Origin of the sequence: Vibrio sp. CAU 1672 (genome assembly GCF_029223195.1) — a bacterium.
Classification (GTDB): domain Bacteria; phylum Pseudomonadota; class Gammaproteobacteria; order Enterobacterales; family Vibrionaceae; genus Vibrio.
Genome location: NZ_JARHUF010000002.1, coordinates 173,015 through 403,700, shown reverse-complemented (window position 1 = coordinate 403,700; position 230,686 = coordinate 173,015). Strand labels below are relative to the sequence as shown.

At 48.0% G+C, this 230,686-nt stretch carries 182 protein-coding genes, 2 tRNA genes, 5 pseudogenes and 1 riboswitch (2 of these 190 cut by a window edge); of the genes and pseudogenes, 81 read left to right on the top strand and 108 right to left on the bottom strand.

Annotated elements, in window-relative coordinates; all coding sequences use genetic code 11:
• From P2G85_RS03970 to ppsA, 10 genes are all read left to right on the top strand, one after another.
• Nucleotides 1–695: the 3' portion of a phosphate/phosphite/phosphonate ABC transporter substrate-binding protein gene (locus P2G85_RS03970; RefSeq protein ID WP_275862818.1), read on the top strand. It extends 133 nt beyond the left edge of the window; the window shows 695 of its 828 coding nt (coding positions 134–828); the start codon falls outside the window, past its left edge; its stop codon occupies nucleotides 693–695.
• Nucleotides 692–3,277, top strand: coding sequence for an ATP-binding protein (locus P2G85_RS03965; RefSeq protein WP_275862817.1), 2,586 nt, complete (start codon nucleotides 692–694; stop codon nucleotides 3,275–3,277). The genes P2G85_RS03970 and P2G85_RS03965 overlap by 4 nt, the downstream gene beginning before the upstream one ends.
• Before the next feature lie 356 nt (nucleotides 3,278–3,633).
• Nucleotides 3,634–4,668 (top strand): substrate-binding domain-containing protein, encoded by a 1,035-nt coding sequence (locus P2G85_RS03960; RefSeq protein WP_275862816.1) that lies wholly within the window; start codon nucleotides 3,634–3,636, stop codon nucleotides 4,666–4,668.
• Nucleotides 4,669–4,753: 85 nt separating this feature from the next.
• The gene (locus tag P2G85_RS03955) at nucleotides 4,754–6,013 is read left to right on the top strand and encodes an alpha-amylase family glycosyl hydrolase (RefSeq protein WP_275862815.1); all 1,260 of its coding nucleotides are present in this window, start codon (nucleotides 4,754–4,756) and stop codon (nucleotides 6,011–6,013) included.
• Nucleotides 6,014–6,116: 103 nt separating this feature from the next.
• Nucleotides 6,117–7,292 (top strand): maltose/maltodextrin ABC transporter substrate-binding protein MalE, encoded by a 1,176-nt coding sequence (malE, locus tag P2G85_RS03950; RefSeq protein ID WP_275862814.1) that lies wholly within the window; start codon nucleotides 6,117–6,119, stop codon nucleotides 7,290–7,292.
• Between the two features lie 451 nt (nucleotides 7,293–7,743).
• Entirely contained in the window at nucleotides 7,744–9,480 is a 1,737-nt protein-coding gene (acsA, locus tag P2G85_RS03945; RefSeq protein ID WP_275862813.1) for an acetate--CoA ligase, read from the top strand.
• Nucleotides 9,477–11,507: a pyruvate dehydrogenase (acetyl-transferring) E1 component subunit alpha gene (gene pdhA / locus P2G85_RS03940; protein WP_275862812.1), complete on the top strand. Its 2,031-nt coding sequence runs from the start codon at nucleotides 9,477–9,479 to the stop codon at nucleotides 11,505–11,507. Before acsA ends, pdhA begins: the two co-directional genes overlap by 4 nt.
• The gene (locus tag P2G85_RS03935) at nucleotides 11,497–12,849 is read left to right on the top strand and encodes a dihydrolipoamide acetyltransferase family protein (RefSeq protein ID WP_275862811.1); all 1,353 of its coding nucleotides are present in this window, start codon (nucleotides 11,497–11,499) and stop codon (nucleotides 12,847–12,849) included. Before pdhA ends, P2G85_RS03935 begins: the two co-directional genes overlap by 11 nt.
• On the top strand, nucleotides 12,846–13,091 hold the full coding sequence (locus P2G85_RS03930; protein WP_275862810.1) for an acyl carrier protein: 246 nt from the start codon (nucleotides 12,846–12,848) through the stop codon (nucleotides 13,089–13,091). Before P2G85_RS03935 ends, P2G85_RS03930 begins: the two co-directional genes overlap by 4 nt.
• Nucleotides 13,092–13,155: 64 nt before the next feature.
• A complete protein-coding gene (gene ppsA / locus P2G85_RS03925; RefSeq protein WP_275862809.1) occupies nucleotides 13,156–15,570 on the top strand; it encodes a phosphoenolpyruvate synthase in 2,415 nt (804 codons plus the stop codon).
• Nucleotides 15,571–15,595: 25 nt separating this feature from the next.
• Here ppsA and P2G85_RS03920 read toward each other — a convergent pair whose 3' ends face one another.
• The 4 genes from P2G85_RS03920 to P2G85_RS03905 all read right to left on the bottom strand — a co-directional run bounded on the left by P2G85_RS03920 (nucleotide 15,596) and on the right by P2G85_RS03905 (nucleotide 20,528).
• Nucleotides 15,596–16,417 carry an FAD-binding oxidoreductase gene (locus P2G85_RS03920; protein WP_275862808.1) on the bottom strand — a complete coding sequence of 274 codons (822 nt, stop codon included), beginning with the start codon at nucleotides 16,415–16,417 and terminating at the stop codon, nucleotides 15,596–15,598.
• Entirely contained in the window at nucleotides 16,407–17,447 is a 1,041-nt protein-coding gene (locus P2G85_RS03915) for a 4Fe-4S dicluster domain-containing protein (RefSeq protein WP_275862807.1), read from the bottom strand. The genes P2G85_RS03920 and P2G85_RS03915 overlap by 11 nt, the downstream gene beginning before the upstream one ends.
• A gap of 1 nt (nucleotide 17,448) precedes the next feature.
• The gene (fdhF, locus tag P2G85_RS03910) at nucleotides 17,449–19,524 is read right to left on the bottom strand and encodes a formate dehydrogenase subunit alpha (RefSeq protein ID WP_275862833.1); all 2,076 of its coding nucleotides are present in this window, start codon (nucleotides 19,522–19,524) and stop codon (nucleotides 17,449–17,451) included.
• A gap of 176 nt (nucleotides 19,525–19,700) precedes the next feature.
• Nucleotides 19,701–20,528 (bottom strand): formate/nitrite transporter family protein, encoded by an 828-nt coding sequence (locus tag P2G85_RS03905; RefSeq protein WP_275862806.1) that lies wholly within the window; start codon nucleotides 20,526–20,528, stop codon nucleotides 19,701–19,703.
• A gap of 192 nt (nucleotides 20,529–20,720) precedes the next feature.
• Between P2G85_RS03905 and P2G85_RS03900 the strand changes: the two genes are divergently transcribed.
• Nucleotides 20,721–23,411 (top strand): cation-transporting P-type ATPase, encoded by a 2,691-nt coding sequence (locus P2G85_RS03900; protein WP_275862805.1) that lies wholly within the window; start codon nucleotides 20,721–20,723, stop codon nucleotides 23,409–23,411.
• Between the two features lie 403 nt (nucleotides 23,412–23,814).
• Here P2G85_RS03900 and P2G85_RS03895 read toward each other — a convergent pair whose 3' ends face one another.
• The 3 genes from P2G85_RS03895 to P2G85_RS03885 form a co-directional block, all read right to left on the bottom strand.
• Nucleotides 23,815–25,767 carry a beta-N-acetylhexosaminidase gene (locus P2G85_RS03895; protein ID WP_275862804.1) on the bottom strand — a complete coding sequence of 651 codons (1,953 nt, stop codon included), beginning with the start codon at nucleotides 25,765–25,767 and terminating at the stop codon, nucleotides 23,815–23,817.
• Nucleotides 25,768–25,838: 71 nt separating this feature from the next.
• Nucleotides 25,839–28,499 carry a glycoside hydrolase family 38 C-terminal domain-containing protein gene (locus P2G85_RS03890; protein WP_275862803.1) on the bottom strand — a complete coding sequence of 887 codons (2,661 nt, stop codon included), beginning with the start codon at nucleotides 28,497–28,499 and terminating at the stop codon, nucleotides 25,839–25,841.
• Between the two features lie 22 nt (nucleotides 28,500–28,521).
• Nucleotides 28,522–30,492 carry a fructose-specific PTS transporter subunit EIIC gene (locus tag P2G85_RS03885; RefSeq protein WP_275862802.1) on the bottom strand — a complete coding sequence of 657 codons (1,971 nt, stop codon included), beginning with the start codon at nucleotides 30,490–30,492 and terminating at the stop codon, nucleotides 28,522–28,524.
• A 282-nt stretch (nucleotides 30,493–30,774) separates the two neighbouring features.
• On the opposite strand from P2G85_RS03885, the gene P2G85_RS03880 reads away from it, so the two are divergent.
• Nucleotides 30,775–31,680 carry an AraC family transcriptional regulator gene (locus P2G85_RS03880; RefSeq protein WP_275862801.1) on the top strand — a complete coding sequence of 302 codons (906 nt, stop codon included), beginning with the start codon at nucleotides 30,775–30,777 and terminating at the stop codon, nucleotides 31,678–31,680.
• Between the two features lie 152 nt (nucleotides 31,681–31,832).
• Here the strand turns inward: P2G85_RS03880 and P2G85_RS03875 are convergent, their stop codons facing one another.
• The 3 genes from P2G85_RS03875 to P2G85_RS03865 all read right to left on the bottom strand — a co-directional run bounded on the left by P2G85_RS03875 (nucleotide 31,833) and on the right by P2G85_RS03865 (nucleotide 35,064).
• Nucleotides 31,833–32,726, bottom strand: coding sequence for an ROK family protein (locus P2G85_RS03875; RefSeq protein ID WP_275862800.1), 894 nt, complete (start codon nucleotides 32,724–32,726; stop codon nucleotides 31,833–31,835).
• A 324-nt stretch (nucleotides 32,727–33,050) separates the two neighbouring features.
• Nucleotides 33,051–33,842 carry a MurR/RpiR family transcriptional regulator gene (locus tag P2G85_RS03870; protein ID WP_275862799.1) on the bottom strand — a complete coding sequence of 264 codons (792 nt, stop codon included), beginning with the start codon at nucleotides 33,840–33,842 and terminating at the stop codon, nucleotides 33,051–33,053.
• Nucleotides 33,843–33,999: 157 nt separating this feature from the next.
• Entirely contained in the window at nucleotides 34,000–35,064 is a 1,065-nt protein-coding gene (locus tag P2G85_RS03865; protein ID WP_275862798.1) for a porin, read from the bottom strand.
• Nucleotides 35,065–35,445: 381 nt separating this feature from the next.
• Between P2G85_RS03865 and P2G85_RS03860 the strand changes: the two genes are divergently transcribed.
• Entirely contained in the window at nucleotides 35,446–37,902 is a 2,457-nt protein-coding gene (locus tag P2G85_RS03860; RefSeq protein ID WP_275862797.1) for a glycoside hydrolase family 2 protein, read from the top strand.
• 475 nt (nucleotides 37,903–38,377) lie between these two features.
• Nucleotides 38,378–39,661 (top strand): ATPase, encoded by a 1,284-nt coding sequence (locus P2G85_RS03855; protein WP_275862796.1) that lies wholly within the window; start codon nucleotides 38,378–38,380, stop codon nucleotides 39,659–39,661.
• Nucleotides 39,662–39,790: 129 nt separating this feature from the next.
• Here the strand turns inward: P2G85_RS03855 and P2G85_RS03850 are convergent, their stop codons facing one another.
• Complete coding sequence (locus P2G85_RS03850; RefSeq protein WP_275862795.1) at nucleotides 39,791–40,678, bottom strand: NAD(P)-dependent oxidoreductase; 888 nt, start codon at nucleotides 40,676–40,678, stop codon at nucleotides 39,791–39,793.
• A gap of 164 nt (nucleotides 40,679–40,842) precedes the next feature.
• Between P2G85_RS03850 and P2G85_RS03845 the strand changes: the two genes are divergently transcribed.
• The gene (locus P2G85_RS03845) at nucleotides 40,843–42,183 is read left to right on the top strand and encodes a PLP-dependent aminotransferase family protein (protein WP_275862794.1); all 1,341 of its coding nucleotides are present in this window, start codon (nucleotides 40,843–40,845) and stop codon (nucleotides 42,181–42,183) included.
• Nucleotides 42,184–42,378: 195 nt separating this feature from the next.
• Entirely contained in the window at nucleotides 42,379–43,116 is a 738-nt protein-coding gene (locus P2G85_RS03840; protein WP_275862793.1) for an AAA family ATPase, read from the top strand.
• 405 nt (nucleotides 43,117–43,521) lie between these two features.
• On the opposite strand, the gene P2G85_RS03835 is transcribed toward P2G85_RS03840, so the two are convergent.
• From P2G85_RS03835 to P2G85_RS03800, 8 genes and pseudogenes are all read right to left on the bottom strand, one after another.
• Nucleotides 43,522–44,946 (bottom strand): hypothetical protein, encoded by a 1,425-nt coding sequence (locus P2G85_RS03835; protein ID WP_275862792.1) that lies wholly within the window; start codon nucleotides 44,944–44,946, stop codon nucleotides 43,522–43,524.
• A gap of 483 nt (nucleotides 44,947–45,429) precedes the next feature.
• Nucleotides 45,430–45,520 (bottom strand) — tRNA-Ser (locus tag P2G85_RS03830).
• Between the two features lie 107 nt (nucleotides 45,521–45,627).
• Nucleotides 45,628–46,821 carry a mannose-6-phosphate isomerase, class I gene (gene manA / locus P2G85_RS03825; RefSeq protein ID WP_275862791.1) on the bottom strand — a complete coding sequence of 398 codons (1,194 nt, stop codon included), beginning with the start codon at nucleotides 46,819–46,821 and terminating at the stop codon, nucleotides 45,628–45,630.
• Between the two features lie 304 nt (nucleotides 46,822–47,125).
• Nucleotides 47,126–48,058, bottom strand: a pseudogene (locus tag P2G85_RS03820) (fructose PTS transporter subunit IIA); the annotation flags it as partial.
• A 443-nt stretch (nucleotides 48,059–48,501) separates the two neighbouring features.
• Nucleotides 48,502–52,458 carry a pullulanase-type alpha-1,6-glucosidase gene (pulA, locus tag P2G85_RS03815; protein ID WP_275862790.1) on the bottom strand — a complete coding sequence of 1,319 codons (3,957 nt, stop codon included), beginning with the start codon at nucleotides 52,456–52,458 and terminating at the stop codon, nucleotides 48,502–48,504.
• A 798-nt stretch (nucleotides 52,459–53,256) separates the two neighbouring features.
• Nucleotides 53,257–53,997 (bottom strand): DNA-binding transcriptional regulator YciT, encoded by a 741-nt coding sequence (locus P2G85_RS03810; RefSeq protein ID WP_275862789.1) that lies wholly within the window; start codon nucleotides 53,995–53,997, stop codon nucleotides 53,257–53,259.
• Nucleotides 53,998–54,076: 79 nt separating this feature from the next.
• Nucleotides 54,077–56,515 carry a formate C-acetyltransferase/glycerol dehydratase family glycyl radical enzyme gene (locus tag P2G85_RS03805; RefSeq protein WP_275862788.1) on the bottom strand — a complete coding sequence of 813 codons (2,439 nt, stop codon included), beginning with the start codon at nucleotides 56,513–56,515 and terminating at the stop codon, nucleotides 54,077–54,079.
• A gap of 2 nt (nucleotides 56,516–56,517) precedes the next feature.
• On the bottom strand, nucleotides 56,518–57,447 hold the full coding sequence (locus tag P2G85_RS03800; RefSeq protein ID WP_275862787.1) for a glycyl-radical enzyme activating protein: 930 nt from the start codon (nucleotides 57,445–57,447) through the stop codon (nucleotides 56,518–56,520).
• A 244-nt stretch (nucleotides 57,448–57,691) separates the two neighbouring features.
• Here P2G85_RS03800 and P2G85_RS03795 point away from each other — a divergent pair, with 244 nt between their 5' ends.
• On the top strand, nucleotides 57,692–58,366 hold the full coding sequence (locus tag P2G85_RS03795; protein ID WP_275862786.1) for a fructose-6-phosphate aldolase: 675 nt from the start codon (nucleotides 57,692–57,694) through the stop codon (nucleotides 58,364–58,366).
• Between the two features lie 242 nt (nucleotides 58,367–58,608).
• Here P2G85_RS03795 and P2G85_RS03790 read toward each other — a convergent pair whose 3' ends face one another.
• A complete protein-coding gene (locus tag P2G85_RS03790; RefSeq protein WP_275862785.1) occupies nucleotides 58,609–60,213 on the bottom strand; it encodes a methyl-accepting chemotaxis protein in 1,605 nt (534 codons plus the stop codon).
• A gap of 612 nt (nucleotides 60,214–60,825) precedes the next feature.
• Nucleotides 60,826–62,391, bottom strand: coding sequence for a methyl-accepting chemotaxis protein (locus P2G85_RS03785; protein ID WP_275862784.1), 1,566 nt, complete (start codon nucleotides 62,389–62,391; stop codon nucleotides 60,826–60,828).
• Nucleotides 62,392–62,962: 571 nt separating this feature from the next.
• On the opposite strand from P2G85_RS03785, the gene P2G85_RS03780 reads away from it, so the two are divergent.
• Nucleotides 62,963–63,154 carry a hypothetical protein gene (locus P2G85_RS03780; protein ID WP_345795420.1) on the top strand — a complete coding sequence of 64 codons (192 nt, stop codon included), beginning with the start codon at nucleotides 62,963–62,965 and terminating at the stop codon, nucleotides 63,152–63,154.
• Nucleotides 63,155–63,429: 275 nt separating this feature from the next.
• Here P2G85_RS03780 and P2G85_RS03775 read toward each other — a convergent pair whose 3' ends face one another.
• The 4 genes from P2G85_RS03775 to P2G85_RS03760 all read right to left on the bottom strand — a co-directional run bounded on the left by P2G85_RS03775 (nucleotide 63,430) and on the right by P2G85_RS03760 (nucleotide 67,119).
• Nucleotides 63,430–63,702: a hypothetical protein gene (locus P2G85_RS03775; protein WP_275862783.1), complete on the bottom strand. Its 273-nt coding sequence runs from the start codon at nucleotides 63,700–63,702 to the stop codon at nucleotides 63,430–63,432.
• Between the two features lie 228 nt (nucleotides 63,703–63,930).
• A complete protein-coding gene (locus P2G85_RS03770) occupies nucleotides 63,931–64,413 on the bottom strand; it encodes a hypothetical protein (protein ID WP_275862782.1) in 483 nt (160 codons plus the stop codon).
• Nucleotides 64,397–65,191 carry a winged helix-turn-helix domain-containing protein gene (locus tag P2G85_RS03765; protein ID WP_275862781.1) on the bottom strand — a complete coding sequence of 265 codons (795 nt, stop codon included), beginning with the start codon at nucleotides 65,189–65,191 and terminating at the stop codon, nucleotides 64,397–64,399. Before P2G85_RS03765 ends, P2G85_RS03770 begins: the two co-directional genes overlap by 17 nt.
• A 422-nt stretch (nucleotides 65,192–65,613) precedes the next feature.
• Nucleotides 65,614–67,119 (bottom strand): aldehyde dehydrogenase family protein, encoded by a 1,506-nt coding sequence (locus P2G85_RS03760; RefSeq protein ID WP_275862780.1) that lies wholly within the window; start codon nucleotides 67,117–67,119, stop codon nucleotides 65,614–65,616.
• Between the two features lie 521 nt (nucleotides 67,120–67,640).
• Between P2G85_RS03760 and P2G85_RS03755 the strand changes: the two genes are divergently transcribed.
• Both P2G85_RS03755 and P2G85_RS03750 read left to right on the top strand, forming a co-directional pair.
• The gene (locus P2G85_RS03755) at nucleotides 67,641–68,216 is read left to right on the top strand and encodes a nucleoside 2-deoxyribosyltransferase (protein WP_275862779.1); all 576 of its coding nucleotides are present in this window, start codon (nucleotides 67,641–67,643) and stop codon (nucleotides 68,214–68,216) included.
• Between the two features lie 29 nt (nucleotides 68,217–68,245).
• The gene (locus P2G85_RS03750; protein WP_275862778.1) at nucleotides 68,246–68,542 is read left to right on the top strand and encodes a hypothetical protein; all 297 of its coding nucleotides are present in this window, start codon (nucleotides 68,246–68,248) and stop codon (nucleotides 68,540–68,542) included.
• Nucleotides 68,543–68,869: 327 nt separating this feature from the next.
• Here P2G85_RS03750 and P2G85_RS03745 read toward each other — a convergent pair whose 3' ends face one another.
• The 13 genes from P2G85_RS03745 to P2G85_RS03685 form a co-directional block, all read right to left on the bottom strand.
• Complete coding sequence (locus tag P2G85_RS03745) at nucleotides 68,870–69,853, bottom strand: helix-turn-helix domain-containing protein (protein WP_275862777.1); 984 nt, start codon at nucleotides 69,851–69,853, stop codon at nucleotides 68,870–68,872.
• 212 nt (nucleotides 69,854–70,065) lie between these two features.
• A complete protein-coding gene (locus P2G85_RS03740; RefSeq protein WP_275862776.1) occupies nucleotides 70,066–70,548 on the bottom strand; it encodes a hypothetical protein in 483 nt (160 codons plus the stop codon).
• Nucleotides 70,532–71,281 (bottom strand): winged helix-turn-helix domain-containing protein, encoded by a 750-nt coding sequence (locus tag P2G85_RS03735; protein WP_275862775.1) that lies wholly within the window; start codon nucleotides 71,279–71,281, stop codon nucleotides 70,532–70,534. The genes P2G85_RS03740 and P2G85_RS03735 overlap by 17 nt, the downstream gene beginning before the upstream one ends.
• Before the next feature lie 69 nt (nucleotides 71,282–71,350).
• Entirely contained in the window at nucleotides 71,351–71,866 is a 516-nt protein-coding gene (locus tag P2G85_RS03730) for a hypothetical protein (RefSeq protein WP_275862831.1), read from the bottom strand.
• Nucleotides 71,841–72,572 carry a winged helix-turn-helix domain-containing protein gene (locus P2G85_RS03725; RefSeq protein ID WP_275862774.1) on the bottom strand — a complete coding sequence of 244 codons (732 nt, stop codon included), beginning with the start codon at nucleotides 72,570–72,572 and terminating at the stop codon, nucleotides 71,841–71,843. The genes P2G85_RS03730 and P2G85_RS03725 overlap by 26 nt, the downstream gene beginning before the upstream one ends.
• Before the next feature lie 679 nt (nucleotides 72,573–73,251).
• Nucleotides 73,252–73,845 carry a hypothetical protein gene (locus tag P2G85_RS03720; RefSeq protein WP_275862773.1) on the bottom strand — a complete coding sequence of 198 codons (594 nt, stop codon included), beginning with the start codon at nucleotides 73,843–73,845 and terminating at the stop codon, nucleotides 73,252–73,254.
• 832 nt (nucleotides 73,846–74,677) lie between these two features.
• Nucleotides 74,678–75,937 (bottom strand): sensor domain-containing diguanylate cyclase, encoded by a 1,260-nt coding sequence (locus tag P2G85_RS03715; protein WP_275862772.1) that lies wholly within the window; start codon nucleotides 75,935–75,937, stop codon nucleotides 74,678–74,680.
• Nucleotides 75,938–76,001: 64 nt separating this feature from the next.
• Entirely contained in the window at nucleotides 76,002–77,552 is a 1,551-nt protein-coding gene (locus P2G85_RS03710) for a bifunctional diguanylate cyclase/phosphodiesterase (protein WP_275862771.1), read from the bottom strand.
• 418 nt (nucleotides 77,553–77,970) lie between these two features.
• The gene (locus P2G85_RS03705) at nucleotides 77,971–78,192 is read right to left on the bottom strand and encodes a VF530 family protein (RefSeq protein ID WP_275862770.1); all 222 of its coding nucleotides are present in this window, start codon (nucleotides 78,190–78,192) and stop codon (nucleotides 77,971–77,973) included.
• Nucleotides 78,193–79,256: 1,064 nt separating this feature from the next.
• Nucleotides 79,257–79,745: a hypothetical protein gene (locus P2G85_RS03700; protein ID WP_275862769.1), complete on the bottom strand. Its 489-nt coding sequence runs from the start codon at nucleotides 79,743–79,745 to the stop codon at nucleotides 79,257–79,259.
• A gap of 66 nt (nucleotides 79,746–79,811) precedes the next feature.
• The gene (gene fadA / locus P2G85_RS03695; RefSeq protein ID WP_275862768.1) at nucleotides 79,812–80,975 is read right to left on the bottom strand and encodes an acetyl-CoA C-acyltransferase FadA; all 1,164 of its coding nucleotides are present in this window, start codon (nucleotides 80,973–80,975) and stop codon (nucleotides 79,812–79,814) included.
• Nucleotides 80,976–80,992: 17 nt separating this feature from the next.
• A complete protein-coding gene (gene fadB, locus P2G85_RS03690) occupies nucleotides 80,993–83,128 on the bottom strand; it encodes a fatty acid oxidation complex subunit alpha FadB (protein WP_275862767.1) in 2,136 nt (711 codons plus the stop codon).
• 15 nt (nucleotides 83,129–83,143) lie between these two features.
• A complete protein-coding gene (locus P2G85_RS03685) occupies nucleotides 83,144–84,448 on the bottom strand; it encodes an acetyl-CoA hydrolase/transferase C-terminal domain-containing protein (RefSeq protein WP_275862766.1) in 1,305 nt (434 codons plus the stop codon).
• 403 nt (nucleotides 84,449–84,851) lie between these two features.
• Here P2G85_RS03685 and P2G85_RS03680 point away from each other — a divergent pair, with 403 nt between their 5' ends.
• The 7 genes from P2G85_RS03680 (at nucleotide 84,852) to P2G85_RS03650 (ending at nucleotide 94,807) form a co-directional block, all read left to right on the top strand.
• Nucleotides 84,852–85,865, top strand: a complete 1,014-nt coding sequence (locus P2G85_RS03680; RefSeq protein WP_275862765.1) for a helix-turn-helix transcriptional regulator — start codon at nucleotides 84,852–84,854, stop codon at nucleotides 85,863–85,865.
• 144 nt (nucleotides 85,866–86,009) lie between these two features.
• A complete protein-coding gene (gene fabV, locus P2G85_RS03675) occupies nucleotides 86,010–87,161 on the top strand; it encodes an enoyl-ACP reductase FabV (RefSeq protein ID WP_275862764.1) in 1,152 nt (383 codons plus the stop codon).
• Nucleotides 87,162–88,172: 1,011 nt separating this feature from the next.
• A complete protein-coding gene (locus P2G85_RS03670) occupies nucleotides 88,173–89,339 on the top strand; it encodes a hypothetical protein (protein ID WP_275862763.1) in 1,167 nt (388 codons plus the stop codon).
• Nucleotides 89,339–91,825 (top strand): hypothetical protein, encoded by a 2,487-nt coding sequence (locus P2G85_RS03665; RefSeq protein WP_275862762.1) that lies wholly within the window; start codon nucleotides 89,339–89,341, stop codon nucleotides 91,823–91,825. Before P2G85_RS03670 ends, P2G85_RS03665 begins: the two co-directional genes overlap by 1 nt.
• A 1-nt stretch (nucleotide 91,826) precedes the next feature.
• Nucleotides 91,827–92,603: an outer membrane lipoprotein-sorting protein gene (locus tag P2G85_RS03660; protein WP_275862761.1), complete on the top strand. Its 777-nt coding sequence runs from the start codon at nucleotides 91,827–91,829 to the stop codon at nucleotides 92,601–92,603.
• Entirely contained in the window at nucleotides 92,596–93,783 is a 1,188-nt protein-coding gene (locus P2G85_RS03655) for a hypothetical protein (protein ID WP_275862760.1), read from the top strand. Before P2G85_RS03660 ends, P2G85_RS03655 begins: the two co-directional genes overlap by 8 nt.
• 511 nt (nucleotides 93,784–94,294) lie before the next feature.
• Nucleotides 94,295–94,807 carry a DUF2799 domain-containing protein gene (locus P2G85_RS03650; protein WP_275862759.1) on the top strand — a complete coding sequence of 171 codons (513 nt, stop codon included), beginning with the start codon at nucleotides 94,295–94,297 and terminating at the stop codon, nucleotides 94,805–94,807.
• A 131-nt stretch (nucleotides 94,808–94,938) separates the two neighbouring features.
• On the opposite strand, the gene P2G85_RS03645 is transcribed toward P2G85_RS03650, so the two are convergent.
• The 7 genes from P2G85_RS03645 to P2G85_RS03615 form a co-directional block, all read right to left on the bottom strand.
• Nucleotides 94,939–96,837, bottom strand: a complete 1,899-nt coding sequence (locus P2G85_RS03645; protein WP_275862758.1) for a methyl-accepting chemotaxis protein — start codon at nucleotides 96,835–96,837, stop codon at nucleotides 94,939–94,941.
• Nucleotides 96,838–97,032: 195 nt separating this feature from the next.
• Nucleotides 97,033–97,305, bottom strand: coding sequence for a hypothetical protein (locus P2G85_RS03640; RefSeq protein ID WP_275862757.1), 273 nt, complete (start codon nucleotides 97,303–97,305; stop codon nucleotides 97,033–97,035).
• Between the two features lie 344 nt (nucleotides 97,306–97,649).
• A complete protein-coding gene (locus P2G85_RS03635) occupies nucleotides 97,650–98,480 on the bottom strand; it encodes a hypothetical protein (RefSeq protein WP_275862756.1) in 831 nt (276 codons plus the stop codon).
• Nucleotides 98,481–98,573: 93 nt separating this feature from the next.
• Nucleotides 98,574–99,752 carry an alcohol dehydrogenase family protein gene (locus P2G85_RS03630; protein ID WP_275862755.1) on the bottom strand — a complete coding sequence of 393 codons (1,179 nt, stop codon included), beginning with the start codon at nucleotides 99,750–99,752 and terminating at the stop codon, nucleotides 98,574–98,576.
• Nucleotides 99,753–99,869: 117 nt separating this feature from the next.
• Nucleotides 99,870–101,171, bottom strand: a complete 1,302-nt coding sequence (locus P2G85_RS03625; RefSeq protein ID WP_275862754.1) for an MFS transporter — start codon at nucleotides 101,169–101,171, stop codon at nucleotides 99,870–99,872.
• A gap of 109 nt (nucleotides 101,172–101,280) precedes the next feature.
• Complete coding sequence (locus P2G85_RS03620; RefSeq protein ID WP_275862753.1) at nucleotides 101,281–102,903, bottom strand: dihydroxyacetone kinase subunit DhaK; 1,623 nt, start codon at nucleotides 102,901–102,903, stop codon at nucleotides 101,281–101,283.
• A 75-nt stretch (nucleotides 102,904–102,978) separates the two neighbouring features.
• A complete protein-coding gene (locus P2G85_RS03615) occupies nucleotides 102,979–104,061 on the bottom strand; it encodes a glycerol dehydrogenase (protein ID WP_275862752.1) in 1,083 nt (360 codons plus the stop codon).
• A gap of 318 nt (nucleotides 104,062–104,379) precedes the next feature.
• Between P2G85_RS03615 and dhaK the strand changes: the two genes are divergently transcribed.
• Nucleotides 104,380–105,441 carry a dihydroxyacetone kinase subunit DhaK gene (dhaK, locus tag P2G85_RS03610; protein ID WP_275862751.1) on the top strand — a complete coding sequence of 354 codons (1,062 nt, stop codon included), beginning with the start codon at nucleotides 104,380–104,382 and terminating at the stop codon, nucleotides 105,439–105,441.
• 24 nt (nucleotides 105,442–105,465) lie between these two features.
• Entirely contained in the window at nucleotides 105,466–106,101 is a 636-nt protein-coding gene (gene dhaL, locus P2G85_RS03605) for a dihydroxyacetone kinase subunit DhaL (protein ID WP_275862750.1), read from the top strand.
• Between the two features lie 54 nt (nucleotides 106,102–106,155).
• Here dhaL and dhaR read toward each other — a convergent pair whose 3' ends face one another.
• On the bottom strand, nucleotides 106,156–108,084 hold the full coding sequence (gene dhaR / locus P2G85_RS03600) for a dihydroxyacetone kinase operon transcriptional regulator DhaR (protein WP_275862749.1): 1,929 nt from the start codon (nucleotides 108,082–108,084) through the stop codon (nucleotides 106,156–106,158).
• A gap of 734 nt (nucleotides 108,085–108,818) precedes the next feature.
• Here dhaR and P2G85_RS03595 point away from each other — a divergent pair.
• Nucleotides 108,819–110,381, top strand: a complete 1,563-nt coding sequence (locus P2G85_RS03595; protein ID WP_275862748.1) for a BCCT family transporter — start codon at nucleotides 108,819–108,821, stop codon at nucleotides 110,379–110,381.
• Nucleotides 110,382–110,790: 409 nt separating this feature from the next.
• On the opposite strand, the gene P2G85_RS03590 is transcribed toward P2G85_RS03595, so the two are convergent.
• From P2G85_RS03590 to P2G85_RS03575, 4 genes are all read right to left on the bottom strand, one after another.
• A complete protein-coding gene (locus P2G85_RS03590; protein WP_275862747.1) occupies nucleotides 110,791–111,777 on the bottom strand; it encodes a LacI family DNA-binding transcriptional regulator in 987 nt (328 codons plus the stop codon).
• Nucleotides 111,778–112,100: 323 nt separating this feature from the next.
• Nucleotides 112,101–113,477, bottom strand: coding sequence for a hypothetical protein (locus P2G85_RS03585; RefSeq protein ID WP_275862746.1), 1,377 nt, complete (start codon nucleotides 113,475–113,477; stop codon nucleotides 112,101–112,103).
• A gap of 32 nt (nucleotides 113,478–113,509) precedes the next feature.
• The gene (locus P2G85_RS03580) at nucleotides 113,510–114,460 is read right to left on the bottom strand and encodes a hypothetical protein (protein WP_275862745.1); all 951 of its coding nucleotides are present in this window, start codon (nucleotides 114,458–114,460) and stop codon (nucleotides 113,510–113,512) included.
• Nucleotides 114,461–114,476: 16 nt separating this feature from the next.
• A complete protein-coding gene (locus P2G85_RS03575) occupies nucleotides 114,477–115,823 on the bottom strand; it encodes a glucoamylase family protein (RefSeq protein WP_275862744.1) in 1,347 nt (448 codons plus the stop codon).
• Nucleotides 115,824–116,290: 467 nt separating this feature from the next.
• On the opposite strand from P2G85_RS03575, the gene P2G85_RS03570 reads away from it, so the two are divergent.
• Both P2G85_RS03570 and P2G85_RS03565 read left to right on the top strand, forming a co-directional pair.
• Nucleotides 116,291–117,514 (top strand): putative glycoside hydrolase, encoded by a 1,224-nt coding sequence (locus P2G85_RS03570; RefSeq protein ID WP_275862743.1) that lies wholly within the window; start codon nucleotides 116,291–116,293, stop codon nucleotides 117,512–117,514.
• A 262-nt stretch (nucleotides 117,515–117,776) separates the two neighbouring features.
• Nucleotides 117,777–118,100 (top strand): hypothetical protein, encoded by a 324-nt coding sequence (locus P2G85_RS03565; protein ID WP_275862742.1) that lies wholly within the window; start codon nucleotides 117,777–117,779, stop codon nucleotides 118,098–118,100.
• 558 nt (nucleotides 118,101–118,658) lie between these two features.
• Here the strand turns inward: P2G85_RS03565 and P2G85_RS03560 are convergent.
• The 12 genes and pseudogenes from P2G85_RS03560 to P2G85_RS03505 form a co-directional block, all read right to left on the bottom strand.
• Nucleotides 118,659–120,815, bottom strand: a complete 2,157-nt coding sequence (locus P2G85_RS03560; protein WP_275862741.1) for a glycoside hydrolase family 3 N-terminal domain-containing protein — start codon at nucleotides 120,813–120,815, stop codon at nucleotides 118,659–118,661.
• 10 nt (nucleotides 120,816–120,825) lie between these two features.
• Nucleotides 120,826–121,311 (bottom strand): hypothetical protein, encoded by a 486-nt coding sequence (locus P2G85_RS03555; protein ID WP_275862740.1) that lies wholly within the window; start codon nucleotides 121,309–121,311, stop codon nucleotides 120,826–120,828.
• Nucleotides 121,311–122,132 carry a carbohydrate ABC transporter permease gene (locus P2G85_RS03550; RefSeq protein ID WP_275862739.1) on the bottom strand — a complete coding sequence of 274 codons (822 nt, stop codon included), beginning with the start codon at nucleotides 122,130–122,132 and terminating at the stop codon, nucleotides 121,311–121,313. Before P2G85_RS03550 ends, P2G85_RS03555 begins: the two co-directional genes overlap by 1 nt.
• A gap of 2 nt (nucleotides 122,133–122,134) precedes the next feature.
• Nucleotides 122,135–123,010: a sugar ABC transporter permease gene (locus tag P2G85_RS03545; RefSeq protein WP_275862738.1), complete on the bottom strand. Its 876-nt coding sequence runs from the start codon at nucleotides 123,008–123,010 to the stop codon at nucleotides 122,135–122,137.
• 23 nt (nucleotides 123,011–123,033) lie between these two features.
• On the bottom strand, nucleotides 123,034–124,281 hold the full coding sequence (locus tag P2G85_RS03540; RefSeq protein WP_275862737.1) for an extracellular solute-binding protein: 1,248 nt from the start codon (nucleotides 124,279–124,281) through the stop codon (nucleotides 123,034–123,036).
• Nucleotides 124,282–124,288: 7 nt separating this feature from the next.
• Nucleotides 124,289–125,278 (bottom strand): LacI family DNA-binding transcriptional regulator, encoded by a 990-nt coding sequence (locus tag P2G85_RS03535; RefSeq protein WP_275862736.1) that lies wholly within the window; start codon nucleotides 125,276–125,278, stop codon nucleotides 124,289–124,291.
• A 120-nt stretch (nucleotides 125,279–125,398) separates the two neighbouring features.
• On the bottom strand, nucleotides 125,399–128,770 hold the full coding sequence (locus tag P2G85_RS03530) for a cellobiose phosphorylase (protein ID WP_275862735.1): 3,372 nt from the start codon (nucleotides 128,768–128,770) through the stop codon (nucleotides 125,399–125,401).
• A 25-nt stretch (nucleotides 128,771–128,795) separates the two neighbouring features.
• Nucleotides 128,796–129,914, bottom strand: coding sequence for a sn-glycerol-3-phosphate ABC transporter ATP-binding protein UgpC (gene ugpC / locus P2G85_RS03525; protein WP_275862734.1), 1,119 nt, complete (start codon nucleotides 129,912–129,914; stop codon nucleotides 128,796–128,798).
• A gap of 172 nt (nucleotides 129,915–130,086) precedes the next feature.
• Nucleotides 130,087–131,046: a hypothetical protein gene (locus P2G85_RS03520; RefSeq protein WP_275862733.1), complete on the bottom strand. Its 960-nt coding sequence runs from the start codon at nucleotides 131,044–131,046 to the stop codon at nucleotides 130,087–130,089.
• Nucleotides 131,047–131,060: 14 nt separating this feature from the next.
• Complete coding sequence (locus P2G85_RS03515; RefSeq protein WP_275862732.1) at nucleotides 131,061–132,392, bottom strand: glucoamylase family protein; 1,332 nt, start codon at nucleotides 132,390–132,392, stop codon at nucleotides 131,061–131,063.
• Between the two features lie 841 nt (nucleotides 132,393–133,233).
• Nucleotides 133,234–133,543 (bottom strand): annotated as a pseudogene (locus P2G85_RS03510) (reverse transcriptase N-terminal domain-containing protein); the annotation flags it as partial.
• Nucleotides 133,544–134,037: 494 nt separating this feature from the next.
• A pseudogene (locus P2G85_RS03505) lies at nucleotides 134,038–134,205 on the bottom strand (transposase family protein); the annotation flags it as partial.
• A gap of 185 nt (nucleotides 134,206–134,390) precedes the next feature.
• Here P2G85_RS03505 and P2G85_RS03500 point away from each other — a divergent pair.
• Together P2G85_RS03500 and P2G85_RS03495 are read left to right on the top strand one after the other, a co-directional pair.
• The gene (locus tag P2G85_RS03500) at nucleotides 134,391–138,947 is read left to right on the top strand and encodes a PKD domain-containing protein (RefSeq protein WP_275862731.1); all 4,557 of its coding nucleotides are present in this window, start codon (nucleotides 134,391–134,393) and stop codon (nucleotides 138,945–138,947) included.
• Nucleotides 138,948–139,181: 234 nt separating this feature from the next.
• Nucleotides 139,182–139,301: pseudogene (locus P2G85_RS03495) on the top strand (IS5/IS1182 family transposase); the annotation flags it as partial.
• Nucleotides 139,302–139,503: 202 nt separating this feature from the next.
• Here P2G85_RS03495 and P2G85_RS03490 read toward each other — a convergent pair.
• The 8 genes from P2G85_RS03490 to P2G85_RS03455 form a co-directional block, all read right to left on the bottom strand.
• Nucleotides 139,504–139,578: transfer RNA gene (locus P2G85_RS03490), tRNA-Gly, on the bottom strand.
• A gap of 196 nt (nucleotides 139,579–139,774) precedes the next feature.
• A complete protein-coding gene (locus tag P2G85_RS03485) occupies nucleotides 139,775–140,254 on the bottom strand; it encodes a Dps family protein (protein WP_275862730.1) in 480 nt (159 codons plus the stop codon).
• A 214-nt stretch (nucleotides 140,255–140,468) separates the two neighbouring features.
• Nucleotides 140,469–142,469 (bottom strand): methyl-accepting chemotaxis protein, encoded by a 2,001-nt coding sequence (locus tag P2G85_RS03480; RefSeq protein WP_275862729.1) that lies wholly within the window; start codon nucleotides 142,467–142,469, stop codon nucleotides 140,469–140,471.
• 99 nt (nucleotides 142,470–142,568) lie between these two features.
• A complete protein-coding gene (locus tag P2G85_RS03475; protein WP_275862728.1) occupies nucleotides 142,569–143,780 on the bottom strand; it encodes a hypothetical protein in 1,212 nt (403 codons plus the stop codon).
• Complete coding sequence (locus tag P2G85_RS03470) at nucleotides 143,761–144,474, bottom strand: ABC transporter ATP-binding protein (protein ID WP_275862727.1); 714 nt, start codon at nucleotides 144,472–144,474, stop codon at nucleotides 143,761–143,763. The genes P2G85_RS03475 and P2G85_RS03470 overlap by 20 nt, the downstream gene beginning before the upstream one ends.
• Nucleotides 144,474–145,712, bottom strand: a complete 1,239-nt coding sequence (locus P2G85_RS03465) for an FtsX-like permease family protein (RefSeq protein ID WP_275862726.1) — start codon at nucleotides 145,710–145,712, stop codon at nucleotides 144,474–144,476. The genes P2G85_RS03470 and P2G85_RS03465 overlap by 1 nt, the downstream gene beginning before the upstream one ends.
• Entirely contained in the window at nucleotides 145,702–146,931 is a 1,230-nt protein-coding gene (locus P2G85_RS03460; RefSeq protein WP_275862725.1) for an FtsX-like permease family protein, read from the bottom strand. The genes P2G85_RS03465 and P2G85_RS03460 overlap by 11 nt, the downstream gene beginning before the upstream one ends.
• A gap of 22 nt (nucleotides 146,932–146,953) precedes the next feature.
• Nucleotides 146,954–147,700 (bottom strand): outer membrane lipoprotein-sorting protein, encoded by a 747-nt coding sequence (locus tag P2G85_RS03455; protein WP_275862724.1) that lies wholly within the window; start codon nucleotides 147,698–147,700, stop codon nucleotides 146,954–146,956.
• 406 nt (nucleotides 147,701–148,106) lie between these two features.
• Here P2G85_RS03455 and P2G85_RS03450 point away from each other — a divergent pair, with 406 nt between their 5' ends.
• Complete coding sequence (locus P2G85_RS03450) at nucleotides 148,107–149,270, top strand: threonine/serine exporter family protein (protein WP_275862723.1); 1,164 nt, start codon at nucleotides 148,107–148,109, stop codon at nucleotides 149,268–149,270.
• Here the strand turns inward: P2G85_RS03450 and P2G85_RS03445 are convergent.
• On the bottom strand, nucleotides 149,246–149,545 hold the full coding sequence (locus P2G85_RS03445) for a ribosome alternative rescue factor ArfA (protein ID WP_275862722.1): 300 nt from the start codon (nucleotides 149,543–149,545) through the stop codon (nucleotides 149,246–149,248). The two genes, P2G85_RS03450 and P2G85_RS03445, sit on opposite strands and share 25 nt — an antisense overlap.
• 369 nt (nucleotides 149,546–149,914) lie before the next feature.
• Between P2G85_RS03445 and P2G85_RS03440 the strand changes: the two genes are divergently transcribed.
• From P2G85_RS03440 to P2G85_RS03425, 4 genes are all read left to right on the top strand, one after another.
• Nucleotides 149,915–150,124 carry a cold-shock protein gene (locus tag P2G85_RS03440; RefSeq protein ID WP_275862721.1) on the top strand — a complete coding sequence of 70 codons (210 nt, stop codon included), beginning with the start codon at nucleotides 149,915–149,917 and terminating at the stop codon, nucleotides 150,122–150,124.
• A gap of 65 nt (nucleotides 150,125–150,189) precedes the next feature.
• Entirely contained in the window at nucleotides 150,190–150,735 is a 546-nt protein-coding gene (locus P2G85_RS03435; RefSeq protein ID WP_275862720.1) for a YaeQ family protein, read from the top strand.
• Nucleotides 150,722–151,264 carry a hypothetical protein gene (locus tag P2G85_RS03430; protein ID WP_275862719.1) on the top strand — a complete coding sequence of 181 codons (543 nt, stop codon included), beginning with the start codon at nucleotides 150,722–150,724 and terminating at the stop codon, nucleotides 151,262–151,264. The genes P2G85_RS03435 and P2G85_RS03430 overlap by 14 nt, the downstream gene beginning before the upstream one ends.
• A gap of 117 nt (nucleotides 151,265–151,381) precedes the next feature.
• A complete protein-coding gene (locus P2G85_RS03425; protein ID WP_275862718.1) occupies nucleotides 151,382–151,741 on the top strand; it encodes a glutaredoxin in 360 nt (119 codons plus the stop codon).
• 52 nt (nucleotides 151,742–151,793) lie between these two features.
• Here P2G85_RS03425 and P2G85_RS03420 read toward each other — a convergent pair whose 3' ends face one another.
• Nucleotides 151,794–152,414 carry an OmpA family protein gene (locus P2G85_RS03420; RefSeq protein ID WP_275862717.1) on the bottom strand — a complete coding sequence of 207 codons (621 nt, stop codon included), beginning with the start codon at nucleotides 152,412–152,414 and terminating at the stop codon, nucleotides 151,794–151,796.
• A 221-nt stretch (nucleotides 152,415–152,635) separates the two neighbouring features.
• Here P2G85_RS03420 and P2G85_RS03415 point away from each other — a divergent pair, with 221 nt between their 5' ends.
• Nucleotides 152,636–153,268, top strand: coding sequence for a thiol:disulfide interchange protein DsbA/DsbL (locus P2G85_RS03415; RefSeq protein ID WP_275862716.1), 633 nt, complete (start codon nucleotides 152,636–152,638; stop codon nucleotides 153,266–153,268).
• A 14-nt stretch (nucleotides 153,269–153,282) separates the two neighbouring features.
• Entirely contained in the window at nucleotides 153,283–153,756 is a 474-nt protein-coding gene (locus P2G85_RS03410; protein ID WP_275862715.1) for an FKBP-type peptidyl-prolyl cis-trans isomerase, read from the top strand.
• A 40-nt stretch (nucleotides 153,757–153,796) separates the two neighbouring features.
• Here the strand turns inward: P2G85_RS03410 and P2G85_RS03405 are convergent, their stop codons facing one another.
• The gene (locus tag P2G85_RS03405; RefSeq protein WP_275862714.1) at nucleotides 153,797–154,399 is read right to left on the bottom strand and encodes a beta-phosphoglucomutase family hydrolase; all 603 of its coding nucleotides are present in this window, start codon (nucleotides 154,397–154,399) and stop codon (nucleotides 153,797–153,799) included.
• 69 nt (nucleotides 154,400–154,468) lie between these two features.
• Here P2G85_RS03405 and arfB point away from each other — a divergent pair, with 69 nt between their 5' ends.
• On the top strand, nucleotides 154,469–154,882 hold the full coding sequence (arfB, locus tag P2G85_RS03400; protein WP_275862713.1) for an alternative ribosome rescue aminoacyl-tRNA hydrolase ArfB: 414 nt from the start codon (nucleotides 154,469–154,471) through the stop codon (nucleotides 154,880–154,882).
• 71 nt (nucleotides 154,883–154,953) lie between these two features.
• Nucleotides 154,954–156,723: a methyl-accepting chemotaxis protein gene (locus P2G85_RS03395; protein WP_275862712.1), complete on the top strand. Its 1,770-nt coding sequence runs from the start codon at nucleotides 154,954–154,956 to the stop codon at nucleotides 156,721–156,723.
• A gap of 83 nt (nucleotides 156,724–156,806) precedes the next feature.
• On the opposite strand, the gene P2G85_RS03390 is transcribed toward P2G85_RS03395, so the two are convergent.
• From P2G85_RS03390 to P2G85_RS03380, 3 genes are all read right to left on the bottom strand, one after another.
• The gene (locus P2G85_RS03390) at nucleotides 156,807–159,959 is read right to left on the bottom strand and encodes an efflux RND transporter permease subunit (RefSeq protein WP_275862711.1); all 3,153 of its coding nucleotides are present in this window, start codon (nucleotides 159,957–159,959) and stop codon (nucleotides 156,807–156,809) included.
• A gap of 9 nt (nucleotides 159,960–159,968) precedes the next feature.
• Entirely contained in the window at nucleotides 159,969–161,096 is a 1,128-nt protein-coding gene (locus P2G85_RS03385) for an efflux RND transporter periplasmic adaptor subunit (protein WP_275862710.1), read from the bottom strand.
• 74 nt (nucleotides 161,097–161,170) lie between these two features.
• The gene (locus P2G85_RS03380) at nucleotides 161,171–161,428 is read right to left on the bottom strand and encodes a hypothetical protein (RefSeq protein WP_275862709.1); all 258 of its coding nucleotides are present in this window, start codon (nucleotides 161,426–161,428) and stop codon (nucleotides 161,171–161,173) included.
• Nucleotides 161,429–161,463: 35 nt separating this feature from the next.
• Between P2G85_RS03380 and P2G85_RS03375 the strand changes: the two genes are divergently transcribed.
• A complete protein-coding gene (locus P2G85_RS03375) occupies nucleotides 161,464–161,925 on the top strand; it encodes a cytidine/deoxycytidylate deaminase family protein (RefSeq protein ID WP_275862708.1) in 462 nt (153 codons plus the stop codon).
• A gap of 63 nt (nucleotides 161,926–161,988) precedes the next feature.
• Here P2G85_RS03375 and pepT read toward each other — a convergent pair whose 3' ends face one another.
• Both pepT and P2G85_RS03365 read right to left on the bottom strand, forming a co-directional pair.
• Nucleotides 161,989–163,218: a peptidase T gene (gene pepT / locus P2G85_RS03370; RefSeq protein WP_275862707.1), complete on the bottom strand. Its 1,230-nt coding sequence runs from the start codon at nucleotides 163,216–163,218 to the stop codon at nucleotides 161,989–161,991.
• Between the two features lie 189 nt (nucleotides 163,219–163,407).
• Nucleotides 163,408–164,181, bottom strand: a complete 774-nt coding sequence (locus P2G85_RS03365; RefSeq protein WP_275862706.1) for a DUF6279 family lipoprotein — start codon at nucleotides 164,179–164,181, stop codon at nucleotides 163,408–163,410.
• Between the two features lie 348 nt (nucleotides 164,182–164,529).
• Between P2G85_RS03365 and P2G85_RS03360 the strand changes: the two genes are divergently transcribed.
• A complete protein-coding gene (locus P2G85_RS03360; protein ID WP_275862705.1) occupies nucleotides 164,530–164,703 on the top strand; it encodes an RNA helicase in 174 nt (57 codons plus the stop codon).
• A 66-nt stretch (nucleotides 164,704–164,769) separates the two neighbouring features.
• Here the strand turns inward: P2G85_RS03360 and P2G85_RS03355 are convergent, their stop codons facing one another.
• Entirely contained in the window at nucleotides 164,770–165,678 is a 909-nt protein-coding gene (locus tag P2G85_RS03355; protein ID WP_275862704.1) for an aldo/keto reductase family oxidoreductase, read from the bottom strand.
• Between the two features lie 95 nt (nucleotides 165,679–165,773).
• Here P2G85_RS03355 and P2G85_RS03350 point away from each other — a divergent pair, with 95 nt between their 5' ends.
• On the top strand, nucleotides 165,774–166,181 hold the full coding sequence (locus P2G85_RS03350; RefSeq protein WP_275862703.1) for an XRE family transcriptional regulator: 408 nt from the start codon (nucleotides 165,774–165,776) through the stop codon (nucleotides 166,179–166,181).
• Here P2G85_RS03350 and P2G85_RS03345 read toward each other — a convergent pair.
• The gene (locus P2G85_RS03345; protein ID WP_275862702.1) at nucleotides 166,168–166,704 is read right to left on the bottom strand and encodes a hypothetical protein; all 537 of its coding nucleotides are present in this window, start codon (nucleotides 166,702–166,704) and stop codon (nucleotides 166,168–166,170) included. The genes P2G85_RS03350 and P2G85_RS03345 overlap by 14 nt on opposite strands.
• A gap of 564 nt (nucleotides 166,705–167,268) precedes the next feature.
• Between P2G85_RS03345 and clcA the strand changes: the two genes are divergently transcribed.
• Nucleotides 167,269–168,669 (top strand): H(+)/Cl(-) exchange transporter ClcA, encoded by a 1,401-nt coding sequence (gene clcA, locus P2G85_RS03340; RefSeq protein WP_275862701.1) that lies wholly within the window; start codon nucleotides 167,269–167,271, stop codon nucleotides 168,667–168,669.
• 227 nt (nucleotides 168,670–168,896) lie between these two features.
• The gene (locus tag P2G85_RS03335) at nucleotides 168,897–169,850 is read left to right on the top strand and encodes a TDT family transporter (protein ID WP_275862700.1); all 954 of its coding nucleotides are present in this window, start codon (nucleotides 168,897–168,899) and stop codon (nucleotides 169,848–169,850) included.
• Between the two features lie 72 nt (nucleotides 169,851–169,922).
• Here P2G85_RS03335 and folE read toward each other — a convergent pair whose 3' ends face one another.
• Nucleotides 169,923–170,573: a GTP cyclohydrolase I FolE gene (gene folE, locus P2G85_RS03330; protein ID WP_275862699.1), complete on the bottom strand. Its 651-nt coding sequence runs from the start codon at nucleotides 170,571–170,573 to the stop codon at nucleotides 169,923–169,925.
• 149 nt (nucleotides 170,574–170,722) lie between these two features.
• On the opposite strand from folE, the gene moeA reads away from it, so the two are divergent.
• The 7 genes and pseudogenes from moeA (at nucleotide 170,723) to P2G85_RS03295 (ending at nucleotide 178,423) form a co-directional block, all read left to right on the top strand.
• Nucleotides 170,723–171,958 carry a molybdopterin molybdotransferase MoeA gene (gene moeA, locus P2G85_RS03325; protein WP_275862698.1) on the top strand — a complete coding sequence of 412 codons (1,236 nt, stop codon included), beginning with the start codon at nucleotides 170,723–170,725 and terminating at the stop codon, nucleotides 171,956–171,958.
• A 9-nt stretch (nucleotides 171,959–171,967) separates the two neighbouring features.
• Complete coding sequence (gene moeB / locus P2G85_RS03320; RefSeq protein ID WP_275862697.1) at nucleotides 171,968–172,717, top strand: molybdopterin-synthase adenylyltransferase MoeB; 750 nt, start codon at nucleotides 171,968–171,970, stop codon at nucleotides 172,715–172,717.
• A 174-nt stretch (nucleotides 172,718–172,891) separates the two neighbouring features.
• Nucleotides 172,892–175,003: an LruC domain-containing protein gene (locus P2G85_RS03315; RefSeq protein ID WP_275862696.1), complete on the top strand. Its 2,112-nt coding sequence runs from the start codon at nucleotides 172,892–172,894 to the stop codon at nucleotides 175,001–175,003.
• A gap of 12 nt (nucleotides 175,004–175,015) precedes the next feature.
• On the top strand, nucleotides 175,016–175,453 hold the full coding sequence (locus P2G85_RS03310) for a hypothetical protein (RefSeq protein WP_275862695.1): 438 nt from the start codon (nucleotides 175,016–175,018) through the stop codon (nucleotides 175,451–175,453).
• A 131-nt stretch (nucleotides 175,454–175,584) separates the two neighbouring features.
• Entirely contained in the window at nucleotides 175,585–175,887 is a 303-nt protein-coding gene (locus P2G85_RS03305; protein WP_275862694.1) for a hypothetical protein, read from the top strand.
• Between the two features lie 55 nt (nucleotides 175,888–175,942).
• Entirely contained in the window at nucleotides 175,943–176,773 is an 831-nt protein-coding gene (locus tag P2G85_RS03300) for a sulfurtransferase (protein WP_275862693.1), read from the top strand.
• 21 nt (nucleotides 176,774–176,794) lie between these two features.
• Nucleotides 176,795–178,423: pseudogene (locus P2G85_RS03295) on the top strand (EAL domain-containing protein).
• Nucleotides 178,424–178,478: 55 nt separating this feature from the next.
• On the opposite strand, the gene P2G85_RS03290 reads toward P2G85_RS03295, so the two are convergent.
• Entirely contained in the window at nucleotides 178,479–179,774 is a 1,296-nt protein-coding gene (locus P2G85_RS03290; RefSeq protein WP_275862692.1) for a glycoside hydrolase family 18 protein, read from the bottom strand.
• 128 nt (nucleotides 179,775–179,902) lie between these two features.
• Complete coding sequence (locus P2G85_RS03285) at nucleotides 179,903–180,904, bottom strand: sugar-binding transcriptional regulator (protein WP_275862691.1); 1,002 nt, start codon at nucleotides 180,902–180,904, stop codon at nucleotides 179,903–179,905.
• 455 nt (nucleotides 180,905–181,359) lie between these two features.
• Here P2G85_RS03285 and tal point away from each other — a divergent pair, with 455 nt between their 5' ends.
• The 3 genes from tal to add all read left to right on the top strand — a co-directional run bounded on the left by tal (nucleotide 181,360) and on the right by add (nucleotide 185,655).
• Nucleotides 181,360–182,310 (top strand): transaldolase, encoded by a 951-nt coding sequence (gene tal / locus P2G85_RS03280; RefSeq protein ID WP_275862690.1) that lies wholly within the window; start codon nucleotides 181,360–181,362, stop codon nucleotides 182,308–182,310.
• Nucleotides 182,311–182,392: 82 nt separating this feature from the next.
• Entirely contained in the window at nucleotides 182,393–184,384 is a 1,992-nt protein-coding gene (gene tkt, locus P2G85_RS03275) for a transketolase (RefSeq protein ID WP_275862689.1), read from the top strand.
• Between the two features lie 146 nt (nucleotides 184,385–184,530).
• Nucleotides 184,531–184,630, top strand: a riboswitch (purine riboswitch).
• A 26-nt stretch (nucleotides 184,631–184,656) separates the two neighbouring features.
• The gene (gene add / locus P2G85_RS03270; protein WP_275862688.1) at nucleotides 184,657–185,655 is read left to right on the top strand and encodes an adenosine deaminase; all 999 of its coding nucleotides are present in this window, start codon (nucleotides 184,657–184,659) and stop codon (nucleotides 185,653–185,655) included.
• 86 nt (nucleotides 185,656–185,741) lie between these two features.
• Here add and P2G85_RS03265 read toward each other — a convergent pair whose 3' ends face one another.
• Together P2G85_RS03265 and aroG are read right to left on the bottom strand one after the other, a co-directional pair.
• A complete protein-coding gene (locus P2G85_RS03265; protein ID WP_275862687.1) occupies nucleotides 185,742–187,307 on the bottom strand; it encodes a methyl-accepting chemotaxis protein in 1,566 nt (521 codons plus the stop codon).
• Between the two features lie 362 nt (nucleotides 187,308–187,669).
• A complete protein-coding gene (gene aroG / locus P2G85_RS03260; protein ID WP_275862686.1) occupies nucleotides 187,670–188,722 on the bottom strand; it encodes a 3-deoxy-7-phosphoheptulonate synthase AroG in 1,053 nt (350 codons plus the stop codon).
• A 453-nt stretch (nucleotides 188,723–189,175) separates the two neighbouring features.
• On the opposite strand from aroG, the gene P2G85_RS03255 reads away from it, so the two are divergent.
• Complete coding sequence (locus tag P2G85_RS03255) at nucleotides 189,176–190,183, top strand: OmpA family protein (protein ID WP_275862685.1); 1,008 nt, start codon at nucleotides 189,176–189,178, stop codon at nucleotides 190,181–190,183.
• 203 nt (nucleotides 190,184–190,386) lie between these two features.
• On the opposite strand, the gene cyoE is transcribed toward P2G85_RS03255, so the two are convergent.
• From cyoE to P2G85_RS03235, 4 genes are read right to left on the bottom strand one after another with little or no spacing between them, the layout of a single operon-like run.
• Nucleotides 190,387–191,283, bottom strand: coding sequence for a heme o synthase (gene cyoE, locus P2G85_RS03250; protein WP_275862684.1), 897 nt, complete (start codon nucleotides 191,281–191,283; stop codon nucleotides 190,387–190,389).
• Complete coding sequence (locus P2G85_RS03245; RefSeq protein WP_275862683.1) at nucleotides 191,276–192,304, bottom strand: COX15/CtaA family protein; 1,029 nt, start codon at nucleotides 192,302–192,304, stop codon at nucleotides 191,276–191,278. The genes cyoE and P2G85_RS03245 overlap by 8 nt, the downstream gene beginning before the upstream one ends.
• A 10-nt stretch (nucleotides 192,305–192,314) precedes the next feature.
• Entirely contained in the window at nucleotides 192,315–192,851 is a 537-nt protein-coding gene (locus tag P2G85_RS03240; protein ID WP_275862682.1) for a cytochrome oxidase biogenesis cluster protein, read from the bottom strand.
• Complete coding sequence (locus tag P2G85_RS03235; RefSeq protein WP_275862681.1) at nucleotides 192,848–193,666, bottom strand: SURF1 family protein; 819 nt, start codon at nucleotides 193,664–193,666, stop codon at nucleotides 192,848–192,850. The genes P2G85_RS03240 and P2G85_RS03235 overlap by 4 nt, the downstream gene beginning before the upstream one ends.
• Between P2G85_RS03235 and P2G85_RS03230 the strand changes: the two genes are divergently transcribed.
• Nucleotides 193,614–193,850: a DUF2909 family protein gene (locus P2G85_RS03230; protein WP_275862680.1), complete on the top strand. Its 237-nt coding sequence runs from the start codon at nucleotides 193,614–193,616 to the stop codon at nucleotides 193,848–193,850. The two genes, P2G85_RS03235 and P2G85_RS03230, sit on opposite strands and share 53 nt — an antisense overlap.
• A 13-nt stretch (nucleotides 193,851–193,863) precedes the next feature.
• Here the strand turns inward: P2G85_RS03230 and P2G85_RS03225 are convergent, their stop codons facing one another.
• Genes P2G85_RS03225 through coxB form a run of 4 tightly spaced genes read right to left on the bottom strand, consistent with a single transcriptional unit; the run spans nucleotide 193,864 to nucleotide 198,168 of the window.
• The gene (locus P2G85_RS03225) at nucleotides 193,864–194,748 is read right to left on the bottom strand and encodes a cytochrome c oxidase subunit 3 (protein WP_275862679.1); all 885 of its coding nucleotides are present in this window, start codon (nucleotides 194,746–194,748) and stop codon (nucleotides 193,864–193,866) included.
• Between the two features lie 11 nt (nucleotides 194,749–194,759).
• Nucleotides 194,760–195,350 carry a cytochrome c oxidase assembly protein gene (locus tag P2G85_RS03220; RefSeq protein WP_275862678.1) on the bottom strand — a complete coding sequence of 197 codons (591 nt, stop codon included), beginning with the start codon at nucleotides 195,348–195,350 and terminating at the stop codon, nucleotides 194,760–194,762.
• 20 nt (nucleotides 195,351–195,370) lie between these two features.
• Nucleotides 195,371–197,008, bottom strand: coding sequence for a cytochrome c oxidase subunit I (gene ctaD, locus P2G85_RS03215; protein WP_275862677.1), 1,638 nt, complete (start codon nucleotides 197,006–197,008; stop codon nucleotides 195,371–195,373).
• Entirely contained in the window at nucleotides 197,005–198,168 is a 1,164-nt protein-coding gene (coxB, locus tag P2G85_RS03210) for a cytochrome c oxidase subunit II (protein ID WP_275862676.1), read from the bottom strand. The genes ctaD and coxB overlap by 4 nt, the downstream gene beginning before the upstream one ends.
• Nucleotides 198,169–198,494: 326 nt before the next feature.
• Here coxB and P2G85_RS03205 point away from each other — a divergent pair, with 326 nt between their 5' ends.
• Nucleotides 198,495–200,189, top strand: a complete 1,695-nt coding sequence (locus P2G85_RS03205; protein WP_275862675.1) for a phospho-sugar mutase — start codon at nucleotides 198,495–198,497, stop codon at nucleotides 200,187–200,189.
• 38 nt (nucleotides 200,190–200,227) lie between these two features.
• On the opposite strand, the gene P2G85_RS03200 is transcribed toward P2G85_RS03205, so the two are convergent.
• Together P2G85_RS03200 and P2G85_RS03195 are read right to left on the bottom strand one after the other, a co-directional pair.
• The gene (locus P2G85_RS03200) at nucleotides 200,228–200,644 is read right to left on the bottom strand and encodes a GNAT family N-acetyltransferase (RefSeq protein WP_275862674.1); all 417 of its coding nucleotides are present in this window, start codon (nucleotides 200,642–200,644) and stop codon (nucleotides 200,228–200,230) included.
• A 98-nt stretch (nucleotides 200,645–200,742) separates the two neighbouring features.
• A complete protein-coding gene (locus P2G85_RS03195) occupies nucleotides 200,743–201,375 on the bottom strand; it encodes a LysE family translocator (RefSeq protein WP_275862673.1) in 633 nt (210 codons plus the stop codon).
• Between the two features lie 247 nt (nucleotides 201,376–201,622).
• Here P2G85_RS03195 and P2G85_RS03190 point away from each other — a divergent pair, with 247 nt between their 5' ends.
• From P2G85_RS03190 to P2G85_RS03180, 3 genes are all read left to right on the top strand, one after another.
• A complete protein-coding gene (locus tag P2G85_RS03190) occupies nucleotides 201,623–202,450 on the top strand; it encodes an AraC family transcriptional regulator (RefSeq protein ID WP_275862672.1) in 828 nt (275 codons plus the stop codon).
• 102 nt (nucleotides 202,451–202,552) lie between these two features.
• Entirely contained in the window at nucleotides 202,553–203,266 is a 714-nt protein-coding gene (locus P2G85_RS03185) for an AzlC family ABC transporter permease (RefSeq protein WP_275862671.1), read from the top strand.
• Nucleotides 203,263–203,577, top strand: a complete 315-nt coding sequence (locus tag P2G85_RS03180) for an AzlD domain-containing protein (protein WP_275862670.1) — start codon at nucleotides 203,263–203,265, stop codon at nucleotides 203,575–203,577. The genes P2G85_RS03185 and P2G85_RS03180 overlap by 4 nt, the downstream gene beginning before the upstream one ends.
• On the opposite strand, the gene P2G85_RS03175 is transcribed toward P2G85_RS03180, so the two are convergent.
• Nucleotides 203,570–204,184: a fumarylacetoacetate hydrolase family protein gene (locus tag P2G85_RS03175; protein WP_275862669.1), complete on the bottom strand. Its 615-nt coding sequence runs from the start codon at nucleotides 204,182–204,184 to the stop codon at nucleotides 203,570–203,572. The two genes, P2G85_RS03180 and P2G85_RS03175, sit on opposite strands and share 8 nt — an antisense overlap.
• Nucleotides 204,185–204,660: 476 nt before the next feature.
• On the opposite strand from P2G85_RS03175, the gene P2G85_RS03170 reads away from it, so the two are divergent.
• On the top strand, nucleotides 204,661–205,107 hold the full coding sequence (locus P2G85_RS03170) for a DUF3429 domain-containing protein (protein WP_275862668.1): 447 nt from the start codon (nucleotides 204,661–204,663) through the stop codon (nucleotides 205,105–205,107).
• Between the two features lie 114 nt (nucleotides 205,108–205,221).
• Here P2G85_RS03170 and P2G85_RS03165 read toward each other — a convergent pair whose 3' ends face one another.
• Together P2G85_RS03165 and P2G85_RS03160 are read right to left on the bottom strand one after the other, a co-directional pair.
• Nucleotides 205,222–205,821 (bottom strand): thiol:disulfide interchange protein DsbA/DsbL, encoded by a 600-nt coding sequence (locus P2G85_RS03165; protein WP_275862667.1) that lies wholly within the window; start codon nucleotides 205,819–205,821, stop codon nucleotides 205,222–205,224.
• An 88-nt stretch (nucleotides 205,822–205,909) separates the two neighbouring features.
• The gene (locus tag P2G85_RS03160) at nucleotides 205,910–206,278 is read right to left on the bottom strand and encodes a hypothetical protein (RefSeq protein ID WP_275862666.1); all 369 of its coding nucleotides are present in this window, start codon (nucleotides 206,276–206,278) and stop codon (nucleotides 205,910–205,912) included.
• 194 nt (nucleotides 206,279–206,472) lie between these two features.
• On the opposite strand from P2G85_RS03160, the gene P2G85_RS03155 reads away from it, so the two are divergent.
• Complete coding sequence (locus tag P2G85_RS03155; protein ID WP_275862665.1) at nucleotides 206,473–206,769, top strand: isoamylase early set domain-containing protein; 297 nt, start codon at nucleotides 206,473–206,475, stop codon at nucleotides 206,767–206,769.
• A 98-nt stretch (nucleotides 206,770–206,867) separates the two neighbouring features.
• Here the strand turns inward: P2G85_RS03155 and P2G85_RS03150 are convergent, their stop codons facing one another.
• Entirely contained in the window at nucleotides 206,868–207,110 is a 243-nt protein-coding gene (locus tag P2G85_RS03150) for a hypothetical protein (RefSeq protein WP_275862664.1), read from the bottom strand.
• Between the two features lie 245 nt (nucleotides 207,111–207,355).
• Between P2G85_RS03150 and P2G85_RS03145 the strand changes: the two genes are divergently transcribed.
• From P2G85_RS03145 to P2G85_RS03120, 6 genes are all read left to right on the top strand, one after another.
• Nucleotides 207,356–208,072 carry a response regulator transcription factor gene (locus P2G85_RS03145; RefSeq protein WP_275862663.1) on the top strand — a complete coding sequence of 239 codons (717 nt, stop codon included), beginning with the start codon at nucleotides 207,356–207,358 and terminating at the stop codon, nucleotides 208,070–208,072.
• On the top strand, nucleotides 208,069–209,355 hold the full coding sequence (locus tag P2G85_RS03140; protein ID WP_275862662.1) for an ATP-binding protein: 1,287 nt from the start codon (nucleotides 208,069–208,071) through the stop codon (nucleotides 209,353–209,355). The genes P2G85_RS03145 and P2G85_RS03140 overlap by 4 nt, the downstream gene beginning before the upstream one ends.
• 169 nt (nucleotides 209,356–209,524) lie before the next feature.
• Nucleotides 209,525–209,917 carry a glycine zipper family protein gene (locus P2G85_RS03135; RefSeq protein ID WP_275862661.1) on the top strand — a complete coding sequence of 131 codons (393 nt, stop codon included), beginning with the start codon at nucleotides 209,525–209,527 and terminating at the stop codon, nucleotides 209,915–209,917.
• Nucleotides 209,918–210,088: 171 nt separating this feature from the next.
• Nucleotides 210,089–210,445, top strand: a complete 357-nt coding sequence (locus tag P2G85_RS03130) for a diacylglycerol kinase (RefSeq protein WP_275862660.1) — start codon at nucleotides 210,089–210,091, stop codon at nucleotides 210,443–210,445.
• A gap of 21 nt (nucleotides 210,446–210,466) precedes the next feature.
• On the top strand, nucleotides 210,467–212,119 hold the full coding sequence (locus tag P2G85_RS03125; RefSeq protein ID WP_275862659.1) for a phosphoethanolamine--lipid A transferase: 1,653 nt from the start codon (nucleotides 210,467–210,469) through the stop codon (nucleotides 212,117–212,119).
• Nucleotides 212,120–212,244: 125 nt separating this feature from the next.
• Entirely contained in the window at nucleotides 212,245–213,177 is a 933-nt protein-coding gene (locus P2G85_RS03120) for a Gfo/Idh/MocA family oxidoreductase (RefSeq protein ID WP_275862658.1), read from the top strand.
• A gap of 3 nt (nucleotides 213,178–213,180) precedes the next feature.
• Here the strand turns inward: P2G85_RS03120 and P2G85_RS03115 are convergent, their stop codons facing one another.
• Nucleotides 213,181–214,092, bottom strand: a complete 912-nt coding sequence (locus P2G85_RS03115; protein WP_275862657.1) for a helix-turn-helix domain-containing protein — start codon at nucleotides 214,090–214,092, stop codon at nucleotides 213,181–213,183.
• A gap of 131 nt (nucleotides 214,093–214,223) precedes the next feature.
• Here P2G85_RS03115 and P2G85_RS03110 point away from each other — a divergent pair, with 131 nt between their 5' ends.
• A complete protein-coding gene (locus P2G85_RS03110) occupies nucleotides 214,224–214,742 on the top strand; it encodes a cysteine hydrolase family protein (RefSeq protein ID WP_275862656.1) in 519 nt (172 codons plus the stop codon).
• Between the two features lie 178 nt (nucleotides 214,743–214,920).
• Entirely contained in the window at nucleotides 214,921–215,352 is a 432-nt protein-coding gene (locus P2G85_RS03105; RefSeq protein ID WP_275862655.1) for a YccF domain-containing protein, read from the top strand.
• Nucleotides 215,353–215,419: 67 nt separating this feature from the next.
• Here P2G85_RS03105 and P2G85_RS03100 read toward each other — a convergent pair whose 3' ends face one another.
• A complete protein-coding gene (locus P2G85_RS03100) occupies nucleotides 215,420–215,713 on the bottom strand; it encodes a hypothetical protein (protein ID WP_275862654.1) in 294 nt (97 codons plus the stop codon).
• 824 nt (nucleotides 215,714–216,537) lie between these two features.
• Here P2G85_RS03100 and P2G85_RS03095 point away from each other — a divergent pair.
• Together P2G85_RS03095 and P2G85_RS03090 are read left to right on the top strand one after the other, a co-directional pair.
• Nucleotides 216,538–218,682 carry a bifunctional 2',3'-cyclic-nucleotide 2'-phosphodiesterase/3'-nucleotidase gene (locus P2G85_RS03095; protein ID WP_275862653.1) on the top strand — a complete coding sequence of 715 codons (2,145 nt, stop codon included), beginning with the start codon at nucleotides 216,538–216,540 and terminating at the stop codon, nucleotides 218,680–218,682.
• 216 nt (nucleotides 218,683–218,898) lie between these two features.
• On the top strand, nucleotides 218,899–219,591 hold the full coding sequence (locus P2G85_RS03090; protein WP_275862652.1) for a hypothetical protein: 693 nt from the start codon (nucleotides 218,899–218,901) through the stop codon (nucleotides 219,589–219,591).
• A 143-nt stretch (nucleotides 219,592–219,734) separates the two neighbouring features.
• On the opposite strand, the gene P2G85_RS03085 is transcribed toward P2G85_RS03090, so the two are convergent.
• The 3 genes from P2G85_RS03085 to P2G85_RS03075 all read right to left on the bottom strand — a co-directional run bounded on the left by P2G85_RS03085 (nucleotide 219,735) and on the right by P2G85_RS03075 (nucleotide 222,781).
• Complete coding sequence (locus P2G85_RS03085) at nucleotides 219,735–219,938, bottom strand: hypothetical protein (RefSeq protein WP_275862651.1); 204 nt, start codon at nucleotides 219,936–219,938, stop codon at nucleotides 219,735–219,737.
• 132 nt (nucleotides 219,939–220,070) lie between these two features.
• Entirely contained in the window at nucleotides 220,071–221,828 is a 1,758-nt protein-coding gene (locus P2G85_RS03080) for an SgrR family transcriptional regulator (RefSeq protein WP_275862650.1), read from the bottom strand.
• Nucleotides 221,829–222,235: 407 nt separating this feature from the next.
• Complete coding sequence (locus P2G85_RS03075; protein ID WP_275862649.1) at nucleotides 222,236–222,781, bottom strand: Hsp20/alpha crystallin family protein; 546 nt, start codon at nucleotides 222,779–222,781, stop codon at nucleotides 222,236–222,238.
• Nucleotides 222,782–223,026: 245 nt separating this feature from the next.
• Between P2G85_RS03075 and P2G85_RS03070 the strand changes: the two genes are divergently transcribed.
• Nucleotides 223,027–223,374 (top strand): winged helix-turn-helix domain-containing protein, encoded by a 348-nt coding sequence (locus P2G85_RS03070; protein ID WP_275862648.1) that lies wholly within the window; start codon nucleotides 223,027–223,029, stop codon nucleotides 223,372–223,374.
• A gap of 46 nt (nucleotides 223,375–223,420) precedes the next feature.
• Here the strand turns inward: P2G85_RS03070 and P2G85_RS03065 are convergent, their stop codons facing one another.
• The 4 genes from P2G85_RS03065 to P2G85_RS03050 all read right to left on the bottom strand — a co-directional run bounded on the left by P2G85_RS03065 (nucleotide 223,421) and on the right by P2G85_RS03050 (nucleotide 227,378).
• A complete protein-coding gene (locus tag P2G85_RS03065; protein WP_275862647.1) occupies nucleotides 223,421–224,284 on the bottom strand; it encodes a mechanosensitive ion channel family protein in 864 nt (287 codons plus the stop codon).
• A 253-nt stretch (nucleotides 224,285–224,537) separates the two neighbouring features.
• The gene (locus P2G85_RS03060) at nucleotides 224,538–225,089 is read right to left on the bottom strand and encodes a sugar O-acetyltransferase (protein WP_275862646.1); all 552 of its coding nucleotides are present in this window, start codon (nucleotides 225,087–225,089) and stop codon (nucleotides 224,538–224,540) included.
• 115 nt (nucleotides 225,090–225,204) lie between these two features.
• On the bottom strand, nucleotides 225,205–225,405 hold the full coding sequence (locus P2G85_RS03055; RefSeq protein WP_275862645.1) for a restriction endonuclease subunit S: 201 nt from the start codon (nucleotides 225,403–225,405) through the stop codon (nucleotides 225,205–225,207).
• Nucleotides 225,406–225,461: 56 nt separating this feature from the next.
• Nucleotides 225,462–227,378, bottom strand: a complete 1,917-nt coding sequence (locus P2G85_RS03050; RefSeq protein ID WP_275862644.1) for a methyl-accepting chemotaxis protein — start codon at nucleotides 227,376–227,378, stop codon at nucleotides 225,462–225,464.
• A 460-nt stretch (nucleotides 227,379–227,838) separates the two neighbouring features.
• Here P2G85_RS03050 and P2G85_RS03045 point away from each other — a divergent pair, with 460 nt between their 5' ends.
• From P2G85_RS03045 to P2G85_RS03030, 4 genes are all read left to right on the top strand, one after another.
• Complete coding sequence (locus P2G85_RS03045; RefSeq protein WP_275862643.1) at nucleotides 227,839–228,795, top strand: MoxR family ATPase; 957 nt, start codon at nucleotides 227,839–227,841, stop codon at nucleotides 228,793–228,795.
• Nucleotides 228,796–228,810: 15 nt separating this feature from the next.
• Entirely contained in the window at nucleotides 228,811–229,737 is a 927-nt protein-coding gene (locus P2G85_RS03040; protein WP_275862642.1) for a DUF58 domain-containing protein, read from the top strand.
• A 64-nt stretch (nucleotides 229,738–229,801) separates the two neighbouring features.
• Nucleotides 229,802–230,278, top strand: coding sequence for a DUF4381 domain-containing protein (locus tag P2G85_RS03035; RefSeq protein ID WP_275862641.1), 477 nt, complete (start codon nucleotides 229,802–229,804; stop codon nucleotides 230,276–230,278).
• 1 nt (nucleotide 230,279) lies between these two features.
• On the top strand, nucleotides 230,280–230,686 hold the start of the coding sequence (locus tag P2G85_RS03030; protein ID WP_275862640.1) for a VWA domain-containing protein. 568 nt of this gene lie beyond the right edge of the window; only the first 407 of its 975 coding nucleotides appear in the window; it begins with the start codon at nucleotides 230,280–230,282; its stop codon lies off the right edge, out of view.

Genomic DNA, 230,686 nt, shown 5'->3' with positions numbered 1-230,686 from the left:
CACAATGGGGGCCATTGATCGATGGGTGGGCTGAAGAAGCCAACCTTGATATCACCTTTGCTACAGCCCCCGATATACCAACATTCGAACAGCGCCTCGCCGCGGGAGAGTATGATATCGCTTACATGAACCCGTATCACTTTATCTTGTTTAAAGAATCACCGGGTTACACAGCAATCGCAAAAGCAAAAAATAAGCGCATTCATGGCATAGTGGTGGTGTCACAGGACTGGCAACAAGGAATGGATAAATTTGATGGCAGGACTATCGCCTTCCCTGCCCCGCGAGCCTTTGCCGCAACCATTATCAACCAATCAGAGCTCAAAGCACTGGGGATAAGTTTCGAGTCAAAATTCGTCGGATCGCATGACTCGGTATATTTGGGGGTCGCAAGAGGGCTATATGTGGCTGGTGGCGGCGTTTTAAGAACGTTTAACAGCCTGCCTGACAACGTAAAAGATCAGTTAAAAATCATCCATAAATCCAAGGGATACACCCCTCACGCCATTGCAGTTTTAAAAGATCTCGACAGCACTGCCATTGAGAAATTAACCAGGGCAATGGAGAACCTGGACAACAACGCTTCTGTTAAAAAAAGCTTTAACATGCTCAACATACAAGGACTAGAGAAAGCGCAAGACGCTGACTGGGATGATATTGCCGAACTTGATATCTCTATTTCTGGTGAACTATGACGTTACGTTCTAAAACGATTCTGGGCATAGCACTTATTGAAGCAATCGCTCTGGGCGTGTTGATTGTCAGTGGCCTGAACTGGCTCAAAAGTTCCAATGAAAAAAGTTTAGAGATTGGCAGCCAACAATTAGTGAGTGTCTTTGCGAAAGCGTCACGTGATGCCGTGATCGCAACGGACCTTGCCTACTTAGACAGTTTTGCTCAGTCTGTGGTCACAGAACACAACCTCGCCTACATTCGTATCTCTGATCAAAGAGGCACCGAACTCACCCGCCAAGGTGACTATATCAACATAAACACGGACGTCAGCCCTTTTGAGGCCGAAGACGGGATTTATGATGTCGCCAGTGAAATTACGTTAGGAGAGCGCTCATTTGGCCGGGTCGAAATGGGGGTAAGAATCGATGGGTTGCAACAAACCGTGCAATACGCCACCCGGGCGAGTGTGGTGATAGCCACCATAGAGATGTCCTTAGCGGCGATTTTTTCCTTTGCGCTCGGCTCTTACCTATTGCGCAGATTGGAGTCACTGCGTAAAGGGGTGGTCGAAATCACGCAAAAAGGCCCGGGTACTCAAATCTCCGTAACCGGTAACGATGAAGTGACACGGGTAGGACATGCTTTTAATGATATGTCGGCTTCGCTATTGAATGCACAATCTGAACTGACTAAACAGTTCGAGGCTCAACGGTTACTGTCAGAAAAAGTCTCTCTTCTTGCGGAGGTTGCAGAACATGCCCGGGATGTCATCATCATTACCGACGAAAAAGGTAAAATTGTCTGGGTTAACCGGGCTTTTGAGCTACTCACTGAATACACACTCGATGAGGTCAGGGGAAAAATTCCGGGTGAGTTACTGCAAGGCGATGAAACGGATCAAGCAGTTGTAGAAAAGTTGTCGCAAAGCATCAAAGACAAAACACCAGTTCGGGTAGAGATCCAGAACTACACCAAGTCGCAACGCAGTTACTGGGTCGAGTTGGAGTTATCGCCAGTATTAAATGACTACGGAGAGGTATTGCGATTTATCGCGGTCGAGCGGGATATATCGGAGCGGCGAGCAATGGAGGCTCAGCTTTCAACAGCTGTTCAGGAGTCTAAAAGAGCAGCGCAAGCCAAATCTGAGTTTTTAGCAAATATGAGCCACGAAATCCGAACGCCAATGAATGCCATCATGGGAATGAGCGAACTGCTGTTAGAAAAGGAAACCCGCAGTGAAGAAAAAAAACTGCTGACTCTGTTGCATCAGTCGTCGACCAATTTAGTCACCATCATTAATGATATTCTTGATTACAGTAAAGCTGCGGCAGGAAAGCTGACTTTAACGAATGAGTCCTTTGATTTACATGAATTAGTCGAAAACTGCATCAGTCTTTGCTCCTATCAGGCAAACCAGAAAAAACTCATTTTGCTTGCTGATATCCCCTTATCAATACCATCACAGGTTATCGGGGATAAGGGACGGATTAATCAAATCTTATTAAACCTTGTCGGCAATGCGATCAAATTTACCGAGCACGGCCATATTTCCGTTTCTGTCAGATACCTGGCCGGTGCCTATCGTTTTTCGGTGATGGATACGGGTATCGGCATTCCTGATGAACGTCTGCCTTCTATCATGGAGAAGTTTGAACAGGTCGATAATTCCATTACCAGAAAGTATGAAGGCACGGGATTAGGGTTAGCGATTGCCAAGCAATTAATACAGTTATACGGTGGGGAGCTGGTTGTCACCTCAAAAGAGGGGGTGGGCTCGACGTTTACCTTCTCATTAAATTTAGCCATCAGTTCTGCTCAGAAGAAAAAGCTTTCTAAACTTAATCGTGTTAATGTACTTCTTATTGATGATTACACGCCAAGAGCGGAGCACATTAAGTCCATAGCACAAGATATCCAACTACCGCTCATTCATAAAACAACCGCCGAGCTAAGCTCGATAGCGTCGCTGAAACAATGGGGTCTTAATGTCGTGATGCTGGGTTCAACTGGTATTAATGCTGATGAACTGCGCCTGCTATTACCCCAAGCCACGCTCGCTTTTCTTTTACCCAACATGGTTAATTGGCCTGTGGCAAACGCCCGAGCATTAGAACAGCCGATAACCCATAGCAGTTTATTAGATTTATTGAACTCTACCCAACCCCAACAACAACAACCGGTCTCCTGCGAAAAAGCCGAGCCGGACTTTTCGTCTATCAATCTATTGATTGCTGAAGACAGCAGTATCAACCGGATCCTGATAACAAAAATGCTGGAAAAGACCAATATAAACCTGACTTTAGCGGAAGATGGCGCCGTTGCCGTTGAAATGTACAAACAACTAAAGCCTGATATGGTGATAACCGATATTTCCATGCCCAATAAAGATGGGTTTACCGTGGCAAAGGATATCCGGGAGCTTCAAGCAAGCTTTGGTTACCCTTGGTGCCCAGTCGTTGCTTTTTCGGCGCATGCGCTACAAGAACAAAGAGACAAGAGCCATGAAGTTGGCATGAATGATTATCTTACCAAGCCGGTCCAGAAAGCAGAGCTCTTAGATATGATTGCAAAATGGACACTGGAATATGTTGAAACTACCTGATGATGTCTTATAACACATTGCAATATCTAACAAAAACGTGCCCCCTCCGCTGATTTATCGCTCAGTTTGCAAAGACCCAGCCGTCGCGCCCAAAGGTTAGCTAATCCATAAATCGCTGATTTGGCCGTTCCCCTGGCATCTTTTCCTGTATTAAGTCCATGCCCTCTTCTCGGCAACGTTCACGCGTGTCCGATACAGCCCGGTTTACAAATCAAAAATTTAAAACGTTTTAAGTAAACAATAAAAACCTGACTACACATGGAGATCGCAATCACATTCATATCAAAGCCAGGTTGAACATCTGTACAAACCAGTTAAATTTAAAACGTTTTAAAAATTCAGGTTAAGGTTGAACAATGGCCACACTAAAATCTCTAGCACAACAGTTAAACCTTTCCCCGGCAACCGTCAGCCGGGCTCTGAATGGGTTTCCCGAAGTGGGCGAAAAAACCCGTCAACGGGTATTACGTGCCGCAGAAGAACTTGGCTATAAACCCAACTTAAATGCCCGTAAACTGGTTACCGGGCACTCCGGTATGGTTGGTATTGTCCTAAGATCGCCCGATGAACTCATTGATGCCCCGACCTATGTGGAAGAGCTGGCGAACATCAGCCATCATCTGGGAGACTCTGATTATGATCTTCTTATCAACTCAGCCAGAAAAGGCAAAGCCCTGGAATCTTTCAAGCGGTTTGTATCGGGCCGGACCATTGACGGCCTGATTATTAAAGCGCCCGAAGTTAATGATCCAAGAATAAATTATTTACTGGAACAGAAGTTTCCCTTTGTCGTCCATGGCCGGACTGACACCCAGGTCGATTATGCTTACTTCGATATTGATAATGAAGGTGTCATTGCACAGTCTATCGATTTTCTCGTCGACTTGGGGCATAAAAATATTGCCTTCATTAACGCACCTTCACATTTGGCTTTTGCTGCACAAAGAACACATGCGTTTATTGCCGAAATGAAAAACAGAGGTATTGATTATCCTGAGTCCTATATTATCAACACCGCTATGATTGAAGATAAAGGTTATGACGCCGCAATGCAGTTGCTCGGTGAAAACGCTTCATCACCGAAACCAACCGCGATAATTTGCTCCAGTGTCAGCCAGGCCTACGGCCTCTACAATGCCGCCCGTAAGCTTGGTATTACAATCGGAAAAAATGTCTCGGTTATTGCTCATGATGATGTCATCGCCCATTTAAAATCAGAAAATTTCAATCCACCGCTGACGGTAACCCGTTCGCCGTTTAATGACTCGTGTAAACCATTAGCCGATAAAATTGTTGCGCTGATTGCAGGTGCTGATGCCAAAGATTTGCAAACCATAGCGCCGGTTGAGCTCATCGTCCGCAAATCAACACGAAGCATTACCGCAAGCTAATCACGCTACCTTAGCCCAATGCCCCAGGTGCTGGTTTGGCAAGCACATATTTATTACTTTAATTTTGTACTTTATGGTTAAAAAAATGAAAAACACTGCACTCAGTGATTTTATCCACCCTGACTGGACAAAATCAGCCAATATATATGAAGTCAATTTACGCCAGTTTACCGATGAGGGGACAATTGCTGCGTTCAGAACACATCTTCCAAGATTAAAGGATATGGGAGTTGATATTCTTTGGTTTATGCCTGTTCATCCGATTGGTAAGAAAAACCGTAAAGGTTCGCTCGGCAGCGGTTATTCTGTTCAGGACTATTATCAAATAAACCCTGAACTGGGGACATTTCAGGAGTTCCAACAGCTTATAAAGGAAATCCATGAATTAGGCATGTATGCAATTATTGACTGGGTGGCGAATCATACGGCATGGGACCATGACTGGGTAACTCAGCACCCTGATTGGTATAAAAAGAATGAATCCGGAGATATTCACGCTTATATCTATGATAACGGCGAGGAACTTGAATATTGGGATGATGTGGTCGGGCTCGATTATAACCATCCACAGCTTTGGGATGCGATGACCGACGCACTATCCTTCTGGGTACGCGAAACCGATATTGATGGGTTCCGCTGTGATGTTGCCGGATTAGTCCCGACCCCATTCTGGGAAGAGGCAAGGCGCAAACTGAATGAGCAGAAACCTGTATTTATGCTCGCCGAATGGTCAACCCCTGAGTTGCACGAAAAGGCATTTGATATGACCTATGACTGGGGGTTATATCAGTTAATGAAAGACATCCTTAGCGGCGAAAAAACCGCGTTAGACATTCAGCCGCACATTGAATCCACGGCCAAGACTTATCCTTATCATGCCTATCGTATGGCCTTTACCACCAACCATGACAAGAACAGCTGGGACGAATGCGATAAGGTTCTGTACGGTGATGCCTTTCATGCTTTTGCCGTGCTCACGACGACCTTACTGGGTATGCCATTAGTTTACAGCGGCCAGGAATCTGGATTAGACAAAAAACTGGATTTCTTTGAAAAAGATCCGATCAATTGGAAGACCTATGAAAATGCCGATTTGTTTAAATACCTTCTTAATTTAAAGAAGGATAACCCTGCACTTTGGAATGGCCAATATGGTGGAAAGACAAATATAATTAGCTCAACCACCGAGAGCGTGATCTGCTTCTACCGTAAAAAAGGCAATAACATGGTCACCGTGATAATTAACCTATCCAACCAGCCACAACATTTAGAGAAAGGTTATTATCACGACGCAATCAGCCTGGATGCATTTGAATATAAAATAACTGCATCTAATGATGAGTAATTTCTAAAAGAAAAATACCATAAGTATATATCTCGCGTTGAGAATCTTAAATTTTCCACAAATAAAACTGTACCCACATCTAATAAGTAGAAGGAAATTAGTTATGCGCAATTTATCAGCCCTTGCTGTATCAACCGTTTTAGCATTCACCTCTATGTCCGTAAATGCTTTCAGTGACGATGCTATTACTGTTTGGGTTCCAGGTGATAAAGGTTATAACGGCATTGTTAAAATTGGTAAGAGATTTACTGAAGAGACCGGAATTGAAGTCAGGGTCGAGCATCCTGATAAGATTGAAGTCAAATATGAAAAAATAGCCGCCACGGGTAAAGGCCCGGATATCATGATTTTTGCCCATGACCGCTTCGGTGGCTATGCAGAAGCCGGTTTAGTCAAAGAAGTGAATCCAAGCGAAGAGTTTAAAGCAAAATTTGAAAGTTTTACCTGGCAGGCACTTAATTATAACGGTAAGTATTTTGGTTATCCGATTTCGGCTGAAACGCTGTCTCTTATTTACAATAAGGATTTAATCTCAACCCCCCTCGAAAACTGGGAAGATATATTTGAGTTAGATAAAACACTGTCTGCTCAGGATAAAAAAGCGGCGATGTGGGACATCAAGTCACCTTTCTTTACATGGCCGTTATTAACAACTCATGGTGCTTATGCCTTCAAACCAACTCCAACTGGTTATGATGTAAAAGACATCGGGGTGAACAACGAGGGGGCTAAGAAATCAATGGCGTTCTTAAAAACTCTGGTCGATGGCGGGATCATCTCTCCGGATTCCGATTACGCCAATGCCGAATCGGCATTCAACCAGGGTAAGATAGCTATGACGATCAACGGCCCCTGGGCCTGGGCGAACCTGGATAAGTCCGGTATCAATTATGGTTTGGCTGTCTTGCCGAAATTAAATGGCAATCCATCGCGCCCGTTTGTTGGCGTACTCACGGCAGGAATTAACGCAGCAACGCCAAATGAGCACATTGCCAAGGAATTCATCGAGAACTACCTGCTTACCAATGATGGCTTAAGATACATGAACAACCATTCTCCGATTGGCGCCCCGGCCTTAAAAAGTTTTCTTGAGGAATTAAGTAACGAGCCCCGTGTGGTTGTGACCCTGGAAAACGCCAGATTAGGTGAAGTCATGCCGAATATTCCGCAAATGATGCCATTCTGGTTTGGTCAGCAAGCAGCAATAAACAATGTTATTACCGGGCGACAATCCGTTGAAGAAGCACTGTCAACCGTTGAAAAAAGAATGCTCCAGTAAACAAGCGTCATGACGGTTCACAGGAGAAAGGGGACGGAACACCTTTCCGCTAATACCACTATCATCAGCTGAACCGTTAGCCATTTTGCATGCCATTGACCATCAGACTTATCATGACCAATCCAATCGCCTCAAATGCGCTGTTGGATTGGTCATTTTTAATGCCCGCTCTGAAATAATCTCTGCTTCATGCGACAAAACACCGTATGCAACACTCCCGCCTAAAGCGCGGCTAATTTGCTAGCAACTGTCACCCTTTGGGGTTAAACGATAACCGCTTTGCTGCGTATACCGTGACATACCACACAGACGCTATTAATAAATTAATCAACAACTAAAACATTAACGAAATCTTAACCACATGGTGGAAAAGCCGCACTGATAAACCATACTTTTATCAAGTCTATGCCCTCTTCTGGACAACGTTCACTTTTGTGCGGGATGCCAAATTATGGTTAAAACTCTCTTTCACCAAGCACTGGCAGACAATGCCAACCTGCAAACCGATCCACACAAAGCAACATCTGCCCCTCCGCCAGTCATGGGACTGAGCGACGGCGGCCTTAACATCGGTTTCGAAGCGTTAGACCGCCACCTGAACCAGCCCGGTCAGGATAAACTGGCGCTGCGCTGGATCAGCAAAGAAAACCAAACTGTTGATTTTACGTATCACGAGCTCAGCCAACAAACCAACCGCTTTGCCGACCTGTTATCGAAACTCGGTTTACCAAGGGGAAGCCGGGTGTTCAGCCTCGCCGGACGCCGGCCTGAACTCTATATTGCTGCACTCGGCACGTTAAAGGCAGGTTGTGTGTTTACCCCGCTGTTTTCCGCTTTCGGCCCGGAGCCCATCCGCTCGCGTATGGAAATTGGTTCGGCTAACCTGGTGATCACCACCCGCAGTCTGTACCGGAAAAAACTCAAAAGCTGGTGGCAGGAACTGCCGCATCTCAAGGCAGTATTGCTGATTGACGGTAATCCGGATAACGAACCCGGCTGCTATGATTACAGTACTCTGATGGCGGATACCAACCCGGAATATCACAGTGAGCCAACCCAGGCCGAAGACATGGCGCTGCTGCATTTTACCAGCGGCACCACCGGCAAACCCAAAGGGGTGATCCATGTTCATCAGGCGGTTGAGCACCATATCCACTCCGCGTATTACGCGCTGGATCTCAAACCTGATGACATCTATTGGTGTACCGCCGATCCCGGCTGGGTGACCGGGACGACCTACGGCATCATTGCCCCGCTCTGTCTTGGGGTCACCATGATCATCGATGAAGCCGAGTTTGATGCCGAGCGTTGGTATCAGATTCTGCAGGATCAGCAGGTGACGGTCTGGTACACCGCGCCAACCGCGATCCGGATGCTGATGAAAGTCGGTGATGCCCTGCCCAAGCAGTTTAACTTGTCACAATTACGCTTTATGGCCAGTGTCGGTGAGCCGCTCAACCCAGAGGCAGTTGAGTGGGGCGAGCAGGTGTTTGGTATGCCGTTTCATGACAACTGGTGGCAAACCGAAACCGGCGGGATCATGATTGCCAACGTCCCAAGCTTACCGGTCAAGCCCGGTTCAATGGGTAAGCCCCTGCCCGGCATTGTAGCCGATATCATCAACCCGGATGATAACGGCACGCTACAGGTAGAGACACAACCGATGCAAGTTGGCGAGCTGGCACTGAAAATCGGCTGGCCGTCGATGTTCCGCGGTTACCTGAATCAACACGAAAAATACCAGTCCTGTTTCAGTGACGAGTGGTATCTCAGTGGCGATCTGGCGATGAAAGATGAAGATGGTTACTTCTGGTTCGTCGGGCGCAAAGATGACCTGATCAAATCTTCCGGCCACCTGATCGGTCCTTTCGAAGTTGAAAGTGTGCTGATGGAACACCCTGCCGTCGCCGAGGCCGGTGTTATCGGCGTACCCGACCCGGTCGCCGGGCAAATCGTCAAAGCCTTTGTGGCGCTTAAGCCCGATATAACCGGCGATGAAGCGCTGCAACAATCCCTGCTCGGCCTGGCCCGCAAACGTCTCGGTGCCGCTGTTGCACCAAAAGAAATCGTCTTTCGCCACAACTTACCCAAAACCCGCAGCGGTAAAATCATGCGTCGCTTGCTCAAAGCAAGGGAGCTGGGTCTGCCGGAAGGGGATATTTCGACCTTGGAGAGCGATGAACAATGAATAAAAGACTCCACATCAACCGTCAGCACTTACTCGATCAACTGGAACAGATGCTACGCATACGCCGTTTTGAGGAAAAGTGTGCCGAGCTTTACGCACTGGAAAAAATCCGCGGCTTTCTCCACCTGTATATCGGTGAAGAAGCGATTGCGGTCGGGGTAATGTCTGCGCTCAATGAAGAAGACCAGATCGTCGCGACCTATCGCGAACACGGTCATGCGCTCGCCCGGGGAATGAGTATGGGCAGCGTGATGGCCGAAATGTACGGCCGCACCAACGGCTGCAGCCGTGGCCGGGGTGGCTCAATGCACCTGTTCGATAAAAACCTGCGTTTCTATGGTGGTAACGCGATTGTCGGTGGCGGTCTGCCGTTAGCCACCGGCCTGGCGTTGGCGAACAAAAAAATGCAACGCGATGCGATTGCGGTATGTTTTTTTGGTGAAGGTGCCGTCGCCGAAGGGGAATTCCACGAAAGCCTCAATCTTGCGGCGCTGTGGCAACTGCCGGTGCTTTTCATCTGTGAAAACAACCGCTACGCGATGGGAACATCCCTCGCCCTGTCTGAATCCGAAACCAACATTGCCAGCAAAGCGCGCAGCTATGGCATTGAGACGGCGCGGATCGACGGCATGAACGTGGTGAATGTCGAAGCGGCGGCCTCTACCGCGGTCGATTACATCCGTAATCAACAGCGCCCCTATTTTATTGAATGCCAGACTTACCGTTTTCGTGGCCACTCGAGCTTTGACAGCCAGCTGTACCGGGACAAAGCTGAGGTCGCCGAATGGGAGGAAAAAGGCCCGGTCAAACAACTGATCCAGTGGCTGCAAAAAAACAGCCATTTCCAGGATCAGGAGCTGTCCGCAATCGAAGCGAAGGTCGCCCAGGAAATTCATGATGCGATCACCTTCGCCGAAGCCGGGGAATGGGAACCGGTCGAGCAGCTGACCCGCTTTGTACAAAGCCCTCTATCCGCTCCACCGCCAACGCCGTTGGTTTCTAGCCAGATCCCAACCACAATTACCTACCGGGAAGCGCTGCGAGCCGGTATTAAAGATGCGCTGGACAACGATTCGCGCACCTTCCTGATGGGAGAAGATGTCGGACGCTACGGCGGCTGCTATGCGGTGAGTAAGGGGCTGCTCGATCAGTTTGGTACCAAGCGAATCATCGATACGCCATTGTGTGAGTCAGGTTTTGTCGGGGTGGGAATTGGCGCCGCACTCGGCGGGATGAGACCAATTATCGAGGTGATGACGGTCAATTTTAGCCTGCTGGCGATGGATCAGATCATCAATACCGCCGCCACCCTGCTGCACATGTCGGGCGGGCAGTTTAATGTCCCGGTAGTGATCCGCATGGCGTGTGGTGCCGGTAAGCAACTTGCCGCCCAGCACTCTCACAGCTGGGAGAATTTTTACGCCCATGTTCCGGGGCTGAAAGTCTTGAGCCCGGCAACCCAGAACGACGCCCGCTATATGTTGAACCAGGCACTGGCAGACCCCGATCCGGTGCTGATTTTTGAACATGTGATGCTACTCAATGAAGACGGTGCGGTGGGGGATAATCCCGATGCACCCATGGACCAGGCTCTGGTACGCCGCCGCGGCAGCGACATCAGCCTGGTCACATACGGGGGCAGCCTTGGCAAGGCCCTTGAGGCGGCAAAACAGTTAGAAGAGCATGGCATTGATGCCGAAGTGATTGACCTGCGTTCGCTCAGGCCACTCGACACCGAGACAATCATCGCCAGCGTCACCAAAACCCATCGCGCGGTGATCATTGACGAGGGCTGGTATACCGGCAGCCTGGCCGGAGAAATCAGTGCAATCATTATGGAACAAGCCTTCTGGCAACTGGATGCGCCGGTCGCCCGGGTATGTACCGAGGAAGTGCCCATCCCCTACCCGCACCACCTTGAACAAGCTGCCATTCCCCAGGTCGACAGCATTGTGCAGATGGCAAAAGCCACAATGATGTCCCCCGACTGGCAGGCTGAGGGAGGAGGAACCACTGATGGCAAATAACAAGCAAGATGACTCCCTGGTGGATATCACCATGCCGGCACTCGGTGCAGACATGCGCGATGGTACGTTGATTGAGTGGCAAGTAAAGCCAGGCGACCGGGTCGACAAAGGCGACGTCATAGCCGTGATCGAAACCAGTAAAGGTGCCATCGATATGGAATCTTACCATCAGGGAACGATCACTGAACTTCTGGTCCAGCCGGAGATCAAACTGGCCGTAGGCAGTGTGATGGCGCGGATGGAGACCGACATGCCCGTTACCGCCGTGGCTAATGACGCCCCTTCGCTCACAGTCCCGGCAGATAACGTTACGCCACTGGTGTCTGCGTCAGATGAAGCGCTTCCCCCTTACATTCCACCCAAAGCGGCAAGAACACCAGTGGCATCTTCCACATCGGATACAGCGCCCCCTGCCGGCGCTGAGACACTGAGCCAGGATACGGCCGGCTGGTTTGCCACCAGTCAACCTTTTCCCAACCAGCCTTTTACCCACCAGCAACGACGTTACGTGTCACCACTGGCGCGGAAAACCGCCTACTTAGCGGGAATTGATCTCTCCGGCCTGACCGGCAGCGGACCGCACGGTGCAATTGTCATGCGCGACCTGCCGACGGGCACAGGCGCGCCAACTCCGCAGCCGAGCGAACCCGTCCCCGCTCGCAGCCAAGAACAGGAGGCACCCTCCCCGATGCGCCAGGCCATCAGTGATGCCATGAGCCTCTCCAAAAAAGAGATCCCCCACTATTACCTGGCATTGGACATTAATCTGACCAAAGTCCAGGCCTGGCTGGCAGAACAGAACCAGCAGCGCGAGCCGGAGCAGCGGCTGCTGCTTCCCGCGGTTATCCTCAGCGCCATCGCCCGTCAACTGGTTCGTTTTCCGCAGCTGAACGGGTTTTACCGTGACGGCCGCTTCGTCGCTGCCTCACAGGTCAATATCGGCAATACCATCAGCCTGCGCGAAGGCGGGCTGGTCATCCCGGCCATTCTTGACGCCGACCAGTTAACCGTCAACCAAACCATGGACGCACTGCGGGATCTGGCTGAACGCAGCCGTCGTGGACGGCTACGCAGCTCAGAGGTCAGCCAAAGCACCATCACCGTAACCAGCATAGGCGAACGCGGTGCCGACAGCATTACCGGCGTGATCTACCCCCCACAGGTAGCGATCATCGGACTGGGCCGCCAACGCAAAGCTCCGATAATCAGAGATAACCAGCTTGAAATTGGCGACATCATGACGGTAACGCTCGCCGCCGATCATCGCGTAAGTGACGGCGTCACGGGTGCGCGTTTTTTACAGGCACTGGCTAAGCAACTTCAACATCCGGAGGCTTTATGAACACCATCAATATCCCAACCACCATCGCCGACGCGATCAAACACATCGCACCAGAAATAGAGATGGATGAGATTGATCTGGATGAAGACCTGCGCGAAGAGTGCGATCTCGACTCAATGGACTTCCTTAACCTGCTTGCGTCACTGAAAAAAAGTACCGGAGTCAGTATCCCCGAAAGCGACTACACCCAAGTGCGCAGTTACAACCAGCTAAAAACTTATTTACAGGAACGATGCCAGTAAACGCACCATTCTCACGGCAATGACAAGCAATAAAACGTTAAAATCAGAATAAAGGATGCCGACTATGTCTACAGATACCGCACCAGTATTGATTTACCGCTACCGAGAGCTACATGCCAAAGACGTCAGCCTGGTTGGCGGTAAGAACGCCAGCTTAGGCGAGATGCTCAGCCAGCTCAGTGAGACTGGTATCCGGGTTCCGGACGGGTTCGCCACCAGTGCCCAACTGTTTCGCGACTACCTCGAGCAAAACAACCTCAACGGCCCGATCAACGGATGGTTAAATCAGATGAACAGCGGCGAGATAAGTCTTGCCGAGGCCGGACGGCAAATCCGGGCATCCATCAGCCAGGCAGAGTTTACTGAACACCAGGCGCGCACCATCCTGGATGCCTACCATGAGTTAAGCGCGCAAATCGGGGAACCAAACGCCTCAGTCGCGGTGCGAAGCTCTGCTACAGCAGAAGACTTACCCGAGGCCAGCTTCGCCGGTCAGCAGGAGAGCTACCTCAATATCAGCGGCGACCAGCAGGTACTTGAGGCCTGCAAACAGTGTTTTGCCTCACTGTACACCGATCGCGCCATCGTTTACCGTCAGGAACAAGGGTTTGAACACCAGCAAGTCGCGCTTTCTGTCGGAGTACAACAGATGATCGAATCACAGTGCGCAGGGGTGATGTTCAGCCTAGATACGGAAAATGGCTTTCCGGACGTGGTGATGATCAATGGCAGCTGGGGGCTGGGTGAAACCATTGTTAAAGGTTCCGTTACCCCGGACCGCTTCATGGTCTACAAACCCTTACTTGAACAATCCGGTAAGCGGCCGATCATTGAAAAACAGCTCGGTAACAAACTGGAAAAAATGCTGTTCAATCAACCGGGAAATACTGACCAGCCGACCATTACCCTGCCGACCAGTGCCGAGGAGCGCCAGCAACTGGTACTCAGTGATGAGGAAGTCCTGCTGCTGAGTCGCTGGGCGGTCATCATTGAACGTCACTATGGCTGCGCGATGGATATGGAATGGGCCAAAGACAGTCACAGCCAGCAACTGTATATGGTTCAGGCAAGGCCAGAGACCGTCGAATCCTACAAAGACAGCGCCGTGCTGGTCAATTACCAGCTGGAAAAAACTTCGGCAGCGGTGCTGCTCGAAGGCGCCAGTGTCGGCGGTGCGGTCGCAATTGGTGAAACATACACGGTCTTATCGCCTGACGATATCGATGCGTTTCCTGACGGGGCAATTCTGGTCACTGAGCGTACCGACCCGGACTGGGTACCGCTGATGCGCAAAGCGGCCGGGATCATCACCGACTCCGGCGGGCCGACCAGCCACGCCGCCATTGTCAGCCGAGAACTGAAAGTGCCCGCGATTGTCGGCACCGAACACGCCACGCAGACTCTTTCCTCCGGCCAAATCGTCACCCTCAGCTGTGCCAAAGGCGCGACCGGGCAGGTGTACGACGGAGTTGTCAACTACACCACGCAGGAAATCGACCTCAAAGCGCTGCCGCCGACCGAGACCAAAATCATGATCAACGCAGCCATGCCGGACGGCATTTTCCACTGGTGGCGCCTGCCGACAGCCGGGATTGGCCTGACCCGGATTGAGTTTATTATTTCCAGCCAGATTGGCCTGCACCCGATGGCGCTGCTACACCCGGAGCAGATCAGCGATCCCGGTGTCGAGCAGGCAATCCGCGCACGCTGTAAAGGCTTTGCCACTCTGGCAGACTTTTTTGTCGATAATCTGGCACTAGGCGTCAGCAAAATTGCTGCCAGCCAATACCCGAGACCGGTAATTGTCCGCATGTCCGATTTTAAATCGAATGAATACCGTGGCCTGCTCGGGGGCGAGTTCTTTGAGTTGCATGAAGAGAACCCGATGCTGGGATTACGCGGTGCTTCGCGCTACTACCACCCCCGCTACCGTGAAGCGTTCCAGCTTGAATGTAAGGCGATCGCCAAAGCCAGAGAAGAGATGGGCTTTGACAATATCATCGTCATGATCCCGTTTTGCCGCACCGTCAGTGAGGCCGATAAAGTGCTGGAAGTTATGGCACAAGCCGGACTCAAACGGGGTGACAAAGGGCTGGAAGTCTATGTGATGTGCGAGATCCCGTCGAATGTCATTCTGGCCGACCGCTTTGCCGAACGCTTCGATGGTTTTTCGATCGGCAGTAATGACTTAACTCAGCTGGTGTTGGGGATTGACCGCGATTCGGCCGAACTCAAACCAATGTTTGACGCCCGGGATGATGCGGTGAAAAGCCTGATTGAACAAGTTATCAGGGTTGCCCACAGCAAAGGCTGTAAAGTAGGCATTTGCGGCCAGGCTCCGTCGGATCACCCGGAATTTGCCGAGTTTCTCGTGGCATATGGCATTGACTCAATTTCACTCAACCCAGACTCGTTTGCCAAAGGCTGCCAGGTGGTGGCTAAGGCAGAGCAGGCCCTCGGCAAAAACCGCAAACCTTAACCTTTAACGCACACCTAACCAGCCACTATGCGAGGTGTGCGCCCACATCGGCCCAGCGAAACGTTGGGCCCTGGGTGCAAACGTACTGGTTTTTCAGATAACAGTGGCCACACAACCCCACCGCGCAGTGCATCCGGCGCTCGACAGACAGGTAAATATCTTTTGCGTCGATACCATAGGCGACCAGGTACTCACTCACCGCACACATCATTGCCTCCGGCCCGGCGAGCAGGACGCGATCCGGCTGCTCGCCAAACGAGTGCAGCACTTTAGGCAAAATGCCTGTAGCCGTACCGAGATAGTAATCCTGCTCATCCAGCCCGCTGGCATCTTCAACCACATTAAACATCGGGATACAGTGCTGCCAATGGTCTCGCTCCGGGGTAAGCAGCAAATTCTGCTTATTACGCGCGGCATACACCACTTCCAGCTGAGAAAAATTCTGTTGTTCAATAAGCTGTTCAATAATGCTGACCAACGGTGCCATCCCGCACCCGCCGCCTATGATCAGGATTTTTTGGTCAGTGAGCTCGCTGGCCTGCCACCCCTTACCCATCGGACCACGTGCGCCAAGGATATCCCCGACTTGTTTATCAAACAGGGCCTGGGTTACGTCCCCCATTTTTCTCACCAGCACGCGAAAGTTGCCCTGAGCATCCGGTAAGCCGGTAAACGTAAACGGCGCTTCCCCAACGCCCGGTACACACAGCATGAAAAACTGGCCACTGTAGGCTTGGCGCCACTTCGCGGCAGGGCTGAGGAGGCGGAACTGATAATGACGGGTGTTTTCACCATCTTGATAAAAATCGACAATTTCGATACTTTCCGGGGTTAGGCTAAACATCATCGGCAATCCTTTTCATCAGTGAATGCACTCCAATGACGCCGGGACAGGTCTGTTCACAACGACCACAACCGACGCAACCATAACGGCCAAACTCAGCGATAAAATCATCACTGAACTTGTGGTACCAAAACCGCTCAACACGTTTGCCGGCCTGTTTCGCCGGGTTATGAAAACTCGCCTCGCGTTGAAATCCTTCATACAGGCAAGAATCCCAGAAGCGCACTTGCGTGGTGGTCTTTCCGTCAGCGGAGGCCTGAGGAGCAGAAGAGCTCGAACGGGTACCAAAGCAGGAGCAGGTCGGGCAAAGTATGGTACAACCCGAGCACCCCAGACACTGGAACCCGACCTTGTGCCAGAACTCATCCGGAATATCACCCCGTATGATCTTGCTGATACCATCGCGCAGGTACTGGTCGTCGGGAAATGCCTGCTCACAATGGCTGATGTTCTCCCAGCGCAGGCTCAGTTCGTGGGGAGTAGCGGGTTGCAGTTCCAGCCCCTGCAGCGACGCCCTGCCTGACTCAGACAGCACCACCAACAACCAGTGCTGCTCATCGAGCGGATGCAGTACCAGATCCGCACTATAGTCACGTACACTCGGACCGGCATCCACAGTGGGGCAGAATCCATGCGCACAGGGCGTGGTGCAATCGAGCCCAATCAATAACGCTTGCGAACGACGCGCCTGATAGTAAGGATCTTGTTCAAAAAACTGATCCTGATAGTAAATCGCCATCAGATCACAGCTCTGAACCCCAAACAGGACAAACGGCTCAACCGTGGGCAGCGTCTCTTTAAAAAACTGGCCATCAAACACATACAGCGGCTCCTGATCGGCAAAAAAGAACGCTTTAGCTGAATGAGTGGGCTGATGCTCAACCAGCGGCGGCAGGTTATTCTCTTCAACCTGTTGCCAATGGTAGTCCCCCTGACCTTTGTCTTCTTGCGCCACCACCTGATAAAGCGTGCGCTGCTGCATCAGGTGAGCTCTGAGTGTATCAAGTGAGTCTAACAGGTAAGTCTTATGCATGTTATTGTTCTCCCTGTCGTTGCCATTCGGCACGCGGCGCCTGGCCAGCCGGCAATGGTTCAACCGCAACCGCACACGCTTTCAGTTCCGGCATTTTGGTAACCGGATCTTGCGCCGTATTGGTTAACTGATTAGATGGCGCCTCTTTGAAGTGATACGGCATACTCACCACCCCCGGCGGCACGTCATCCGTGATCATCGCCCTGGTTTCAACATACCCGCGCCGCGAGCGCACCGCCACCGGCGCATACAGTGACAAACCCAGGCTACGCGCATCTTGCGGACTAATAAACAAAATACCCGGCGGGGTCTCTCGCTCCAGCAGCGGAGATTTTCGGGTCATTGAGCCACAGCCATAGTGAAAATGCAGACGGTTGGTAGTGAGCACAAGTGGGAACTGTTCATCCACCGGCTCAGCAATCGGGACATAGTGCACCGGCGTTAAGCGCGCGCGGCCAATCGGAAAACGCCCCTGGTGCAACACCGCCGTCCCCTCTGGCGCATCGTCGTTACAAGGCCATTGCAGACCATGCTGGTGCGCCAGTTTCACATAATTCATTCCGCAGTAAGATGGCGTCAGCGAAGCCATTTCATCAAACACCTCTTCACTGCTGTGCCAGCTTAATCCGTTGTGTCCCATTCTTTCCGCCAGGGCTTTTAACCATTGCCAGTCTCCCATCGACTCACCGATAGGTGGCATTGCCGGGCGGATCAATTGCACACGCCGTTCACAATTGGTAAATGTACCGGCTTTTTCGGCAAACGACGCAGCCGGTAGAACATAGTCGGCCAGTTTTGCAGTTTCGGTCATGGTCAGCTCAGCCACAACAAACAAGTCCAGAGCTTTGTAGGCTTCACGTACATGATTCTGATCAGGATCGGTGACCACCGGATCTTCACCAAACAGCAGTTGGGCACGGAACTGCCCGTCTCGTGCCGCTTTGGTCATGCCAAGTGAGGTTAAGCCTGGCTTATCCGCCACTTCACAACCCCAGGCGGCGGAAAAATGCAGCTGGACATCCGGATCATCCGCCGCTTGGTAACCCGGATACACATTTGGCAGACAGCCCATATCACAGGCACCCTGCACGTTATTCTGCCCCCGCAGCGGATTAATCCCGCAGCCGGCTTTACCGACATGACCACACACCAGAGCCAAATCGGCCAATGCCATTACACCGGAAGTACCGCTGACAAACTGGGTGATCCCCATGCCATATAAAATCATTGCCCGCTCTGCCCGGCTGTAGCACTCTGCAGCCTGACGAATCAACATCGCGTCCACCCCGGTAATCGCCTCAACCGATTCCGGAGTAATGGTTTCAACGCCTTTTGCCAGCGCATCAAAACCATCACAGCGCTCGTCAATAAATGCTTCATCGTGCCAGTGGTTACTCAGTATGGTGTGGATCATGGCATTGATCAGCGCAATATTGGTACCCGGAGTCAACTGCAGATGGATATCTGCCAGTTTGGCCAGCCGGGTCACGCGCGGATCGATCACAATCAGTGTGGCACCGTCCAGTTTGGCGCGGATGATCTGCCCGCCGAGCACGCTGTGATTCTCGGTAGGGTCTGCACCAATAACCACGATAACCTCGGTTTCAAACAGGTCTTTAGTACTGTTGGTCATTGCCCCCGAACCCAGCACCTGTTTCAGCCCCGCGACCGTCGGGCTGTGGCAGATACGTGCACAGTGATCGATATTGTTGGTGCCAACCACCGCACGGGCAAATTTTTGCGCTGCATAGTTGTCCTCATTGGTCGCCCGGGCGCTGCTGATCACACCGATAGCGTCAGGGCCTGACTCACCGATAATATCCTTGAGCGTCGCACTTATCTCGTCCAGAGCCACATCCCAGCTTATGGGGACAAACTGGTCGCGAACCCGCTTAAGCGGCTGAGTAATCCGGTTCTCGGGGGAAATGGCATACACACTGTTCCACCCCTTTTCGCAAAGCTGGCCCTTACTGACCGGATGGTCATACTCAGGGCTGAGACCGCAGACCCGGCCCTGCTGATCGGTAGAAAGCAGCATCCCGCAGCCGACCCCGCAAAACGGACAGACGGTTTTCACTGGTGGAGAATGGAGAGTAGACCGGGCGGGATTGGCACGTATTCTGGCTGCATTTCTCCTCTTTGCTGAGGACGGTTGTGACGACTTCGTTTTGTTTGATCGCATCGCTATCACCTTGCCACTTGAGCCTGGCTAAATTATAGCAGCCAGCTCAAGTCTTTTCCCTGCCAGTAAATTCAGTCACGTTTAACCGGTTGGGCGCGCAAATAGATGACATGATAAACCAGGCCGACAAACACACTGCCACCGACAAGATTCCCTAAAATTACCGGAAACAGATTGCTTACCAACCCCCACATGCCCACAGAGCCAGCGACCTCTACCGTGCCTGAACTCTGCAACATCATGCCAAGGGGGATAAAATACATATTGGCAATACTGTGCTCAAAACCGGCCGCCACAAAAGCCGAAATAGGAAACACGATCGCAACGGCCTTATCAATTACACTGCGGCCGGCCAGCGCCATCCAAACGGCCATACAGACCAAGATGTTACACAGCACACCACGGAAAAACGCCGTCCAGAACGGCATATCACATTTCGCTACCGCGATCTTGGCGTAAGTGGCAGCTATTGTGCCCTGATTCATCTCCGGATGGCCGGAAAGAAAAACCAGCGTAGCCACCCCAACCGCACCAACCAAGTTAGCCAGGCACACCACGACCCAGTTTTTCAGCAGTTCCAGCGTCGTGATTTTTTTGTCAGCCCAGGCCATCGCCAGTAAATTGTTACCGGTAAACAGCTCTGCTCCGGCGACGATCACCAGGATTAATCCCAGGGAAAAAGTGACACCGCCCAGGACTTGCTGGGTGGCGAACCCCAGTGACGCATCAGATTTGACAATGGTGAAATACAACCCCCCAAGGCCAATAAACGCCCCGGCTAATACCCCGAGCATCACCATCGACAGCAGCGGCAAGCGCGCTTTGGTTACGCCGATTGAGTCAACCTTCTCGGCAATTTGCCTGGGTGAAAAGGCATCAAAACCATAGATATCAGCCATGCGAACCTCCGGGCATTCTCATCACACAACACTGAGTTGAATGTGTTGCTGCTAATGAGCGCAGCATTGATGCAACCAAAGCTTGCCCACTTTGCAAAACAACTGACCTTTCTTGGGTTAAACTTAGTTCATATCGTATAATTATCAATAAATAATCATATTCTCCAGCGCCCCGCAGCAGGAGGCTTTCTCATGGATGAAGTACCTCATGTCTGGCATCATAAATCGGTTGAAGAGACGTTTGCTTCACTCTCTTCTCAACCCGATGGCCTGAGCGAACAGGAAGCGTCGCACCGCCTGAAAATGTTCGGAGCCAACCGCCTGCCAACCGCCCGGGGCAGAAGCGTGCTCCAACGTTTACTCGGCCAGTTTCACGATGTACTTATCCACGTACTGCTGCTGGTCATGGTCGTCACCGCTGCGATTGGCCATTGGGTCGATGCCGGGGTTATCGCCGGCGTGGTGGTGATCAATGCGATCATTGGCTTCATCCAGGAAGGCCGGGCGGAGAATGCCCTCAGCGCCATCCAGGCTATGCTTGCCCCTACCGCACTGGTACTGCGCGGCGGCCATCAGGTCACCATTAATGCCGACCAACTGGTGGTTGGTGATGTGGTGATCCTGCAATCAGGCGATCGCGTTCCTGCGGATCTGCGCTTATTTCGTACTTATGGTTTCCAGGTTGCGGAAGCGGTACTGACCGGTGAATCGGTTGCGATTGAGAAAACCTCTGCACCGGTCAGTGCCGACAGTGAATTAGCCGATCGACGCTGTATGGCCTATTCCGGCACGCTGATCACTCACGGGCAAGGTACGGGAGTCGTCGTCGCCACAGGCCTCAATACCGAACTGGGAAAAATCAGCTCTCTGGTTTCTCGGGTTGAACCAGCCACTACCCCGTTGCTCAAACAGATGGCACAGTTTGGCCGTTGGCTGACCGTCGCAATCTTGCTTATTACTTCCGTGACGTTTGCTTTTGGCCTGATCGTTCGCGGTTATCCGCTCACCGATATGTTTCTCGCCGCCGCCAGCCTTGCGGTGGCGGCCATCCCAGAGGGCTTGCCAGCGATCATGACTATCACGCTCGCCATCGGGGTAGAGAGAATGGCAAAACGCAATGCGATCATTCGCCGCCTTCCGGCAGTAGAAACCCTGGGCGCGGTAACGGTGATCTGTACCGATAAAACCGGCACACTGACCCGCAATGAGATGACGGTAAAAAAAATCGTTACTACCGCTCATCAATATGAGCTCAGCGGAACCGGCTACGATCCCCATGGCGGGGTAACGATAAACCAACAGGCTACCTTCCCCGAGCAACAACCGTTACTCATGGATGCGATACGTGCCGCCGTACTTTGCAATGATGCCGCACTAAACCACCGTGATACTCAATGGCAGATAGAAGGCGATCCAATGGAAGGTGCGCTGCTGGTTGCAGGGATCAAAACCGGCTTTGACGCAGAGACGGAAAACAAGCGCTTCCCCAGAACGGATCTGATCCCGTTTGAGTCCGAACACCGCTTTATGGCCAGCCTGCACCACAGCCATGAAGGAAAAGCGTTCATCTTTCTCAAGGGGGCTCCAGAAAGAGTGCTTGAGATGTGTAGCAGCCAAAACAGCGGTGAAGGCATCACTCCGCTGGATCGTAACTACTGGCAACAACAAATCACCACCATGGCTCAAAACGGGATGCGGGTATTGGCCATGGCCTACCGACCAACCCAGGGCGACCAGCTGGAACTGACCTTTAATGATGTCAGGGACAATCTGATCCTGCTTGGACTGTTTGGCTTTATCGATCCTCCCCGAGAAGAGGCGATTAAAGCGGTCGAAGAATGCAACGCGGCCGGGATACGCGTCAAAATGATGACTGGCGATCATGCCCTGACCGCCCAGGCCATCGCGCAGCAGTTAGGACTGGTAAACACCCGAGACACCCTTAGCGGACAGCAGCTTGACACGCTCAGCGATCAGGAGCTGTTCGCCATTGCGCCGGAGGTAGACATCTACGCCCGGGTCAGCCCGGAGCATAAAATGCGTCTGGTCAACACACTACAAAGACACAACCAGATCGTGGCGATGACGGGAGATGGGGTCAATGATGCACCAGCGCTCAAGCGCTCGGATATCGGCACGGCAATGGGCATCAATGGGACCGAGGCGGCGAAGGAAGCGGCGGTAATGGTGCTGGCGGATGATAATTTCGCATCAATTACGGCCGCCGTCGAAGAAGGCCGGGCAGTTTACGATAACCTGAAAAAGGCCATCCTGTTTATCCTGCCGACCAACGGTGGCGAGGCGTTAATCATTCTGGCCGCGGTTATATTTGGTTTTCCCCAACTGCCGCTGACGCCGGTACAGATTTTATGGGTCAACATGATCACCGCAGTTACGTTAGCGCTATCGCTGGCTTTCGAGCCCAAAGAACCCGATCTGATGCAGCGACGCCCCCGTCCACCCGGCTCCCCATTACTCACCGGGCACCTTATCTGGCGGATTATTTTTGTCTCGCTGATCCTCGTAACCGGCACGCTGGGGATGTTTATCTGGGAAATGGGCCAGGAAGACAACATCACCAAAGCGCGGACCATCGCCGTTAATACGCTGGTGATGTTCGAAGTGTTTTATCTGTTTAACTCGCGGTTTATTCTCGGCTCGGTGTTTTGCCGCCAGGGTCTGACCGGTAACCGCTATGTATTGATTGCGATCGCTGTACTGGCGGTGTTTCAGGCCAGCTTTACCTACCTGCCGATCATGCAGCAGCTGTTTGGCACCTGTGCGCTTGAAGCCGAAGTGTGGTTCAAAATATGCTTGGTGGCTTCTTCCGTGCTGTTTTTAGTTGAACTGGAGAAGCATTACCTGCGCAAAAACGGCGCTTAGGCAGACAGCACGCTCGTATACCCATTTTAAACCTTAAAGAGAGGTTTGATTATTACTGGCTAAATCCCTAAATGATCATACCCACCTGCCATCCCCTCCTGATGTAACTACCACTCTGCTGTTTGTCCCTGCGACGACCATGAGTTTCTACTTCGTTGTAGCGTACATCGCCTTCTGTTTTGGCAGCGCTATCACGGCTTACGCTTCACTGGTAGGTGATTTCGCTGGCTATCTCACTAACTATCCAATCACCTGATAACCAACAACCCAAATTTACTACTAAGCTGTTGGCCGTTAACTGAGTCCATTGGAAATAGTCACATTCTGTTAAAGAGTAATAGTAACCACAAAGGTCCGAGGGAACACCGGACCTTTGTTATGTTTGTCTGGCACGATTTCGTCATCAGCCCGCCAGCTGATAGTCCCTGCGCTGAAGCGCATGCCGGCAATAATTGATGCCCAACTGATCCAGCTCAGTCAAATGGTTGTTCAGTTTAGACAGAAAATGATCCCACTGACGCGATTCAGACCATGCGACTTCTGCGGCGGCAAACAAGCGCGGATAAAGCAGGTAGTCGAGGGTTTGCTCATCGCTGGCAGTTTCACACCACAACGCCGCCTGAACCCCCAGCACTTGGCCCCGTTTGGCCAAAGGTACACTGGTCAACGGATCGTAGTGATAGACTTTCTCAAGAGGCAGTACCCCCGCCCAGTCCAGTCCCGGCTCATCGACACAGTGGCTTTGAACCATATCGAGATAAAGCGCCTGACCTGGTTGCAGCACAACATCATGACCTTTGGCGATGCATTCCAGCGCTGCTTGCTCGCTTTGCCAGGAAAACACCACGGTCTCCGTGCTGACCTTGTCACCATGAACCACTTCTTCCCAACCCAGCATCCGGCGGCCTTTGCTAGCCAAATGGTGCTCAACAAAACGCAGTAAATGGCCCTGAAGCTCTTTGGGTTCCGTGTACCCGAACTGTGCCATAAGCCGCTGGCAGCCCGGGCTTTCGCGCCATACGCCTTCCGGCACTTCGTCGGCGCCAATATGGACATACTGGACCGGAAACAGTTCGCAGACCTCATCAAGCACCGTACGTAAAAAGGTATACGTTCCTTCAAGTGCTGGTGACAGCACATTGTCGTTAAAATGCTGAACACTAATATAGTCAGATTTATCCTCAGTATCCCACAGCAGCTCTGGCAGGGCTTGGATTGCCGCGCGTGAATGACCGGGGATATCGATTTCCGGGATCACCATGACACCACGGGCAGCAGCATAAGCAACAATATCCCGGATATCCTGCTGCGAATAGTAACCACCATAGCGCTCCGTTATATGGCTATATTGGGCCGGCAACCGCTCATCGGGTCCGCGCCAGGCACCGACTTCCGTTAATGCCGGGAAGGCCTTGATTTCAATCCGCCAGCCTTCATCATCCGTCAAATGCCAGTGGAACACGTTGTACTTGAGGCGTGCCAGCTTATTGATGATCTGCTTGACCTTACTCACCGGGTGAAAGTGGCGGACACAGTCCAGCATCATCCCGCGATAACCAAACCGGGGCTCATCCTGGATCTCAACGCAAGGCAACGGGAATGCTTCACCGCTCTCTGCTTGTAATGGGATTAACTGAAGCAAACTGGCCACTGCTGAATAAAAGCCCTGCTCGTCGCTGGCCTGGAGCAAAATATTCTCAGCGTTGACGATCAGGCGATAAGCACCTTCATCAAGCTGGCTGTCCAGCAGGAAATCAATCATCCCGCTGCACATTGTGCCACTGCCGGACAAAAGCGTCAGCTGATGGCGCTCCTTCAGCTCATCGGTTAACCATTGTGACGCCCCCTCGGCAAACGGCACGCCACAAAGAATGTCACACTGGCGGTCTAAGCGAAACGTTCCCGGAAGATGCGTTAATTGTGCCGGTTGCGGAATGATCGCAATCTCAGCCGTTTTTTGCGGCATTGGACCAATGGCCAAATCACGAAGCGGCAGATGTTTACCCAGCTGCAGGGGACGCACGTCGATATCATGCATGCCTTGCTCGGTCACAACCGCCGCCGCAGTGATGCCGTAACCCTGCAGGGTAATGTGAGGAAGGGTAATCTCAAACTCGGTATAGAATTGTTCTCCGGGCGCAAGCACCTTTTCCGGCTCAGGGGGAGTAAGCCGGCAATGACTACCGATCTGTTTGAGATTACCACTTGTTAGTGAACTGGCTGCGATACGACGGAGGCAGCAAAACTCCATATGCCAGTTATCAAATATTTGGTCACTCTGGTTGCTCAGGGTCAGCGCCAGATGGCTGCCGGTCTCGCCATGGGCGACCAGGTGAAGCTCTAAATGTAGATGCATTCCACTGTCTTTTTTAATCATAATCTGGATTTAAAGCAGAGGGGAAGACGAATGTCCCCCCTCTGAAGGCCTTACTTAAAAACAAAAGTGCGGATTTGTTTTGGCTTAAACAGTCCCAGTTCGTAACGGCCACTGAAAGGTTGTGACTCTGCGATAGCTTGTTCCAACAGGTTAACCTCGGTCACGCTAGTGCTGCCAACGGCGGCCTGAATACGCCCAGCATCGACAAGGGTTTCACTACCCGGGTTGTAAAGACGCACCACCACCCCTTGACCATCTTGCGCCGGTTTTACTGCGCTTACCACCAGGTTCGGGCTATCAAGTTCTATACCACTACGATGATCAGCAACCTTTGACGCCAGTGGATGCATCACAAAATACTTCAACGTATTGGTAAACTGGTTGAGCGACTGGTTCTGGTAAACCAAAGGCTCAATCGCGTACTCCTGCCAGCCTTTCTGTGCACGCGCCGGATCAAAGCTCTCTTCAATCACCAAGGCACATTCACAATGCAGTGCACCACGCAACTGGCTGTCCGGGGTCGGAATGTATTTGAACTGCTGACCGGAAGCGATACCCGGGCGACGGATCAAATCAGGCTTACCTAACCACCCTACACTGCGGAACAGGGTCAGGGCGATCTGGTTGTTTGCCCGGATCTCATACTCCTTAATCCCCTTGGTAAGCAGAGTCAAGCTGTAAGAGTGATCATGCATGTTCGCCAGATGCAGCATCGGATAAATCGGACTCGGCTCCTCTTTCCAGCCCTGCTCACGCCAGTCGTGCAGATGCTTCGGCACATTTTCACGCTCAACCACACCAAACGGGGTATCAGACCAGTTAGTGGTGGTTTCAAACGGCGTAGTTACCACCAGCTGAACCCGGTGATCGTTCACCTGGTTATCGAAATGTGCATCAACCGTCAGTGGCAGCGCTGACTGATGGTCAGACTGCGAACGTTTCTCCAGCCGGAGTGTAATGCGGTATTCCATCGCCGCACTGCATTGCTGCTGCGCACGCTCAGCCAGGTCCGCCGGTAATGCCCACACACCTTCGACTACAATAGATTCGGAGAAGCCTTGCTTCACCACCTTCATGCTCGCCTGACGCCAGTCAAGCTGGAGCAGCCAGTCCTTCTGTGGCGGGGAGTAATCATAGGTATCCCCGTCATCACCCATATCAAGCAGGTTAAGACAGTCCGGCCAAACCCGGTTGTGCGTTTTATCCAGCAGCACAAACTGCCCCTGCTCATAGCTCAGGCGGTAATCATCATTTTCAATCTCAATCTGCTCTGAACCGGCTGCGGTATTTTCAGCCTCGCCATCACACTCAACCACCTGCAGGCAGGTATAGCCGGACGGCGGCAACGCTGAGCGGAACTCAACCTCACTCTGGTAGTAATAGAGCGACGGATCATTCATCGATTCATCACGCTGAATGCTGCCGCGGTAGACACGTTGCGACGACAGCACATCAACGTCGATTTCCTGGCCGTCCAGATCCTGTAGTGTGAAACATGGCGAAGTGCTGGAAATCGCCGTCTTAACCTGCGCATCCCGTGCATAAGGCAAGGTGTTGAACAGCGTTAAACGCCCGTCAATACCGCCTTGTTCTCCGGTTGGCTGTGACTCAGCCAGTTTTCTGACCAGATAGTCCACCGCCGAGGCCGACGTCTGATCCGCTTCTTCAAAGCGGGCCAGAATGATCTTGTTGGTTTTATCGGTGTTACACCCGCCGGCACTATCATGGGCATGGTTGCGCATGATGGTTTTCCAGATGTTATCCAACAACGCCGGTTTCGTGCTGATGCCTTCCGCCTCAGCCATCACCATCAGCGGCTCAAGCTGATAAGACAGGCGTCTTTCTACTTTATCGTTAAGATATTTATGATCATAACGCGAAGAGTAAATCGAACGGTGAATCTTAGACACCTGGCCGTCAATCAGCTCACCGCTGATGGTCGGCAACTCAAGATTTTCCGCAGCAAGGTCTGCAAACAGCTTATCGTAGCTGCTTTCAATCAGGCGGTAATCGCTCGTTGACGCATTACTGATATCCAGGCGGGTTTTAAGTGCCTTATCAACAAAGCGCTGATCGCCGCCCAACGGAATCGCGATATTAGCGGCCAGCGAGCCCTCTTCAGCCTGATGACACAGCGGCGTCGGATCATCTGAGTACATCACATGAGAACCAACAAAATAACCGCTCTTAATGTTGTATCCCGTCACCTGACTGCCGTCTTCACACTGCCAGTTAAATTCCCGGGTCTCACACACATCAGTCGAAAGGCCACGCCAGAAGACCGTTTTATCAATCCCGACCCCTTGGTAGATCTTCGGCATATCAATACTCTGACCAAAGGCATCCGGCACATAGCCGATGGCCATCACCGGCCCCAGCGCTTCAGCCAGGCGAATACCGGTCTGCAGGTTACGCACAATCGATTCGCCGCTAATGATCAGCTGATCCGTTTGTGTATACCACGGCCCGATTTTCAGCTTGCCCTGCTGAACCAGGGCACGCAGGCGCTCCAGCTGCTCAGGACACTGCTGCAGGTAATCTTCAATAATACTCAGCTGGCCATCGAGTAAGTAGGTATCATTGTCGCCATTTTCAAGCGCCGACATCACCTCGTCCATATGGTAGACCAATTGAATCAGCGATTCGTGGGCAGAAAAATACCACTCATAATCCCAGTGGGTATGAGGAATAACGTGAAAAACTTTTTGCATAATTCAGTACCTTTCCACAAACTTAAGCAATGGCTGCAGCAATGGTTAAATCCACCTCTTTGCTGTCTTTGTGGCTCAGTGTTTCCCTGAACTGGTCGTTCATCATGCTACGGGTTAGCTTAGTCAGAATTTCCACACTTTTCTCATCACCTTCGGCAGGAATGCTCAATGCGACCGCTGTAGTGACCGGCTGATCGTCCATGGTTTCCCAGTCAATCGGGTTACTGAAGCGAACCACAAACACACCGGCATTTTTCGCTGCTTTGGTTTTACAGTGCGGAATGGCCATACCATCTTTAAAGCCGGTGCTAGACTGGCCCTCACGTGCTTTCAGACCTTTTGCATACTCTTTTTCTGAAGAGACGTAACCCAGCTTATGTGCCTGCTTGGCAATGAAGGCAATCGCCTCATCTTTAGTTTGGGACGTGGTATCGTTTAACACGTGTTCTGGTTTAAATACTTCTCTTGCCACAGCTGCACCCAGGCCGGCAATGTTCGTTCCTTCAGCTTTACTGCCGGCACCACCAGTTGACACCACAGGCTTACGCCACAGACCGATGATCAGGGCCGTCAGGGTAATACCTGACATGGTACATAGGATCCAGGTTACAAACGGGATTGGCTGTTCAATATAGCCGATGAAGGTACCCAACGGAGAGCCAATACCGCCGTAGAATTTGACATCGAAGAAGCCAACCAGTCCGCCGGCCAATGCCGAGCCTGCCACACTGGCAGTGATCATCTGCACCGGGTGCGCAGCCGCGAATGGAATCGCACCTTCGGTTACGCCGACAATCCCCATACCAAATGCAGAGTCAGCCGATACTTTTTCCGTATCCGTAAACTTATTCTTGAACAGTTTTGACGCCAGGAAAATACCCAGTGGCGCGACTGAAATCGCTGCCTGAGCCGCAGTGCCCGGTACAAAGTTAGCACCTTCGATACCGTATTTGGCCACGGTGTCTGTCCAGACTGCCGTACCAAAAATCAACGCAGTTTTGTTAACCGGACCACCAAAGTCAAAGCCGATCATCGCACCAATAATGGCACCGATAATGAAGGTTGAGGATGCATAAGTCGTCGTCATCCAGGTCAACCACTCATACAGGGCACTCATACCCATAGCAATCGGGGTACCGATCATGTATTTCACAATAACAGTGATAAGGAAAGTGGCAATCAGTGGAATGATCATGATCGGTAGCAGTGGCTTACAAATCTTCGGCCAAGGCACCATCTTCAGGTAACGCACCATGTAACCGACTAAAAACGCAACCAGGATAGCTGACAGGAAGCCGCCGCCGGTTTCCGTACCAAGGAAGCTCGCGTCGTTCGCAATGTAGGCACCGATCATCGCCGGAGCGATCGCAGGTTTAGACGCGATAGAGTTCGCCACAAAACCGGCAAACAGTGGGATCATCAACAAGAAACCCACCTGACCCACTTTGAACAAGTGGAACATCAGTTCACCAATTGGCGTACTTTGATCGAAACCCCACGCCACTAGACGGCCAAGCTCATCACGCTGGAATGCAAACACATTGGCAATAGCCAACAGCAGACCTGCAGAGATAACCATAGGTACCATGTAGGAGATACCGCTCATCACGTGCTGGATGAATCCGTTCTCAGAGGTTTTGCCTAAAGTGATATTACCCACTTCCGTGCCTTTACCACCAAACACCGTACCTTCTTTCATCGCCAAATCGACCAGTGCTTTAGCATCTTTCATCGCCACTTTTGGTCGAGTGACATAAATCTTCTTACCGGCAAAACGGGCTTTATCCACTTCAATATCAGAAGCCAACACAACCACGTCGGCTTTTGCGATGTCTTCTTCAGTCAGGACATTCTCTGCACCGATAGAACCATTGGTTTCGACTTTAATGTGAAAGCCGTGTTCTTTACCTGCGTCTTCCAACGCTCTGGCGGCCATATACGTGTGAGCGATTCCCGCTGCACACCCTGTTACCGCTACTACATTAATTGTCATTAAATGAAGCTCCATACCTTACTAAGTCAATTCGGCTGCCATTATGTAAATTTTTTCAGCAGGGTAATGTGATCCACCACTCAACACTCGAATTTTGGTAAATTTTTTCATGACAACAGCAGCCACATGGCTATATAAACATCACAACAGGACGCAAATCGCCATAAAAGTGGCTTTTGCACCATAAAAACACGAAATTAATGAAAATACTTTCACCAACATCGCAATGAAAATATTTTCATTTACTTCAAATCCCTTGAAATCGTTAAGAAGACGCGAATTATGAGCTTGAATTTGCTTTCATCAACAGCTGCCAACCATCACCTGAACCCTGATCAGGGTCATCAGCCTGATCTGATCGCCCATCATTTATCGCGACTGGTTGACCAGCCACATGCGATCAGCTCGATCAGCCTGGCGGCTGCCAACCACAGCACACCACTGAAGGCATGGCAACTCGACATGCCGCGAATCGACATTGTACTGGAAGGCAGCATCGACATTCTCTATTCAATCGACGAACACAGCAGCCAGTTGCGCCAGTTCTCTTCCGGTGAGGTGTTGTACATTCCTAGTATGGGGTGGAGTCAGCCGCAATGGGCAGAGCCGGTAACCTTGCTCAGCCTGAACATTGCGCCCCACAAGGTTGGGTTTAGCCTGCATACCTGGAATGGAAATGATTTTTCCGAGGTTCATAAACGGCCGTCTGTTCGCCGTCACCAGTCAATTGGAAACGGGTTAATTCAAGTATTACAAGAGCTCGGCAGTGCCAACTCTGACTCTCATACCATCAGCCTGGTGGTCCGTTCACTGCTGAGTCACCTTATGATAATGGAAAATGCCCCCGATAAGCTTCCCAGCCGTCAGGAAGAACTGTTTCAAAAAATAACCAAATACATTAATGATCATTATAATCAAGCGCTAAGTCGCGAAGAGGTGGCAAGAAAATTCCACATCTCACCCAACTATCTGTCGCACATTTTCCAGCATCAGGGAAAAACAAGCTTTAAGGACTATCTGTGCCACAAGCGAATGGAGAATGCCCTGCGCTTACTGGAGCTGAACCACCACAGAGTCAAGCAGATTTCCTCACTGTGCGGCTTTTCCGACAGTAACTATTTCTGCAGGCTTTTCAAACAGAAGATTGGGGTAACACCTTCCCAGTTCCGGGCGGGACTGGCAGCTTAGGTAGGAGTTCTGCGGGTTGCCAATAAGCGGCAAGCGATCAAAAGGGAAAATGAGCATCAAATGGCTCCCTCTTCTCAGAGGGAGTCAATCGTTTGGGATAAATATTACTCTAGCCATGGGGTAGACTGGCCAAAACCAGTCGTAAGAATCGGCTATTGGGTTAACCAGGCCGCACCGCGCACCCCACTGCTGTCACCGAAAGTGGCAGCTCTGACTGTCACAGTAGGCTCATCAGAAAAGATATAATGGCGCATTGCTGCTGGCAAATCCTGATACAAGCGCTCAACATTCGACATCCCGCCGCCAAGAACAATCACATCCGGATCGAGAACATTGCAGATAGATGCAAAACTGCGTGCCATTTGGTCAACCATCAAATGATACGCGGCTACTGCCTGTTGGTCACCGGCATCGACCAGCGCCATAATTTGCCGGGAGTCCAGATCAGCCTGAAACTTGTGGTTATATTGCGCCGCAAAGCCAGTGCCTGAAATATACTGCTCAATGCAGTTTTTCCGGCCGCAGTAGCATGGGCCAATATCCCCATCTACCTCGGGCGTATAACCAGGCAGCGGATTATGGCCCCACTCACCGGTAATGGCATTGGCTCCGGTGATGATACTTTGATTGACAACGATGCCACCACCACAGCCGGTTCCCACGATGGCCCCAAACACAACACTCCCCGTCGCTCCGGCACCATCAACAGCTTCGGACAAGGCAAAACAGTTAGCATCATTGGCAATTTTCACCGCTTTACCGGTTGCATTACGTAAATCAGACACCACATCCCGGCCATTGAGAAATGTACAGTTGGCGTTTTTCATCTTGCCGGTTTTCGGACAGATGGCTCCGGGTAACCCGATCCCAATCGCACTGAAATCGCCTAACTCGCTTTCGACAACGTTAACCATTTCATGAACCTTGTTAATAAACACGTCATAGTTATCTGGTGTTGGGCGGCGGAGCTTATATAGCACCTCTCCTTGAGCGGACAACACCTGAACCTCAATTTTTGTTCCGCCAATATCAAAGCCTACTAGCATAATTTCATCTCATTAATTTCTTGGTAAACGAACTTTAATTCAAAGAATAGATACCCACATCAAATAATATTACGCAGGCATATAATACAGTAAAAAGCACCAAAAAATTGGTCGCTTTAATAAACAATAAATACAGACATTTTATCTAAACAAAAGAATAGCAATAATAAATAAGATGACATTATTATATCTCTCATCTTATTTATTAGATCTAGTCTTCAGGGCAGGCGTTTAATACCACTCCCCTCTGATATTTGGTTTGGTCATAGAGGAGAGTGTAAAAGTAAAAATATTAGTAGAGCTCAGGTTTTATAATCTCAATCACTACTCTTCAAATGTTTGCTCTGTTCTTACCCACTTCTGAATGGATTCACGGAATAAAGACACGTAACGGAAATAAATGTGGTCAAAGGCGATAAGCATTGGTAACTGCCCGGATATCATCCCGGTCGACTCTTCCCCTCTGAGTGACACTGTCAGCAGCGACCGATCAGCATAATCCAGCAAACGTGAACGCTCATTTGCTGTGACACATAACAGCTGTACCCCTTTGGCCTTCATTTTCTGCGCTGATTGGATCATCCTGCTATTGTTGCCTTTTAACGATAACAACAATACCAGCTCACCTTCACCGATAATCGAACTGATCATATCCATCGAATCACTGTCATGGACAATTTCCACAAACTTACCCAAGCGAGTTAACCTGAACTTAAGATCATGTGCGGCAAACGCACTATAGCCCAGGCCAAAGACATAGATAACTTTATGCTTATTTATCAGCTCACAGAATACATCAATATCCTCTGGCTTAAGGCACTGATCAAACTGCTGCAACATTTCAAAATACTCATTTTGCAATGTCCGTGTTTCATAAAACTCTGGATTCTCAGAATCGAGCTGATTTTGATATAAATAAAGGAACTCTTTAAAATTATTGAGCCCTATTTTTTTACAAAAACGGGTGATAGACGCAGTTGAAACACCGATTTCTGCAGCCAGTTCCTCAATGTTCTTGGTCGGGTTAAGTGCCAGAAAGTAATCCGCTATTTTCTGATCAGTATTGGTGAACTTGAGACGGGCAAACTCAAATAACAACCGGAAATCTTTGTTCATATCTATCCGCTTTAGGTTTTTCACAGTCATATACTAAAATCACACCACAATCTACAATGAAAATACTGCCATTTCAATCCGGCACCACCGTTTAACCAAGGGATGAGACTGGTGCCCATCCCTTGCTACTACTTACTAACCAGTAAACCTGCATCGGCTAGAAGTAGTACTCCATACCGAGACGCACTTCGGTAATATCTGTGTCGTTAATTTCCATCGATTTAACTCGGAAATACACAATAGCCGGATCATCCAGGAAGTAGATCGCCTGGCCAGAAAGAACGTTGTCTGCCGTTCCGCTGACCTTACGGTTGTCAATTTCCAAGTCACTGTTCGCGGCATAACCGACTTTGAACTGCCAGTAGCCGATGTCGTACAACGCGCCCACGGAGTACGATGTTTGATCTTGTCGCTGACCAATAATACGCTCAATCGAGCCCGTGCCTGCCTCTCCGTTATCGTAGTCGGCATAGTCCGCAGACATCACTTTATAAGCACCAAACAAACCAATACCATTGTCAAATGCCAGCTCAAAACCAGCGATATAGGTTTCATAGTCAGAGTTGGCCGTCATCATCGACCCGGTTCCTGCATCTTCCAGTTCGACCAGACGCTCAGTACCGTATTCATAACCGGCATGGAGCTGCAAAGGGCCAGTGCGGTAGTGCGCCGAGGCACCGTAGAAGTTACTGCTGGAGTTTTCCAGATTGTTACCGCGACCGGTCGCCAGTGTCATCGAGAAACCATTCCAGTTCGGGCTGTCCCAGCTGATTTGATCAGACTGACGGTCATAGTAAGCACCACCAGCAATATCATCGCCCCAGTCAAATACGTTACCCAGACCCGGGTTTGAATAAGGCCAGTCGATAATCGCATATGCCGGAGTCAAAAAGCGGCCAAAGCGTACACGTCCCCAATTGTCACCCTCAAAACCACCATAGGTATCACGCAGTCCTAACTGGCCGTCACCACTGTTTTCGCCAGAACCAACGTTATTGCCCTCGATTTGCCATATTAGTCTCGGCGAACGTTCGAGCTCTTTGGTACCACGGAAACCAACCCGTGACTCATTATCCAGACGATTGACGGTATCTTTGCCATCTTCGGCATAGCTATACATAGAGATTGCAATTTGGCCGTACACTTCAACATCGTCATTTGCTGTAGCTGCTGAGGAGAGTAAAGCTGCAACACACATTGCAGTACAGTACTTAATTTTCATAAAACACCCTATTAGTAATAATTAATATGCGAGCTAAGCCAAACTGGCAAACATCTACCAGTTTAAAGATGTTAATTTAAAGTTATTAAATGCGCTTAGCTGACAACAAAAATAATATCGAAAGGATAATTTTATGGATATTGGATATTTATCTACTTTGTAGCACAAAGATCCAATGCGCAATAAAACATGATCTTATTCATGTTTTTCTTACAAACCTAATTCAGTAATAATCCTTATAATTAATGAAGATCTAATCATGCGAGTTATTACACATTTATCCAGTATATTGCACTTATTTCTTCTTTATATAAACGCAGGCATTTAATAATATATTCACCAATGAATTTTAAAATATAACACTCACTCAAGGAGTTCTTAATGTCTACTTTATTACTTGATGGTAATTGGAGGCTGGCATCACCACAGCGCCCTAATATCGATATTTCTTGCGCACTACCCGGTGACATCCACTCAGCACTGATCGAAGCCGGTCTGCTTGAGAACCCTTACCACGGATGTAATGAACGTAATGTTCAGTGGGTTGGTGAATGCGAATGGCATTTAGAGCGAGAATTTCACCTTGATGCAGACTTTCTCGATGCTAACTACATTGACTTAAAGCTGGAGTTTGTCGATACCCTGGCTGAGTTTATTATTAATGATCAGCATGTCCTGAGCTGTAGCAATATGTTCCGGCGCTATCGTACTGATGTGCTCCCTTACCTTCAGCCAGGACAAAACCAGATTAAAATTGTTCTCAAACGTGCAGATATTGAAGCCGCTGAACGGGCGAAGCGACTACCGTTTCCGGTACCGTGGGCAGTGGGTAACAATCAGATTCCCCATATGAATACCCTACGTAAAACCCAGTGCCACGCAGGGTGGGACTGGGGCATTTGCCTGCTGGTCAGCGGTGTATACCAGTCGATTATACTTGAGCCGGTTCATCAGACCCGCCTCAACCGTGTCCATACCGTACAGCACTGGCAAAAAGACGGCAGTTGCGATCTTGAGATTAAGGTCGACTATGACGTAACCGCCTGCAGCACGCAGCCAAGCCTGATCGAAATTGAGTTTGATGACCAACTCCACCATGTGCCGGTCAGCATGACTCAACTCGGGGTGCAAACCACCAGCCTGACCATTCGGGTGGCCGATCCAAAGCGTTGGTGGCCGGCAGGCTATGGTGATGCACACCTTTACCCGCTCAACGTTACGCTCAACCAACAGCACATCGCTAAGAAAATCGGCTTGCGCAAGCTTGAGCTGGACACCTCTGCCGATCACATCGGCCATGCGATGACCTTCAAAGTAAATGACCAGGCGATCATGGCGAAAGGTGCCAACTGGATCCCATTAGATGCCCTGCCATCTTCCCACACTCCCGAGCATTACCGCCGCTTGCTGGAAGATGCCAAAGCGGCAAACATGAATATGATCCGCGTTTGGGGCGGAGGCATGTACGAGCACGACATCTTCTACCAGCTGTGTGATGAACTCGGGTTACTGGTCTGGCAGGATCTCATGTTTGCCTGTGCCCTGTATCCGTCAACCAAAGAATTTATGCAAGACGTTGAGCTTGAAGTGATTGATCAGGTTCGCCGCTTATCGGATCACCCTAGCCTTGCCCTTTGGTGCGGGGATAATGAAGTCATTGGTGCCATCGGTTGGTACCCTGAGTCTAAAGCCAACCGCGAGAAATACGTCGTGAACTATGACCGGCTGAACAACATGCTCGCACAGGTGGTAGAAAAAGAAGATCCGACCCGCCGCTTTTGGGCCAGTTCGCCATGTAATGGGGAACTCGACTTTGGCGATGCGTGGCATGATGACGACAGTGGCGACATGCACTTCTGGGACGTGTGGCATTCCGGCAAATCACTCGATGCTTACTATGGCGTTAAACCAAGATTCTGCTCCGAATTTGGTTATCAGTCCTGGCCGTCCCTGCCAACCGTGACAACCTATGCTGATGAGAGTGACCGGAACGTCACCTCCCCAACGTTTGAGCAGCACCAGAAAAATGGCCGCGGTAACAGTATCATCACCGAAATGTTTACCCGCTATTTCCGCTTCCCCAACAGTTTTGAGAACATGCTGTACCTCAGTCAGGTGCAACAGGCACTGGCGATCAAAACCGCCAGCGAGTACTGGCGGGCTTATAAAGATCATTGCCGTGGTATTTTGTACTGGCAGCTGAATGACTGCTGGCCTGTCAGCTCGTGGTCAAGCATTGAATATACCGGTCGCTGGAAACAGCTGCATTATCACGCCAAGCGCTTTTTCGCCCCGCAGCTCGCGACCTTGATCGAAGAGAATGACGTGGTGACTCTGCATCTGGTCAACGACCAGCACCAACCTGTAACCCTGTCAGGAACCATCAGGAAACTAAGCTGGGATGGCGAAGTACTTGAGTCCTGGCCGGTTGAGTCCGTGCTGGCTGCTGACGGCGTAGCAAAACCCTGGTCTATCACCTTAGACAAAAGTGCCCCCCACACAGGTTACTTCCTGCATGTGGAAATGAACGACGGTCAGCAGAAACTGGAAAATACCTTTTATCCGGCACTGTACAAACATTCGGCAATGGAAAAAAGTCACATTGGATGGCAAATCATTGACGAAGATGGCCAGCTATCTATTGAACTTGACTGTGATGTACCCGCGCATTTCGTCCATATTGAGTTTGATGGGGATGGACGTTTTGATGATTCGAGCTTCACGCTACTGCCAGCCACGATTTGCGGCACCAAACGCAAAGTGAAATATTTTGGCCAGTCATCTGCTGCGGCACTCAAGGCCGGGATCAGAATCTATGATCTTCGCAGCACTTACTGAGTAGCCGGTAACTGATCGCCCACAGAGGTGGCCATCACCGTCCCTGCTGTTTTGACCAAGCCTGACTTCGTAACGTAACCGGAGTCAGGCTTTTTAACTGATAATGCCGCATTCAGCATTTTGCTGTGAAAGTAACCCACTCTTGTTTGCGATCGTTAGCTGTAGGTCACCGTAAATGAGCTCTCCCACAACTGCAGATCAGATATAACTATATCAAACCACCGTATTAACCCCATTTAATATCTGCGAAGAGTCTCCCCAAAACCGCCCCCTCAACAGTTAGCTTACTTTTCAGTCAACTGTTCACCTATCCTTGGGCGAACGCCGATTCCAGTCAAACTAAACGTTTACCTGGTTCAAAAAAAAGCCATGAACTGATGTTTATTTGTCACGGAAATGAGAAACTTGTTAATACAAAAACAATGATAATAGCAATAACCCGAAAACAACATTTAGTAACACAAGAGCCATAAATATGAAAAAATTCAAAACAGCAGCAGTGGCAGGCATCATCGTTTCTGCCTTAGCCGGCTGTCAAAGCACAGAAAAAGATCAAAGTGCGGTGACAGACCTAACCAACAACCAGTCGGTCGAAACTCAAGTCGATGCCTTCAGTCTGTTTGAAAAAATAAAAACGCAACAAGATGAATGGAGCGCCAAGCTGGCGGATCTGGACTCTTTCAAGCTGTATTCCGCCTCTAAGGTCCGCGATCTTCAGGATTCCTGGGAAGAGACCACAGAGGTCTACAATGACATTGCCGAAGATCCAAGCGAGGCAACAGAAGACTATTCCCTATTCAGTTCCACCACATACGCTGAGAAATACTCAGAATTACTTGGCGAAACAGAAACCTTGTACAATCAACTGGTCGCCCTGAAGGTGCAAGCTGACGAGCTCCTGGCAGAGTCTATTGCCCAGATGGATTACTTAGACATGCTTAAGGCTAAAACCATATTTTCGACCACCTATGGCCAGGTACGTTCAAGTTATCTACAACTCTTTAAGTATGTGGATAGAAATGAGATCAGCGATGCCCAGTTCGCTCAGGTTAAGTTTCTCGACGTTGCCAAGCAGTTGGAAATAAAAGTTATTCTCAAAGAGTACGTTGACCCGCTCAAAGCCCGGCTTGCTGAACTCCGTACGATGAAGCACGACAGCCGCGCTCCGCAAACCTACAAAAAAGCCCAAGCTGAAGTTGCCAAAGTCGAGCTTACGGTTAAAACCGATTCTCGCAACTTCGCTGCCATCGAGCAAGCGGTGAAAGCAGCGGAATTCAGGCTCGCGCACACGGTAAGCGTTGCCCACGAGGTGACACGCTTGTCATCAGTCAAGAGCAAAAGATTCGAGCCAATCGTGCTGGCATACGAGAAATCTTTACTTAAGATTTCTCAGATGGTCAATGGCACGGATTACCGTGACAAACCACTCCCCCAACAGGCGGCTTCAATCCTTGCATCGCTGCAAACCAGCAAAAAGCAGGAATCGCGCCAAAACGATGAACTGGCACAAGAGCTTGCCAGCGCTAAAGATGAGCTAAGCGCACTAACAGTGAACCTGGAAGAAGCAGTTGCTAAGCTAGAGCTGAATCAAAAAGCGTTACAGCAGGAAAAAGAGCACAGTCAGCGCTTGTCAAAACTTCTCGAGTCTTACACCAAAACGGTTGAGAACGCGATTACCAGCAATTCTGCTACTGAAATGCCCACGTTAGAGGATGTGACTGAAAAAGTAGAAGCACTGGTATCTGCAGCAACGGAATAACCATTACGGATGCACTACCATCAAGGCAAGCTCTGTTCCAAACGCCTGGTTCAGAGCTTGTTTTTTCTGCAAGCCATAAATGAAGTGATATTTTTTCCTAACCTAACCATTCCATGGGCATCACAGCAACTATTCGTTATCGTATGCTTTTATAAGCACTGATGTGTCCATGCGACCAAACCCTCTTTCTTGCAAAGAATGATATTGCTTATCTACCTCTTCAGTAAGGGACAAAATTAAACCATTTTTTCTTGCTTCGTTTAGACAAAACCCGAGATCTTTACGCATCCAATCGATTGCAAAACCAAAATCAAACCTGTTTTCAGACATGGTGACTGCACGATTTTCCATCTGCCACGAACCGGCAGCTCCATGTTTGAGTACATCAACAATCTGCTCTATGTCTAATCCGGATTTTTGCGCAAGCAGCACCGCCTCACTAAGCCCCTTTAACACCCCGGCAATGCAGATTTGGTTTACCATTTTACATCTCTGCCCCTGTCCATTTCCCCCCACTAAAACCGCTTGGTTAGAGTAGCTTGAAAGTACGGGAGAAACGGCTTCAAAAGCAGCTTTTTGCCCGCCGCACATAACTGTTAGCACCCCATTCTCAGCACCTGATTGGCCACCTGACACCGGTGCATCAATGAAATGTATACCTCTCTTTGCACACTCTGTCGCAAGCTCCTCAGCCAACTCTGCTGATGTTGTCGTGTGATCAAGCAAAACAGAACCTGCACGCAGGCTATTGAGTACCCCAGAGTCTCCGTATACCACACTCCGCACATCCTCGTCATTTCCGACACAAAGAGCAACAACGTCCGCATCCAGAGCAGCAGCTGAAGGGGTTGTTGCTGACTCACCTGCATACTCAGTTGTCCATTTTTGCGCCTTAGACTCGGTACGATTGTATACCGTGACACTAATACCTTGCTTCGAAAGGTGTCCCGCCATTGGATATCCCATGACACCCAGGCCGATGAAGGCGACTTTCGAAATCTCGTTGACTTGATTCATTCATTATTTCCTTGTTGCTGATGATGTCTGAGTACATTGAAATACCTTAATCGATCGCATTGACATATGTCAATGCGATCGATTACCTAAGTTAATTAATTTTCCAATTCAATTAAACTAAGTCATAATCTAAGAAAGTGATTGAAGTATCTGTAGGAGAACATGTGAGCAGCGCTAAGTTTGTTAAAATCGCAAAGGTTATTGAAAGGCGAATCAACAAGGGCGAGTACCAGCCTAACTCAAAGCTACCGACTCACCGAGAACTAGCATCTGATTTGGATACAACGCCTGCTACAATCGCCAAAGCCTATAGTCTGCTGGTTGATAAAGGTCGGGTCGAATCACATGTTGGAAGAGGAACCTATGTGTGTGCAAAGTCTGACTTAGGTAAAGCCATTCAGGCACCTGACGATAAAGACGATTACAACTTTTCTATTCTCCAGCCCTGCCTGTACAAAAATGTTGATGCAATTCAAAAGGCATACAAGCTAACTGCTGACTCGGTTACATCTGAGCTAATAGGGTACGTTGAACGTTCAGGACATGAAGCACATCGCCAGGCCGGTAGTACCTGGGCTAAGCATTTTGGATTAGAAGGTGGAAATGCGGCAAATACGATACTAACCAATGGCGCACAACATGCACTTTCTCTGCTCATCAATGCCCTCACTAAACCAGGTGATACCATAGCTGTTGAGTCTCTGACATACCCGGGTATCTTTGCTATAGCGAATCTTTCTGGCCGCAATATCGTCGGAGTTCCGCTGGATGAGCATGGTGTATCACCAGAAGCTTTAGACTCGGTGATTGTGGAGCATAAGCCCAAACTGGTTATTATTATTCCGTCCCACCAAAACCCTACTGGAATAACCATGCCCGCGTTCCGTCGCGAAGAGGTGGCTAAGGTTGTCAGTAAACACAACATCTGGCTCGTTGAGGACGACATCTATTGTTTTCTGGATGAGAAGCCAATACCTGCCATCAGCAATTTCATACCTGAACAGGCTTTTCATATTTCAGCGTTATCAAAAGCTATAAGTCCCGCGATGAGATGTGGATTTATCAAAGTACCAGACAGCCAAATTGGACTGATAAATGCTCATGTTCGGGCTAGTATTTGGCTTCCTTCTCCTATTAACTTTAGTGCAGCCACTCACCTTATTGAATCTGGTGAAGCGTTTGATCTGGCGCAGTCTCAGCGCATCACTGCTCAAGAGCGACAATCGTTAGCTCGCCAAATCATGCCATCCATCCAGTGTCGGTCTACTGGATACCATATTTGGTTACCGTTGCCGAACCCGTGGAAAGCAGAACATTTGGTTCAGGAAGCCAAAAACCAAAACCTTCTTGTCAGTAGCGGCAGCTATTTTGATGTAAACGGAATGGAAGCAAGTCATATCCGTCTTTCATTAATGTCTGTCAGTACAGAAGAGAGGCTACAGGAAGGAATGAGTAAACTAAAGAATCTGTTAAGTTCAAGCGTAAATACGCTATTTCCGTGTTAACCATGTTTAAAGAGATTCGGGAACCAGTCCGCAAGTAGCGTTCCTTATATAAAATAAACGAAATGTTGGTTTTGGGAAGATTCCGCGCATAGATACCGTGCGGTCTGCTTTGAGTAAAAGTCAGACTATATTGTATCAATCAAACGTATCGCCATACGGCATTTGCGTTGCTTTTGTGTTTATATTGGAGTTTATATGTTCTTTGAAGCGAAACCATTTCTGAGAGAAATTGAATTAAAGCGAGACAAAATTGAAAACTTTGAACAATTTCCATTTTGTGTTCCTTCTATCAAAGAACTGGATTTTCTTGAGTTTCACCCTGATGTGACGTTTTTTGTTGGTGAAAATGGTTCAGGGAAATCTACGTTAATTGAAGCGATAGCCGTTGCTCTGGGGCTCAATGCTGAGGGCGGAAACAAAAATACTGGCTTTGCTACCGAAAAAACGCATTCTGAACTAGATGGTTTTATAAAAACAATCAAAAGCTTTAAAAAACCTGAAGACTATTACTTTCTCAGAGCAGAAAGTTTTTATAATGTTGCTACATATATGGATCAACTAGTACCTCCACCGATACAAGGGTACGGAGGAAAATCGTTACACAAACAATCGCATGGCGAAGCATTCATGGCCACAATCACGAACAAACTTCGTGGCCATGGCCTGTATATTATGGATGAGCCAGAAGCGGCACTATCACCCACCAGGCAACTGGCCGCGATTTCAGCGATTCATCAGCTTGTTGAAGATGGTTCACAGTTCATCATTGCTACACACTCTCCGATTCTCCTGGCTTACCCCAGAGCAAAAATTTATCAGTTTAGTGAAAGTGGGATTTACGAAACAGCCTATGAAGATACGGAACATTATGAGGTCACAAAAGATTTTCTGAGCCGACACCAACAAATGATGAAAATTCTGATGGAAGAATGATTGGTTGGAGTAGCGCGGCACAAAAAGTAACCAGCACACCACTTAGTGACTTTGTTGTAATACGCATGACACATGGTCTCAATACGGAGGAATGAAGCGAGTTGACGTTTTTTGGTTAACAGGGAGACTTTCAGATCGAATGGGAAACCACGATCACGAAGGTTTATCGGCAAACAGATACATATCTAGTGGTTGCAGCAGGCAATTTTGAACTGGTTCATTGTTTCCGTCAATCCTATGGTTTGACTTCACCCCCTTCAGATACGAAAAAGCCGCTGTACAAACAGCGGCTTAAGACAAGCCACCAAAAATCGATTTTGCCTTATGTCTGATACAGACAAAACATATATCGGACTAAGTATCAATCGCCTGATACAGTGTAATTCACAGCCACTTTTTCAATTATTACTTAAAGTTATTGTAAGCAAGTGATTTGTAGCTTAGCACTTGGGGATCGTTCGCTAGCTCCTGAATCCACTCTGCAATATTGCTACCAAAGGAGTCAATTGTAATCGCTTCACCCTTGTGGTTTGTGAATCCTGCATTATTAAACGCATCAGGCACATTGCCGTAAACTTGAATAGTTTTGATGAATTTAACCAGGCTTTCATGCTTTGCTTGCGCTTCCGCTCTAGTCTTAGCTACCAGAAGGTAGTTAACCATAGAGCCGCGAGTGGTGTAATCACCTGATGTAAGCAGGCTGTTTACTCCACCCTGCGCCAGTTCTGCCATTTTAGCCCATGTCCATAGCTCTTGTTTAGCGAACACAACTGGAATACCTTCTTCCATGAATCGCGTCTCAAGAGTGTCATAGATTAGCGGTGCTAGCTCAAGAGCTTGAGTGTACACCATCATGTGAGTTAGCTCATGATTGAACACCTTTGCGTCAAACTCAGGGAATGAGCTAAGGTTGTTCGGCATGTTAATGTCGTAACCATTGTTGTACTTGCCTTTTACCTGATCGCCCTGGTAGTTAAAGCCTGTAACATAGATTTGAGCAGACTTGTTGACACCAAAGACTGAAGCCATCTGGTTTAAAACAAACTCGTTAGTGTCACCTTGAAGATTACACATAAGTTGTGCAGATGTGACACTTGAACACAAGCCATCGAAGTAACTTACATTTTCTTCATGCTTAACCGATACTGAGCGAAGGATTTTACCTGCTGTAACTTGCCAATCAAGTTGCTGCGCCTTGACTGAATCCAGATAACGAGTTGCTTTACAGTGGCTTGCCGTGTAAGCGCCGTAGCCCAGTTCTGAACAAGTCTTGCCACCGAATGACACATTCTTTGCGTCAGCTAGAATGGCAGAATCAATTACTGTCGGCATAAATGCATCTTGACGATCAAGATCATAAGCGATTAGCTCTGCAATTTCCTGGTCAAATCGCTTGAATGTGAAAGATACTGCTGACAATAGATCAGTGGTGCTATCGTAACCCCAAAGCTCTGCTTGTTTTTCAATGTAGCCCTGAAGCGTAAAGGCTACTGTGGCGATATCATCCATACTCGTGCTCTCTGAGAGAGGAATATTGTACGCAACATCTTTGTAGCTGTAGTGCTCACAAGAGCCCACAAATGCGCTATAAGTACAACGCTCATCGTTAGTCTCATTAACGTACTGAATGTCCGCACCAAGAGAGTCGTATGTTTTTTGCACAACGCGCTCTGCGCTATACGGCATGATTTCTGAGCCGCCATTGTCAGGCGTATTTGGATCAGTATTTCCACCTGCAGTTGTGCCGCCGTCACCTCCACCACACGCGGTTAGCACAGTCATCGCTGTAAGCGCAGATACGACTGCCACCAACTCTTTCTTAAACATCATTAAAACCCTCTGTTATATATTATTCAGCCAGTTGTACTCTCAGTACAAAAGCGCTTTTATTCAGGTGGCAAGTATATATAAGCTTTTGTTTTAATTTTGGTTAATCATGAACAACAATGATATTAATCATATATATATGGAGTTGAGTGCAAGGGTTGACCAGTTTCTGACTAATTCTTAGCCGCATGCAAAACTGAATAATACTCGCCGACTTTTTCCTTTTCATCCCTCCCTAAAAGGCACATATGATAAAGAGTTAAGAGAGCCTTCTCTTGCCCGCAGCTTGCGCAAGTAACTAAAGAGAAATGGAACGCCTTTGGGTAGCCCATAGAGAGAAGAGAAAGAGGGGTTACTACGCGCTTGAAGTACATGCTGTCTGGTAGTCTCGACAAATACATCTGTATCATCCTGTTGTATTTGTCGGCTATTGAGGTATAAAAACGAAAAAAGCCGTTGATAATCAACGGCTTTTTTACTGAAAAGTGGCGGAGAGATAGGGATTTGAACCCTAGATACGCTATTAACGTATGCCGGTTTTCAAGACCGGTGCTTTCAACCACTCAGCCATCTCTCCGTAAGTGCGGTGAATAATACGGGTTCAGCCGCCGGGTGTAAAGGCTCTTTCTGCGCTTTATTGACCGTTCGCCCAACAAGTGTGCGAAATGCTCAAAATCGCGTCAACTAATTGTAAGCGCGGGCAAATTTACCTGCTGACGTGGCCAGATAGCTGCCTGCATTAGCGGGAACAAACACCGACTCGCCCTTCTCAATCGTCACGTTGTCACCGTCAGCATGCGCGAGCGTCAGCGGGGCATCAACCGCAAACAAAATTTCCGCACCTTTAGTCCGGAGCAGTTGATCATGGCTCTGCTGGTATACGCTGAACTTAAAATCGGCCACCGGAATGGGGTAATGCTCTGTCCCCTGCTCTCTGTTTGGTGCCAGGCGCAATGTATCGGCAGAAATGGGCACGCAACGGGTGCAGGAAACCAGTTCCGGGACATCCATATATTTTGGTGTCAGGCCAGCGCGTAACACATTGTCCGAGTTGGCCATGATCTCCAGCCCGGTGCCTTTGATATACGCGTGAGGCGTGCACGCATCCAGGAACATCGCTTCGCCGGGCTGAAGCGTAACGGTATTCAGTATCAGCGGCGCGAACAGGCCGATATCCCCCGGATACTGCTCTGCCAAATGCAGGATAAGCGCGAACAACTCCTCTTCCTGATTTGCGTTGGCATAGGTCAGTAGCCCGGCCAGGCTGCGCTCTTTCACTTCACCTTCCAGCGATAGCATCGCAGTAAAAAACGTTTTCAGGCCAGTTTCGTTCTGGTTCACTGCCAGTTCATCAACAAGTGAAACGAGCTCTGCTATCTTCAGTGAGCGAAAGAAAGAAACGATATCAGCATACTCACGGAAACCGTTCATCGCCTGGTAAGGGGTTAACGCATAGACCAGTTCAGGCTTATGGTTTGGATCTTTATAGTTACGGCAACCGGCCGTTTGGTCGATACCCATCTGTTCTTCTTTGGCATAGCCAACTTCGGCCTGTGCTTTGCTCGGATGCACCTGAATAGATAATGCTTTTTCAGCGGCCAACACTTTAAAAAGATATGGCAACTCACCAAATCTCTCCGCCGTTTCCGCACCGATAACGGTTTCTTTATTGGCGGCTATAAATTCAGAGAGTAAGGTCGGCTGGCCTTCGACTTCAATTGTCGAACAACCATTTTGGTGTGCGCCCATCCAAATTTCCGCTTGTGGTTTCCCTTGCGGATTTTCTGTGCCAAATAATTGTCCAATCGATGTGGGGCTGCCCCATGCATAATCCTGAATCACATTACGCATAGGATAAAAGCGCGAAGAAATAATCATAGCGTTCCTTATTTCAAAATGCAGATTTCATAAAAACCCCAATTTATTTATGAGGTATTGATGAAATCCAATCAGAAATTATTAGCAGCAAGAAAAATACAGCCCATTGATGCGGACTATGAAAGGCCATTCATTCTATTTATTAATTTGCTTTGGTTAATAATAATAACCAAACACAACGACACCCAATAAAAAGCCCCCTAAAATAAGGGAGCTTATAAATAGTTAGCCATCAGAATTAAATAAGGCATCCGATTGAGAGAGAGATATTAATTATCAGCTTTGCATTATCAGGTTACATACTCATTGCGATGACTAAACCAATTAATACCGCGCCAATAATCAAAAACGGAATTTTCCGCGATGAGTCATTGTTCACCGGAGAGGAGCTGGCGGAACACACTTCAACCACATCTACTTCTTGCTCTATCGCAACCTCATCGGCTGATGCCTGATATTGCGGTGACACCAAAGCTTGATTAATCAAACCATGGGCATCTTTAATCGCCGCCTTGACGCCCGCTTTTACCAGGCACTTACCAGCAAAGCGGTTCAGGTCGACGACCTTGTCACAACTTACAATGATCGCATCGGCACGCTCAATTTCTTCGGCGCTGGGACTATTCTGAACCCCAAGCGAACCATTAGTTTCCACCTTGATTTGATAACCGAGCTCTTGCGCTCCCCTCTCCAGTGCTTCCGCCGCCAGATAGGTATGCGCAACACCAGCAGGACAGCCCGTGACCCCAATCAGAAAGCCCTTATCTGCCTCCTGGGTCACTTCTGTTGCTTTTTTCTCTAACAATAAAGCCAATGCTTGTTTTTCCGACTTCGCAGCAAGAAACGCGTCAATAAATCCATCTTCAATAAGTTTGGAAGAGAGTTCCGCCAGCACTTCAATGTGGTGATTTGCACCACCGTCCGGAGAAGCAATCATAAAAAAGAGTTTCGAAGGCAGGCCATCCTCGGCACCGTATTCGATCCCGCTTTGACTTATACCAATGGCCACCGCAGGCTCAATCACCGCTGCACTCTTGGCATGTGGCAGCGCAACACCGTCTTCAAAACCGGTATTACCCTGCTCTTCACGCGCGTATATATCAGCTAAAAACTGCTGCTGATCACTGACGCGGCCCTGTTTGTGCAGCAGGTCAATCATCTCAATAAAAACCTGCTCTTTTGATGTTGCCTTGAGATTAAGGCAAATTAACTGCTCATTAATCAAGTTGGTGATCATGAGTGCTCTCCCGTTAAATTTTTCTATCAGCATACTGGTTGCCGTTAAGGGTATTATCGACGTTTTCATTTATCGCTTACAGAGTACCAGTGTGGCTTTTACTAGAGATTTGTAATACGAATATTTTTACGTGATCGAAATCTCATAATCAGAGCAAGTAAGGAATCAACCAAAATAGAAGTCAACACTATGCATTCGCAATGAGTCATAGATATTTTGTATCAAATAAAAAATAAACACGAGCTATCGTGAATATCACATTTTCTTGTTAAAGAAGGTAATTTGTACGACCAACTTCACAATATAATATCTAGAGCAAAGACGGTTAAATAGAGAGGAAAAGAAAATTTCGGCAACGGGCCTGACCCAACAAGCGAAAAAAAGAATAAAAAAAGGATCTGATTAAAATCAGATCCTTAATAGTTTATTTATTAACCTTGCAGTTATTCACATTTTTCAAACAGCAAGCTGCCTTGGTCTTTGTTGTCCGCATCCAGTGTCAGTTTTACACTGTAGCTTGCGGCACTTAGACTGATGCTGTTATTGGATGAACCGGCATCATGCTTAAGCGCTTTGTACTCCACACCTTCCAGTAGCTTGATGTACTGGCCGTTCTCATTAACAGAGTACTGCACGCCCCAGTTGTCGGAATCATCAGCGATTTTGAACTCGGTTTTGGTCGCACTATCGATAGTGAAATATGCCTGGTAAAGGTTATCGCCCTTGTAGGTCAGCTGGTAAGTAGGCTCTGCTCCCCAACTGGACAGTGCACCACGGACAAACAGCTTGGTTGCGCCTAGTGGAGCGGCCTCGTCACTGTCAGGTAGTCGGCTGCACGAGCCTCCCTCAATCGCCTGAACCAAAGTCACGCTTACCGTCGGTTTGTCCGCATCTGCAGATGCGTCCAGCGTAAAGCGGTAAACCCCTTTCGTTGCAGCGTCAAGGCTAATGTTGCCACCGTCATCCTTCAGTTCCAGTGAACCTTTACCTACAGTAATATTACCGAAACCAAAGTTAGTTCCATCGGTCCAGTCGGCATCTGCAATCTTGAACTGCTGCGCGCCTGCCTCCAGTACCGTTTCAACTGTATAGATGCCGTTAGCAAATGACAGGACATTGTCGTTTGACCAGCTGTTCATGCTGCCTTTCAGGTAAATCTCCGTACCGCCGTAAGTTGGCACGTTTGACATATCCTTCTCGGCAACCGGAACGCCTTTACCCTGTGCACCGTCTTGTTTTTTAACAAATACCGCTGTAGTCAGGGCTGGTACCGTGAACTTGCCATCGGCAAAACTTGCTGTCTGCACGATTGCATCTGCAGATTGCTGCTGTACATCATGCAGGGTAAAGCCTTCGGCACCCGCAACCGGCATGACTTGTTGGTGAACCGTCGAGTTAACCACAATCACTACCGCATCAACGTTGCTGTCCAGATCATCAACACCGACACCATCATCGACAGACATCACGATCACACCCGAAACTTGATCTTCACCAGTATTGTGGAAGTCAATACGAGAATTGATCTGTTCAGCCGTATCCAGATGGAACAGTTGGCTGCTGGTACGGATCTTCAGCAATTCTTTAAACTGAGCGTCAGCCAGCAGAACTTCATCACGACCCGGTTGAGTTGCATCGTTTGCAATTAGGTGTTTAATGACATCGTAGAAAACACCATCCTTATCTTCACGTGGCAGACCAACGTTCCAGTTGTTGGTCAGTTCCGGGTTATCCAGCTCGAAGTCCACCTTGTTATACCAGTCACCAGAATCGTAGCTGTCGCGCTGCAAAGACTTGGAACGAAGCAGTGATGTACCCAACTGGAAGAACGGAACACCCTGGCTTAGGATCACCGTACTGTTGCCCACATTTTGCATTCTCACCCGATCTGCCAGGCTAACACTGTCAGCAATCTTGTACTGGTTAATATCCCAAAGCGTCTGGTTATCATGCTTAGAAATATAGTTGATGGTTTCTTGTGGATTCTCAGCGTAACCGGCTGGCGCACTACCATATTTGATATCCTGACCGCGTTTAGTCTGGCCATTTTGATCTTCCAGCAGGTAGTTTTTCAGGTTACCGGCCATACCCAGGCGAACAATGTCCGTCTGATGGTTTAGCTCTGCTTGACTTTCCTGGTTATCAAACTCCGCACCAGCATTACCAAAGCCTTTACGGGTTCTGATCGTATCAGGCGTATCGTTGTATCCGGCACCACGAACAGCATCACGCAGACGGTCACTGTAAGTACCATAACCGGTACCACCCATGTTCCACTGTGAACCGTTCACACCACGGCGGTTGTTCACTGTTTCAGCGTAGTCCCAGCCTTCCATATAGAAGTAGGTACTTGGGTTAAACTCGCGAATCTTATCACGCGCCTTAAGCAGGTTGGATTTCATGTGGAAACCGGCAAGGTCGAAACGGTATGAATCAATCTTGTAATCCTGGGTCCACATAGCCAGTGAATCAATCATCACTTTTTCCATCATCACCTGCTCGGTTGCCGTGTTGTCACAGCAGGTCGAACGTTCGACCTTACCGGTAATTTCATTCAGGCGGTGGTAATAGCCAGGAACCAGCTTGTCCAGTACCGATTGCTCATTCAGGCCTGACGCATTAGTGTGGTTGTAAACCATGTCCATCACGACTTTAAAACCCATGTTGTGCAGAGCCTGCACCATTTCACGGAACTCTTTGATCCGCACCGTTCCTTCAGCATCCGTTGAGGTACTGCCCTCAGGCGCGTTGTAATGGTACGGGTCGTAGCCCCAGTTGAAGCTGTCGAACTTACGCAGATCATTCATCAACGACTGAGCGTCTTTGGAAGCAGGGTCGTAGCTTTCCAGCAGTGATTTTAATGTCTGGCTTGGATCCGCACTCTTACATAACCCGGCAGTCGCATTCAGTTTGCACAGTTCAGCAACGGTGTTGTTCAGATCCACCCGTGTGGCCGGGTCTTCGTTCACCGTACCAATATCAAAGGTTGGCATCAGGTGAACATAAGTAAGCCCGGCTTCCTTCAGAGATTTCAGGTGTTTAACACTATCACGATCATCTTCGGTAAACGCCATGTATTTACCGTTGTACTCCTCGGTACCTTTGGTGTCGTTGACACTGAAGTCACGGATATGAACTTCATAAAGCACGGCATCAGACGGCTTGGCATCTTTGTCAAACTCGTAGCTATCCCAACCGTCCGGTTTGAGCGTTGGATCGTTCATATCAACAACCTGTGAGAAGCGGCTGTCGGTAGAGAAGCTCAGGGCATATGGGTCGGTCGTCTCGAAGACCTCGATCTTATTGCTTACCGGATGGTAAACCTTAACCCGGTAACGGTAATAATCGCCCACGGCAACATCATCAGGTGTCAGTTTATACACCCCGTCACCATCTTGATCACTCATTGTGTAGGTGTTTTTCAGCTTGCCTGTGTCAGCTTCGCTGTAAACGAGCAGTTCAACACTCTGTGCCGTCGGTGCCCATACCCCGAACACCACGCTGCTGCCATCCAGTACCGCGCCAAGTGTTTCTTTATCAGCATTCTGATCCTCAGCGTCACCACCGGTATACAGTACATCCAGTACGCCAGGGATCTGAACCTTGGTCGCCTGTACGATCTCGCCATCGCTATTGCGGGCTACCGCAATCAGCTGACCCTTGAGGATGTCACGTTTAAAATCAACATCACCATCAATAGAGAATGCCGCCCAGTCACTCAGGTGCGGGAAACGCTTCTTAACACTGTCAGTGGTGGAACCATCTTTCAGCTCAACGACCTTACCGCCGGAGATCGACTGGTTCTCGCCGTCAAACACCACATCAGCAGTTTTAGAGTAGTACAACTCAACTTTAGTAGCGCCTTTAGCCTTATCCCACAGCAGAGTATCTTCATCTACCCAGTGCGCTGACGCCCCAGAGAGTTCGACCGGAAGCGCATCATCAAAGTTATCCAAAATGGCTGAGTTATCCGCCGATACAAAGCCCTGACGGTCTTTGATTTTAGCGAACTCCATTTTCATATCACCGGACTGGCCATCCGGCGTACGGATGATAAAGTTGACACAGTCGCTTTCTGCCTGACTCTTAAGCGGCAGCACCCAGTAAGTGCCGATTTCATCATGACCAGTGGCTTTTACGCCGCCCGCGCCCCAGTTATCAAAATCTTCAATTTTGTCAGCGTCGAACGCATCGCAAGTTTCATTGTTCCAGACATGCAGCGTTTTATCCACCACGCCTGCATCAGCGCTATCTTTGGAATAAATGACAACTTCAAGATCGTTGGCCACCTCGCCATTAGCCGGAGACGTGTCGGTAGAACTCGAGCTTTCATAATTACAGCCAGCCATCAATGACAGCGACATTGTTGCCAACGCCACTTTGGTAAGTTTGGTTTTCATTCTTGTTCCCGTATATGGTTAAAAGCCTGCTTTGCGCAGGTTTCACGTTTGCCAGCTAAAATAATTTCCTTGCTGGTCAATTTGTTGGTACCAGAGAAACGGATGCACTGAATATACGCAGGAATAGGCTTCGTGGTAACCACTGATAAATCCCTAACCTGTCGTTAATACACCCTTTGTAATACCTCAGAGCAATTTTTCTTTGCTCGCGATGATTGTATTTTTAGCCAGAGGAATGAAACCAGCCTAACAGGGGGAGGATTAGGGAGGAGATAAGGGGAGGACAAATAATGCGGAAGGAGCCAAGTCACATTAATCAGGTTGATTATTGAAAGTTAACAACGGCAATTTCCCCCTGAATAACGCAAGTCTCAAAAAAACCAGTCCACCGGAGGGCAAAAATGAAAAAAAATAACGATGAAATTACAGGACTATCAATATAATTACAGGCAGAATAATTCACTTAAGTTATCATTTACAGCTTAAAAACCACCCTAAAAATATTGACTTAAATATCACTAAAAATAACAAACCTAAAAAAGCAACGTCTGCATATAACATCTAAATATATAGCCACAAATGCTTATATTAAAATACTCCGAACACACATTGTTAATCTCAACACAATCGAAACCTGTTTCTTCCGGCGACGCTTAAAAAAACTGCAAATGATAAAAAAGTGCCTATCAAACAGTGCAAAAAAACAGAGCAAAAAAACAGAACAACCGAACACAGCATTTCCGCTACCAGATGAACCATATCACTATCGATGCACGTAAGTTAGGCACCAAAGCCCATTCAACCAAGAATCACCTCCACTCCGCAGTTCCTGAGAAACGCCAGATCTCCCTCACTGGCCTTATTGTCCGTCAGCAGTACAGAAATCTGTTCCGTACGGCCTATTGTCGAAGGAAAAATCTGATCAAACTTGCTTGAATCGGTCAGCACGATATTACGCCGCTGCTTGGCAAGTATGGCAGAGGCAATTTCAGCGCGCATCATATCGCGACTGGTAAAACCGGTGTCCTGATGAAAGCCATCGACGCCCAAAAACGCCGTACTGAAATGAATATTCTCAATGCAGAGCTTGGTTAGCGGGCCAACCAAACTTTCTCCCTGATGCTGATACACACCACCGAGCAAAATGATATTCGCCGATGTATTGCGGATGAGATGGGCGATATACGCTGAGGGGGTAATAATAGTGACATCTCCGCGCTCCGCCAGGGTGCGCGCAAGTAGCGCATTTGCACTGCCCCCTTCAATCAGTACGGTTTCATTTGGCGCCACCAAATCCGCTGCTTTGTTAGCAAGCGCCTGTTTAATATCAAAACGTACTTCCAGCCGGCTGTCGATGTCATCACTTTGCAGCGCCATCGCCGCGCCGTGAACGCGCTTCAGATAGCCTTCTTTTTCCAAAAAGTTAAGATCCTGCCGGATGGTAACCCCGGAAACGCCAATCATTTCTGCCAATTCCGTAACTTGCACGCGCTTTCGGTCATTAACGATTTGCAGGATTTCATTTTGTCTCGGGTTCATAATTCAGGCTCAGATAAAAAAGAAAGAGGCATGATTATAATGCCTCTTTCTTTCATTTGAAACCAAACTGAAACTTCAGTTACAACTCATGCTCAGTACGCGCGATAATGTCATCCTGCGCATCTGGTGATAATGCGGTAAAGAAAGCCGAGTAACCCGCCACGCGCACCACCAGATCGCGGTATTGCTCCGGGTTCTTCTTCGCCGCTAACAAGGTATCGCGAGAGACGATGTTGTATTGCACATGCCAGCCTTTATGGTGGTTAAAGAAGGTTCGGATCAGCATCGACAGTTTCAGTTTGTCCCCCTCTGACGCCACGGCTGCCGGGCTTAACTTCTGGTTAAGCAGTACGCCTCCCAGAATCTTATTCGCCTGGATCTTACCGACCGAATTGTACACCGCCGTTGGACCTAAGCGGTCTGAGCCAGAAGATGGACTTGCACCTTCTGCCAGTGGCGTTTTCGCTTTACGACCATCCGGGGTTGCCATGGTTGATGCACCGAATGGCACGTTGGCAGAGATACTGGATGTCCCCGCGTAGTAACCGCCGCCAATCGGACCACGACCATGACGCGTGTTGACGAACTGCTCTAGCTCATCAATGTACACCTGGTAAGCGTCTGCCATTAGCTGGTCTACCGCGTCATCATCGTTGCCGTATTTTGGCGCGAAGTTGATAAGGCGTTGGCGAAGCTGCTCGTTCTCAATACCGTCGAAGTCTTCTTCTAATGCTTTTGCTAACTGTTGTTGTGAAATCACGGCTTGGGTGATTTGCGCATCACCAAAAACAAGGTGCTTAATCGCCGCCAGGCTGTTGCCCAGGTTAGCGATACCGACTTGAAGACCGGACACCCAATCGTATTTCGCCCCGCCCTCTTTCACCGTTTTCCCGCGCGCCAGACAGTCATCCACCAGCGTAGAACAGAAGATGTCCTGCGCTTGTTGCTCCAGTACGCTATCGACTACGGTATCAATCTCAATCGACTTACGCGTGTAGTAGCGGATTTGCTCAGCCCAGGAAGCCGTCATTTGTTCAAAGTTCTCGAAGTTACCTTTTGCCAAAGACTTATCGTGCGGCAAGAAAGCTTTACCTGTTGTCGCATCCACACCTTCGTTAAGTGCAGCCAGCAGAATACGCGCGAAGTTAATGAAGCTCATACCGGTACAACGGTAACCCCATTTGCCCGGAACCGCCGTTTCGATACAGCCGATTGAGGCGTAGTTGTAGGCATCTTCTTTTTCGACACCCAGCTTGATGAATTCAGGAATCACAATCTCGTCATTGTTGAATGCCGGCATACCAAAGCCGCATTTAATCACTTCGATACAGCCCATCAGGAACTCTTGGTTCAAGCCTTCGTGGTAACGCACACTCAAGTTAGGCTGGGTGGAACGTAACTGACCACAAGATTCCAGAATCGCCCAAGAAAGCGGATTAACTGCGTCTTCCGGCTCACCATTTTCATTCAGCTTCTGACCGCCGATACACACGTTTTGGTACAGCGGAGAACCTGCGGATGCTTTTGAGTGCGCGCCGGAACGGATCTTGTTCACTTCCAGCAGCTTCAACCAGCAACTTTGCAGTAACTCTAATGCGAAATCTTTCTCAATCGTGCCGTTTTCGATATCACGAATGTAGAACTCGTTGAGGAACTGGTCCATACGACCAAAAGAGACCGAGTGACCGTTTGATTCAATCTGCAGCATCAGCTGAACAAAGTAGCTCAGCTGCAGTGCTTGCCAGAAGTTCGTAGGCGCGTGATAAGCGACATGACGGCAATTTTCACCAATCGTTTCAAGTTCCGCTTTTCGCTCCGGGCGCGTTTCTTTTTGTGCCATTTCAAGCGCCAGATCTGCGTAACTCAGCATGTGGTCCTGAATCGCCAACAAAACGATTTCCACCGACTTGTAGAACTGCTCTTTCTTCAAGCCTTCAAATGTTGACACGTCATTGTTCACGCGATGCTGGCGCACGTCTGCCAGCAAGCCATTCATACCCAGCTTGAGAATCTTTTCGTTATCAACCGCAAGGTGCGCATCACCCGATGTCATGTTACCTTCGGCTTTGATGATGGTACTCGCCAGGATCTCTTGCTGTTCATCGGTAAACAAACCATAGCAACGATCTTGGACAGTTTTACCACGCCAGTATGGCGTGATGGCGTGGATGCTCTGTTTGTCTTCTTCAGTAACCGCAAAGCCTGCCCCCGGACGGTCAGCCAGCTGATCAATTTCGGCCTCAATCCAGCGCACGGTGTATTCCGGGAAGATCGGTGCCGCGCGCACTTTGCTCGCCTGGTTACCGACAATCAGCTCGTCATGCTTGATCCAGATGGTACGGGTGCGCAAGTGCTCTTGCAGTGCCAATGCGCGCTGAACAATCACCGGTTTGTCTTCGTTGGCCTGATAAGCGCGGGTGTAGGCCTCAGCACGCTCGGTACAGATTGGTGGCGTGACCACATTTACCAGTGCCAGTTTATGCGCTTTGATACGCTCAGGAAGATAATTCAGATCCATGGTTAACCTCTTACAATCACGTTAAGTTGGGTATTGTCGCTTGCGTATTGCATGGCGCTTTCTAGCAGTTCTGGTTTGTTTAATGGCTGGTCAGAACACTCATAAGGCATATCGAGCAAACGGTATTTATTGATGCCGAGCGTGTGGTACGGCAGCAAGTGAAGTTCGTGGCAGCTTGCTAATGAAGCCGCAAAATCGATGATGTCTTGCAACTCTTCGATAGTGTCATTGAAACCCGGCACGACAGGAACGCGAATCACTATCCGCTTCGCCATCGGTGCCAGTTTTCGCAAATTGTCTTTAATGCGTTTTAGCGAGCCTTTTGCCCAGCTAAGAAACTTTTCTTCGTCGGTGTGTTTCAAATCAGCAAGCCAGCAATCGATGTGCGGCGCAGCTTTCTTCACATTCTTCCACGGCACATGCATACACGATTCAATCGCGGTAGAGACGTGGTTTTCATGCAGACGCTCAGCCAGTTCGGCCACCAGATCCGCTTGCATTAATGGTTCGCCACCAGAGAAAGTAACCCCGCCCTGGCTTTGGTCAAAAAAAGGCTTGTCCTTCATTAGTGCATCGAACAGCATGTCTGATTTTGCTTCTTCACCGCAGACTGTCAGTGCCTGGGTCGGGCAGACGTTTCTCAGCGCAATCAGCTGGTCTTCTTTGATCGCCTTGCGATTGATGATGAGCTGGTTATCGATACGTTGAATGCCATCATTCACCACTGCGTCGTTCACCGTGGCTTGATAAGCAGAAACACAAAGCTGGCAGTCCGCCATGCAGCTGCGCGCATCAAACAACAGTGAACGCTTTTCGCTGCGGCTCTCTGGGTTCTGACACCAGGGACAAGACAAGCTGCATCCTTTCAGAAACAGAATGGAGCGAATGCCATCGCCATCGTGGGTAGAGAATCTCTGAATATTGAAATACATCTCTGTTTGCCTCTTGGTTTGCGCTTCTACGACACTGCTTTGGGTTGTTTCAAATCGCTTTCTTGATTTAAAACTTGGCTTGAAAGCTTCATTTGATGGTCAGCAAGCTTCGTTTTACTTTCACTTAATGAAATTATTATGGTTTCAAATGAAATTTCAATTGATCAAAATCAAGATCTGCGTCGATTGTCAGATCTATAGTGATCCCATCATCAAAACGACGATTTTGTTTAAGGTAGAGACCATGATTGAACTTTATTTAGATACTGCTGACGTGGCAGAAGTAAAACGCTTTAACCAATGCCTGCCACTTAAAGGTGTAACAACAAACCCAAGCATTCTGGCGAAATCAAAACAGGGACTGAATGAAACCCTGACAGGTATGCAAGATGCACTTGGTGGTTCTCCACGCTTTCACGCCCAGGTTGTCAGCACAACGGTTGACGGTATGGTCGAAGAAGCGCGCCAAATCAATGAAATGCCTTACGATATGGTAGTGAAAGTGCCGGCAACAGAAACCGGTCTGGCGGCAATTAAGCTGATGAAAAAAGAAGGCATTACTGTGCTGGCAACCGCAATCTACTCGGCTCAGCAAGGCTTCCTTGCGGCCCTGTGCGGCGCAGACTACCTGGCACCTTACGTCAACCGGATTGATGCGATGAACGGTAACGGTGTGGAAGTAGTGGCAGACCTGCAACTGCTGCTGGATCAAAACCAACTGCCAGCAAAAATTCTAGCGGCGAGCTTTAAAAACACCCAGCAGGCCATGGAAGTGATGAAACTGGGTATCGAAGCCATCACACTGCCGGTGGATGTAGCCGCGCAAATGTTCGCTCACCCGGCGGTTCAACCTGCTGTGGATCAGTTCGATAAAGACTGGAAAAACGCATTCGGCAACAAACTTTCATTTGAAAGCTGATAACTCTTAATTCATACATACTGAGCGCTAAACAGATAATCGCTCAGTATGTAATTAACAACCACACAGCACTTATTATGCTTGTTAACGCGAGGACGCGTTGTTTTAAAAAAGGGAATGGAACCTGCTACGCGAATCATTTCAAATGAGCGCCTTTCCAACGCCAACGTTTTTACCAGCAATACCTTAGGCAAGGCTGGTAAAAAACCGTTGGATGTAAATAGCCTACAGAATAACGAAGATTACAGCTTAAAGGACGCCATTCTTAGCTTTAAGTTATGTGCCAAACTACTGATTTCGTGACATGCTGCTGCTGTCTGAGACGCACCTTCTGCCATTTCAGTAGAAGCACTATTAATATTTTCAACGCTTCGACTCAACTCTTCAGACACTGCATTTTGCTCGCTGCACGCGGTCGCAATTTGTGTGCTCATTTGCGCAATATTATCGACTGAAGCCCCTATTTCACCAATCTGATTCCCCGCGTCATTGACCTGTTCAACACACTGAGCAATACCCGCCTGGCAATCTCTGCTTGAAAGCCCCATCTTACTGGTGTTTTCCTGTAACAGGCTAACGATCTCAACGATCTGCGAAGTCGAATCTTGTGTTCGTTGAGCAAGCGAGCGTACCTCATCCGCAACCACCGCAAACCCACGCCCCTGCTCACCGGCGCGGGCAGCCTCAATAGCCGCGTTCAATGCCAGTAGATTGGTCTGTTCCGCAATGCCGCGTATAACGTCCATAACCATATTGATATTGTTCGAGCTGGACTCCAGCTCTTGAGCCAGTTCATCAGCTTGTTGGATCTGTATCGACACCCGATCAATAACAGCAATAGATTGTTGCAGTGTATCTGCCCCCAGGTTGGCCACTTCCGTTGCCGAATAAGCAGAAGTTGCAGCAACTTCCGTATTCTGTGCCACTTCCCCCACGGCGGCCTGCATCTCTGTCATTGCCGAGGCAACCGAACTCAGTTCAAGCTGCTGATTTTGCATTCCTGACGCCGTTTGCGAAGAAATCGCACTGACCTCCTCTACCGCAGCGGTAAGCTGAATCGTCGAATCGTTTATTTCAGAGACTAAAGCGTGCAGGTTGGTCTGCATGGTAACCAGCTCATGAAGCAAAGTACCGAGTTCATCTTTACTCAGCTCACTCTCATCAATCACGTTGTTTAACTGGCCTTTGGCAATCTTAGAAGCAAACTCAAGAGCACGTTCTACCGGACGACAAATAGCACGTGACAATAATACCGATGACAAAGCCATGACCAGAATAATGACTATCGTACCTAAGCTGACACTGTATTGTGTCGATGACGCCGCACTCTGCACTTCTGTACCGATCTGATTCACTAACTGATCATTAAGCCCAAGCGTGTCATCGAGGCTCTTTAACGCTTTAGAGTAGGTTGCGAAGCTGGAAAGAATAACCTCATTGGCGCTGGCTGAATCGCCCTTACCCAGTAACGCATTGTAGGGTTTGGTTTCTTGGATATATTGATTCCAGGTATCTTTGAATACCCTAAATGCCTGTTTTTCCTTTTCGTTGAGATCAAGCGCCTCATACGCTTTAATTCCGGCTTGAACGTCCGCACGCCACTGCTCGAGATCATTCAACCATTCGCCAATCTTGGGGTTATCTCCATTAGGTAATAATGAAAACTCATCTTTACGCACCTTAGTAATATCTACCTGAATTCCTTTAAGAATAGAAACCGAAGGCAAACTTTTATCGGTGAGCACTTCAATATCCTTATTTAAGGTCGATAAATTCAGAGCCAAGATCACAGATACCAAGGTAAACACCACCAGCACGGTTAGATAACTGAACCCTATTTTCTTCACTACACTTAAATCTTTAATATTCGCGCTATTTCCCTCTTAACACGCCACCAGATACTACATAAATGCAACATTAGGCATTAAAAATTCAAACACGATGCTTTTGTTTTTTACCGCGATATGGATAACTACCTTACACCTCTAAATAATCAGCTCTATTATTGTTTTTTATAAAATTGATAGATCCAACACATAATGCTTATCACGAATGTGGCTCTGCTAACACTATGTAGTTCTATTATTTGGAGCGTTGGAAGCACTCTGCTGCTAAACAAGGTCATGAGAGCTCTGCTTTCCACACCGCCTCAGGTTGAAGAAAGCTCAACACGGCACTGAAAACCCGCTTATCAACTGGCACCTGACGGCCATTCTTCCTCACTGGTTCGCGTCTGTACTGTCCAAGCTAATAACCGCGTGTAAGTTGATTATGCCGTAAGTGTAATCACTGAGGATCTGGCGGAGTTTCTTGTACATCAGGATGACTCAAAAGGGACAAAAGATGGCCCCGTCGTACCCCATTCAGATCAAGGACACGATGAAAATGAAACCTATCAGGGTTAAGTTGTGATATTGGCAGCCCCCTGATTAGGGGACTGCGGCAAAAAGAATGACCTGCTAGCGGTTAATTGTAAAAGAACCCACATGGCCGTCTAACGTCTGAGCAAGTTCAGCGAGATGCTGGCTGGACTGTTCCAGTTCCTGGCTGGCAGCCAGCCCGGCTTTCACAGAACGGTCCACTGTATCCATATTAACGTTAATTTCATTCGCAACACTGGATTGCTGTTCGGTAGCAGTAGCGACCTGGGTATTCATATCAAGTATCGTCATCACCTGTGCTGAAATTTTTTCGAGGGCCTGCTGGGCTTTTTCGGTCGCCTGAGTGCCTCCTACGGTTAACGACTTACTGCCCTCCATCACGTCAACCGCATTGCTGGCTTTATCCTGCAATTGATCAATCATAACTTGGATTTCATTGGTTGACTGAGCCGTTTTGGTCGCCAGGTTTCTGACTTCGTCCGCCACAACCGCAAATCCTCGGCCAGCTTCACCAGCACGTGCCGCCTCAATCGCCGCATTGAGCGCCAGCAGGTTGGTTTGTTCTGAAATACCTCGAATAACTTCAAGAATAGAGCCAATAGATTGCGTTTGTTCCGCCAGGGAAGTGACTACCCCCGACATATTGTTCATTTGATCAGCAAGATCCGTAATAACACCGGTTGCCTCTTGCAGCACCAGTTTTCCATTTTGAGTTTCAGCAGTCGCGCACTCTGCAGACTCCGCGGCACAAGCGGCGTTTTGTGAAATCTCACCTATGGTTGCAATCATCTCGTTCATTGACGTCACCACCAATAACGATTGCTCGCTTTGCTCATGACCACGTAACAGTGCCTGCTGTGACTGACTCTGTAGCTCGGTTGCTGAGTGGCTCAGTTCCGTTCCTGTATTGATCACCTGATCCACGATTTGATTGATTTTGCTGACGAACGCATTGAAAGCCATCGAAATATGCGCAATCTCATCGTTCCCACGGACAGGTAGCCGAATGGTAAGATCGCCGTCACCCTGCGAAATGTTTTCCAGCGCATGCTGAAGGCTGGTAAGAGGTTTTAACAGCCTGCTGAGTAACCAGATAAGTACGCCGCCACATACAAAGAAAATAACTAAAATACTCACTAACTGACTAGCCACAATACCTTCGGCAGCTTCCGTGACTTCGGTAACCGGAATACCGACATCAAACGTACCGTATAATTCGCCATTGACATAAACCGGAGATAAAATGTCGTGCACCCAAACTTCCTGGACATCGGCATACCATTTGGAGTGTTTTGCCACTCCTCTTGTTGCCCCCTCTACCGTGTAGTTATCGTTATAAACTTTGTTTAATTTCTCAACATCACTATGAGCAACTGCTTTAACGTTTTTGTCGATCAGGATAGCATAGCTAATATCCGGACGAGCTTTGAGCGACTGAACTAATTCTTGCACTTCCTCCAAGGGACGTGAAGAGGTACTCAAAATATATTCTACATTTTTAGCCAATAGTTCAGCTTGTACCTGAGACTTTTTCAAAATAACCTTATCAATCTCATGGTGTGATATATACGATGTAGATATTGCGCTTGTTATTGCAGCAATTAAAAACATGATACAGACAGCAAGTAATATTATTTTTTTCATTACATCAATCCATTACGACATTTAGCATCAATCAGGGTGTCCATAGAAGTACTTGGTTCAACAGCTAAAGTTATAAAGTTCACTAAACATGTAGCCATATTTTCACCTATCGTGTTATATAACTCACACATCAATGAAAGTACTTTAATTATTATCTGGTCGTTTTGGCTCTATCTCTGACAAAAAACATCATTAATAAATTATTGTAATTGCAGATGCACTGTCAGTTTTTACTCAGACCCAAACCAAGCCCCTAAAAACGTTGAAAACTTAATTTCAACAAAAGCATAAAAACAAGTGCAGGTTACTATAAAGACACTTATAAGGTAGTGAATTCTGTCACACAACAACCTATATTCAACTGATTGTACCAACATTAACCATTCAATAGGTGAAAATGTACTAATAAGAATCACACCAATCTGGCGCTTATTTAAACACTGATAGCAAATTAAAACACCCGACTTGATTTAAACGCAAATCATTCGCTTTATAATAGAAACATACCTGAACAAGTTCACCACTGTTAAGATCTGTTAATCAGCCACTTATCAGAGCACAGTAACTCAGTATATCGATAGCCTGTATAATTACGTGTGGCAATTATACTGCTGAAAGCGGCCGTGCTGCTTTAAATAATGGAGATGCGGATCTTATCGCCATTGGCCGACCACTGATCGCCAACCCAGATTACGTGGAAAAGGTAAAAACCGGGCAACCGCTTAGCGCCTATGACGTAGGGATGCTCAACGAGTTAATCTAGCCCTGAGAGTATTATTGGTAGAATAAATACCGTGGTTATGTCGCCTATTGCCCGTCACCGGCAATAGGCGACTTTTCTTTGGAAGACGTAGTCCCGGAATGTCGTTTATCGCCAGTATTTCAAATGCCGAAAATTGCTTGTCATTGTGTAAGCTGACAGGCGTAAGTTCTTCCGATAATGCGAATGTAGAGAAAAACAGCGGCGTTACGATCTGTTGACTGAAAAGCAAGGTAGCGCTTAATCAAGTATCCCGTCTGACCGGAGCTGATCAGTAATCAGGCGAACAGTTTAATGCACTTCACCGAGTTGATCAGCAGGCTCGAATAACAAACCACCTCACTGTCCTGAAAAATAACCTGAAAAAACTGCTCATGCGGATACTCGAGCAGATGAGCTTCGGTGTAATCCGGTTCATCCTCAGCCGTGTAGCCCTGGTCCTTGCTTGTCAACTTGATAGAAAACACCTCGCCACCCCAGAAATAAACATCATAGGCTTTTCTTAAGGTTTCGGTTTCCTGTTCATCAATTGACATAATGGTCGTTTTCATTTGATACCGCCGCAACATACCGTGTTCAAGAGTATGAAATTTGCGGTACTTGTAAGTGCTGTCCTCAGAAAACTTGATCCCGTGGCCATACACAATCGGATCTTGGTTATTTTTGATTAACTGCAGTTGATTGAGATTGTTTCGGTATAAAACCCCGCCGAAAACAATAAGCGCACCGAAGGCATAACATGCAAGAAACTTATTAATCATCTTCACATGATTACCCCTTCAGATGATGAGTTTTACACATTGTACTGAATCAGTCAGCAAGCTTGAATAACAGGCCAGTTCGTTATCCTGAAACAGGATCTGAAAATGCTCCTCCTGAGGATACTCAATCATATGTGCCTCAGTCAGGTCAGGCTCCTGTTCCTGCGTATAGTTATCATCCTTTTCGATGATTTTTGCCGAAAATAATACATCATTAAAAAAGTAGACAGCGTACGTCATTTTAAAGATTTCCGTGTCGTCCACTGACGTAACAAGCGAGCTCATCTTGTGATAACCAAGTGGGTGTGACTTGACAGTATGAAGCACCTTGAAAGCATCATAACTGCCATCAGCGAAGGTAATGCCATTAGCATGAACAATAGGCTGATGATTATTAATCAAAAAATCAGGCCGAACAGTATGGATTTTGTACATCATGCTAATGAATACTGCCAACGCACAGAAGGCATAGCCACCAAGCAGTTTATCGACAGTTCTCATTAACATGTGCCCTAATTTCATCTACGGTGTAGTTAATGGTGAACGTCAGATTCAGGATCTGCCTGTCTTGATGCTTGTCTGAATGGTATACACATGCAAGATAAAACTGTTCATGATTTTTTGAAATAAACAAACGCGATACATTCTGAACTATTTTACCGGCTAACTCGTTGTACAACATTTCGCTCGCGCGGCTATCTTCGACATAAAAAGTAGTACCATCAGTCATTTTGACAGACCAAGGCTGTTTTATAATCGCCTCGTTTTGCAGATATATCGATCCAGCCCAGATGAAGACCAAAGTCGATACGATAAACACCACAAGAGCCAGCATATTTACAACCGTTTTTTTCACCCAGGGCAACCGGCGCTGAGGTTGAACTTGAGCCAATTCTGTCTCTAGCAAATAGCTGGAAACACTATTCTCTTCAGCATGGTCAGAACTCGCTTCCAGGCTTTTGCTCAGATAACTGGTATCAAAACAGACACTACCCGAGTTTAACTGATAGCCTTCCTTAGGCAGGGTTTTAATGATTTTTTGCTCTCTGCCATTGTCTCCCAGAGCCAGTCTGAGATGAGCGATCGCCTGAGTCAGGCTGGAATCAGAGACGACTCTGCTGCCCCATGTTTCGGCTATAAGTACATCCTTTGACACCACTTGATCCTGATGGTCAAGTAACAATTTTAAAATCCGACTTTCTGTCGATTTGATGTTTTTTGATGCACCAGACAGGCGATTGCTCAACTGCATCCTGTTATCAGGATTAAAAATCCACATCAGTCTCTCTTTCTTTTCCCCAATAGAATCAAAAGCATATTATTGCTAGATAATTAACTATCAATTTTATTGTCAATAATACCACAAACAAACGATACAATAACAGCAGCAGTTGAAACACTAACTGTTTAGCTTAACGTTAGCCAAAGGCGGAAATCTAAAGACTAAGTAACGGTTAAAACAATGGAGGGAAATTACTATTGCGAAATGAACCGCCATGAACATGTGGTGAGTCTCATTGGTACACGGCGTAAGGAAAATAGCCTGCTATTGCAGATTAACACGACAGGTTGACTGACATTTCAGGCAGGCAACCATCTGATGTTATTCACCCCTGCCCCCTTTACACCCATGAAAAGAGAAACGCTTAAAGCATTAAGCCTGGGGTTAACCAGGCTTAACAGGGGGTGATTAATCGTCAGTTAGAAGAAACCCAGAGGATTAACACTGTAACTTACGATCATGTTTTTCGTGTTCTGGTAGTGACCAAGCATCATTTTGTGCGTTTCACGGCCGATACCAGATTTTTTGTAACCACCAAACGCTGCGTGAGCCGGGTATGCGTGGTAGCAGTTTACCCAAACACGACCCGCTTCAATTTCACGAGCCATACGGTAAGCCGTGTTGTTATCACGCGTCCAAACACCCGCACCCAGACCATATTCAGTATCGTTTGCGATTTCCAGTGCTTCCTCGATGGTGTTGAAAGTGGTCACCGCAACCACAGGGCCAAAGATTTCTTCCTGGAAGATACGCATATCATTGGTTCCCTTCAGCAGGGTTGGTTCAACAAAGTAACCATTGTCTGAGCTGCTGTTACCGCCTGCCAGTAGCTCCGCACCTTCATCCAGACCGATTTGGATGTAACCACGGATTTTGTTGAACTGTTCTTCAGATACCTGAGAGCCAACCTGCGTATCCGTATCCAGAGGATTACCCTGCTTAATCGTTTTCATGCGCTCTTGCAGTTTTGACATAAAGCGATCGTAGATTGATTCTTGGATCAAAAGGCGTGATGGACAAGTACATACTTCACCCTGGTTGAAGAATGCCAGCAGTACCCCTTCAACACACTTATCAACATAGCTGTCTTCATGATCAAAAATGTCCGCCATAAAGATGTTCGGAGATTTACCACCCAGCTCAACCGTTGATGGGATCAGGTTTTCAGCAGCGCATTTCAAAACGTGCTGGCCAACTTCAGTTGAACCGGTAAACGCCACTTTGGCAATACGTTTATGCGTTGCCAATGCCTGACCTGCTTCCGCTCCAAAGCCATTAACCACGTTTACCACACCTGCCGGAATCAGATCTTCAAGCAGCTCCATCAGTACCAGGATCGATGCCGGGGTTTGCTCTGCGGGTTTTAATACCACACAACAGCCAGCAGCCAGTGCAGGTGCCAACTTCCACGCAGCCATCAATAATGGGAAGTTCCATGGAATGATCTGGCCAACCACACCCACCGGTTCCGGGAAGTGGTAAGTAGTTGTCTGGTTATCAAGTTCTGCCGCCGTGCCTTCTTGTGCTCGGATACAGCCGGCGAAGTAACGGAAGTGGTCAACCACCAAAGGAATATCAGCAGCCAATGTTTCACGTACCGGCTTACCGTTATCCCATGTTTCTGCAACCGCCAGCATCTCTGCGTTCGCTTCAATGCGATCCGCCATTTTCAGCAAAAGGTTTGAACGCTCTGTTACAGAAGTGACGGCCCATGCAGCGCGCGCCTGGTGAGCAGCATCAACAGCCAAATCGATATCTTCTTGCGTAGATGCCGGGATATCACAGATCGCCTGGTTATCTACTGGTGAATTATTAGTAAAGTATTTACCTTTGGTCGGTTCTACCCATTGGCCACCAATAAAGTTCTGGTACTTTTCTTTAAAGTTGATGACAGAACCTTCAGTATTCGGCTTTGCATATAGCATAAACACACCCTCGATTTTAAATTTGTTGATTTATTAATTTATTGATTTTTCGTCGACTAATTATCCAGATTAAAATATGACTTAAAATATTGAACTCGTTTTATAAGCCCATAACGGAAAACAAACAACCATTACAAATCAACACGTTAACAAACAAGCAAGGATGATAATGTCCTAATTAACAATGTTATTAGTCCGATTAACGGAAGGTATTTACCAATACTATTAGTCAACCTTTTGAATGGCCAAATCGGACATATTACATGAATTACTGACATTGACATTTCTCAGCTTCCTATACAGGTGGAATAAATGTCCGGAATTTACCCAATTCCATCATGGCAAATCCGACATATATATAAGCCAAAACAGACGTCACATATCTGGATTATATTTATACTACTGATTTATAGAGAAAAACTAAGCGTATCACTCAACATATTGTATTAGTTTAATATTTATTTAATGCGCGAAATCGTCATAATTTGCACACATAATTTTTAACGCAATCGAAAAATAAAATGATAAAAGTATATCTGGCAGGCCCGGAAGTTTTTCTCCCAGACTCATTAGCAATAGGAAAGAAAAAAAAGGAGCTGTGTAAAAAATACGGCTTCGAAGGCCTTTATCCACTTGATAACCTGCTTGATTTAAGTCAAATGTCGAAGGAAGAAGCAGGGCTGGAAATTTCTCGAGCTAATGAAGCACTAATTCTATCGGCCGCTGCCGTGATTGCTAACATTACGCCTTTTAGGGGCAGTAGTGCCGATGTCGGCACCGTTTATGAGATCGGAATGGCGAAAGGACTGGGTAAAGTGGTACTCGCCTACACCCACGACGAACGCCCTTTTCTGACTCGAAATCTGGCAACGCTGCAAAATACCAAGCTGGAAAACGGCGAGTACCGCGATAACACTGACATGGCGATCGAAGATTTTAATCTGGTTGATAACCTGATGATTGACGGGGGGGTTACCTATCCGATCATCATCGGCAATGAGCAGAACAAGGCCGACCTATATCGCTCACTCACTCAGTTCGAGCAGTGCCTTCAGCAACTACATCAACACTTCTATGCCACGGCAAATGCCGTATAACAACCAAACCATAACAGCAACGGAAAAATATGATCACATTTATCGAATCGACACTATCAACCATGCTACCTACCATTAAAACTCATTGCGCTGATAAGGAGATTTTCTTCCAACATGGGGACAGCCAGTTCCGGGTTGTGAAAGTTCAGCCCATTAAAATGGACTTTGAATGCAGTGGGGTATTACTCGCGATAGAAACCGGGGGAAAAATCACCCTACATAATGGTATGGATCTCGAATATAAGATCCAGGGGAAAGAGGCGACATTTACCAAACAAGCCAAGGCCGAACTTAAAAATCTCCACAATCTCCACAAGGCGAGCTGATAGTGACATCAACTCATTAAGGTAGCCGTTAAACTTTTTTAACGGGCCGTTAATGAGGAAAAGTACTGTTAAAAAAATCACCGCAAGCACTCATCGCACCTGGTGATTTACCTTATTATGGGGAAATACTCTGCAACTCGATTTTATAAATCTATTTAAGCTCTGTTTATTTGTTTGTAGGCTAGCTTTCTAAACCTGTTTCGCTAATAAACGCTTTAGTCCGACAGAAAGCTAGCCAGCATATCACCACACAACTATAGATTTACCAAACCGCTAAAGATATTAATCATCACTGCCATCACGTTGCCCGCAAAGGGGCACTACGACTCAGTTGCCAGTGAAAACCTGGGTATATTTGCGATATTCCGTCGGGGTCATATTGTGGAATTTTTTAAATAGTAACCGAAAATGGTTAGTATCGGTGTAGCCCACTTGCTGGCAGATTTGGTCCACATTTAGGCTAGTGGTATCAAGTTTGTCTCTGGCTAATGCCATACGAATGCGTTGAATGTAATTCATCGGTGATTCACCCGTCGCCGCTTTAAAGCGACGTTTCATTTGTCGTTCACTCAGGTAACTTTTTGTCGCACACAAGGCGACACAAAGCCGACTCGGCTCTTCCCGATGCATCCAGTCTTGTAAGCTGTGTATCAGGCTGTCATTGTGCTGGCGATATTGGCTAAAACTGGTCAGGCAAATCTGCTTGATGCTTGAAACATCTCCGCCCAGAAACTGCTCACATTTTTCCCGATGTGCAGCCCCAAACAACGCGTCAATTAACATAATCGTAGCGCTAAAATATTCTTTAACGCCAGAAGTACAGATGTATGGCCCTTCATGGGTAATCTTAAGATGAGACATCAATCTGACCTGAGGATATTGCTGCCGAAAACGATCTGCATGCACCCAGTGCGTGGTTGCACTGCGATTATTCAGAAACCCAAGTTCAGCTAACAAAAAAGCGCCTGTACATAAAGAAAGCACAAACTGGCACTGGCGTACTTGCTGTTTTAACCAAGATTGTATTTCTAAGGGTAATAAATAGGACCCTGCTTCTGGATCACCACATGCACCGAGTAACAAAATATCCGTCGAATCAACAGCACTCCAATGTGTATTACAAGCAATCGTAACCCCCCCAATACCCTTAACCTGTTGCCCACAAGGTGAGACATAACTGACCTGTGGTGTGGGTAATCCCGCTAACATAGAGGCTAAAGTCAACATTTCTATAGGGCCCGAAACTGCCGTTGTCGGCATACCTTCCAATAACAGCGCCGTGATACGTAAAGGTTTGCTTGGTTCAATCATACTTACGGTTACCAACCCAACTAGTCCGAGATGGCAACAATATGAACTTAAATCCATGACAAGACTAATGAACAAATCTGAATTAATTCAAATACAGCCTCTTTACCCACCTGGCTTTCATTAATCGCAAATCATTGATAAGAAATGATTTATATTTCAACAATATTAGTTTTAACTGTTTTTGTTGAAAATAATTAGATTAATTACTCTAATTATTGATCCGCTGTAATGCATTGCACACTACTGGTTAGCAAGCTTACGTAGCAAAAGTTATATCTGTCCTGGTACAGGATTTGAAAAAACTGCTCAGCAGAATCATCGATTAAATGAGCCTCAGTAAAGTCAGATTCTGCCAACGTCACGTAGTTAGGACTGCGCACAGTATCTCGCGCAGAAAAAAGGTCTTGCCCCCAAAAAAACACAGAGTAGTACAAATTTAAACTTCTATCGTTACCTGCCATTTGAATGGTCGAATGTAAATCATGGAAACCATCCCACCGATGATCAACCGTGAACAACTTTTGGTAACTCTCGATTACCTCGTCTGTGTAAGTCTGCCCATGAGAGAACAGCATCGTATTATTACGCCCTTCAAGAAAATAAGGGTGATTAAATCTGTAAATCAACACCACCAGAGCAATGGCCATGATGTTCGCCAATAACAGGCCGAGAATAATTTTACTGGCATTGCTCACGAATAGCCCCTTTCACTTGCTCTACGGAATAATTATGTGAAAAACTCATATTGCTGGCGGTTCGTTCATGAAACGTTTGAGATGTATAAATACACGACACATAAAGTTGCTCAGGGTTACCAGAAAAGTACAACATCAAAATATTAGAGGGATAACGATCTTTTAGCATATTGAACGTAATGTTCCCTTGCGTTCCTGCGGAATAAAAATACTGCACACCGTTGTAGTCTGTGCTCTGCCATTGAACTCGCTCTGTTGACCAATTATAGTAAGCCATTCTAAGAAGCCAGATGACCCAAAAGGCGAGCAGTAAGACCAAACACAGTATTAGCGATTTTTGCCACAGCGTCACCGACTCACCGACCTGCACAGCATCCGGCTCCTGCGTTGTCCTGTAGTTACTCAAAGGCCGCTCAGGAAGTTCAACGGCTAGCATTTCAATGCTGCCTTCAACAAGTTTATACCCTTGGTTAGGCACTGTTTTGATGATTTTTTGTTCTCTGCCACTATCACCGAGAGCCATACGCAGCTGGGCAATCGACTGCACTAAACTCGACTGAGTTACCACACGCCCTGCCCACGCGACATCGAGCAACTCTTGTTTGGATACAACTTTTCCTTGGTGGATAAACAATATTTCCAGGACTTTGCTGTCTGTCGACTTCAATTTTTTACTGATGTTAGACTCGGAATTCGTCAGTTGCCGCCTGGCTGTTGGGTCAAAAGTCCACATAGGAATGCCAATACTCCTCTACACTATTCTTCTTAATCTTAACCCACAGTCACTTGCAGGCTTCGCACGTTACCCTGCGACGTTTCTCATTCGATGGACATCGACACATTGAACAGCTTGACTGGAAAGCTGGATATAACAATAACTATCTGGATTTTCGAGCAATACTTGAAATGTCTCATCCCCACCTTCCCAAAGCACATGTTGCTCTGAAACATCAAAATACTTGCTCTCTTCAGCCTCGCCTAACGGGCTGATATGCTTTATGGAGTACATCTTTTGTGGCCAAAATGTGATCAAAAACTGTGTGTTGAGCTTTTCACCGCTAGCAAAACTGATCGAGGTTAACAACAGAAAACGATTCCAAAGATAGGGCTGAAGCCGGTACTGCATGGTTCGTGAAGTTTGTTCAAACTCAGAGCCACTCTTTTCGTAGGTGAGTATCGTTTTGCTGATGCGTGCATCACTGTGCTTAACAAAACCTGGAACATAACGGCCATTCACAAAGACTTGTACCGGCAGCATGATCAAAAGAAGTAATACCATCAGAGATAGGCTTCTATTGACACTTTTGGACAATTTCATCACTGATACTCTCTTTTGGTATTGCATTATCGAACGAAAAATTCAGGCTTTCCTTTTGTCGCAACGAAGTAGCACGCCGAACACAACTAACGTAGATACGAGTTGCATTTGACGTGATGTAAAAATCAACATTATCTGGAAGCGTCCGGTTTACTAAATAATCCATTAATTGCAGACTTAGTGGATCATCTCGTTCGACCACAAAACTGTTGGCTTGCACTACTTGTCTGCTCAGAGCCACTCTCTGTTCGCTTTCAACTGGCAAAAAGAGAAAACAAAACAGCATAGCGTTCAGAATAAGCAGTATAACAATACTCCACATTCGCCAAGAGCGGAGCAAAAGCACTGAGACTTGCTTTACTGGCTCTGATTGAGTTACTTGTAGAACATGCTCCGGATTCAGTAATATTTCATTACTGACAATAAAATACCCTACTTTGGGCGCAGTTCGAATGATTGATTGTGCTTCAGCTGAGTCGTTCAACGCCAAACGTAATGACGCCACCGCTCTGGTAACACTGGCATCAGACACCACTTTACCTTTCCAAATCTCATCATGTATTTCTTCCTTGCTTACTACCCGATGTGGATTGGATAACAATAACAACAACAAGTTGCTTTCCAGGTTAGCTAACTGTTTCTTCTCGCCTGATGTTCGATTGTATAGCTGAAACTGCGCCCAAGGCCTAAATTCCCACATAGTCATTTGTTACACTTACGTCAAGCCACCACGAAAGCAGCGTGTTTGCCACGGCAAATTATCCGTTTTCACAAAACACAATTTAATTATATTTTTATAAATAAATCCACCATTGATGAGACATCAAGGGTATCTCTTGATTACATACAGAGCATTGTTTCCAAGCATAAAAGTGATAACTCATTAATTTTTAAATACTAAGTTAAAACTAAACCCTCACGATAGAAATAACTCCAATGTGCAATACCCTTACATCGACACTTCAAGAGTGAATGACACCATTTGCTCTGCAACACTACTTCAACTGCCTGCTGTCCGCTCTCAATTCTACTGGAATTCACTAGAAGGTTAATAAATAAAATATCAACAACGTCCTGTTTGACATGGACATTTGTCGCATACCCCCTCAAAAGGCCACATTGAAAACAGGGACTGTTTTGACTGTATAAAAGATATTGAACATTTAAATGAAACTAAAGCATAAATTTGGCAAGACATCTAGTCGGCATTGCGCCTAACTAAACAGGCGTTAGTGAGAATAAAATTGTCTACAATTTGAAGGCCACCGATGTTTCTGATGGCCTTCAAGTTGATAAGTACTACCCTGACTTTAGCGAGAACAAGGCGATACTCTCGTTATACAGTGTAAGGTGATGTGACCAAGTGAGTATAACTTTTTTCCTGGTTAACTGGCCGTCTCTAATAAAGGCACTTTAGATTTTTCTATAGCTTCATCGAGGATAGAACTCAATGTAATTAATTGTCTGTTACAAGTCAGCCAAAACTTATCATCTAAACATTTTAAGTACTTTTGGCCCTCGTAGTAACTTAGGCAGACTCCCACATCATCCCGATAAATCAACACGCCATAAATAAAGGCATTATATAATCTGGTGAAGTGCATCAAAGATTCTTGCAAGGATTTTTTCTTAATACTGTTCAAAAAGCCAAAATCACCCAAGCAAGTCAATAGTTGGTGAATTTTGGCAGATAAGCCAACCCCTGATTTACTCATAACCTCATGTTTAACAGAAGAAAACCTCTTTCTATCATGATAATCATCAAAGAAAATGAGATACTTAATTAATTCATCAATTTTATTTTCGAGACACATGATTGTATAAATAAGCTCTGAGGTTTGTTTTTTAGCCATTGAAATTAATTGAGATGAAATACAGTTATCTGATTCTACTGTGGCATTTTTTCTAGATAGGTGACCTGTATAAGATGTTGCTTTTGACATAAACCCCATATTGAAAAGTAAGCATAGTTTCTCCATACAGTCTTCACCTGTGACACATATAAACATTTAATACATGTCGGTAATTAACATACAATATACTTGTTACCCTCCATAATTCCTTCTATTGGTGGTGTTCTAATTACCTCCTTAAATACAAGAATCACTTTCATCACACTCTAAAACTAACAGTTACTTGTATTTAGCATCAATTTATATATTTAAAAGATGTCATTCTTTTTGCCATTCTTTTTTTAGCATTCAACAAGAGTGAACTTTATATTTGAAGCATGAACCCTACTGATACTATGCAATTTTATGATTAAAAATGATGTGAGTATTATCACGCAATGTCGAAGAATAAACGTTTATGTCCTATTAGGCCAATATTTATGTCCAATATAACCCCAGATGAAAGATCTTATAACTGCATTTTCCTAGCTTGAAAATCTAATAAAGATAAGCATCGGCAGATCTTAATACTTGCTTTTCAACTGGCTAGCACAATTTTTCGGGAGGTATCTGGTTTTTATGTTTTCATGGATGTGACAAGTCAAAGCACACACCGTGTTTAAAGAAGGAAATAAGATTAGAAGATATCTAGCTTAGCTGGTATCAATACAACCAGCTTGTTTGAAGTTGGATTTTAGCCACTCTTTCTGTCATAAGTTAAGCCTTACCAGCAGTGGCGGAAGCTTTTCGGTGATGTTCGGCTTACCTTGCCGACACTCTCTGCCTGTTCATTCAATCCGTTCTTACAGTCCATCAGCCTGAACGGAATACCTGACAACATTTGGCCTGTTGAACTACAGGGGCGCTCCATGCTATTTGGGGCTGAAAGCCCGGAACATCAGGGATAACTAAACCTGCCTCAGTCCACCACCTGATTTTTCCCCTGAGACTTGGCCTGATACAACTTTTGATCCGCACGCCGGATTAGATCATTCATGCACTGACGGACGACATTCTGACGGCCCGTCCCTGACGGGGCGTGTTCACACTCCGAATACGTCATACCAATACTCACGGTCCGCTGAATCCAATGTGGGTTATAATCACATGCCTGTGATGCACACCGCTGCCGAATGGTTTCAGCCACTTCCAACGCCTCATCACGGCGACAGTCAGGTAAAAAGACGACAAATTCTTCCCCTCCCCAACGCCCCACAATCCCTTTATCAGCGACCACATCTCGACATACCGTGGCGACAAAACGGATCATCGCATCACCACTGAAATGCCCGTACTGATCATTCACGGATTTAAAATCATCGATATCCAGCAGCAGGCAAGCCAGTGATTGTGATTGATGTTCTTCATCAGCAAACCATTGATAAATGGCCTCCCGGTTCAAAAGACCGGTCAGCGAATCGTGATGTGCCTTGTACGCCAGCTCTCTTTCCAGTTCAACTTTCTCGGTCACATCTTCAATCACAGCTTGAATGGCAGGCTTGCCATCCCATTCCACCAGATTATCGTACACATTAAAATAGCGCTTTTTGCCATCGAAACAGGCATTTTCGACCACCGTGTACACACCTTCTATTTTCCCGGACATCAATGCCTGATAACGTTCGATGGCCTGTGTTTTTTCTTCCTCAGTGAGGAGATCCAATAAGTTCACCTCTTTCAACACGCTGTCAATCGAAGGGGCATGCATTAAATCCACCCACGCTTGATTGAGCATGACCGGCTTAAAATCACGATGGACCATAATTCCCTGCCGTGAAGAAAGGATCAGCCGGGCATACTGGCGCTCCTTTTCACGCAGTTGTGCCTGGGCGCGCTCGATCATCGACAAATCGATCACCGTCACCTGAACTGCCGGCTCACCTTCCCACTCAATCACATGATCGATGGTGAATACGGTAATTTCGCGGCCGAAACGATCAATATTTTTGAACGTGCGTCCACGAGGAGTGATGCACCCATTCACTTGTTGGTAGTAATTGTCACGTGCCATCTGGTGATATTGCGGGGCAATCAACTCAAGAAAAGAATCAATACTTGAAGTTAACTCTTCGGCAGACGCATAGCCAAAAATCTGAGCATAGTGATCATCAACATAAACCAACTCAAACTCTTTAAGCACAATGATTCCATAAGTCGCGTCGATATTCAGTGTTGGCATACTGTATCTCTAGATATAACAGTTAAACGGCGTGGGTCTTGCACTGACAAACCAGGAAACATGGCTAGCATATAATGCAATCCGCCGACTGTTCAAAAGAGTCCTCGTCACCCTTTTTGCAGTATGCTGCCTGTGCGCTCTCTAACTCGGCATTCAGCTGCGCTAATGGCGCCGGGCGCCCCAGGTAAAACCCCTGGACTTGCTCGCAGTTCAGCCGCTTTAACATTTCGAGCTGCTGACGGTTTTCTACCCCTTCGGCCACCACATTGATACCAAATTCTTTGCCTATGTCGATGATACCCGACGTGATCGCCCTCGAGCGGTCATCGTGTTCTATTTTCTGAATAAAGCTGCGATCCACTTTGATTTCATCCACATCCAGTTTGTTGAATATTCTAAAAGACGTATAACCCACACCAAAGTCATCAATCGAAAATGAGACGCCGTATTGCTTTAGCTTTTTAACAGCAAGCGCGCACTGATCAATATTGTCTAACATCGCGGTTTCGGTGATTTCAAAACAAAGAAAACGAGCAAATTCGGGGTCGGCTTGCAGATACCGCTCAATGCTATCCATGTCTCTGGGGTTATTTAGTTCCACAGCAGAAATATTCACCGACACGCTTTGAATGGCCAGCCCTAATAGCTGGCTCGCTTTCAGTTGATTCGAGGCTTTTTCAAGCACGAGAGTGGTGAGCGCCCGGCAAAAACGGTGCTCCTCAGCTAAGGCAATAAACACATCCGGCGGCACCGGACCATAGCGTTCATGTGTCCAACGCGATAACACCTCCACGCCGGTCATTTGTCCGCTGTGCAGGCTGTATTTGGGCTGAAACACGATATCAATGGCATTGTGGTCAATGGCTTTGCGCAGTTCACACACCATATCTTGTCGCTGTCGCACCTGCTCGGCCAGTGTTATATCGTGATACTCGATGGTGTTCTTGCGTTTTTTGGCTTCATTCAAAGCAAAAGTGGCAGAGCTCATGAGCTCTTTCGCGTTTTGGCCATCAGAAGGGAAAAGCGCAACGCCAATACAGCAGGTCACATCAATATGGTAACGATACGTGCACTGATTGAACTGACGATGAATCTTAGCGATATAAGGTTCAATCTGGCTGGCGTGCTGAAGGGTGACTAAGCAAGCAAAGCCATCAGAGTGTACACGTGAAGAAAGGACCTTATAAGGCGCAGGGGTATCAATAACGCGCGAAATGTCTTTTAAAAGCCGATTCGTTGCGTCGAACCCCAGCTTATCTGTCACCGACTTAAAATTATCGATGTCGAGCAGAAACAGCACATCATGTTCATCACTGCGGGCATCCTTCAGTGTTTTCTCTAAATGGCGGAAAAAAACGGAGGGGCTGTGCAGCCCTGTTACACTGTCAATGTCGTTGGCTCGCTCCAGGGTACGGTTATTCTTCCTGATCATTCCCCACAGCAAGAGAGACGTGATAATGACAAACAATTGCCCTTTGAACGCTTGCGCCCAAGTATACATCTGTAGGCTATCTGACAATAGCTCAACCGCTTTATCAGAGAACAGCACCCACAACGATGCAAATATAAAATAACCAAGAGCGAGTTTTACAGAGTAGAGCTTCGTGTCATTCATCTCGACCTAATATATATCGTCCGTATTTTGTAACAACGAGTTGTTACTGTTTATAAACAAACCATCATCAATCCAATGATAAGCACTGCCACCCATCATTTTCATTGAAGCCAGCCCCGAGTTCAACTGTGAAGGTCGAGCTCAATAAACCAAGATGAAAGAACTGCAAGCCTTAGCTGTTGTTTTTCATCGATAGAAACCATTAAAAATCAGAAGAATAGAAACAATATCATGCCAGCCTGAACACGGCGCAATCAATGATGCCGCGTTTGAAACGGTTATGTTCCAGTCCTTGCTTTAATGTGATGTGTTAATGAATGCATAAAATCGAAAAACCGGCTAAAGCCCCAGGGCTCTGTACACTTTCAAGTTTCTGAAAAGATTAAAGTTGATACTCATTTATATTGTGCACATCTTCTTACTTGCAGAAGGTGTCAATGTACAACATTTCAACTTTGTCTCTTGCCCATTGGGTCCTGCGCAAAAACTTCAAAGACGATTTGATTGATGGGTTGTTATAAAAACAATTAATTTGAATTTCTGCATCCAAACCTTCCCAACCATAGTGCTCTTGTAAACGCACAAGGATCTTTTCCAGGGTCAAACCGTGCAATGGGTTATTTGGTTGTTCTTGGCTCATTAATGGCTGTTCCTACTAAGACGCAATTTGGACGCAGAGTTTACCAGAAAAAGCCAGTTCGTATCGCAGTTTTCACCCAGCCCAAACTAAAAATGCCAAGTGCATAAATCTCTCTTGAACGCTTGTTAGTTGTGGACTATCCAGCGTTGGCTGAGCTAATGAAAAGCTAAAACACCTAAGATCAATACCTTGCTCCTCATAATCCATAATTGACACTTACGGATATTCAGTAGCAATCTATACCTCTTTCAAAAAAATCATTTCCGTTGTTCGGCTTAACTTAGCAATATTCAAGACAAGAGAACTTTATGCCTACAAAGTGATAGTTACTAACAATATGCACTTTGATGACGACAATTTATGTGAACATGATCACACTGCAAAATAGATAAAATGCTCACGTCTGATTAGGCCAACATTTATGTCCTATATGACCACGAACCAAAGGGGCCATGACTGTATCTTGCAAAATTGCTGTAGCGTTAAATGCATAGTCGCTTTGCTACCTGGCTATCAAGCCAAATTTAAAAATTACGCTCTTGCCTGTCATGTCAACCTATCGCCGTAGCCTCAAACCTGGACCTTGTTATAAAACCACTCAAAATAGTTAAAAGGCACCTTCATAAGCCAGAATTTGCGGGTCTTAAAAAGGAAATGAGGACTGGTATCAAATAACCGGCATCGCCCGTTCTTAACACCAGCAATTCAGTAAGCTGACGCCATTTTTTGGGGAGTTATCTGGTTTCTGTGTTTTCAAGGTGTGGTGGTTCACAACACATTTCGAGTTTAGAGGAAGAAATGATATAGGGAGATATTTAGTATTTAACTGGTATCCACACATCCTTTTTTAAAGTTAAGTTTTAATTATTCCTGCCATAACAGACTCTAACTCCACGTAAGCCACGGCGGCAAAACAGGGCTTTATCATCCAGCAAGGCTTGGCATTTATGGTTACTTTCCAGCAAATAGCCTTTTCAGCCATCTTCCTGATTAACTTTGATAACAATGTTGAGTCAGCCTGCATAACAGACTGACATCAAGGATCTTAATGAAGTGGCAGTTCGCTACGACAATTGAGCGCTGTTTAGTGCCTTTGGGATCACCTTGCGCACCGCAAAGTTTACACAAAAGATCACAAAACCGCCGCCTAACAATAGCGTCAACAACCAGACGATGCTGCTTTCGCGCGCGATATCAACATAAAGCAGACCGAGGAGACCATAAGCGAAAGTAATTGGGTTGAAATAGTCATGGGCGATAGCACCTAAGCCAAGCACGATCACCAGGCTCACTGCCAGAACAATGTAATACCCGAGAGAAGGGCCAAAGCTTGCAATCAGGGCTGGTAAGATAAATGAAAATGCGTAAGCAAAACCCAATCCGACAACCGAGCCACCAAAAATCATTTTCAGCTTGCTGTTATCAAAGTCAAAAATGAAATAAAAGATCACAGCCAAAAATGCTGGCCATGGCGCCAGATGCAACTCATGCATCACCACTGTCCCGAACATCAGAGACGTTACAAGAATCAAAGTTTTTTTCAAATGTTCCATTGTTTTGTCCTTTGGCGGCGCGATTAAGAGCGCCGCCTATTTCAAGTTGGTCTGAAAGTGATACGGTTAGCTGACTTTTTCAATAATGGTCGCAATCCCCTGCCCCATACCAATACACATGGTCGCCAGGCCGTACTGGCCACCACGTTGTTCCATGACGTTGATCAGCGTGCCAACGATACGTGCGCCGGAGCAGCCAAGTGGATGACCCAGAGAAATCGCGCCACCGTGCAGGTTTACCTTGTCTTCACGGCTTTCCCACAGACCTAAGTCTTTCAGGCATGGAATAGCCTGAGCGGCGAACGCTTCGTTAACTTCCGCATAGTCGATTTGATCAACGGTGATGCCTGCTTTCTCCAACGCTTTATTGGTCGCCGGAACCGGACCGTAGCCCATGATAGCCGCAGGTACACCAGCAGAGGCCATAGAGACAATACGGGCACGAGGCGTTACGCCCAGCTCGCGGGCTTTGTCTTCACTCATCACCAGCAGACAGGACGCACCATCAGACAAGGCCGAAGAGGTACCCGCTGTCACGGTACCATTCACCGGATCAAACACCGGGCGCAGGGCAGACAGAGACTCAACCGTGGTTTCCGGGCGAATCACCTCATCGTGACGAACCAATGTCGGCAGGCCATTTTCATCGTGGCCCATGGTTGGGACGATTTCGTTGTCAAAACGGCCTTCAACGGTGGCCTGGTGCGCTAGCTGGTGAGAGCGTGCACCCAGAGCATCCTGATCTTCGCGGCTGACTTGGTGCAGTTTACCCAGCGCTTCTGCAGTCAGGCCCATCATGGCTGAAGCCTGTGCCATATTCCGGTTGTAAGGGTTAAGGTTGATACCTTTGGTCATTGGAATATGACCCATGTGCTCAACGCCACCCACCAGCACGATCTCTGCGTCTTCAGCTTTAATCGCACGGGCCGCAATGTGCAGCGCGTCCATGGATGAACCACACAAGCGGTTGACGGTAGTCGCAGGAACCGACTCCGGAAGACCGGCCTGGATTGCTGCAAGTTTTGCAAGGTTTGCCCCCTGCTCTTCGGTCTGTTGAACACAGCCCCAAATTACGTCATCAACCATGTTCGCATCCACTTTTGGCTGACGCTCAAACATGGATTTCATCAGGTGTGCAGAAAGGTCATCTGCACGAGCATGGCGGAATACACCGTTTTTCGAACGTCCCATAGGGGTACGGATCGCATCAACAATTACTACGTTTTTCATCTTGGTTCCCCTGTTGTTCAGTAAAATGATTTGCCGTTTTTGGCACGTTCAATCAGACCTTTTGGTGCCTCATACAACGCCCCCAGGTGCTTATACTGCTCAGCAGTTTCCAGCAGCTTGTCTGCCCCAATCTGATCCATGTAATAGAACAGGCCACCACGGAACGGAGGGAAACCAGTACCGTAAATCATTGCGATGTCAGCTTCAGACGGCGATGCCACAATCCCCTCATCCAGACAGCGAATGGCTTCAAACATCATCGGCAACATCATGCGCATGGTGATAGCGTCAACATCAAACTCTGCCGGTTGCTCTGCCAGCGAGAGGATCAGGTTGTTCGCTTCAGGTGATGCTTGCGGTTTAATGCGACCACGGCGGTCCGCTACATGAGTGTAGAAACCCTGACCGGATTTCTGACCAAACAGCTGCTGGTCAACAAAGCTCTGGATCAGGTTAGTTTCTGGCTTGCTTAAACGGCCAGGAAACGCTTCATCCATCACATCAATACAATGCGCAGCTGTATCCAGGCCAATCACATCCAGTAGATGCGCCGGGCCCATTGGCCAGCCAAAGCCTTTGCTCATCACTTTATCAATGACTGCAATGTCACCGCCATCTAACACGAGCTGGTTAAACGCCAGGAAGTAAGGCGTCAGGCAGCGGTTGACCAGAAAACCTGCGCAGTCGTTAACCACAATCGGGGTTTTACCCAGATCGGCCACGTATTTCACTGCCTGACTGATGGTTTCATCTGAAGTTTGCTCACCGCGGATCACTTCCACCAGCGGCATACGGTGCACCGGGTTGAAGAAGTGGATACCACAGAAACGCTCAGGACATTCCAGCGCCTGAGCCAGACCGCTAATCATCAGGGTGGAAGTGTTAGAAGCTATCAGTGCATTTGGTGCGATCTGCTCCAGCTCGCTCAGTACCACTTCTTTCACTTTTGGATTTTCAACCACCGCTTCGATGATCAGATCATTGTTTTGCAGCGTTTCGTTATGCAGGGTTGGTACGATACGGTTTAAGGTTTCACCCATCTGGCCCGGTTTCTTACGGCCACGTTCAACCTGTTTGGTCAAAAGCTTGTTAGCTTCATCCAGTCCCAGCTTCAGCCCCTGCTTATGGATATCTTTCATCACCACATCCATGCCTTTATCAGCACTGACGTAAGCAATACCGCCACCCATAATGCCCGCGCCAATCACGCCGACTTCGCTGCAGGACTGACTGTCACCAACCAAGGATTTCGTCCTGGATTTAACTGCCATATCAGACAAAAATACCGATACCAACGCATCCGGCACACCGGTTTCAATGCACTGCCACACCGCGCTGCGCTCGATGCCCATCGACTCATCACGGCCGAGCTTCGCCGCTTTCTCCAGAGAAGACAAAATGATCCCCGGTGTTGGGTAGTGTTTACCTGCAACTTTTGCCGCCATACCCCGCGCCACGTTAATCGACATCGACAGCTCATAACGGCTCATTGGCAGCGGTTGTTGCTTCTCTTCAAAACGGGCCTGCCAGTTCAGCTCTCCTTTAATTGCAGATTCGATAGTCTGCTCTGCCATTGCCACTGCTTTTTCTGCTTCAACGACACCGTCGATCACGTGTGCTGTCAGCGCATCGGCCGCTTTAAAGTTCTTACCCATGGTCATCCAGGCAATCGCGGTATCCATGCCTGCAATACGCGGCAAACGAGTCAGGCCGCCCCACGCAGGGAAAATGCCAAGCTTGACTTCCGGCAGGCTCAGTTTCGCATCAGGAGTTGCCAGACGATAATCCGCAGTCAGCGTAAGTTCCATACCACCACCGGCTGCGGTACCATTGATCAGTGCGACCTTTGGCAACGGTAAATCTTCGATACGGTTATACAGGCCCTGCGCCCACTCCAGGTAGGTTGCTACTGCCTCACCGCCATCCGTGAACAGCTGGCGGAAAGCTTTCACATCCGCGCCTGCACTGAACAGCTTCTTGCCAGAACGAATAACAAGACCTGCTGGCTTTGATTCCTCAAGCAGGGTTACCGCCTGCTCAAGTTCTTTCAGCGCCTCTTCTGTCAGGGTATTGACGCTGTCGTGTTGAGAGTTAAACACCAGGTGAGCCAGCTCACCGTGCATTTCAATCTGGAAATATTCACCTTGATACATTGTCATCCCTCCGGTTTATTTCAGCTTGCCGCAGGCTTTTGCCTGCTCACGCAGCGCATCACGGAACTCCGGATGAGCAATTTCAATCAACGCGTTTGCACGCTGCACGGTAGACAGGCCGCGCAGATCCGCCGCGCCGTATTCGGTAACGATCACCTGAACGTCGTTACGCGGTGTCGTGACCGGGGTACCCTCAGGGAGAGCGACTTTAATTGTTGACTCAAGACCATCTTTACCTTTGTAAGTGGATCCCAGAGCAATAATTGAAAGGCCACCTTTGGCCATGCGTGCTCCGCGCACGAAATCCACTTGGCCACCGGAGCCAGAAATTTGCATATGCCCCACACCTTCCGATGCCACTTGACCCGTCAGATCCGTCATAATGCAGGTGTTGATAGAGACAAAGTTGTCATTCTTAGCGATTTCATTCGGGTTGTTCACGGTAACTACATTACCGATTTCAATGTCCGGATTGTGATGGATAAAATCAAGCAGATCCTGAGAACCCGCGGCAAAGGCCGCAATCACCTTGTTTGGCTGGTAGTTTTTCTCACCACCGGTGACCGCACCGGATTTCATCATTTCCATCATCGACTCGGTAAACATTTCGGTATGAATACCCAGATCTTTGTGGCCTTTCAGCCCCATGCCAACGGCATCTGACAGACTGCCGATACCGATTTGGATGGTTGAGCCATTTTCGATCATCGGAAGAATGTGCTCAGCAATGCCCATCTCCAGCTCAGAGGGAGCGGCAGGCTTAGGACCCGCAATTGGGTGGTGACCTTCTGTCAGGAACTGCACTTTATCCACGTGCACCAGGTTTTCCGGGTTACCGATGAACGGTTGCTGGTCGTTGATCACCGCAATGAGGGTGTCCACTTGACCCATCACGCAAGCATTACCCACACCGCCGCAGGCACCCATGCTCATGTAGCCGTCTTCGTTTGGCGGAGTCATTTCAACCACCATGACGTTAAACCCGATTCGGTCCAGGACTTCTTTTACATTCGACAGGTGGTATGTGATGATCTCGGCATTACCTCCGTGCTGGAACTTCTTCTCCAGCGGGCCCATGAACAGACTGCGATATGTCAGGTGGCCAATATATTCGGGCTTGAGGAATTCATAAGGGAATGTCAGCAGGCCGGAGTATAGCTCGGTGCCTTCAAGCTCCAGCGCTGTTTTGTCCAGCTCACGCAGCAGCGCTACCGGTACAGAGAGATATCCGCCAGCCCAGATCTTGTCTCCGGACTGAATTTTGCTCGCAGCTTGTTGTAGGGTAATCAGCTTGTCTGCGTACTGAGTTTGCCAAGTCATAGTTGACCTCTTTTTCTGCCCCGGCCGCCATGCCCGCCTTTAACTATCTCCCTGCTTCAAACGGAGGACGGTCCCGGAGCGTTATTGATTATGGAATGTCTCCTTCATTCGCTAATCAACATACGTCCGGAGCTGGCTTACAGCTTGTCTTACTGCGCCATTTGCTTTACCAAACAAGCCATCAGAACAAAACAAGATCTGCTTCACAGTGCTATAATTCGTTACTAATCTGCTGAAAATTGCGCTTTTTAAGTAAATTCTGTGATCTTGCCCAACGCTTCACTTGACTAGATGCGCCATATATTTAGCTCTTAGGGACAAGAACCCAGAGTGTGACTTGACCATATTTTCCACTGGCGCAAATCCAGTATGCTTCACGCGCACCATTAACGAGGGCGATAAAATGCAGGAAAAACGAACCAGCAAGGACATGCGTTTTCACCTTCATCCGGGATGGATTGAACTACTCAGGCAGGGAGCGACTACCCACGGTATTGAACTGGATAAAGTACCCACGTATGCCGCGATCAGAGACATGCCCTCTGAACAACCGGATATCCGCATTGTGCGTCAGTTTCATCAGGAACTTATCGAACACAGCAATCTCCTCTTTTCCATCGATACCGCTAAACAGGTTAATCCATTCAGCTTTGGCTGTTTTTCGGTACTGCTTTGTTCATCTGAAAACCTGGTCGAATTTCTTCGCACCCTGAGTGAGTACTTTGTCGTAGCGGCGCATCAGGCTCACCTTTCCTTTGTCGAAACCAATGACAAGGTGGAACTGTGGGCATTGGACAACGCTTCGCCAGAGGCTTACCAGATAACCAAGATCGGGATCACATTGATGATCTGCACCATTCTGGAACTGATGCGGCAGATAAATGGCGGCAAAGTGCCGAAGTGTCAGATATTTTCTCCCCGGCTTGATTATTCTCAATTAGAGTCGGACACGTTTTGCCACAGGTATAACTGCCATGAAATAAAACAGGGACCTGTTCGCAAGATCGTGTTCTCAAAATCTGACCTTCTCAGTCCGCTCGCCAGCCACAATAATGAAATATGGCAACACAATCTGACATTTGTAAGAAAGCAAGCTGCACGCCTGAGCGTACATGACGTTCGTCTGCAAGTGTGTAAGGTATTTGATGAGCAGCCAACACTGAAAGACGTTTCGGTTCAAAAAGTCGCTCAAATCATGCTAACCAGTCCCAGAACACTGAACCGCCGTCTGGCAGAGGCCAACACAAGTTTTAAGACCATACTCAATAACTACCGTCTGCAAAAGGCGCTTCATCTGCTTGGTAACCCTCAGAACAATATGACTGAAATTGCTTTTCAGCTTGGCTTTTCTGAACTAAGCAGTTTTTCACGCGCTTTTAAACGCTGGACCGGGGAAGCGCCGAGCAAGGCGCACTGATTCAGAGACAGACTGCGCAGCTTTACCGGCTGCGCCATTCATTTGTCTGTTCCTGTCATCACCTCCTGCCACCGATTCCGGTCACATTATTTCCCGTTTTTGCCTTCTATATTGACCCCAGAATTTATGAAACAGGAAAAAACCATGACAATCCAACCCGTAATCAAAGGCGTTGTTGCCAAAAACTGTAACCCTGCAGGCTGCTATGAAGAAGTGCGTAATCAGATCACGCAAGTGCAAGAGTTGCCACCGTTGACTCATGGGCCAAAGAAAGTACTGGTACTTGGAGCTTCCTCCGGTCTTGGTCTAGGGTCACGTATCTCGCTTGCTTTTGGCGGCAAGGCCGACACTATTGGGGTTTCCTTCGAACGTCCACAATCAGAAGAACACACCGGCACTGCAGGCTGGCATAACAACCTTGCGTTTACTGAAGAAGCAGAAAAACAGGGGCTGATCGCCAAAAACTTTGTTGGCGATGCTTTCTCACCACAGATGCGTGCTGAGGTAGTCGACTTTATTAAAAATGAGTTTGGCGGCAAGGTGGACTGCGTGATCTACAGCCTGGCGACCGGCGTGCGCCCAAAACCGGACGGAAGCGGTATGTGGCGCTCTTCCCTCAAAGCACTGGGCACCCCGTTCACCGGAAACTTCATCAGTATCGAACACGGCGCGATGGCAGAAATGACACTCCCGGTTGCTGATGAGCACGAAGTGGAAGAGACCGTCAAAGTGATGGGCGGCGAAGACTGGCAGGAGTGGATCACTTTCCTCGCGGAAAACGACGTGCTGGCCGAGGGAGTAAAAACCGTCGCCTACTCTTATATTGGTTCTGAGATCACCCACCCGGTCTACTTCGGCGGCTCGCTGGGCAAAGCCAAGCAGCATCTGCATGAGACAGCACATACCATGAACCGCCATCTGGCAGAAATCGGTGGCGAAGCCCATATTGGGATATGTAAATCGATCGTCTCCAAGGCCTCGGTGTTCATTCCGGGCCTGTCTTCCTACATGCTGGCACTGTTCAAGCTGATGAAAGAGCGCGGAGAGTACGAGAGCTGTGTACAGCACATGCACCGCCTGATGACCGACTTCCTCTACCACCCGCAAGGCGCTCAGGTCGATGAACATCGTTTGCTCAGACCCGATAACCTGGAGTTAAACCCGGAAGTACAAAGCCAGGTTAAAGAGATGATCAAACATATCACTCCGGACAACTTCCGTTCACCGCAAGTAGGAGATTACCAGGGGTTTGTCTCTGAATTTATGCGCCTCAACGGCTTTGCTCAACAAGCCTAGCCAGCTTTAACTCAGCCCCGCTCCATTCAGGCGGGGCTTTTGTACCGGCTCTCCCAAACATGACCTTTGCAACCATCTTCCAGATTAGCTCGCATGGCAATGTCGAAGTTGAGTTCACGCATAAAGCTGCGACCAGCACTGTATTACTTGCACATCCTTAAGAAGCTCTGCCTGTTCTTTATTGGTATAAACACCAGATGATAATATTACTCATCACCACACAAAAATGTGCGCCGAACACAACGGGAAACGCAGTATTAATAAGAGATAGCGTTTAAACAAATTTGCTGGCTTCTGATTGTAGTCATCCCGGCTTCTTTGTCGATAAACAACAATCAATATAGCTATGCTTACATTCACAGGACTACTCCCGCTTCAAGCTTACGAGGATTGTTTAATACCAATCTGGATAGGTAAATGCTCAAATAATTGGCAGGAAAAATCACTTAGAACAAGGCGTAGATTTCGGTTAACTAGTTCTTCCAATTACCAGACCGACAATGCCGTTATCAGCGATTTTAACCAGTAAGAATGATCAGAGACTTGTGTAACTCGGTATAACTTACTGAAATTGAGAACATCTCTGTTCCATCAGGCGCAACGTCATAAGGTGACAGTTCTCTTTATCCCCGTCCTTAATGCCCTAAATGTCATGCAGCGCGATATGGCTCTGCCAGAAATTGCTGGCTCGCTGGCATCCAGAATTCTGCATCCTCAGTAATAACCCGGGCAAAGCTAAATCAACACCAAAAAGGCAGAAAGATAGTCATCAAATAGAGTAATTACTCCAATTTAAAACATTGAAAAACATACATATATAGGGTTAGGAATAGTTAATGTTTTTTTATTATTTGATAAGGCACTATTGCTGTAAATTTCGCCCTCTCGAGCAGGGGTATTTATGTTTCATCATCTCTGTTTTTACTTTTTGATCTTAACTTGTTTGCTAATCATCGTTGGACGTTTGTCACAGTCAATATGATTTCAAATAAGGAAACAACAGGAACATGCATGCGTCTTATTGAAATTTGGCAATTCCTTATGTCTGCAGGTGATTATCGCCGCGGAGCTCGTCTATTATCCGGGCGTTCAAAACTGGATGTGGTTTTTATTAGTAATGTACGTGATGAGGAAGAGCGTGCCCTGTTTTTTCCTGCGGGTTCGTCACATATGGCCCAAGTTCTTGGTCCCAGAATGCATATTAATGGCGTAGCCGGGCAAGTTTGCGGCTTTAATTTTACCGCCGAGGAAATGTACAGCCGCAAAGGCCGCAAACACGCCAAGCAAGCTTTTGTGGAAGCGGTTAAATGGGCGCAGCAGCAAGGTGCCAAGGTGGTTCTGCTGGCAGCGTCAACCAAGCGGTTGTTCGGACATGACGGTGTTGAGCTTAAGAAAATGTTTCCGGAAATACTGTTTACGATTGGTGATAACGGAACCGCTCACCTACTGTGCAGCGATGTGGACCGGGGGTTGGAAAAAGCCGGTTTTGCAAACCAGCGTCCCCGTATTCTGGTGATTGGTACCTACGGGATCCTCGGTTCTGCCGTTTGTCGGCACTTACATCAGCAGCAGCATGATTTTGTTGGGTTTGGTGCCAATCCGGTGTGGTTGGAAAAATTTGCCCGAGAAACAAATTATCCCACGGTGAATGATCTGAATGAAGTTGGCAAAGTGGACATGGTGGTGACCTGTACACATGGAGCCGAGTCCAAGCTGACGGTTGATGTTATTGAGCAGCTGCGTCGTCGCAATCGTAAACTTCTGGTGGTTGATGTGGCCGAGCCTGCCAACCTTGAGCGTGACGTGTATAACCAATGTAGTGACCGAGTGGTCCGTCAGGATGCCGGTAATGGCTATTCGCGCGACCTTCACTATGTATTGGGCCCGCTGGGTTACAAATCGCTGATGCTCTCCCGCGGCACCATTTTTGGTTGTTTTGCGGAGGCGATGGCACTTTACCACGCCATCTATCGTAAAAACAATCTTGCGCTGCGTAACCGAGACTGGTTCGACGTGAGTTCTGAAAACCAGGCAATTATCGCCGAGGCTTTCCGCTCTTTACAGATGGGGTTGCCAACGCCGCACTGCTTCGGCCGAGAGGTATTGGATTTCAATTTGGATTGCACTGCCCCTTCACTGCCGGAGTCTTCGACTGCACCTGAAGCCGGGGGCTGCTGATGGCTTGGTTGGCAACGACGGGGCGACAGCGGTTGCTCCTCGCTTTTTTCTTATTTTTGACTACCTTTTTTGCCCTGCTCAACATTCGTGTTCCTGCCGGCGGCATCGTTTCTGATGCCCTGCTCGATCGGCAAAATCCCTACGTACTGGCGCAGCAGGCCGTAGCCAAAGAAGTTGGGCTGCAAACCGGGGATACCCTGGGGTTCGTGCTCAGGCTTGAACACGGGTTGACTCTGGATGCCATCAGTCAAATCCGGCGTATGACCGAGGAGATTAAACAACGGTTTCCGGAAGCTGTGGTACTGAGCTTAAGTGATAACGCCCTTTACTACCAAAGCTCAGCCGACGAGGTGATCAGTGAGCCCTACCTACGCGCTGGTATGCGAGCCACCGATCTGGTGGATCTGAAACAGCGCATTGCCGCTAATCCACTGGTATACGGCCCGTTGATCGGTCAGCAATTTGAATATGCCCAGATAATGCTGTTCCTGCCTGACAATTATTCTGAGCAGGATCTTGTACAGCGGGTCGGCGAGTATCTGGAAAAACGCAACATTAGCCAACTGGAATGGATGTTGCTCAAGGGCGACATCCAACCCGTGGATGAATATGCAAATGTCAGCCTTTCCGGCTGGTCAGTGGCGCGGGGCCTGATGCACTATGCTCTCATCTCGGATGTGTTGTTTTATTCAACCATCGGGCTGACGCTGGCGACACTGGCTGCTTTCCTCGCGTTGGGTAGCTGGCGCCAGGCACTGTTCAGTAGCCTGACGATCTTTGTCTCCTTTATCTGGATACGAGGCAGTATTGCACTGTTCTCGGTTCTGGGTGTTGAGTTCTATGGCGCACCTTTACAGGAACGGGTGTACTTCCTGCTGGTACTGTCTTCCATGATAGTCGCGGGCATTTCTCTCAATGTCCGGGCGTTCGAGGCTTTCAATGCCAGATGGCGCAGTACCCCACAGGTTCCGGGAATCTCACTCTGGCGAGAGCTGGACTCTCTGAGCCCGCGTTTCAACCTGGTGATCGGTATTGCAGCACTTAATTTTGCCACCCTGGGCCAGATTGGCATTCGTGGGATCATGGAAGTTGGTGTCTTATCGGCGCTGGGGCTGATATATCAGCGCTTATTGGTTGTCACCCTGCTGCCTGCCCTGCAACTGCAGTTTGGGGGAACACCTCATGTGATGCAGAATGTGGCAAGGAAGCGCTTACTCGAGCATGCCATGGCGTCTGTACAGCGTTGGCTGCACCTGTTGCCGCAAAAGAGCGTTCACTTCTGGTTGCGTTACAGCTCGGCACAGTCCAGCCGGTTAGTCGTCGCCATCCTCAGCGCAGCACTGGCGGCTGCCCTGGTGGTGGTTGGTCATGACCTAAACACTCAGGAGCGGTTGATCGAAGTTAAGGAGCGCCCGATTGATTATCTTCCCGGAACCATTATCGACCGAGGCCGGGAAGTGCTAAATGCACCGGATGCCTATGGGTTTGCCCAATTAGCGTTTTTCGTTCGCCCGCGAACGATAGTAGCGGATGGTGAGTTCGATGCAGTGGACGATCCGGCTTTTCTGGCGCGCGCTTATTCCTTCCAGCAACGGCTGCAGAACCGGGGCGATGGCCGGGCGGTAATCTCTATTTTGGATCAGGTAGCACAAATGCAGCTGAGTCCGGACGAGCAAACCACCATGCCACGCAGTGCCCAACAGGCTCATGATGATTTACAGTTGATCAAATGGGATTTATCCGATGAGCGTTTAAGCGACTTCTGGTGGACGAAACAAGGCGTGGTATTAATGGCGTCTCATCCTGCGGATGATTCCGCCAGTTTGCGCCAGTACGCTGACGATATTCGCGCCCTGGCTGCCAGCGAATTTCCTGATCTGCTGGTTCTGCCGTACGGGCGTCTGCAGAGTTACCATCAGGCGGATCTCTATATAAGCGAGCGCAAGCCGGCCAATATGCTGATGAACCTGCCATTAGTAATGCTGTGTGCAAGCCTCTGGTTCCTGTATTGCAACCACAAGACACCAATGAAGGGTAGTCGCTTATCACCCGTTACAACAGCGATGGCAGTTTGTACACCGTTTATCTTTTCTTATGCGCTGATCATCGTAGCTATGGCGCTGTTTCATATTCCGCTGGATCAGACCACGGCTTGTGCCACGGCCCTGGGTATTAATGCGGCTATCGACTTTGACCTGTATCTGGTCGAAGACTATCGCTATGCGATGGCAGAGGGCAAGACACCCGATCAGGCCCTGCAATACAGCATTGGCGAACGAGGCCACCTGACGCTGCTGGATGCCATGCTCAATGCCATCTGCTTCAGCCCATTACTGGTGTCTTCATTTATTCCGATGCAACGTCTTGGTTGTTTGATGCTGGTGTTATTGGCAGCTTGCGCGTTTGGCGCTTTGTTCTTGCTGTCTGGATTGTTGCGCAGTTGCGTATGTTCCCCCTCCTTACCTAGTCTGCAAGAGGAAAACTAATATGAAAAAAATAATCTGGCTAACCCTTTGGAGTTGGTTGTTTATCTGTGCCAGTGCAAGTGCCCGGGCGGCAACGTTGGATGATGCCGCCGCCATTATCCACAAAGCCTGGCAGTTATATCGTCAGCACAGCGAGACAGAGGTTGAACAGATCAGCCTTGAAGTGGTGCGCAACGGGGAAGCTCCCAGACAGAAAACCCTGACCCGCTGGACCCGTTATGCAGCAACAGGAGAGCAGGTTGTAGTCAAGTTCGATTCACCTTCTGTTGACAAAGGGCTGGGGTTATTCATCTCCCGTAACTCCGGGCAACAACAGATGTGGTTGAAAATGCCCAGTTGGAGTAAAGCCCGCCGGATCAACGGGAATCGTTGGCGCCAGTATTTTGCCGGCACCGACCTGACTTTTGAAGATAATGCCGAACTTAGCGGTGAAGATACTGAGAACTATACCTATTCGCTGCAATCAGCCGACGCGCAGGGATGGCGAGTTACTGCACAGCCACTGGCCGGCAGCCATTCCGCCTATTCCCGGCGGGATATATGGGTCGATACCAACTATGCCATTTCCCGGATTGATTATTACAACCGTGGTGGCATGTTAATCAAATCGCTTCGGAACCTGCAACTCAAACTATTTTCCGACGGGGCCTGGCGTCCCGGCCGTATCGAGGTGGTTAACATCCATAAAAAGCGCAAGACCGTCTTCGAGATCTCGTCACGCCAGTTCGGGCCAACCCTGAGTGCGCGCACCTTCAGTGAGGATTTTCTACGTGACTAAAATATGCTGCCTGCTCGCCTGCGTATTGGCCTTTCACGGCTATGCCTCTGAGTTAGATGTAACCGCCAGCCTGCGTAGCCAGGGCTGGTATGCCGAACAGTTGGAAGAGGCGGACTATCGCGTCCGGTTCGATACTGAACTGAAGTACAAACCTTACCAAGGGCTCGAGTTAGTCGCGGGAGGATGGTTACAGCAGAGTGATATTCATCCGCAACAACGAGCCAGTGGCTGGAGAAGCTCGCCATTACCCGCGCAAGTTGGCCTGGCTCAAGCCTTTGTACGTTACCGCAAGGATAATCACGAGTGGACCCTTGGCCGACAACTTGTAGATTGGCGCGTGACTGATACCATTTCCGTCGCGGATGTCTGGGCGCCGCGGGATTTCTCTGATGTGCTTGAACCGCAGCAACTGGCATTTTCCGCTCTGCGCTGGCGGTGGTTCGGCCCCTTACAACTGGATCTTATTTACAGCCCCGAGCCCAGCCCCTCGCGCTTGCCAGCCGGTATCTGGCAACAAGAAGCGATCCCTTTACTCCCGCAGGACAACTCGGAGGCCGGGGAGCAATTGGGCATACGCATTAGTGGCAACTGGCGGCAGCAAGATCTCACGCTTTACGGTTACAGCGGTTATGGCTACAGCCCTGCGGCACGGATTGAAGCGGCGGGCATCCGCCCTTATTACGATGGTCAGCATATCTTCGGCGGCACCTGGGTGAGCCCGCTCGATGGATCTGCGTTGATGCGTGCAGAGATTGGTTATGTCAGACAGAACCATGGTGATGATTACCTGCAATGGGTACTTGCTTTGGAAAAAGAGTTCTTTGAAGTACTCGGCGAGCAGGATCATTGGTTACTGTTAGTACAGACGGCGGATGAAAAAGTTACGCAAGGCGGAGAGCAACTACCTGGCTGGGTGGATTTTCGCCGCGTGTTTCGCGATAACCTGATGGGCCGGATCAGCTGGGATCCTGAAGGGGATGAGGAAACGCTGTTAATACTGGAATGGAGTATCGATACGGCTGAAAGCGGGCAATATTTTGAAATACAAACTGAACAGCGATTGAATGATCACGCGACCGTCTCTCTCAGCTGGCAGCAATTATCCGGCTCTGCGCAGAGCTTCTGGGGGAGTTACCGAGATCGCGATCGAATTGGCTTAAGCGTGAGTTACTTTTTTTGAATGATGACTTAAATATGTAACCCTCAGAGATGGTTTCAATGTGCGTAGCTTTAAACCGAGCTTGTAATTTTGCGCTTGAAACCTCTCTTTTCAATGCTGATAGCACCCATGATGCATATTTCGATGATTACGTTAGCTCATTTCCATGTCAGCATAGTGGCACCTGAACATTTAAAGAGCTAACGATGCCTGTTAGTTCACGGTCCCTTTCAGGGCTGTCAAAACGGTTCAACGCCCTGCCCGGAACCTACTTCAGCGGGCGGAACTCAAACTCTACATATGGGTATCACCACTAACTCTTGGACTGCCATAGCAGGGCGTGCTCCCCCGCTCTTCCATTTTGGCTTTAAGCTATAGTGTTACCGGTTTCAGAGACATGTTTTCTTCAATTCAGGCCAGAACCCACAGCTAAACCTATCAATATGCCGGTAATTATTATTTTTATCTATTGGAAATGAACAGTGTTCATTTATAATCACGTCTTGTAACGCAGTAAATGGGAACATTCTTCATGAAACGCATAGCGCCTCTGTTTGTCATATTGGCTCTGCTTTCTGGTTGTAGCAGCATGTCGCCTGAACAGTGCCAGACCGCGGACTGGTATCGGGTCGGCTACCAAGATGGACGCAACGGAAACAATCCGGACATACTTTACGATTACATTAAAGACTGTCGCGAAGCCGGTGTCACACCAGATCACCATAAATGGCAAGATGGCTTTGATAAAGGCACCATTCTTTACTGCTCACCGGACAATGGTTATAACGTGGGGGCGGAAGGAAGAACTTACTACGGGGTTTGTTCCAACGAGCTGTTCTTGAAAAACTACCAGTTGGGGCAGCAAGAATACCAGCGTCAGCAGCGTATCAACGCCCTTGATGGGGAAATATCACGTATCGACCGCCAACTGGAAGCAGAGTTAGACAAACAGACGGCTAAACGCTTAAGAGAAAAAAGAAAATATCTGGCACGAGAGCGTTCTTCCCTGATTTCGCCAGCGACCCAATTTTATTTCAACTATTAAATAGTGTTGTTCACAACATGAGTTTATAACAGAACCAATCCATAACTTCCCGACAGCTCGCGGCCTTTACTAACAAAGGCTGCGAGCTAATTAAAAGTAAAAAATCAACCTCAGACGCTGAATATTGATATCTAAAGCTTAAATCTACTCACGATTGAAACCAGTTGATGATTAATTTCTGCTACCTGTTCTGCTTCAGCCAAACTTTCCTGACCGCTCTGCTCTAATTCGACCACTATCTCACTGATTGTTGATATATTTCGGCTTAGCTCCTGAGTAACACTGCTTTGTTCTTCCGCAGCGGTAGCTATTTGAGTACTCAAATCATTTATTTCATCAACAAAACTACTCATTGATTCCAAGCTAGCAGCTACATCACTAGCACCACCGGCGGTTTCCTGACATCTGCTTTTTGTACTATTCATTGAATCAACGACTGTTTTCGTACCTTTTAACAATTTATCAAGCGCGACTTCCACCTCTTGAGTACTATCTTTCGTTCTGCTTGCCAAATTCCTCACTTCATCAGCTACCACTGCAAATCCACGGCCTTGCTCACCAGCCCTGGCAGCTTCTATTGCTGCGTTTAAAGCGAGCAAATTCGTTTGTTCCGCAATTTCACCAATCACACTCAAAATAGTATTAATACTTTGCGTTTCATCATTCATTCTCTGAACGTTTTCGGAAGCATTATCAACATCAGCGATTAAAGAAGAAACAGTTTGCATAGACTGTTCAACCGTTTTTTTAGACCGCACACTAATATCATTAGCCTTCTGAGTCAGACCAGCAGTATTCGCAGCATCACTCGCCATACAGTCGGCAGTTGCATTCATTTCTTCTATTGCGGTCACAATTTGTTCAGTTTCGGTGACGTGAGTTTTAAGAGTCTCAGTGTTTTGCTTTGATTTTTCTCTCATCTTGTCGACATTAGCTTGCAAAGTCATTGTGACACTTTGTATTTGCAACATCATGTTTTGCAGGTTTTCTACAAACTGATTTACCCCCTGAGCAATCTGACCAAGATCATCTGTACTATTAACCTCTAAGCGCTGAGTTAAATCCGCATCACCACTCGATAAATCCAATACCGTCTGCTTTAAAAATACAATTGGTTTATATAGTATTTGTATGAGTATAAATGCGATAACAACGCTAATTAGACTTGCCAATGTCGCTACTAAAATAGCTGTATCTCTCGATTCTTTCAGCTTAGAAAACACAACTGATTTGTCTAAACTAAGAGTAAGATACCACTCTTTATCCCCGACGCGGATTCGGTGCGAATAAAGCGCTTTATCGACTCCATTTAAACTGTAATCAGCCACAAAGCTCTTTTGGCTGACAATGTCTGCAGCAATATCTTTAAACCACGAGAGCTCAGAACCTTTCTGACCCGTTTTGATAACAGAAGAGTTGGAAGCTAAAACGGTAGTATCATGATTTAAGATTGCAACTGTCGCTCCGGGGATGTCGTTAGATTGCGCAACTAACTCATTAAGAAAGCCCAACTCCATGTCAGCAGAAATAGTACCTTCTTTAACTTTTTCTACAATAGTAATAAAGAGAACATCTGTGCCATAAGGCTCTGTTACCGTTACTCCCGAAGCATTCCGACCTGTTTGATACCACGGTCTGAGAGTGACATCTTTTGTATATTTACCGCCAGGCCAGTCTTCATGAGTTTGGTTCCAGTAAGCTCTCCCATCCTGAAATGCCAGTGTTGCACTTCCCAAATTCATGGCATTCGCCAGGAAATGGACCTTCTCTATTAATTCTTCATCACTACCTTTGATCTCTTGATTTTTAAACTGTTTTGCTAGTTTTTTGACCCCGGCCACTTTTTCACTAATCAGCGCTTCAATAATCGACGCCTTTAACTCGACATATGATTCACTTTCAGAATTAATAATTTCAGTCAGAGTTTCTTTTTCTTTAACATAGAAAAACATGCTAGAAATCGACACAGACAAACCAACCAGCAACATTACTGATAAAATGAGCACCCTTTTTAAACCAAGTTGTTTCATTCCATTCCTCGACAATAATACGTCAATACATCATTTCTTTTATACGGCCGCTGTTACACCGTCCCATGAGTGACGTACTTACTTTCTGAGAACGGGTGTAATTACTCTGTTCAGTTAGCTTTTATCTGATTCCCCCCACAAGCCGAAACCAACAAAAACGGGTTGCTAAAAACAGTACTGCTCTAAGAGAGGTGCTTACCTGCTTAATTTTTCATCCTGACGATTTTTCGACAGACAGTTGTAAATCCCAATGATAGAAATAACAACCCATGACAACTGGATAATTAAGGATGGAAGATTGTAATACTCCAACAATGAAATAGAAACGCAAATAGCGGCAGCCATATTCATAGCTATATAATTTAAAGAATCGCCAGATAACTTTTGGGTATTCAATAGAAGATATGATAAAAGATACAGAGATGCCCCGAGCAACCCAACAATATTGTATAAATCCAAATCTTCCATTACAACCTCGTATTAATCTTCATTTATATTATTAAAATTTCATTCAGATAAAGTATAAATTTAGCTGCAGGTTTACAGATATATTCAACACAACGACAATATTATCCGTTTTGCGGTGTAACTATCTGTTAATCGTTAAGAGGGAAAACAACATCAGCTAATTACACCGCAATTTTCTTTTTCTTCAATACACCAGAAAGCATCATAGCTACTGCCAAGTAAATCTGGAGTTCATAACTTTGCGACACTACTTGATAAGCAGAGTGTTAAATACTTTCTTATTCATGTTTCCTTAGCCAATAGGCTTAATTTGGACAATTACACGAATGTTTGGAGAGTTCCCTTTAGTTTACAAAATAAGCATAATCCATGATGTACTGCGGCATTAGGAACAATACGTAGAATCCCCAAACCACCAGCACAACGTGCAGTACATCGTTTTCAGAGAACCACTTGCCTTCTTTCCACAGGATGTCAGTTATTCCGGCTTTGTAGTATTTGTCATAACCCCACCATGAAAGGAAGATAAGTGCCCACGAGCCCAATAAAACCAAATCCATTGCGTGACCGTACATAACGTAACGAGCCAGGTTCAGCACACAGAACAGAATGAAGCTTGGCAGGGAGGCCAGCATCATGAACTCAAATGTGATCAGCGATTTCTTCGGTTTGAATGCGCCGTAGAAAGTCACAATGGTGTACACGACAGAGAGTATCGCTGAGTACCAGATCAGGATTTCCCGGTAGACCCCTGTCGTGCAGGAGTAAGCGATCGCGACTGTCATGGCGTTCATACTGACCTGCTGGAAGATCAGGTAGATCACTTCCCACCAGGTGGTCCATGAACAGGTCTCCCGCCGGGCACATTTAAGCTCATAGCCAAACGCCTGGTAGCTGGTACCTGCGATCAGTGCGCCCACACCCCAAAGGATCAGCGAGATGCCCCACCAGAACCGCGACAGCTCTTCGCCCTGGATCATCAGGAAGCGAGCACCGGCGATGGTCACCAGTACACCCAGCAAATATACCCAGAAAGTGGAAGACGGCTGGTTGAGCATAAATTCGCGGGAGCCAAACTTCATTTTTTTACCCGGCTGTTTTTCAAACCAGTTTTCTTTCGTAAATTCAGCGTGCTTTATTTCGTGAACTCTTTCAAAAATGCTTTCAGAACTCATGGAAATATTCCTTACCAATAATTTTTGTATAAGGAGCCCTGCAGTGGCATCTTGCCCTGCTGCAGAACTCACAGATTTTATTAATGACGTTGTTTAGATAACGACTTCTTCTGCCTGCTCAAAAGTGCGGCCGGCAGGGGTTTCATCGTGACTTGGAATAAGCACGAACTTGCCGACGTGCTTCTTAAGCGCAAACTCTTTCTGAGCCTCGACGATATTTTCCAGCGGGAAGGTTTTTGCCAGCGCCGGCTTGATGTCACCGTCTTCAATTGCTGCCACCAGGCTTGGGAATACAGGCTCATCCCAGCCGGTACAACCGATCAGAGTCAGGTCTTTCAGGTAGAAGTCACGCATGTCCAGATCGACAATCGGCCCCGCAATAGCGCCTGATGAGACAAAGCGGCCACCGCGCTTAAGTACTTTCATCATTTGAGGGAAGTTAGGGCCGGCAACGTTATCCACCACTACGTCGACTGACTTATCGCCCAGGGTTTTAAGGGTGTCTTTACCGAACACGATCACTTCGTCTGCACCGTAAGATTTCACCAAATCTACTTTGGCCTCACCTTCTGCCAGGCCGATAACGTACGCGCCGCGGCGCTTAGCCAGCTGTACAACCGCAGACCCTACACCGCCTGATGCACCAGCAACCAGAACGCGCTCACCGTCTTTCACGCCTGCGCGCTGAACCATGTTTTCTGACGTGCCATATGAACAAGGGATGGTGCCAAGCTCTGCGTCGGTCCAGTCACACTCAACCGGGAACACTTCTGTTGCTTCGATCTTCACGTACTGAGCGAATGCACCGTCAAAGTCAGACGCCATCCAGATGTTTTCCATTGAGTCCCAGCCCTCGTGACGGATACAGGCGCGGATCAGAACACGCTTGCCCAGCAGGTGCTTGTTCGCTTCGTCTTTGACTTCAACCACTTCACCGCAGCAGTCCGTACCCTGGATGAACGGGAATGGAGTCTCTTCGTTCCAGCCGCCATCTTTCTCTTCAGATGCTTCTGCTTTCTCGTTGTCGTCGTCAGACAGGGTATTGGTGCTCTGGGTTACTTTTGAAGAGTACCAGCCAAGGCGGGTATTCACTTCTGTGTTGTTAACACCGGCCGCCAGGACTTTCACCAGTACTTCGCCCTCGTCAATCACCGGCATGGGCACGTCCATATATACGAGTTTCTCGTAACCGCCGTTACCCGTAGTAACGACGGCTTTCATGGTTTTATCGCCTTCTTTAATAATGAAGCGGTTTTTGTCTTTGTTATACATAATTTACTTACTCTTTATTACTGTATGTTAATATAATGCCGTTAATAATTTGTCATAGGTCGTCGACTGACGACCTAATAGATATTTCTTAATCAACACAACTTTACTAATATTTAATTAAGCGCTTTCGCTTGCTTGAACTTGAATTGCAGGTTGTGCTTTTTTCTCATCAGACTTTTGCATGCTTCTGTAAACCATCGCCAGAATTGCACCAACGAAACCAATACACATGCTCATCAGGAAGTAAGCTTTGTAACCGCCTTCGTTGCCGAACACTTCCCACAGGTAACTGTTAATTTGAGGCAGTACGATATCTGGCAGGTAACCGATAAACGAAATAACACCAATTGCCGTACCCATGATTGCGGCATCAATTTTGGACTGGCCCAGCAGTGACCAGTAAGTACCGCGAATCACGTACAGAGTCAGACCAGACAATACAACCAGCGCACTAAGCATTGCGTTCGGCATCGTTGATGGGGCCATTGCGAGAATACCCACAGTCGCACCACCCACAACAAGAGAAATTGCGATAGTCAGAGCCTTGCCGATTTTGTCAGCCAGAAAGCCACCGATAACACCGCCGATTGGACGCATCCACAGTACACCAACCATCATGGAGCCAACCGCAACAGGCGTCAGACCAAGGTTTGTTTGCATGTGGCCGGCAAAATAGTAGTTGGTCCAGAACATAACGTAACCACAGAACAGGATCAGACCGTGTAGGTAGATATATTTGTTCTTGAACACTTTGCCCAGATCTGAGAATTTGAATTTGTTCTCTTCGCTCTCGGTAATGTCTTTAGCCGCTGCTTTGTCTTCTTTAACGAAGATGAAAATAAGCACAGACGTAACCAGCAGTACAAAGGAATACATGTAGATGATGGTTTCAAGTGCGGCTTTCTTGTCTGCAAACTCAAGACTTTCGCCAAGCACAGAGGTAAACATAGCCAGCGCTGCACTTGCCAAAATAGCTTCTATTAAGCCTTTACCACCGTCCAGAATACCGAAGAAGCGTCCATCTTCGTCATCGGATGACAGCATCTTCACAACCTTCAGGTGGGAACTCCAGAAAGTGAAAACCGAGAAGAAGCCCCAAATGGCAAAGATAATGACGACATGCTCATAATTTGGGACCTGAGCGAACCAGAAGCCACCAATGGCCGTTCCCAGCAGAGAAACTGATAACAAGTTCTTTGCGGAAAATTTGTCACTGAGAACACCACTTGGAAAATAGCCAACAACAAACACCACGCCAATAATTGAATAAATCCAATTCATTTGCGTCAGAGTCATATTAAATACTTCTAATATTGTTTCCTGATACTGAGCTTTCAAATATATCAGAGGGTAAATTGCACCAGCAGCTAGTATCACGAGTGCAAACTGAAGGTATCTTCCCAGATTTCCTTTCTTCATATTGTTCACCTTAAAATTTTAGACAAATTGATTCATCTCAACGCTAATCAGCCACGGGTTCATGACTAATTAGCGTAATTCTTATTGGAATAAGATTATTTAGTTATTCTCAGAACTGACTGAACACCGTCTCGATAGCATACGCGCCGGGATCCTTGGTCCCTGACAGGCTGTCACTGTTGAGGTAAGACGAGCGGCCGGCTTTGGCACTTGTCATCTCAACCGTTGCCTCTGCGCCCGCTTTCGCGGCTTCCATCGCCGCCAGGAAGCCATCTTCAACCCAGGCTTCCAGAGCCGGATGCAGCGCATCGATCATGGTCCGGTCACCCGGTTTCGCTCCGCCGTACGCCATCATCTGGCCAAGACCGGCCTGAAGCGCTTTTGGCAGTGAGCCGTTATGCTCATAATCACGGCCTGCAGCCGTAAACATGATGGAAAGCAGTACGCCAGAAGAGCCACCCATTACCGAAGTCAGGCAGTCTGCGATGGTGGTCATCAGTTTTGCTTTGTCCTTCAGCGGCAAGGCGTTTGCGTCAAGCTGCGCCAGTACCTTGCGGGCACCCGCCGCAAATGTAGAGCCGGTATCACCGTCACCAACAATAGAATCGAGATGATTCAGCTCAGCTTCGATATCGATGATGGACTGGCACACTTTACGCAGTACCAGCGCGGCTTCTTCATCGTGAGATGGCTCAAACGCGTTTTTCACGATCTGGTTTTCGCAGCGGGTCACCGGTACCTCGCGGCGCGCTACTGCGCCAGGCCATGCACCTGCTTCCACTTCAGCAGTCAGCGCTTTGCTGATCTCATCGGTCAGTTGGATGGTTGAGATGGAGAAACCTTTCATATCGATGGCGGTCATCAGAGCGCCACTGACGATGAATTTCGCCTGCTGGCCCAGCTCCGATTCCATCACCTCTTTTGCCACGATGTTCATTTCGATAGGAGACAGACCGCCCAGGTTGTTCAGCAGAATGGCGTTTTCCGAGGTTGGCTTAGCTTCAACAAGCTTGCTGACCATGGTGGAAACCAGCGCTTTTGCTTCAGGCAGGTCGATGGTTTCAATGCCCGCTTCACCGTGAATGCCTAGCCCGAGTTCCGCTTTGCCCTGTGCGATGCGATCGTTGCTTTCACCCGGCAGTGAACAGCTGGTCAGCGCAACGCCGATAGATGCGGTTTTCTCATGTGCATCGATCGCCGCCTGCTTCACCTCTTCCAGAGAGCCACCGTTTTCTGCCACATAGCCCGCGACTTTTTGTACGAACAGGGTGCCTGCAATACCGCGGGGTTGAGGGTTCCCTGGGATAGAGATGTCGTCGCCAACCACAATCAGGTCAACCTTGCGTCCCATCTCTTTTGCTTTCTCTACCGCAAGACCGAAGTTCAGGCGGTCGCCGGTGTAGTTTTTGATGATAACCAGACAGCCTGCATCACCGGTCACGTGCAGAATGGCGTTAAGTACCGCATCCACACTAGGCGCCGCAAACAGGTCGCCACATACGGCAGCAGTCAGCATACCTTTACCGACAAACCCTGCATGCGCCGGCTCGTGGCCTGAACCGCCGCCACAAATCAACGCAACTTTGTCTTTGTTCCAGTCATTACGAGCAACAACCTTAATATCATTATTAAAATCTAATAATGTTAGGTTTTCTCTTTGTGCCGCATATAGCGTTCCGTGGATAGAATCCAGAACAAAAGACTCTTTTGTATTTAAAATTAGATCTGACATTTTTATCTCTTTCTGAATAAGGGTATTAATTTAAATCAAACCTAATACCCTATTAACCTAATGAATAATTAGTAATTACTGACCAATTTGATGTGCCGTCAGAATTGCTGCGTAAACCGCTTCTGCTGTCACTGGGAATGGCATATTGTGAATGGTTTCACCTTCCGCTGTTGCACCCTCAGCCACTTCACGTAATTTTTCGTGATTTAGTTCTGTTACCCCCATATCAAACAGGTTGGTTGGCAGGCCTACACTGCGGCAGAAATTAATTACCGTATCAATTTCTTCCATTGGTGCATTTTCCAGAACAAGCTGAGTCAGGGTGCCAAATGCCACCTTCTCACCATGGTAAAGATGGTGACACTCTTCCAGCTTGGTCAGGCCGTTATGAATAGCATGCGCAGCTGCCAGGCCGCTGCTTTCAAAGCCGATACCGCTCAGGTAAGTATTCGCTTCGATGATGTTTTCAACCGCTTTGGTACTGACGCCATTCTCTGCGGCAACTTTTGCTTTCAGACCATCTTCAAGCAGGGTTTCGTAACAGAGTTTTGCCAGTGCCTGAGCCGAACGGGTTGGTGCGCCCCCGGCCATGGTTGCCTTACCCGATGTCATGTTTGCGCGCGCTTCAAAGTAGGTAGAAAGCGCATCCCCCATACCGGCGACCAGCAGGCGAACCGGTGCTTTAGCGATAACTGCGGTGTCCATCACCACCATGTTTGGATTTTGCGGGAACAATAAATACTCGCTGAATTCACCTTCAGGTGTGTAGATTACCGCCAGGGCAGACGTTGGCGCGTCAGTAGAAGCGATGGTCGGAACCACAACCACCGGCACCTTAGAGTAGTAAGCGACTGCTTTTGCCGTATCAAGTGTCTTGCCACCACCGATACCGATGATCACATCGTTCTTCTGGGTAGCCACAATATCAATCAGTCTGTCGATCTCCTGACGGGAACACTCACCATTAAACAGTTCCATCGCCAGCGGCATCTCTTCTTTGTGGAAGCTTTCTTTTACCGTGCCACCAACCAGACCTGTTACAAACTCGTCAGCAATAGCGAATGCATTTTCACCAAGCGCTTTTACGTAGCCAGCGATAGAGCCCAGAACGTTTTCACCTTGCACGTATTTACTTGGGCTAATAATAATTTTATCCATGAGCTTGAGACCTTCTTCTTTGTTGTTTCAACGATGGATTCATCCTAAATAACGAATATTGAAAACCAGAAGAAATAGTCGCGAGTTTTAAAATGAATTTTGATATTCACATCAATTCGCCCGGCTGGCATCTCAGCTCACAAAGTAAAATCAAAACCCAATCACACTTTTCTATTCATCCGCCACTTTGAGTTTCATTATGAAACAATCACCAATAAATTAACGTTCCAATCTGAAACAATTAATTTTAATTGCCACTCCTGTTTTAGCTCCCTAATATGAGCTAAGCCATGAAAATAAAAGCAGTCAGAAAAGATGATGAAAAAACTGATCAATAACGTTGAAGATGTTGTTTTAGAACAGGTTGCAGGGCTCGCCGCCTCGCGCCCGGAACTTAAGGTAAACCCACACCCCTGCTATGTGTGGCACGAACTGTCACCGGAGCAGGTGGCTTTGGTCTCAGGAGGCGCATCCGGTCACGAACCGATGCATATTGGCTACGTAGGCAAAGGCATGCTGACCGGTGCCTGTCCGGGTGAAATTTTTGTCCGCGCCACACCGGACCAAATCTATGAGTGCGGCAGCCAGGTCAGCAACGAAAAAGGTGTATTGTTCCTGGTAAAAAACTACAAAGGTGACGGTAAGAACTTTAAGCTGGCCGTTGAACTACTTCACGCAGACGGCGTTAAAGTCGGATTTGTCCTGATTGACGATGACATTGCGGTGAAAGACAGCCTGTATACCACCGGCCGCCGCGGCGTTGCGGGTACGGTACTGGCAGAAAAGATCGTCGGTGCGGCCGCGGAAAAAGGCTACACCCTGGAGCAGTGTGTGGAGCTTGGGCGACGGGTTAACAACAACTGCCGCTCAATCGCTGTTGCACTGGGCGCCTGCGAAGTTCCGGCAGCCGGTCAGCCCTCTTTTGAGCTGGCTGAAAATGAAGTGGAGTTCGGTATCGGTATCCACGGAGAGCCCGGGATAGAACGGGTCAAATACACCAGCGCAGATGAACTGGTCGATAAGATGTTTATGGCTCTGAAGGAAAACACAGGCTACTGCCGCACCCTCCGCACCTGGGACTGCGAAGAAGGCCAGTGGGATGAATTTGAATCCTTAACTGAAGAGTTTGAAGCAGACCAGGACTACATTGCCATCGTCAACGGACTCGGCAGTACAACCCAATCCGAGCTGTACATTGCCTACCGCCGTCTTACCCAGCTCTGTGAGAAAGCGAATTTCCGCATCGTACGCAATATGGTGGGCAACTATTGCACCGCCCTGAATATGGAAGGTGTTTCAATCACTCTTCTTAAAGCTGACCAGGAGATGATTGAACTGTTTGATGCCCCCGTCGATACACCAGCACTCAAATGGCAGTAAGTCCCCCAGCAAGGAATCCAAGCAATGCAAATCGAAAAGCAGCAGATCGTCAACTGGCTAGCCCTTTGTGCAAAAGCTTTTGACGAAAACCAGAAGTTTCTGACCGACCTTGACCGTGACCTTGGTGATTCTGACCACGGTCTGAACCTTAACCGGGGCTTTAAGATCATCGCTGACACTCTGCCTGTGGTTGAGAGACAGAACATCTCGACGATTCTGAAAAACACCGGGATGACTCTGCATTCAAATGTTGGCGGTGCCAGTGGTCCTCTCTATGGCACCCTGTTTGTTCGCGCTGCAGCAACGGTGGGTACTCGTGAACAACTCACGTTTGAACAACTGATTGACGCACTGAAAAGTGGCGTCGACGGCATCGTCTCCCGTGGTAAAGCCGAAGCAGGCGAAAAGACCATGTGTGATGTCTGGCTGCCGGTAATTGACGTAGCCAAAGCATGCCTGAGAGCAGGAGAGCAGCCGGTAAGCATCCTTGACAAGATGACTGAAGCGGCAGAGAAAGGCGCGGTAGCGACGATTGAAATGCAGGCTCAGAGAGGCCGCGCTTGTTATCTGGGCAAGGAGAGTATTGGTCATCAGGACCCGGGAGCCACCTCTTCTCTGATGATGATCAAAGCACTGGCTCAGGCATTAAAAGCCGCGTAGCTGAGCGTATAGGAGCCTGAACAAAGTCGGCACAGGATAGTTCTCCGCAGCCACTTACTCAGGCTCCATCATATCCACCAGCCCGAACTTCTTCACTTTGCGCCACAGCGTCGTCCGGCCAATATCAAGTGCTTTAGCCATATCCTGCATACGCCCGTCAAAGACCTTCCAGGCCTGAATAATCGCCTGCCTTTCCATCTCTTCCAATGTCAGTACAGACGCTACTGCCACCGAATCCTGTGGTGAGTAGAGCCTGATCTCTTCAGGCAGATCTTCAGGTTCCAGCCTGTTTGAGCCACGATTTAGCAGAATGCGCTCAATATGGTTTTTCAGCTCAGCGTTGTTGCCCGGCCAGTCGAAGTTAAGCAGCAGCTCCATCACCTCATCATCCAGCTCAATCGAAACATTGTTGCGCTGCTCATAGTTACTGATCAGCCTCAGGATCATATGTTCGGTGTCTTCTTTACGCTTTCTGATCGGAGGTACGTGCAGCTCATTGGCGGAAATATCGTAATAAAGCTGGCGCGAGAACGAGCCCTGAGAGACCTGTTCGCTAATATTGATTGTGGTACTGGTGAGAAGCTGAAATTTCACGGAGATCAGCCGCTGACTGTCACTGCGGCTAACCAGACCGGTTTTGAGCAGCTTGAGGACAGCGGCCTGCAGCTCAGGCCCGAGGTGCTCAATATTTTCAACATACAGTGTGCCATTTTGTGCCAGTTCGAACCTGGATGGCTGCCCTTCACCTTCATCATAGCCGAGCACATCACGCACCAGCTGGTGAGGGTTGGTCGACCGACAATTAAATGTGATAAAAGGACCGGCCCGGTACTCACTCTCATTGTGAATGGCCATCGCCAGATCAATCTTGCCCACGCCCTCCTCGCCGGTAATCAGAATCGGTGCCTGAGTCTTTATCGCCCTGCGTGCCACTTTTATGACGTGGTTCATCTCACCAGAAACATACTCAAGGCTGTCGAAAGTATATTTGGCATCACTGACCACCCGCTGATTCACCAGGTCATGGAATTTGTCGACCGGATGGAGAAAAAGCAGGTGAGTCCCATCAGACATACAGCGGTAAGTAATGATCGCCTCAACAAAACGACCATCAACTTCAAACGTGGTCTGCTTGCGGCGCACCATCTCACCCTGCTGAATGCTGTTGAGGATATTGGGCGCAAAGCGGATAGTATTAAAAATATCGCGTTCCAGCAGGTCGTTGCTGTGCACGTTGAGCAGCTTCTCCGCCTGTTGACTGGTGTAGGAGATAAGGTTATCGCTGTCCCAGGAGATGATCCCATCATCCATATAGTCCAGTGCTGCGCTGTGAGCAGACTGCAGACGGTTCATGTTTTCCTGCTCACTCTGAATATGGAGCTGCAGGCTGACTTCTTTGGCGCAGGAAGAAGCTATAACAAGGTTCTCCCGGGTGTAATCCTCCGCGTGTCTGACCAGCATAATGGTGCCACGCAGCTTCCCCCAGGTGTCGATAATTGGCGCTGCTGCTGTCGCGACTTCGTGAAGCTCACGCTTAAAGTGGTCGCCGGCAAACACCTCGCTTGGCATATTGGTATCTATGGTGAAGCTCACCGCGTTGGTGCCAATCTTATCCTCACTCAGGAAGCAACCGACCTTGATCCCCAGCGCCTCCATCTTTGCCTCAAGTTCATGGTGGCCGATAGAGAACATCACACAGCCGTTGTCATCAGTAACCAGCAGTAACAGCTTTTCATCACGCAACAGGTCGTAAGTATCTTCAGCGACAGTAACCGCACAATTAATGATGCGCTCGGTGCGCCTTTTCAGGGAAGCGAGGGTGAAACCAGAAGCGATATGCGGCCTTGACCAGTCATAGGCGCTCATCTGTTTTACGCAACGTTGCCAGGATTTAAACACCGGCGAAAGCGCAAATTCAGGTGATACCCACTGGTGCTTCTGAAAGAACTCCCACCGGGTTTTACTATCTTCGATTGAGGACATTTACTTTACTACTGGTCATGACGGGCAAACAGGACCGCCAGTGTAATCGGATGTCGCCCGGCAGTTTGTGATGATTAATCACAGTTATGAAACGAAGACCATTCAAAGCCCGCTATCACAACAAAAAGTTACCAGCAGCGCCACAGTGCGTTTCATTGTGAAACACAGTAAACATTAAAACCGTTCCACACTGAAACAAAATATCCAAAAAAGCCCTACAAAAGTGATCAGGTTAATATTTTCTGATTCAGCGCTGGACGTTTAGTGATAAATTTGACATAAGCATCAAAAAACAATCCGAAATACCCGACAATTTCTTCTTAATTACAGCGTTCATGACTAGGATTCTTCCAACGTTGAAACAGACAGAGGATCCAGAGTGATGGATATTACTAATCCAGATAAATACAACAAAACAGAATACAGGCCATTTTTCGTATTGGTTAAAAGCGCTCCCCCAACCAATCAGCATAAATAACAAACAATAACCCACTGATTAACCGGACAAATTAAACCTTTCGCTTGATGAGCTTAAGGCGTCAACTCTTATGCACGACTTATCAGGAGTAGACGCTCACTATTGCAGCAATGGTATACCTGTATTTACCGCTGAGCTTCATTATTATTTATGAAGCCTGTTTAATAATTTTTTATGCGTCGACAGGCAACGACTAAACGCCGACGAAACTGCAATGAGAGTTGTTAGTGATTGGTTGCCCTGAATGGAGTGACACATGAACAACATATTACGATATAAAATATTTCTTCCGCCTCTCTTCTTTTTGATCTTCGCCGTACTGGCAAGTTTTTTTAATTTACCTGAGTTTTTGAGAGTCACCACTTTAATAAATAATTGGATTTTAAATACTTTCGATTGGTTATTCTCTGTCGGTGCCTTTGTAATGGTATTAACCTGCATTGCGATATTTTTGTCTCCTCTCGGTGGCATGAAAATCGGTGGAGCCGAGGCGAAACCTATGCTGAGTAAATGGCGCTGGGGCTCAATTACCATCTGTACCACCACAGCCGCAGGCATGCTGTTCTGGGCGACCGCCGAGCCACTTTACCACCTTCATTCGCCACCCCAGTCACTGGGCCTGACTCCGGGAAGCCCGCAGGCGGCAGAGTTTGCGCTTTCCACCATGTATATGCACTGGTCTTTTACGCCGTTCGCTATTTACGCCGTTCCTGCGCTTGCGTTTGCCCTGGCTTTCTACAACCTGAGCAGCCGCTACTCGATCAGCGCAGCCCTTCAGCCTGTACTGGGGAAACGATACTCACGCAGCGTTGGCGGCACCGTTGATTCTATTTCGATGTTCGCCCTGGTAGCGGGGATGGCATCATCACTCGGAACCGGCGCTCTGGTGCTGTCGAGCGGCATTTCAAAAGTGACCGGCTGGGAGAACGGAGCCATGCTGCTCGGGCTGGTGATCGCACTGATTGTTATCTGCTTTGTGGCCTCTTCAGTATCCGGCCTGCACAAAGGCATCGCCCGTCTGTCATCAGTGAACACCCTGATCTTTTGCGTCATTGCGCTGACCGCATTTATGTTCGGCCCGACTCAGAAAATCATCATCAATGGCGGACAGGCGCTGGCAAACTACATCTCTGAATTTGTTCCGCGCAGCTTCTCGCTGCAACTGGCAGAAGGCGACAACTGGGCCAAAAGCTGGACCGTGTTCTACTGGGCAAACTGGCTGGCCTGGTCACCAGTAGTGGCACTGTTCCTGGGAAAAATTGCACGCGGCCACTCGGTCAGGGCGTTTCTGGTGGTAAACCTGATTATTCCGGCTTCATTCTCACTGTTGTGGATGGCAGTGTTCTCAGGGATGATCCTGGAACTGGACCTTGCCAGCAACGGCGCATTCTATACCCTGCTGACCGAAAGCGGCCCGGGCGCCGTGATATACGGCTTGCTGGATCAGCTCCCGGCTCCGACGTTGCTTATCGGTCTGTTTATCTTTATTGCATTCCTGGCTTATGTCACAGCGGCTGACTCGAACACCGAGGCTATCTCTTCACTCTGTGTCGAAGCCGATCAGGCCGAAGAGAGTGAAGCCAACCGGGCAAAAGCATGGCTGAAAGTGCTGTGGGGAAGCGTGATTGCAATGGTTGCCTGGTCAATGACCGCATTCTCCGGTGTCGACGGCATCAAAATGATGTCCAACCTGGGCGGTCTGCCCGCATTGTTTGTGGTGATTACGATGAACGCTTCACTGATTGTGTGGCTATATAAAAGCTATGCCGAGTCGCTAGCCCCAGTTCGTCAACCGAAAATAAGTAGCTGTATAAAATAGTCCTGAACCGTCCTAGCATAATTTGGGACATTTAAGTCTAAGCGCCTGATGAACCTCATCAGGCGTTTTGTAATTCGGTCGTAAATTTAACCTGAAACACAAGCTTACTTCACTCCAGATACAATTAGGTTGTTAGCGCGTACAACAACGTTTCGGCATTGTTCCTGTGGGTTGCCTAAGACTTTTCGTTATTCAAAGCTATTTGCTCCAATCTTGACTGCAGCTTATCAAATATCGGCCCCACCGCATCCCTACTCTACGGCTCTCCTTCAGAATTTGTCTTACCAAACCTGCAACAGAGCATTTCTTGTAAAAAAAATGCCATCTACCTAAATACGCTTGGAAGACTTAAACCTGAACATTTGCACAGAAATCCGGACAGTTGCGCCAGAACTAATAAGTTAACACCTTATAACGTGTGCCTAGTAACCAGTTTAGTTGGCAGAATTTTCACTTCTTCAATCTCTTTATCACCTTGCAATGCCCGGATAAGAGTACTAGCCGCCAGCTCTCCCATATCCTCTTTCTGATGAGAAACTGTCGTCAAAGCAGGGATCATGAGTTCTGCCATTTGAATATCATCAAATCCAACAATTTTTAGTTGCTCAGGAACTGAAATACCTGCTTCTTGTGCAGCACGCAAAATACCGATAGCCATCTCGTCGTTAGCTGCAAATATCGCTTTAGGCTGTTTACCTTCTTTGAGCAATGCTTTCATTTGCTGATGGGCAGTTTTCTCGGTAAAGTCCGACTGAATGAGACAATCACTGTTAAATTCAATATTGTAATAACCCAGTGCAGCAATGTACCCCTCTAATCTTTTACGGTTGTCGTATGAGTCTTCAGGGCCACTAAAATAGTAGATTTCCTGGCAATCGGCCGCGATAAGCGCCTTAGTTGCAGCGAAAGCACCACCAAAATTATCGATAAGCAGATTGAAAATGTTCGGTGCAGAAACTTCCCGGTCTAATACCACCAATGGAAAACCGTCCTTGGCGACAGACTTAAGAAAGTCATCATCAAACGAGTTGGTCAATACAATGGCACCATCCACCATACGATCTCGAATGTACTTATAAGCAGTGGAATGTTCATTGCCATACATACTGCAGGCGACCAAGTCGTATCCAGAGCGGTGGATCACTTTCTCCACGCCTTTAACCAGTTCACTGTAAACTGGCCCGAACCAAGAGTTAAAAAACAACCCGATGACCTTAGTGTTCTTCTGCTTGAGTAATTTGGCATTGCTGTTTGCCACATAATTTAGTTCATCGGCTATTTTCAGCACCCGATCCCGGGTTTTCTTACTGATACGTTCACTACCGTTTATTGCATAGGACACGGTAGCAATCGACACATTCGCTTTTTTGGCCACATCTTTAATGGTTACTTTCATACCTCTCCCACACAAACACCTTCGTTCATGTCTTTATCATCGCTTACCTGTTTAAACGATTATACCAGTGTCTTTTCAGGGAAGATATTACATTGCCAACGAACCTTTCAATTTTTCTTGTTTCACTTATAACTTAATCACAAAAACGCCTCAAGCTATTGATATTGTGAACTTTTATTCATTCAAATATAGTTAGCCATTAACCTTGATGCCGTTGAATAACGGCAGGTTAAAAATGTCATCCCGAACACCATGAACCTATCTTTTTCACCGGATTTCCAGGATGACACTGTCTTCTATTTGCTACATCTCGCCCCAGTTAATTATGGATAGTCGATGTACTCGCTTGGAACGAAATGACTGTACATTGACTCGAGAGAAGCTTGCCACCCTTTACGCTCCATATAACGACTCACATCAGCTTGTATCGATGAAGCAAAAAAGGCTCCGACAAACATGCCCTGATCCAGCGCAATGATCGTATCAGACAGTTTGCCATCTGGTGCGATGGCATCACGCCAGCCTGCGGCTGTTTCAACCATAGGATAACGAGTTTTAATCGCTTTGAGGCGAGCCAGCGCATCTTCTGGTTCACTCAAATAGTAAAGCGCAGACGCATGAGGAGTGCCGGCATCCGATACTATAGGGTGTTGATAACGATAGTAACTTTCCGAAACTTCTTGAATACCATACGCGTGGTACCCATTGCCGGTTGTCGCTGAGGCCGAGACAAATGGAATGCCATTATTTGCATCAGAGAAGCGTTTGTGCAACTCAGAAACCGCCGTTAAATACCGACTGTCTGGCATCAGTTGAACTTCGTTGAGCCAGAGCGATGGCATCATTGCCTGGAAATAGGAGCCATCCCAGCTCAGCATCGGCTCCAGATATAAACCATCCTGATTGTACCGGCCGACTGGCATCGCCATGGAGGTAAACGCGGAGGCTGGTACTGGCGACGCTGTACCTTCTGTCACCAATACAGCCCAAATAGAAGAAAGACGGCTCTCATTGGTTTTTCGATCAATATAGTAGGTTAAATACTCACCGGTCTCTCTGTCCCACCCGGCACGAAGCAATCCTTTGTTGGCATCATACAAACTTGACCAGCCAGGCTGTTGTGCCATGAGTAAAACTTCTGCCCGGCTGGCAATGTCTGAAAGGCGCTCATTAGCGTTATCGTGATATGCACCACTAAGTGCAGCCAATGATAACGCTAAATTACTGTTATCCACTGCCGACACTTTCCCGTCTGCAGCCACTGTAAGTTCGCTACCGTTCAGCCCGTAGAGCCAATAAAACAATCCTTGCCAGCGGGGCGCTGATTCCAACGCACCCAGCACAGCTTCCATACGAGTAATGGCGACTTCGCTGCCCGCCCGCTGCATTTCTGTCAGTAAGTTCAAATACAGCCCAATTCCCGTGATATTGGTATAATTTGCAACCGAGTTACCAGACGCTGCCACTAAGATGTGGTCGTAAGGCACTTTCGCCGACGGAGATACCCCCACACCATCAATAAAGAAATCCAGGTTTGACTGTAACTCATTGGTAAAATCTGCCGGGTAGTACTTAGACGGGATGACCACTTCTGAGATAGATTCAGGTTTAACGTCTATTTTGCCCGACTCCGAGCCTCCGCATCCTAAGATCGCGAGGGACATACCGCCTACTATCAGCGCATTAATTGCCTTTACCATTATTAATTCCTATTTAAATAGTCCAAATCAAATTAGAAAGTCCAAATCACCCCAAATTTCGCAAACAACCCTTTCTTGTTCCCCCATGAATACGGGGTGCCATTTTGTTGTTTATGATCACGATATGCCATATCTGCCAATAAGCTGAAGGTGTCATTCAATGGGATTTCTGAATAGAGCGCATAGTTGTTGTAGCGATAACCTGACCCATCATAAATTTCGGTAGTACCACGTTCGTATCGCAGCTCCAGGTAAACTTCATTATCAAACCGGAACTGAATCAAAGGCTTAATCGCCCTTTCTTTCCAGGCAAAGTCGTTGTTATCTTTGTGGTATAAGCCTTTGGCCCCAAAACCTATCCAGTCGTTAAGCCGGTAAACATACAGCGGCTCAGTTTCATAAAAACTGGCGTGTTGTTCCTGCCAATACCCTATTTGCGTATTAAGGTGAATAAAATGCGAGCCAAAAGTAAAATTAACTTCCGGGGTGATCTGATAGCGGGTTTTCTCCTCCAGCCCGGTTGTTTTCTCATAGCCCACTTCCAACGCATAACTGAAGTCTTCAGAGACCCACTGTTCATAGCGGGGCATCAGCTCGACACTCAGAATCGGCTGACCTTCCGAGGTATGATTTTTGCCTCTGTAGCGGTGGATCTCTTTAAGCACATAAGCTAATCGCCAACGTTCCGTCAGCTTGGTATTGCCATCGGCAAAAATATAAGTATGGAAAAGCTGACTCGGAGCGTTGTAATAAACGTATTCTTCATATTCAAATCCGGTCATGGCGCGTGTTTTTTTAGTCGGTGTGGAAGAGGGAACCGCCAGCATGAGCTGACCAAAACCCCCGGTATTTTCAACACCACTTACCCCTTTCTCAGGCTGACCATACTCAGGTAACTCGATTTCATCCCAGATCCCACCTTGCGCCATTGCTGCACTGCAAGCAGTCAACCCAACAACCAGTCCTAATAACTGCCTTTGCATTTTGTCTTGTCTGCTCTTATCTATCATTCGGCACATAACTCTGATACATCGCTTCAACAGCTGGTGTATAACCCTTGGCATCCAAATAACGCTTCACATCTTGATTGATCTCAGCCGCGAGAAATGCACTCACATACATACCTTGATCCAATGAAATAATCTTATTCGACATACGGCCCTGGGAGTCCAGCGCATCATACCAGCCGTAGGGTGACTCAATTTTCGGGTAGTGGGTCTTGATCGACTTCAATACCTGAATGGCGATCTCAGGATTGACCAGGTATGAGAGTGCCACTGCATGTGGGGTACCTGTTTTGTCATCTTCAATGGTATTGTTAAACATAACTTTACTTTCAGACACATAAGGCACACCAAACGCAGCATAGCCATCATTGATCGTCGCGGCAGAAGAAACCAGAGGAATGTTATGCTGAGCAGCATACGCCATATGAATAAAGGTCAGATCTTCAATCATGCTGTAATCCGGCATCAACTCTCGCTCGTTGAGCCAGATTGCGGGGAGCATTGCCTGAAAATAGGCACCATCCCAAGTTAACATGGGATTATAGGTGCGCCCTTGATAGGTATACTGTTTAGTGTATAGCTCCATTGTATTAAATGCACTTGCAGGTACCGCATCTTTTCCCATGCCAGAGGTGATCAGAGCAGCCCACATTGGTGCTAAGCGGCTTTCATTGGCCTTGCGATCGATATAATAGTTCAGCGGCGCGTCGTGTTGGGTTGACCAGCCGGCCCTCAATAGTCCCCGTTGTGGGCTGTATAACTTCACCCAACCTGGTTTCTGCGCTTCCAACAAGGCTTCGATACGCTGGAAAATATTTATTTTCAACGCATCGTCACTATCCAGAAACGCGCCCGCTACGCCAGCCAGGGCAAATGCCAGGTTAGCATTGTCTACCGCTGGAACTATACCGTCCGCGCCCGGTTTTAGTTCGCTGCCTATGATGTCGTATGGCCAATAGAACAACCCATTCCAGCTAGGGGCTTTTTCCAACGTATCGAGTACTTCAGCAATGCGATCTACCGCACCTGGTGTGCCACCTTTATCGGCCTCCACCAGAATGTTGAGATACAAACCAATTTCCGTGGTATTGACGTAAAACTGGGGCTCAATTTCACCACCTTTCACCAAAATGGTGTCGTATGGCACATTGGCTTGCGGGTCAACACCAACCCCATCGATAAAAAAGTCCAAGTTGTTTTGCAGCTCAGCACGAAAGTCAGCCGCGTAAAGGTGTTCCCTTAACATCAATGAATCAATGGTAACCGCCGCCGTGGCAGCCCCTCCGCACGCAAGCGAGAGCATAATTCCCCCAGACAGGTGGGTGAATGTTATCTTCATCGTTTATTTGTCCTTGTGATAAATTGCGAACCAACTTGATTAAACGTTTCTACAAAAAAACCAGATTTGGCCCGCTTCGTCAATCAACAGATCACTCATTATGTGATCGAGTTAAATCTATTTTTTACTCAATTAATTCAAAAAACACCACACATCAACAATAACCTTCTATTTTTCAACAACTAACAAAGATTATTTGATTATTATCCACCAATTACATATACATAAACCACCCTGCACTTATTTGCCACATCAATACCGAACGAATTTTACATAATGCAAAACACATTAAAATTATCACTTAATGCGGCCAAATTGATGTTCTTGATCACAAAACTCTGACTCAAAAAACAGCTTTTCTTGCTTTAAAATAACAGATACCGCAGCATTTCAATTGAAACGTTTAAACTAAAATATAGATGGAACTAGGAACTTAAATCGTTCTTAAACCGAAAGAGATGAAACACATGGAAAAACACACCAAGACCCTGTTAACTGCCGCTATCTCAGTTAGCTTACTGAATGGCTGTCTGGAACTGGACGATCCGTATAGCCCGCCGGAGTCCAGTCAACCACCAACTCTGAAAGAAATTTATAGTCCGCAAAGTGACGGTAGCTACGCACTGAGCATCGTTGACCAGGCTGATATCGAAGCACAGATCGACGCCAATGGTAATGCATTACAGGATAATGTTGCGACAACAGGGTTGAACGATGACAACAACCCTCCTGTCAACTTTAAGGTTTCCGGTTCAGCTAAAGGCCGCCTGCAGGCAAAATCCGCTGATGGCAACGCGGTAGACCTTGGTGTTAGCAAGGAAAATTCAACGTTACAGTTTGACTTCCGTTCTGTAGAAAAACCAACACTAAGCCAGCCTATCTATGTCTCAGCTCAACAAACTGCGGGCATTGACTCAACTGAAGTGGCTTTAAGCAGCGCCGCTCTTGCTCTGGCAGGTTCAGCCACACAAACATTAAAGATCCCTCTATCATGCTTCGACATGGACTTCACTCAGACAGTAACGCCATTTGTTTTACATTCAGAAGGAAACTTAGATGTAGATGTTGGCAATATTCGAGTCGTCACCAACTCCATTGAAGGAGACAGTTCAGTGCTGGAATGTACCAACAACAGTACCTTCCTCAAGCCAGATGCTGATTCAGAAAACTCCAATATCTTCATCATCGGTAACCCATCCCTGGGCTGGGCCAATGCAATTACCACCTGGATGACTGATGGCTCCGATTTGCAACTGGATTGGGGACACGATAGTTTTTCCATCTCCTACCCAGCCCCTCAAGCCGGCGCTAATGGCGGCATCATTCTCCAGCCTAACGATGGCAATCCAAGAGACGTAGCAGCGTATGTGGCAACAGGTGTACTAGAATTTATGCTGAATGTAGAAAGCTACGGCAGCCACCCAACCAAAAAGCTGCAGGTACAGATGGAGTCTACCTACGGTAATTCTCAACCCTACTTCCTTCCTGCTGGTTTTGCCGAAAACTCCTGGCAGCAGGTACGGATTCCACTTAAAACTCTGTTCACCAAAAGCGATGGAAGCATCGATATCAATGTGCTGAGAAATATCAACAAACCTCTATCGCTGCTGCCAGAGTGGATTTCAGAAGGTGACACGTTAGCAGGAATGAAGTACACCATCGCCGGCGTGAAGCTGGTAATGAACCCATAGGTATAGAAACTTTATTACCAATGAGCGTTACCTGAAAGAAAGCGGTAGTTTATGTGTTTTATTAAAAACTACCGCTTTCATACCAGATTAAGTAAGCGCTCATTCAAACTACACTTACTCCGCTTACCCCTTTAACTCGCGAAAACTACCGCTCTCTGCTCTGCCTCCACATCGACTTGTGTAAACATGGAATATCTGTACGCACATCTAAGAGGTGTATACAGACTGGTTCTCAAGTGTTGGTAAGGATTTATCCTTTCTCGTGTCAGCAAATTGGAAAGGTTTCGGCTGCATATCACCAGAACAAGCGCCCTCCGACAACTTACCCTTGCCTCTGGCCGCTACGGCTCTGACATTCTTCCGCCTCAAAAATCAATATCGACTATGTTGCCCGCGTGGTCTATCGATGAATGTTGCGGATAAAACGCTTCATAACCGGCTTATTGGCCAACAAAACATTCTGGCTATCAATAACCTATTGATGACGCTAGAACTGTTGATCTATTTTAACCTCGTCGGCAGCAACCGTGAGCACGGTGCTGGCGCGGCTTCATACCAACCATTTTGGTCCCGGTATATTGCCTGATAACCTCGGGTTTCCGAGCCAGAAAACCCTGGCGAGACCCAAAAGATATATACGCACCCTCTCGGTGCCAGTCTCTTGACCTACGAGGGCATACTCCAACAGATTTCGTGCAACTTAGAATAAGCTCCGCGAGTTCATAAAAACAAGTTTCTGCTTAACGGGACGCAGACCTGTGCCTGCATTTATATCGGTTAGGCTTGAAATAAGAAAAAAGAAGAACAAAAAGATTGAATTTAACGCCAAGCCAAACACCAGTGTGGTGGGCGACTATTCACACAGTCAGGGCTATAACCAAGTCCGTTGTTGAGTACTACAATTTAGGGTTATGGTTCGGCGAGAGAGTGGAAGGTTGATAAGCTTTTCACTGTTGGCTGTATTCACGTACTAAAAGCAATTATCAAGTTGGTAGTATTCAAAACAATGAGCTTTGCCGAAAAAACAGGGCCAAGCAATTCAGTCACACTGCTATCCAGCACAGAATGTACGCAAGACAGCAGTGTGACTCAACGAGTGATGTTTACCGCTCTCACTCATCGGCCGAATAAAGATTCGGCTCCCCTAACTCAAGGTCACTGTAACGGCCTCCGCAGCCGTAGAGTCTGCTCCCACATAAATGGTCAGCTCACCTGGCTCGTACTGATAACAGCCCCGATCACCGTAAAACGTCAAGTCTTGCGCTGCGATCACCATACGCACAGTTTGAGTTTCATGCCCAAGAAGGAAGCATTTGGCGAATGCTTTGAGCTCCCTTTCAGGGCGGGTTGTCGACGATGTTCGACGAGAAATATAGCACTGCACCACCTCTTGCCCGCCCCTATCAGACAGGTTTTCAATGTCGATTTCGACAATGATGTTTTCCCCCTCTTGCACCATTGGCGTCAGGCAACACAGGTTGCGGTAGTCAAATTGGGAGTAACTCAAACCAAAACCAAAAGGATACAGCGGGGTATCGGCTTCATTTTTATATGGCGAATATTCTTGATAGGCTCTCATTTTTCCTAATGGCTTACGCGCATAATACATTGGGATCTGGCCTGAGCTCCTTGGCACCGTCATGGTTAGCTTGCCACTCGGGTTAACATGACCAAATAGCAAGTTACCAACCGCCATCCCCGCTTCGGTCCCGCTCTGCCACGCATAAACAAGTGCCTTCGCATACTGTTCCGTCTTAGGCGACGGAACAGGGCGACCTGTACATTGAACAATCACTAAAGGCTTTCCGGTTTTACCGATCGCTTCTATCATTGCTTCCTGGCCAGGAGGTAACTCCAGTTCGGCAATGTTCCTCGCTTCGCCTGTACGCCGGTGGCTTTCCCCAACACATAACACCACGATATCGGCCCGATGTGCACACTCGACCATATCATCTGTGAACGCATCGGAGTCAACCAGTATCTCATTATCCGGAGCAGCCAAACGAAGGCCTGCGGCAATAGACACGACATCGCTTGCCTTGCCGTCTAAGCACCAGGATCCCAGATGCTGGCGCTGAGAATGTGCATGCGGGCCAATAACCGCAATACGGCAACCACTGCGCGGCAAAGGCAAAATACCGCCATCATTTTTCAACAGCACCATGCTCTCATGCGCTAACGCTAGTGCTTTCTGCTTGTGGCTCGCTTTACCTAGAACCTCATGGTGTGCTTCCGCATCCACATAGGGATTCTCAAACAGCCCGGCTCTAAACTTGGTTAATATGACCCGATAAACCGCGTCATCTAACCATTCCATTCTGGCTGATTGCTCCGCAATAGCTTGATCTAAAATGCCTTCATAAGCCTCGTTGGTCATGGCCATATCAACGCCCGCACCTAAGGCCTTTACTGCAGCATGATACTCATCTCTGGCCACCCGAAAATAGGCCAAATCAGAAATCGACCCCCAATCACTTATCACCATGCCATCAAACTTCTGCTCCCCCTTTAACCAGCCCCTTATTAACGCTTCAGAACCCGTTACCGGAGTACCGCCCAAGTCGTTAAAACCTGCCATCACGGTAGAGACACCGGCTTTTACAGCCGCCGAAAAGGGTGGCAGGTGGACATTGTGCAGAGTATTAGGACTCAGCTCTGTCGTATCATAATCACGGCCACCTTCTGAAGCACCATACCCAACAAAGTGTTTAGCACAAGCAACCAGCCGGTTTGGTTGGGACGGGTCCTCTCCCTGAAATCCTTTAACCACGGCGCGAGCAAACTGACTGGTCAGAAACGGGTCTTCACCTGAGCTTTCAATAACGCGCCCCCAGCGGGGATCGCGTACGATGTCTAGCATAGGGGCAAAGGTCCAATTGATACCGAGTGATGCCGCTTCTGCTGCAATACCCTCATAGGCTTCCATCACCAGTTCTGGGTTCCATGAACAAGATTGCGCCAGCGGAATAGGCAATACGGTTTTTTGCCCGTATATCACATCACGAGCAAATATCATCGGTATTCCCAACCGGCTACCTTCTACTGCCGCTCGTTGAATCTCATTCAGCTGCCGTGGATCGACAGATTCACCAGGGGCATTTCCGGCCCAGGCCGTGTCCGCTAAGATACGGGATCCCCACACTCCCTGCGCTACTTTGTCGAGATAATCATGTCTATTCTGCTGATAGTCCAACATTGGCGACTGACACAGCTGGCCGACTTTCTCTTGCAACGTCATGCGTGAAAGAAGATCGCGTGCTCTCTCTTGATAACTGGCACTAGAATTTTTATATAACTCCATCACTTACTGCCTATAACTGTGTTTGCTGAAAACGGGGGAACGCCTCTGTCAGGAACTCGGTCATTTCATCATAAAGCGCCTGATCGCCCGATTGCTTTGCCAAATACCTCAGTTGGTCTGCTGCGTTCGGTACATAGCGAGCATCCAGCTGTACATAAATGCCAATAAACTCTAATAGTTCCCCTTGGTCTAGTTGCTCAATAATCGACCTGGGCTTCTCTAGTGCTTGATAGTAAGCATCAGGCTTGGGACCGAGGATTGCAGTTTGCCAAGTGTCGATGACTTGCTGATACCCACCCAAGTATTCATCTTCAATTCTCAGCTCCAGTTTGTTCATACCTTTTAACGCCGTAATGAAGTTGCCTTTGCTGTACTGCTGTTCGGCATAGTTAAAGTACTTTTCTGAAAGTGAATACGCCTTGAGCCACGCAGATCCATAAGCAATGAGCAAAACCGACATGATCGCCAAAAACTTAACTCGAGTTGATACATTCATTACTTAACTCCTACGCCGGTAAACGCTTTGATGAAGTTCTTCTGTAAACAGAAGAAAACGACAACAACAGGGACAGCGATCATTGTGGTCATCGCCCATAGCTGCTCTAAGTTCGTACCCGGGACTTCAGTTTTGAAGTTATACAAGGCTAACTGAAGCGTCATGAGTGAGTCATCCCTTACGTAGAGTAGTGGTCCCATAAAATCGTTCCACGCCCCCATAAAGGTCAATATACCCACTGTCGCCAGTGCCGGGCGCATCATAGGAAGAATAATCTTGAAGAAAATACGCAGCTCACTTGCCCCATCAATACGCGCGGCCTCCAAGTAGGCATTATCAATTTGCTTCATAAACTGAACCATCAAGAATATGTTATAGGCACTGATTGCCCCCGGAATAATCAACACACGATAAGTGTTTATCCAGTTCCACTCATACATCATCATGTAAGTCGGGATGGTGAACAGTACAGCCGGGATCATCATTGAGCCAAGAATCACCCTGAGCCAGAACTCACGCCCGGGTAACTGGGTTTTCACAATCGAGTACGCCACCATGGATGAAAACAGAGTATTAAGCACTGTCACCGTTACCGAGATGAAAATGGTATTAAAAAATACTCGCCCCAGATTCACTGAGTCAAAAACCTTGATATAACCCGACAGGGACCATTGCGTCGGCAGGCTATTCGGGCTGTGCATGATCTCCGGTCCGGTTTTAAACGAGTTAATCACCATATAGAAAAATGGATAAAGCACTACGATCGCCGCAATCGCTAGAGTTCCGTAGATAAGTAAGTTTCTTTTTTTATCAGCGTTCATTATTAATCTTCCTTACTGGTGATTTTCAATTGCATCATAGTGAGAAGGTAAATGACACAAGCCAACATCAAACCAATGGTGGACGCTTCCCCCATCCTCATTTGCTCAAAGCCGGTTTGATACAGATATAAAACTGGGGTCAACGCTGACTGATACGGACCACCACTGAGGTCGAAATTCATAAAGACTTCAATAAACATCTGCAATCCGTTGATAATATTCATCGTCATGACAAAAATTATCTGCGGCATAATCATCGGCAATGTAATTTTTTTCGTTTTACGCCACCAAGATGCACCATCGATATCAGCAGCCTCAAACAGCGACTTATCGATGCTGGCAATCCCCCCCAAGAAAATGATCATCTGCACACCAAACCACTTCCAGGCACTAAATACAGCAATGACAGGCATCGGCAGCCACTCTTCAAATTTCCAGAATACCGGCTCCGACAATACATTAGCGTTAACCATGGTGTCTTGAATCGGGCCAGTCGGTCCCGAGATAAAATCAAAAATGATCATAGCAACAGTGATAGACGTCACCACCGGAATAAACATGATGGTTCGGAAAATACTCGATAAAAATTTGATTTCATTAAGTAAGAGCGCCAAACCAAGGCCAATAACAAAACTGAGTGAAACAAAGATCACTTGGTTAAACACCACGTTAAACAGCGATTTCCAGAAAAGAAAGTCCGTCACCACTGTTATCCAGTTAGCAAGGCCAATAAACTTGGTGTTTTCCGGCATTAAAATGTTCACATTTAAAAAGCTACTTTCGAACGAGAGAAAGAACGGATAAATGAGAAATACAGCGAAATAGACTATCCACGGTGCGAGAAACAGATAGCCTGTTATGAGGTTATTTTTTTTCATAGTTTCATTTCCGACCAATCGAATTATTTATGAATCACTTTTTGTGCTTGTTTGGTGGCATTTTCCACCGCTTGTTGTGGGGTCACATCTCTCTTAACCACCGCCTTTGAATATTGCTCGAGTATGATGCTGGCGATATCTGATGAGAGTGCAAACGGCTCATTCATTTTGGCGTTAGGTAACTGTTCGACAAAAGGTTTTGCTTCCGGTGTGTTGTAGTAAGGGCGATCTTTAAGTGCAGTAAGTGTTGGTAATTGGCCTAAAGCTATATTCGCTTTGTGGTTCAGCTCCTCTTCCATCATCATCTGCACAAAGGCCCAAGAGAGTTGCTCTTTCTCTAAGGTATTTTTGAAGATCATCAGAGCCCTGCCATCTAATGTGGAATATGAGGCATCTCCTTCCTTCAAGGTGGGTATCGGTGCCAGGCCAACATCTTCACCAACTACCATCGGTTTACCAGCAGCTTCAGCTAAATTGGCTTTCCAGCCGAAACCGAACTGTGGCCACATGCCAATCGTCCGCGAGAAAAAGTTTTTTTCCATTGTTAGCGGTGCAAACTGTTGTGCTTTTGCCATTGTTTCAAAAAATAGCGCCAAATTGGCTTCTTCTTTGTCAAACACCGGATTAGTGCCAAACCGATTCAGAAGAGCAAACTCCCCGCCATTGAAGTTGAAATACATCTGAGAGAGCATACTCCAGTACCAGCTTCCCCAAGACAGAGCTTCATTCCAAAAAACGGTGCCATATACAGGGTTCCCGTTCTCTCGTGCTGGCAGCTGACTGATTTTTTCTGCCGCATACAAAAACTCATCCCATGTACGAGGCGGCGCATCAGGATCTAAGCCCGCCTCACGGAACAACTCCTTGTTATAAATCATCAAGGTTGTAGTCGCATTCCACGGAATATAATAAGTCCGGCCATAGTTCTTGGTCATAAATACCGGATCAATCTTTTCAACCAACTGGTCATAACCTTCGAACTGTTCTAAATAGGCCAGTTTTCCCATTTGAGCATACTTAGCCGGTTGATAACCGAATACACCGGCATACAAATTTGGCACATCCCCGGCCGCCATGCGTGTTTCCAGATTCTCATCATTGGACACTACCACTTCTACATCTGGATATCGTTTTTTAAACTCGGGCACCAGTTCCGAGCGGACAAAATCTAAGTAGTTCCCACCGGGAGTCATTACTTCAATTTTGGTACTTGCTGCGATTGTTATTTGAGAACTGAGCGCAAGCACACATCCAATCAACCACTTTTTCATAACTTTCCTACAGAGTTTCACGTAACATTAATTTTGTCGGCAAAATCGTTAATGGTTTCAAACCATCGGCTTGTGCATTGAGAGCGCTCACCAGCGTAGACGCTGCAACCTCCCCCATCCCCTCTTTTTCATGGGTTACCGTGGACAAGCTTGGAATCATTAACTCTGCCATGTGTATATCGTCAAAGCCGACCAATTTCATTTGCGATGGAATTTCGACTCCGTACCGCTTTGCCGCACGAATAATACCAATTGCCATTTCATCGTTGGCCGCAAACACCGCATCGGGCCGTTTTCCTTGCTCGAACAATTTACCCATCTGTGCATAAGCAGTTTTCTCGGTAAAATCGCTTCGAATCAGATAATGCTTTTTTACCGGAATGCTGAAGTAACCTAACGCAGAAATATAGCCATCAAATCTCTTCTGGCTGTCATAGGAGTCTTCTGGACCGGTGAAAAAATAAATGTCTTTACACCCTTTCAACACCAGTTCTTTAGTCGCGCTGAATGCACCGCCAAAATTATCAATCAATATATTGTAAATATGGGGAGCTGAGAGTTCTCGATCGAGCACAACCATAGGGAAGTTCTCACCAGCCACCGACATCAAAAATTCATTATCAAATGATTTGGTGAGCACAATGGCACCGTCCACCACCCGATCCCGAATGTACTTATGTGCGGTCGAATTTTCATTGCCATACATACTGCATGCAACTAAATCGTAACCTTGTTGGTGGCATACTTTTTCAATGCCTTTTACCAGTTCACTGTAAACCGGGCCAAACCAATAGTTAAAAAACAGTCCAATCGATTTACTCTTTTTCTGCTTCAACTGCTTGGCGTTGGTGTTAGCCACATAATTAAGTTCATCGGCTACCTTAAGGATATGCTGTCGTTTCTTTTCACTAACTCGATTACAACCGTTGATCGCGTACGAGACGGTCGCAATAGAAACATTTGCCTTTTTAGCTACATCTTTAATGGTCACTTTCATCTAAGCGTTTCCTTCCTCGGTGTGTAATGCATACACATCCGCTATCGCAATACACTGAAACTCATAATCAGCCAGCGCTACGAGAAGACTGGCTCAGCCAATTGAGCCAGCCCATTTCGGCTATAGAGTTACGTAGATAGTGTTCTCTTCATCGATCAAGTGCGTTTCGAGCCATTGACGGGAGATACGCGCCCCACCACTTCGATAGCGGTTGTCTGTCAGTTCAAATGGAACTGGCTGACCATTAAGAGTCATGGACTTCGGTGTATGCACACCGTCTATGGCGTTGATGACGATCTTGACGCATTTACCGGCCAGCTCAAATTGCAGGCGAACCTCGCCAACCCGTTTCGAAATCACCGGATCGAAAGTCAGATCATGGTTTGCGAAACGAATACCAAACACATTAGCAATCAGTTGGTTAACGTAAATGCCAGGGCCACTTGAATAAATTCTCCAGCCGCCCTTAACAGGCACCTGACCCGATTTAACCTGCTCAAAGTTGTCGTAAGCTGTCGGGCGATCGTCAAACTTGGCATCCGAACTTGAAAAATACGCATTGGATTGACGCAGCTCAGCATTTGCTACGCTGTCTTGGATACCAACCGGAATGATCTTATACAGGTTATCAAACACCGCTTCAGCATCCCCCATCTTACATAGCGCTTCAATGAAGCGAATATGAGCATGGCAGTACTGAAGACCGACTTCACGTCCCAAGTTTGCCGCCAGCTCAGCACGCTTGAAATAAGTCTGCTTGCCTGCTTTGTACTCCGCCATCTTATCCATCAACCGCACGCCATCTGGATGAACCAAATGTTGTTTAATTAACCCAAGGTGTGAATTGGCCATTTGGGGATCAAATACCTCAGAGATGATTGAACGGCTGGCCGGAAGAAGTCGATAGTGGATACCGGTCTTATCATCTGAAGGATGCAGTAAGTGCTCAATTTGCTGAACGTCACCATTGGCATCGCGATCAAAATGAATGAAGCCGGCAATCACGCCATCTTTAATCAAGTAATGGTGGTAGTCTCGCTCCATGTTTTCTGAAAGCTCAGACAGCACCTTGCTGTATTCCGCATGCGGCGTAGATTCAAGCGCGCCGATCATTCCCTTCATCGCCTGAAGCGTCAGCGGAATCGTCCAGCCACTGACCATATTTTCTCTCAGCGATTGATTCGCCGGCTGTAAAGTGTCATCCCAGTCACCATCGCCATAACAAGACAGTGAGGTTCCCGGAACCAAATTGTCGATAATATGCTGTACCTGGCGCTTAACGTGATGCATCAGTGAGTAGGTTTGTTCACTTTTAACAAAACCTTGTTCAGCCAAAGTGTAAGGCAGTTTGATATCTAAAATACTGCTATCACCTGTGCAGTTGAGGTAATCAGCCAGCGCTTTCAACGGCCAAACCACAATATCACCGTGAGACTCTTCTTGCTGAATCGTCGCATAGTGATCAAACATGAACCATTGTGGCCAGGTGCCCGTCTCTTGGTACTGGTGGCTGTAGATTTCTTCCAGAACCGCCTTAGCTTTGGCATATTCCTGCATCGACATAAATAACTCGAACGGCCCTTGTGATACATCACGAGTACCCCACGCCGCGCCAGAATATTGTTCTAAACCATGTGGCGTGCTGTAGTGAACTAAGGCATTGTGAGTAAACCACTGCAAACAAGTATTGATTCGCTCACTGTTGTTAGCGTCATCACTGAACTGGACATTAAAACCTTTGGTAAGCTGCTGAACACCTTGCTGGTATTCCACCTTTTCAGAGTCAAAGTCCATTGATACCCCAGTGGTATCAACAGCTGCAATTCTGCCACCAATAGTGATTGTCGCGTGAGTATCGACCGTCCCTTTAAGCACCAGGTACTCGACAGAGTCCGTTTCGGCACTGGTGATGCACTCAGCATTCATCGCAGTTCCCGAAACCGAAATACCAAAGCTGAGTTCCGGCACAAACTGATCTATCAGCTCATTTTTACCAGTAATTTCATAACGGCCATCAACATCATCGACGCAAATGTGACTGTCTTGCTCGTTGTTACCAAATATCAACTGATGCGATACGGCGATCTCAACTGGCTGTTCAATACCATGCTTGATGATCTCTAACTGCACGGCTGGCACATCAGCACCTGAGAACGACAAAATTTCAAGGTGTCCCCCCAGAATTTTATACAGCCAACGTGAGTAGTTATGACCCGTTTCATACGCTGATGGCATACCCAATGGTTGATAGTCTAGACCACATTTAATCCAGATACGCTGACCCGCATTGGTGTACTGATTTAATGGATTACGGCATACACCCAGCAGTTTGTTGAACGAAGTATTGCCTAAGGTTAACTGTGAGTTGAATACACCATTGATGTAGTGAGTCGAACTCATGATCGGCTGTGTGTAATCTTGATTGTTGCCAGACGCAATAACATGACCCGTTGTGCGCTCAAGATACTTTTCTTTCTCAGGAAGCGTTACATACTGACTATTGCCATAGAAAAATGACAGTAACTCACCATCTTTTGATTCAACAAACGAGTACTCTCCTGCAAAGAAATGAGACAGCTCCTCATTCGTCAGTTTGTCTCCCATGAGATAGGCTGCTTTGGGAGTATAACGAGATGTAAGTTGAGTTCGTTCCTTAACCTGCAGGCCAGGAAACTCACTGTGCAGTGCAGCTATTACATCGAGAGAAATAGGCTCTGCATCATTCGAACCTGGGCAGTGTGGCGTCACCACACCATAAAACGTGGTGGAACTGGTCGTGCCAGCCTCTAAACAGCATTCTTCGGTTTGGAGCGCCACGTAACCCATTTCATATTGATATTTCTTGTTGGCCAATGTCGCAGCTTGAAGAGCAACCGGCTCCCCGGTCAGCTTGTACTCTTTACCAAAGAACTGAAAACCATCAGTACTAAAACCACATACCGGCGACAGCGCACCCAATTGAATTCGGGGGTTACCATCTGCCTGTGGTAAATTCTGGCGGCTACAAACAACATAACCGGCTTCATTTTGCATAACTTGATGGTCGATATACTGCGAACAATAAAGCTCATTCGTTTTGACTGCACCTTCATCTGCCAGGCCAATATCTTGTCCATAAATCAAGTCAAATGAGACTAAATCAGTTGACGTATTTTTTACCTCAACGTCATAAAAAAAAGCATTAGAGCCGGCACGAACCGTAACGGTTGCTTCTAGCTGTTCAGTCTTTGTCACCCACTGTAAAGCCTCATCACCATGCTTAAACGTTTCAATAAGGTTATTAAAAAAAAGCAGCGGTGTTACTTTTAATTCGCTGCCATCCTTAATACGAAGAAATACATTGGATATCGACATTTCTGAAGTCGGCGTATCAAATAGAGATACCATAAGACTGCCACTACGAATCGCACCTAAAACACCCTCAGGGCTGAAGGTCATGTTTAAGGTATTGTCACCAACGTGCATCTTGGGCTGTGAACTAATGTGATGCATTGAGTTTATTCTCCAAATTTGTTTCTTAATCTAGGTAGTGGATATTTTCTTGTGAGTCATCATCAAAGATGTGGCACTTTTCAACCAGGAGCTGTACCTGACAATGGCTTCCGACATCAGGAATACTTTCAGTGTTTGTCAGCTTGCACACTACCGGCTTGCCAAAAATATCGACGTGAACATATACTTCTGAGCCTAGTTCTTCTTTGGCCTCTACTTTTGCGGGCAGGGTATACTGGTTAGACTGCTCTGATATTGAAAGATGCTCAGGACGAATGCCAAGATGAATACGGTGACCTAGCCACTCAAGCGCAACCTTTTGCTGACGCTCTGACAGAGCAATCATATGTTCGTTCAACTGCACACATACCACTCCCGCTTGCTCCACCAGCGTCCCCTCCAGCATATTCATTGCTGGTGAGCCAATAAACTCGGCAACAAACTTATTTTTAGGGTTATGGTACACATTCATTGGTGTATCCACCTGCATGATTCGGCCTTGATTGAGAATGCACACCCGGTCACCCATGGTCATCGCCTCCACCTGATCATGAGTCACATAAATCATCGTGGCTGGCTTTCCGGAATCCTGAAGTTGGTTATGCAAACGGGTTATTCTACGGCGCATGGAAACACGTAGTTTGGCATCTAGGTTAGAAAGTGGCTCATCAAATAAAAACACGTCTGGGTTTCTGACCATGGCACGGCCTAACGCCACCCGTTGACGTTGACCACCCGACATCTGCTTCGGTTTTCGATCAAGCAACTCGGTAATTTCCAACAATTCTGCTGCCCTTGCGACGCGCCGCTCGATTTCTGCTTTTGGCTTTTTAGCCGTTTCCAGGCCAAAGGCTAAATTTTCATAAGTTGTCATGTGGGGATACAGAGCATAGTTCTGGAATACCATAGCAATACCACGATCTTTCGGTGGCAAATCATTACACTCTCGTTCACCAATGACTAGTTGCCCGTCCGTAATACTCTCTAAACCAGCGACCATTCTCAACATGGTTGATTTCGCACAACCGGAAGGCCCTACGAGAACCATAAACTCACCATCTTTGATATCTAAACTCACATCATGAATGGCATGAAAACCGTTCTCATAGACTTTATTTACTTTTTCTAGCGTTACTTTCGCCATGATTTGCATTCCTATTGATAAATGCGCTCATTATTTCGCCCGTGATTTAGTCCTGGCCTTTCCAGCAGAACAAACGCTCTTCCTGTAAAACCGCGAAATAATGCATATAGGTTGGAGAAATGAAATGCCAACCCTAGATGCTGGCATTTCATCATCGATTACATGTGGTTACCTAAAACTTCCACACAATACCTACTTTCGAGAACCAGACCAGTTGGTCTCCTGTCCACGGAGCTGGGTTCGCTTTACGATCTTTCACTTGAACATCAGCCAGGAATGAGAAATTTTCATTGATTGGCAGGTCAGTGTAAAGGGCGTAAACATCGTAATCAAAATGGTCTCGATTACTTGGGTCGGTGCCCATATCCAGTGTGCCTCGTTCATAACGCAGTTCGAGATAGTTGCCATTATCAAAGTTGAACTGCACCAAAGGTTTAACTGCAAACTCGGTGTAATTGAAGTCATTGTGCTCTTCAACGTAGATCACTTTAGCACCGAGGTTAATGCCATTATCCAAACGATATAAGTACAGTGGCTCACTCTCAATGTACATACCGCGGTTTCCCGAGCCCTGGCGCTGATCTTTAAACCCGATCTCGGAACTCAAATGTAAAAAGTGGCGGCCAAAACTCAGGTCAATGCCAGGTTTAGCCATGTACTTATCATAATGCCACTCGCCAATTGTTTTCTCGTAAGACAACATTAGGTTCAGCGCAACATTGTCATTCTGACGCCAGTAAAAACTTGGGATCAACTCTGAGTAGTTGCTTAACCCTGTACTCTCCCCACCGCGACTATGGTGAATTTCCTTCATTACATAACCTAAACTGAAGTTATCTGTAATTCGGGTAAAACCGTCAGCGTAAATGTAATGCAGAAGCTCTTCATCTGGCTGATTTTGCTGGTTAACACGTTCGTACTCTATACCGGTAAGAGCGCGGGTTCTCGGCGCGCTGCTGGTACTGGCCGCCTTAGATTCTGTCTCCAGAATAAAGTCTCTGTATGCGTAGTCACTCCATAAGCCCTTTTCAACACTGGCATCTTCCGTTGTACCAGCCATGGCTAACGAAGGAAGAGCTAGACCCAGTAGCGGCGCGGCTGCCGCCAATTTCACTGCTTTTATTAGATTCACTGCGAGTTACCTAGTTAGTTATTTGGTTTAAAGGTTTTGTACATATCAACAATGCTTGAGTAGTAATCTTTACTCTCCAAGTAAGTGCGCACATCTTGATTGATCGCAGGAGACAGGAAAGCACCTACAAACATGCCCTGATCGAGAGAAAGGATCTTGGTTGAAGTTTCGCCTTTCGCGTTGATGGCGTCATACCAACCGTGAGGCGTTTCAAGTTGTGGGTAATAATCAATGAGGGTATTTAAGAGGTTCACAGCTTCAAACGGGTTAACCATGTACGATAACGCCAACGCATGTGGCGTTCCTGTTTCACCACCTGTAATTTCATTGTTGAAGCGCACCTTAGACTCAGATAACTGTGGCACCCCAAACGCAGCATAACCATCATCAACCGTCGACGATGAAGAAACGTATGGGATTTGGTGCTGTACCGCATAATGTTTTTGGACTTGGGTCATGTCCTCAATGATGGAAAAGTCCGGCATTAATTTGCGCTCTTCAAGCCAAATCATCGACAACATGCCTTGGAAATACGCACCATCCCAAGTCAGCATTGGCGTTAACTTTTTACCATTAAGGTAATAATCCTGGGTATACATTTCCATGTTGTTAAAGGCCGACGCAGGTACTTGTTTCTCATGCCCTTGAGTCACAAGGTGTGCCCATACCGGGGCTAGACGGCTCTCGTTTGCCTTTCTGTCGATGTGGTATGAAAGATGAGCATTGTTTTTTGTCGACCAACCTGAATAAAGCAGCCCTCTCCCTTCATCGTACAACTCAACCCACCCATCAACCTGGTTCTGCAAAATGGCTTCAACCTTGTCGACAACCTGCTGCTCAGACGTGTTTTCTGATTGGAGGTAAGCCCCAGCAACACCAGCTAACGCAAACGCCAAATTGGCATTATCTACAGCTGGGACGATTCCATCTTTGTTTGGCTTGAGCTTGTCTCCCTCAATGTCATAAGGCCAGTAGAATAACCCCTTCCAAGTTGGCGCAGCAGCTAATGCATCAAGTGTTTCATGAATACGAATCAACGCATCGGAATTTCCGTTTTTATGCGCTTCCACCAGTACATTCAAATACAAGCCAATCTCGGTCGTATTAACGTAATCGGCATGCTTAATGTTGCCCTCTTTGTCGACAAAAATGGTGTCATAAGGGACTTTAGCTTGCTGACTTACCCCAACCCCATCAACAAAAAAGTCGAGGTTAGTCTGTAAATGTTGCTCAAATCCAACCGGATACAGCTGAGGGTTAACCGTGAGTTCAGTGATTGTCACATCAGCGAACGAAGACATGCTAACCATAAGAGTAGAGGCAGCGAATAAACTTCTTTTTATCATTTTTGTCCTATCCTTAATTGCATAAACGTTTCACCTACAATACTCCATTACAACTCAAAAACGAGCAACATCCCACTGAATCATTTGTGATTACGGGCTTAGATAGACACGAAAACTTGCTTAAACCTTTAAGCATTTAAGCAAATTTTCGTGAAGAAGGCATCAACTATTCGAAGTGGACAAACTGACTCACGCCTGGGCGCTCAAGTGATAATAGGGATAAATTTGATTCACAACTACTGATAATAAAGTTGCATATGGGACCAATATGTCACGTTGCATCATTAATTAAACATTGCATGTTACACCGGATTTCAGACATCTCCCGCCATGCGACTAAACTGCGCGAATGTTGTTTCCGCGACCACGCATCTCCTTGCGCTGATGCAAGAAACAAAACCTATGGTGTGACTCGTATAACAACATAAATCTCTCTTTTGCCTTATACACCAACGCCCGCTGCCTCTACGATTTGGTGGATACGAGTAGCAACAGCAACATGCTGCTTTTCTTCACTCTTGCTTGCCATACAGCCTTGTTTATTTCAGCTCGATAGTGAGATGTTGTATTACACCTTTACTCTTGGCTTTCAATGAAACATTAACGGTCTTATTTCATGTGCAGATACAGGGATCATGGCGGCAAGGCAATGGCTGGTTGGCGAAGCCTCCACACAATTTTGCTATGCTATTGTCACTAAAATGGCCGAGGGGATATCCAGCCCATGAAACGACATACTACTAATCGTCCGTATGCTGTTTAAGCAAAGCAGAAAGCTCACAGAGTGGGGAGCCCCGTCCCGTTCAGCGCACAAAGCCAGACTTAAGGTGTTTAGGTTAGGCTTGCCGTTGTTCTTTGGGGTATAGATTCCTCTAAGCGGTTTGGCTCGAAAGCCTTTCCTGCTCAGTAAACTGACTGCCGCCATTTGACGCGTATCGGAGTTCCAAATATCTCCGTCAATTCCTGGCTTTGTTTTGTGATACTCGACAAACAGCGAAAAGCTTTACTGCTTTCGAGTGAGTCAGTATCCACGGTAATCCGTGTTTACCTTCTCGGGTTGCTTGTGCGATGCTCATCTGGAGCCTTAACACATGGCACTCAACACCTTTTTAGTCGAGGGGTTGCCATTGGGCGCAGCCAGGAGGAAGGATACTGGCTTACCGTGTTCCGCATGTCGCGCAATATCAGGTAAGATACCCACGATAGTGCAAGGAGCCTGTCGGTCACAAAAAAGTACTCTCCAGCCTTTTTGCTGCTCCCTTCGCCATTTGGCCACAGCCTATTAACCACTTCCGCTGCTTCATCGCATAACGCACCTTACATGGACTCACTTTCATTCATCATACCGATTCCGTAGTACTCACCCGATTTGTGGTCATCAGGAGGAGTATCCCGTTCACAGCTTTACTCCAAACTTTGTTACATTGTCAGGCTCGCTGCTTTATTCAGAGCCTTAGGCTCGTCTGGTGATACAAACGGCTCACTTTTATCGCGGTGAACAGCGCTTCATGCAACTTCACGTGCTACGGACACAAATGAGTCAATCAAATTAATGATTTAGATAAATGCGGATTAGCTAGCGTATGGCGTAACTCACAATGACAAAAGGGACATCATTGACAAAAAAGCCTTAGTTTTTGAACTACTCATGGTGACCTTCAGCATAATCATAAGTTGCCGACCAACCTTCCGCGCCCGCAATCACCCCAAAAACCGTGACGAATAACACATCGAAAAGAGGATAAGTTGCTTTAGCTGACTAACGTAGTTCTGCGATTTCGCTAAAATGGGCGGTAAAAACTGCGATGTACAAGTATGCTCATGCAAAGTGAGTATACGTTCATGATTGAACTGACACCTCAAATAGAACCTCAAGCGCCAGCTAATTGTTAAAAGTGTTTACAATCTTGTTCTGATAATTGATCGCCAGCACTACTAAAATGTTAATTCACTCCTAGGATAAGTAGTATCGGCAACATAACCAGAAAAGGAATTTCTATGAAGTGGGCAAAGTATCTTATTTTACTACTCGCAATTCCACTAGCTGCATGTGATAACAACAACCATTTAAAAACATCGACTTCCTCACCTGAGCGTCCTATCGCCAATGCCGGTGACTCGGTTCAGTTAAAACAAGGTGCCACCGCAATATTAAATGGTAGTAAGTCGTACGATCCCGATGGCGCATCACTCACCTATCAGTGGACCATTACGAGCGCACCAAGTGGATCTGGCAGCCAATTGGTCAACAGTACCTCGGCATTCCCATCTTTATATCTCGATGTGGTGGGTGATTACGATGTTCAGCTAATCGTAAACAATGGCAGCGAAGACAGCTTGCCGTCAACCCTTCGTATTAGCGATACCGACTCCATACCAGTGGCAAATGCGGGGCCCGATCAAAAGCACAACGGCACCGACTCGGTTCGTTTAGATGGCAGCCACAGCTACGACGGTGACGGCGATCCACTCAGCTACCAGTGGACGGTAGTGTCCTCGCCCTCGGGTAGCAAGGTTACCCTCGCTCGTGCCGATTCTGCGTTTCCGGTGTTTACGCCCGATCTAGCCGGTGATTACGAGTTCGAGCTCATTGTCGATGATGGCGTAAACCTCAGCGCCGCTGACCGCGTTTTAGTTACCGATCAAAACGCTAAGCCAGTGGCCAGTGCGGGCAACGACCAAGCCTACACCCTTGGTGACACGGTTACATTAATTGGTAATCGATCCACCGACCTGGACGGAGACACCTTAACTTACGACTGGCACGTTGTATCTGCCCCATCGGGCAGCAGTGCTAGTATTGCTGCCACCAGTTCGGCCATTACATCGTTTACACCCGACGTGTCGGGAGATTATGTCATCGCATTGATCGTTAATGACGGTCAATTATCGAGCGATGCCAGTACGATCTCACTTCGAGAAACCACTCATCGCCCTGTAGCCAACGCTGGCCTGGACATTTCCGTGGTAGTGGGCCAGTCGGTTCAGCTTGATGGCTCTGCTTCGTCTGATCTTGATGGCGATAAACTAACGCCAACCTGGTCGATTACATCGAAGCCCAAAAACTCAAACACCGTACTTACTGACGTTCACACTATGCATCCCTCGCTCACACCAGACGTCGATGGCCAGTACGTTGTGGCACTAACGGTTTCCGATGGCTCTCAATCAAGCCTGGTTGATAGCGTAACGGTATCGACTCAAAACCTGCCACCAATTGCCGATGCGGGTAAACCACTGCAACTAACCGCCGGTCAAGTCGCGCATTTAAACGGCTCTGCTTCGAGCGATCCCGAAGGTGACTCGTTAAGTTACGCATGGTCGATTCTATCAGCACCGGCTTCAAGCTCTGCCGCCTTAAGCAGCGCAACGGTAGTAGCGCCTAACTTTACCCCCGATGTTGAAGGCACTTATGTTTTTCAATTGGTGGTTAACGACGGTTCGCTCTCCAGTGCGCCAAGTACCGTTGTAGTTACTGATACCGACCTTCCCCCGGTCGCCCACGCCGGAAACGACCAGTCGGTCACCAACGGAGTTCTGGTCACTGTTGATGGTACTCAGTCGTTCGATCCCGAGCTTCAACCACTCAGTTATGCCTGGTCGATGTTAAGCCAGCCATCAAGCAGTAGCGCAAGCCTAAGCAACGCTTCAACCGCTGTGGCCACGTTTACCACTGATGTTGCTGGCGACTATTTACTGCAGTTGACGGTGACAGACGCAGGTGGACAGTCGAACACCGATACAGTACTAATCCGTGATACCGCTACCAACACCATGCCAGTTGCCGATGCCGGCCGCGATTTACAAGTCGATATGGGCACATCTACCGTACTAGACGGCAGTGGATCATCCGATGCGGACGGTGATAAGCTGACTTATTCGTGGGCGATGATGAGCCGGCCAGCGGGCAGTAGTGCCCAATTAAACGATGCGAGTTCCCCAACGCCAAGTTTTACTCCCGATGTGGAGGGCGACTTTGTATTTCAGTTAGTAGTAAGCGATGGTCAAAGTACCAGTCTACCGGACGTGATTATGGTTCACGACACCGAGCGCAATTTGGCACCTACCGCTGTGATAACGTTCACCGGCAGTCCTGACTTTAAGACTGGTACGTTGATTACTCTCCAAAGTGATTCGAGTAGCGATCCCAACGGCGATACGTTGACCTACTACTGGTCGCTTTTACAAGCGAGCGGGAGTTCGGCAGTGTTATCTGATAGTAACAGTGCAAACCCGACATTTACTGCGGATGTGGCGGGTAGTTATGTTGCGGTACTGACGGTAAATGACGGCACCTTAAGTAGTGACGTCGTTGTAAGGTCAATCAACATTACTGATCCACCTAAGGGTGCCGCAATTCCACTGCCGGCAGGACAAAATTTAATGTTTCTTAGCAATTCCGGCGGCGATAGCAGAACAGGCGCCATTTATGGTGTACCCGAAACGGATTTAGTCAACATTACCGAGTTACTGAGCTTCCACGGTGTTCCGGCCTTCAATTGGAGCTTCCCAAGGCAGGGGTTAGCGACGCATCCGACAGACGGCCATGTCTACGGCTTGGTGAGTAATGCAGGCTTATACGGCGCGGGGGTGATTACGCGATTCAATCCAGAGACTAACGAAGTCACTGTGTTCACTGATATACCGCGCTTCTATCGATCTGGGCACTATATCCGAGACCTGCGCCGCGCGCTCGTTTTCCACCCTGATGGTAAATCGATGTACACCTACTCTGAAAAAGGTGGCTACAACGACGTGGGGCTTGTACTTCACATCAATACGGACCCGATCTCGCCTGATTATCGCAAGGTCAGTGTGATTGCCGAAATTGGCAAACCTGCAACGAATTATAACGGTTCAACCACCACTTTATTGCCTGATTTAGAGTGGACTGAAGATGGTTCTTTGATTGGCTTATTCGGCTTTAGTCGAACCGGTAACAGCAAGCCAGCACTCAAATTTTCGCCCAGTGACCCTAATGACTTGAGCCAACCTTGGAATACCGGCACGTTAGTTAATAGCATTTATTCTCGTGCTAAGACGTTCTATTTTAAGGATAACTTTTTGTTATCAATCACTTCAGTTTCTCCGCCGGTTCTGACTGGCATGGGCGAAGACGGCTTGGGCGGAGGAGAAACTTTGCCAGATTGCTTTGACCCATTTGGTATTTTCGAATGGGACTCCCCTAATGTATACATTCTGTGTAATGCTTCAGCGAACGGCAACTATCCCTTACTTTATAAGTCCAACTCGATAGGAGCCAACCCCACACTGGTGCGGAGCATGTCGAACATCCCCAAAATTGAAATAACGGGTGTGGCAACATCGACACGTACATCGACTGCTTATATGAGCGTTAATGACGAATCGATGAGTTTCTTTCTCGACTTCCCTGGCGACCTAAGCTCGTTCGGTCTATCGCAGCCACGACTGTTCGAGGTGACGAAACCGAACTACAGCACTCAAGCGGTTATCGTTGGTAATGATGAGCGGGGAAGTTTTTTCCTCGGCGATCCAGCTATTGTCAATGATCCTTCAGATAGCCTCAACGATCGCTATGTATCGGTTCTTAGTTACAACGGGGGCAGTTTGGACGTAGGGGCAATTCTAACTTACGATCGTGGAGACGGTTCCATCGACGTGGCATCGTTCGGGTTTGAGCGTGGCGGTTACCCGTATGGTCGGATTCATGAAACCGCTCACGGCGATTATTATTTCTCGGTTGCAGCATACCAGAATTATAACGATACGGGAGCGACATTAATCTACGACTCAAGCGCCGGTGAATTAACCGCTGTCAATGCGTCTCGTGAAATACGCCCTGCGATTGGTCTCGAAGCAGACGATACGGGCATCTTGTATGGTCAAGGCATTGAGCTGTTTCCCTCTAGGTACGTTGTATATTCTATTAACCCGAGCGATGCGAGTTTTGCAAAAGTCTCCGAGCTCAGCCTAACGAGTGACACTTTTCCTCAGTATGAGGTTTCGGTGGATCAGAATAACCTTTGGGTTTTAACTGAGACAGATCTGTATTGCCGCGACGGATCTAGCGGAGCGACCGGAAAGCATACCTTCCAAACAAACGCCGATCACAACCCAGTACGCAAAGTCACCTTCACGTCACCAGGCGACGTCGGCTATGTACTCATGCGTGCTAGTGCTACCGCGAATCAGGGTTCAATAATGCAAGTTACAAATAACTGCGCTATTCCCCAAGCAAGCACAGTGGTATCAGGCCTTACCGACATCCCTTCCACCGCAATGATTAAGGCGTCAGATGGAATGTTTTACTACGGCACGGAAAACGGCAAGCTAATGAAGTTTAATGCCACGACTTCTGGCGTCACCACGGTCGCGACACTCACTGATATGAAGATCGTCGGCTTTTTAATGGAAGATGCGAATGGTGATATTATAGGGGCAGCCGAAGCAACCAATGGAGGTAACGATAAGATGTTCGCTTATACAATTGCTTCTGGCATGGTCAGCACCGCAGATATCCCTGAAGACCGCCCTCTCGACCACGTGTATCCGGGGTTTACTGAAATTAACTAAGCATAAGCATTGATGCAGGTTCTTACTCGCCGTTTCTGATAGTAGAACCTGCTCTTGCTCTTTAACCCTTGCCCGCTTCTGCCATAATTGGCAAAGAGGACGTTCGTTCGCTCAGCTTCGCTGTCTAGACCGATGGAACTAAATCAAAGAGTGTCGTTCGAATCCTCGACACTCACTAGTCATCGTAGCCTCATGCCTAAATCTATTTACAAAACAACCAACTGGAAGTGGCGGTTAGGGGGGAGACTACACATGAGAAGTTCCATTGCTCAGGTTGGTGAAACTTACACCGTGAGTAAAACGCAGGACAAACTCACGGGGCTAGATATACCAAAAACTCAAGATGTTGTTTAAGAATCAATCATCTTCATGCAACTTTTCTTCTAACTGAGTTAGGCAGCAAAGCCTGTCAATTTCTGCGGACTAATTAAAGAAAATGAACAAATAGAGTTGATGGTATAGATTTACTTAGGAAGTTAAATCTCAGATACACAAAAACACGCAGTAAAGCGTTTTAGTTTCAATTGTTTGGGATTTCTATTCGATGAAGAAGAATTGGAGCGGGCAGCGGGAATCGAACCCGCATCATCAGCTTGGAAGGCTGAGGTAATAGCCATTATACGATGCCCGCGCATCGTGAAGACGTTGTTACTATGCCACAATTGAATAAAAAGAAAAGCCCTTTTTGTTCAAGTGATTACTTAATACCCAAATCGGGTACTGTTCGACTAAAAAGCGTGCAGTAACGCAAAGTTTACGCTGAAAAGGGATCCATACCGGCTCCCTATCATAAGTCATTAATGGGCTAATCAGGCCCCAAACTACCGTTAGCCCTGCAGATAAGCATTGAGCATCCACATCAGCTTTTCTTGCTCGCGGATATAATCACCCATCAGCGCTGCCGTACCTTCATCGTCTGCTTCGCCGGCGTGGCTTAAAATATCACGCTGCTGGCGCAGCAGCACGCCAAAACCATCAACCAGACCTTGTACACATTCCTGCCCTGACGTCGCATTTAAATGCTCTTTGATCTGGCTGGTTTGCAGGTAATGGCTGAATGCATGAACCGGAGTGTGGCCCAATGTCAGGATACGTTCTGCCAGTTCATCAATTTTGGTCTGAAGATCGGTATAGATCTCTTCAAACTTAACGTGCAACTCAAAGAACTGCTGGCCTTTAATGTTCCAGTGGTAGCCACGGGTGTTCATATAAAGCACCTGGTAATGGGCAAGTAGTTGGTTAAGCTGGTGCGCCAGTTGTCGTGATTGTTCTTGATCTAAACCAATCAGGTTAACTTGATTACTCATGTGCTCGCTCCTTAAAAAATCTGTCAAAAAATTCAGTGCGGTATTCGCCGCTGTTGGGAACAGTGTAGAGAAGCGCCACTGGCAAAGAAATTTGGTTGTACCGATAGTGTTGATAGCTATTTTCGATTGATAGTGCGGTTTTGATAGGTAGTGGAAAAATCAAACCCGGCAAACTGAGGCTTGCCGGGCTAGATTGGTGACTGGTGGTAAAGGATCAGGCGGTTTTGAACTGGTCCATCTGCTGATTGAGTTCGGTAACTTGCTGTTTCACCTGCAATGCGGTATCACTCGATTGCTGGCTGTTTTCCGTCACAGCACCAATTGAATCGGTAAAGTGGTTCATCAGCGCGCTGATGGATTGGGTCGCATGGGCCTGCTGATCTGCTGCGGCGGCCAGCTCCGCCATTTGCGCATTGAGTGCATCGATCTGTTCAGTGGTCGTCACCAGCTTGCTTACCGCCGCCTCAATGTGCTCGGCCCCCTGCTCAGCCAGTGACTGGCTCTGTCCTATTTCTTGCACCACCGAACCGGTAGCGTGTTGAATCGCATGGATAATGCCGTTGATCTCTGAGGTCGATTCTGTCGTCCGGCTTGCCAGCATCCTGACTTCATCCGCCACCACAGCAAAACCCCGCCCCTGTTCTCCGGCTCGTGCGGCTTCAATGGCCGCATTCAGTGCCAGTAAATTGGTTTGTTCAGCGAGGCCCTCAATGACTTCCGTCACCCGGCCAATCGACTCACTTTCCTGACTTAACTGCGTGACCAGTTTGCTTGCGTTTTCGATCGTCTGATGCAAGGTCTCCATGGTCACTTTGTTCTGCTGCAATGCCCCATGCCCTTGTCCGATATCATTTCTCGACTCGGCAAGGCACAATACCGTGTGGTTAGCCTGATCCAGCGTATTGGCGGTAGCCTGAGCGATCTCTGCCAGCTGCAACCCCATCTCAACCACGTTTGTTTGCTGTTGCCTGGCGTTGGTCGAGGTTACCTGCGCTGAATCCAGCATTGCCCCCATACCCCTGTCCACCTGATGAGCCTTTTCCGTTACGCGGGAGACAATATCAGCCAGGGACTGATTCATCCGGTTGATCGAATCCGTCAGACCGGCCAGCTCATCGCGCCCTTCAACCACCAGCGGAGGTTGGGAGACATCTCCCTCCGCAATGCTTTTTGCCCTGCTTGAGATATCCGCAACTCTGCGGCCGATATTCCTGCCAAGAAAATGTGAAAGCAGTATTGCGGCCAGCAACACCAATACCAGCGCAACAACCGTCGACATCAGCACCTGCTGAATCGACTGACGAATGCCCTGACCGCTGTTATCTGCACGTTGCTGCTGAGCTGAAACCACGGCTTCCAGGCTGCGTTCAAGTCCGCCAGCTGCTGGCAACAGTTCCCTTTCCATCAGCTGGTTGGCACCGTTCCATTGGCCGGACTGGCGCAAACTGATCACTTGTTCAGCAAGCGGGAAATACAGCTGCTGCATTTCGTTAAACAGTGACCACAATGATTGCCCGTCGCTGGAAAGCAGATGCGCTTTGGCGTTGATTTCTGCCACTGACTGGCTATGGGACTGGATCAGATCATAATACTTATCGAGATGGGCTTGCTGCCCGTACTGAAGAAAATCTCGCATTGCTGACAGCGCATTGGCCAGTGAAGTGTAACTATCGGCATAGACTTTAAACAGGCGCTTTCGCTCACCACCCGCCTGGTTGCCGGACTCCTCATTGATTAAGCTCTGAATCTGATCGAGTGCCACTTCAGCGATCGGAGCCGCTTCATTAATGAACAGATTATGAGCGGGGAGATTTTCGTCACTGTGGCTTAATGTCAACAAGGTGTTCAGTGTTTGCTTTACGCTCTGCCACTGAGCAGCGATAGTCTGAAAATCGTGCTCCGGGATCAGTGCTTGTAATACCGGCAGTGCCTTGTCCGTGCCGGCGATGATGGCCTGTACTTCGGCATGTAACTCCCCTCGCCGCAGCTGATCCCCGCCGAGCAACATATAGGCCCGAACGGATGACAATGATGCCTGAACGGATTGTTGAATCCCCCGGCTGATGTCCACGGTGGGTAAATCTGAGGTTAATAATGAAGAAGAGTGCTGCTCAACGGTACTGATGCTGCGATAGGTAATAAGTGCGGAAGTAACAAACAACAACGCCAACAGCAAAAAGCTCAGGCGCAACTTCCCTGATATTGTAAGGTTCATCCATAAACTCCTGACAACGATGAGCCTTCAATATAACCACAATTACAGAAATGTTAAACAGTAACAACCCGGTTATTATTGTATTGTTACCACTCTCATTCAGTAGCTAAATTTAACATTCACAAACAATAAGTTAGCAGGAGTTTCACCAAAAACACTTGTTGCATAACCATTAAAATGCTGTAACACGGCGAGTAATTGCCAGTTGTCCGCAAGGGAGTAGTTGCTCGACAGGCCAAGAAAATAAGAGTGATCGTCGTAATAGCTACCGGAAAAAGTCAAACGATTCAGTGCGGTCAGATCAAAGCTACAGTCCGCGTAAAAGGTGTTGCGGGTAAAGCTGAGAGTTTTGGCATCAAGCGGCAAACTGAGAAACGCCCGGGCACTGAATGCCACCAGTGGCTGGGAAATATAAAGCCAGGCTAACCGTCCCATCCAGTTACGCTTCCCTCCATAGCTGTAATCAGCTTCGATACTGGCGACGGTCGTAGACAGCGCTTGTTGTTCAGGCTTGTCTGGCTCTGCCGGATCAAACCAGGAAAGCTCGCCCCGGACTCCCGCTTCAAGAATATCGGTGGCAAAGCCAGCACCGAGGACATAATCAGTACGTGCTTTACCAGCGATGATCTGGTAATCCCATCCCTGGCTGTTGGCAAAGTAACGCAGCGAGGCACTGTTTTCCTCTGAATCTGAGGCAGGTGAGAAAACCAGTTCAAGGCCATCAGCAAAGCCCAGTTTCTTATTCAGCAGCACAGCATCCGTTCCGGCCCGCTCCTCATAATCAAAATCATAAATCGAATAAGCATTGTAAATATCGTTGGGGTTCCACACCGTATTCATCGACCAGTTGATCCGGAACCGACCGGCCCGGGCCGACCAATCCTGATGTCGCCATGTCAGGTACAGGCGGTCAAATTGCGAATTCACAATGACCTTATCTTCGCGCCAGTTGTGGCTGAGATCCATGTAACCGCTATCGGCCTCAATTAACCGGGCGTAAAATGGATTATCTAAAGCGTCTCCCCACAGCGCTCGATTTCGCATTCCCAGGTTAACCTGCCAGTTTGGCGAAAACCGGTACTCAAAATTAACCCGCTGATGGATCAGATGGTCGAGTGTATTCGCTGATACCTCAGGGATGGTGTACGTCGCCATGTATTTAACGTAACCGTCTAAGTCCCACTGTTTCTGGGGGGTTAAACCGGGAATAGCGGCTAGCGCGGATCCGCAACTCACCAGTATGGTCGCCACAGACAACGCCGGGCATCCGCGCCGGATGTTCATGGCCAAATCACGCATGATAACGCTCATGAAGGTTATCAATATTGCTGAAGTCACGCGCCAGGCGCCCATCCTCAAACACGATGATCCGGTGGGCACGTTTGATCACTCGTGGATCGTGGGTAGAAAAGATGAAAGTCGTTCCCTCATGTAAGCTCAATCGTTCCATAATGTTGAGCAGCTCTGCGGTACTTTTTGCATCAAGATTCGCGGTCGGCTCATCTGCCATGACAAATCTGGGTTTAGGTGCTAAAGCACGCGCTACCGCGACACGCTGCTGTTGGCCACCGGACATTTTGCCCGGTACTTTATTCATCTGTTCTTTTAATCCGACTTCTTCGAGCAACGACATCGCCCGTTCCCGGCATTGTCGCTCGCTCTTGCCCTGCAACTGCATCACAAACTCAACATTTTCTAATGCGGTCAACACCGGCAGCAGACTATAGTCCTGGAAAATGAACCCAATATTGTCACGCCGATAAGCAATCAGCTCTCTTTCCGACATACACGAAATCAGACAACCGTCGATTTCTACACTCCCGGACGTGGGTGAATCGATGCCACCGATCATATTCAACAAGGTGGTTTTACCTGAGCCAGAAGGCCCCATGATAGCCACAAACTCACCCTGTTTTATTTCCAGATCGACAGATTTAACAGCGTGAACCGGAAACTCACTATCCGGATTATATGTTTTGCAAAGTTGAGTTAACTTAATCGTCATTAGCGTTTCTCCGCCATTGCATCAACCGGCCGGTGTTTAAGGATTTGTCGCGACGGGTACAGGGCAGCAAGCAAACTGGCGACAATAATGGTAACGATAATCATCCGGTATTCATACCAGGCAATCCTTGGATACAGAACTGTATCGACACCGTAAGCTCCTAAGCCATCAGCCAGAGCCCCCAAAGAAACCCCAGTATGGCCAAGAATATAAATCATCACCATGCTGCCGGCTAAACCCAGCACACAGCCACTCACCCCCAAAAACAGGGTTTCCAGCATGATCAGGATACGAATCTTATGTTTATGCATTCCGACCGCCATCAACACACCAAACTCTTGTGTGCGCTCAAACACCGACATCAACATCACATTAACGATGCCAAGAGCCATCGCCAACACAAATATCACCAACGTAATCAGGTTCGACACATCCATGGTACTCATCATGCTCGATAACAAAGGCTGTATTTCAGACCAAGAGCGAACCACGATTTTGTCTTTATTCCCTAGCAGTTGTATCTCGTGCGAGATCGCCCGCATCTGAGCGCTTAACGCTGATGGGGTATTGTTTTTCAATCGTACTGCAATTTCATGCACGCCGGTGAGGCCAGCCAGTTTCTCTAAATCAGCTTTGCGTACATATACGTTACCCTCATCAAAGGCGGTTGAAGGAGTTTTGAATACTCCCCGAACTCGAAATGCCGCGCCGGCCACATCACCGTCGATATCGGAAAATGTCACCACCACTTTTGAGCCCTCACGCAGCTTGAGGCGCTCAGCCATTTTGCTCGAAACCAGGATTGGATTGCGCCCTGTCGGACTCAGCCACTCTCCCTGTACGATATGCTTTGCCAGCGGGGTGATGTGCTGTTCCTGTTCCAGGTTAATGCCGTTGATACGCACACCACGTGAGCTGCGTGCCGACGCGATCATCCCATCAGCAAGGAAACGCTCTGAAACCTGCGCTACATGGATATGGGAAGCGATTTTCTCAGACAAGTACTCCGCCCTCGGGATCACCGCTTTGAGATCCGGGTTAACCAAATAAGCCGGCTGATGAAGCTGGATATGGCTGGTTTGCCACGCTATCGCATTCTTGACCATGCTATCAACCAGGCCATTCATAAAGCCCATCATCGCGATCACTCCCATCAAACCAAACACCATCGCCCCGAGCATGATTGATGTACGGAGTTTGTTGCGCCACAAATTACGCCAGGCCAGTTTAACCAGCATGTGCTCCTCCTTTTAAACTTGCAGCAATAGGCAGACGGAGCAAGCGCAGCATAGGGTAGATCAAGCACAGCGCCAGAATCACCCACACCACAATAATCTGATTCAGCAACAGGTAAGGATCAAGCGAGACCGGCACAATAGGTTCAAAGCCGCTCTCAAGCATCATCTGCGCCGCTTCACCGGTGATTTCTATCGGATGAAAGTAAAAATATGCCAATACCGGTGAGCTAACGATAATGCCGATAACAATACCGAGAATAGCGATAAAGAAGGATTCAATGCCAATCAGCAGAAGCAGTTTTGAGCGCAGCATGCCGGTGGCGAGCATCACCGCAAACTCTCGCTGTCGCTCAAGTGTCATCATCAAAATGGTAGCGAACAGGCCAAAGCCGACAATGCCATAAAGAATATAAATTAAGAACACCCCACCCGCCCTGTCGAGGGCGATCTGTTGCGCCATTTCAGGAGACAGGTCCTGCCAGTCCTTAACCGCCACTTCCTGCCCATACGCTTTTTGCAGTTCGGTTTTGGTCCGCGGCAGCTCACGCAAACTTCGGGTATTAATTACCCAGGCGGTAACCTGCTGCTCTAGAGAATAGAGCGCTTGGGCACTGTCAATCGGCATATACACCAGTTGCGAGTCCAGTTGCTGCAACGGAAAATGCAAAATCCCCGCGACTGCAAACAACCCTGCTGCCGTCTGGCCCCGGTAGCCCGCACCGTAAAGCACCAACTCATCCCCTACTTCAAGATTTAAGTATTGAGCGAGTCCTTCTCCGACTAAAACGCTCTGCTCACCCGATGCGATAAAACGGCCTTGGATCAACTTATCGCTGATATGAGAGTATTTGTCCTCTTGCTCGGGCAAAACCCCGAGCACCATCACCCCTTTGGAACGCTCATCCTTGGCGGCCAGCGCAACCGATTCAACTCTTGGCAAAAGCACGTCAATATTGTCGTTGCGACGTGCGGCAGCGATAAAGGCATCACTCTGTGGAAGCACGTCATCAATACTGGACGATTCCGCAAAGTCATGATGTTGCAACTGAATCAGGCCAGTGTAAAACTTAGCTGCATTTTTGATATTGGCAGTATAACTCCCCTCCTGAAAGCAACGGGTCAGTAAAGAAAGAAACAACACCAACGCCAATGCCGATGCCGTGAGCAAAGTTCTGCGTTTTTGTCGCCAGAGGTTGCGCCAAGCCAATTTGATCAGCATCGTTAAGGCCCTGTGTGAGTGGTTAGTCGCGTAACTGTTTCATCTGCTCTACCGAGAAAAAGCTTTCGCCAATATCGAAGTCAAACTGTGCCTGGTGAGTAGTCAAGACGGTTTTATTGCCCGGCTTATCTATCGGTTGCATTTCCATTCGAGTGGCCAGTTTTCTCCCTCCCAGCACCTGAATGTCATGAGTAGTCATCACATTGATCAGGTCATCAAACTCATCGTAGAACTCGATTTGACGCTGCAAATAGGTGCTTTGTGAGATCCACAATGTCACTTTACTCCAAACAACCGGCGCCTCCGGCTTAGCCAGGGCTTCAATAACCCATACTGGGTCGCCTTCAAAAGCATTTTCTCCCACCATCCGGTGTTCATAATCGACCACAATAGAAGATTGATTGATCAGGTCATCATTGGTGAAATCAGACCCCATCCAGGACTGACTCAGCATCGACGGGGCGATTTTGATCACGCGTTCAATATTAGGCACCCAGTTCCACATTTCCCTGTCGCGTTTGAGTGAAGCGCTGCCTTTATCTTTTGCTGGTGCGGTGACTAAGACAAGCGAAAAATCGGTACCTTTTGTCCAGCTTTTCATTGTCATCGAACGCTGCCAGTCAGGACGGATAATCGCCATGGTCAACTCAGAGTAACTGGACTCGCCCCGCATCATTTCATCCGATTTTTTCACTATGTCTGTGGCACTTTCGGCCGCAACACCAAATGCGCAGACTAATCCAACCAACAGCAGGAACGGGTTTTTCATTACATTTCTCACGTTACGCAACTTCGCTTACCACCAACTGTGCAGGCTCATGCTACCAGTATAGCAAGCTAACGGATTGAAACAGCGCGAGATTGATCATAGTTCACCGATTGACGAATGAGTTTTACCCCAGTAAATACCACCCGTTTGGTGCTCTCGGTAACATCCCTTACATAACCATTTACTCCATCAAATCCGCATGTTTTGGGTTATTGTTAAAGCATGCTTTTGGCCGATCCCTACAGGCCATAAGTATTCAGGTTACGAAGGCACATCACGATAGAGACCATCGCTGGCATGCACGTCATTCCCGCACCTGACCCATAGCACAGTTCGCTATTTTTTTGTTCGATCAAGCCCATGTCCTTTGTTACTTTACGCGCACTTTATTCTGCTCATTTTGCTTATGCCTACTCAATACCGAATCAACAAAATTGTCGAGATTGGAGATACCCTCCACCGCGCCGGCTGTGCCCCTTACAAGGTCGAAAAGTACACCCAATACTACGCGCAAAAACATGGGGTCGATGTGATGATTCAGGCTACACCCACCGCGATCAATTACCAGTTCCCGGATGACGACAATGCCGTGGTGTTAAAACGACTCAAACCGGCGTCTATTAATCTTAGTTTACTGGCCAATACCATCATCCGTATCAATCAACCCAGCCACGAGCCTGTCCCCGAACCCAAGGGCTACGCAAAATGGATAACCGCACTCGCGAACATGTGCATACCTCCCGCCTACCTGATGTTGGTGGGCAGTACTCTGGAAGCGATTGGTTTATCCTTTTTACTTGGTTTGGTAGTCTGGCTTTGCCAACAAGCCTGCCACTCAAGACGGGCCATTGCCGCAGAGTTCATCGCCGCGCTGTTAACCGGTATCATCGTCGCCTACTTATCCAGTACCTCGTTACCTATTCCGGTCTGGGCACTGTGTATCGCCTCTGTGATCCTGTTTGTTCCGGGCCTTTCCATCGCCAATGCGTTGGAGTGCCTGGCGTTTAATGATTTGGTCTCTGGCACCAGCTTGCTCGGGCAGTGCGCCCTGACTCTGATCAAACTGTTTATCGGGATCACCATGGGGCTGAGCATTGGGGAAGCCATATGGGGGCAGGCTCTCTCGATTGCCTACACCAACGAAGTGCCAACGTGGATGCACATTTTTGGCCTGTTTCTCATTTCGGCCGCGCTTGGGGTGATTTTCAATGCGCGCCTGGTCGATATCCTGTTAGGTGTGCCCGTCGCCGTGCTAGGGATGTGGGGACCGCTCTATCTTGGCTTCGACAGTGGCTGGGTGGTCGGAACCTGGGTGACCACGGTACTAATCACCCTGTACGGAACATGGCTGGCGAAAAAAATGGAGCTCACGGGTTCGATTTATATTGTGCAGGGCATCATTATCCTGGTCCCAGGAAGCCGTGTGTTGATCAGTGCCGGTCAGTCAGTGTTTGAGCAGTCTATTTTGCCGATCCCGAGTATTGGCCTCTCCGCCTTGTTAATGTTCTCTGCCATTGTGACCGGGCAAATTACCGCCTACTCACTCTATTCACCACAAATCGAGCGCTGACTCCCTTGGCAGAGGCTCAGATTAACCCTGGCCACCGGCAAAGAAAAAGCCCTATTCGAAATCCACATTGTTGAGAATTTTGAATAGGGCTCTTTGCCCTTATGCTTCGCCTTCCGGTTAAAGCTGCCTTTGCCTTTCTTCGCTTTTACCACCCTGGCTCTGAACAGTTTACTGGTAACAACCGCTTTCAATGCATTATCTTTGATTTCCCCTCGGCCGAACTCTGTTGAACGACTCAACTCATCAACTTGAGGTTGATGTTGCTTACTTGTCATAAACTCCCCTTATTGGTCTAACCAGAACAGACAATCACCACGACTTAGAGTCAAACTTGTCATCTTTGTTTCATTTATTTCATCAAAAACTTATTTTTTCCGACATTTATTTGAAATATATTCAAATAAGCGCACAGTAAAGAGTGACTAAAAACAAATATTTGTAGTTAAGAGCAGAATAGTAGTTGACTCCATCTGAATTTAACCTAGACTCTTAGCCAGCTAGAAAGAAAGTTCTTTGTTTTCACATTTCGTTGGATTACTCGTAAATCCCCCGTCCTGTGGTACGCAATAGCAATTTATTTTTCCGCGCTATAAGCGCCTGTAAGGCGAAAGATTTACTTTAAAATTAGATATTAGGATACAATCATGTCTAACACTGCAACTGGCACAGTTAAGTGGTTCAACGAAACTAAAGGCTTCGGCTTCATCCAACAAGAAAACGGCCCAGACGTTTTCGCTCACTTCTCTGCAATCCAAGGTGACGGCTTCCGTACTCTTGTTGAAGGTCAGAAAGTAGAGTTTGTTATCTCTCAAGGCCAAAAAGGTCCTCAAGCAGAGCAAATCAAAGTACTTTAATACTTTAAAAGATTATTATAATAGCCAGCTTTCATAGCTGGCTATTTTTTTGCCTGGAATTAATTATGGCTCTTAAACCAACCATTTATAAGTTTCGCATCGCTCTCTCCGATATGAATCAAGACTACTATGATTCAAAAAACTTAACTATTGCCCTTCACCCCTCAGAAAAGCCCCAACGCATGCTGGCCCGAATACTGGGCTACTGCCTGAATGCACAGGATGAGCTGGAGTTCACCAAGGGACTCTCGACCATCGAAGAGCCGGATTTGTGGCACATTGCGGATGACCAACAGATCACACACTGGCTTGAGGTCGGAGAGCCTGAGCCAGATCGAATCAAAAAGGCCACCCGATTAGCGCAAACCGTCAAAGTCTATGCCTTTAATGCCAAGTCAACGGTTTGGTGGGAGAAAGTCGCCGGAAAATTTTCAATGCTGCCGGTGAGTGTTTTTATGTTTGACTATGATGCGATTGATCAGATTTCCCAGCACCTTGAGCGCGGAACGAATCTATCAGTAATGATATCCGGATCTTCCATCTTTGTGGATATCAATGATCACCATATCGAAGTGATAGTCAAGGAGCTGCAAAGTCATGATGTCTCTTAACGAGATAGTATCAGAGATGCAGTTTGAGGCCATCCCCTACGTTGGGCGGCACCGCGAGGCCTTACAACGCTGGGTCGAAGCACAGGCTCCCCTGTTTCAGAAGGTGTGTGAAAACAAGCCCGGTGTCGCAACCACATCGCACCTGCTCGGGCTACTGACCAAATCCCATATTGAAGCCAGTGCTCACTACAGCAACCAGGCTGGCCCGGCGCAAAATATGCGGGAAGTCCTCAAAGACACCCTCGGTAGCAAACATGCCGACAAGTTTAGCAACCAGGCTTTTGACGATCTGGTTGTGATCACTCATTTGTGGCTCTACACCCAAGGCTACCTGAACATGGATTTTAGCCTTGCTCACGACCACGCCATGCAAACGCACGCTACCGTAGAACGCGAGTTGATACTTACCCAAACCGATATCGCCGAGTTTCGCAGCGCGCTAATGCAAAGTTTTTATTGGGGTAAACAGGCAAATCCAGTGGCACCCAAAGGGTTACTCGGCTGGTTAAAACGGTATTTATCCTCATAAAAATCATGGTTTTATATAATAGCAACAATTGTTAGACTAACGCTATTGGCCTGTCCGGTAAGCGAAAACAACCTTGAAAGCTCAGGACGAAGATTGACTAAACCTCAAGGGAACACGATGAAGTTTATCCGTTGGATGTTGGGAAAAATTATACTGGTGCTTAACACGCTATTCTCCCCAAAAGGAATTAAACGTTCAGCGTCGGCACAACGCTCTGTCGATGAAAAAGCCAGGCACTATGCGTTATATCAGTTCGAAGCCTGCCCATTTTGCGTAAAAGTGCGTCGTGCAATGAAACGCCAGTCGGTGAGTATAGAGCTCCGTGACGCAAAAAATGATCCCAGTCACCGCGCAGAATTGGCACAAGGCGGCGGAAAAATCAAGGTGCCTTGCTTGCAGATAGAGAAAGATGGTGAAACGCAATGGATGTATGAATCATCCGACATCGTCGCTTTCATCGAAAAAGAATTTGCCTAAGTTCCCCCTAGAACCCCGGCAGATATGAAAAGGCACTCAATGGTGCCTTTTTTTACTTCTCGACAATTAGCATCAGCTCAACCCGGCGGTTACACGCTTTACCAGTCTGCGTCTTATTACTGCACCTTGGAACATACTCTCCAAATCCGCGTGAGAAGACCCGTTCACGTGGCAGATCGGCCGCCAGCACCTGTTTCTCAACCGCACGTGCCCGTTGTTCGGATAAGCGATCGTTAAAAGTATTTTTCCCTGTGCTGTCCGCGTGGCCATCAATCACAACATCAACATCTGGCCGTCCGGCTAAATAGTGACTTAAACTGCGTATCCAATCTTTTGATTGTGGGGCCAGCGTTGCCGAGCCGGTTTGGAAGTTTATTTGCTCTTTGAGTCGGAGCATCACATGATCACCATTAAGCCGCTCATAAGGAATTTGGTGCCTGTTGAGATACATTTCCAGTGAAGAATCTTGCTGAGCGGGTAACGATTTGGCTGCCGGCTTGGCGACATAGCGCTGAACAGGAACCGTAGATGTCTGTACCTTTCCCCATTCGGGGTGTCTAAGCTCTTGATTTGTTTTTGGTGCAACATCAAGCATATCGCTGAGCATCAGACTGGAAGAAAGCGTGCTACAGCCAGATAACACACCACACGTAAGTAAAAACCAATGCCTCATACCGCTACCATGAAAAATCCAAACCTGCTTACAATATCGGCAAATACTTATCTGGCTTTAGCTATTTTTCTGTTCCACAACCAGCTCGCGGGCTAAGTGGCGAAAAAACCACCAAAGCAGATCAAGAAATGTAACAAGAGCCCAACCCGGGCCAAAATAGGTTTCCGTACCAATAGTAAATAGATAAACTAATGAAAATAATAACCTAACCGGGTTTTCCCATGCTCAAAACCATCAGCAAAGGCCTTTCGCTGTTTGCGGCCATTTTCGCGCTAAGCGCCTGTGATAGCGTACATGAACAGCCACAGCAAGGTAAACAATACGAGTTGCTGCCCGTTTCACTACAAAAATATGATTTAGCTCCGGTCACCGAAATTTTTTCTCTGACTTGCGGTCATTGCCGTAAAATGGAACACGTTATTCCCCAACTCGAGTCCATGACCGGGCAATCTTTTGACAAACTCCATGTCATGTTTAACGAAAGCGCGCAAATCAGTGCGATTATCTTCTATACTGCCGTAATGCAATCAGATGGTATGCCTGACAAAGCCTTTATGGCGGAGCTGTTTGCGGCGATGCAAATGGGCCCGGATGCAACCGGACAAGAGCGTAAAGCCGCTATCGAGCTAGCGTTTACCAAACGGCAGTTAGTCAGCCCTTACGAGTTAGACCAATCCCAGCAAAAAGTACTGCTAAAATACATGAGTACTGCCGAGCAAGTGACCACCGACGGACAGATTAACTCTGTTCCAGCCTTGATCATCCAGGGCAAGTATCGCTTGATCACCAGTGGCCACGACTCTGCAGAAGCAATGGCCGATACCATCAACTACTTGTTAGAACTACCTCAGTAACACAAGGAGCAACTGTGTCTAAATTTTTGTTTCCCATCATTATTTTTATTCTTGCGGGCTTTTTTATCTATCGCACCTGGACCAACCACAAAGTCGCCGATGAAAACTTTGCTAAAGGCCAGCAATTTCTGATTGAAAACGGTAAAAAAGATGGGGTTGTGACTACAGAAAGTGGCCTGCAATACATGGTGTTGGAGAAAGGCACCGGTACGGTCCATCCTACCGCAACCAGCAAGGTCAAAGTCCATTACCATGGCACATTAATCGACGGCACTGTGTTTGACAGCTCTGTGAACCGTGGCGAGCCGATTTCTTTTGGCCTCAACCAAGTGATCAAAGGCTGGCAGGAAGGCCTGCAGTACATGGTAGAAGGTGAAAAAGTCCGGCTGTTCGTACCCAGCACGTTAGGCTACGGCAAAGGCGGTACCGGGCCAATTCCACCTGCGAGCGTGCTTATCTTTGATGTGGAATTAATTGAAATTCAATAACGACCAAGTAAAACGCCGTGATCACTCACGGCGTTTTTATTTACGGTTTAGGATGAAACACTAACGTCCCTTCTACCACCATCAGACAATCCATACCTGCTGCATGCGCCGCTTGCTTGCCCAGCTCAGTATCTTCAAAAACCACGCAATCTTCAGCCTTAAGCCCCAGCTTTTCCGCCGCTAGCAAAAAAGTATCAGGACAGGGTTTATGGTTCTCTACATCCGTTGCAGTGACTATCGCATCTAACTTGGACAAGATTCCGGCACTTTCTAACAACCGCCATGCGCTGTCACGCTGGCTGCCCGTCCCGACGGCAATCTTCTTTTCTCCAAGGAACAGGTCCAGGATCTGGTTGGTACATGCGATGCTGTCTCCCGGTGAGTCAATACTGGCAAAAGCTGCCATTTTAAACTGTGAAACCGCCTTGGGATCCAGTTTCAGGTTATGGCGGCGATTAACTTCACCTGCAATTTTGTAGCTCGGCATTCCACCCAAGCTGTGCAACCATTCCGGTTGATATGGAAAATTGAAGTGCTCTGCTGTACGGCGCCAGGCCAGCAAATGGGACGGCATGGTATCGAGTAACGTACCATCCATATCAAAAATCAGCCCTTTATATGGAGCTAAATCATAATTAGACATATTATTAATTCTTTCAATACCCGTTAAATGATAGATTAACCGAACGCATTACTGTTACGCGCTTCGTGCATGCTGAAAATTTCAAACACTGTTTCCATTAATGATTGGGAAATCCAACTAACCCCGATTCGAGCTCAGGGCTCCGGGGGACAAAACGTCAATAAAGTATCGTCAGCAATACACTTGCGCTTTGACATACATCATTCAACGCTGCCTCCGTTCTACAAAGAGAGACTACTTGCATTGTCAGATGGTCGAATCTCTAAAGAGGGGGTAATTGTGATAAAAGGTCAGCAGTTTCGTACACAAGAGCAAAATAAAGAAGATGCCCTGCAGCGTCTGCAGGCGCTGATTCAGTCCGTTAACTATCAACAGAAGAAACGCATTACCACCAAACCAACTAAAGCATCTCAGCGCCGTCGTTTAGATAAGAAAACCAAACACGCGGCGAAAAAGCAACAGCGACAAAAAATTCAATTTTAAGACGTTAGAATCCGGCTAATAAGAAATCAACATAGGTTTCGTTTTGTAAGCCATTTTTTAGGACAAGCAGTATGACCATTCGCTATAAACTGTACTCTCTTGGCATCATTGCCATTTTGGGCATTATTTCCCTGTTGGGGGTCTCATCACATTTTGCACAACAGTCTGAAGACCTCCACCACGCGATAAAACTGGTGGGTGATCTGGAGATCCGCCTCCTCAATCTGCGCCGCAATGAAAAAGACTTTTTGCTCCGCAGTAACGCCAAGTACCTGACCAAGTTTGACCAGAATGTCGAGAAATTTTTAAGCACCAACACGACATTATCAAAACTACTAATTTCGTATGACCTGCCATCCAGCGAGCAGTTTAAACGGGATCTCCTCACTTATCAGCAAGGCTTTCAGGCCTTAGTGGCCGCTTACCAGCGTTTTGGCTTAAGTGAAGACAAAGGCCTTCTCGCCTCCTACAACCAAATGTTAACCAAGGTTAAAGGAGCCGCAAACCACGATCAATTAGTCGCCCTGATAGAGTTTGATCAACAAATAAGAGCGGGCCAGTTCAACGCTGCCCTGCTCAACGGTCTTGATGCCGCAGATCTACTCGCCCGGGCTCAGCAGCTCGCCAGCCAAAAACAACAGATGGGCGTGGCTTACAATAAGGGCTTGCTGGGTGAGACCCGCATCCTGTCACACACGGTTGAAGAACAGTTCAAGACGTTTTCCCAGTCCCTTACCCAGGCGATGATGGAGCGAGAAGAACAAATGACGCTCATTAAGCAAGCGGTTACTGGCGTAACGTTACTGATTATTTTTGCCCTGATCTGGCAAATCGCCCGCTCGATCAATACGCGTGTCAGCCAGCTTCTGGCAACCATCAGAGAAATAGGGGCCACCAACGACATGAGCATTCGCTCCTCGATGAGTGGCAAAGATGAGTTGGTTGACATCGGCCACCACCTGAACGATTTGCTCGACAAACTCGAACACCTCATTCACGATACCCAGGATAAATCTGCCCAGCTCACTTCAAGCACCAACAATATGCACCGTGAACTAGAAGGTGTCATTGTCCAGTTCCATACCCAGGCAGATCACACCACTTCGATGGCTACCGCCGTACAACAAATGGTGGCTACCATTGCTGAGATTTCCCAGAGTACTTCTGTCGCCGTCGAAGGCGTACACCAAGCCTCAAACAACGCAGAACATGGCCGTGAAGTAGTCGAATCGACAGTCGCTAATGTCGGTGAACTCACCAGCATTTTATCAAACAGCCAACAATCGATCGGCTCACTGAATGAACACGTGGCGAAAATTGGCGGTGCGGTCAATATCATTCAAGAGATTGCCGAACAGACCAATTTGCTGGCACTGAACGCTGCAATTGAAGCCGCGCGTGCCGGAGAGCAAGGACGCGGGTTTGCTGTGGTTGCGGATGAAGTCCGCGCACTGGCAAGCCGCACCCATCAATCCACCGAAGAAATTACCCGCGTGGTATCGGCTATCCAATCACAGATGTCAACTGTAGTCTCCGATATTGATCAGTGTAATGAGCAGGGCCAGCAAACCTTAGGCGCCTCTGAAAAACTGGATACCAGCTTACAGCAAATCATTTCTGATATGCACTCTATTCAAGCCAACTCTGAACGCATCGCGTCGGCTATTGAGGAGCAAGGTATCGTAATGAATCAGGTCAGTGAGTCCATTACCGAGCTAAACACCATTTCAGATAACAACATGCAGTCGGCGCAAGAGTGTCTGCAGGAAGTGGACGCAGTCTCTGCGCAAGCGAGCGATATGGATCACGCCGTTGCGCAGTTCAAAACACGCAAAGCCTAATTTGATGCCCCATTTATAAAAACCACAAGCCCCAAATGTTAATTTGGGGCTTGCTATTATACCGTTAACCTACCGCTCGGATATCAGACATCATCTAACGGGATCAGCTTGGTGTTACCACCATGCACTTTTTCACGCTTCCGCTGGATCATGGCGTAGAAACCCGGGATCAGGAAGGTACCGGCCAGCAACACGCATAACAGACCACCGATCAACGAAATCCCCAACGAGTTCTGGCTCACATGGCCCGCTCCTGAAGCAAAAATCAGAGGGCATATCCCCAAGATAAATGACCAGGACGTCATGTTCACCGCGCGAAAACGTAGCTTACCCCCCTGTACTGCCGACTCATCGATCGGTAGCTCTTTTTCTTCACGCTCCTGTTTGGCAAATTCAACGATCAGGATGGCGTTTTTCGCCGCCAGCGCGATGAGCAGCACCAAACCAATTTGCGCATATAAATTAAGCGGCATCCCGGTTAGATTTAAGGCCAAAAACGAGCCAAGGGTAGCGACCGGCACCACGAGAATGATAGCCAAAGGAATACTCCAGCTTTCATACTGCGCGACCATAAACAGATAAATGAAGATCAACGCCAAGGCAAAGGCAAAAATCGCCTGGTTACCTGCCAGCACTTCCTGATAGGCCATCCCCGTCCACTCATACGTGTAACCTTGCGGCAGCACCTCGGCTGCGACACGCTCCATGGCCGCGATCGCGTCACCACTTGAGTAACCCGGCGCCGCCTGGCCCTGGATCACGGCACTGCGGTACATGTTGTAGCGCCAAGCCACATCGGGTTCAAATACCTGCTCGTAACTGACCAAGGTACTCAGTGGTATCATCTCACCATTGGTTGATCTGACGTGAAAACGTTCCAGATCTTCGATACTGCTGCGGTGATGACCATCTGCCTGCATCGTGACCCGGAAGTTTTTACCAAACATAGTGAAGTCATTCACATACAGCGAACCTAAATTGCCCTGCAGTGTCTGGAAAACCGACGATAATGGGATGCCTAACTGCTGTGCCTTTTCACGGTCGATATCAACATAGTAATGTGGCACATCTGCACGGAAGGTGCTGAAGGTGTAAGCGATTTCCGGCGCCTGGTTGGCCGCCTGAATCATTTCCCCCATTACCATCGCGAGATCCGTTCGGCTGCGGCCTAAGGTATCTTCTAATACGAACTCAAAACCAGACGCTGCGCCCATGCCGGGAACCGCGGGAGGCCCCATTGCAAACACCATCGCCTGAGGTAAAGTCATGGCTGCACGACCGTTGATCCGCTGAGCAATCGCATTGGCTGAATGGTCTCCGTCAAGGCTGTTGCGCACTTCCCAGTCATGCAATTTAATAAACAAAGAGGCACCGTTGGAAGCGGCGGCTCCCGTCATGAATGAAAAGCCATTCGCCACCGTGACCCCATCAACACCCGGCTCCTGTTCAACCAGGGTCATCAGTTGATTGGTCACGTCTTCAGTACGAGACAGTGAGGCCGTGTCCGGCAACTGCACATTAACCAGTAAGATGCCTTTATCTTCCTGCGGAACAAAAGCGGTTGACGTGGTTTTGGCGAAAAATGTTACCGCCGCAACGGCAATAACATAGAATGCCACCAACAGGAGTGACTTTTTGACCAAGAAGCCTGCTACCTGACCATAACGCGTAGTAATTCGGTCTAGGCCACGGTTAAATGCCCGGAACCATCGTGCGGTATTACCGCCCCCCTGTTTCAGCACCAATGAACATAGCGCCGGAGACAGAGTTAAAGCGTTAATTGACGAAATCACCACCGCGATACAAATCGTCAAAGCAAACTGGCGGTACATGATGCCAGTAATCCCCGGCAACATAGCAACCGGAATGAATACCGCCAGCAAAACCAGCGTCGAGGTAATGATTGGCCCGGTCACCTCTTTCATCGCCATCAGGGTTGCTTTGCGCGGAGAGATAGTCGGATCTTTGGCCATGGTGGTATCAACATTTTCGATCACCAGAATCGCGTCATCGACTACAATACCAATCGCCAGGATCAGGCCAAACAGCGTCACCGTATTGATAGTAAAACCGGTGACCTGCATCACGGCAAAAGTACCGATCAAAGACACCGGAATCGCGATCACCGGGATCAGTGTGGCACGTGCACTACCTAAAAACAGATAGGTCACCGCAATAACCAATAAAATCGCTTCAATGAGCGTCTTAACAACGCCTTTGATCGATTCTGCAACAAATACTGTGGTGTCGTAACTGGTTTCATAAGCCATACCTTCCGGAAAACCATGACTCAGATTCTCCAGTAACGCCATCACCGCCTGACCGCTTTCCAGTGCGTTCGCATCTGATTGCAAAGACAAGGCAACAATCGACGCATCCTGACCACGGAACTGACCATTGCCATCATAGAACTTTTTCCCCAGCTCAACGCGAGCCACATCTTTCAGGTACACGCTTGAGCCATCAGAGTTGGCCCGCAGCACGACATTCTCAAATTCACTGACGCTCTCTAAGCGGCCTTTGGTCACCAGGTTAAACTGCACTTCTTGCGGGTTGCTGTATGGCGCAGCACCAACACGCCCCGCCGCAACCTGCACGTTTTGTTCTGCTAACGCGGCATAGACATCAGAGGTAGTCAGTTTTAAGTTGGCCATTTTTTCCGGATCCAGCCACACACGCATCGCGTATTCACCACCACCGATCACGTTAACTTCACTGATACCTTTTACCCGGGCCAGCTGATCTTTAACATTCAGGTTGGTGTAGTTGATAAGAAACTGATCATCGTACCTGCCGTCTGGCGAGTAGAAGTTCAGAACCATCAACAAGTCTGGTGAACGCTTTTTCACCGTTACCCCAACCATACGGACTTCCTGAGGCAACTTCGACTCAATTTGCGACACCCGATTTTGCACGTTAACTTGTGCCATATCCGGATCGGTGCCGACATCAAAGGTGATATTGAGGCTGTAGGAGCCATCATTAGCACTTTTTGAAGACATATAAATCATGTCTTCTACCCCATTGACCGATGTCTCGATCGGATCGGCAATGGCTTGCTCCACTACCTCAGCACTCGCTCCGGTATAAAAAGCCGTCACACTGACCGACGGTGGGCTAATTTTCGGGTACTCAGCCACTGGCAAAATCGACAACGCTATCATCCCGGCAAGCGTGAGGATTATCGAGATCACCAGGGCAAACTTAGGTCTTTGAATAAAGAAACGACTTAGCATGGCGCCTCCTTATTGTTGTAGGTCAGCAGATGACTGAAGGCGGACTTCGACCCCGTTCCGGATCCGCTGCAAGCCCTGGGTGATCACCTGGTCATCGGCGTTTAAACCGTCTCGAATAATGATGCCTTGTTCGACTTGTGCCCCAAGTACCACATTACGCCGCTCTGCAATGTTACCTTCACTCAACACCATGACAAAGTTGCCCTCAAGATCCGTTTGTACTGCGCGGCGAGGTACTACCGTTTCCGCTTTTGTCTCTTTATTGCGCAGGTTGACTCTGATGTGTTGTCCCGGTAAAAGCTGATGCTTCGGGTTAGGCACCAAGGCACGCATCGCAAGCGTACCAGTTTGGGTATTAATCCGGTTGCCAACAAAATCCAGCCGCCCTAAGTGCGGGAAATATTCACCGTTTTCCAGTTCAAGCTGAACTTCCACCGCATCGGCGTCGGTTGAGCCATCTCCCTGAACCCGTTCCATTCCCATCGCCAGACGTTCCCGCTCACTGACACTGAACGAGGTATGCACAGGATCCAGGCTGACCAGTGTGGTCAAAATGCCGGATGACGGTGAGACCAAATCTCCGGTACTGACTTTACTGTCACTGATGCGGCCACTAAACGGCGCCCGGATCTGGGTATACGACAGGTTCACTTCCGCCAGCTTCAGCTGGGCATTGGCCGCCTCCAGTTCCGCACGCGCGCCCAGTAAAGTCGCCGTCAGGGCGTCAAACTCAGATTGGGAAATACTGCCACGTGGGAGCAAGTTCTTCCCTCGCTGATGATCCAGTTCGGCTTTTTTTAGCGACGCTTTCGCCTGGGCCAATGAGGCTTTCGCGCTGGCTACCTGAGCTTCAAATGAGGAGGGCTCAATTGAGTAGAGCAGATCACCTTGCTCTACCAGCTGCCCTTCTTTAAAGTGATGTGCATTAAGATAACCACTCACCTGAGCGGTTATGTTGGTATCTTCGACGGCTTCGATACGCCCGATGTAGGATTTACTCGGTTGGTAATCAATGATGGTGACATCCTCTGTCACCACTAAAGGAAGCATCGCTCCCCGCTGAGCAGTCCCGGCTTCTCCACACCCAGTGATAATTGCAGCTGCAATCATCACTGCAACAAGTGGTTTTTTCTGCATACATACACCATTTTTATAGTACAGGATTCTTTTAAAAGTTATCCGAATATACAATGGCCTTTGTCCGAATACTTTCAAATTAACAACGACATTGTTTCAACCTGTAACTCAACCAAAGCAACCAAAGCAACCAAAGCAACCACTGCCAGTTTAATCGGCGCTACAGCTTTGGGCTTAAAAGGGGGGAGCTTTTGCCACCTACCGATGCGCGCATTTACACTACAGAAGCTGGATAAGGCTGACTGCTTTACCCCCCTGACGGTATGGTTAATAATCGGTTGGCAGAAAAATGTTGTTTGAATGCTATTTTTTTCACTTAAATACGTTATCATTCGGCTATCTCAAGCCTTTGATAGAGAGGATGTTAATGATTTCTAAATGGGCAAAACGTTTTAACCAAATGGCCGAGCTGGTTGCTTCATGGAGTAAAGATCCTTCTACTCAAGTCGGTGCGGTGATCACCAAGCAAAACCGGATTGTTTCGGTTGGCTTCAACGGCTACCCTCATGGTGTATCAGATAGTGTGGATACCGATGAACGCGAACTTAAATACTTAAAAACCCTTCACGCAGAAGAAAACGCGATTCTTTTCTCTAAGCGCGATCTTGATGGCTGTGATATCTGGGTGACCCATTTCCCTTGTCCAAACTGTGCAGCCAAAATCATCCAAACCGGCATTTCACGTGTGCACTGCCCTCAACAATCTGAAGATTTTCTGTCACGCTGGGCTGACAAGATTCAAGTCAGTCAGGATATGTTTGATCAGGCGGGGGTTGAAGTTGACTGGTTACCGCTGGCAGAGCTAAATGATGACGGTGGAGTTCGCTAGCCAGGCACAAAAAAGCCCAGACATTTGACTGGGCTTGTTACTACGCACTTTATATTCAACAGATTAACTGTATTTTTTTGCCGTCAGTTCAGCTAACTTGACGATAACTTGTACTGATTTTTCCATCATCTCTACCGAGATAAACTCATGGATACCGTGGAAATTGTATCCCCCGGTGAACAGATTTGGACAAGGCAGCCCCATAAATGACAAGCGTGCACCATCTGTCCCGCCACGAATAGGCTTGATCTGCGGCTCAACATCGCACTGCTCCATCGCTAGTTTGGCTAAATCGATAATATGCTGGTGAGGTTCAACCATTTCGCGCATATTAAAGTAGCTGTCTGTCAGTTTCAGTTCGACTGAACCATGCTTGAGTTCCGCATTCATTTGGTCGACTAATGTCTGCATAAACGCTTTGCGTTCTTCTAACCCGGCACGATCGAAATCTCGAATAATGTAGCCTAACTCACTGCGTGCAACGCCGAGTTCACCCGATTTCAGGTGATAAAATCCTTCGTAACCCTCCGTTGTCTCCGGTGTCTCATTTTCAGGCATTTGTACCTGAAACTTGGCGGCCAGATTCATCGCGTTAACCAATTTACCTTTAGCCGTCCCCGGATGGACACTCACCCCGTGGAAAATCACGTCTGCGCTGGCAGCATTAAAGTTTTCGTACTCCAGTTCCCCTTGCGGGCCACCGTCTATCGTGTACGCCCATTGGGCACCAAATTTTTCGACCTCAAACAGATCAGCGCCCCGGCCGATTTCTTCGTCTGGAGTAAAGCCAATACAGATGTCACCATGGGGAATATCTGGATTCTCTATCAACATGGCGACTGCGGTCAAAATCTCGGCAATACCCGCTTTATTGTCGGCACCAAGTAAAGTTGTACCGTCGGTGGTAATTAAATTGTGGCCATGTAATTGATGTAAATCCGGGTATTGCACTGGCGACAAGACTTCATCACCCAAGCCCAGGGCGATATCTCCTCCCTGGTAATCTTCAATAAACTGAGGTTTCACGTCGTTGCCGGATGCGTCCGGAGCCGTGTCCATATGGGCAATGAAGCCAATCGCCGGTACATCATAATCAACATTGGATGGCAACTTTGCCATCAGGTAACCACTCTCATTTAAACTGACGTCAGAGAGTCCAAGATCCACCATCTCCTGCTTAAGCAGTTCGGCAAATTTAAGTTGTCCGGGAGAACTCGGACAACTACTCTGATAAGGATTGGATTGAGTATCAAACCTGACGTAGCGAAGAAATCTATCAACTAAATGCTTCATAATAATTCTCATTGTGTTCGGCTGTGGGCCCGCTGGCGAAAGTGTTACTGCACTGCTCGCGATAAGTTAACCCACAATGTCGATAGATCATGTTACGCCGTTAACTGGCAGAAAATTTGCTTTGAATCAGTTTTTTAGCGAAAAAAACGCAGAGTAATTGAAGCTCTGCGTTGCGTTCTGAATGCTTAACTATTCTGACAGATCTAACGCCAGTTCACGCCATTCATCAATTTTGCCGTAATAGTGCTGCCATTGTCGCTTAGTCATTGACTGAGCGATTTCAATGGTAAACTGATCCGTAAGTTTTAAGTTTTCTTGCAGCCTTTTATCGAGTGATTCGCTGTAATAACTTTCCGGCTCAAAAAGTAGCTGCATAAATACCTGCTGGTAAACAGCGGCGTTATTTTTGTTGTCAAATAAGAACTGTAGTTCCTGATATATAGAGGCCCGGTATTCACGCCACTGCGAGACACTCACCCCCACCTGTTCAGACAATTGACGGGCTCGCTGCTTCTGCGCCTGGTTGGGTTCACCAATCCAATCTTCCAGCCACTCCAGCGCTTTATCATAAATTATTTGCCGAATTTCCTGCTCTGTTTTACCCAGATACTTCTGATCCCGAACGCGATACTCGTCACGGACATTGGCCAAAAACTCTTGCTCTTGCTCCGGTGACAGCTGTAGGCTCAGGGAAAATAAGTCAGGCGCAATTTTGGAAAGCAAACGTTCAAAATGCTTTTGTACCTTGTTGCGATGCTGCTGCAATACTTCCACCGAAATACTACTGGCGGTTAGGTTCTGTAATTCATTCAGATGTTGAATATAGATGGGTAATTCTTCTTCCTTGTGCCACTGGACTAACAAACGCACTTTTTCCTCAAGTAATGCTTCCTGCTCACTACTTAACGATACGTAGTCATCCAAAAACTCGACAGCCAGCCAATCTATATTGCTGTAAATCATCTTTTTGGTGCATCCGGCAACTAATAAAATTGCAAGTAGCAAAAAAGCTATTTGATGACGTTTCTTTCTGACGAAAAACAAATTCATATCCCGTCTTATTCCCTATTTTATTAAATGAGTTCTATACTCAACAAGTAGCACTTAAAGACGCGGCAATGTTTAAGGCAAGGCGGCAAAATAAATTGCCGCTTCGATATTATATAGATGACCAGATTAACCCTTTGTTCACAACAATTGGCAAAATGGTGAGTTTAAGCGCATTTATTGACGAAAAAATCGATCAAGCTGATCTTTTTTGTTTGGTATATATCTTGCATGATTCATACAGGTAAGTTATGGAGGAGTACAATGGCTGCTGCTGAGCAACTGGATACCAGTGTTGAGTATGAGATTCGTTACTTCGAACATGGAAAAATGAATAGTATGAGGGTCGTTGCGCAAAATAAAAAAGCAGCGCATCAGTACTATTTAGAGTGTGGTAAACACGACAGCGATTTATATTCCATTCGTCCGGATAAATGAAATATCATCAAAAAGCCAGCATATCGCTGGCTTTTGCTTTTCTGCAATCAGGTGTCAAGTCGATCGCTATGGCACACCATGACCTTTGGATGCCACCCACACGCGATACCACTGCTCACGGGTCAGTTCAATACCCAGCGCATTTACCGCGCTTTGAACACGCTCAATTTTCCCTGAACCAATAATCGGCAACGGTTTTGAAGGTAACCGTCGGACCCAGGCATAAATCACTTCATCGATGCTGTTTGCACCTACTTCCTCACGGATCGCTTCAAGTTCATTACGGACACGCGCAGCTTGCTCGCTCTGACCGCCAAAAATTACGCCTCCGGCCAAACATGACCAGGCCATCGGACGCGTTCTCAGCATTTGCAGCTGGTCCAGCGTACCATCGTGTGCTACCTCAAAATTCAGCGGATTAATTTCCACCTGGTTGGTCACCAGTGGTTTGCCTAAACGCGACTGGAGCAGCTCCAGCTGGCGAGGGGTGAAATTAGACACACCAAAATGCTTGACCTTACCGACTTTATGTAAATCAGCAAACGTCTCCGCCACTTCGTCGGCGTCCATCAGCACATCGGGACGGTGGATCAGCAACACATCAATTTCATCAATATTGAGACGTTCAAGCGAATTATTGACCGACTGATAAATATGCGCCGCACTTGTATCGTAATGGTTGATCTTACGCTCTGGGGTTTTATTCCCGCATAGGTTGATGTCACACTTGGTCACGATCTGGATTTGATCACGAACACTTTTGTCCAACGCTAGCGCTTCACCAAATAAAGACTCACATTCGTAATTTCCATAAATGTCGGCGTGATCAACCGTCGTCACACCCAGCTCAATATGTTGCTTGAGGAACGTCAGACGCTCTTGCGCACTCATTCCCCAATCCACTGCCCGCCAGTAGCCTTGTATCAGCTCTGAAAACTCCGGGCCTTGCGGTGCAGTCACAACTTTTGCAACCATGGGTTTCTCCTTTTTTTGAACTGCAGTCATCCTAATCTTGTTTTAACCCCGGCTCAATGAGTAAACTGTAGCAATTCGAACTGGAGTACGAAGAAATGAGTTTTGCCCAACGACTTGCCACTTTAATTGGTGAAGAGAGTATCAGTGGCTTTGCCCGGCGTGTCGAGACGTCTGAAGCTTTGATCCGCAAGTATCTGAAAGGCAGTGAGCCCAGCCTGACCAAGGCTAATCAAATTGCGATGAAAGCTAACTGTTCTTTGGAGTGGTTAGCCACAGGCTGTGGCTACCTGTACCGACAAGCTGAAGTTGTTGATTTGGACGCTTACAAGTTGGCATACCAGCATGTAATGAACAGGGAGCTTACCAGCGAAGAAGAGTTACAACACCGCAAGCTAATTGCCGGTTATCAGTATTTACGGGCACACAAAAAGTCGGACGGTTTTCTTGATCAATCAGCCATGGTGGCCTTCCTCAATCGTCACAATGAGACTAACGACGACTGACACGCAGTTCAATCAGTTCGCCGTCACTAACCAGCTCGACACGTACTCTAGGGGAGGGGGCAAATAACGCATCCGCCTTAACCCAGAGCAGTTTTCGCGCCGCCTCTTGCGGATAACGGTTGATGAACAGGATCAGTTGTTTATCAACCTCACTGGTAACGGCACCTTCCGTCCCGAGTGCACCTGCAACATCATAGTGTTCTCGTTGGATTTCCACCCGGCTCAATACCAAACCATCTTTGCGTAAGTTTAAGATCAAATCATTAAGCGCGTGCTGATCGTATCCGCGGATAAAAGACAAATTGAGCTGGTTCTCCCCCAGTAACGCCTCGCCGTAAAAATGTTGCTGGTAGTAAAAAAAATCATCCAGACACAGAGCTGATTCACCCGCATTGAGCTCGCAGGCATACCATTGCGGATCCTGGTGGAGCGCAGACTGCAACTCCGTTAGCGACTCATGACCAAGCAGTTTACTCCACCAGATCGGATTAGCATTAGCAACCGATAAAGGTGTGACACTCATACAACACACGGCAAACCAGCGCTTGATTGATAAGAAAGACATAACGTTGAGATTATTAGAAAAACAGCGTCTATCATGCTTGCAGAGAAAGGCAGATGCAAGGTGGGCCTGATCAGTCATGCGTCAAAATTTGCTAACACAGCCTACCTTACGGCACAAATTTAAAAGGCGCACATGATGTGCGCCTTAACCTCGTTTCTCAATCGTGAGCATGCGAATCGGGTTTACTGCAGTTGCATCCCGAACTTATAACGAGGAACTACTTTTAGGTTTGAATCCATCCAAGTTGTGTGTAAAACCTCACATCCCTCCTTATAGAGCAATCATGTTGCTTTACCCTTAAAGCATGGTTCATTTTGCTCAAAAAACAAGTTTTGTCTCCAAATAAACACGCTTAATATGAGAGCAATAGCACAATAATGGTAAATGGGTAAGCTCGCTCTCTCTACAACCCTCAATAGTGAAAAACTAAATTGCAACATTGCCGATTAGGGCAAATCCACGCGAGGCGTATAATTCGCGCATCCCGTCCCATTGAACCAACAGCCATAGGAGAAAGAGTGAATGACCAAACGCGAGAGAATAGTGAAATCAGTGTTAGTGCACGTACCCAAAGATGCCATTAACCAATTTCTCTCCCGAGGCTCGACACCATTCTCTGTATTGTTTTTTGCCGCCCTGGTCGGTACGCTGGCCGGCTTTGTGGGGACATACTTTGAAATTGCGGTCCATTTTGTCTCTGAAACCCGGACGGAGTGGTTACGCAGTGAGATCGGCAACGCATTACCCCTGTGGCTTGCCGCCTTTCTCATCAGCGCTATCCTGGCCTTTATTGGCTACTTTCTTGTTCACCAGTTTGCCCCGGAGGCTGCCGGTTCCGGGATCCCGGAAATTGAAGGCGCGATGGACAATATCCGCCCGGTGCGTTGGTGGCGCGTTTTACCGGTTAAATTCTTCGGCGGTATGGGGGCGCTCGGCTCTGGTATGGTACTGGGTCGCGAGGGTCCGACGGTTCAGATGGGTGGTGCGGTTGGCCGGATGGTCACCGATATTTTCCGCATAAAAGACGATGATACCCGCCACTCACTGCTTGCTTCCGGCGCGGCCGGCGGCCTGGCGGCAGCGTTTAATGCCCCACTCGCAGGGATCATGTTTGTGGTTGAGGAGATGCGCCCTCAGTTCCGCTATTCGCTGATTTCGATTCGGGCGGTGATCATCTCTGCCATCATGGCAAATATTGTATTCCGCGCCATTAATGGTCAGGATGCCGTCATTACCATGCCGCAATATCAGCCACCGGAGCTCAACGCACTCTGGTTGTTCCTACTTTTAGGAGCCTTGTTCGGCGTATTCGGCACCCTGTTTAATAAGCTGGTGACTGTCGCTCAGGATGGCTTTGTTGCGCTGCATAAACATGACCGAAAGCGTTACCTCCTTTTGGGGACCACCTTAGGCGGCGTATTCGGCCTGCTGCTGCTTTACGTACCGGAGTTAACCGGTGGCGGCATCGCGCTGATCCCTGATATTGCTCACGGCAACTATTCTATTTCCATCATGGTACTGTTATTTGTTGGCCGGGTATTAACCACTTTGCTTTGTTTTGGTTCCGGGGCCCCTGGTGGGATCTTCGCCCCAATGCTCGCGTTGGGCACGCTGTTTGGCTATGCCTTTGGCGCCAGTGCCGATTTGCTGCTGCCGACGATGGCTATTGAGCCAGGCATGTTTGCTATCGCAGGTATGGGCGCCCTGTTCGCCGCGACAGTTCGTGCTCCTATCACCGGGATTTTACTGGTGATAGAAATGACCAATAACTACTACTTGATTCTGCCATTGATCATTACCAGCCTTGGTGCCGTGATCATTGCACAACTGCTCGGCGGACAACCGATTTACAGCCAGTTACTTCATCGTACCCTTAAAAATGATAAGTTACGCCAGCGCGACCTTCCGGAGAAAGCTGCCTAGCGACAATCTGGCTCTATATTTAAAGGCGATGAAACCGCCGTTATGGAGCCATTTATCCTGTCTTTTTACATTGTTTCCTGTGAAAATCTAATCAAACTCACAAAAGCATCATTAAAGCATGTCCTCTACCCTCTTTAAGCAGCAAGCAAACGTTAAACTTGCTACCATGCGCGCTTTTAAATAGGGTAAGTTAACCAATGATCATTGGTCACAAGGAGAGGTCTGACGTGGTTTGGAACTGGAGAAGGTCGGTTAAGTTTTACAACGTCCCACCTTCACAGGCTGCATTGGCATTAGGGATAATCGGGCTTGGCCAGGCGTGGGCACTCTACGTTCCGGCTTTCGGTGAGCCAATCCGCCCTTTTTTAGCCGCTTTGGGGGCAATACTGCTTGCGCCGGTCCTGATCAGGTACGCCACCAGCCCCAGTACTTTCATGGCTGATATTCGTCATCCTCTGCGTGGCAGCTTAATGGCGCCGATGAGTATGGCGTTATTGATATTGTGTGATTACCTGGCGATAGTGAGTCCTTTTATTGCCTATCCGCTGTGGTTTATGGCTGTTTTACTGCATTTAACGATGATGGTGCTGTTTTTTAGTTTCCAGCTACAGCACTTCAAAATGTCGAACATGGTACCAAGCTGGTTTCTCTATCCGGTTGGTTTGATCAGCAGCTCTCTCGCGGGATCGCAATTCGGCCACACCCTGTTTTCGGGAACCACCGCGATGGTATGCATCGGGATTTATTTTTTCATGCTGCCACTGGTGCTGTATCGGCTGGTGTTCTTCGGCTCACTACCCAAAAAAGCCCGGCCAACATTGGCGATCATGGCCGCACCGGTTAACCTGTCTCTGGCCGCTTATCTGGTCAACTTTCCCAGCCCGGACCCGATCCTGACCGGCGCATTGGCCGGCATCGCCATTACCATGACACTGCTGATTTATTTGTGCTACCTGCGTTTATTGCGGCGCAAGTTTCAGCCGTCGATTGCCGCGGTCACCTTCCCTTCGGTGATCAGTGCCATTGCGATGTATCGCGTCACCGCATTTTTTGCCGACTCCCATCCAAACTGGTATTGGCTACACGACTTTGGCTTGTTTGAGCTCAGCGTGGCAACTCTGCTGGTTATTTGGGTCTCAATTGGTTACTGCAAAATGTACTGGCCACAAAAACACTACTGAGTCCGTAAGCAAAAGATTAAACACAAAAAAAGGATGACGTTTGCCATCCTTTTCAACACAAAGCATGTTTGATCACAGCCCGTACAAGAACTCATGTCGGGTAGCTGGATTCGATTTAAAAATACCACCCAGTGCCGTTGTGGTTGTCTCACTGGTCGCGTCCATGACCCCGCGGGATTTCACGCAATAGTGAGTCGCATCTATCGTCACCGCCACATCATCAGACTCAAGCAGTGTTTGCAATGCCAGCAATATCTGCTGGGTCATCCGTTCCTGAACTTGTGGACGCTGGGCAAAGAAACGCACGATACGGTTAATCTTGGACAAACCGATGATCTTGCCACGCGGAATATAAGCCACCGCCGCTTTGCCATCAATGGTAACCAGATGGTGCTCACAGGTACTGGTTACCGTAATATCTTTCACCCTCACCATTTCACTGACGTTCATTTTATTTTCAATCACAGTGATCTTAGGGAAGTTGGCATAATCCAAGCCAGAGAAAATCTCATCCACGTACATCTTAGCAATGCGGTGGGGGGTTTCTTCAAGACTGTCATCTGTCAGATCCAGGTCTAAAAGCGTCAGAATTTCTCGCATATGATGCTCAATTCTTTCCTTTCTTTCTTCACGGCTTACCGCGCTTGGTCGCATCGGTGTTTCTAAACCACGGAGCTCTAGCGCTTCTTTTACTAACTTCGCTGACTCGCTAAGACCTGACATTCGACTTCCTCTCACTTTACCCCTTTCGGATGGCAGACAAGGATACTCGGATTTTTGAATAATTACACCCACATTTTATACCGTGCCATTCTTACCTGACCTGAAATTATGGTAAGGTTGGCCCAAACAAAAGCTAACAGGATAACTAGATGGGCTGCTGCGATGCACCAGGCTTAATGCCTATTGAAGATGCGATGGACAAAATGCTGTCGCAAATCAAACCAATCCAAACCTCCGTGCAACTTCCGCTTGCTGATGCACTGGGCTATGTACTGGCTGAGGATATCCTCTCTCCTATCCATGTTCCGCCTTTTGACAACTCTGCGATGGACGGTTATGCCGTGCGAATTGCGGATCTTGACGCTTGTCAGGCTTTACCTGTTGCGGGTAAATCCTTCGCCGGCCAGCCATTCGAGGGAGAGTGGCCAACCGGCAGTTGTGTGCGCATCATGACCGGCGCGAAAATCCCATCGGGCTGTGATGCGGTGATCATGCAAGAAAACACTGAAGTCACCGATCAAGGCATAACGTTCACTCAACAAAAGGTGAAACCACACACCAACATTCGCCCGATGGGAGACGATATTGAACAAGGTGATATTGTACTGGCCAAAGGCACCCGCCTTACTCCCCGCGACATCCCTATGGTGGCTTCACTGGGCGTGAGCCATGTCAGCGTACTACGCAAACCCAAAGTGGCGTTTTTCTCAACCGGTGACGAACTCAAGCCCCTGGGACAATCCCTTGAAGAAGGTCAGATCTACGATAGCAACCGCTATGGGATTAAACCGTTGATTGAGAACTTCGGCTGTGAGCCGGTCGATCTCGGCATCATTCCGGACAGCCCTGAAACACTCAAAGCCACGTTTGAAAAAGCCCAGCAGCTTGCTGATGTCGTCGTCACCTCCGGTGGCGTGAGCGTGGGCGAAGCAGACTATACCAAAGATATTTTGGAGCAGTTGGGGGAGATCGGCTTTTGGAAACTGGCGATCAAACCGGGCAAGCCGTTCGCCTTTGGCAAGCTGGATGACGCGTGGTTCTGCGGGCTACCGGGTAACCCGGTGTCAGCCGTACTGACCATGTATGTGTTGGTTCAGCCAATGCTGGCGAAACTGGCCGGCCATAGTGAATGGCAAGCGCCACTCTCCATCCCGGCAACCACCAAAACGGCCTTTAAGAAAGCACCAGGCCGCACCGACTACCAACGCGGTATCTACTCGCTGGAAGATGGTCAGTTTGTTGTCGAAACTACTGGTAACCAAAGTTCCGGCGCATTTCGTTCCATGAGCCTTGCCAACTGTTTCGTTGTTCTGGAACGTGAACGAGGCCACGTCGAAGTGGGTGAAACGGTAAACATCCAGCTATTTAACCCCACCCTGTATTAGGAGCCCGATGTGGAGATTCTTTCCGATCCGGAAATGCTGCGCTATAACCGCCAGATCATTCTTCGTCAGTTTGATTTTGAAGGACAAGAAGCGCTAAAACAAAGTTCGGTCTTGATCCTCGGTGCCGGAGGGCTTGGCTGTGCATCCAGTCAATATTTGGCAACCGCCGGAGTGGGCACACTCACGTTAGTCGATGATGATCGGGTCGAGTTGTCTAACCTTCAGCGCCAGGTTTTGCATCACGATGCTGATATCGGCCGGATGAAAGTAGAATCCGCCGCTGATGCGTTGCGTGAGCTTAATCCTCATATTGAAGTTAAGACCATTGCTAAACGGCTTAATGATATGGAGCTTCAAGCGCTGATTGGACAGCACACCATTGTGGTCGATGCCTCCGACAACGTCGACACACGTAATCAGCTCAACCGGTTGTGTTACGCGAGCAAAACACCATTGGTTTCCGGGGCCGCGATCCGCATGGAAGGCCAGGTGAGTATCTTTACTTACGATGATCCGGCACAGCCGTGCTACCAATGCCTGAGTACCCTGTTTGGTAGTAACGCCTTGAGCTGTGTTGAAGCCGGGGTAATGGCACCTGTTGTAGGTATTGTCGGGGCGGTACAAGCAATGGAAACCATTAAAGTACTCGCAAACTACGGACAGCCCAAAAAAGGTAAAGTTTTGCTCCTCGACGCGCTCAGCATGTCCTGGCGTGAGATGAATCTGATGAAAATGCCAAGCTGCCCGGTTTGCAGTTAAGCTGCTGAACAACGAATTACCAAAAAGCCCAACCTTCCGTTGGGCTTTTCTCATTTTGACAATCATATTGTAAACCTCCCCACCCTTCGGCCTTATAAACCTTAATAAACAACAAGTTAAAAAATGGCACACTCCTTTCATTGCATATGATAAAAGACAATGAGAGGACGAATCATGACAAGGACATTACTTCTGGCAGGAGCACTGGTGATGAGTACCTGCGCCAGCGCTGTACCGTTTGATACCTGCCCCAGCAAAGCCTACCTGTTCCAATCAACCCCGGTACAAATTTATGGCGTCAACCTGGTCACAGGCTCCACGGCCCTGTTAGAAGATGACACCGGTCTGGCATCCGGTATTAATGCTGTCGGCTTTAACTTTACTGACCGTTACATTTACGGCTACGACACTACCAACCTCACCATTGTCCGGTTGGGGAAGAACTTTCAGGCAGAGACATTGAATGTTTCAGGGCTACCAAGCCATACTTTTTTTGTCGGTGACGTATACAACCATGTTTACTACCTGTACCGCAAAGGCAAGGGGTTGTTTGCCATTGATTTATCCCCTCTGGATTCAGATCCGAACGCTACGCTGTCGCTGGTTCAAATCAGTGCCACAGCAAGCGTTGCCCTGACTGACTTTGCCTTCCACCCCGGTGACGGTTCGCTTTACGGCATTGATAACAACTCTGGCGTTTTGTACCGGTTTGACACCACGACGGGCCAAGCCACCGCTATTGGTGATACCGGCGAAACCGGTACGTTTGGTGCCGGATACTTTGATGTCAACGGCAACTACTATGTATCACGCAATCAAGATGGCAAAATCTATCGCATCGATTTATCCGCGGATAATGCCACCAACATCGCAGCTGGCATTGTTCCGGCGGTGGAATTTGTTTCCAATGGGCCAAGCTCCAGCCAAAACGACGGTGCCCGGTGTGCTAATGCACCGGTGATTAATGAAGATGATCCGATTGATTTCGGCGATGCCCCAGACAGCTATCACACCCTACTGGCTTCAAATGGTCCCCGTCATGAAATCGATGGTGTCACCTGGTTAGGCGCTATCGCCCCTGACGGCGACGCTGATGGTCAGGTGGCACCTTCCGGAGACAACAAAGTCGGAGCCGAAGATGAAGACGGCGTGGGTTTTGTCGCCGCATTAGACCCTGGCTTGAGTTCGCTTGTTGTCGTCGACGCCTCGACATCGGGTTATCTGTCTGCCTGGTTTGACTGGAACCGTGATGGTGACTTTAATGACAACGGTGAACAAGTGTTCAGCGACAAGCTTCTGTCTGCGGGCAGTAATGCCCTGCCACTTGTGGTACCCACGTCGGCAACGGCGGGACCAAGTTGGAGCCGGTTCCGCTTTAGCCAGCAAACCGGTTTAAACTACGATGGAGGCTCGACCTCTGGTGAAGTGGAAGATCACCCAATCAGCATTACCGACAATGGTGTTTCGGTACAGCACTTCCCCAGCGCAGACAGTTACGCCACCGTCGCTTTTGAAGACAACTGGCCCTATACAGCTGACTACGACATGAATGACGTGGTGGTAACATTCCGCATCACTGAAACCCGTTCGGCTGGCAAGGTTGAAAATATCCAGATCAGCGGTGATATAGCGGCTTATGGCGCAAGCTATCAGAATGGTTTTGCGATTCGTTTACCTGGGGTGTTAAGAAACAGTATCGAGACCGAACTCACTTCCCTGGTTTTTAATGGGATAGAGCAAACATCAAATGGCCTTGAGCACATCTCTGACGAAGCCATCTTCATCATCAGTGAAAACCTGAGCAATTATACTGGCAGCGACTGTGGCTTCTTTAGAACGGAGTTGGGGTGTAATGATGCAGTCACCTTGTCCTTTACTCTGGATATCTACTTCAAAGAAAATGCCGACCGTTCACAAATTCAAGCTATGCCGTATGACCCGTTCATCTTCGCAACTCCGGGGACCTACCATGGTGATGGCATCACCTTCCAGCCGGGCCGCAAATGGGAAGTTCATCTGGCAGGCCAGGCCCCGACTGAACAGTTTGATCACGCCAACTTGTCTGGTGTCGGCGTAGATGCAAGTAACCCCGCCGAAGGTGTTTATTTTAAAACCGCCAACAACCTCCCCTGGGCGCTGCTGATTGTGGAAGATTGGGAGTGGCCATTGGAAAGGGTGGATCTGGTTGATGCCTACCCGGCATTCCAGACCTGGGCAGAATCCGGTGGCGCACAAGGCACCGACTGGCACACTGCGCCAACACCAAACAAATGCTACATTCCATAGGGAGATAACATTATGAAAAAATTAATCGCAATCATGATGAGTTTAGTGTTGAACGCATGTGGTGGTGGCGGCGGAGACAGCGCACCCCCACCATCCCAGCTCATCCCGCCGGCTCCGCCTCAAGAGGTAACGATGCAAGAACTGAATGTGCCGGACGATTTTAACTATGACCCTTTGACAGAAGGCACCCTCAGTGTTGATATCAGTGCTTACTCGATCCAGCGTGCCCATCTAACCCTGTATAAGAGTTTTAAGGAAACACCAACAAAAAGCTATCAAGCAAGTTACCCGAGTAAAATTGCCTCAGTGCCCCTGACCGGGGGAAAAGCAGACATTACATTCTCCGTTTCTGACAGTCAGGGAAACTTACTGGTAGAGATTTGGTTTTATGATGGCACTGACCCACTGCAAAAAGTGATCTCCGTTGGCGCTGCAACGTGGAGCATGTAGATCGGGACCATCGCAACACAACCGATCAACTCCCTGTAGCACGATACATTACCCAAAATCGCATTGTTATTTTGAACATGCGATTTTTTTGTTGTAAAACAGGACAAAGAATAGCTCAATGGAAACCAGCTTTGGACAATCCCAAAACCTACATTTTGGTCGTTGTTGGCGCAATGATCGTACTTCTTCTGTCTCTGTGGCTGACATCGTCTTCAGGGGAAACACGGATTATATCGGCGACCGTTATCAGTAATACCCTTACCCAGTCATTAGACGGCCAACGCCGTTATCTGACGGTTGAATCCGAGATCACCGGACAAGTACGAGTATCGGTTTCCACTTCCGTTCAATGCCCAGAGGGCGCTACCGCTACATTCCAGCAGACAACGGACACACTCTTCGAGCAACCGCTCACATTTATAAAATGCGAATAAGCCAACCTTGTTCGTTCGTCAACGATTTCACGCCTTGGTAAGGAACAAATTAACTATGCCAGCATTAATCAATGTTCATGAATTAAAACACCTGATGAGCCAAACAAATGTAAAGCTCCTTGATGCAAGTATTACATTCCAAATCCCTTCTGAAGGCGAAAAAATCACTGGCAAGTGGATTCCGGGCACCTTGCGCTTTGACTACGATAACGATTTTTGTCTGCCTGATTCCGCCCTTCCCCATATGATGCCGAGTGAACCCGGATTTAACCAAAGTGCACAAAAACTGGGCTTAAATAACGAAGATTTGATCGTGGTATACGATAACTCCGGTACCCTGGCCGCGCCACGCGCATGGTGGATGTTCAGGGCGATGGGCCACAACAACATAAAAGTGCTTAATGGTGGCTTACCTGCCTGGATAGCAGCAGGGTTACCCGTGGTGGATGCGCTGTCGACACCGGAGCAACAAGGCAACTTTAGTGGCCGTTTAGCTAAACAGGCATTCTTAGACGCACAAGCGGTCCTGAGCCATTCACAAAACCAAACAGCTAACATCATAGATGCGCGCTCCAAAGCACGTTTCTACGGGGAAGTACCGGAGCCGAGGGAAGGATTACGCAGTGGCCACATCCCACATTCCTTATGCCTGCCCTTTCAACAACTCTTGGCTGACGGTCACATTAAATCTAATTCAGAGTTGCAACGAGCATTTGCCGAACTGACAATATATAATGATGGTTTATATATCTTCAGCTGTGGCTCGGGTGTGACTGCCTGTATTTTATTATTAGCCGCCTATCAACTCGGCTTACGCAACTTATCTGTCTATGACGGCTCATGGACTGAATGGGGCGCAGACGACTCACTACCAATAACACGTTGATCCAGGAGCTATCGAGACGATATGGTCGGGTTAAAGAAGAAAATTTGGACACTCTACATGACGCTGCTCACGATCAGCTCCGTGTTGTTCCTGCTATTCGGTCATTTTCATTACCAAGCAACCCTTAATAAATACAAAGATAAACAGCTCTTGCAACTGGAGCTGTTTGCTTCATCGGTTGAATCACTGCTCAAAGGCCAGGAATCCTTGCTCGAAGTGGTGGGGCATCAGTTGGTTGAGCGAAACGATTTTACCCGCACAGCCTCAGTAAAAACCCGCCCAATGCTGGATAAGCTGCTGAAAATCCACCCGGCCATCATTGGCTTTGGGTTGACCAACACTGACGGTGTTTACATCTCGGTCAGCTCTAACTTAGATTTGGCAAAACTGCACAACCTCAAGTAAGACCCGTTGACACGAGAGACTTTTCTGGCGGCATTGAACTCTGATCGGATGATCATTGGTCGAACCTATTATTTTCGCGCCCAAGGCTCTCTGGTGATCCCGTTCCGCAAGGCCGTTCTGGATAAAAATGGCGTGGTGCAAGCGGTGATGACAGCAGGGTTCAACATGAACTCCACCCCGGTATTTAGTAACGACATCCATGCCAATGAGCACAACCGGATTACACTGATACGCAATGATGGCTACCTGACTTTCAGCTCGTCCAACGACACCACGCTAGATGACTATTACAAACCAGAAGAGCAATTGGACAAACAGATCATTTTTGATCAAATAGCCAAAGATTCCGGCTTGGATATTGAGCAGGTAAAACAACTCACCCGCGCTATTGACGTCGTGGTGGATGAGCCACGTTTGAACGCGCTAATCACCCTGAAATATTTACCCGACTATCAGTTATGGGCGTATTCTTCCACCGATCTGGATTTCATTAAATTAGGTTTTGTTGAGCAGTTTACCCTTTACTGCCTGGTTTTCCTCATCATTCAGGCCGCGTTTTACGCCCTGTTTCGCTCTATTGCCAATAATGAGCGGCAAACAAAAGATCGCCTGCTTTATCAGGCCCGTCATGACCATTTAACCCAACTACCAAACCGAGAATACTTGCGTTCCAATATTCAGCGTTGGTTGTCCGGCAACCACCAGGGCTTTACCTTGATGTTCATTGATATCGACAACTTCAAATCGGTAAACGACACCCACGGTCATGAATTTGGCGATGAAGTGCTCAAGCAGATATCAGCCCGGCTGCGTAAGTTCACCAGAGTAACGCTAGAAATCACCGAGAACCTGTTTATAGAAGATCTGGATAAGTTTACCCCGATTTGCCAACGTCTACATGACCTTGGTTTTAAAATCTCACTGGATGATTTTGGTACCGGGTACTCTTCACTCAGCATGCTAAGAGCACTACCGATAGACGAGGTCAAAATCGACAAGAGTTTTATCGATCATATTGAGCATGATAAAAAAGCCCTCAACATGGTTAAGAACATCATCGCGATTGGCAAAAACTTTGAAATGAAGGTGCTGGCGGAAGGAGTAGAAGCGCAGCCGCAACTCGACGAGTTAAAAGCCTGTGGCTGTGACTTAATTCAAGGTTACTTCTATTCCAAACCACTACCGTTCGCCCACTTGGTTTCGTTTATCGAACAGAATTACACTAAAAAAGCCGTCGTGGATTAACGACGGCCTTAATATAAGACATGCGAACGTAAGACAAGCAGCTAAAACCTCGCCGCTACTCCTGCATTTCCCGGTACATCACTTCAACCAGTTCACCATCAGGATCACCAGACAGTTCCCAGGTAAAAATGCCACCAAGGTTAGCCTGCTTCGCCCAGTTTGCCTTAGCTTTTACCGAGCGCTGGTCTTCGAATGAGATAAACACTTTCTTTTCCGGATGCCACAAATAAGGAGCCTGGGATTGCTCATCGTATTTGTATTCATAACCTTGCTTGGCGCTGTAGTTCTTCATCAGATCCCAGAACATAAAGTAACCGTTCTCACCGGTACCAAACTGCGCTCCCTGAGCTGAAACGAGATCTTGAGTGGGTAAGCCACCATCAAAACCTTTGGTCCCTTGCCAGCCACGGCCATAGAAAGCCGCACCAATCACTAGCTTCTCGCTGGGTATGCCAAGCTCAATCATCTGGTTAATGAACACATCAGCACCCATTCCCCACCAGCTTCTTTCAGTAGCATGTAGGTTGGTCGTATGACCGGTTTGTTGCCCCCAACCACCCAGGAAATCATACGTCATAGCAAACATATTGGTTAAATAAGGCTGCGCCGCCCGCCAGTCAATTTGTGCCGCCTTGGGGCCTACCCCCACCGCTGTTGACAGTTCATAGTGCCGCTTGGTTTGCTTTTGCAGCGCATCAAGTTCTCCCCGCAGGTTTTTCACCAAATAGGTGAAAGCATCGCGTTCAGCGGCTTTTTGCTCTTCTGTCAGCTTAGTATCAGGATTCCAGGGAGACGTCGTTAAACCGCCACCGCCCGGGTATTCCCAGTCCAGGTCGATGCCATCAAAGAAATCATATTGAGCAATCAGCTCCACAGCGGTTCTGGAAAACTGTTCGATCGCTTTTGGATCTTTTGCCATCGTATGGAAAGGTTCAGACATGGTCCAGCCGCCAAAAGAAGGCAAAATTTTGAGATCAGGGTGTTGCTTCTTCAGCTCCGCCAACTGAGCAAAATGCCCTTTATATGGAACTTTGACTGATACCGGGCCAAAGTCTTTTTCCAGCGCCGCTTGCGTATCGACCACGATCGCAGTGTACGGGGCTTTGTCTTTACACTGCTCAGCGACGAGTTGCTGTACCGTTTCCGACGCTCCGGTATGCGGCCCACACATACTCAGGAATGCATAAATGACGTGAGTCAGCTTATCAGCGGGAATATCACTAACAGTATATGGATTGTCAGCGTTGGCGTACTGCCAGTCTGAAAAATAGCCGGCAACTACATTCTGATCAGCTTGAGCGAGCCCGCTCAGCCCGGTGAGTAACACAGTAGCAAGAAGTGTTTTTTTCATAGATCCTCCAGAGTGAACGGCTCAAATCTACTCCTCGGGAATATTTTCAGCGTGGAAATCAAATCAGGCTGCGAGTGACTTAGAATTAATCGCCGCCTGATTACACCACTTGCACGCTACTACAGAAGTTACTCAGATGGGATATTGGTGCCGTGCATCTGTTCATCTAAGTTGAGTACGGTTAAGGCGTTGCTGACACTGGTTGCGATCACATCAATCGCCCCGGTGCGCAATGCCCCCAACAACGCCAGCGGTTTACTGTTCTCAGCCGCAATCGCAATCACTTCGCTGATTGGGCGGAACTCTTCAATACCCAGCCCTATCACCCGGTCACTCATCACGGTATTGGCCACGTTGCCGTGGATATCAAAAAAGTCATAGCCGGCAAAATCCCCGACCACGCCTTGTTGTAAACGAGACTGTACCACCTCATCGGGAGTAAACCAGCCCAGATCAACCATATAACTGTTTTCACTCATATCCCCGATCCCGACTAACGCAATGTCCGCTTTTCGGGCCAGATCGAGGGTTTGTTTCACCGTGGCATTTTGCATAAACGCCAGCTTTTGCTCCCGGTTTTCCGCATAAGCTGGGGCGTAAAGGGTTTCTGAAGTTCCGCCATATTTTTTGGCTAGCTGGCGGCAAATATGGTCAGCATTGAACATACCACCACGCGGGTGAATACCGCCAATCCCACACACAAACTTACAGTCCCTGGGGGTAATCACGCCGACATGATGGGCAACCGCAGAGACATTACGCCCCTGGCCAACCGAAACCACCATGCCGTTTTTCAAAGTATTGGACAAATAGTTTGATACCAACCCTGAGACCTGCAGGCGTTGTGCTTCTTCACTGGGCTGATCTAACGCCACCAGCGCCCGCTTGACACCAAAACGTTCAATCAGACGCTGCTCAATTTTAGCACTGAACACCGGGTGGTATTTCACCGTGATCTCGACAATACCTTCATCCCGGGCTTGCTTTAACATTCGCCCCACTTTAGCCCGTGAAATGGCGAATTTTCTTGATATCTCTTCCTGAGTGGCACCGTCTTGATAATACGCAACGGAAATCTCGGTCAACAAATCCGTGTTTTCAATGGAAATATCGTGATTAGAACTGCTCATTATTACTCTCACCCTGCATAGTAGCGACATTGTATGTCAGAACTGAGCACATGCTCATTGATATAGCATATGTTATACCCCTCCCCAGAATCAACAATTGCTCACGCACATTACAATTACTCAGAATAAATATGCCACCGTTTAAGAACACCACTGGCGCCAGCAAAATTTAGCAAACGTTTATTCGTATTACACCTCAAAAAAACGTTGATTAAGGTCACTTTACCCCTCATTCAACAATTGACTTTCACCATAGATAATATAAATATGAGCACATCATTTACTCAACCACCGAACATATGTTCATGACAATTGTTCGATGACTCAATTTTTGCAGGTTAGCTGTGAGTAAGTCTTGTAAGAAGGCACTACACTAATAGCTAACTCGCTTACAAATGCACAAGTTGTGGTACTCCCTAACCACACTTAAGCCCATTTATATAGGATGATCGATTATGAGCAACAAGTTAGAGCAACTTCGTAAACTAACGACTGTAGTAGCAGACACTGGTGAAATTGACGCAATCAAAAAATACCAACCTGAAGATGCAACAACGAACCCATCTCTTATCCTGAAAGCAGCTCAAATCGAAGAGTACGCACCTCTAATCGACGCTTCTATCGAATACGCGAAAGCACAAAGCAACGACAAAGCACAGCAAGTTCAAGACACTTGTGACATGCTTGCGGTAAACATCGGTAAAGAAATCCTAAAAACTATCCCAGGTCGTATCTCTACAGAAGTAGATGCTCGTCTATCTTACGACATGGAAGGCAGCGTAGCGAAAGCACGTCAACTAGTGAAAATGTACAACGATGCAGGCATCACTAACGACCGTATCCTTATCAAGCTGGCTTCTACTTGGGAAGGTATCCGCGCAGCTGAGATCCTAGAGAAAGAAGGCATCAACTGTAACCTGACGCTTCTGTTCTCATTCGCTCAGGCCCGTGCTTGTGCTGAAGCTGGCGTATTCCTGATTTCTCCATTCGTTGGTCGTATCATGGACTGGTACAAAGCGAAAGAAGGTCGTGACTTCGAAGCTCAGGAAGATCCAGGCGTACTATCTGTAACTAGCATCTACAACTACTACAAAGAGTACGGCTACAACACAGTGGTTATGGGTGCGAGCTTCCGTAACATCGGTGAAATCCTGGAACTTGCAGGTTGTGACCGTCTGACTATCGCTCCAGCTCTACTTGCTGAACTGGAAGCGGCTGAAGGCGAAGTGGTTGAGAAGCTAGTTGATTCGAAAGGCGCGAAAGAACGCCCTGCGCCAATGACTCACGCTGAGTTCCTATGGGATCACAACCAAGATCCAATGGCAGTAGAAAAACTTGCTGAAGGCATCCGTAACTTCGCGATTGACCAAGGTAAACTTGAAGACATGATCGCAGCTAAGCTGTAATCACTCAGAATCAAAACAGGGGAACGTTAGTGTTCCCCTGTTAACATCCCTTTCCTAGATTTAAACACATTCGGTAATTATTATGGATCGTAAATATCTGGCAAATGCAATCCGCGCTCTTAGCATGGATGGTGTTCAACAAGCTAACTCTGGCCACCCAGGCGCACCTATGGGTATGGCTGATATCGCTGAAGTACTTTGGCGTTCTCACCTAAACCACAACCCATCTAACCCTAAATGGGCTGACCGCGACCGTTTCGTACTGTCTAACGGCCATGGTTCTATGCTGATCTACTCTCTGCTGCACCTGGCAGGTTACGAGCTGTCTATCGACGATCTTAAGAACTTCCGTCAGCTTCACTCTAAAACTCCAGGTCACCCAGAGTACGGCTACGCACCAGGTATCGAAACAACAACCGGTCCTCTGGGTCAAGGCATCACTAACGCTGTTGGTATGGCTATGGGTGAGAAAGCGCTAGCAGCGCAGTTCAACAAAGAAGGCCATGACATCGTTGACCACTTTACTTACGTGTTCATGGGCGACGGCTGTCTGATGGAAGGTATCTCTCACGAGGCGTGTTCTCTGGCAGGTACGCTAGGTCTGGGTAAACTGATCGCATTCTGGGATGACAACGGTATCTCTATCGACGGTCACGTTGAAGGCTGGTTCTCTGACGACACACCTAAGCGTTTTGAAGCGTACGGCTGGCACGTAATCCCGGCAGTAGACGGCCATGATTCTGAAGCGATCAACGCAGCAATCATCGCTGCAAAAGCAGACCCTCGCCCTACCCTGATCTGTACTAAAACTATCATCGGTTTTGGTTCACCAAACAAATCTGGTTCACACGACTGTCACGGTGCACCACTAGGCGCTGAAGAAATCGCAGCAACACGTAAAGAACTAGGTTGGGAGCACGGTCCTTTTGAAATTCCGCAGGAAGTCTACGCAGAATGGTCAGCGAAAGAAGCAGGCGCAGCTAAGGAAGCAGCGTGGGACGAGAAATTTGCAGCTTATGAAGCAGCGTACCCTGAGCTGGCAGCTGAATTCAAGCGCCGCGTAAACGGTGAACTACCAGCGCAGTGGGAAGAGAAAGCAAGCCAAATCATTGCTGATCTGCAAGCTAAGCCAGCCAACATCGCATCACGTAAAGCATCGCAAAACGCACTAGAAGCGTTTGGTGCACTACTGCCTGAATTCATGGGCGGCTCAGCTGACCTGGCGCCTTCTAACCTGACTATGTGGTCTGGTTCTAAATCACTAGAAGCGAACGACTTCTCTGGTAACTACATCCACTACGGTGTACGTGAATTCGGTATGACAGCTATCATGAACGGCATCGCGCTACACGGTGGTTTCGTTCCTTACGGCGCAACCTTCCTGATGTTCATGGAGTACGCACGTAACGCAATGCGCATGGCTGCGCTGATGAAAGTTCAGAACATCCAGGTTTACACCCACGACTCTATCGGTCTTGGCGAAGACGGCCCAACTCACCAACCGGTTGAGCAAATGGCGTCTCTGCGTCTGACTCCAAACATGAGCACATGGCGTCCATGTGACCAGGTTGAGTCTGCTGTGGCTTGGAAACTGGCAATTGAACGTAAAGATGCGCCAACTGCGCTTATCTTCTCTCGTCAAAACCTGGCTCAACAAGAGCGTGATGCTGAGCAACTGGCAAACATCGCAAAAGGCGGTTACATCCTGAAAGATTGCGCAGGCAAGCCAGAGCTTATCCTGATCGCAACCGGTTCTGAAGTTGAACTGGCAGTTGAAGCTGCGGCACAACTAACCGCTGAAGGTAAGCAAGTACGCGTAGTTTCAATGCCATCAACTGATGCATTCGACAAGCAAGACGCTGCTTACCGTGAGGCCGTACTGCCATCAGACGTAACTGCACGCATCGCTATCGAAGCGGGCATTGCAGACTTCTGGTATAAGTACGTTGGCTTTGGTGGCAAGATCATCGGTATGACCACCTTCGGTGAATCGGCACCAGCTGACCAACTGTTCAAGATGTTCGGTTTCACTACTGAAAACGTAGTAAACACCGCGAAAGAACTGCTGGCTTAATTTTAACCAGCATCGTTAAAGCCCTGCTCTAGCAGGGCTTTTTGCTAACTAAATTAGCATCAGGTTTATCGATTGCGGCACAATTTAGCAAGCAAAACAGTGAACAGTTAAAGGGATTAGGCTATTATCCATTAACATGTTTCATAATAAGAAACTTTTTATAACTTCGTATAATCCCAATGATATGGTTTGGGAGTTTCTACCAAGAGCCTTAAACTCTTGATTATGAAGTCTGTAACTTTATTCTTGTCACCTAATAAAGGTAGAGACTCATGCAATTTATTGACCTTCCTAAAATTGATCTTCATTGCCACTTGGATGGCAGCGTTCGTCCAGAGACGATTCGTGACCTGGCTCTTGAGCAAGGCGTTACCCTGCCAACCCAGAACATTGAAGAGATTCGAGAGCTGATGATAGCTCCAGAGACTTGTCAAGATCTTGATGAATACCTTAAACGCTTTGATCTGCCGCTCTCAGTCATGCAGACCGCGGAAGCGATTGAACGCATTTCTTTTGAACTGTATGAAGACGCGGCAAAAGAAAACGTTAAGTACCTTGAGGTACGTTTCGGACCTCTGCTTCACTTGGAAAAAGGCTTAGATCTTGACCAGGTGATCGGCAGTGCGGTGAAAGGCATGCAGCGTGCTGAGCAGCAATATGACATCAAGGGTAACTACATTTTGTCTATCTTAAGACACGCGCCAAAAGATAGAATCAAAGAAGTGCTTGATGTCGGTGCAGCCTACCTTGGTAATGGTGTGGCGGCTTTCGACTTAGCAGGCGGTGAAGTCGCTGGCTTTTGTCATGAGTTTATCCCTTACGCGGAATACGCTCAGCAAAAAGGCTACCACGTTACTATCCACGCCGGTGAACAAGGCGTAGGACAAAACGTGTTCGACGCAATCACGTTACTGGGAGCAGAGCGAGTGGGCCATGGTATCCACATCACAGGCCATGCCGAAGCCTACAAGCTGGTGAAAGAGCAACACGTTGCCCTGGAAACCTGCCCAAGCAGTAACGTGCAGACCAAGGCTGTACCAAAACTCTCTGAACACCCGGCCAAAGTGTTCCTCAAAGATGGCGTGCCAATCACCATCAACACTGATAACCGCACTGTATCTAACACCACCATGACGGATGAAGTGCGTAAAGTGGTACAAGAGTTCAACCTTAGCCAGCAAGACTACTACACCATCTACGAGTACAGCATCGAGGCTGCATTCACAACCGATGAAGTCAAACAGCACCTGCGCAGCTTTTTACCTGCCTAATGCGCTAAATTAACAAAGCCCGGTGTTAACACTCCGGGCTTTTTGTTTGATGCCAGCAGCTTGATGACGTTTGACCAATAAGGAAGCTAGCCCTTGTCTTCAAAGCGTTCGGCGATCTGATAAAATTCATGGACCTGATCTTTCAGTTTCAAACTGTGCTGTTCCACGACATGGGTTGCCGCCAAATTCTGTTCCGCGGTAGAGGCAATAGAATGTATATGGTGGTTCACCTCACTCGAAAGCTGTTGTTGACTGCTCGCCGCGTCGGCGACATCGACCATCAAACCACTCATGGCCTGCATCATTTGCTCGACATCAGACAAGCGTTGTGTACTTTGTTCTGCAACCGCTGAACAGGCTTGCGTCTGTTCCTTATTGGCCAGAATATCTTGCTGCCAACTTTGAATCGTCACCAGCATAGTATCAATCGAGGCTTGAATCTGTTCCGTCGCATTGGAGGTGCGCCCTGATAGCGCCCTGACTTCATCTGCCACTACCGCAAATCCGCGCCCCTGTTCACCAGCCCTCGCGGCTTCGATTGCTGCGTTTAATGCCAGCAAATTAGTTTGATCGGCAATTCCCCCAATCTCTTCCATCAACAGGCTAACCTGCTGTGCCTGCTCACTTAGCTTACCGGTGGTTTCTGTGGCTTTTTCTGCCTGCTCATTCAACTGTTCTAAGTTCACGTGCGTTTGGTCGATGGTACTTTTTGCCATATTGCAAGACTTTAGCGTATCGTCGATCAGCAGGTGAGCATTTTGCATATTAGAAGAGACTGAATTAGCGGAGCTTTCCATCGCTTCAGTGGCATCCCTTACCTGGCGAATATCACTGTTTTGCTGACTCAACGCCGCTGACACCTCAGCCGTGGTATGACTTAACTCTTCCACAAACTGCTGTAAAGGTCGGGCTGAATCCGTCATCCGGCCAAGTACGGTACGAATTCGGGCAGACAACATCTTGATATGAAAATCCGCAATCGAGAAAGGCTTGTTGCCGGAGTACACCAGGCGACTGACACTGTCATATTGTTGCTGTAACCTTTTGAATTGCTTTGGCGTATCGATCAGTTCCTGGCGAAACAACAACGCTAACACGCCAGCTGGTAGCCAACTGGCCAACCACGCCAGGGGCCCTTCCACCGACAGTGCATAAGCCAGAGCTGGCGCTGACAACGCACCAAGCAGGATGGCATAACGCAACGTTTCATTGAGCTTCAGTGAGCATGTGCGTCCCGATTTTTCAGCCTTAAGTAACCCTTGGTAGGCCCTCGAGGCTATATCAACCCACTCTCGCTTGGGCTTAACCCGTACGGACTGATAACCCACCACTTGATTACCTTGATAAATAGGTGTTACATAGGCATCTACCCAGTAGTAGCCTCCTGATTTGGTACTGTTTTTGACGATACCGCGCCAGGCTTTGCCTTGCTTTAAGCGGGCCCACATATCAGAAAAAGCCGCTTTGGGCATATCACTATGACGCACGATATTATGGTTCTGATCTAACAGTTCTTCACGCGTGTATTCTGCTATACGACAAAACGCATCATTACAATAAGTAATCACGCCTTGTAAGTTAGTGGTAGAAACCAGTTCCTCTAGTTCTCCCACGAGAGTTTCTTGAGCTTTATTGGAAAAATTGGCTGACATAGACAGGACTTCTGTAATTTATATTTATTTGCGGCAATTTATATACAGCAACATCATTTTTATTACAAAAAATTCATATAAAACTCTTATCGAACCGACATTTTTAGCTCAAGAGTTCACAGCATTAGCAATGAGCGGCTAGTTGTTAACATTTTCTGAGCTATTCGACAAAGCCTCTTAACCTAGTTTAGTTGAAGGATCACACGCTGAGGCCAAGGTAATGCCAGATGGTGACAAGCCAAGTTACGATTCGAGTCTGGTGGTCGCTCTCTCCACAACCACAGTCTGGAACTCATGAAATATCATAAAAAAAGAACCAGAGGCGGTACGCCTCTGGTTCTTTCCACAATGCTTTAATTAGCTTACTTGTTTCGACGATCCAGCACAGCCTCAGAAAGTTGACGCAGAACGGTTTCCGTATCTTCCCAGCCAATACACGCATCGGTAATCGACTGGCCGTAGGTCGCAACCTTACCGTCAACCAGATCTTGTCGGCCTTCGACAAGGTGGGACTCGATCATGACACCAAATATAGCCTCTTCACCAGCCGAGATCTGCTCAGCCACGTCATCAGAAACCAGCATTTGACGCTTAAACTGTTTAGAGCTATTCGCATGACTGAAGTCGATCATTACTTTCTTTGGTAAGCCTGCAGCGTCCAGCTCATCTTTAATCTGAGCAACATGAGATGCACTGTAATTTGGCTCTTTACCCCCACGCAGGATGATATGACAATCCGGGTTACCAGCAGTCTCTACGATGGCAGAGTGGCCGTACTTAGTTACCGACAAAAAGTGGTGTGAAGCACTCGCAGAACGAATAGCGTCGCTGGCAATTTTGATATTGCCGTCGGTACCATTTTTAAAGCCAACCGGGCAAGACAGACCAGATGCCAGTTCACGGTGGACCTGAGACTCTGTAGTACGGGCTCCAATCGCACCCCAGCTGATCAGATCGGCCACGTATTGCGGTGTGATCATATCGAGGAACTCACTTGCAGTAGGCAGCCCCATATCCGTCAAATCAAGTAACAGCTTACGCCCAATACGCAAACCATCATTCAACTTATATGTGTCATTGAGGTAAGGATCGTTGATAAGCCCTTTCCAGCCTACCGTCGTGCGTGGCTTTTCAAAGTAGACTCGCATTACAATTTCAAGCTGCTCGCCCAGTTCATCGCGTAACACTTTGAGTTTTTTACCATACTCAACCGCAGCTTCCGGATCATGGATTGAGCATGGCCCTACGATAACCAGCAACCGATCATCTTTGCCTTCCAAAATATTATGTATCGCGTTACGGCAACCAAACGTGGTCGATGAGGCGGTCTCTGTTGCCGGATATTTCTCTAGTACTGCTACGGGTGGTAATAGTTCTTTTACTCTATTAATTCTTACATCATCAGTTTGAAACATTACTTCTACTTCCTACTACTATCCTTGACCCATATTCTTCCCTGTACTTGGCTCACTGCTACGTTATTCACAAAGCGAGCAAAACTAAGGGCTGGGAGCCAGTTTCTTTGTGTTTGTTGAAGTAACTTATCGGCTTAGAACCCCAGTTGCAAACACTTTTTTAAAAAAAATGCAAACCGAGCAGGGGCGTTAATTTAAAAACACGGCGTAAACAATTATTTACACAGGCAGGCACGGAATCATATATTTTCCTTTATTTAAAGAAATCTTGTCTACAATGTAAGTGATATCAGAAGTTTGTGGAGGTCTCAGAGGTAAATTTGACTCAACGCTAACAGGTTGTCACTTGATACAAAAACAAGCAGTTATTAAACTAATTTCTTATAAGCACTAAGTATCTAACTCTGTAATACAAAGTACAAGTTAACAATGCAATCAATACAAGGACACATTATGAACAAAGTAGCAATTGCAGTAGCAGCGGTGATAGCAGGCAGCAGTGGTTTGATGAACACTGCACTGGCAGAATCTTACATCGGGGGCAAACTCGGGCTAAGCACATTTGGCGATGCTTGCTATCTTAACAGCCCTTGTGATGATGATGCTTTTGGGGCCGGAATGCATGTAGGTTACAATTTTACAGATATGCTCGCGCTGGAGTACGGTGTCGATTACCTAGGCAATTATGAAGCTAACTTTAGATCCGGGCCCGGCAGTGCCAATACCATAGACGGGGATCTTTGGGCACTGACCCTGGCACCTAAATTTAACTGGCACCTTAATGACGCCTGGAACCTGTTTGCCAAAATTGGTGGCGCCTACATGATTTCCGGCGACGAACGCGATCTTGTCCCTACCGGTTCTATTGGTGCAGAATACAACATTGATTACAACTGGAGTCTACGAGCAGAATATCAACGCTACCAAGACATTTCTGACGATATCCTTGACGACATGGACGCGAACTTCTTCGGCATCGGCGTCAACTATAAGTTTGGTGCCGCACCCATTGTGGTAGCGGAACCTGTGGTAGAGCCTGAACCAGTTCCAGAACCAGAGCCAGAACCAATGCCAGTGATGATGAGTAAAGTCCAGAAAGAGCAGTATGGCAGCGGTACGTTTGAGTTCAACAGCGCTAAACTGACCGACTCTGTCAGCGAGCGCTTGGATAATTTTGTTGAGTTTCTTGAAAAGTACCCTCAGGCTCAGGTCCAAATCACCGGTTATACTGACAGCTCAGGTCCGGCAGCCTACAACCAGACATTATCAGAGCGTCGCGCTCAATCAGTTGCCGATTACCTGATTGCTAAGGGTATTGACTCTGAACGCTTAATGGTAAAAGGCATGGGTGAAGAAAACCCTGTCGCCGACAACAGCACCGCAGAAGGCCGTGAGCAAAACCGCCGAATTGAAGTGGTAGTACCCGCATTTGAGTACCAGGAACTGGTACAACCGGAATAACAGATACTCGTAACACCCAAGGGGCGCACTTGCGCCCCTGTCTGTGACTGGTAGCTGACCACCATCGGTTCTCTTCCATATACTGAAGTGCTCCTCAGTCTAGGTACAGCACGATGTCTGACCTTAGGCTCTTTAGAAACACAAGTGTCCGCTCCCGTTTCCCTCCTCTTAATTGGACCTGGCGATCAATAAAACGCCAGTGTTCAGCCCAAATGATGATCAACAAGTAATGCAATGAACAACAGGAATAAATGGTAAATCGAGAACTTAAATGTCTCTATCGCACTATTCTGCTGTGGTGCGTATTTCAGCCGCCAGGCATGAATAATAAACCCCGCATTTAATACCAAAACAGACAGAAGATAAATCCCCCCGACCATACCGACCAATACCGGCAATAAGCAGACCAAAGCTAACAAAATGGTATACAGCAATATCGAAGTCTTGGTGTACTCGATACCATGGGTCACCGGGAGCATCGGAATGTCGACCTTACGATAGTCCTCGACGCGATGGATTGCCAGCGCCCAAAAATGCGGTGGCGTCCAGATAAAGATGATCATCACCAATAGCCAGGCATTGGCATGTAATTCACCGGTTACGGCTGTCCAACCCAATAATGGCGGCATCGCCCCGGCGATCCCGGCGATCACTATGTTTTGCGGCGTGGCCCGTTTCAGGTACAGGGTGTAGACCACCGCATAACCAAGCAAGCTTAACAAGGTTAACCATGCGGTGAGCGTGTTCACTGCAAGGTATAGAATGGCAAATCCGAACCCGCCAAGTAAGCTGGCAAAAACGAAGACAGCTGCCGGATTGGTTTCCCCTGAAGGCAACGGCCGATTATAGGTGCGTGTCATTTTGGCGTCGATACGTCGATCGATTAAGTGATTAAATGCGGCTGCCGACGCCGCCATCAGACCAATACCGCTCAAACCCAATATCGCCATCAGCCATGGAAATACCACCACTGGAGCCAGGCTCATGCCAACCACTGCCGTCACCAGCATTAACGCGACAACTTTAGGCTTGGTCAACTTCAGATAGACCCGCCCCCATTTTCGTTGCTGCTGATAAGCTAACGTGATGTCTCTACTCATAGCGAACTCCTTTCGCTTTGAAGATGGCCTGAGCCTCTCCTTGCCACAAATAATACAGACTGATACCAACCAGAGTGAACATTACTGCCGCACCAAGGTTGTGAGCTACGGCCACATAAATCGGCAAGTGGAAAACCACATTACTGACCCCCAATACGATTTGACAGACCAGTATCGCCGCCAGCCACAGACCGGTTTTGCGAATCTGGTATAACCGCTGCTTAACCAGTAACCAGCAATAACACAACACAAACACCGCTGTAATCATTGCACCGAAACGATGACTAACATGGATAGTCATCCTTGCTGAATAATCGAGAACTCCAAATTCATAATTGTCAAATCCTGTCTGCCAAAAAGAAAACGCTTCACGCCAAGACAGATGCTCTGTCCAGTCCCCCTGGCAAATCGGTAAACTGGTACACATCAAAGCGGCGTAATTTGACGATGTCCAGCCACCCAACAGGATCTGGACAAGCACTACCACAAATACCAACGCTGAAAACAGGCGCATCAACCCAGGCGAAGCAGACGAAGGTGAAAAAGAATGGTTACCCACGGCATTCAACTGGCAATAAAAAACTGCCTGCAATACCAACAGGGTATAGCCCCCCAGCAGATGTAGCATCACAATAACCGGCATCAGTTTAAGGGTGACTGTCCACATACCCAGTAGAGCTTGCCCTATCACGATGATACACAATACGAGCGGAATAACTGGATTGGTCCGAGGGGTTTTGACCGCCACTATAGTGATCAAGAAAATCAGCAGCCCCAGAGTTCCGGCAAAATAGCGATGCACCATTTCCAACCAGGCTTTTTCAGGCTCAATGGTGTGCTGCGGGAAACGAGCTTTAGCCACTTCGAGTGCACTGTCCGATTGGGGGACGGCATAGTGGCCATAACACCCCGGCCAGTCGGGGCAGCCCAAACCGGCGTCCGCCAGACGAGTGTATGCCCCAAGCATAATGACGATAAAGGTCAAACATAAGCTTATTTTTACTAAATGCCGTAGTGCCATGAGCCTCTCCCTATCCGACCCGCGAAAGCTTCAGCAACTTTCGTAAATCCGCCAGAATATCTTTGTTTAACCTGACCAAATCTTGCTGATCTTCGGGCATGTACTTCATCACCCACTGACCAAGCGGATCAATGATCAGCACCTCACCCGCGACCACACGTGCCGCAACCTGACGGTTCATGCGCATCACCGGAATATCTGCCACCGGGAGTTCTGCTGCATCTTGTGTCCAAACGACCGGAATCACCCGATCCTGATACTTACCAAGCGCAATGTGGCTTTGCTGGATCAAATATAACTGCTGCTGGCATCGTGCCCGACAGTCACCCGGCAACACGTAGGCCAATTGCCAGCCCTTGTTCTGCCAAGGCGTATGTTGTCCCAGTTGCTCCATTGTCACGTAGGACTCAACCAGCTCTCCCCGGTTAGTGACTCCGGATTGATACCAACCCTGGCTCAGCACGAGTTTGGCGATCACTGCGGGAAAAGCAAACAGTGCCACTAATGCAATCAACATCATCCTTCCTTTTGACTTCTGAGATATCATGCGCTTTCCTCTTGCTTGATCCGGGTGTAAATCCACTTAACGCCCACCAGCAGACTCACGGCAGCAAAAACAACGGCCATCGCGAACCACTGGAATGCATAGGCAAAATGTTTAGCACTGGTCATTGGTAACGGTGCCCAGGGGAACGGCTGTGACCAATCTGTTAAATTGTCGGGCTGTAACACTGTTGGCATCAGTTCAACGCTTAACAATTCACTCAACTGGTAAATATTAAGATTCTGAATTCTGACCGGATTCCCGAGCTCCGGCAGCAAATCCGAACTAAGCGGGTTGGTTGATTTTCGATATAAACGTCCGGTTATGCTGACCGGTTGCGTGATGGCTTTGATCTCAGGAAGCTGATTTCTTTTCTTTCCCCCCTGGACAAACCCAAGTTCAAGCAAGAAAAGAACATTAGGCTCTTCTGCCAGTGACACTACCTGATACGCCAGATAGCCAACTTGCTTACCATAAACCTGGTTATCAAGCAGAATTAAAGGCAGAGGCTCAGGTTTCACATCCGCACTCACTTTTAAACCAATAATGCTCTCTACCCGCCAGTCGTTGTGATCTATTATCGTCCGCAGTTGGTGGTAATGCTCCAATGCCCGCGCCTGAATAGCCACTTCTAACGCCTGTTTTTCCAGACCTCGTCCCAACTGCCAAAAACCCAGTTTGACCAATAGCGAAAACACAACCACAGTTAAGCTAACAGCCAGCCAAAAAGGCTTAGACCACAACCAAAACTCAACCGGAGGCGCTATGTCTACAGTACTGTTATTTAAACTGACGCTTGTCCTTTTGCTACTCTTCATTATCTTCAACCTCGCAAAAGCGCTTATTCAGATAGTTCGCCAGGACCACGAAAACTCAGAAGAGAACAACACGCCGATAAGTCGTTATCTGGGTCACCGGGTTTTATTCTCCGCTATCGCTGTGGTTCTCCTTATGCTTGCCCTCAGTTCAGGTGGGCTCGACCCCAATGCTCGCCCTTACTAGGCTGAGCTGGTGATCAAAGCACATAGACAAACACGAACAGGCACAACCAGACAACATCGACAAAGTGCCAGTACCAGCTTCCGGCCTGAAAGCCAAAATGATCTTTCGGGGTAAAGTGATCGTTGGCTACACGCCCAAGCAACACCACGAGAAAAACGGTCCCTAAACACACGTGCAGGCCGTGAAAACCGGTTAACATAAAAAAGGTGTTGCCATAAATACCTGCTTGTAACGTCAGGCCCATCTCCTGATAGGCATGGATATATTCCTGAGCCTGATAAAACAAAAAGAAAGCAGCCAGGACGATGGTGATCTCTAACCAGACGATTAGGGCCAGGCGTCGATCCTTTTCCAGACTGGTGTGCGCCATGTGTAACGTAATCGACGAGGCTAACAGAATAATCGTGTTCATCATAGGAATGCCCTGCCAGGGCATGGCTTCAGTACTTTGCCCTCCGGGAGTGGCCGTAAGCGGCCAGATGGCCTCAAATCCAGGCCACAACACCTCGTTGGTCATCAGATTATTTCCCGCCCCCCCCAACCAGGGGACGGCGACCATTCGGGCATAGAACAGCGCCCCGAAGAATGCACCAAAAAACATCACTTCTGAGAAGATAAACCAACTCATTCCCTGGCGGAATGATCGCCCGATTTGAGCACTGTATTTACCTGTCAGCGATTCGGTGATCACATTGCTGAACCAGCCTGCCAGCATGTACAACATGACCAAAAAACCAACCGCTAATACCACACTGCCGATCGAGCCAAGCGGACCATCACTTTGTGTACCTTGCACTGTCATCCCCGCTCCGACCGCCACCAGAAACAAGGCAAAGGCACCCACAATTGGCCAACTACTCTGTGCCGGAACATAATAGGTTTGATGCTTTTCACTCATGGTTTTGCTCCTTAAAGGCCTCGCCGTATCTGCTGCTCACTTCCTGAGAGGCTAACAACTTCTGGCTGGCCTGCTGGAGAAGATAATTTATACAGTGTGTACGACAGAGTCAGGGTATGGATCGACTCCGGGATATCGGGCTCGATATAAAAAATCAATGGCATGCTGGCCTGTTGCCGGGCATCGAGTGGCTGTTGATTAAAACAAAAACACTCAATCTTGTTGAAGTACGTCGCCCCTTGACCGGGAGCCACTGAGGGCACGGCCTGCCCAACCAACATATCTCCACTCTGATTAACAGCAACAAACTCCGTTTGGATCACCTCTCCGGGATGTACCTCCATCGAAGTGACTTTAGGTTTAAACTCCCAGGGCATACCAGGAGTCACATGGGCCATGAACTCCACCCGAATACTGCGGGTCAGATCCGGCTGCATCCCTTGCGGCTGGATCACTGCCGCCTGGTTGGTTTTACCATTGATACCCAGTGCATCGCACATCACATCGTACAGCGGCACTAAGGCGAAACCGAAGCCAAACATCAACATCGTCGCCAGCACCAGCTTGGCCGTGAGTTTTCGATTGGAAGAAGTGGCATTCATGACATCAGCCTCATCATTGATTAATCCACTTTAGGCGGAGTACTGAACGTATGGTGAGGCGCAGGACTCGGGACCGTCCATTCCAGCCCTTCGGCCCTGTCCCAAGGCTTATCGGTGGCTTTCTCACCTCCACGAATGCACTTAATCACCACCCATAAAAAGATCAATTGTGACAGACCAAAGGCGAAACCGCCGAGCGATACCACCTGGTTCACATCCGCAAACTGTATGGCGTAATCGGGGATTCTTCTTGGCATACCCGCCAGACCCAAAAAGTGCATAGGGAAAAACAACACGTTGACAGAGATGACCGAGCACCAGAAGTGCCACAAGCTGAGTTTGTGGTCATACATGTATCCTGTCCATTTAGGTAACCAGTAATACGCCGCAGCCATGATCGAAAATACCGCGCCAGAAACCAGCACATAATGGAAATGCGCGACGACAAAATAGGTATCGTGATATTGAAAATCAGCCGGCACGATGGCAAGCATCAAGCCGGAAAACCCACCGATGGTAAAGAGCACGATAAACGCGATCGCGAACAGCATCGGGGTTTCAAACGTCAGGGCACCGCGCCACATCGTCGCGACCCAGTTAAACACTTTAACCCCGGTAGGCACCGCGATCAGCATAGTGCAATACATGAAGAACAGCTCAGCAAACACCGGCATTCCTGTGGTAAACATATGGTGAGCCCACACTAAGAAAGACAGTAGGGCAATACTGCTGGTCGCGTACACCATCGAGTGGTAGCCAAATAGTTTCTTGCCACTGAACGCAGGAACAATAGCCGAGATAATGCCGAAAGAAGGCAAAATCATAATGTACACTTCCGGGTGACCGAAGAACCAGAATATATGCTGGAACATCACCGGATCGCCACCACCCGCGGCATTGAAGAAACTGGTACCAAAGTACTTATCCGTCAGTACCATGGTCACCGCACCAGCCAACACCGGCATAACCGCAATCAGAAGAAATGCAGTGATCAGCCAGGTCCAGACAAACATCGGTAGTTTAAACCAGGTCATGCCCGGGGCGCGCATGTTCACAATGGTCACGATGACGTTGATCGCCCCCATGATCGAGCTGATCCCCATAATATGCACCGAGAAAACAAACAGTGCAGTACTGTCCGGGCCATAGGTGGTCGACAGCGGCGCATAGAACGTCCAGCCGAAGTCGGGCCCGCCTCCGGGAAGAAACAGTGAACTGATCAGGATGAGAAACGCAAACGGCAGGATCCAAAAACTCAGATTATTCATTCTCGGCAGAGCCATATCCGGGGCACCGATCATCATCGGGATCATCCAGTTAGCTAAACCGGTAAACGCTGGCATCACCGCTCCAAAGACCATCACCAATCCGTGAACCGTGGTCATCTGATTGAAAAAATGCGGCTCAACCAACTGCAGCCCTGGTTGGAACAGCTCGGCACGGATGATCATCGCCATCGCACCACCGGTCAAAAACATAATGAAACTGAACCACAAATAGAGGGTGCCGATATCTTTGTGGCTGGTCGAATATAACCAGCGAGTCAATCCTGTGGGGGGATGGTGGGGATGATCGTCTTCAAGGGCAATGGTGGTATTGGCTGTGGTTTGCGCTTCTGCCGGAGCAGATTTAACCGGCTTTTCAATAGGCTTGCTCATATTTCCTCCTTCACACGCGCTTGCGCCTTAAAGGCATCAATATCCGACGCCTGTACCGCATCGCCGGTGTCATTTCCCCATGCATTACGCTGGTAGGTGATCACCGCGGCGATCTCCTGCTCGGTCAACTGGTTAGCAAACGCCTGCATTGCCGTACCCGCAACACCGTTCACAACCACGTCAATATGGCGGTTGAGTGCTCCGGTCGCAACGGGGCTGCCTTTAATGGCCGGGAATGCCCCGGGTATTCCTTCACCATTAGCCTGGTGGCAGACGGCGCAGCGTGCCGCATATATCGATTCTCCTTGAGAGACGAGTTCATCCAGCGACAGCTCTTGAGTCAAGGCTGCTTGAGCCGCAGCTGTTTGTAATGCGATGTCGGTTTTCTTCTCTGCCAGCCAGGCATCAAATTCGTCCTCAGCCATTGCCTGCACTACAATTGGCATGAAGCCATGCGCCTGGCCACACAGTTCAGCACACTGGCCGCGATACACCCCCGGCTGGTCAATCCGGGTCCACGCCTCATTGATAAAACCGGGGATGGTATCTTTCTTTACCGCAAAATCCGGTACCCACCACGAGTGAATCACATCGTCGGATGTCATCAAAAAACGCACTTTACGGTTAACAGGTAGCACCAACGGGTTATCCACCTCAAGCAGGTAATGCGCCCCTTTGGTTTCTTCACCGTCAATTTGCTTTTGACTGGTCGCAAGCAGGCTATAAAACTCAACGTCCTCGCCAAAATAACTGTAATGCCACTTCCATTGCGAGCCGGTAATTTTCACAGTCAAGTCTGGTGCACTGGTGTCGGCCATAGCGATCAGGGTTTTGGTGGCCGGAATTGCCATGGCGATCAGAATGATGACAGGGATAATTGTCCAGATAATTTCAACTTTGGTGCTTTCGTGAAAATGGGCTGCGACGGCGCCTTTGGATTTCCGGTGGCGAATGATGGCGTAAAACATTACACCAAACACGACTAAAGCGATTGCACAGCAGATATAGAAAATTAGCATATGCAACTGATAAACCTGCTCACTGATTGCCGTTACACCTTTGGTCATATTGTATTCAGTCTGTGCCGACCAACTGGATGGAGAAAGCGTGATAAACATCACACTTAAAACTAAGACGAGAGTAGTTGATAATCTTTTCAAAAAATCTCTCCTCCGCTCAGCTTGATTGCTTAAGCGAGCTTCCTTGCTTTACTTTCCCAAATATCGAACAACTTTACGAAAAATCGTAAAAACTGCGTATTCAACACCATTTGTTATATTTACGTTAAAGGCTAGTTATAACTCCAACGTTCTTCAAGAAAATAGCGATGAATTAATTAATGCTGTTATCAGCCAACGTAGTTGAAAGTAACTTTACACCTTGAAGTGCGAGTGAGAATTATTTACATTAGGGGTATATAACTTCCTGATATTTTCACTAAAAGCATCTAGCATTACTAGAGACGCCCTACAAAGGAAAGACAGACATGACCGCACAAATTACTCAATGGCTGGCGCGAGATCCGGATCCGAAAACTCGCGAGGAATTACAATACCTTGTAGACAGTAATAATGTTCAAGAGCTTGAAGACCGCTTTGCGTCGCGTCTCGCTTTTGGTACCGCAGGATTACGAGGAAAAGTTGGCGCAGGCCCGAACCGAATGAACCGTTTGGTGATCCAGGAAACCGCAACTGGCCTGGGGCACTACCTGATTGAACAGGTCCGCAACGCTTCCTCACGGGGCGTGGTGATTGGTTACGACGGCCGGCCTGATTCAATGCAGTTTGCCCACGACACTGCGGCGGTACTCACCGGACTTGGGATCAAGGTTTATCTGACTTATAAAGTGGCTCCCACCCCGGTGGTGGCTTTTGGGGTTAAACACCTCAATGCGGCAGCGGCAGTAGTCGTCACCGCAAGCCATAACCCGCCTGAGTACAACGGCTTTAAAGTGTATTGGGAAAACGGTGCTCAGATTATCCCTCCTCATGATTCCGGAATCGCGGCCCAAATCGATGCCGCCACCACCAAACCCATTCCTTTAATGTCGCTTGATGATGCCAAGAAACACGGTTTGTTCGAATGGTTGGATGGCGACTACTATCAGGCCTACCGCGCAACCATCAACAATAGTCCTTTGCTCAAACCAGGCAAAAACACTGACATTAAGATCGCTTATACTGCGATGCACGGGGTTGGCGCAGAGCTGGCCGAATCTCTTCTTTCCGATGCCGGATTTGCCCACGTTTCCAGCGTCGCGGAGCAGCGGGAGCCTGACGGACACTTCCCCACGGTAAACTTCCCTAATCCGGAAGAGGCCGGCGCAATGGACATGGTCACGGCACTGGGTAAACTGACTGGCGCCGACATTGCCTGTGCCAATGACCCCGATGCAGATCGCTTTGCTGTAGCAGCAAGAACGCCGGATGGTGAATATCAGATGCTGACCGGAGACCAGGTTGGGTCGCTGTTTGGTGAGTATCTGTTGAGCGCCACGCCCAATGCACTGGTGGGCAATACTATTGTCTCCTCGCGGCTACTGAGCAGTATTGCCGATGCGCACGGGGCAAAGTATTACCAAACCCTGACCGGCTTCAAGTGGCTGACCAATGTTGCCATGAATCAGCAAACTGACCAGCATCCATTCCTGTTTGCTTATGAAGAAGCGCTGGGATACACCATCGGCAGCCAGGTATGGGATAAAGATGGCCTGTCTGCCCTGGTGGCGTTTGCCCAGCTCACCGCCCATCTCAAAGCACAGGGCAAGACCCTGTGGGATCAGCTTGAAGGCTTATACCGCCAGCACGGTTTTTACCTTAATGCGCAACGCAGTATTGCGCTGGATCCGGCTGAGCCGCCGATTGGCAACAAACTGCGGGCGGCACCGCCAAAACAGATTGCGGGCATCCCCGTAACTATGATTGAAGATCTGAAAGCTTCACTACGCTTTATTAGCGACGGACCGACAGAAGCAATCAATCTGCCTGCCAGTGATGTGCTGATCTACCACCTGGAGGATCGCTCCCGCGTGATCGTTCGCCCATCAGGCACCGAGCCCAAATTGAAGTGTTATTATGAAGTCATCACTGATTTTCCGGCCGGGCTGAGTTTTGAACAAGCTCAGACTCAAGCCGAAGAGAAGATGGCTGCGTTAATCAATCAGCACCAGAGCAGTTTGTAAACCGCTTGAGCAAATGAGGCGCCGGATGGCGCCTCTTACTAGAGCTGTTTTTGTAGAAAATACTTAACGATGCCTTCGCTCGGGAAGCCGGTATATTCGCCGACTTTGCTAAAGCCGAGCTTGAGATAAAAATCCAACGCCTGAAAACTGTAAGTATCCAGATAAAGATGCGTTACATCGTGCGCTTTTACCTGCTCTTCCAGCAGGTGGATTAAACGGCTGCCTAAACGCGTACCACGCTGCGCTTCACTGACCCACAAGTACTCAACAAACACCGTATTGCTGAACATCTGCCCGGTGAGCCCGGCCACAATATTGCCGTGCGTGTCACGGGCAAAACACCCAACCGGGGTTACGGCCCCTTGAGGCAGGTGCTGACGATTGTATGTGTAGATACCATTACGAATGCAATCTAAGTCTGATTGCTCAGGATTAAGCGCAAACTCCAGTTCCATATTAACCACATCTCCCTGACTGTTGGTTATTTTCGGCCGCTAGAATAGCAAAAAAGCCAGCAATGCTGGCTTTTTTCCGACAAATGGAGCAAAGTTGATTACAGAATGAGACTGCTAAGCATCCAAATTGCCAGTAGCACAAACACCAACCCCATCAATTTGTGCTGATAGGTACGGAACTTAGCGTTTTCCAGCAGCCCTTTACCCAGCGTTCCGGCCAAAGCCACCAGCAATAGATTAAACAGCAAGCCCAACACATTGAGCAACAACCCAAGTGCCAGCATCTGCTCACCCGAACTTGCACTAATCTTTACCGAAACAAACTGAGGCAAAAACATTACAAAAAAGACCAGCGCTTTCGGGTTGAGCAAATTGCTCATCAATGCTCGCTGATAGTATGTCGACGCCATTCGGTTTTGTTGATCGAGCTCCGGAGCGGCCGACGCCTCGGCACGCATGCAATCCCAACCCATTTTCAGTAGATATGCGCCGCCCAGTAAATGCAGCACCTTAAGCGCCACCGGACTCATGGCGATCAGGGTCGATACCCCCATCGCCGCCAGCAGGGTCAGGATCACCCCCGAGGTCGCGTTACCCAAACTGGCAAAGAGACCCACTTTTTTCCCATAGCTCATACTTGAACTGGCAATCAGCAACATATCAGGGCCGGGAAGCAGCAACAGGGCGATCACCGCCGTTAAATAGACAGGAAGGATGGAGAGATCAATCATGATTCAGACAGCAACTAGACAACAAAGCGGCGAATTTTATACCAACACAACGCCCTCATCCAGCCTATATTTCTAATCAGACAAAAATTAACAGCTTAATAAGCACCATTTATACAAATATGAAACATAACTAACCAATGCGCATTTTAATAAATGCCCCCGCGAGCAATTTTGTACAAAAATAATCTTGCCGAATGGGATACACTGACCTATCAGCAATACACAGCAACAGGCGATATAAACCGGTATGAAAAAGAAAGATAAGGAAATCGCTAAGTTTCAGATCGCCCGGGAACTGGGTGGGCTGGAGTTACTTGACGCTAAATACGAGAAGCAGAACTTTTCTCGTCATAGTCATGAAGGCTATACCATCGGGGTGATCGAAAAAGGCGCGCAACGTTTCTTTCGCACCAATGGCAACCACATAGCCCCGCAAGACAGCATTATCCTTGTCAATGCCGATGAAGTACACAACGGCCACTCAGCAACCGAGGGAGGCTGGGAATACAAAGCGATGTACCCGCTTCCGGAGCAGTTCCGGCAGCTTGCCGCGGATCTGAATACGCCGAATATCGCCCTGCCCTATTTTCCTCAGCCGGTGGTGCATGATCCTGAGCTTGCCAGTCAGCTCAGGTTAGTGTTTGATACGCTGGCCAACTCAGATAACCGCTTACTGCGCGAAACACTGGTATACGGTACCCTGATCAAACTGGCTGGCAAACACAGTACGGCCAGGTCAACCCCGGCCAGCCAAAGCGCAGCACAGCGACAAACCAGCCTGGTCAAAGAATTTTTAGATGACTTCCCGCAGGCCGATGTCTCACTGGAAGAACTGGCGAAACTGGCCGGGCTCAGTCCATTCCATTTACTGCGCGAGTTCCAAAAGCAGTTTGGCTTTCCTCCCCATGCCTACCAAATCCAGCAGCGCCTGAGGATGGGAAAGACCTTACTTAAAGCCGGCCACAAACTGCTGGATGTTGCCCAGGAATGCGGATTCTATGATCAAAGCCACTTCACTCGCCATTTTAAAAAAGCGATGGGAGTGACACCGGGCCAGTACCGGCGCCACTGCTGACCCAAACGCCACAGCCCGGCCGGTAACCCAGCAATTTCATACAAGGTTAATGACAGTTTTTAAGCTAGCTTTTACCTACGGACAATCATCAGAATCAAAACCATGGAAACCATTTTGCCAAACACCACCGAATCAAAAACCAAACTTTTCCTGCAGGGAACCGTCGCAATGATGCCACTCAGTATCGCGGTTCTGCCCTGGGGGTTACTCGCCGGTTCATTTGCCATTGATAGCGGCCTGCTTCCTCTGGAAGGACAAGCCTTATCCGCCATCCTGTTTGCCGGTTCCGCCCAGCTGGTCGCGATGGGCATGATTAAAGCCGGAGCCGGGCTCACGACCATGTTGCTGACCACCTTCTTTATCACCTCGCGCCATTTTCTTTACAGCATCTCGGTACGCAGCAAAATCGCGCCGTTGCCACTGAAGTGGCGCTTATCACTTGGCTTTTTGCTGACAGACGAACTGTTTGCCGTGATTGGCCATCAGTCTGACAAACAGTTTCAGCGCTGGTACGCGCTTGGTGCAGGGCTGAGTTTCTACCTAGTCTGGAATGCCGCCACACTGGCCGGCATCATCGCAGGTCGTCTGATCCCACAACTGAATGAAATGGGATTAGAGTTTGCGGTCGCCGCCACTTTCATTGCCATTGTGGTACCGGGGATTAAGAACTTAGCCGTGCTGGCCAGTGTCGTGGTAGCCCTGGTGAGCTCCGTGGGGCTGACCTGGTTAAACGTCGAGGGGGCATTGATGCTGTCGAGCATTCTTGGCATGTTAGCCGGATATGGGGCTGAGCAGCTCCGGGGAGAAGCGCAATGATACTCTTGTCCATTTTAGCCATGACCATCCTGGTTTTTGCCAGTCGCTATGTTTTTCTCGAACCTAAACTGCCGGTACGCCTTGGTGTCCGGACGCAAAAGTTATTGGCATACTCAAGCCCTGCGGTACTCACTGCCATCTGGGCACCGATCGTCTTTCTGCCAGAAGGTGAACTGCTCCTCTCCTGGCGTAACCCGTATCTTCTGGCGGCGATCATTGCACTGGCGATAGCTTACCGGAGCAAAAACGTCTTAATGACCACCATTATCAGCATGGCAGCATTTTTGCTGCTCAATACCTGGATTAACTAGCGACCCACTCGATTTCAAGCAAGGTAACGTCACCACACTTCAGGCGTCCGAGAAACACATCCCCACGATGCACTTCTCCGACGCCCTGTGGCGTGCCTGTCATGACAATATCGCCATCCTCAACCGACGTGTAAGTCTTTAGCTCAGCTAAGATCTCTAACGGGGGATACAACATCTGTTTGACGTGGCCTTTTTGTACCCGCACACAGTTGATAAACAATTCCAGATTCAGCTCGTGGATATCAATCCCCGGTAAAGACTTAAACCGGCTGAATACCGCGCTGCCATCAAACGCTTTTGCCCTTTCCCACGGCAGGCCTTTCTCTTTCAGCCGACTTTGCAATGCGCGCTTGGTCAGATCCAGCCCCAGCCCAACCCCGACGTATTGCCCCTGCTCGACCAAAAAGCAGATTTCTGCTTCGTAATGCAACGGCTCGTGGTGAAACGCATGCAAGGTTGGGCTGACCGACGAGGCTGGCTTATTGAATACCACCATCTGTTCCGGCATCGCATTATTCAGCTCCTTAATATGCTCAGCATAATTACGTCCGACACACAGGACTTTCCCTACCTTTACCTTGCTGCTCTCGAACTGAATCTCGCTCATTGCTCTTCCCTGCTTAACAAAACCGTTATCATAATCTACTCAATAAAAGCAGCGACATAACAAAGCTCAGCCAATTTGCAAAAATCAGAGCTTCAACCAGTTTTTCACTCGATATCATTTACTTGTGACGAACAGGCATCCGCATGCCTGCCCGCTATACAGATTGCGTGGGAAGCAATCACTCATCATAAAATTATTGCCCGACCTCACGCCAATGGCCTTTCCCTGATGGCGCTACGTCACCACATTTATGCTCACTTTGTTCTATCCGGTTTGCCAGTCAGTACCTATCATTGTTGTTAAGCCATAAAAAATTAAATCATGAACCATGGCTCGGCTTGGCGCGCAACACGCTGGCACACGCCAACCTGGATACATCCTTCAGCTCGCCCTGAACGGTTGCACGGAACAGAACGACTGCGAAACTCAGCGTAAGCGAGCGGCATGGGAAAAACCACTGGTATAAGGAAATCACTATGACTAACACCCGTTCCACAATGCTGCAGCTAGGCTACTTAGGGTTGCTTCCCTTTCTGTTGAGCCTGTTACTGGTGATGGCGGATCGCGCTCTTTTTGGTCTGTCCGGCCAACAGTTTTTTATCGCCTACAGTGCGGTGATTCTAAGTTTCTTATCAGGTGTGCTGTGGGGAAATGGCATCGACCATTGCTCACATCGTCTGAGCCGTAATGCGCTGATCTTAAGTAACTTGTTTGTCTTGATTGCCTGGGGGGCACTGCTACAGGGGAATAAGAATGCACCACTTGCCATCATTCTGCTGGCAATGGGTTATGTGGCAGTTTGGTACGCAGAGAAGCTGATGCGCGAAATCGAACACGATTCAGAGCCCAAAGGCTATCAATTAATGAGAGGAAAGCTCACCGGCGGTGTGGTGTTAATGCATGGCTTGGTACTGATTGCTTAAAACCGCCCCGTCTGACATAACCTAACTCTGAACATGAGCGATGGTATTAACTATACCGACTAACAACAAAAAATGGCGGCTTTCAGCCGCCATTTCCGTGACTCGAGCTCACGCTCAAAGGGTCAACAAGTAATTCACCAGCTGATTATACTCATCAAAACTGCGGATGGCTCCGGTCAGGACAATGTACTTATTGTTGACCAATACCCCCGGCACCCCGGTCAAGGTACTGTCCTGGAACTGCTTATCAAAGCGCTTTTGCATCGCATTCACAGCAAAACTGTTGTACGCCGCATCAAACTTGTGACCATCAACCCCCTGTTCAATGAAGATCTGTTTCAGTTCTTGTTCATTTTTCGGCGCGCTGCGTTTCTGGTGTATTTGCGCAAACATCGCCGGGATCATGCTGTCTTCGACACCAAGCGAGATCATAGTAGCATAAGATTTCGCCATTGGTACCGCCATATCATTGCCCATAAACGCAACGTGTACCTTTTCAAAACGGGCATCCTTTGGCAGTGCCGGTTTTAGGTTAGCCATCACTGACTCGAACTTGTAGCAGTGGGGACAGTAAAACGAGAAGAACTCCGTCACTGTGGGTGCAGCTGCTTTTTCAACTTCCAGCACCTTATAATGCTTTCCTTCCTCAAACTGTGCGGCCTGGACAGAAAACGTCAGTACAGCTGCCGCCATAAGTGCAAATAGTTTTTTCATTGTTAGTTCCTTTCTGGCAATTAATGCCACTCTTTAACTTGTACAGGTAAATAACCAGCGAAAGCGCCGGTGAGAGCAGATAGAAAGATCAAACAATTGGAGGGCGGAAAGGCTTGGTGACGATTGCTATCACTTTGGGTGATGGCAACTTATCGATAAGTGCCAGCCGATACGGCCATAACCCCAAGACAACCGAAGACAATTTCAGAGGCATCTTGATGATGCACAATGAACTGCAGCTGGTATGGGTTTGCTTGCTCATCAGTTGATGATCGCCGTTTTTTAGATCGACACACTCAGAGTTGACACCCAGCGGTTGATGCAGATGAATAACCTCTGCCTGACGCTGGTTATCCAGGCGTTTAGTGCCGGCCACCACACTCGCAGCAAAGCTGGTCAGCAACATCAGCGTCAAACACAGCCCCGTCATCAGTAATGTACGATTCTTATTCCACATACCAGGATCTTGAACAATTTCAGGTTTTCCATAATACAGAAACGCCTTACTCACACAAGTTTTTCGCTGTCGAAACCACCCCTAGCTTGGTCCAACAAGTGCTCAATAAGTCGCCACCAAATGGATAAAACTTGAAATCGCTATGAAACACGAGTAATAGTTAGATCAGTTTTTGTTCAAACAAGGAAAGATTAATGCTAAAAAAACGATTCTTTAAAACCAAAGACGAAGTTGAAGTGACTTTTGAGCTTGATAAAGACCAGTGGGAATCGATTCAAATCGCCGGCGATTTCAACGACTGGCAACCAGAGCCAATGAAGCTTGTGAAAAAAAGCGGTCAGTTTAAATTTAAAACTCGCTTGCCTAAGGAACAGAATATCCAGTTCCGCTACCTGTTTGACGAAGCGCAATGGGATAATGATCCTCAGGCCGATGCTTACGTACCAAACGGACTCGGTAGCGATAACAGCGTCGTTTGCACCGCTGAATAATGTGCATAACGGCCACTTGCTGTGAAGGATTCAGGCGCACTCGGTGCGCCTTTTTGTTTACTGTCCTGCAGCGTAACCAATAGCCGGTTCAACCAAACTCACTTTCTCGGCTGAATGCTTCGGTAGGCCACGTCGGTCAAATAATCATTTAGCCGGTGAGAAGCTGCAACGGCCTCTTCGGCATCCGTATGGCTGACGGCACGTAAAACAGCGGCATAAAGCGAAGAAGCCTCAACCAAATCTAAATCTTGATTTTTAAAAGCAAACCAAAAACGACGCGACAACCCCTGCAAAGGAGCCATGGCAAGCTGAAGGTATTCATTGCAGGCGGCTTTCACCAACTAGAACAAGACAAGATCCTCGGAACTCAATCAAAAGAGGATGAAATAGTCGAGGCTGAACCAGCAACAGCATCATAAATAAGCGAAATGTCTCCCCCAAAAGCTCCGGTCATTACTGGAGCTTTGGCTCTTAACTCCCTGTCATACCCCAGCCTAAAATCCCTTCTCTATGTACAACACTCATTGAAATAACCCGCAAATTTGTTTAAGTTTCAGTGATATCAACAAGAGCACTCATAAACACAATGAACATACCGGCAACTAAGCAATCCCTGATCATCGTTGAAGACGACCCTAAACTACAAACGATGCTGTGCGACTATTTTGTAACCCAAGGCTTCAACGTTACCTGTATTGATAATGGTATTGATGCACCTGATGCCATCCTTGAGGCCCAACCCGATCTGGTATTGTTAGATTTGATGCTGCCGGGACAAGATGGCTTGAGTGTTTGCCGCCAGATACGTGAGTGTTATAAAGGCAAAGTCCTGATGCTTACTGCCAGTGATGATGACTTTGACCACGTGGCCGGATTAGAAATCGGCGCCGATGATTTCGTCACTAAGCCCATTAAACCCCGAGTGTTGCTGGCCCGGATACGAATGCTGCTACGCCGCAAAGAAAACACCGCGACAGAGTCAGACGCCGGTCTGCAAATCGGCACACTTGGCCTAAACCGGCTGCGCAAATCATGTACGATAAAACATGAACCCGTCGCCCTGACAGACGGTGAGTTTGACTTACTTTGGGTGCTGGCAAGTCACCCGGAGCACCCGTTGTCACGTGAATGGCTGACCCAGACCCTGCGTGGGATTGCGTACGATGGCAGCGACCGTACTATCGATAACCGAATCGTTACCCTGCGCAAAAAACTAAACGATACCACCACTCCGCCCAAAAAGATCATCACCGTACGTGGTAAAGGCTACCTGTTTATGCCTGACGCGTGGAATGCAGAATGAAACGTATCTATCTGGAAGCCTTCATCGGCCTTATCATCCTGTTTGTCGCCAGCCTGTATGGTTACGAAGTCATTGTTTATCAACTCAATACTGATTATGACTACCTGCTGGAGGAACAAGAGGCACAAGCCTTCCATGAATTTGTTTACCCTATCTATCAGGAAAAAGGTCCAGATTACACTCTTGAGCAACTGAAGAAACTGGCCACGTCCAGCCACCACCTTCTCGAAGCCAAAGCACCGGACCAGCTTCCTGTTGAAATTAACCAGCTCTTTGCGACCCACCCAACCATCAACACGGCATTTGACGAAGAGAGAAACCTCTGGTTTCGTTTTGAATCCGACTCGCCAATATTCAAACTGAGCGAAAACCCTGACAGCCCGGTCATTCAGGCCATCGAGTTCGCTGACAATATTGTCTGGATCTTTTTCCTTGCCGGTTTTGCGGTGTACTGTATTTTACTTATCTGGTTCTTAAGCCGCCGGGTGTTGGCCCTGGAAAAAACCACCCTTGATTTTGCATCAGGAAATTTCGACGCCAGGGCGGATACCTCCAGCGCCAAGTCAGTGGGGACACTGAACAAAAGCTTCAACGAAATGGCTGATAAAGTCTCTCGTCTTATTACCAGTAATAAATTGCTCACCAATGCCGTGGCTCATGAGTTGAGAACGCCGATTTTCCGCCTGCAATGGCAAGCAGAACTGCTGGCAGACTCAACACTCAACCAACAGCAGCAAAAGTACATCAACAGTATTGTTGAAGATATTGACGAAATGGAAAATATGGTAGAAGAACTGCTGTATTACGCCAAAATGGACCGTCCTGGTGCCCAACTACAAGCCAGCGATATCTCGCTTCACGCGACCATCAGAGAACTGATAGACCAATGGCAGCGAGACACCCAGCTAACTATCTCACTCAATAGTAACAGTACGCAAGAGGCCAAGGTACTGAGTGACCCGGCCCTTCTCAAACGTGCTCTGGATAACCTGATGCGCAATGCCATGCGCTATGCAGACAACCAGATTATGCTGGAGCTGAAGGAAACCGAACAACACTGCGAGATCCTGGTTCACGACGATGGCGAGGGGGTTGAAGAGCAATACTGGCCCCATCTGTTCGACGCCTTTTTCAGTGCCGACAAATCCCGCAACAAAAGCACCAGTGGTTTTGGTTTGGGGCTTGCCATCGTGAAACAAATCGCCTTGCTGCACAACGGCGAAGTGGCCATTTCACACAGTCCGCTCGGCGGGGCCTGTTTTCACATTTCTTTGCCTAAATAAACTTCTTTGCCTAAATAAGCTTGGCCAAGATAAACGTTTTCCTATCATTGCCTCTTAGGTTTCGACGTAATTACAAAACGCGACATTTCAATACAATCTGCATACAGAGCAGAACAATAAAACAGTGTACATTTAGCTCATCAATTCACAGACGAAATGGATTAGCCAAATGTATAAAGCTGTTGTTTTAGTAGCTCTGACCTCAATGATAAGTGCGTGTGCATACAACCAAAAACCCGTGGTCGATATGACCAATGTAGACCAGGCACAATACGAACAGGATTTCGCATACTGCCAAAGTTATGCAGAAAAAGTCGATAAGTCAGAAGCGGCCAAGTCAGAAGCACAGAATGGAGCAGTGACCGGTGCCTTGATCGGCGCTGTCGCCGGCGTCCTTGAAGATGGCGTGGGCGGGGCAGTCGTCGGCGCAGCGGCTGGCGGCGCAGTGGGTGCCGGCGCAGGCGCACTCGGCGGGGCTAACGACTCAACCAAAACCCAATCACTGGTACTGCGTAAATGTTTGGCCAACAAAGGCTACACCGTCTACGACCTGGAGTCATAAACAACAACCGGCATCAATTAGCTGATTATTCACCTTAGGTCCGGGCATTTTCACAAATGTTTCACGCCCAACCCATTACTCTCCTTGACGCAATTTGATGTCTTTTACTCTCGGGGAGGCTTCATCCCACGAAGCTCCCTACATATTTTAGCTAAGCCACAAGGACCTATTTTGAAACCAGGTAAAACAGGTGTTCGCCGTATTTGGGACGCAACCGGCTACTCACTCAAAGGATTGAAAGCCGCTTGGATACACGAAGCGGCCTTCAGACAAGAACTGCTCCTGACTGCGGTTCTTTCTCTCGCTACTTTTCTGCTGCCGGTAACAGGATTAGAACGCGTGATGATGATCAGCAGCCTGTTGTTGGTTGTGATTGTTGAGCTAATTAACTCCGCAATTGAGGCCGTTGTCGATCGTGTCAGTAATGACTGGCATGAGCTCAGTGGACGGGCAAAGGACATCGGATCTGCTGCCGTATTTGTCGCGTTAATTCTTGCCCTGTTTGTCTGGGCGTCGATCTTGCTTTAGTTCTATTTAAGAAAGTGACTGATGAAAAAAGTTAATTTTCCACGCAATGGTATTTCTTACGTTACCTTTACGCTTATTCTGGCGCTGTATTTTACTCTCGTGGTCAATATCCCGGTATATAAAGAGCTGACTGGTATTTTTTCCCAGATCACTGAGGTGAAAACAGGCTTTATTATCACTATTCCTATTTTCTTCTTTGCCGCGCTGAATTTTCTGTTCAGCCTGTTCAGCTGGCCAAAAGTGGCCAAGCCTTTCTTTATCCTATTACTGGTTGTATCGGCGATGGTGAGCTACGCCAGTTACAACTATGGCACCCTGTTCGACTATGGCATGATCGCCAACATTGTCGAAACCGACTCCAGCGAAGCGGGCTCCTATCTCAGTGCTTACTCCATCATTTGGACCCTGCTCATGGGCGGGCTTCCCGCCATTCTGGTGCTCTGCATCCGGTTACAACCGTTAAAGGGCCAGTGGTTACGTTTCTCGTTGACCAAACTCGCTTCCATGCTGACATCAATCGCTGTCATCGCGGTAATCGCCGGTCTCTACTATCAGGATTACGCTTCCGTTGGCCGCAACAATAGTTATCTGAAAAAGATGATCATCCCGACCCAATACGTTTACAGCACCACCGGGTACTTAAAGAAGAACTACTTCACCACACCACAGCCTTACCGCAAGATAGGTACCGACGCACAGCAGACACAAACCGCGCAACAACAAGCCAACAATAAACCCACCCTGCTGGTGTTCGTCGTAGGGGAAACCGCACGTACACAAAATTACCAGCTGAACGGTTACCAGCGTGACACTAACCCCTACACCAGTCAGTTAGATATAATTTCTTTCCGTGATGTCGCATCCTGCGGCACAGCAACCGCCGTCTCGGTTCCATGCATGTTCTCACAGCTCACTCGCCGAGATTTCGATCGCAACCAAGCCGACAACCAGGATAACGTGTTCGATATTATGCAACGAGCCGGTATCGATCTAATTTGGAAAGAGAATGATGGTGGCGACAAAGGCGTAGCGCACAAGATCACCAAAATTGAAGTCGACAGAAAGCAAGACAGCCCATTGTGCAACGGCCATACCTGCCATGATATGGCGCTGCTCACCAACCTTGAACAAGAAATCAAAGACATGCACGGCAACCGCGTAGTCGCAATGCATTTGATAGGCAGTCACGGTCCAACTTACTTTCAACGCTATCCGAAAGACCGGGCGTTCTTCCAGCCGGATTGCCCGCGTGCAGACATCGAAAACTGCAGTGTTGAACAAATCATCAACACCTATGACAACACCATCCGTTACACCGACTTTGTTCTCGACCAGACCATCGCGAAACTGAAATCACTACAGAACGATTACAATACCGCGATGATTTACATTTCTGACCATGGGGAGTCATTAGGTGAAAACGGGTTGTTCCTCCATGGTATGCCTTACGGCTTAGCACCCGAGACCCAGAAACGTGTACCTTTGTTATTGTGGATGTCCTCTGGTTTCAGGCAAAGCAAACACATTGAACCAGATTGTTTAAACCAGGCAGCCAAGCGCAGCGGAAAATATTCGCACGACAATATGTTTCATTCGTTACTCGGGATCATGGACGTCGAAACCAAGGCCTACAATAGCGAGCTAGACATATTCAAAGCCTGCCGCACAGCGTAAAACCAATAGAAAATCAAGAGCCTGCCTCAAAAACGTGAGTCAGGTTCTTTTCTTTTCATCTCAGCCTCGCGCCGCTCTATTAGCCGGTGTATTGTTGCCCTCATCCTCCATTAAGAAGAACCAAGATGAAAATTGGCATCATTGGCCTGGGAGACATTGCGCAAAAAGCCTATCTTCCTGCCATTACCCAGTTCCCTAATCTGGAGCTCGTGCTTTGCACCCGCAATACTAACGCCTTAGCTGCACTAGCCCAACAGTATCGCGTCAAAGAAACCTGTCAGGATTACCATCAGTTGCCCGGATTGGGTGTCGATGCGGTAATGATCCATGCTGCCACTAAGGTGCACTTCCAAATCGCTGATTACTTTTTACGCCAACGTATTCCAGTGTTTGTCGACAAACCGCTGGCAGATAGTGCGGACGAGGTCGAAAGACTTTACGAAATTTCTGCGCAAGCGAGCCAGCCGCTATACGTCGGCTTTAACCGCCGCCACATTCCGCTGTATAACCAGCACATGCCGGGCCTACAGCAAGGCGATATCCGGGACCTAAAATCCCTGCGCTGGGAAAAACACCGTCACAACCTGCCGGGTGACGTCCGCACATTTATCTTCGACGATTTCATTCACCCGCTAGACAGCATCAATGTCACCAGTAAAGCTGAACTGGAGGATAGTTATGTCATCAGCCAGTTTGCCGGTAACCAGCTGGCTCGGCTGGATATTCAATGGCAGCATGGTGAAACGCTGCTGCATGCCTCAATGAACCGACAATTTGGCATCACGACAGAACGGGTTCAGGCGTGTTATGCCAATCAGGCCGTTGAATTTGACTCATTTGTTGGTGGCAGGCTCTGGCACAATAATCAGGAACAGACGCTTAGCCTGAAAGACTGGACCCCGATGCTGGCCAGTAAAGGATTTCACTCGATGCTCGAGGATTGGTTTGAAGTGGTAAATACCGGCCAACTTGCCCATAAAACCGTTGAACGCAACATCGCCTCTCACCAGCTGGCCGAAGCACTGTGCCAGCGGATTGAGCAAAATATTAACCGTTAATTGCTAGCAAAAACGAGCGCGAAAAGCTTTCGGTGTTAACCCCATGGTTTTCACAAACACCTTGCGAAACGCGCTCACATCCTGATACCCGGCCCGGTGAGCAATCGCGTCAAAGGGAAGATGACTTGACTCGAGTAAATCGCAGGCTTTCTGTACCCGCACATGCTGGATATACTGATTAAGACTCAAGCCGGTCGCTTTTTGAAAGCGGCGTTGTAACGTTCGTTCGGTCAGGCAGGCGATATCAGCCAGAGCCAGATTTGAAATGCCTTGGGTATAATGGTCAGCGATAAAATGCTGCACATTCAGGACTGCACTATCACCATGTTGTAGATTAGGTGAAAACTGTTGGTAGAAGCGTTGTTCGCGTCCGCCAGTATCCACGACTAACATTTTCCCCAGCAACCTCATTACTGCCGGAGAGCTCAGCGTCGAGACCAGCTCCAATCCCAAATCAAGCCATGACATCATCCCCCCTGCGGTTAAAATCCCGCCTTCGTTAATTAGGATGGCTTCGGGTTTGAGATCGATATTGTGGAAACGTTGGCGAAATAGTCCCGCCAGCGCCCAATGGGTGGTACAGGTCTTATTCGCTAACAGCCCTGTCTGCGCCAAAATAAACGCCCCTGCACAGGCAGACGCCAGTACCGCACCACTTTTACGCTGCCCGACTAACCACTCAAGCATTGAAGGGGCCGGGTCAAGGTAATATTGCATTGAGCCACTCGGAGGGATAATGACCACAGCAAATTCGCTTGCCATATCTGCCTGGTTCACCCACTGAACAATTTGCGGGTAAAACCGCCGCTCCACGAGCAGTTCAGCCACCGCACGATTAGCCATTTCAAACAGTTCTTGCAAACCATAGAGTGATGCTTTGGAGCTTCCCGGATAATCGAGAATGGCGATTTTCACTGTTTTTCTCCTAACATGTCGCTTTTGGCCTGCTTTTTGTCATTTGTGACACTCTATAGAGTAATAAAAAGTCGTAATAATTGCTCCATTACAGCACACAATTCAATCAACAATACATACCAGGAGCCAGCATGAGCCAAAGCGCATTAATTATTATCGACCTACAAAATGATTACTTTCCGGGGGGCAAGTTCCCGCTGTGGAACACAGAGACCACGCTTGCCAACATCAAAACGGCCATTGCCAGAGCTCATAAAATCAAGCTTCCGGTGATTCATGTCCAGCATGTTGCCGATCCCACCAAGGGAATCGCACCCTTTTTTAATCCAGGTTCCACAGGTGTACAAATCCACCCGGAAATCTTGCTCGCTGCTCCCGACGCTGACGTGGTCATCAAGCATTGCGCGGATAGTTTCGAGCAAACCAATCTGGAAGAAATGCTGCAAAAGCATGGCGTAACGGAACTGGTGATCTGCGGCATGATGACACAAAACTGTGTCACCCATACCGCGATATCGAAAGCCGCAGAAAAATACCATGTATCCATTCTGAAAGATTGTTGTACCAGCGTAGATCAGATGATCCACAACATCGCCCTGAATGCCCTGTCCACTCGGGTACCTTTGTGCACGACTGAGCAAAAACTATAACGCCATGTGATGTTGGCGCTATAGCTAATACATACTGCGGTGATTGGTGCTTTTGTCACCTTCCCAGCAAGGATAAACCAGTGCCGCGTTTAACTATTCAGCAAATTGATATCATTCATCCAGCGTTAAGATATATATGACATACTTATCGCTGGATCTTTTCAAAATGGGAAATGCAATGAGAACTCTCGGTAACATCATCTGGTTTGTGTTTGGTGGCGTATTCATGGGCTTAATGTGGTGGTTTTTTGGCATCCTGGCTTTTATCAGCATCATCGGAATTCCATGGGGACGAGCCTGCATTGTGATGGGTAACTTCTCCTTTTTTCCCTTCGGCAAAGAAGCAGTCTCTCGGGATGATCTGACGAATGAAATGGACATCGGCACCAGCCCGCTTGGGATGGTTGGCAACATCATTTGGTTTGTCCTGGCCGGTTTATGGCTGGCAATTGGTCACATACTTTCAGCTGCGGCTTGCTTTGTCACCATTATCGGCATTCCCTTTGCCCTCCAGCATCTTAAGCTGGCCATTATTTCACTGGCGCCAATCGGCAAAACGGTGGTATCCAGCGAGCAGGCCGCGATGGTACGTTACAATATCAAACGATAAACACAGACACGCTAACAACAAAACCTCCCGCAGGGAGGTTTTAACGGCCTGAAAAACCTCTGGTGCCTTACATCAAATCGCGCATCAAGGTTTCAAGCTCTTCATTCGCTTCGTCGATTAAGTGTGAGAGTTCTAACGCGTCTGTCGCCGCCAGTTTCACTTGCCATGGTTTAGTGGCTTCTTTACCGCAAACACGGGTTTCGCCACCCCGGCTTTCAAATGAAAGATCGTCAAATTCAGTCGTATGATGTTCATGCAACTCGACAATTTCAACTTCCAGTTTACCGACAGGGTTTACTTCAACATGAGCGTGTAAACCTGGACGGTTTGATAAGCAATACTCTCGATGAACTGCAATCATGGCTGCCTCCTTAGGTATGCCAACTGCTATCTCATACTATGAGTTTAGACGACAGAATTTGAACACAGCGCGAAATAAACATGAAGATTGATCTAGGATAAAACCGCACCGTTTTTTTACACTCAAGCCCCATGGACAAAGCCATCCAAAGGATTATGCAACATCATATGAAGCTGTTAGCCAACCGCTAAAATTGCATTTTTATTCATAAAAACGCATAACAAGCTAACTGGAATTTTCCCATGTCGGCGTCTGGATTGCGCGACTCCAAATTCAGCGCTGTTCAGTAAATCATCCCGGCACAATTAATGTGTAAAGCGCACTCCGAGGCATACCTTGCAACAAGATTGACTCGTCCCTGGCCTGTTACTTCTCTCTTTTTGCTTCTCATTTTAACTTAGCGCACTCCATTTATATTTAATTTACATCAAATATAAACAGAGCAAATAATAAAGCCGATGAAATTAACATAAAAACAGTCAATAGAAGAGTAAACTCACAAATAAAAAATCAATGCCAAGATCAACGCAAACATATACAAACACGTCAAGCTTTAATTATTTATTCTTTTAATCCTGAGAGACAAATCAAACCTTATAGTAATTAGTCACATTCATTGCAATCGATTACTTGAAACTTAACTTATTTTATATCAGATACTTAAAACTTACATTTACCAAGCTTATTTATAATACCGGAAAAATTACAATATATTACGTTCAAATTTTAATTAATTAATACTCGAATTTTATTATTTTAGCAATTATTATCCTGCCGAAAAAACAGAGCCAAAGCTCTAGTTAATTTACTGCTGGAATTATTCTATGAAAAATAAAACTCTAATAGCACTAGCCGTCGGAACTATTCTGACGGGTTGTGGTAGCAGCTCAGATTCTGAAGTATTGATGAATGTTCGTCTGATGGAGACCACAGACTTGCACTCCAATATGAAGCCCTACAACTACTTTGTCTCTGAGCCAGAAAATGCCGTTAACCCGCAACCATATGGCTTATCGAGAACCGCAGTGCTCATTCACGAAGCAAGAAGCGAAGTTGAGAACAGCATGCTGTTTGATAACGGAGATCTTATCCAGGGCAGCCCTATGGGTGACTACTTGGCAAACCTTGGTGTTGAACACCTGAAAAAGCAACTACACCCTGTGTATAAAGCGATGAATTACCTGGGCTATGATGCTGGTAACATCGGTAACCACGAGTTCAATTACGGCCTTGACTACCTCGCGGCGGCAACAGCTGGTGCTAACTTCCCATACATCAACTCAAATGTGTATGAGTTCAGTAAATTTACCAGTGCCAGTTATGATCAGGAAAACTGTCAAATTGATATTGAAGATCACTTTGCCGGCAACTATGAAGCATTTTTCGATAAAGCCGAACCCTTTTTTACCCCTTTCGAAATCTTAGCGCGTGATTTTACCGCCGAAGATGGCAATACCTACACCGTCAACGTGGGTGTCATTGGCTTTACCCCACCCCAAATTCTTGATTGGGATAAACGCCACTTAGAATGTAAAGTTCTGCTGGCAGATATCAAAATGACGGCAGAATATTACGTACCTAAGATGAAAGAAGCCGGTGCCGACGTCATCGTTGCGATCCCGCACTCCGGATTAACCGGTGGCGATCTGACCTCAGACTTTATGGAAAATGCTACATGGCAACTGGCGCAGGTAGCGGGCATTGATGCATTAATGTTCGGCCATGACCACAACAACTTCCCAACCGAGAGCAATGTGTATGATGGTATGCCTGGCGTTGACGCGGCCAACGGCAAAATCTTCGGTAAACCAGCGGTCATGCCCGGTTTCTGGGGTAATCACTTAGGCGTGATTGATTTGCAGCTAAGCAGTTCAGATAAAGGCCAGACATGGTCGGTAGCATCCAGCACCGCTGAGCTGCGTGAGCTAAAATCAGATCCTAATGAACAGGACTATGTGATCAACTCGCTGGTTCAAAACGATCATGACGGCACAGTTGCTTTTATGGGTGAAGAAATCGCCAGGATTGTCGAACCTATCAACAGTTTCTTCTCCGCAGTTGAACCGGATACCTCGGTACAAATCGTTAATGAGGCTCAACAAGATAAAGGCCAGGCCTGGAAAGACCAAGGCATTCTGGAGAATGACTATCCGGTGCTGTCTGTGTCGGCGCCATTTAAAGGCGGACGCGGCGGTTCAGGTGACTACACCAACATTGACTCAGACGCATTAACCCGTGCCAGTGTTGCCGATCTGTATGTATTCGACAACAACACGCCGGCCGTACTTGAACTGTCTGCCGGTGCGATTATTGAATGGCTTGAAGTAGTCGCCTCCCAGCAGTACAAGACGGTCGCAGCAGAAGGTGACTACCTGCTTCACCAGCAGTTCCGCAGTTACAACTATGATGTGTTCTTCGGTGGCTTTGATGCACAAGGCAACAGCTTACTCAACTATGAAATTGACGTTTCCGTTGGTCCTCGCTACGCGGTTAACGACCTCGGCGAACTAATTTACGACAATGGTGAACTGGTGATCAATCCCGCTAACCAGCGCATCAGAAACTTTACTTTTAATGGTCAGGTGTACAGCCTCGATTCGGAAGAGCGCTTCTATGTCGTCACCAACAACTACCGCGCTTCGCAAAAAGACATGCCCGGGGTTTCTGAGTCCGTCACGGTTCATACCGATGAAGCATACACAAACCGTGAACTGGTCAACGACTACCTGAATAAGTTAGTTGACGAGCAAAATACCGCAGGTGATGAGGAAGTGATTCTGGAGTTTACTAATGCACACAACTTCAGTCTGGCTGCGACACCAGGCCTGACGGTGAAGTTTTTGTCCTCTCATAGTGACTCAGCGGTGGACTTCGCTAACCAGTACCTCAACAACGTAACCCCAACTGCAGAGTTTGGTAACGTCGGGGACAACAGCGGCTACCGAGTGTTCGAGTACTCATTCAAATAGATCTGAATGCGAGTCATCGCGTCACCAATCGTTCCACATAATAAGGCACCGAAAGGTGCCTTATTTTTGCTTGTTGAGCATAGCCTTTACCAGCAATCAACCGATCACAGTACAACACTGAGGTTGTATTGATCTTCGTTCACACCAATCTGCCCCTGATTCGTTTACTATTACTCCCTACGCTTAGCCGTTTCCTGCCAGATTAGGACAAAAACGATGCCTGATAAAAATGATGCTCAACCGTTTATTGACCAAGCCATTGAGCTGCTCTCCGATATGGAACATATGCTGCAGTTTGATCCGTTACGGTGTGGTGATTACAATTACCTGCACGATCTGGTTATGTGGATGAAAACCGGCATACCAGAGCCACGTTTTGCACCGACCAAAGACGGCCTCAACCTGTTGGAAGTCGCCCAGTCTGTTCTGCGCTCGACCTATATCCCGGATGAAAAGCTGCTGCAATATGCCACAGAAAGATGTGGCTTCAGCGAAGAAGGCACCGGTGTCAGATATCCAACCCAGGCGACACCCTCAACCGGCACCAACCCGGATGAAATGACGAATGTCCTGATAAGTTATTGGGTAGGTGGCTTTTCCGAGGTGCTGATGCCCGAGAGTATCTATCTACTGGCACTCAAAGAGTACCTCTGTGAACAACAGAGAACAGATTTAGTCAAAACGTTACTCACTATCCACCAGTTTGACCCTAAAACAGCCAGCCAAAACGAACAATTACACGCCTTGTCCAGCTACTTGCCGGATCTGCACTCGGCATTACTTGTTATGCCCGACACCGATAACAAGCACTTAACAGAAAGGCTAATAAGGCTAGGCAAAGCGCTGGCCCAGATACCCTTAACGCCAGCGCGGCGTTTTGGCCACCTGCGTACCTTCCATTTATGGTGAATATCGGTGTCTGCGCGTCGTGATGTGCAGGCAGGTTGTGCCTAATGTTCAGGCAAAGCAAACTCTGAGCCTTTGAGGGCCACAGCGTGGCATTGGTTTTCTGAGTCTCTCAGTACACATACCCACGTTCTCCCCTCATATTCTTAAGAACCACGCTTTCGCGGATTATTCCAGATACACGGACAGGGTATCGCTTTCGCCGTATCCCGAAACCCACCTTTTTGCAATGCAATTTTATGCTCCCACGTGTAGGCCTGACCAAACTTGATCTCCGGTCCGCTCTTTGCCAGTGAAAAGAAAGACACCCCAATCAGCACTGATAAGAGCACAAGTTTTGATAACGCCATGGTATTACTCCTCTGCTACATCACTTAAATCTGGTGAAAGCCATCAGCAATATTGGTGAAACGAACTAATTTAGCTGACTTTATACGCTTTGCTGCGAGTCATTGCCCTACAACCACTATCCTGGTGAAGGCTTAATCAGCCACCCACACCGAGCGGATATCCGGCCAACCCCAGTTGGTCAACGCAACGTCTTCCAGCACGCCCTGAAAGCGCAAAGTTTGGGTATGATGGAACATCGGTACCATCCAGTACTCACTTACCAGCGTAGAGACAATCGGTTCAATCGCATGCAGATACTCATTCAGTGGTGTCTTTGCCCGGATAAATTCCAGATGGTGATCAAGCCAGGTTGCATGCGCTTCACCCAACGCATGATCAAGTAGCGCATTGCTGTACAAGTTTTGAAACAGAGAGGCATGCCGGTTATCATCAAGGTTGATGTTGGTCACCACCAGCGTTTCATCCAAAGTGCCATTCCTGGCCCGCTCATTCAGCTCTCGGTACGAGTACAGCACGATCTCCACCCGGCAGCCCACCTCAGCCAAAATAATCTGTATTGCCCGGGCACAGCGCTTTAAGGCAGTATAGTTATAACCTGCAATGCGTATCGATTTGGGCAGTTTATCAACATCAGCACCAGGACGCAGCACCGGTTGCCAGCTCGAAAGTAAGTTACTGGCAGGAATACTGGCAAAAGAAGTGTTCGCACCATGTAGTACAGCGGCCAAATACTCCGGCTGGATCAGCTGACTGACATATCGGCGCTGCATCGGAGAAAGTGCGTGTTTGGCATTATGGTTAAATAGCGCAAACAAACAGCCATCTTCTACCCGGCTTTGCTGGCTGGCCAGGACTGTATCAGCCGAGGGTAACGACAGCGCATGATGGCACATATCGCCCTCACCGCTTGCTTCCGCTTTCAGTGTGGTTGCCGCTAAGGACGGACTCTCCATTTTCTCGTCTTCGACGATCCAGATAGTAACGCTATCGGTCAGTACCCGACAACCGTAGTAACCATCAAATGCACCCAGCTTCAGTCGGTGTGAATTGTGTTCCATCACCGAAAACGGACCGCAGCCGACGACCAGGTTATTATTGGCATTGTTAACCTGACTGGCTGGCTGAATTCCGTATTTCACTCCCGAAATCAACCCGGCAAAACCCAGATCGGGCTTACTCAGCGTAAACACCAGTTTAACCGGATTAGGCGCAGACACGTCGGTAACGTGCGCGAGTTCTTTGCGGTAGTATTCCAAAGCACTTAACTTAACGAACAAACTGACTATCGTATGGGCATCGATCGGCTGGCCATTGTGGAAAGTCAGGCCGGGACGCAAATAAAATGTCCACTGGCAGAGCTGCGGATCATAGCGCCAGTGATGAGCCAGTTCTGGCTTGATGTTGCCATCGCGATCAGATGCGACCAGACAACTGTAGACTTGCCGGAGTAAAAAGCGCTCACTACTGCGCTGCAACTGATGCGGTACCAGGCGCTCAAACTCTCGTTTATAGGTTAATTGAATATTCAACCGGCCCTCTTGTACTGACGCACCTGAGGTGTTTTTCAACAGACGACCGAACGCCGCCTGATCATACTCCAAGAGGGATAATGCCTTCTCGTACTTACCTTGTTTCACCCGCTCAAACGCCAAAGCCTCTCTTAAGGCCGGCAACTCAACATTGAGCAGCAAAGCAGAGCGCTGATTTCGTCCGGCTTTAGGATGCCAGCTTAACCACCCCAGTTCCTGCATTTGTGACAAAAGGCTGCGTGCATGACGAGGGGAAGTGAACAACCTCTCCGCGACCGCCTGCAGCGTCGTCTTTTGTTCATTCCCTATCCCATAGGCTTGCAACCGTGTGTAGTAACGAAATAAGTTAAGATCCGACACCCTGTACTCCTCTATCTGACAGGCCGAAGCCAATTTTACCCAAGTTAAGGCACAGAAAATAAGAAAAGTTGTGGGGAGTTTGTTCCTCTTTTGGCCAAAAGAGCGGGCAACAAGCGATTATATTCGCCTAATTCAGGTTTACCGGGAACCACATACAAAAAAACACTCTCTTTTTTGCTTCCGTGTTTTTTCTCATAATCTAAATGGTCAGCGAGCCAGAAAGGGCAGATGAAGTGTTAATGTCCACAACGCCAACGCTTTGGTTTCATCACCGCCATTTTCCGCGCCAGTTGACGGCAGAGCTTAGCTCCTGATATATCACCCCCAATTTTTGTTGTATCACTACTCTCTGCCTGCATTTAAAAAAAGCCCTCCACAAACTGGAGGGCTTATCAGTTAAACACTAATTACCGAATCGGAATACTGTGTTCTGTTTCAGTATGGCCATCAAGCTTAGGTACCACTACCGTTAATACACCATCGGTGAACTCAGCATTGATTTCATCGACTTTAATATTGCTGCCAAGCGTGAAACTACGAGACATCTTGCCACTGTAGCGCTCACTGTGAACCACCTTGCCCTCTTTTTCAGTCTCTTTTTTTGTTTCAACACTGGCTTCGATTGAAAGCACACCTTGTTGGCAACTGAGTCGAATATCTTCTTTTTTCACTCCAGGTAACTCAGCTGTGATCTCAAAATTTTGCTCTTTTTCCACAATATCCACGCGTGGAGAGAAAGTATCCGTGTCAAACCGTGGACGCAATGTTGGAAATGAATGATCAAAAAATCGGGCAAAATCTGCCCAACTATCACGAGGAACCAAACTCATGAATACCTCCCTATTAGCTGTCAGCTCTTTCCTAAAAACCACTTTAAGTGTAGTGGGCTTGAGTAAAAAATCGTCAGAATTTTTAATCAACTTGATGAAAATCAAATATCCATCAAGGCTCATAGCGCTATCCAGGCAGCACTGTTGAAAGCCAACGTCACTTAACAGCGCTTCAATTTGGGCTTACTTAAAAAGCACCAATACAAACCATCAAGGGCAGAACTTTAAGACGAGCCAATAAAATGAAATATTATGAATGAGTTAGCCTTCTTTGAGAGCCACGGCCTTCAGTAATTCCTTGCCCATTACAAGGGCATCGCTTATATTCATCGTAATTCGACGATAAATGTATATTAAGGTGAATGTGCATGAGCAAAACATGCGATCAAGCCAAGCCAATCGTATTCGAAACGACCCCACAACAGCTCGACCAAGAACAGCAACTGGCTGCCATGGCCAAAGCACTGGCACACCCGGCCCGGTTGCGGATTCTGCACATCTTACACCAACTGGATAAGCTGGGAGGCTGCCTGAACAGTGATCTAGTCTCACAGCTGGGGTTGGCCCAATCGACCGTTTCAGAGCACCTGCGTATCTTGAAACAAGCCGGTTTTATCAGTGCTACGCCAAACCCGCCCAAAATGTGCTATCGGATCCAACGCCAACAGCTGGACAATTTCCAACAAAATTTTGGCAAATTGTTCAATGAATGCTAGCCGCAACTGGTTAGCAAGGGCTTAACCCGGTCAATGGCTCCGCTCTTTACTGCCTCGCTGGCTCCTGCCACGACTGGGGTGGAAACTTGTCTTCATAAAGGACCATAAAGTCCTGCCGGATCAGGTGCTCCAAATGATTCGCCTTGTCCGTGGGACAAAAGATCATTACGTGAACCACTTGTTCCCCGTTAATGTTGCTCGACACATGTATATGCGGTTCCGCCCCCGGCAGGTCAACCCCGGCGTGCTTTTCTATCATCGCGTTATAGCGATGTGCGACCTCACTAAAGTAATGGCAATGCTGATCAATTTTCTCGATTAACGGGGGAAAAAGCGGATACAGGTTGACGAACTCTTTCACCACAACAGAGAAGTTATGGTAGACGTACCGCTTCATAAAATTAAGATTTTTGACCGGATAAGTAAAAAACATGCTGTTTGGCAGCGTGGCCGTTTTACCAGTGTAATGATACTGACCATGATGCAAGTCGATTTCCTGGATCACGGTTGCCATCATGTTGTGATCGATGACCTCACCACACAGTTTCCCGACTTCTATCCAGTCTCCGACCCGAAAAGAACGCGAACTGGCACGTTGAATTGAGCCGGTAAAACATAAAATGATCTCTTTGGAGGCGACGACAATCGCCACGGCAATTGCGGTAACACTGAGGGCGAATTCACTGATTTCCGACTGCCAGAGAATAAACAGCAGCAGCAGAGTAATAATAAAAGCACCATTTTTGGTTCTCGACATCCATTTGCGTTGATTTTCGTTGATAAATGCGTGTTCACCGCGGATTATCGCCAAAATGACACGGCGCGCAACCATCACCACCGACAAGATAACGGCGGTGAAGATCATCTTATTATTAAGAAGAAAATCGACGACTAACTGCACTTTATCCATTTCTGATTTCCTTGTTGATGGTTATTACCCAATTGATTCTAACCATACTACAAGCCTGAATGACTTCAAACTGCCGGGCAGAGAGCCGTTCCGAATAGTAGCAGAGGCCCTTAAGATGGTAAGCAGAGGCCCTTAAGATGGTAAGCAGAGCAAAGGGGAAGAGGAATCTAAAGCGCGGCACAACATAATAGTATTGAAAAGCAAAAGGTTACAGATAGCTTATCCATAGCGTTATCGATCGCCATGGTTAGCATCAGATAGTTCGCAGAACCCGACAAGGGTTGCCCGCAGCCACGACATTGGCAGGTATATCTTTGGTCACCACACTGCCCGCGCCGATGACAGAGTTCGCGCCGATTGTCACACCAGGGCAGACAATTACCCCACCACCCAACCAGACGTTATCCCCAATCGAAATCGGGAGGCCAAACTCAACGCCCTCTTCCACTCTCGCTTTGACATCAACCGGATGGCCGGCAGTGTAGAGCTGTACATTAGGTGCCAACAGCACATTGTCACCAATCCGCACTTCAGCGACATCTAAAATTGTGCAATTAAAATTGGCGTAAAAGTTTTGGCCCAGCTTAATATTTGCACCGTAATCACAGCGAAACGGGGGTTCCAGATAGGCACCGCTGGAATCTGGGATTAAGCGGTCGATCGCCTCGCGCCATTCAGCTGTATCGGGAATACTGTTATTCAGCACACGTAAGGTTTTACGACATTCAACCCGCTCGTGATAAAGCTCACTGTCCCAGGCGTCGTACGGCTCTCCGGCGAGCATTTTCTGTTTTTCTGTTTTCATGATTCTACGCTACTGTACATAGACGTTGCCAAGCCTTGCTGCGCCCTATCCGAAGCGCGCCTGCCATTCACAAGACGAATAGATAAAAAAAGGGAGCATTATGCTCCCTTCTAAATTAATGCACTGGTTCGGCATTCTTTTGATTGAACTTGCCGAAGTGTTTTTCCAGCACTTCCGGCGTCAACTTACCTTCCGCTTCCAGCTTTTTCAGTTCAGCCACAATCTGCTTTTGCTCTTCCAGTGAAGGGAGTTTTACTTCCGGCTCTTTAGCCACTTCCTGAGAGATCACTTCAAGCTCTTGTTCAAAGTCGTTCATAGTACTTACCTAAACTTAGTCTTTAATTTTCCAAACTGAAGCCATTCTACCCAACTCTAGAGCTTGAAGCTACCTACCATGTTGTCTAAGCGTGAAGAGAGCTCTCGCAACTCCTGACTTGCCGACGCCAGCTCTTCAGCCGTAGTGGTGGTCACCTCATTAATCGCATTGATTTCTTCGATATTCTGGTTAATAGTCTGCACCACTGTCGACTGCTCTTCTGTGGCCGTGGCCACCTGGGTATTGCGATCAGAGATGTCGGCAATGCGGCCAGAGATGCTCAACAACACTTCAACAGCTTCATCTGTCGCGGTAACCCCTTCAAACGTGACCGTTTTTCCTGCCTCCATAGCCTGAACCGCATCTTGTGCATCGGTTTGCAACTGGTTGATCATTTTTTGAATTTCATCAGTTGAATCGGCGGTTCGCGATGCCAGATTACGCACTTCATCCGCCACGACTGCGAAGCCCCGGCCTTGTTCACCCGCTCGCGCCGCTTCAATCGCAGCATTGAGAGCCAGAAGGTTGGTTTGATCGGAAATGTCCCGGATCACATCCAGAATCGAACCAATGTCATTAGTGGTCGTTGCCAGTTGCGTCACCACCACACTGGTGGTTTCAACGTCATCCGCAAGCCTGCTGATCACCTCTTTCGCCTTGGTCACCACCTCGCGGCCTATTTGCGTATTGTCAGAGGCCTGGTTCGCAGTATCAGCCGCGGTGGCAGCATTTGACGCAATTTCACCGATCGTCGCCCCCATTTGGTTGATCGCGGTCACCACCTGAATGGTTTGGTCACGCTGTTCCTGACTGTTGTCATGGGTCGTGTTCGCTTTAGTTTGCACGCTTTCCGCCGCATCACTCAAGTAATGGCTGGTCTGTGACACTTCCTTCATGGTCGCGTGAATTTTCTCAATAAAACCATTGAAACCACGCGCCAGTTGCGCCGTTTCATCATTGCCGCTGACTTCAATACGCTGTGCCAGATCACCTTCCCCTTGGCCAAGGTCAGTGAAACGATCGGCGATTAATTTGATTGGCTTAGTGATACTGTTTGCCAGCACGATCCCCATCAGGATAAACACCGCCGCCACAATCAGAGTAGTCAGCAACATTTTCTGGCCGGTCGCATTCAGATCAGCAAAGACCTCATCCACAGGAACCACACCAATCACAAACCAATCCATCGACGGCACATAAAGGCTGGCAACAAACATTTGCTGGCCGTCAAGTTCGGTCTCGATCAGGTTAAACGTTGACTTGTTCATCAACTTGGCAGTGTCTGCGCCAAACCATTGGCTGATGGAAGACTTAAGTTTTGCCTGCTGAGGGTGGATTTGCACTGCCCCGCTGGCATCAGTTAAAAATACATAGCCTGTCTGCTCAATTTTAAAACCGGTCAGCAATGACACCATATCATCCATCGATTTCGACAGCCCTGACATGGATACACCGCCGACGTCCTGATAGTTGACAAACATTTTAACTTCGCCATTGGCTTCCTGGAAGATGCTGACCGAGGTCTCCTGACCCGAAGCGGTAAAATTAAAAAACCACGAGTCTTGCTGACGGTTTAACTGGCGCAGAAAACCATCTTGGTTCCAGTAATAAGCAGTCTTCAGGTTAACCACCGATGCGTCATTGAGCTGATACTGTTGTTTTAACGTTTTGAGCTGACGTATCAGTTTCGCTTCCCGTACCGGTTCTCTGTCAGTCGAAGAGATAAATTCAATAATAAAGTCTCCCGTCGCAAGCTGCTTCGCCGCCTGCTGCATTTGCACCACTTCACGGTCGATTTCGGTATTCACCTGGTGCAGCATCCCTGGCAGTTCGATATCAACCAGGCGATGGCTTAACACATCTCTGGCGTGATACTGAGCCATGACGCCAACGATTATCGTCGATGCCAGCACGGCGAAAGTAATCCCCACGACTACTTTTTGTTTAATACTCAAAGAGTTAAGTTTCAGCATATTTTGACCTTTAAATAAGAATCGCGACGGCGTGTGAACGGTTCCCGGGTCCCATTAGCAAACTAATGATTTCCTGCTCGCTATATCGACCAATTTATAAATAACTACAGCAATTTCTCACAATTTTGTGAAAACTTCGTGTAACAAGCTGTTTGGTAAGAACTTTAAACGGACTGAAACTTGAAATTGTTCGGCAAATCCCCATATTCCTAACGTGTTTTTCAGCCAAAATAAGCGCGAGACACGCAACCCAGCGGGTGTAATACCGTTAACCAGCGAGTGACGTAACTGAGGCTACTGGCAAAATGAACTGTCAGATATTGCCTAAGGAAATTTATGGCATCAGGCCCTCCTCACCGCTCTGTCAGTAAAAACTCAGGGAACTTTTCTCGCAGGTCAGTTGACCAAAGGTAAAAAATCACATCAATAATAAGAACAGTAAGTTAAGAGAATCCTAAACATGCACAAATCCAGCTTTGAAGCTCTGCAACAATACCTTGAAGACCAGATCATTGGTCAGCAAAACTTGGTCAAACAACTGCTGGTTGCACTTTTGGCCGACGGCCATATTTTGGTTGAAGGTCCTCCTGGTTTAGCAAAAACTCGTGCAGTAAAATCACTGGCCGATTGTATCGAGGGGGATTTTCACCGCATCCAGTTCACCCCTGACCTGCTTCCGGCCGATTTGACCGGCACTGATATTTTCCGCCCGGAAACCGGCACCTTCAATTTTCAGGCCGGGCCAATCTTTAACTCACTGATTCTGGCAGACGAAATCAACCGGGCACCGGCAAAAGTTCAGGCAGCCATGCTCGAGGCAATGGCGGAAAAACAGGTCACCGCCGGGCGTAAAACCTATGCTTTACCTGAACTGTTTTTAGTTATGGCGACACAAAACCCGATCGAGCAGGAAGGCACCTACCCTCTGCCCGAAGCGCAGCTGGACCGATTCCTGCTCCATTTAAATGTCGATTATCCCAGTGCCCAGGATGAGCTGGAAATCCTGCGTATTAACCGGGGTGAAGCCAAAGGTGAAGTTTCGACAAAGCGCCCCAGCCTTAGCCAACAGGATATTTTTGCAGCACGTAAAGACGTGCTGGATGTACATATGGCAGACGCGGTCGAGCAATATATCGTCCGTTTAGTCATGGCGACGCGCCAACCTCAGGCCTATGATGATCAACTCGCCAAATGGCTTGCCATGGGGGTCAGCCCACGTGCCACGATTGCCCTGGATCGCTGTGCCCGGGCACATGCCTGGCTGGCTGGAAGAGATTATGTTTCGCCAGAGGATGTTCAGGCGATGGTGTACCCAGTACTTCGTCACCGCTTGTTACTGAGCTACCACGCACAAGCTGAGGGAATATCAGCCAACCAGGTGATCGATAAGCTCCTGAATCTGGTCGGCAGTGCCTAGCGCAGGAAGAGAGATATGCCAACATCAGTTTCATTGCCCCCTCACAGCAACGGGGTTGAGTTAACTTTAGAAGAGCTGCTGCAATACCGCACTCAGTCGGTTCGCTGGCTGCCACCGGCCCAAAGCGTATGGTCACAAATGAGTGGTCATCACCTCAGCCGGCAGAAAGGTCGCGGGATGGATTTTATGGAAGTGCGGCAATACCAGGCCGGGGACGATATTCGCAGTATCGACTGGCGAGTGACGGCCCGCACCGGCAAAGCACACACCAAGCTGTTTGCAGAAGGCCGAGAGCAAGCGGTGATTCTCTATCTTGACCTGAGCGACAGCCTGTTTTTTGGCTCCCGATTTGTCTTAAAGTCCGTGCAACTGGCCCACTTTGCCAGTTTGTTATTATGGCTGACCTTAGCCAAAAAAGATCGTGTCGGCGCAATAATCGATGACGGTCATCATTGCGTTGAGCTTCGTTCCTCCTCGTTACAGAAACAGGCACTGAAGATCCTTAACTCCATCCTAACCAGCCACAACCACAAACTGGGTCAGTATGGGGAAAAAAACGCGCGTACCATGCCATATCAACAGTCAGTGCGAGCCTTACACCGGCTGGCCCCCAAGGGCAGTGAGATCGTTCTACTCAGCGATTTCGCCCATTTCACTTCGGCGGAACTCCAGCAATTACGCCAGCTGCAACAGCACAATAGCGTAAGAATGGTGCAATTTTATGACCCGTTAGAACGGGGAGAAACCGATTACCGGGGGACAGCAAAAGCCACCGACGGCAAGCAAAGCCAATGGTTCAATTTTGCTTCACGCCGCCAACGGCAAGCACTCGAGCAGCAATTTTGCCAGCATCAGAGCAACCTGAAGCAGCATTGTTATTCAATGGCGATTCCGCTTCACACCCTGTCGTGTGGGGAGCCGCTGATCCAACAATTGAACTAGCGCCTTTGCGCCCGACTGAACTGAACTGAACTGAACTGAACTGATTAAATAGTAATAAGTAAGCATGACAACAAGTAATCAACCCCTGAATTTAGAACCCCTGATGCTACCTGATATGCCAGGCTGGCTGCCTCTCGCGTGGGGATGGTGGGCGATGGCCGCAGGCATCATACTTCTTGGTATCACCTTTTGCTTATACCTGCGTTGGCGGACCCGACGCTTGATGGCCAAGAAAGCCGCGTTAAGGCTGTTAACGAACTCAGTAACACCACATACCGCATCTTCAGCACTGGAGATCCTTCGTCAGGCGGCACTCAGTTACTTTCCAAGAGAAGAGATAGCGCCACTGACCGGCAGTGCCTGGTATGCATTTTTAGATAGCCACATACAAGAATCACGCTTCAGTGATAAACAGAATCAATGGCAAGCAGCACTGTATCAGCAAAAAGGGCATGATCAGCATCAAACGCTGATCGAGGATTGCATCTTCTGGGTAGAACAGGCTCTGCCGCCAAAGAAACAGGCAAAACAACGTGGTTGATATGATGCAATGGTTCAACATTGAGTTCGTTTGGTGGGGGGCGTGGTTATTACTCCCTTTGCCTCTGTTGATATTGAAGTTTTTCCCGCCAACCGCTCAGCAAGCAGAACTAACGTTAGCCTGTTTGCCGCCCCAGAGTAGCAAACAGCCTACACGCCTGCTGCACAAAACCTTATCTGTGTGCATTTGGTTCCTGTTGCTTGCCGCATGTTCCCGTCCGGTCTGGTACGGCAAACCGGTTGAGTTCCAGCCGAAATACCGTGATCTGATGTTGGTGGTGGATTTATCAGGCTCCATGCACAAGCAAGACATGCAGTTTAATGGCGAGTACATCGACCGGCTGTCCGCAGTCAAACACGTACTGAGCGATTTTGTTGCCAAGCGACATGGTGATCGTCTGGGCGTGGT

What these genes read in the sequence shown, in the direction of transcription:
- add (WP_275862688.1), top strand. Translation starts at nt 184,657, where the DNA reads ATGCAATTTATTGACCTTCCTAAAATTGATCTTCATTGCCACTTGGAT.
- P2G85_RS03135 (WP_275862661.1), top strand. Translation starts at nt 209,525, where the DNA reads ATGTATAAAGCTGTTGTTTTAGTAGCTCTGACCTCAATGATAAGTGCG.
- aroG (WP_275862686.1), bottom strand. Translation starts at nt 188,722, where the DNA reads ATGTTTCAAACTGATGATGTAAGAATTAATAGAGTAAAAGAACTATTA.
- P2G85_RS03700 (WP_275862769.1), bottom strand. Translation starts at nt 79,745, where the DNA reads ATGGAACATTTGAAAAAAACTTTGATTCTTGTAACGTCTCTGATGTTC.
- P2G85_RS03570 (WP_275862743.1), top strand. Translation starts at nt 116,291, where the DNA reads ATGGAAAAACACACCAAGACCCTGTTAACTGCCGCTATCTCAGTTAGC.
- P2G85_RS03460 (WP_275862725.1), bottom strand. Translation starts at nt 146,931, where the DNA reads ATGCTGATCAAATTGGCTTGGCGCAACCTCTGGCGACAAAAACGCAGA.
- P2G85_RS03730 (WP_275862831.1), bottom strand. Translation starts at nt 71,866, where the DNA reads ATGAAATTGTCCAAAAGTGTCAATAGAAGCCTATCTCTGATGGTATTA.
- P2G85_RS03900 (WP_275862805.1), top strand. Translation starts at nt 20,721, where the DNA reads ATGGATGAAGTACCTCATGTCTGGCATCATAAATCGGTTGAAGAGACG.
- P2G85_RS03380 (WP_275862709.1), bottom strand. Translation starts at nt 161,428, where the DNA reads ATGATAACGTATTTAAGTGAAAAAAATAGCATTCAAACAACATTTTTC.
- P2G85_RS03385 (WP_275862710.1), bottom strand. Translation starts at nt 161,096, where the DNA reads ATGCAGAAAAAACCACTTGTTGCAGTGATGATTGCAGCTGCAATTATC.
- P2G85_RS03070 (WP_275862648.1), top strand. Translation starts at nt 223,027, where the DNA reads ATGAGCAAAACATGCGATCAAGCCAAGCCAATCGTATTCGAAACGACC.
- P2G85_RS03930 (WP_275862810.1), top strand. Translation starts at nt 12,846, where the DNA reads ATGAACACCATCAATATCCCAACCACCATCGCCGACGCGATCAAACAC.
- fadA (WP_275862768.1), bottom strand. Translation starts at nt 80,975, where the DNA reads ATGAAAAACGTAGTAATTGTTGATGCGATCCGTACCCCTATGGGACGT.
- P2G85_RS03350 (WP_275862703.1), top strand. Translation starts at nt 165,774, where the DNA reads ATGAGTTTTGCCCAACGACTTGCCACTTTAATTGGTGAAGAGAGTATC.
- P2G85_RS03625 (WP_275862754.1), bottom strand. Translation starts at nt 101,171, where the DNA reads ATGAAGAAAGGAAATCTGGGAAGATACCTTCAGTTTGCACTCGTGATA.
- P2G85_RS03090 (WP_275862652.1), top strand. Translation starts at nt 218,899, where the DNA reads ATGCCTGATAAAAATGATGCTCAACCGTTTATTGACCAAGCCATTGAG.
- P2G85_RS03110 (WP_275862656.1), top strand. Translation starts at nt 214,224, where the DNA reads ATGAGCCAAAGCGCATTAATTATTATCGACCTACAAAATGATTACTTT.
- P2G85_RS03660 (WP_275862761.1), top strand. Translation starts at nt 91,827, where the DNA reads ATGAAAAAAATAATCTGGCTAACCCTTTGGAGTTGGTTGTTTATCTGT.
- P2G85_RS03640 (WP_275862757.1), bottom strand. Translation starts at nt 97,305, where the DNA reads ATGGAAGATTTGGATTTATACAATATTGTTGGGTTGCTCGGGGCATCT.
- P2G85_RS03230 (WP_275862680.1), top strand. Translation starts at nt 193,614, where the DNA reads ATGTCTACAGTACTGTTATTTAAACTGACGCTTGTCCTTTTGCTACTC.
- fadB (WP_275862767.1), bottom strand. Translation starts at nt 83,128, where the DNA reads ATGTATCAAGGTGAATATTTCCAGATTGAAATGCACGGTGAGCTGGCT.
- P2G85_RS03805 (WP_275862788.1), bottom strand. Translation starts at nt 56,515, where the DNA reads ATGGATCTGAATTATCTTCCTGAGCGTATCAAAGCGCATAAACTGGCA.
- P2G85_RS03170 (WP_275862668.1), top strand. Translation starts at nt 204,661, where the DNA reads ATGACTAACACCCGTTCCACAATGCTGCAGCTAGGCTACTTAGGGTTG.
- P2G85_RS03040 (WP_275862642.1), top strand. Translation starts at nt 228,811, where the DNA reads ATGCCAACATCAGTTTCATTGCCCCCTCACAGCAACGGGGTTGAGTTA.
- P2G85_RS03155 (WP_275862665.1), top strand. Translation starts at nt 206,473, where the DNA reads ATGCTAAAAAAACGATTCTTTAAAACCAAAGACGAAGTTGAAGTGACT.
- P2G85_RS03465 (WP_275862726.1), bottom strand. Translation starts at nt 145,712, where the DNA reads ATGCTGGTTAAACTGGCCTGGCGTAATTTGTGGCGCAACAAACTCCGT.
- P2G85_RS03085 (WP_275862651.1), bottom strand. Translation starts at nt 219,938, where the DNA reads ATGGCGTTATCAAAACTTGTGCTCTTATCAGTGCTGATTGGGGTGTCT.
- P2G85_RS03120 (WP_275862658.1), top strand. Translation starts at nt 212,245, where the DNA reads ATGAAAATTGGCATCATTGGCCTGGGAGACATTGCGCAAAAAGCCTAT.
- P2G85_RS03735 (WP_275862775.1), bottom strand. Translation starts at nt 71,281, where the DNA reads ATGTGGACTTTTGACCCAACAGCCAGGCGGCAACTGACGAATTCCGAG.
- manA (WP_275862791.1), bottom strand. Translation starts at nt 46,821, where the DNA reads ATGATTATTTCTTCGCGCTTTTATCCTATGCGTAATGTGATTCAGGAT.
- P2G85_RS03100 (WP_275862654.1), bottom strand. Translation starts at nt 215,713, where the DNA reads ATGATTGCAGTTCATCGAGAGTATTGCTTATCAAACCGTCCAGGTTTA.
- acsA (WP_275862813.1), top strand. Translation starts at nt 7,744, where the DNA reads ATGGTTAAAACTCTCTTTCACCAAGCACTGGCAGACAATGCCAACCTG.
- arfB (WP_275862713.1), top strand. Translation starts at nt 154,469, where the DNA reads ATGCTGAAAATTTCAAACACTGTTTCCATTAATGATTGGGAAATCCAA.
- P2G85_RS03345 (WP_275862702.1), bottom strand. Translation starts at nt 166,704, where the DNA reads ATGAGTGTCACACCTTTATCGGTTGCTAATGCTAATCCGATCTGGTGG.
- pulA (WP_275862790.1), bottom strand. Translation starts at nt 52,458, where the DNA reads ATGAAAACCAAACTTACCAAAGTGGCGTTGGCAACAATGTCGCTGTCA.
- P2G85_RS03195 (WP_275862673.1), bottom strand. Translation starts at nt 201,375, where the DNA reads ATGATTGATCTCTCCATCCTTCCTGTCTATTTAACGGCGGTGATCGCC.
- P2G85_RS03420 (WP_275862717.1), bottom strand. Translation starts at nt 152,414, where the DNA reads ATGAGGCATTGGTTTTTACTTACGTGTGGTGTGTTATCTGGCTGTAGC.
- P2G85_RS03160 (WP_275862666.1), bottom strand. Translation starts at nt 206,278, where the DNA reads ATGTGGAATAAGAATCGTACATTACTGATGACGGGGCTGTGTTTGACG.
- P2G85_RS03200 (WP_275862674.1), bottom strand. Translation starts at nt 200,644, where the DNA reads ATGGAACTGGAGTTTGCGCTTAATCCTGAGCAATCAGACTTAGATTGC.
- dhaL (WP_275862750.1), top strand. Translation starts at nt 105,466, where the DNA reads ATGCAAATCGAAAAGCAGCAGATCGTCAACTGGCTAGCCCTTTGTGCA.
- P2G85_RS03760 (WP_275862780.1), bottom strand. Translation starts at nt 67,119, where the DNA reads ATGCTATATGCAAAGCCGAATACTGAAGGTTCTGTCATCAACTTTAAA.
- P2G85_RS03755 (WP_275862779.1), top strand. Translation starts at nt 67,641, where the DNA reads ATGATAAAAGTATATCTGGCAGGCCCGGAAGTTTTTCTCCCAGACTCA.
- P2G85_RS03415 (WP_275862716.1), top strand. Translation starts at nt 152,636, where the DNA reads ATGCTCAAAACCATCAGCAAAGGCCTTTCGCTGTTTGCGGCCATTTTC.
- P2G85_RS03855 (WP_275862796.1), top strand. Translation starts at nt 38,378, where the DNA reads ATGAAAAAATTCAAAACAGCAGCAGTGGCAGGCATCATCGTTTCTGCC.
- P2G85_RS03065 (WP_275862647.1), bottom strand. Translation starts at nt 224,284, where the DNA reads ATGGATAAAGTGCAGTTAGTCGTCGATTTTCTTCTTAATAATAAGATG.
- P2G85_RS03960 (WP_275862816.1), top strand. Translation starts at nt 3,634, where the DNA reads ATGGCCACACTAAAATCTCTAGCACAACAGTTAAACCTTTCCCCGGCA.
- P2G85_RS03300 (WP_275862693.1), top strand. Translation starts at nt 175,943, where the DNA reads ATGCCAGCATTAATCAATGTTCATGAATTAAAACACCTGATGAGCCAA.
- P2G85_RS03810 (WP_275862789.1), bottom strand. Translation starts at nt 53,997, where the DNA reads ATGAACCCGAGACAAAATGAAATCCTGCAAATCGTTAATGACCGAAAG.
- P2G85_RS03835 (WP_275862792.1), bottom strand. Translation starts at nt 44,946, where the DNA reads ATGATGTTTAAGAAAGAGTTGGTGGCAGTCGTATCTGCGCTTACAGCG.
- P2G85_RS03535 (WP_275862736.1), bottom strand. Translation starts at nt 125,278, where the DNA reads ATGAAAGTGACCATTAAAGATGTAGCTAAAAAGGCAAATGTTTCTATT.
- P2G85_RS03450 (WP_275862723.1), top strand. Translation starts at nt 148,107, where the DNA reads ATGCCTACTCAATACCGAATCAACAAAATTGTCGAGATTGGAGATACC.
- P2G85_RS03955 (WP_275862815.1), top strand. Translation starts at nt 4,754, where the DNA reads ATGAAAAACACTGCACTCAGTGATTTTATCCACCCTGACTGGACAAAA.
- P2G85_RS03375 (WP_275862708.1), top strand. Translation starts at nt 161,464, where the DNA reads ATGATTTCTAAATGGGCAAAACGTTTTAACCAAATGGCCGAGCTGGTT.
- moeA (WP_275862698.1), top strand. Translation starts at nt 170,723, where the DNA reads ATGGGCTGCTGCGATGCACCAGGCTTAATGCCTATTGAAGATGCGATG.
- P2G85_RS03245 (WP_275862683.1), bottom strand. Translation starts at nt 192,304, where the DNA reads ATGGCACTACGGCATTTAGTAAAAATAAGCTTATGTTTGACCTTTATC.
- P2G85_RS03555 (WP_275862740.1), bottom strand. Translation starts at nt 121,311, where the DNA reads ATGAATGTATCAACTCGAGTTAAGTTTTTGGCGATCATGTCGGTTTTG.
- P2G85_RS03480 (WP_275862729.1), bottom strand. Translation starts at nt 142,469, where the DNA reads ATGAACCTTACAATATCAGGGAAGTTGCGCCTGAGCTTTTTGCTGTTG.
- dhaR (WP_275862749.1), bottom strand. Translation starts at nt 108,084, where the DNA reads ATGTCCTCAATCGAAGATAGTAAAACCCGGTGGGAGTTCTTTCAGAAG.
- P2G85_RS03935 (WP_275862811.1), top strand. Translation starts at nt 11,497, where the DNA reads ATGGCAAATAACAAGCAAGATGACTCCCTGGTGGATATCACCATGCCG.
- P2G85_RS03795 (WP_275862786.1), top strand. Translation starts at nt 57,692, where the DNA reads ATGATTGAACTTTATTTAGATACTGCTGACGTGGCAGAAGTAAAACGC.
- P2G85_RS03750 (WP_275862778.1), top strand. Translation starts at nt 68,246, where the DNA reads ATGATCACATTTATCGAATCGACACTATCAACCATGCTACCTACCATT.
- P2G85_RS03620 (WP_275862753.1), bottom strand. Translation starts at nt 102,903, where the DNA reads ATGTCAGATCTAATTTTAAATACAAAAGAGTCTTTTGTTCTGGATTCT.
- P2G85_RS03685 (WP_275862766.1), bottom strand. Translation starts at nt 84,448, where the DNA reads ATGACTTGGCAAACTCAGTACGCAGACAAGCTGATTACCCTACAACAA.
- P2G85_RS03720 (WP_275862773.1), bottom strand. Translation starts at nt 73,845, where the DNA reads ATGGAGAAACTATGCTTACTTTTCAATATGGGGTTTATGTCAAAAGCA.
- P2G85_RS03915 (WP_275862807.1), bottom strand. Translation starts at nt 17,447, where the DNA reads ATGCATAAGACTTACCTGTTAGACTCACTTGATACACTCAGAGCTCAC.
- ppsA (WP_275862809.1), top strand. Translation starts at nt 13,156, where the DNA reads ATGTCTACAGATACCGCACCAGTATTGATTTACCGCTACCGAGAGCTA.
- P2G85_RS03475 (WP_275862728.1), bottom strand. Translation starts at nt 143,780, where the DNA reads ATGAGCGTTATCATGCGTGATTTGGCCATGAACATCCGGCGCGGATGC.
- P2G85_RS03650 (WP_275862759.1), top strand. Translation starts at nt 94,295, where the DNA reads ATGAAACGCATAGCGCCTCTGTTTGTCATATTGGCTCTGCTTTCTGGT.
- P2G85_RS03725 (WP_275862774.1), bottom strand. Translation starts at nt 72,572, where the DNA reads ATGACTATGTGGGAATTTAGGCCTTGGGCGCAGTTTCAGCTATACAAT.
- P2G85_RS03440 (WP_275862721.1), top strand. Translation starts at nt 149,915, where the DNA reads ATGTCTAACACTGCAACTGGCACAGTTAAGTGGTTCAACGAAACTAAA.
- P2G85_RS03770 (WP_275862782.1), bottom strand. Translation starts at nt 64,413, where the DNA reads ATGAGAACTGTCGATAAACTGCTTGGTGGCTATGCCTTCTGTGCGTTG.
- P2G85_RS03470 (WP_275862727.1), bottom strand. Translation starts at nt 144,474, where the DNA reads ATGACGATTAAGTTAACTCAACTTTGCAAAACATATAATCCGGATAGT.
- P2G85_RS03095 (WP_275862653.1), top strand. Translation starts at nt 216,538, where the DNA reads ATGAAAAATAAAACTCTAATAGCACTAGCCGTCGGAACTATTCTGACG.
- P2G85_RS03390 (WP_275862711.1), bottom strand. Translation starts at nt 159,959, where the DNA reads ATGCTAAGTCGTTTCTTTATTCAAAGACCTAAGTTTGCCCTGGTGATC.
- dhaK (WP_275862751.1), top strand. Translation starts at nt 104,380, where the DNA reads ATGAAAAAACTGATCAATAACGTTGAAGATGTTGTTTTAGAACAGGTT.
- P2G85_RS03875 (WP_275862800.1), bottom strand. Translation starts at nt 32,726, where the DNA reads ATGCTAGTAGGCTTTGATATTGGCGGAACAAAAATTGAGGTTCAGGTG.
- P2G85_RS03455 (WP_275862724.1), bottom strand. Translation starts at nt 147,700, where the DNA reads ATGAAAAACCCGTTCCTGCTGTTGGTTGGATTAGTCTGCGCATTTGGT.
- tal (WP_275862690.1), top strand. Translation starts at nt 181,360, where the DNA reads ATGAGCAACAAGTTAGAGCAACTTCGTAAACTAACGACTGTAGTAGCA.
- P2G85_RS03285 (WP_275862691.1), bottom strand. Translation starts at nt 180,904, where the DNA reads ATGAGCAGTTCTAATCACGATATTTCCATTGAAAACACGGATTTGTTG.
- P2G85_RS03865 (WP_275862798.1), bottom strand. Translation starts at nt 35,064, where the DNA reads ATGAAAATTAAGTACTGTACTGCAATGTGTGTTGCAGCTTTACTCTCC.
- P2G85_RS03430 (WP_275862719.1), top strand. Translation starts at nt 150,722, where the DNA reads ATGATGTCTCTTAACGAGATAGTATCAGAGATGCAGTTTGAGGCCATC.
- P2G85_RS03360 (WP_275862705.1), top strand. Translation starts at nt 164,530, where the DNA reads ATGGCTGCTGCTGAGCAACTGGATACCAGTGTTGAGTATGAGATTCGT.
- P2G85_RS03635 (WP_275862756.1), bottom strand. Translation starts at nt 98,480, where the DNA reads ATGAGTTCTGAAAGCATTTTTGAAAGAGTTCACGAAATAAAGCACGCT.
- P2G85_RS03710 (WP_275862771.1), bottom strand. Translation starts at nt 77,552, where the DNA reads ATGAATGACACGAAGCTCTACTCTGTAAAACTCGCTCTTGGTTATTTT.
- P2G85_RS03895 (WP_275862804.1), bottom strand. Translation starts at nt 25,767, where the DNA reads ATGCATCTACATTTAGAGCTTCACCTGGTCGCCCATGGCGAGACCGGC.
- P2G85_RS03445 (WP_275862722.1), bottom strand. Translation starts at nt 149,545, where the DNA reads ATGACAAGTAAGCAACATCAACCTCAAGTTGATGAGTTGAGTCGTTCA.
- P2G85_RS03715 (WP_275862772.1), bottom strand. Translation starts at nt 75,937, where the DNA reads ATGCCAACACTGAATATCGACGCGACTTATGGAATCATTGTGCTTAAA.
- P2G85_RS03425 (WP_275862718.1), top strand. Translation starts at nt 151,382, where the DNA reads ATGAAGTTTATCCGTTGGATGTTGGGAAAAATTATACTGGTGCTTAAC.
- P2G85_RS03645 (WP_275862758.1), bottom strand. Translation starts at nt 96,837, where the DNA reads ATGAAACAACTTGGTTTAAAAAGGGTGCTCATTTTATCAGTAATGTTG.
- P2G85_RS03055 (WP_275862645.1), bottom strand. Translation starts at nt 225,405, where the DNA reads ATGAACGACTTTGAACAAGAGCTTGAAGTGATCTCTCAGGAAGTGGCT.
- P2G85_RS03060 (WP_275862646.1), bottom strand. Translation starts at nt 225,089, where the DNA reads ATGAAAACAGAAAAACAGAAAATGCTCGCCGGAGAGCCGTACGACGCC.
- P2G85_RS03920 (WP_275862808.1), bottom strand. Translation starts at nt 16,417, where the DNA reads ATGATGTTTAGCCTAACCCCGGAAAGTATCGAAATTGTCGATTTTTAT.
- P2G85_RS03885 (WP_275862802.1), bottom strand. Translation starts at nt 30,492, where the DNA reads ATGACAATTAATGTAGTAGCGGTAACAGGGTGTGCAGCGGGAATCGCT.
- P2G85_RS03140 (WP_275862662.1), top strand. Translation starts at nt 208,069, where the DNA reads ATGAAACGTATCTATCTGGAAGCCTTCATCGGCCTTATCATCCTGTTT.
- P2G85_RS03540 (WP_275862737.1), bottom strand. Translation starts at nt 124,281, where the DNA reads ATGAAAAAGTGGTTGATTGGATGTGTGCTTGCGCTCAGTTCTCAAATA.
- P2G85_RS03630 (WP_275862755.1), bottom strand. Translation starts at nt 99,752, where the DNA reads ATGTATAACAAAGACAAAAACCGCTTCATTATTAAAGAAGGCGATAAA.
- P2G85_RS03515 (WP_275862732.1), bottom strand. Translation starts at nt 132,392, where the DNA reads ATGATAAAAAGAAGTTTATTCGCTGCCTCTACTCTTATGGTTAGCATG.
- P2G85_RS03530 (WP_275862735.1), bottom strand. Translation starts at nt 128,770, where the DNA reads ATGCATCACATTAGTTCACAGCCCAAGATGCACGTTGGTGACAATACC.
- P2G85_RS03265 (WP_275862687.1), bottom strand. Translation starts at nt 187,307, where the DNA reads ATGTCAGCCAATTTTTCCAATAAAGCTCAAGAAACTCTCGTGGGAGAA.
- P2G85_RS03785 (WP_275862784.1), bottom strand. Translation starts at nt 62,391, where the DNA reads ATGAAAAAAATAATATTACTTGCTGTCTGTATCATGTTTTTAATTGCT.
- P2G85_RS03585 (WP_275862746.1), bottom strand. Translation starts at nt 113,477, where the DNA reads ATGGTAAAGGCAATTAATGCGCTGATAGTAGGCGGTATGTCCCTCGCG.
- P2G85_RS03680 (WP_275862765.1), top strand. Translation starts at nt 84,852, where the DNA reads ATGCAGGAAAAACGAACCAGCAAGGACATGCGTTTTCACCTTCATCCG.
- P2G85_RS03705 (WP_275862770.1), bottom strand. Translation starts at nt 78,192, where the DNA reads ATGAGCCAAGAACAACCAAATAACCCATTGCACGGTTTGACCCTGGAA.
- P2G85_RS03965 (WP_275862817.1), top strand. Translation starts at nt 692, where the DNA reads ATGACGTTACGTTCTAAAACGATTCTGGGCATAGCACTTATTGAAGCA.
- P2G85_RS03075 (WP_275862649.1), bottom strand. Translation starts at nt 222,781, where the DNA reads ATGAGCCTTGATGGATATTTGATTTTCATCAAGTTGATTAAAAATTCT.
- P2G85_RS03850 (WP_275862795.1), bottom strand. Translation starts at nt 40,678, where the DNA reads ATGAATCAAGTCAACGAGATTTCGAAAGTCGCCTTCATCGGCCTGGGT.
- P2G85_RS03125 (WP_275862659.1), top strand. Translation starts at nt 210,467, where the DNA reads ATGAAAAAAGTTAATTTTCCACGCAATGGTATTTCTTACGTTACCTTT.
- tkt (WP_275862689.1), top strand. Translation starts at nt 182,393, where the DNA reads ATGGATCGTAAATATCTGGCAAATGCAATCCGCGCTCTTAGCATGGAT.
- P2G85_RS03575 (WP_275862744.1), bottom strand. Translation starts at nt 115,823, where the DNA reads ATGAAGATAACATTCACCCACCTGTCTGGGGGAATTATGCTCTCGCTT.
- cyoE (WP_275862684.1), bottom strand. Translation starts at nt 191,283, where the DNA reads ATGAGTAGAGACATCACGTTAGCTTATCAGCAGCAACGAAAATGGGGG.
- P2G85_RS03310 (WP_275862695.1), top strand. Translation starts at nt 175,016, where the DNA reads ATGAAAAAATTAATCGCAATCATGATGAGTTTAGTGTTGAACGCATGT.
- P2G85_RS03290 (WP_275862692.1), bottom strand. Translation starts at nt 179,774, where the DNA reads ATGAAAAAAACACTTCTTGCTACTGTGTTACTCACCGGGCTGAGCGGG.
- P2G85_RS03235 (WP_275862681.1), bottom strand. Translation starts at nt 193,666, where the DNA reads ATGAAGAGTAGCAAAAGGACAAGCGTCAGTTTAAATAACAGTACTGTA.
- P2G85_RS03105 (WP_275862655.1), top strand. Translation starts at nt 214,921, where the DNA reads ATGAGAACTCTCGGTAACATCATCTGGTTTGTGTTTGGTGGCGTATTC.
- P2G85_RS03205 (WP_275862675.1), top strand. Translation starts at nt 198,495, where the DNA reads ATGACCGCACAAATTACTCAATGGCTGGCGCGAGATCCGGATCCGAAA.
- P2G85_RS03225 (WP_275862679.1), bottom strand. Translation starts at nt 194,748, where the DNA reads ATGAGTGAAAAGCATCAAACCTATTATGTTCCGGCACAGAGTAGTTGG.
- P2G85_RS03550 (WP_275862739.1), bottom strand. Translation starts at nt 122,132, where the DNA reads ATGAACGCTGATAAAAAAAGAAACTTACTTATCTACGGAACTCTAGCG.
- P2G85_RS03355 (WP_275862704.1), bottom strand. Translation starts at nt 165,678, where the DNA reads ATGGTTGCAAAAGTTGTGACTGCACCGCAAGGCCCGGAGTTTTCAGAG.
- P2G85_RS03580 (WP_275862745.1), bottom strand. Translation starts at nt 114,460, where the DNA reads ATGCAAAGGCAGTTATTAGGACTGGTTGTTGGGTTGACTGCTTGCAGT.
- P2G85_RS03880 (WP_275862801.1), top strand. Translation starts at nt 30,775, where the DNA reads ATGAGCTTGAATTTGCTTTCATCAACAGCTGCCAACCATCACCTGAAC.
- P2G85_RS03365 (WP_275862706.1), bottom strand. Translation starts at nt 164,181, where the DNA reads ATGATTTACAGCAATATAGATTGGCTGGCTGTCGAGTTTTTGGATGAC.
- P2G85_RS03190 (WP_275862672.1), top strand. Translation starts at nt 201,623, where the DNA reads ATGAAAAAGAAAGATAAGGAAATCGCTAAGTTTCAGATCGCCCGGGAA.
- P2G85_RS03185 (WP_275862671.1), top strand. Translation starts at nt 202,553, where the DNA reads ATGGAAACCATTTTGCCAAACACCACCGAATCAAAAACCAAACTTTTC.
- P2G85_RS03435 (WP_275862720.1), top strand. Translation starts at nt 150,190, where the DNA reads ATGGCTCTTAAACCAACCATTTATAAGTTTCGCATCGCTCTCTCCGAT.
- P2G85_RS03890 (WP_275862803.1), bottom strand. Translation starts at nt 28,499, where the DNA reads ATGCAAAAAGTTTTTCACGTTATTCCTCATACCCACTGGGATTATGAG.
- P2G85_RS03840 (WP_275862793.1), top strand. Translation starts at nt 42,379, where the DNA reads ATGTTCTTTGAAGCGAAACCATTTCTGAGAGAAATTGAATTAAAGCGA.
- P2G85_RS03800 (WP_275862787.1), bottom strand. Translation starts at nt 57,447, where the DNA reads ATGTATTTCAATATTCAGAGATTCTCTACCCACGATGGCGATGGCATT.
- P2G85_RS03240 (WP_275862682.1), bottom strand. Translation starts at nt 192,851, where the DNA reads ATGATATCTCAGAAGTCAAAAGGAAGGATGATGTTGATTGCATTAGTG.
- P2G85_RS03145 (WP_275862663.1), top strand. Translation starts at nt 207,356, where the DNA reads ATGAACATACCGGCAACTAAGCAATCCCTGATCATCGTTGAAGACGAC.
- malE (WP_275862814.1), top strand. Translation starts at nt 6,117, where the DNA reads ATGCGCAATTTATCAGCCCTTGCTGTATCAACCGTTTTAGCATTCACC.
- P2G85_RS03860 (WP_275862797.1), top strand. Translation starts at nt 35,446, where the DNA reads ATGTCTACTTTATTACTTGATGGTAATTGGAGGCTGGCATCACCACAG.
- P2G85_RS03765 (WP_275862781.1), bottom strand. Translation starts at nt 65,191, where the DNA reads ATGTGGATTTTTAATCCTGATAACAGGATGCAGTTGAGCAATCGCCTG.
- P2G85_RS03665 (WP_275862762.1), top strand. Translation starts at nt 89,339, where the DNA reads ATGGCTTGGTTGGCAACGACGGGGCGACAGCGGTTGCTCCTCGCTTTT.
- ugpC (WP_275862734.1), bottom strand. Translation starts at nt 129,914, where the DNA reads ATGGCGAAAGTAACGCTAGAAAAAGTAAATAAAGTCTATGAGAACGGT.
- P2G85_RS03485 (WP_275862730.1), bottom strand. Translation starts at nt 140,254, where the DNA reads ATGAGTAATCAAGTTAACCTGATTGGTTTAGATCAAGAACAATCACGA.
- P2G85_RS03905 (WP_275862806.1), bottom strand. Translation starts at nt 20,528, where the DNA reads ATGGCTGATATCTATGGTTTTGATGCCTTTTCACCCAGGCAAATTGCC.
- P2G85_RS03560 (WP_275862741.1), bottom strand. Translation starts at nt 120,815, where the DNA reads ATGGAGTTATATAAAAATTCTAGTGCCAGTTATCAAGAGAGAGCACGC.
- folE (WP_275862699.1), bottom strand. Translation starts at nt 170,573, where the DNA reads ATGTCAGGTCTTAGCGAGTCAGCGAAGTTAGTAAAAGAAGCGCTAGAG.
- P2G85_RS03035 (WP_275862641.1), top strand. Translation starts at nt 229,802, where the DNA reads ATGACAACAAGTAATCAACCCCTGAATTTAGAACCCCTGATGCTACCT.
- P2G85_RS03545 (WP_275862738.1), bottom strand. Translation starts at nt 123,010, where the DNA reads ATGAAAAAAAATAACCTCATAACAGGCTATCTGTTTCTCGCACCGTGG.
- P2G85_RS03670 (WP_275862763.1), top strand. Translation starts at nt 88,173, where the DNA reads ATGCGTCTTATTGAAATTTGGCAATTCCTTATGTCTGCAGGTGATTAT.
- P2G85_RS03500 (WP_275862731.1), top strand. Translation starts at nt 134,391, where the DNA reads ATGAAGTGGGCAAAGTATCTTATTTTACTACTCGCAATTCCACTAGCT.
- P2G85_RS03180 (WP_275862670.1), top strand. Translation starts at nt 203,263, where the DNA reads ATGATACTCTTGTCCATTTTAGCCATGACCATCCTGGTTTTTGCCAGT.
- P2G85_RS03870 (WP_275862799.1), bottom strand. Translation starts at nt 33,842, where the DNA reads ATGAACAAAGATTTCCGGTTGTTATTTGAGTTTGCCCGTCTCAAGTTC.
- pdhA (WP_275862812.1), top strand. Translation starts at nt 9,477, where the DNA reads ATGAATAAAAGACTCCACATCAACCGTCAGCACTTACTCGATCAACTG.
- P2G85_RS03050 (WP_275862644.1), bottom strand. Translation starts at nt 227,378, where the DNA reads ATGCTGAAACTTAACTCTTTGAGTATTAAACAAAAAGTAGTCGTGGGG.
- P2G85_RS03315 (WP_275862696.1), top strand. Translation starts at nt 172,892, where the DNA reads ATGACAAGGACATTACTTCTGGCAGGAGCACTGGTGATGAGTACCTGC.
- P2G85_RS03775 (WP_275862783.1), bottom strand. Translation starts at nt 63,702, where the DNA reads ATGAAAACGACCATTATGTCAATTGATGAACAGGAAACCGAAACCTTA.
- P2G85_RS03175 (WP_275862669.1), bottom strand. Translation starts at nt 204,184, where the DNA reads ATGAGCGAGATTCAGTTCGAGAGCAGCAAGGTAAAGGTAGGGAAAGTC.
- P2G85_RS03615 (WP_275862752.1), bottom strand. Translation starts at nt 104,061, where the DNA reads ATGGATAAAATTATTATTAGCCCAAGTAAATACGTGCAAGGTGAAAAC.
- P2G85_RS03595 (WP_275862748.1), top strand. Translation starts at nt 108,819, where the DNA reads ATGAACAACATATTACGATATAAAATATTTCTTCCGCCTCTCTTCTTT.
- P2G85_RS03220 (WP_275862678.1), bottom strand. Translation starts at nt 195,350, where the DNA reads ATGAATGCCACTTCTTCCAATCGAAAACTCACGGCCAAGCTGGTGCTG.
- P2G85_RS03045 (WP_275862643.1), top strand. Translation starts at nt 227,839, where the DNA reads ATGCACAAATCCAGCTTTGAAGCTCTGCAACAATACCTTGAAGACCAG.
- P2G85_RS03745 (WP_275862777.1), bottom strand. Translation starts at nt 69,853, where the DNA reads ATGATTGAACCAAGCAAACCTTTACGTATCACGGCGCTGTTATTGGAA.
- P2G85_RS03165 (WP_275862667.1), bottom strand. Translation starts at nt 205,821, where the DNA reads ATGAAAAAACTATTTGCACTTATGGCGGCAGCTGTACTGACGTTTTCT.
- P2G85_RS03590 (WP_275862747.1), bottom strand. Translation starts at nt 111,777, where the DNA reads ATGAAAGTAACCATTAAAGATGTGGCCAAAAAAGCGAATGTGTCGATT.
- pepT (WP_275862707.1), bottom strand. Translation starts at nt 163,218, where the DNA reads ATGAAGCATTTAGTTGATAGATTTCTTCGCTACGTCAGGTTTGATACT.
- clcA (WP_275862701.1), top strand. Translation starts at nt 167,269, where the DNA reads ATGACCAAACGCGAGAGAATAGTGAAATCAGTGTTAGTGCACGTACCC.
- P2G85_RS03395 (WP_275862712.1), top strand. Translation starts at nt 154,954, where the DNA reads ATGACCATTCGCTATAAACTGTACTCTCTTGGCATCATTGCCATTTTG.
- fabV (WP_275862764.1), top strand. Translation starts at nt 86,010, where the DNA reads ATGACAATCCAACCCGTAATCAAAGGCGTTGTTGCCAAAAACTGTAAC.
- P2G85_RS03405 (WP_275862714.1), bottom strand. Translation starts at nt 154,399, where the DNA reads ATGTCTAATTATGATTTAGCTCCATATAAAGGGCTGATTTTTGATATG.
- ctaD (WP_275862677.1), bottom strand. Translation starts at nt 197,008, where the DNA reads ATGAGCAAGCCTATTGAAAAGCCGGTTAAATCTGCTCCGGCAGAAGCG.
- P2G85_RS03255 (WP_275862685.1), top strand. Translation starts at nt 189,176, where the DNA reads ATGAACAAAGTAGCAATTGCAGTAGCAGCGGTGATAGCAGGCAGCAGT.